The organism is Rubripirellula amarantea, assembly GCF_007859865.1.
GTDB lineage: Bacteria > Planctomycetota > Planctomycetia > Pirellulales > Pirellulaceae > Rubripirellula > Rubripirellula amarantea.
Genome location: NZ_SJPI01000003.1, coordinates 288,358 through 519,043, shown reverse-complemented (window position 1 = coordinate 519,043; position 230,686 = coordinate 288,358). Strand labels below are relative to the sequence as shown.

Below are 230,686 nucleotides of genomic sequence, written 5' to 3'. Positions count from 1 at the left end.
ATCGTTTTGAGCGGCCGCTACTGGCGTATGCCTCTCGAATGCTCAATGGTGATTGGTCAGAAGCTCAAGACGCGGTTCAGGAAACTTTCCTGAGGTTGTGCCGCGAAGATCCCGAAAAAATTCGCAATCGCGTCGCAGCTTGGCTGTTCTTTGTTTGCCGAAGCCGAGTGATTGACATGCTTAGAACGAAGAAGCCGATGCCGATTGATGCATCGGTGCAAGCGATGCCCGATTTGGCTCAGACCGCTCCGGAGGTTGTCAGCGATGCCGAAGAGCAGACGCAGTTGCTAGCGGCTCTCGATGATTTGACGCCCAAGCAACAGGAAGTGCTAAGGCTTCGGATGCAAGGAGGCTTGTCCTATCGCGAAATCGCAGAGGTCACTGGACTGACCGTCACTAACGTCGGCTTTCATCTGCACGCCGCGGTGAAATCATTGCATGGGCGGTTGGCAACGCCATGACCACTTCCGGCATGGTTTTTGTGTCGAGTTCTTTCATACACCCACGTTCAGGTTCTTGAACATGTCCGATATTCAAGTCAACGAATCCTATTGGGACGACCCTCGAATCACCGCTTACGTACTTGGTGAACTTGACGGTTCCGAGCGCGATGAGTTCGAGCAAGCAATGCGAGAGAGTGAATCGCTCGCGCAAGCCGTCGAAGAAGCACGCGAGGTCACTGGACAGCTTGCAGGATTGTTCGAATCGCAGTCTCAGCGAACGCTCGACCCGGCTCGTCGCGCCGCAATCATGAACGAACCCGTCACGCTTCGTGAATCCGATGCCGGTATTAGCCGCCGAGCAATCTGGGGGTTACTTGCGATCGCGGCGGCACTGCTGCTGGTGCTCGGTGTCGGTCCAATGCTCAGTTCTTCAACGTTGATGCAAGTGAGTCAGGTTGAATCGAAGGCACTGGTCACCGCTGAGTCCAACGAAAGCTCATTGGCTCGTTCCGAACTATCTCTGGCACCAGAGTCGGGTCGTTCAGTTGCACCGGAGCTAGATGCATCCGTTGCAGCAGACGAGATGGCAGACGAAATGGAAGACAGGGCTTCAGATAGTGGCCTCGTCAGTGCTGCGGGCAGTAGCCCCTACGGTGCCCGAGGCATTGACGAAATGTCGAGCCAGAGGTCAATGAATGGAAATGAGATTGCGGCACAAGTAGAGTTAGCCCCCGCATCTGTTGCGACTCCCGAGGTCGAGTACCGCGATTCTGGCGTTGTCGAGTCAACTACGAAACTACAGTCGAAATCTTCCCCCAGCTCGCCCATGGGAATGGAGTCGGATGGCGCGAGGGGCTTTGGAGGAGCCGGATACGGAGTTCAGCTTGATGCTCAAAACACCAAGGTGCAAGAAGAACTTGATGCATCGGGAATTGGTGGTGGCGGGATGGGCGGATATGGCTTGCCTTCTGACACAACTGCGCTGGACTTTGCTGAAGAACAGGCTGGCGACTCGCTTGACTTGTTTGCTGAGGTTTCTCCTGCTGCCAAGCCGTCGCGTAGATCGCGGCAGCCACGGGGTGAACGTCGTGACGGCGACGACATGGATATGATGATGATGATGGGGGGAGGAATGATGGGGGAAGGAATGAGTGGTGCCGGTTCGAATGACACGTCGGACCTGGGGGCGATGGACACGGAGATGCAGTTGGGCATGGGAGGAGCGTATTTCGGAGTCGACGCACTTGGTTCACGAGGCTTGTCGCGAGAAATCGGCTCGGGGAAAAACGCCGGAGACCGATTTGGCGATATCGTCGAAAATCCGTTTAAGCGAGTCGCCGACGAACCGCTCAGCACGTTCTCGGTGGATGTCGATACGGCTAGCTACAGCAAGATTCGTGATTACGTCTTACGTACGAACCGTCTGCCCTCACCCGATGCGGTGCGCATTGAAGAGATGATCAATTACTTCGATTACTCAGATGCTCCGCCTGCGGACGATGCCGAGCATCCGTTCGCCGCGCGTGTGAATGTTACTTCCTGCCCTTGGAATGAAGATCACCGTTTGGCACGGCTTGCAATCAAGGGCAAGACAATGCAACCCAAAGAGCGACCTGCTTCGAACCTGGTCTTTTTGATCGACACCAGTGGTTCCATGCAGGAGCCCAACAAGTTGCCGTTGGTCATTGATGGTCTCAAGATGCTTACCAAGCAACTTAGTGAGCGTGACCGCGTTGCGATTGTTGTCTACGCATCTTCAACCGGCTTGGTGCTGGATTCGACTCTCGCAAGCGACAAGAAAAAGATTCGTAAGGCGTTAAAGCAACTCACAGCAGGTGGCAGTACCAATGGAGGTGCTGGAATTTTACTTGCCTATCAGACTGCTCGCGATCACTTCATCGACGATGGAGTGAACCGCGTGATTCTTTGTACCGATGGTGATTTCAATGTCGGCACGACAAGCACCGATGAACTGGTAAAGATGGTTGAGGCCGAAGCCAAGGGAGATGTGTTTCTGACCGTCCTTGGTTACGGAATGGGCAATCACAACGATGCGATGCTCGAACAGATAAGCGGCAAGGGAAATGGTAACTACGCCTTTATTGATTCTCAGCGTGAAGCTCGCAAGGTTTTAGTGCGACAGATGGCAGGAACGCTGGTAACGATCGCTAAGGACGTGAAGCTGCAAGTCGAATTCAACCCTGGCAAGGTAGCGGCCTACCGTTTGATTGGTTACGAAAACCGAATGCTGGCGAAAGAAGACTTTAACGATGACAAGAAGGACGCCGGCGAGATTGGGGCCGGACATTCAGTGACAGCGTTGTATGAACTTGTACCCGCAGGTGTGAAATCGGATGTGGTTGCCCCAGCGGTTGATGAACTGAAGTATCAGAAGTCAGCGGTCGTCAAGCAAACCGAGCAAGTGGTGAGTGACGATACGATGACTTTGAAGTTGCGATACAAACAGCCCAATGGAGACAACAGCGTCAAAGTTGAATTCCCCGTGTTGGATGACGGAGCGGCATTTACCGACGCCAGCATTGACCATCAATTTACCGCTGCGGTAGCGGGACTAGGCATGCTGCTTCGAGGCAGTCCGAATGTCGGTGCCTGGAAACTGAATGACGTGCTGCAAGTTGCGAAGTTGTCTAAGGGTGACGACGTGGATGGCTTGCGTGCTGAGTTCATTCAAATTGTTAGAAAGGTTTCTCAATTGACCCATTCGAGGCAGTGATAGCTTCGGTGGGCATGGGGGCTTCGTGCCAGTGAGTCAGCGTAAGCATCGAGTCAACGCTGTCATTGAGTTGGCGCCGTTACTGAGTTAGCACCGTTACTGAGTTGGCGCCGTTACTGAGTTGGCGCCGTTACTGAGTTGGCGCCGTTACTGAGTTGGCGCCGTTACTGAGTTGGCGCCGTCAGTGCGCTAGCGAGCTTTCCATTGTTCCAGGAACACCGCTGGCAATTTGTTTGGCTTACCTTCGTGGTTGACGCAGGCGATCGTCGACTCGGCTTCGACGACAAGTTCCTCTCCCCGAAGGATTTGGTAGCTGTGCCGAATCCGAACCTTTCGGACGTCTAGGACGTTCACTCGAAGAGTCAGGACATCGTCAAACTCAGCAGCAGCCAGGTAGCGCACATTCATCTCTGAAACGACTAACATGCTTCCGGCGTCTTCGAGCGACTTGTAGCTAATGCCGGCCGCCCGCAGCATTTCGACACGGCCGCGCTCGAAATAATTCAGGTAATTGGAGTGGTGGACGCGTCGCTGGCCATCGGTTTCGTAGTAATTAACGCGAAAAGTATGCTCAAACCGCCAAAGGTCGAAATCGGCGGGCACTTCGTGGTCATCGGCATTCACAGGCAGGTCGCTGTTGTTGATAGGAGAGTCGGTTTGACCGGATTGGTCATCCAAGCGTAAACTCTCAGCGGGTAAATGTTTAGGCCGTGGGCGATGACCAATCCCCGACAGAGATGACATCGCGTCCAAGAAGGACGCAAAGGAACCACATCATGAGCATCGGTGACGACGCTGGAACCGCTTTTCAAACGATGCGAGGACGGGACTTCCCGGCACTGCGTCAATTCACGGTCTTCTTGGAAAACCGAGTCGGTCAATTGCTTGAGGTAGTAAAGCGCTTTGAAGGAACAGGAATCCGTATTTGCGCCCTTTCGATCTCGGACGCTGCTGAATGTGCGTTCGTTCGGTTCTTGGTCAGCGACGCCGATCGCGGTCGCGAAATCCTCGAACGAAGCGGCTTGGCGATTATCGAAACCGACTTGGTTGGTGTCGAACTTCCAGCGGGACCGCAACCACTGTTGCGAGTCTGTACGGCGCTGTTGCAAGCGGAACTGAACATCACGCAGGCCTACCCTTTGATTGTTCGTCCCAACGGCAAGCCGGCAGTTGCGATCATGGTTGAAAACACTGAATTCGCAATGCAAACCCTCATCGAGAAAGGGTTCACCATCATCACCGAAGGTGACCTGGAGGACGACCCAACCCGAGAAGGCTAGGTATCGAGGCACTGGGTTACGTAATCGCTGGGTTACGTATGCACTGGATTAGATAATCGCTAAGTTACGTAATCGCTAAAGTTATGCGGGCACAATGATTTCATGAGCACGTGGGGGTTGTGACCCCAGGATCTCACACGGCCTTCGTGACGCTCAGTCGTAGTAAGTGATCGCGGCTTCACGCCAACGGCGAAAGTCATCGTGACTTTCGTTACGCAGCGCTGTGCAGTGCGAATCCTGTTTCAGAACCGCTGCTGATTAAGAAGCGTTGCGACTGACTCGGCGCCGGTCCGATTCTTTAAGCAAGATTTTTCGCAAGCGAATGTTTTCTGGCGTCACTTCGACAAGTTCATCTTCTTCGATGTATTCCAGTGCCGCTTCAAGTGACATATCACGCGGCGGTTTTAGGATCACGTTCTCGTCGCTGCCACTGGCTCGCATGTTGGTCAATTGCTTTTCCCGACAAGGATTGACGACTAGGTCGTTGTCGCGAACGTTTTCACCGACGATCATTCCTTCGTAGACTTCGGTGCCTGCAGGTACTAGCAATTCGCTTCGGTCTTGAAGGCCGAACATTGCAAACGGCATCGTCTTGCCTGATACCATCGATACCAATACGCCGTTACTTCGACGTGGCACTTCACCTTCCATTTCACGGTAGTCCGAGAAACGGTGATTGATGATCGCTGTACCGCGGGTTGCGTTAAGCAGGCGCGTTCGAAGTCCAATCAATCCGCGAGATGGGATAAAGAACTTCAGCAACATGTACTCGCCTCGCGGTGACATCGAATCGAGTTGTCCACGACGATGACCAACAAGTTCCATGACTGGGCCCATTGCATCGGCTGGAACTTCAACGGCTAGCGTTTCAAAGGGTTCGTGCATCTTTCCGTTGACTTCACGGTTGATCACACGTGGCTTGCCCACGCTTAATTCGAAGCCCTCGCGTCGCATTGTTTCAATCAAGATTGCCAAGTGCAAAACGCCTCGCCCTTTAACGGCGTAGGCTTCGGCACCTTCAACCATTTCAACTCGTAGAGCCACATTCCGCTCGAGTTCTTTTTCAAGGCGAGCCTTGAGTTGACGCGTGGTGACATACTTGCCTTCGCGTCCGACGAGCGGTGAGGTATTGACGCTGAATACCATTTCCAGGGTCGGTTCGTCGACCTTCAGTCGAGGCAAAGCATTGTTTGCGTCAACCTCTGAAATGGTGTCTCCGATTTCAACCGACTGCAAGCCTTCCACCGCAACGACGTCGCCAGCTGAAGCCCGTTCGGTTGCCACACGTCCCAGGTTGTTGAACGTGAATAGACCGGTGATTTTTTGTTTCTTCGGGCCGTCCTTGGTGTGCAGGTCGATGGTTGAACCGTTCACGATGGTGCCAGCTTGGATGCGTCCCACGGCGATCCGGCCAACGTACTCGGACCAATCCAGCGTCGTGACCATCATTTGCAGCGGAGCGTCCATGTCGACTTCAGGACCAGGCAGTGCGTCGACGAACAGGTCGAGAAGCGGCCGCATGTCCGTGGTCGGAGTTGTCGGGTCCGTGGTGGCGTAGCCTTCCTTCGCACTGGTGTAGACGTACTTGACGTGATCAAGTTGCTCTTCACCACCGAGATCGGCCAGCAACTCAAGCGCTTCATCGAGGGCTTCCGTTGGGCGTCCATCAGGACGATCGACCTTGTTGACGACGATGATGGGACGGACTCCCGCTTCGAGAGCTTTTTCAAGCACGAAGCGAGTTTGAGGCATTGGGCCTTCCGCCGCATCAACCAGGACGAGGCACCCGTCAGCCATCTTCACAACGCGTTCGACTTCGCCACCGAAGTCCGCGTGACCGGGGGTGTCGATAAGGTTGATCTTCACGCCGCGATAAGGAATCGCGATGTTCTTGGCCAAGATCGTGATGCCTCGTTCACGCTCGAGGTCGTTGGAGTCGAGGATTCGTTCGCCCTTAAGCTCACTGTCACGATACTGGCCACTTTGGCGCAACAGGCAGTCAACCAGGGTGGTTTTACCATGGTCGACGTGGGCAATGATAACGATGTTTCGAATGTCTTCGCGGCGCAAGGGAATCAGTCACTTTAGGAGTGGTGCGCGTCCGGAAATGGCCGCTCCTTAGGAGAGTGAGAGGCTCAATCATCGCGATCAACCCAGCGGTTGTGGATGATTCGTGGACGCTGCAGAATTTTCAGGATCGCTATAAGACCTAGTTCGATCGCCAACGTCGAGACGCTTTTCTGCAATCCAGCTAGGCGCACCGCTGAAGGCAACTAGTGGTATCTGTTTTCACGTTAGCGAGTGCAGCTAGGTTTATTGAAATCATTAATCACAGTGCCGTTGCGACGAATGGCTCGCTATGCGATATTTTTCACTTCCCCAAGCTCGAACGACGCGGCAGTGTTTTCGCACTCCCAAAAGTGGATGAGCCTTCCCCGGGATCGACATGATCTGTTTTGTGGCAAGGTTCGCCGATTTAGCTAGCCATTCTTGGCTTGCTGGATAACTTATTTGCGAAAGATGCATTCGCGCCCGCTGCTTTCCACCGCTCTTCGCCGTCGCCCGCTTTCCTTTTGCAGATCGCGGGCATCGAACGAAACTGACTTTGTGAAAAATTTCACAAGCCGGCCTCCGCGGTGGGTGGGGTTGGGTGAACAAGTCAATAATCGTGAGAACCGTTAGCCGATGACGACCATCAAACAGGGATTGGATATTCCAATCTCCGGTAGCCCGGAACAGCACATTGAACCTGCCCGTATTGTCACGAAGGTGGCATTGGTGGGGGACGATTACATTGGGATGAAGCCAACGATGTTGGTGGCACCCGGTGATCGCGTTCGCTTGGGCCAACCGATCTTAGAAGACAAGAAAAATCCAGGCGTGATCTTTACGGCTCCGGCGAGCGGAACGGTTGAGGCCGTCAATCGTGGTGCCAAACGCAAGTTCGAGTCGATCGAAATCAACGTCGACGGTGACGATCGCGTCGAGTTCGATTCGATTCGCAGCGTCGACCCGTTAGGTGTCAGTGGTGATTCGATCGCCGAGGCGTTGATTGCCAGCGGGCTGTGGACATCGCTTCGAACGCGGCCCTACGGCAAGGTCCCGAAGATAGGTAGCAAGCCGCACTCCATTTTTGTCCAAGCGATTGATACCAATCCTTTGGCTGCGGACCCGTCGATTGTGATGGCCGATCGTAAAGATCAGTTCACGCTCGGCTTGCAAATGCTAACGCGTCTGACCGATGGCAAGGTTTTTGTCTGCAAATCGCCTTCGGCAGAAATTCCTGGCAGCAGTATCAACGGTGTGCAGCTTGAGTCATTTGGCGGGCCTCACCCGGCCGGACTTCCTGGCACGCATATTCATATGCTCGACCCCGTCAGCCCCAAGAAGACCGTTTGGTACATCGGTTACCAAGACGTTTGTGCGTTCGGGTCTTTGTTGCAGACCGGTACGGTTGATACGCGCCGGGTGATCTCCTTGGCTGGCCCCGTGGTCACACAGCCTCGCCTGCTCGAAACTCGGATTGGTGCAAGTGTCACGCAATTGACTGACGGCGAATGTAGCGCCCAAGGCAATCTTCGTGTGATCAGCGGCAGCGTTTTGTGTGGTCGCAAGGCACTGGCTCCGGTTGATTACTTAGGACGCTATCACACACAAATTTCGGTAGTTGCTGAAGGCAATGAACGCGAGTTCTTGGGATGGCAGAAGCCCGGGTTTGATAAATACTCGCTAACTCGGATTTATGCCTCAGCAGGAATGCCGGGTAAGAAGTACGACATGACCACGACGACTCACGGTAGTGAGCGTGCCATGGTGCCAATGGGCACTTATGAACGCGTTGTGCCATTGGACATTTTGCCGACCCAATTGCTTCGTTCGTTGATTTATCGCGACACTGACGAAGCTCAAATGTTGGGTGTATTGGAACTTGAAGAAGAAGACCTTGGGCTTTGCACGTTTGTGTGCCCAGGTAAATACGAATACAGCTCGCTGCTTCGCGAAAGCTTGTCGACCATCGAACGAGAAGGTTGAGGATTAGACTCAGATGAAAGCACTTCGAACCGCACTTGATAAGGTTCATCCGCTCTTTGCTAAAGGCGGGCCGCTCTCGATGGCGTACCCGATGTACGAGGCGTTAGACACGTTCTTGTATACTCCGGGTGAAGTCACTCATGGCGCAACCCACGTTCGCGACGCGATCGACCTGAAGCGAATGATGATCACGGTTGTTTTGGCACTCGTTCCCGTCACCCTCTTTGGGATGTGGAATGTCGGCCATTTGGCCAACACCGCGATCGCACAGGGTGCCGAGGTGGGTGTCCAGACATCACAAGACTGGCACTACACCATTCACCATGCATTGGGCTTTGAAAACGACCCCAACAATCATGCAGACAACTTTGTCCTTGGCGCGATTCACTTCCTGCCGATTTACATCGTTTGCATGTTTGTGGGCGGCCACATCGAATTGATCTTCAGCGTGCTTCGTGGGCATGAGATCAACGAGGGGTTCTTGGTAACCGGCTTGTTGTTTCCGCTAACGCTGCCAGCGTCGATTCCGCTGTGGCAGGTCGCAGTGGGGATCTCATTTGGTGTCATTGTGGCTAAGGAGGTGTTCGGAGGTACCGGGCGTAACTTCCTTAACGTAGCACTGACTTCACGAGCGTTTCTGTACTTTGCTTACGCCGGACAAATCAGCGGTGATCGGGTCTGGACCGCAGTCGATGGCTACAGCGGGGCAACTGCACTGGGCAAGTTGGCGCTTGCCGAAAACGGTACGAAAGCAACCGATTCGCTTAGCTCAATTGAAAATACACTCGGCGTTGGTATGGCCGAGAAAGCGATTTGGAACGATTCCATCACTTGGATGGATGCGTTCTTAGGCAACATTCAAGGCTGCATTGGGGAAACCAGTGCACTGCTTTGTCTTGTCGGTGCCGCGATCTTAATTTTCTCGGGCGTTGGGTCGTGGCGAATCATGGCTGGCGTTGTCGCTGGCGTCGCCATCACGTCCACGCTTATGGTTTTGACTTACTCAAGCGGGCCTGATGGAAGCAACGCGATGTTCAGTGTGCCCGTTCACTGGCACTTGGTCATTGGCGGGCTCGCCTTTGGCTTAGTGTTCATGGCCACGGACCCCGTGAGTGCTTCGATGACTGAAGCTGGGAAATGGGTATACGGTGGCTTGATCGGGTTCATGACCGTGTTGATACGGGTGGTGAATCCTGCTTATCCCGAGGGGATCATGTTGGCGATTTTGTTCGGCAACGTGTTCGCGCCGCTGATTGATTATTGTGTCGTCCAATTGAACGTTCGTCGGAGGGCCGCTCGCTATGCAACAGCCTGATTCAACGGGCCGCACCATCTTGGTAGCGGCAGTCCTATGTTTGGTTTGCTCGTTCGTGGTGAGTGCTGCTGCGGTAGCGCTGCGTCCGATCCAAGCCGAAAATGAAACGCTTGACCAGCAGAAGAATATTCTTGATGCGGCCGGTCTTGCGATTGGTGAGTACGGTCGAACGGCGTCGAGCTTGAAGCCTGAGCAGATCGAAGAGCTCTATGGCTGGGTCAGCGAGCGACTGGTCAACCTCGAAGATGGTTCCTACGACGACGAGATGGATCCCGAGAGTTGGGATCTACTCGAGTCGATTTCAGATCCTGATTTGAACGTCAAGATTGAAGGCGGCGACTTTACGCCCGGCGAAGAGTCTCGCCCCAGGACGATGAAGGTGTTCTTCGTTAAGCGTCCTGATAGTGACAAGATTCAACAGGTTGTGTTGCCCATCTATGGCAAAGGCCTTTGGGGAACGCTTTACGGATACTTGGCTCTGAAAAGCGACATGGAAACGATCCAAGGGATCACGTTCTATCAGCACAAGGAAACACCCGGTTTGGGTGGCGAAGTTGACAACCCAGCGTGGAAAGCACAGTGGGAAGGCCTGAAGCTTTATAACGAAGATGGCCAGCCAGCGGCGTATGTCTACAAGGGCCCTGCCCCGTCGGACAATGTTTACGCCGTCGATGGGCTTTCCGGTGCAACAATCACTTCGCGTGGTGTAACCAACTTGGTTCAGTACTGGGCCAGTGATGACGGCTATGGTCCGTTCCTAAAGAAACTTAAACAAGAAATTCAAAGCGACGCTGATAGCTCGGCTGCGGTTTCGTCCACTCCCGTTCCAGCCTCTGACTCAAGCCTCGTAAAGGGCTAATCGCAATGGCAAAGAAACCTATTGATGTGCTTGTCGATCCGCTGATCGATAGCAACCCGATTGCTCTGCAAATCCTTGGGATATGTTCGGCGTTGGCGGTCACAACCAAAGTTGAAACTTCGATTGTGATGGCATTGGCCGTGATCGCGGTGACAGCGTTCAGCAACCTTGCTGTCAGTTCTATTCGATCGTACATCCCCAGCAGCATTCGAATCATCGTTCAGATGACGGTGATTGCTTCGTTGGTGATTGTGGTCGACCAGTTGCTGAAGGCTTACTTCTTCGACATCAGCAAGCAATTGTCGGTGTTCGTTGGTCTCATCATCACCAACTGTATCGTGATGGGCCGCGCCGAAGGTTTCGCGATGAAAAACAAACCTGGCATTAGCTTCCTTGACGGAATCGGAAACGGTCTCGGCTACGGACTAGTGTTGTTGTTCGTTTCTGTTTTCCGCGAGTTTTTCGGTAGTGGTTCGATCCTCGGTTTCGAAATACTACGGCTCGATCGAAACGGTGGTTGGTACAACCCGAACAACTTGATGCTTTTGCCTCCAAGTGCTTTCTTCCTGATCGGATTTTTGATCTGGGGAATTCGTGCGTGGAAACCCGAACAAATCGAAGAAGCGTAACCAAGTAAAGCAAAAACCATGCAAAACTACTTCAACATTTTCATGAACGCGGTTTTCATTGAAAACCTAGCACTCGCCTTTTTCCTGGGCATGTGTACGTTCCTGGCCGTCAGCAAGAACGTCAAAATGGCGTTCGGTTTGGGGATCGCAGTGATCGTGATCGAAGGGATCACGATTCCGGCGAACCAATTGCTTAATACCTGGGTTCTCAAAAAGGGTGCCCTGACTTGGCTCAACGGAGTTGTTCCTACCAGCCAAATTGATTTCGCGACGGTTGATTTATCGTTTCTCGGATTCATCAGCTTCATCGGCGTGATTGCGGCAATGGTTCAGATCCTCGAAATGATCCTCGATAAGTTCTTCCCACCGCTCTACAACGCTTTGGGTATTTTCTTGCCGTTGATCACGGTCAACTGCGCCATCTTGGGCGGATCGCTATTCATGCAAGAACGCAGCTATGACTTTGGCGAATCCGTCGTCTACGGCCTCGGCTGCGGCGTCGGGTGGGCTTTGGCGATCGTTGCATTGGCGGGAATTCGCGAGAAGATGAAATACAGTGACGTACCACCGCCTCTTCGCGGTTTAGGTATCACGTTCATCACGGTAGGCCTAATGGCTCTTGCGTTCATGTCGTTCGGCGGCATCCAGCTTTAAACCCAACCCCTTCATCAACTTGATCCGTTCGGATATTGATTCATGAGTACCGTAATTTTCGGCGTTGTCATGTTCACCTTCGTGGTGCTCGCCCTCGTTGGCGTGATTTTGGCGGCCAAGAGCCAACTTGTGGCTTCGGGCCCTGTCAAAATCATGATCAACAATCAAAAAGAAGTCGAAGTGCCAGCCGGTGGAAAACTGCTTGGGGCTTTGGCCGACGCGGGTATCTTTGTTAGTAGTGCGTGTGGCGGTGGTGGTACTTGCGCCCAGTGCAAGGTGAAGGTGCTTTCGGGTGGCGGTGACATTTTGGAAACCGAAAAGGGTCACATCAACAAAAAAGAAGCGGCTGAGGGTGAGCGTCTGAGTTGCCAAGTGTCCGTGAAAACGGACATGGAAGTCGAAGTTCCACCGGAAGCATTCGACACCAAGAAATGGGAATGTGAAGTTCTTAGCAACAACAACGTCGCGACCTTCATCAAAGAGTTCGTGCTGAAGCTCCCTGAAGGCGAAGAAGTTGACTTCAAGGCTGGCGGATACATTCAGATCGAATGTCCTCCTCATGAGATTCACTACAAAGACTTCGATATCGAAGAACGTTTCCACGAAGATTGGGACAAGTTCAACATTTGGCGTTACGTTTCGAAGGTAGATGAACCAGTCGTGCGTGCCTATTCGATGGCTAATTACCCGGGTGAAAAGGGCATCATCATGCTCAACATCCGTGTTGCATCGCCACCACCACGTGCACCCGAAGGTACTCCGCCAGGAAAGATGAGTAGCTGGATCTTCAGCTTGAAGCCTGGTGACAAAGCCACAATCAGCGGTCCGTACGGTGAGTTCTTTATCAAGGACACTGATGCGGAAATGGTTTATATCGGTGGTGGTGCTGGTATGGCGCCGCTCCGCAGTCACATCTTCGAATTGTTCAAACGTGGTAAGACCGACCGCAAGGTTTCTTACTGGTACGGCGGACGAAGCAAGCGAGAACTGTTCTACGTCGATCACTTCCGTGAAATCGAACGTGAGTTCCCTAACTTCAAGTTCAATATCGCTCTTTCGGAACCTGCACCCGAAGACAATTGGGATGGGTACAAGGGTTTCATCCACCAAGTCTTGCTTGAAAACTACCTTAGCACTCATCCAGCACCCGAAGATATTGAGTACTACATCTGTGGCCCACCAATGATGAATCAAGCGGTCTTCCGCATGCTTGATGACTTGGGTGTCGAGCCCGAAAACATTGCCTACGACGATTTCGGCGGCTAGTTTCTGTCTTTTTAAAGCGTCCCTTCGGCTTACTGTCATGACCCGCAAACGATCGTTGCCGCTGCTGTGCTTGTTGCTGGTGACGTTGCAGGTCGGCTTCACCGAGTTGACGCTGGCGAAGGCTTGGGCCGGCGAGATAATCGGCTGGTCCGGACCAACGATGGGCACTCGCTACAGTGTGAAGCTGTACGCCGAGCCCGATGACGTAGATGTCGAAGAGTTGCAGCTTAGCGTTGATGCTGAATTGCGAGACGTGAACGATGAGATGTCGACTTACCTAAAGTCCTCGCAGATCTCACAGTTCAATCAAAGCGAATCCACTGATTGGTTCGACGTCAGCCAAAACGTTGCCAAGGTGGTAGCTTTTGCCCAGCTAGTGTCTCGAAAGACCGACGGATCGTTTGACGTTACCGTCGGCCCGATTGTGGATGCGTGGAATTTCGGCGCGGCTCCACGCAGCAACCAGGTCCCCAGTGATCAAACGCTGAAGTCACTTCAAGAATTCGTTGGCTACGAGAAACTAGAGGTGACTGTTGATCCACCTCGACTTCGCAAGACTCATCCGAAAGTACAGATCGATCTGTCTGCGATTGCCAAAGGTCATGGCGTTGACCGAGTTGTAGAATTGCTAAACGAACTCGGCGTTGCAAATTGTTTTGTTGAGATCGGTGGTGAGGTCAGGACTAGCGGCAGCAAATCAGGCGAGTGGTGGAAGGTTGGGATTCAGATTCCGGATGCGGCTGCTGATGAAGTTGATCTCGCTTACCCTCTCTCCACCGGTTCCGGCGGAGACGCTTCGATGGCAACGTCGGGGGACTACCGCAATTACGTCGAAATCGACGGCAAACGATACTCACACACGATCGACCCTCGTACTTCTCGGCCGATTGTGCATAGTCTTGCATCGGTCTCGATCGTTCGCGAAAGCTGCATGGAGGCTGACGCATGGGCTACTGCTCTGAATGTTCTAGGTCCTGACGCTGGACCGAACTTAGCAAGCACGGAAAACCTCGATGCCTTTTTCATCAACCGTACAAGCGATGGGTTTAGCCGCGTTGGGACGGGAACGTTCCGTCGTTATTCCAGCGAGCAAGTTGCCGATGGAAAGCCTGCGGCAAAAGCAGCCGAGGGGAACTCGTTGTGGGTGCTGATCGCGATCACGACCGTTGCATTTGCACTTGTGTTGTTCGGCATGGCCATAGGTGTGATCTTTGGCAAGAAACCGATCGCCGGATCATGTGGCGGTCTTAATGGCACCACCACCGAAGACGGTAAGGTTAGCTGCTCGATTTGCAGTAACCCTGCGGATGCGTGCAAAGAATTGCGAGAGAAGATGGAACAGGGTACCGGTCGTAAAGACGGCGTGCTCTAAGTTTCATTCACACTCACGAATGCTTAGGCATCGGTCTCTCGCTACGATGATGTGATCGAGCACCGGAATGCCCAGTAGTGTTCCGACTTCAGTTAACCGTTGGGTAACACTGTGGTCTTCACGGCTTGGCGTTGGATCCCCGCTTGGGTGATTGTGAACCAATAAAATCGCTGAGGCTGAATCTCGGATCGCCGGGTGAAAGACCTCGCGAGGGTGCACGAGGCTTGCGTCGAGTGTTCCAATGGTGATGTTGTGATGATGAATCGGCTTGTGTTTTGTATCCAGCGTTACGATGTGAAATTCTTCTTGAACGCCGTCCACAGCTAACCGGTGAAAAACGCGTCGGCAGTAATCGATGGCCTCAGCCGTGCTGGTGATGCGAACGATCTCGCCAATGCGATCCGTTTCCATTGCCGCGACACGTCGACCCAATTCGATGCCAGCCATGATCTGCGCGTAACTAGATGCAGTTGCCGCAGGTGAAATCGCTTTCAATTCGTTAGGCGTCAATCGAGGCAATTCATGAAGCAACTCGCTAAAGCGGTTGGCTATCCGTTGCGCGCCCATGACAGCCGATTCCTTCGGGACGCCGACCCGAATCAAGATCGCCAGCAATTCAGCGTCTGCCAGCGATTCAGCGCCGTGACGAAGGAGGCGTTCCCGAGGCCGCATTGCTTCAGGAGTTTCTTTTAGTTGCAGGCCATGAATCTTGGAATCAATCCACTGTTTTGGTTCGAACGTTTCGGGCGACTGCGTCCAACGGTAACGCGTCGTACCGGCAACATCGGTGCGCAGTAATACACCATCTCTTACCAATTCGGTAATCGTTCGCGTTACGTAAGCAGGTTGAGCTTCCAAACAATGCAGTTTTGCATCGTCAGCACAGAAGTCGTTGAGATCCAACAGAGGGCCGACAACGTTGAGCATTCGCTCACGACGTTTTTCTTTGTCGTTTGAATTCATGTTTGGCAACGTACGCAAAAGACATCGGGTAAAAGACACTCAAGTCTACCGACTGCGTCGTTGCCAATGTTGCTATCGGGGGAAGTACTGGCTTGCGTGAGGGTTACCGAAATAGTTGCTGTCGACGCTGCCTGACCCAGGTGACACTTGATAGCGATAGTAAGGCAAATAGTTTCCATAACCAGGATATCCATAGTACCCACCGCCGTAATAGGGATTGGTCGGATAGTAGTTCTGTGGGTAGTAGTTTGGCCGATAGTAAACTGGCGGACGATACGATCGATACACGGATCTGCGATTGCCGGCCGCCTGGCGAAGCGCTTGTGCACGCAATTGAGCTTTTGTTCGATCCCGAATGGAATCGCCGACCTGAGCATAGGAAATATCCGCGTAGGTAAACGCGATAACGGCGGTTATGGCAATCAAAGAAAAAGGACGAAACATGTTTAGGGCCCTTCAGAAGCAACGCTGGATAGAAGACGCAACTTCAATTTGCGCATTATCTCAGCCTATCGCTATTCGGAATCGCGTCAACTTTTTTGCCAGTTACTAACGGCGAATCGCGCCTGCGCAGAGCGGTCGGATACGACCAACGCTTACTTGCGAACAAGCGACTTTTGCAAAATGATGAAGCCCAGCAACAACACACCTATGGCGATCGTTGCTAGCGATGATCGAAAGCTGGCAAAGTACGTGATTTGGTAAATGGTGGCATAAATCAGAAAGCCAAGCATTGTTCCTGAAACGTAGCCAACCCCGCCCGTCAAAAGAGTTCCGCCAATAACAACCACCGCAATTGCATCAAGTTCCAGTGATGTGGCATTGATTGGATTCCCGCTGTCCATGTAAAGCGTCATCGTGATTCCAGCCAAAGCTGACAAGAAACCATTGAACGTATAAACCAGGATCTTTGTTCTTGCGACTGGCAGTCCCATCAAGACGGCTGAGTCTTCGTCGCCACCGATCGCGTACAAGTTACGGCCGAATCGACTGTAGTGCGAAGTTAGCATGACCACCACGAACATGGTCAGGAATATCAGCGGAGCGATTCCTAGCTCTGCTCCGCCTCCTATTGGTAACGCAATGTCTCCTAGCCAATCATAAACGGCGTGGTCGATTTGCACTGCTTCGGGTTTGACAAAGAACGCCATGCCTCGAGCGAAAAACATTCCGCCAAGGGTGACTAAGAACGCGGGCAGGCGATAGCTTTGAATCATGATCCCCATGATTGCACCCAGGCCGGTCCCGATCGCCAAGGCGAGTAACCAGACCAACCAAGGATTGATTCCGTGCTCGCTAATCAACGTCGCAACGAAGATCGATGTGAACCCGATCACGGAACCAACCGACAAATCAATGCCACCGGAGATAATCACGAGTGTCATGCCAAGCGCAATGATTCCCAAGAACGCGTTCTCGGAAAACAGATCCGCAATCACATACATCGACAAAAAGCCTTCGTACTTTAGCGACGCGACTGCAAAAAGAACAACCAGCACCAAGGCTGTTGTCATCAGCGGTATCAACTTGCGCGGGATCAGGTTCATCAACGACGCTCTTCCAGCTTTTGATGGATTCGAAACCAAGATCGAACACTGTCGCGAAATTCAGGTGACTGCATTAAGCAAACGCCTAGGATCACAAGAGCTTTAGGCACGGGGGCAACATCTGATGGAACGCCGTACGTATAAAGAGTTGTCATCAACGTTTGAAGCAAGATCGCTCCAATAAGGGACCCCGTCAAAGAAAACCGACCGCCCGTCAGTGCCGTACCGCCGACCACGACGGCAAAGATTGCATCGAGTTCAGTGAATACCCCTGCGTTGATCGTATCCGCGGCGTTGATGTTAGAAGTGTCGATCAAGCCTGCAATGGCAGCGCACAATGCGGCAAAGGTATAGACCGCAATCTTGACGGCTCGATCGTTGATGCCACTGGCCCGGCTCGCCGTCTCGTTGGCACCGACCGCTTCAATGAACAGTCCAATGGAAGTTCGGCGAACGATCAAGGCCGTCGCGAAGAACAAAACGATAAAGATCGTGATTGGAAAAGGAATTCCAAAGAGATGCCCCTTTCCCACGAAATCAAACACTGGATTGCGAAATTCATCGCCAATCGTGATGATCTTTTCACCTGTTATGAACTTGGCAATCCCTCGGCCTGAAACCATCAGGATCAGGGTCGCAATGATCGGCTGAATCTTTAAGTACGCTATCAACAATCCATTAAAAAGCCCCGCGATGACAGCGACCAATGCAACGCAGGGAAAGATCACTGCCATTGCCATGTCTGTTTCCGTTAGCATCAGCGCTGCGATGGCTCCCGCAATCGCCATCACCGAGCCAACGGACAAATCGACGCCTCCGGTTGCGATCACCAGCGTCATCCCAATTGCCAAGATTGCACCAATTGATCCGCGGTTGAGCACGTCGATTAGGCTGCCATACAGATGCCCGTCACGACTTTCAATCTGAAAGAATGACGGGATGAACACTGCATTGAATATCAGCAGAGCAGCCAATCCCAGTATGGGCCAAGCTATACGACTAGCCATAATTCGCGAGAACACAGATGGTTGTTCGGTTGGCGGCGTTAAAGGATCACTCACTTGTCTAACTCGTTAGCTTGGATTTCGCTGTGAGCAATTAACCTCATGATTCGATTCTCCGAAACATGGTCGCCCTTGAGTTCACCAATGACTCGATGATCACGCAGCACCATGACTCGCTCGCATACACGCACCACTTCTTCAAGTTCCGACGATATGAACACGATAGCCATTCCGTCATCGCGAAGTGACGCCACGAGTCTTTCGATCTCGGCTTTCGCTCCCACGTCGATGCCACGCGTCGGCTCATCTAAGATGATTAGCTTTGGTGACATCACCAACCAACGGGCGAGCAAAACCTTCTGCTGATTTCCGCCGGAAAGATTGCCCACGGCAGTTTCAGGTGACGGTGTTTTGATTCGCAGTGCTTTGATGTAGTGCTCCGCAAGAGCTAACTGTTTTTTGCGAGGCAAAGTCCGTATCACCGAACGACTTGCTTGCATCGTCAAGACGATATTTTCGCGGACCGATAGATCAGCGATCACACCATCAACCTTTCGGTCCTCGGGGCAAAATGCAAGGCCACAATCGATTGCCTTTCGAGGTGACCAACGCGAGACTTCTGAACCATCGACCGACAACGTTCCACTCGATGCACTGTCCAATCCAAACAGCAAGCGAGCAATTTCCGTTCGACCACTGCCCAGCAAACCTGCTAAACCCACTACTTCACCACGTCGGACATTAAGATCAAACGGTTCGATAGCGCCTCGCCGCGAATAATTCTTTGCTTTCAGAATCGTCGCTGCCTCGTCATCCGGTTTGCTGGTGACGTTTTGATGGGCTGCTTTCGTGGCTTCTTCCATGGACTGCACTTCCGACGGAGCTTTGCCTAGCATCTGGCCGACCAATTCGATTCGCGGAAGGTTAGCGGTAACAAACTCGCCAGCGTGTTGTCCGTTACGAAGCACCGTAATTCGATCGGTGATTTTATAGACCTGATCCAAAAAGTGAGTAACGAAAACGATGCCGAGTCCACTGCTACGGAGTCGGTCCATCACCTCGAACAGTTCGTCGACTTCCTTTTCATCGAGGCTTGACGTTGGCTCATCTAGAATCAGTAGTTTCGCATCAAGGTCAATCGCTCGTGCTATCGCGATCATTTGTTGCATAGCAACCGAATACGAGGCAAGCTCTCGGTTGACGTCTAGCGCAAGCCCCATGCGGTCTAGTGCACGCGAGGCTGATTGACGTACGGCTTTCCAATCGACAAGGCCGAAACGAAGCGGTTGTCGGCCGATGGATATGTTCTCGGCGACGGAAAGGTGGGGGATTAAGTTGACTTCCTGGTAGACCGTGCTTATTCCGAGGGCTTCGGCTTCGACGGGCGCACGTGGATGTATAGGGTGCCCATCGAAAACAACTTCGCCGCGGTCCCGTTGATGAACACCGGTAAGTACCTTGATAAGCGTAGACTTCCCGGCACCGTTTTCTCCCATCAACGCGTGGACTTCACCGCGTCGTACGTTGAAGCTCGCACCGGCGAGCGCTCGAACGCCAGGAAAGCTCTTTTCCAAATTTCGAGCGTCAAGAAGTCGTGACTCTGTCATGATTCGACGACCTAATACTTCCGCGAGTCGATCACGTCTTTCGCAGTGTCACGATCGTACACTTCGTCTTTGATCATTTGCTTTTTAGGAATGTCAGCAGTATCGCCTGCTAGGATTTTGTCCATTGCCTCAAACGCCATCGGACCCTGCAGTGGATTGCATTCGACAGTGCAGTTCAGTTTGCCTTCGACCATGGCTTCGAACGCACCACGAACTCCATCGATAGAAACAAGAATGATGTCATCGCCGGGTTTCTTACCTGCATCTTCGATCGCTTGAATCGCACCAATCGCCATGTCGTCGTTGTGGGCATAAACGACATCGATATCGTCACCATGCTTTTTTAACATCGCTTCCATAACTTCCTTGCCCTTAGAGCGACGAAAGTCACCGCTTTGCGTTGCGATGATTTCGATGCCCGAGTGATCGGCGATGACGTCGCGGAATCCCTTGAAACGATTGATTGTAGGTGAAGCACCCGGTGTTCCTTGCAATTCAACGACTTTGGCAGTTCCACCGGTTTCTTCAATTAACCATTCTGCTGCTAACCGACCCTCGTTATACGTATCGGCGCCAATGTACGTGACGTAGAGCGAGTCGTCTTTCACGTCGACTTGGCGATCCAGGATTAGTACGGGGATGTCTCGCTTCTTCGCTTTCTCGAGAACGTTATCCCAGCCGGTTTCGACTAGCGGAGACAAAATGATGCCGTCGACACCTTGCGCCACGAATGAACTGAGCGCTTTGATTTGGTTCTCTTGCTTTCCTTGACCGTCTGCGAAACGAAGGTCATACCCGGAAGCCTTGGCTGCATCACGGACTGATTCCGAGTGGGCTTTGCGCCAATCACTTTCGGCACCGGTCTGTACGAATCCAATCACGGGTACCGATTGGGATCCATCGGCGTCTGCGACATCGTCCGATTGAGGACCTTTCGACGAACTGCATCCCACAACGATACCCAACAACATCACGATCAGTGTAAAATGTAACTTCGAAAGTTTACGGTTCATTAGGTGAGCCTTTTGTTCGAGGGGATGTTCTCTCAAGTAACAAAAGCTTAACCGATCCACTACCTTCAAAACAGATATGTCGTATGAACGTTCAACGCTTGTTGCTTTTCTTCACTGCTTGTTGCTTGTCATGGATTGGGTACGCGGACGAACCATTTTTTCCCTTTAAGATTCCTACTGAAAAGCCAGACATGCCTCTAAGTGAGGCGATGAACCGCGCGTACGATGACTATGAATCACCGACTTATTGGGGGAACGAACTGTCAAGCAAGTTTCGTTACACACCATTGAAAGGTCTGACCTACAACGGCGGTGATGGAACACTTACTCGACGTGATCCTTCTAAGGTCGTTAAGGCAAATGGAAAGTACTACGTTTGGTACACCCATCGAAGCACCGTCAGCCCACCACGCGGCGCCGATGACGCGACTGACGAGATTCCGTCTGCTGACTGGGACTTGGCTGAGATTTGGTATGCGACCAGCACTGATGGATTTACCTGGGAAGAACAAGGTGTTGCAGTCCCTCGTCCACCCAAACCGAATGTTGGCTGGCGTTCTGTTTCGACTCCGGATGTCCTGTTTTGGAAAGGAAAGTACTACCTTTACTACCAAGGATTCATGGAGGTTTCGGGTAAACGCGGGGACGATTGCCCAGTATCCGTTTCGTACGCTGATTCACCCGATGGGCCTTGGACGGCCACAAACAAGATCGTGGTCCCCAATGGTCCCGAAGGTGCATGGGACCAGTATTCCATTCACGATCCTTATCCCTTGGTCTACAAGGGGCGGATCTATCTGTATTACAAGTCCGACTTTAACGGGCCTCCCCATCCCGTGCGTGCGCAAGGTCTTGCCATTGCGGATGATCCGTTGGGACCGTTCGAGAAATGTCCACTTAATCCAGTGTTGAACTCGGGGCATGAAACGGGGCTGTTTCCGTTTCGTGGTGGCATTGCTGCCCTGGCCATACGACACGGGAACGAACACGACACGATTCAGTTCGCGCCCGATGGAATCAATTTCAAAATGACGTCCACGGCTATTCTAATGCCAATCGCGCCAGGACCCTATGTCCCCGATGCGTTCACGGACACCGACGATGGTCGAGGGATCACATGGGGATTGTGCCACTTTCCATGGGGAGCCAAATCTCGCGACAAGGCACATACGATTTTAGGTCGCTTTGATTGTGATCTCAGTCAAGATCTTGACGACCGCTTCATGAAGGATCCTGAATACTACTACTCACCCGAAGTCTATTTTCAAAACGGCCTCGGTGAGGGATCAATCAAGCAGCGTCAGCAAGCCGCAAAGCAGGATCTAGCGAAGTAACAAGAACGACGAGAGTCCTGATCAAACGCCGAACGGCAAGCACTCGCGAGTGCTCACTGTCGAAACGTTCTCATGACACACCAGTAGTTCTATTCGTTCTTGGTTGCCGCTTCGATTCGTTTTCGCTGCGTTTCGCTGAGCCCGAATTTGAAATTGATTTCTGGGTCGTTAAAGATATCGGTCTCTTTCATTTCTAGGTCGTCCACGTCTAAGCTTAGATCGCAGTCGAAACGAGCGAGCATGCTATGACTTTTGCCCTCGTCGCGACCAAGGTTTCGAAAGTGGCATAGGCCCCATGTGATCCCCCGACCATCGGCGGTGTCCGTGAACGCATCGGGAACGTAAGCTCCCGGTGCGATTGGCATCAGTCCGGTGATCGCAGCAATTTCAAAATTCACGCCGTCGGGCGAGTACTGAATCGTGTTGTGCTCGAGCCCATGGCGACTCACGAGCGCAGCCACTCCGGTCTTGAATGGGAATAGCGACGTTTCGTGACCCGAGTTGATGACTGGGTTGAGCGGGTGCTTTTTGAAGGGTCCAAAAGGATGGTCGGCGATTGCGAGCCCCTGAGCACGAACAGGCAAGGGAGTCCCCCCCATCTCTCCCTTGTAGTACAGGTAGATTTGTCCGTTTCGCACCAAGGGATAGGGGTCGTGAATCACGTACTGGTCCCATGAGCCCGGCGGTCCGTTTTCGACCACAATTTTATTGCATGGTGTCCAAGGGCCATCGGGTGAATCCGCTACCGAAGCCGATACTGGACAATCGTCGCCGTTGGTTCCGCTTGATTCGCGACTGCCCGGCATAAACAGGTAGGCTTGATAGTACATGTAGTACTTGCCTTTCCAAACCAAGATGTCGGGAGTCGATACGGATCTCCACCCGGCGTTGGGTTTCTCCATGCGTTTGATTGCAACGCCCTGCTCTTCCCACCTAAATCCATCGTCGCTGGTCGCATACCAAATCTCAGACAAGTCCCAATCGCGAGAAGGTATGGTTTCGTTGGCGCCGCCATCATAGTTGGGCGGTGTGGGAGTTTGGCGATGGGTGTACCAAACGTAGTACTTGCCATTGGCACGAATGACCTTCGTAGAATCACGTCGCGAAACCGTTCCGTCGTGGCCGTGATAATCAAAGCCTTCCAACGGAGTGTATTTGAAACGCGAGAACAGTTCGTTGCGCGTTGCATCGATCCCCGCATAGGTGCCGTCATAGACGCGTTGCATCGCGGTGCTAAGTGGTAGGTCAGGCTTTTCGTCAGGAACGTTACCGTACGGAAAGACCTGGGATTCGTCCGCGACAGCCGAGTAAAGCCAGCCGCTACATAAGGCTATGGTCAACGCAAACATTTGAATCATGGAGATCACTCTTAAGTCTGTGGTGCGGATGCTCAGCAAGGCTCGCGTGATGTTCATCGCGAAGTGACTTGATCTACGTCAGCTCTGGTGGGAACCTACTTGACCTCAAAAGGAGCCAATTTTTCCCATTCGAAAACGACGCCGGTACCGGGTGCGTCGGATGCCACCGCGCGATAGTTTTCGACTACCAAAGGACGCGTTGTGTACTGATCAATCGGGAAACTGTGAACTTCTAGCCAGCCAGCGTTAGGTTGAGACGAAACCAAGCTGACGTGAAGCTCTTGCATGCCGTGTGAGCAAACCGGGGTGTCGTATTTCCGCGACATTGCGGCAGCAGCCAACCATCCGGTGATGCCACCGCAATTCGATGCATCAGGTTGGATAAAGGAAAGTTTGGATTGCTCAAACGCATAGCCAAACTCATGGATCGTGTGCAAGTTCTCGCCCATCGCCAGTGGTACGCCTGTCGCATCGGCTATCTTCGCGTAGCCAAGGTAGTCGTCCGGAATGGTTGGTTCTTCAAACCATGCAATGTCATAGGGCTCGAATCGTTTTGCAGCTTCAATGGCCTTGTCCACGCTCATCGAGTAGTTCGCGTCAACCATGAATGTGCGTTCGGGGCCAATCAGCTCACGAACTGCTTTGATCCGCTCAATGTCTTCATCGAGATTCTCTCGACCGATCTTGATTTTGACGGCGTTAAAGCCGTTGGCCAAATAGCCGCGGATTTGATTGAGGAGCTTGTCTAGCGGGAACATCAGGTCGATGCCGCCGCAGTAAGCCTTACAACTATTACCAGCACCACCCGCCATCTTCCAAAGCGGTTCACCCGCTTTCAAGCAGCGGATATCCCAAAGCGCGATGTCGATCGCCGACATGGCAAACGACGCTATCCCTCCGCGACCAACGTAGTGGATGTGCCATTCCATAAAGTCATATACCGCATCGATGTCGTTGCCATCTTTGCCGATCAGCGCCGGTGCAAGGTCGTGTTCGATCATTGCTTTGATCGCATGACCGCCTTTGCCGCCGGTATAGGTGTATCCGGTACCTTCGCTGCCGTCTTCAAGCGTAACCGTAGCCGTCACTAACTCGAAGTGTGTGTGATCACCGTGCTTGGCGTCGGATAACACTTCGGGAAGTGGGACGTTGAACAGGCGTGCAACGATGGATTTAATCTTCACAGTTGGTTTGATCTTAGCAGTAGATTTGACTTCCAATGGGCCGACCGTGCCGTCCACCGAAGTCTGAGATGCGGGTGAGGGTATTGAGTTAGTCATTGAAATTCACGTACATCGTTTTCTTTTCGAGGTAATTGTCGAGTCCGTACTTGCCGTCTTCGCCCCCGGTTCCGCTTAACTTGTGCCCATTGTGGAACCCTTGTCGTTGCTCGCCCATCGGACGATTGACATAGATTTCGCCAAATTCAAGTTCAAGAACTGCTCGCTGAATCAGTCGCATGTCGCGCGTGAACAGAAAAGCTGCAAGTCCGAAGTCACTATCGTTGGCAAGCTCCAATGCTTCGTCGTAACTCTTGATTCGCATGATGGGGCTGACAACGCCGAAGACTTCGTCTCGCATCACGCTCATGTCATTGGTGCAGTCGGTCAAAATTGTGGGCTCATACCAATGTCCTTTTTGGAATGCTTCGCCTTCGGGACGTTTGCCACCGAGGGCAACTTTGGCACCGGCGTCGACGGCTCGCTTGACAATCTTTTCAAGCTCATTTGTTTCGTGAGCATTCACCTTCGGCCCGATGTCAGTACCTTCTTCCATGGGGTCGCCAATCTTCAACTTGGAAACGGCAGCGATGTACTTTTCAAGGAACTCATCATAAACAGCGTCGTGGATATAGAATCGTTCAGGACACGTGCACACCTGACCGCTGTTGAGGTGACGAGAAACCACGGCTGCATCGACAGCCTTTTCCACGTCACCATCGGCCAGCAAAATGAATGGGGCTTTCCCGCCGAGTTCCAATCGTACGGCGGTCAATCGTTCGGCAGCCTTTCGGAAAATTTCTTGCCCCGTTGGCGTTGAACCGGTCATGGTTACCAAACGAGTGATCTTGTTGGTGACAAGTTCCTCGCCCATGGTGGATCCGCCACCGGTAACAAGATTTAGAACGCCTTTAGGAATGCCAGCTTGTTGAGCGAGTTCGCCGAGGGCTAGGACAGCGACGGGAGTCACGGACGGCGGTTTAACGACCATCACATTGCCCGTGGTTAACGCTGGGCCGATCTTTCGGCAAGCAAGTGCGAGAGGGAAGTTCCACGCGGCGATCCCGACGGTGACGCCATAGGGAACCTTGTGAATCATGATGTGTTCGTTTGGCAAGTCGGATGGAAGGATATCGCCTTCCAACCGTCGAGCGGCTTGCGCGGGGAAGTTGATGAAGTCCGCTGATACGTCAACTTCACCCAAAGCCAGTCCGTAGGTCTTACCCATTTCCTGAACCAAAATTTTGGCCAGCCGTTCGCGGTTTTCGCGAATTAGGTCCGCGAACTTTGAAAGGATCTCGCCTCTTTCGACAGCGGGCCTAGCGGCCCATGCTTTTTGCGCAGCCTGGGCGGTTTCAAGCGCAAGAATCGCGTCCTGCTGGTTCCCCTTGGGGACCGTGAACAATACTTGCTCATTCGTCGGGCTTTCAACGTCGATGGTTTCACCGGACACCGAGTCGCAAAACTCGCCATTGATGAACATGCGATAGCGATCGATCCCGTCGCTCGACTCTTTCATGGACTTGGTCATTTAAACAGTCTTGGTTGAAAAGTAAGTTGGTTCGAAAAGGTTGCGGTGTGGCTCGACCACGCCGGTTAGCCAATCGCCAACTAAGCAGGCAGCTCGGTTGGCAATTGGTTTAGAGTCTTTATCAGCGGCCCATCCAGCCGCCATCGACTAGCAAAGTCGTGCCGTGTACATAGTTCGCGGCGTCGGATGCCAAGAAAACAACGGGACCTTTGAAGTCATCGGGATTGCCCCAACGACCGGCCGGTATTCGAGCGAGGATTTGTTCGCTTCGAATGGGATCGTCACGCAAGGCTTCGGTGTTGTCCGTTGCAATGTAGCCGGGCGCGATTGCGTTGACGTTCACTCCTTTACCCGCCCACTCGTTTGCCAATGCCATCGTGAGTTGACCAATGCCACCTTTGCTTGCTGCGTAACCGGGGACGGTGATTCCCCCTTGAAAGGTCAGCAGCGAAGCAGTGAAGATGATTTTTCCACTGCCCCGAGTGAGCATCTCTTTGCCAAACTCACGAGCAAGAACGAATTGAGCGTTAAGATTTACTTCCAATACTTTGTCCCAATACTCATCGGGATGCTCGGCGGCTGGTTTGCGAAGAATGGTGCCCGCATTGTTGACCAAGATGTCGATCTGAGGATGGTCCGCTTTGACGTCTGTGATGAACTTGTACACGGCTTCGCGATCTGAAAAATCGCATTGGTAGCCATGAAAGGTTCTCCCGAGCGCGGTTACTTCCTTTTCGACATCGCTGCCACTGAGTTCAAGCGAAGCGGATACGCCAATGATATTGGCTCCCGCTTCGGCCAAGCCCACGGCCATGCCTTTGCCGATGCCGCGTTTGCACCCGGTGACCAAGGCCGTCTTGCCGGATAAGTCGAATGTTTGAAGAGTCGTCATGATCAAGAATTATCGTGAATATTGGTGATGAGTTAGCTGCATTGGATCAAGTACTTGATGCCATCGGGATTGGCGTCGATTGCCTCGAAGGTCTCTTGGACTTGGTCGATCGGACTAATTTTGGTGATGAGTTTGTCGAGATGCAGTTTACCGCTGGCGGCCAGTTGAATTGCTTCGTCGAAATCTTGCTCTTCGTAAAGTCGAGCGCCGATCATCTTGATTTCGGACCAGAAGAACTTAAACAGGTTGACTGGCTTGGGCTGCGGGTGAATCGCAACCATCACGATACGACCACGAACGTTAGGCAGTTCAGTCATGACCTCCACTCCGGGAGCGGAGCCTGACACTTCAAAGACACAGTCGGCCATCTTTCCGTTCGTCATTTCGCGAACCGCATCGGGAAGATTTTGGTTCATTGGATTGACAACCTTGATGCCGAGCGTTTCCGCCAAGTCCAATCGAGTTTGGTTGACTTCCGATAGTATCACGGTGGCGCCCTTGTCGATTGCAACCAGGGCAATTAATAGTCCAATCGGACCGCCTCCGATGACAACGCAAGTTTCACCAGCTTTGACTTCGCCTAGACGTACATCGTGGCAGGCGACAGCGGCGGGTTCAATCATCGCCCCGTGTTGCAAGTTCAAGGTCTCTGGGAGTTGGTGGAGCGTGTAAGCGGGGACAGTCCATGACGACTGCATCCCACCAGGCATATCAATCCCGATGAACTTCAAGTTTTTGCCGACGTGCGCAAATCCGTTGTCAAAACTCGATGGCTCACCAAACTTTAAAGGACGCACGGCAACGCGATCGCCAACCGCGACACTTGTGACTCCTTCGCCAATCTCGGCAACGACGGCGGACGCTTCGTGTCCGATGATTTGCGGCATGTGGACTCGTTGGTCCATGGCGCCGTGAAAGATGTGGATGTCGGTACCGCAAATACCGCAATAGGCTACTTCTAGGCGAGCCTCACCGGGGCCGGGTTTGATGGCTTCACTGGTGCCGACCGCGACGGTACGGTCGCCTTTGTACTGAGCTGATTTCATGGAAGGTTGGGTTAAAGGTTAGGTGAATGGGCGACCGTTGATCGGCTAAGCCCAACTGAGTTTGTAAACCGTCGTTTCGTCATATTTTTCGCCCGGCTTCAAAACGCTCTTGGGAGCGTTGTCGATGTTGGGGCCGTTGGGGTACTTGGACGTTTCGATACAGAAAGCTCGGAATTGGCCGAACTGGTCACCGTTTTCTCGCTTCAGATTGTCCGACGTGTATCGCCCGGTATAGAGGAGCGTGCCGGGTTCGGTTGAAAGGACTTCAAGCTTGCGGCCTGAGGTTGGTTCCGTAACTTCAGCAACCTTCTCCAGTGCGCCCACTGGTTTGCTGAAGGCATAGAAGTGTTCGAAGCCAAGCGGTAGCTCGTCGAAGGCATCGCCAATTCGTTTGGGTTCGTTAAAGTCAGCCGCGGTGCCGGCCACCGACTCTTCGTCACCAACTGGAACATTCGTTTCATCAGGTACGAGGACGCGATCGCTTTTCAGGTGCAAGACGTGATCGAGAACCTTGTCCTTGAATCCGTTTAAGTTGAAATATGTGTGATTGGTCAGTGAGACCGGCGTGGTTTTGTCGGTTTCCGCTTGATAGTTAATACGTATTTCGTTGTCGTTGGTAAGACGGTATTCGACCACCACGTTTAGATTTCCGGGAAAGGCTTCTTCGCCGTCCGCGCTATTAAGTGAGAGCTTCAAAGCCACCGAATCGGAATCCTCCGATGTGCTAGCGACGTCCCAAACCCGCTTGTCGAAGCCCTTCACTCCTCCGTGTAAGTGGTTGGGGCCATCATTGGTGGCTACTTGGTGCTCGGTGCCATCGACGGTGAACTTGCCGTCTTTGATGCGTGCTGCGTAGCGGCCAACAAGGCAGCCAAAGTAAGGCGAGTTTGTTTTGTATTCGTCGGCAAAGTAACTGTCGAGCGAATCAAAACCGCAAACGATGTCACTTAGATTGCCATCCTTGTCTGGCGTTACGATCGAAGTCACGGTCCCACCGTAAGTGGTGATCTTCATCGTCACGCCGTTGTCGTTTTCCAGCGTGAATAGATCAACCGCTTTGCCTTCGAATTCACCGAACGGTGCTTTGGAAATTTTCATAAGTTTGGCCTATCCAACAATGACAAGGTGACGGGCGAATGACAGACAAGCCACTTCGGCGGCTTCCTGGTCTAGCGTTTGTCCAAAGGCAAGGACCAAGACGCCGATCACCATGCACGCCAATCCGGTGTACAGCCAGCGACGAGCCGCCGGTGATGCTTTGGTCCATTCGCCGGTGAGGATGCCACTGATCACGGCGACGACAAGGCAGGTGGTGTTGAAGATTGCGTAGACAACCACGGGACCGTTGGGACCCAAGGAATCGGCCGCGAACGCATATATCGCCGAGGCAGCGTAGTGAAAGACTGCCATGATTAGGATCAGCACAAAGTTCTTTCCCAATGCGGGAGTCTTAAACTTGCCCCAAGCCTTCTTTTGCGAGAGTTGATAGAGGAAGTAGAACGTCATCACGACGCCACCGCTTAGGAAAACGGGCAGCATCACTGCCATCGCGGTCATCCAGCCGGGGTTTCCGTTTGCTTCGACCGCGTCGCCAAGCGGTCCCGCGCCGTATGTAAACGCGACGTTGAAGCCGGTCGCGAGCAGGCCGCCAAAAACAGCGATGAAGATACCCAAGGCATAAGACTTCGGCTTTACTGATTCACTGTCGCCACTCGCGGCGTCTTCGGCGGCTTTCAAAGCGACTTCATCGGCTTCGCGAGTCAGGCCCGCTCGACCGTTGGAGAGCACACCGAGTAACACAATCGCGATGCCGCTAAGGATCGCAATCATTGCGGGAGTAGAAGGAAGTGGTTGCCCTTTAGAAATTGCGATACCTAGGGGCAGCACACTACCGACCAAAATCACAGTTCCGATGAAAAGTGAGAAGCCGAGGGACAGACCGATGTGGTCAATCGCCTTGCCCCACATCATCACACCGACGCCCCACAAGAAGCTCGACACGATCATGATCATCAGGATTCCCGCGTCGATTCCTGAGTAGATATTGCCGACACCTTTCATCAGGGTCAATGTTGCGACCAAGGGGACGACAAACATCGTGAGCACGAAAAACATGCTCCATTTGTTCTCTTCCTCAAAATCCGATGTGTACTTGCCGGGAAGCGCGTAGAGCCCGAGCATGGCTCCGGCAAGAAGGGCCGCCGAAATACCGATGAACATAAATGTATAGTCCTGAGAGAAGGTTGCCTGTAGCTTTCGTCGAAAGCTTATTTGATGTTTGCGTCAATCGCCGCAATCGCTGCTTCAGCGTTTCGTTCACTCAGTGCATTAAAAATGTCTAAGTGCTCGCGATAAGTTTGGTCGTAGTCGTCGTGTCGGGTGTAAGTCAAAAGCATCCGTGAACACAGTTGCCGCCAAGCGCCTACCAAGTCTTCGCCGCCGCATGCTTTCATGATTGCTTCGTGGAACTCGACGTCGCAAAGCGCGATCGAGGTTGCTTCGCCACCATCGCAAGCGGACTTAAGTTTCTCTAGACTAGAAGCCACCTTCTTCAAGTTATCATCGGTGAGATTGGGGACGCCTTTTTCGATGGCGTACGCTTCAATTTGACGCCGGATCGACGTGATGAATTTTCGATCATCAGGATTCGGTGGGTGACGTACCATCACGCCACGGTTGGCGTAGTAAGATAGATACCCTTCGTGCGAAAGTTGAATGAACGCATCTCGCACGGGGCCTCGGCTCACACCAAAGCGACCTGCCAATTCAATTTCTCGGAGCATCGATCCGGCTTCGAATCGACCCGAGACTAAATCGTCACGAAGGCGATTGGTGATCTGTTCACGCACGGTTTGCGGAGGCAAAGTCATCAGAGAATCTCCTTAAAGTAGTCAAACGCCTACCTGGCACGCATGTTAATTGTTAACATGGTAGCCTCGGGTGCACCAAGTTACAACTCTGGTAGCATCGTTGTGGCAATCAATCCCGGCTTTTCGAGGCCAGTGGGCAAAAGTTTAAACGAGTTATAGAGCACAATGAAGGCGAACATGGAATCTGCGATTGAAAGAATGGGAATTCTTCCAGTGGTCGCAATCGAGAACTCTGCGGACGCTGGACCGCTTGCCGACGCTTTAGAAGCGGGCGGGCTACCCATTGCCGAAATCACGTTGCGGACGCAAGCCGGTATCGATGCCATCGCCGCCCTTTCATCACGCGATGGTTTCATCGTTGGGGCGGGAACCGTCCATAGTGTCGATCAAGCCAAGATGGTCGCCGATGCAGGGGCTAGTTTTGTGGTTTCACCCGGCTTCAACCCGAGGACAGTCCAGTGGTGCTTAGACCACTCGATGCCGATCTATCCCGGTGTCTCGAGTCCAACCGACTTGGAGTCCGCCATTGAAATGGGGCTCACGGTCGTAAAGTTCTTTCCTGCTGAGCAGATCGGTGGGGTCAAGATGATTAAAACGCTGCAGGGGCCCTACGGTGATATGCGATTCATTCCTACCGGTGGTATCAACGCATCGAACATTGCCAGCTACCTAAGTCTTTCCTCGGTGCTCGCTTGTGGTGGCAGTTGGATGGTCAAGCCCGAGTTGATCAGCTCGGGAAGTTTTGATGAGATTCAGCGATTGACAGCCGAAGCTGTTTCGTCCTGCCGCAATAACGCGTAGCGATGTTTGGCTAGCGGGACGGCATGCGATGCGAAGGATTTAAGCTGATCCGTTTTGTTGATAATTTTCTTGTGTTGATTTCTCTCTACTCATTTTTTCCGAACCTTTGATGTCTCGTAAGCTCTCGATTAAGCCTGCTGAAGAATGCCGCTTTGACCTTGTTTCGCTAGGCGAAGTCATGATTCGGCTCGATCCAGGTGAAACGCGGATTCGAACCGCTCGTCAGTTCCAGGTCTGGGAAGGTGGCGGCGAGTACAACGTGGCTCGCGGATTGCGTCGGTGCTTCGGGCTTCGCACTGCCCTGGTGAGTGCTTTTGCCGACAACGAAATCGGGCGACTTGCTGAAGATTTGATTCTTCAGGGTGGCGTCGATATGAGTTTCGTCAAATGGGTTCCCTACGATGGACTTGGACGCACGGTCCGTAACGGTTTGAACTTTACCGAACGCGGTTTTGGTATTCGCGGTGCCGTCGGTTGTCCCGATCGAGGGTTGACCGCCGCAAGTCAACTTAAGCGAGGCGATGTCGATTGGGATTACTTGTTCGGCGAACTTGGCGTCCGCTGGTTTCATACCGGAGGAATATACGCAGCGCTTAGCGATAGCACGCCCGATGTCGTGATCGAAGCGGTTGAGTGCGCGAGAAAGCACGGCACCGTGGTTAGCTACGATCTCAATTACCGACCGTCGTTGTGGAAGGGGATCGGCGGCCACGAGAAAGCGCAAGAAGTGAATCGACGGATTGCCAAATCCGTTGATGTGATGATTGGCAACGAGGAAGACTTTACGGCATGCCTTGGACTTGAAGTTGAGGGTGTGGACGAAAATTTGAGCAATATCGACGTTGAAAAGTTCAAGCAAATGATTGAACGCGCTGTCACCGAGTTCCCTAACTTTTTGGCGACCGGAACCACGCTTCGCGAAGTTCACTCGGCGACCGTTAATGATTGGAGTGCAATCGTTTGGTACGACGGCGAATTCTGCGAATCCCAAGCCTTTCCGGAACTCGAAATTCTGGACCGCGTCGGTGGTGGTGACAGCTTCGCCAGCGGGTTGATCTATGGATTCTTAACCACGGAAGACCCTAAGAAAGCAGTCAACTACGGCGCTGCACACGGTGCACTTGCAATGACCACGCCTGGCGACACCACGATGGTGACGGTCCAGGAAGTGGAGAAAGTGATGGCGGGCGGTGGTGCACGCGTCGTTCGCTAAACCGCTGCTAGGTGTCTCGCTCGGTCGCTGCAAAGATGCATCTCGTCGCAGAGACAGATACTCATTGGTAGCGATGGGGACACGCTTGGTTGCAGCGTATCGATTTGAGTGAGGCAATGTTAGCGCATCGATCAACAGCTTTCGTAAGTCTGTTGTCGTCTATTGATCATCAGTATCGATGCATTCATCGAAGGTTCCGACCCAGGTTCCGCAGTCGAAAACGGCTTGTTGATCACCGCCGGAACATCGTTGACGACCACTCTGTACCCTATGTATTGTTGACAGTTAACTTGGGCGGACGTGTTTATGTCGGCTGGCATAGGCCGCGTCCGGTGGATCCGAGTGACTTGCCCAGTGACCTAGCTAAGCCGGGGCGTCAATTTTTTCACAGTGGTTTCTTGTCACGATCCGAGGCATGCGAATCACGCACGAACTTCTTCACTGAGTACTCATGATGAAACTGTTTCTGTTTGCATTTACTGTCTTGCTTGCTTCGAGCACCGTCGCTCAGGACAACCTTCAAGTGACTCCCGAGCAGATTGACTTCTTAGGTATTACTAATCCGGACAAGCTTAGCGCCGCATCGAAACGAGCATTGAAGTGGCCTAATATCGGCAACGAATGGTTCATTCAGTTCGACACGCAAGATCTGAAAGGCGACCTAGCCTATGAAGAAGGCGTCGTTCGCCGTGATCCTAGCGCTATGATCCGCGAGAACGGCAAGTACTACGTCTGGTACTCACGCAGCACTGGGCCGAGCCAAGGCTTTGGCGGCGATGTTGAAAATGACAAGGTTTGGCCATGGGATCGCTGTGATCTTTGGTACGCGACATCGCCTGACGGATGGACATGGAAAGAAGAAGGTCTTGCAGTTGCTCGTGGAGAAAAGGGCGCCTACGACGATCGCTCAGTTTTCACTTGCGAGATCATGAAGCATGACGACCTGTACTACCTTTGTTACCAAACGGTGAAGTCGCCCTACACCATTCGCGTAAAGAACCAAATTGGTTTGGCTTGGTCAAAATCGCCCGACGGTCCTTGGACGAAAAGCAAAGAGCCCATCCTATCGCCGGCCGATAATGGCATTTGGGAAGGTGAAGAGCAAAATCGCTTTCGCGTGAAGAAGAAGGGAGACTTCGATAGCCACAAGGTCCACGACCCTTGCATCATTCCGTTTCGAGGCAAGTTCTATCTGTACTACAAAGGCGAACAGATGGGCGAGGCAATCACGTTTGGCGGACGCCAAATTCGTCATGGTGTGGCGATCGCAGAAAATCCGAAGGGACCTTACATCAAGAGCCCTTACAACCCAATTAGCAACAGTGGTCACGAAGTTTGCGTGTGGCCTTACAACGGAGGAATTGCATCGTTGATCACAACCGACGGTCCCGAGAAGAACACGATCCAGTGGGCACCCGACGGAATCAATTTTGAGATCATGTCAGTGATCAAGGATGCGCCACACGCAATTGGGCTTAACCGCGATGCTGACAACGAAAAAGAGCCCACTGAGATTCTGCGTTGGGGGCTGACGCATGAGTACCGAACAAGCAACTACCAGGTGATTCGCCGGTTTTCATCGCGTCGCGTTCAGCACCACACGGCGAAGGGTGAAGTCGCGAAATAAGGCCGTGTACTTGATCGCTGGATTGGAGGCATCGTTGGAACGTAGGCTAAGGAGAGTGGTAAGGGGGACGGTCGCTGCGAAACGGGTGGTTGGTCAAAATTCGCCGAACTGGGGGGATAGTAGTTGCATGGCATTGCAGATTGTTTACAATCGCACCCGTTAAGGGGTGTTTCTCTGGTGTTCGTGAGCGGTTTGTGGGGGCGTAATGACCGTCCTTGATCAAACTCAATTCGCTTCTAGCGCAACGTGAAAGAGCAAAGCAATTCAATGAGCAATTCAATGAGCAAATCAATAGCTGTAGTGGCAGCATTCGTTTTGACAACTGCCTTGGTAATGGACCCAGCTTCGGCTGCCGTCGTCAATTATTCGACAAGCTTCTCCGATAGCAATTCTCCCGCTTTCGCAGATGGGTCAATTCTTGGCCAAAACGGCTGGAGCGCCTTTAACGCCGCTCACTACATCGTCGATTCAGGTGGAGCTGGACTTGTCGGCCATACCAATGCCGCAGGTCCGGTTCATGTTGACACCTCAGCGGACTTAACCAGTGAACTTGCATTGGGTAAGACGATCACGATGACACTGAATGCTCAATTTCTTGGCACATACATTAACCAAAACAATGGGCGGTGGATGCTCGGTATTGGCGACAGTGCAGCCACCAGTCAACCGCTACTTGGTGGCGGTACGTTCTTCAACAACGGAGGGACCAATTTCTTTATGGGCGATCCTGTTCTTGCCAACGCGTCGAAGGTGGACACCGGTGTGGCCTTTGATGACGCTTTCCATACTTTCACAACCACGATCACCAGAACAGCAACAACGAATGAGTTTGCTGTCGGAGTTTCTTTTGACGGTGGAGCTGTCACCAACTACACGATTGCCAATGCAGGTTTGTGGTCCGGAGCGAGCGCAGCTTATGCCGGTTTCAGATGGCAGGGCAATCAAAGCGGGAATGTTGATTCATTCAGCGTCAGTTCGGGTGCCGCTGCTGTTCCCGAGCCTTCAAGTTTCGCGCTTTTAGGATTGATTGGTGTTGGCATCGGAGTATGCAAGCGGCGTCGTAAGAACCGCTAGACCCGAATCAAACCAGGGAAACGCATGCGCCTTGATCCAAATAGATCAAGGCGTTTTTCTTTCCAAAACTTCTTTTCAAGCATTCTGTTCATGACAACCAGCTCCTTTAGTTCTCTTGCATTGCTCGTTCTGACGAGTGCAGTTCTTTGTTCGACCGCGATCGCGCAAGCGAATTCTTCAACGAAGTTGCAGTTCGATTTTAATGATGAAAACTACAGCGAAAAGATTGAAATGAGAGGCGTCGAAGTTTCGCTTCTTGATTCAGCTTCTAAAGGAAAGATTCAGCTCGATACAGGACACAAAACGGATTGGCCGGGAATTACCCTTCGGCCGCAAAACCAATTTTGGGATGGTGCGAGCTTTCAACGTTTGGCATTCGATCTAACTAACTTAAGTGATGAAGGATTTGAACTCGGGGTGCGGATGGATAATCCCGGCGGCAACGGTTTCGATAAAGGCATCACCGTGATGACCTACATCAAGCCAGGTGAATCGCGGGTTGTGTCAGTGAATCTATCCCATACCCCATGGCAATTTTCCAAGCCACTCAAACTTGAAGGCATGCATGCGGCGCCGGGGCAACAGACGCTCGATCCAGCGAAGATCAAGGAGCTAATCATCTTCCTGCGAATGCCGAAGTCCGATCACAAATTCACGATCGATAACATTCGATTCGAAAAGCCAGTGACGGTACTCGATGCGGATAGCTTCCTGCCTTTCATCGACGAGTATGGGCAGTTCATACACGGTGAATGGCCGGGCAAGATTCATTCCGATGAACAACTTGCCCAGCATGCGATAGACGAACAAAAGGATCTCGCGGAGCACCCAGGTCCCGAAAACTTCAATCGTTTCGGTGGTTGGCTCAACGGTCCGCAACGTGATCCCGCAAAGTTCTTTCGAGTTGAAAAGCATGAGGGAACATGGTGGCTCATTGATCCCGATGGATGTCGGTTTTGGTCCCATGGGATCGATGCGGTTGCGGTTCGTTTTGGTGGAACAGGAACCGAACATCGCGAGAGTTACTTCCGAAACCTTCCGGATAAGGAAACTCCGCTGGGGCAATTCTATGCTCGCAGCAATTGGGCGTTCGGGTTCTACGCCGATCGCATTCCCTATGAAACCTACAACTTTTACACGGCGAATCTGTATCGCAAGTATGGCGATGATTGGAAAGCCGACTTCGCCAACCTCGCTCACACTCGACTGCGTAGTTGGGGGATGAATACGCTTGCGTCATGGTCCGATCCGGACGTCTACTTGCAACATAGAACGCCCTACACTGCGTTCTTTCGGGCTGAAGACTGTCCGACGCTTCAGGGGGCCCAAAAAATGTGGACCCAATTTGTCGATGTGTTTGACCCCCAGTTTCGAGAGGCGGTCGTAGAAGGAATCAAAACCTGCCAGGCTTCGATCGGTGATCCATGGTGTATAGGCTTCTATGTCGATAACGAACTGTATTGGGGCAACAATGAGGCGATCGCGCTTTGGACACTCGCTTGTCCGGCCGACCAAGTCGCCAAGCAAGTTTTTGTCGAGGACTTGAAAGCCAAGTACGAAGCGATCGAGAAGCTCAACGAGCAATGGGGAACGGAGTACCAGAGTTGGGATGAGCTGACTTCCCAAACCGAGACTCCTGATGTGAACAAGTCGCGGGAAGACTTACTCGCGTTTTCAAAGAAGTTTTCAGAAACATACTTTGGGACTGTGAAGGCAGAACTCGCGAAGGCTGCTCCCGATCAGCTCTACTTAGGATGTCGATTCATTTGGGACAACGAGATCGCACTTCGTGCCGCTTCGAAGTTTTGTGATGTCGTTAGCTTTAATCAGTACCGCTACAGCATTGCTGATCTGAAGTTGCCCGAAGGTGAAGACAAGCCAATCATGGTCGGAGAGTTTCATTTTGGCGCGCTTGATCGAGGGATGTTTCATCCGACTAAAGTGCCGGCAAGAAACCAGCAGCACCGAGCCGAATGCTACAAGGCTTTTCTCCACAGTGCCCTGAACAATCCCCGAGTCGTCGGCACTCATTGGTTTCAATACATGTCCGAACCAACGGCTGGACGTGGCGATGGCGAAAACTATCAAGTGGGATTCGTTGACAACTGCGACACCCCGTACCAAGAAACAATCGAGGCGGCTCGCGAGATTGGCAATGAGATTTACGAAGTGCGTTCGGTTCGATCAAACCAATGATTGACTTGATCGTCGTGCGAGCGATCAAATCGAATCGAAACTGAACTTGGATTCAATGCAGTGGTGCAGTCCAACAGTTGTAAAACAAAGATAAACACTCAAGATGAATTTGAATCACATTGCGTTGATCGTGCTGGCGATGCTGCCCAGTTTGGCATCGGCCTCAGAAAAGCCCAACATGATTGTGATCATGTCGGATGATTCTGGGTACACGGACTTGGGATGCTACGGCGGCGAGGTCGATACCCCTCACATCGATGAATTGGCTGCACAAGGCATTCGTTTAAGCAATTTTTATTCGAATGGTCGGTGCAGTCCAACGAGGGCGTCACTGTTAAGCGGATTGGAATGCGCGAAAGTTGGTTTTGGTGGTGGGTCGCTGGGTGATTGGTCTCGAGAGATGCCCTTCCCTGCTCATCGCGGTCGCCTGCCGTATCAAACTCCACTGCTTCCTGAAGTGCTTAAGAATGCGGGCTACCACACGATGATGTCGGGCAAGTGGCATCTCGGCGGCAGTTTGATGAGGGGATCCAAATCCATGCAGGAGGAATGGTCGAAATCGCACCCAGGGTGGGAGCTTACCGAATCACAGATCGAATCGGACTTCTTGGGTTTGCCAAGCCAACGCGGGTTTGATGAATACTTTGGCTTGTACGGGGCACAAGACAACTTCTTTGTTGTGCCCGGCCAATCGCATCGCATCATGGAAGGCAACCAACCAGCGAAGCTTCGTTTCGAACGAACCTATTCGATGCACTGCTACACCGACAAATCGGGCGGGCGATACGGAAGGAATCACGGCAAGACGGCGAAAGCGTTCTACGACACGGATGGAGTGACGGATCGAGCCATCGAAATGATTCAGGGGGCAGCGGGGAAAGACAAGCCACCATTCTTTCTATACGTTGCCTATCGGGCTCCGCACAAACCGCTTCAAGCACCAGAGAAACTGGTTCAAAAGTACTTGCCGCGTTATCAGGACTTGGGCAAGGTGGCGACAGATCGAATCACGAAACTAAAAGAGGAACAGCTGTTTCCCGGGTCGGCCGGTGCTCGTAAGCGATGGACGCCCCAGCAGAAACTCGACTCCTTTAGGCTGCAACTAGCAGTTCACGCTGCAATGGTGGAGAAAGTTGACGAGAACGTTGGACGACTGATCAATGCACTGAAAGCGTCGGGTGAACATCAAAACAGTTTGATCATTTACTTGTCCGATAACGGTTGTGCGTCGCACGTTGACGGATTTATGAATACGCCTTATTTCGGGTCAAAGGCGCTTGTTTGGGAAGGTGGTACCAAGACCCATTTCATTGCTGCTTGGCCCCAGCACATCAAGCCGGGAACCGTCTCGGACAACCAAGCATGGGTAGGAGATGTGTTGCCCACATGTTTGGAAGTTGCCGGGCTAGACTACCCTGAAACCTTCCGCGAGAAGAAAACGACGAGGCTTGACGGACGTAGCATGTTGAGCACGCTGATGGGTGAATCCGCACCGGCCAAGGAAACCTTGTTCTTTAATGACAAGGGTCAGCAAAGCGTGATTTATCAAGGTCGCTGGAAATTGTTGATAGAGCCGGGTTGGTACTTGCAGACCCTCAAGCAACCAGGCGTTGTGCGCGAGCTCTATGACCTCGTACGTGATCCCGCGGAAACGACTAACGTGGCTGACGCACATCCCGAATTGGTGCAGCAGCTTTCCGCACTTTGCGAAACTTGGAAACAAGATTCCGGAATTGTCGACTACGCTGAAATCATCAAGCTCCGTCCTCAAGATCCGTTTTGAATTCAATTTCGCTATGAACGCAGTTCGATGTGGCTCTCGCCAAACATTGTCCGCAAACATTGATCATTGACATCTTTCTCTCCATCACAACCAACTCCGTGACACCATGATCCGACAAGTTTTGTGTATTTCCGCAATCTGCCTTTCCTATGCCTGGGCAACGGCCCAGAGTTTTGAAGGGATGGTGTCGGATGCCGCAACATCAAAGCCACTCTCAGGAGTCGAGGTGTTGTTGGTGGAAGACAATTTGACTGCGACGACTGACAACGATGGTGCCTTTGCGATCTTGGCGAGCGATCGTCGTACGAAGACGCTGCGATTCGAACTGAATGGATACCTGTTCGAACAGAAGCAGCAAGTTGATCCAAACCAAAAACACGTCATTGCATTGCGAGAGGCAAGGAAGAGTGCAGCCACGATTCGCGAAGAAGGTTACCTCGTCAATGGCTGTGAAATTGACAACCCTGAGAGGCCAGATTGGAACATTCGTTTTCGGCATTCATTGTTAAAGGGGGACTTGGCTCCGGATCCAGAATTCACTCGTCGTGATCCAAGTTCAGTCATATTCGCGAATGGCAAGTACTATGTCTGGTACTCATATAGTCTTACTCATGATGCCACCAAGACTGCGCCATGGGATCTCAATGATCTCTACTATGCGACGTCGACGGACGGCGAGACCTGGGATGAACAGGGGGCCGCGGTCACGCGAGGTCCAGAGGGGGCGTTTGATCATCAGTCCGTGTTTACGACGGAGATCTTTGTTCATCAAGACGATTACTATCTCATTTACCAAGCCGCCGCAGATCTAGATGGCGTGTTTGGACGCAACTATGTGGGCATGGCAAAGGCCAAATCTCCCGATGGTCCCTGGACAAAGATCAAGGATCCTGTGCTGACCCCGACATACACGAACGATCTGTATTTCGACAACAATGCGGTTCATGATCCTTGCTTGGTTCACTACAAGGACAAGTTTTATTTGTACTACAAAGGTGAATGTAACTGCTTCGATAACGAGGATTGCGTGAAGTGGTGTAACCCGTGCTGTGGATTAAAGAAGCAGGTGAAGTGGGGCGTCGCCGTTGCTGATCATCCGACGGGCCCGTTTGTGAAGTCTGAGTTCAATCCGATCACCAACACCGGGCACGAAGTGATGGTTTGGAAATACGGAAATGGCATTGCCATTTTGCAACACCAAGATGGACCGGAAGCAAAGACAATTCAGTACGCCGAAGATGGACTGAATTTCCAAATCATGGGTTCCGCGATCGATATGCCTGAGGCGGCAGGCCTGTTTCGTCCTTCTGAGCCCGAGAACACTCCTCACGCTGGCGTTCAATGGGGACTCAGTCACGTTTTGAAGTGGAACGCGGGTCCCAAAGGCTGGATGTACATTCAAAAGTATGAAAAGGTAAGTGAAGAGCCAAAGAAATGAAAATGACTTTGCACTATTTGGCAATTCTATTGGCAGTAGCTCTGTCGCCTCTCTACTCAGCAATCGGCGCTCAGCCACCCAATATCCAGCCGCCCAATATCCAGCCACCCAATATCGTTTTGATCTTGGCCGACGACGCGGGCTACGCGGATTTCGGATTTCACGGGAGTCGTGAAATTCGATCGCCACGGCTGGACACGTTTGCGAACCAGGCAATGCTGTTCGAGCAAGCGTACGTCAGTGCTGCCGTTTGCGGACCATCGCGAGCAGGGCTGTTGACCGGAAGATACCAGCAACGTTTTGGTTTCGAAGAGAACAACGTTCCTGGATACATGAGCGAATCATGCCTGCCTGACGACGAGATGGGGCTTCCGCTCGATCAGGCGACAGTGGCGGATTACTTGAAATCGCGAGGTTATCGAACGGCCCTGATCGGCAAATGGCACCAAGGAAACGCAGATCGTTTTCATCCCATGAATCGCGGGTTCGACGAATTCTATGGTTTCCGTGGTGGAGCTCGCAGTTACTTTGCCTTCGGTGAGGGGAACCTCAATCATCGACCTGAAGACCGGCTGGAACGCGGGCTCGGAGAGTTCGCCGAGTCGGGGAAATACTTGACGGATGCTTTTGCGGACGAAACGGTTGCGTTCATTGAACGAAATCAAAGTCGACCATTCTTCGTGTTACTTTCCTTCAACGCGGTTCATAATCCGATGCAAGCGGAAGCCAGTGATTTGAAGGAATTTCCGAACCTAAGCGGAAAGCGACGGCAGCTTGCGGCAATGACTTTGTCAATGGATCGCGCGTGCGGTCGCGTCTTGGACAAGCTTAACGAATTGAATCTTGATCAGAACACCATCGTTGTCTTCACCAATGATAACGGTGGCCCTAGCGATGCGAATGCGTCCGACAATTCTCCGCTAAGCGGTACGAAGGCAAATCATCTAGAAGGCGGCATACGCGTTCCGTTTCTTATGCGTTGGCCGGGCGTTACGAAGCCAGGATCGAAGTACACTCACCCGATTAGCATGCTCGATCTATTGCCAACATTTGTTGCCGCGGCGGGCGGGAACTTGAGTGAGCTAAAGCCGATTGATGGCGTTGACCTTCGCCCTTTTGTCGAAGGGAGGGACAACGCTCGGCCTCATCAAACGCTCTATTGGAAAAAGGAGTCCCGAGCCGCGATACGCGACGGAGACTGGAAACTGCTCCGCTTTCCTGATCGTCCAGCAGAGTTGTACAACATCAGTTTGGACATAGCAGAATCGGATAATCTTGCTGATCAGCATCCAGACAAAGTCAGAGCCATGTACGAACAATTATTCGAATGGGAATTAACACTCGTTCGCCCCCAATGGCAACTCAAACGAGAGTACGAGGGGGCTGCAATGAAGCGCATGGATGACTATCGAAAATAATTGACTGTTTAGAAGTATTATGTTTAGGCTCTTGTTTGGCTGTCTTAGGCGAGGCATCTTGATTGATTAGGATCGGCCCTTCTAGCTGAACACTTCGTACAAAACACAAACCACTTTCTAATTCTTTGATGAGTAGCAACGTGAAACGAAATCTAGTTTTGATTCTTATGACTTTGGTGTGCACGCAACTGTTTGCGGATCAACCATTTTTTGATGACGGGCAGGACCCCAAGCCGACCGACAAGCAATGGCAACGAGTCGAATCGCTTTCGGATGACTTCGATGGCACCGAGCTAGACAAAAGTAAGTGGAGCGCCGATCCGGCAGCGAATGGTTGGGGTTGGATCGGGCGACCGCCAGGTCTCTTTCAAGAAAGCGGAGCAGTAGTCGAAGAGGGAAATCTGAGAATCACCGTTGGCAAACTTGAAGAGCCTAGGGTGATCAATGGTCACGAATTTAAGTATCACGGAGCGATCATTCGATCGGTAAATCCCGGCAACGTGGGGATGTACTTTGAGGCTCGAATGAAGGCCAATGCGACCGAGATGTCGTCAACATTTTGGTTGATGACACCTCCTAATAGTCCGCGACGGCTTGAACTAGACATTCAAGAATGCGTTGGGCGAACCACTGATCAAACGGCCGGATGGGCAAAGAACTGGAACCAGATTTTTCATTCCAACATGATTCGTCGAGCGACTAGGAAGCAACCCGAAAAAGAACAGTTGCAAAACTCAGTGGTTACCGAAACAAAGAACTCGCAGCGTTACTACGTTTATGGTGCCTGGTGGAAGTCGCCCCGAGAGGTGCGTTTCTATCTTGATGGAAAATACACGTACTCCATTAAGCCGAACGTGGATTGGAATGTTCCCTCGTATTATCAAATGGCAATCGAAACGTATGACTGGAATCCCGTTCCCGACGATGGTGGACTTGTTGCCAGTGGAAATTGGGACCAACGCACCACGCAGTACGATTGGGTTCGAACATGGCAGCTCAAATAGCCGAAGCGGCATCATCGCAACTGCTGCCGATCGTTGTTGGTCGGCATTCACACATATTGAAGGTAAAGATTCTTATGAGTGGGCTTTCCGCAAGTTTCCGATCATTGATGCGTAATGAGATGCTGGTTTTGCTTACCGGCGTGTTTATAGCGTTGACTGGCACCGGACGCGTTGAAGCGCAGGGGTTTCCTTGGGACATACCGCAAACCAAACCCGATCGGCCCATGAGCGCGGCGATGGAAAGGCTCTATTCGCAGTACCTCACACCAAGGCCGGAGGACAACGAACTCTTTTCGAGCTTTAAGTACACAAAGCTTGAAGGATTGGATTATCACGACGGTGATGGCACGATTTCGCGTCGTGATCCGTCAAAGGTGATTCGCGAGAACGGCAAATACTACGTTTGGTACACCAAGCGTCACACGGCGGTCCCACCTCAAGGTTCCAAGAGTAGCACCGAAACGATCCCGTCGACTGACTGGGACTTATGCGAGATTTGGTATGCGACCAGCCAGGATGGATTCACGTGGGAAGAACAAGGCATTGCAGTGCCTCGGCCGCCCAAACCGAACCCAGGGTGGCGATCTGTCTCAACCCCCGACATCCTAAAGTGGAAGGACAAGTACTACCTCTACTACCAAGGGTTTTTGGAAGCCAGTGGTACTAAGGGAGACCATTGTCCCGTGACGGCGTCGTATGCGGATTCACCCGATGGGCCTTGGACAGCATGCAACCAAGTAGTCGTTCCCAACGGTGATGCCGGCGAATGGGACCAGTATTCCATTCATGATCCATACCCGTTGGTCTACCAGGGAAAAATCTATCTGTACTTCAAAGCTGCATTTGGCGATCGGCCTGAGTACTTAGTCGCAGCAGGGCTTGCTATTGCTGACAATCCTTTGGGCCCGTTCACGAAACATCCGCTCAATCCGCTTTTCAACTCCGGTCACGAAACGATGCTCTTTCCTTTCAAGGAAGGTATCGCAGCGGTGCTCATCCACAACGGCAATGAAGCGAACACCATCCAGTACGCACCCGATGGCGTCAATTTTGAAATTGCGTCGGTTACCACGTTGCCTCCGATTGCCGGTGGACCTTACGTGCCCGACGCGTTTACCAGTGATGGTGACGGTCGAGGAATCGCGTGGGGATTATCGCACTTCACCAACGCGGGAACTCACACTACTCAGCACAGCACTTTGGCTCGCTTTGACTGTGATCTGAGTCTGGACATCGATGACCCGCGAATGAAGAACACCAACGTTTTTCACAAACCGGACGTGTTCTACGCGCAGCGGATCAATCGTAAGGAACGCGAGAAGGTATTACGTTCGGCAGAGGAGAAGAGCCAGTCGCGTGACTGACATCCGTCGAGGTATTACCTGAATCGTTTTCGGTAACCGCGCGGTGTCAGGCCGGTTACTCGTCGAAAACGTTTTGTGAAGTGACTTTGATCAAAGAAGCCAACCTCGGCGCCAATATCGACGATGCTCATTTCGGTTTGCGTTAGTAGCCTTTGGGCGTGCTGGACGCGTCTGGACAACACATACTCGGTAGGTGAGAGTCGAAGAATTGCTCGGAAGCGAGCATTGAAATGAGTCGTCGATAAGTTCGCCTTCTTTGCCATCTCGGCCATCGAAATGGGTTCGTTGTAGTGCTTGTCCATGTGCTGAATGACAGGCCATAGTTCTTGGAAGAACGTCAACTGCTCGTCTTTCGTAGCCACGGGATACATTGCACCGGCGATTCCAATCGCGTTGCCTTCGGGATCGAACAACGGAGTCTTGGTCGACACGTACCATTTGGGAGTGCCGCCAACGTGCGGCACCAACCAAACTTGGTTTGCGATGATTTTGCCGCCTTCCATGACGCGTCGATCTTCCGCGTGATACGCCTCGGCGAGGGCGGGCGGTTGAAATTCAAGGTCCGTTCGTCCGAGCAATTCGGTATCGCTTTGCATCCCGAAAACGTCATGCAACGTTCGGCTATTAACGCCGATGTAACGATGCTCGGCATCCTTGGCAAAGAAGAGGACCGATGGCAGGTATTCGTACAAACGGAATACTTCGCGAACACCAGGGTTTTGTTGGAAAAACTGATCCTGGAAGTCGCGTGGATTTGGGGGTGAATTGCCTTGCATCGTCAAAATGTACCAAAACGGGGTCCGTGGATACAAGACTTATCGAATTCCCTAAACGACAATGACAGGCGTTGGATCTTCCTTTAGACGCACGGTTAAAGGAGGGCCAGTGGAGCCGACAAATCCTGCGTTCAGCAAGCTAGACATGAAAAACAGATTCACCTTCGAATGCTTCTTGATAACTCGAATGATCGGTGCGTTGGTGCTGGTAGTTAGTACGGTCAACGCTGCGGATATTTCGTTCAACCGTGATGTCCGACCGATATTGTCAGACCGTTGTTTCAAATGCCACGGGCCCGATGCCGCGAATCAAGAGTCCGAGTTTCGTGTCGATAACCTCGAGAACGCGACGGCTGATTTGGGAGGCTATTTTGGCATCGTCCCTGGTGACCTCGAGCAGAGTGAACTGCATGTTCGCATTCATGATGAAGACAACCCGATGCCTCCTTCCGATGCTTTGAAGCCATTGACCGAGCAAGAAAAGGAAACGTTGGATCAATGGATCCTCCAAGGAGCTCCTTTCGAGGCTCACTGGGCATTCACGCCGTTACCTGACAAGATTGAAACACCGGAGCAGTCGGAACTTGGGGAGCTAGCTGAGTGGCAAAAAGGGCCAATTGATCAGTTCATTGCAAAGACGCTAGTCGAGAACGACTTGAAACCTGCTGACGAAGCGCCCAAAAACAAGTGGCTGCGTCGCGTCACATTTGATTTGACGGGCTTGCCGCCTACAAAGCAAGAAATTCAAGATTACGTTGCCGACAAAACTCCGGACGCGGACGCGAAAGTCGTAGATCGTCTATTGGCTAGCGACGCTTATGCCGAGCGGATGACCAGCGAATGGTTAGACGTTGCCAGGTACGCGGATTCCTATGGCTATCAACAGGACATCGAACGCTTCGTTTGGCCGTACCGTGACTGGGTGATCGATGCAATTAAATCGGGCATGCCTTACGACCAATTCATTACATGGCAACTCGCCGGCGACTTATTGCCCAATCCAACGCGAGAGCAAATGTTGGCGACGACATTCAATCGCCTGCACTCCCATAAACGCGAAGGCGGGGTGGCGGTGGAAGAGTTTCGTGTGGAAAACGTGGCCGACCGAACGCACACAGTCGGAACAGCCATGTTGGGTTTGACCATGGAGTGCTGTCGTTGTCACGACCATAAGTACGATCCTCTCAGTGCCAAAGACTACTACTCGTTTAGCGCCTTCTTTGACAACATCGACGAGCGCGGATTGATTTCGTACTTTACCGACGCCGTCCCCACGCCTGCGATGCCGTTGCCCAGTGCAGAGCAGAAACGTCAGCTCGACGAACTGCGGCACAAGCTTTCGGATGCGGAAGCGGTACTGAATCGCGATATCAATAAGTCTGTTGGCACCGCCTTTCCAAAGTGGTTGGCTGATCGCAAGGTTGAAGTCCTGATTCCCGGCAAGGTGGCCGAACTCGACTTTGAAGATAGTTTAAAAGCTTTTGCGAGTGACGAGAAAGAAGGTGAGAAAGCAAAGGTAGATCCGGACAACTTTGCCCTCGCCAATCCTTTGGGCAAGAACGCCGTCAGCCCTGTCGCAAACCAATTGGTCGACGGGCATGTTGGCAAGGCAGTGAAGTTCACCGGCGATGATCCCGTTGAGATTCCTGAAGTCGGTTACTTCGAACGACACGATCCCTTTTCGTTTTCGCTTTGGATTTGGAACCCCGAGTCCGAGAATCGGGCGGTTATCTATCGACGATCTCGAGGATGGGATGACGCCGGTTCGATCGGTTACGAATTGACGCGTGAAGGCGGCAAGTTGAGTGCAAAGCTTTGTCACTTCTGGCCCGGCGATGCGATTGCCGTTGAGACGTCTGAGGCGATCGACAACGAGCGATGGATTCATGTTGCGGTAACGTATGACGGATCCAGTCGGGCATCGGGGCTGAAGATTTTCTTGGACGGAAAACTTGCTTCGACGACAATCGTCGAAGATCACCTGACGCGAAACATCAGCAAGTGGGCTGATAGCTACGAAAAGGACGATCAGCATCATTTGGCGATTGGCTCGCGATACCGGGATCGAGGTTTTGTAAATGGCAAGGTTGATAGTTTCAAAGTCTTCGATCGCCAAGTCAGTGCGATCGAGGTTGCAGAGCTGTTCGATGGGAGATCATTGGACGAGCTCATCGCTAAACCTGAAAGCGAACTCAGCGATGCAGAACGTGATTGGTTGGAAGAATACTATGTGCTAGCCATTGACCCTTCGTGTTCAGAGTCGCGTGAGGGGCTTCGCAAAGCACGCGTGGCGGTTAACAAGTTGATGGATGAGATTCCGGCGATCATGGTGATGCGTGAGAATGAGGTGCCTCGGCAAACCTACTTACTTGAACGCGGTGTTTATGACGCGAAGGGCGAACCCGTTTCCCCGAGTCCGCCAGCGGTTCTTCCGCCCATGGATGACGAATTGCCTCGCAATCGACTCGGACTTGCTCAATGGTTGACGTCCCCGAATCATCCGCTGACTTCGCGTGTCGCGGTGAACCGTTACTGGCAATTGATGTTTGGCCAGGGACTTGTGCGAACGCCCGAGGATTTTGGTAACCAGGGCGAGAACCCGACGCATCCCGAATTGTTGGACTGGTTGGCGCGTGACTTCGTGTCGTCTGGTTGGGATGTCCGCGCACTGATCCGCAAAATGGCTTTGTCGGCGACTTACCGTCAAAGCTCGGTGGTATCAAAAGAAAAACGAGCAAAGGATCCGACTAACCGATTTCTTGCTCGCGGCAGCGGTGAACGTTTATCGGCCGAGATGATTCGCGACAACATTCTCGCGACCAGCGGGCTGTTGAAAAGTCAGGTCGGTGGCGAGCCAGTCAAGCCGTACGACCTCGCGCTTGCCTACACGCCGCTGGAAATCGACCAAGGCGAAAAACTGTATCGCCGAAGTCTATACACATTCTGGAAACGTTCCTCGCCCGCTCCGGTAATGATGACCCTCAACACCCCAACACGTGAAGTGTGTCGGATGAAACGCGAGGTTACCGAAACGCCGTTGCAAGCGCTGGTCCTGCTCAATGGGCCACAGTTCATCGAAGCTTCGCGAGTCATGGCTTCTCACTTGATTGATGCGCATGGCGACAACGCGGACGATTTATCTTGTGACGCCTTTTTGCAACTTACTTCGCGAGAACCGACCGAACAAGAATCTGAAATACTCGTCGAGATGTTCAGCGATCAACTCGATGAGTTTACGAAGCATCCTGAACTAGCTATCGAATTTTTGAAGACTGGACAAGCTTCCGTGAAAACGGATGCGGATCCCGCTTTGTTGGCCGCAGCGACGGTCTTAGTTAATTCCATCATGAACCTTGACGAATGCGTGAGGCACCAATGAACAGGTCAATTCCACCCGTCTGTACGGGAAACGATCATCATCCACTTTCGCGTCGCCAATGGCTTAGCCGATTTGGTTACGGTATCGGATCGATGGCTTTGGGGAGTCTGCTGCAACAAGACTTAGCCAGCGGAAGCCCCGCTTCCGCGGAAGCCGCGATCCGCGAAGGGTTGCATCACGCGCCCAAAGCCAAGCGGGTCATTTTCTTGTTTCAATCGGGGGCTCCGTCCCAGATGGACCTGTTCGACTACAAACCGGTTTTGAACGAACGCAACGGAGAAGAGCTACCCGACTCGGTTCGGAAAGGGCAACGGTTAACGGGCATGAGTGCCAACCAAGCGAGCCTACCGATCGTTGGTTCGCCCTTCAAGTTCTCGCAGCATGGCGAAAGCGGGCTGTGGATGAGCGATTTGCTTCCGCATACCGCAAAGATCGCCGACGACTTGTGCGTGATCAAGTCCATGAACACCGAGGCGATTAATCATGGTCCCGGTGTCACAATGATGCAAACCGGGTCTCAATTTCCGGGCCGTCCGAGCATGGGTGCGTGGTCATGGTACGGCCTGGGGAGTGAGAACGAAGACCTACCCGCCTTTGTGGTAATGGTTTCGAAACAGCGCGGTGGCCAACCTTTGTTCGCTCGGCTTTGGGGCAGCGGGTTTTTACCGGGCAAGTACGACGGCGTTGAATTGCGTTCGGATAAGGATGCAGTTTTGTACCTGAATTCGCCCGAGGGAATTCGACAATCGTCGCGACGAAGTGCGTTGGATGGAATCGCGAAGTTGCACCAATTGCAATACGAAGAAACCGGTGATCCCGCAATCGAGAATCGTATTGCCCAATACGAGATGGCATTCCGAATGCAAACGTCAATTCCTGATGTCACCGACATCTCGGGGGAATCGAAGGAAACGTTGGAACTCTACGGTGACGAAGTGCACCAGCCGGGAACATTCGCGGCGAATTGCCTGCGTGCTCGGCGATTGGCCCAACGAGGCGTTCGTTTCATCCAGTTGTACCAGCCCGGTTGGGATCACCATGCGAACTTGCCTGGTTCCATTAAGAATTCTTGCCGAATTACGGATCAGCCAACCGCTGGGCTTATCCAAGACCTTAAGAACCATGGACTCCTTGAAGACACCCTCGTGATCTGGGGTGGCGAGTTTGGCAGGACGAGTTACTGCCAAGGGAAAATCACTCCCGGTAACTTTGGTCGCGACCACCATCCGCGTTGCTTCACGATGTGGATGGCAGGTGGGGGTGTGAAAGCGGGATACACCCACGGAGAGACTGACGAGTTTAGCTATAACCTTGTTTCCGACGGAGTTCACATTCACGACCTGCATGCAACGATCTTGCACCAGATGGGAATCGATCACGAACGTCTGACCTATCGATACCAAGGACGCGACTTCAGGCTTACCGACGTGCATGGTCATGTTGTGAAAGAATTGATCACGTAACACATCACCTGAAAATAGTTTCCGTCACTGCATTGCGGGTTTCGTCGTGATCACGAATCCAGATACGGCGATGAAGGTTTGATTGGCTATAATCAAAATCTATCACCAATTGATTTATCTTCGCATCACGCCGCACTCTGGGAAAAGATTTTGCGCTGCCTTATATCTTCTCTGCGTCTCTTCAGTTGCGTTCTACTTTTGGCAATAGTTTCGGTCGAGGCAAACGCTCAACAAAAGATGACGGTCGTGATCGTGCACGGCGCCTGGGGTGGGGTTCATCACTGGAAGTCGGTGGCCGATTCGCTGACTCACGATCATGCAATGGATGTGCATCGGGTTTCCCTGACTGGCCTTGGTGAACGTTCGCACCTTGCGTCGCCTGACGTTGGCCTGAAAACGCACATTCAAGACGTGGTGAATGCAATCGAATTTGACGATCTCACCTCCGTTGTCTTGATCGGTCATAGTTACGGTGGTGTTGTCGTGTCAGGAGTGGTCGATGCTATTCCCGAGCGACTTTCGCGTGTCCTCTATCTTGACGCTCATCTGCTTGAGGACGGAGAGTCGTACCTAACACGCCATCCCGATCAAAAGCAGAAGTTGACCGATCGAGCTGAAAAAGATGGTCACGGTTGGTTGATCCCTGTCGATTGGGTGAACCCGATGCGAGATACGCCACACCCGCTGGCAACATTGGTAGAGCCACTGGAATTGCACAATCCTGAAAGATTGAATGTTCCGTCTAGTTATTGGCTGTTTGCTGATGGAGGCAAGCCGGAGCTTGATGAGCGATACTTCTACTACCAGCGGGCCGAACAGAGAGGATGGCCGGTACGGTCTCTTTCATGGGACCATAATCCACAACGCAGTCGACCCGGTGATGTGGTTGCGGCTCTGGTCAAAGCATTGAATGATCCGCAGTAAAAGGCGAGAGTCATGCATCATGAAGTGCTGCCTCAGCGTTGACTAGACGATAACGACATGATGTCTACTGAGAGCCGGATGTATTCCAAAGGGGCGTTTCGTTTTCGACAACGAGATACCGCCAGCGACATAGCACTTAACGATTCTGGTCGCGGTCTATCGCTGCAATGCGCTCATGGTTGCGGGCCGCAGGCTGTTCTTCGCATCCTCGATCGCCACTTCGGTGCGATTTCGATTCAGAAAGAAATTAACGGTCTCGAAGCCGCAGTCGGCGAGCAAATCTAAAGCCGTCTCATAGTCGTCGGCAACGCGTGAAGGGGTATGGGCATCGGCCCCGAGTGTGACCGGAATGCCTCTCTTCTGCATTTCGCGAAGCATCTGCGGAAACGGATTCATTTCCGAGATCGTTTTTCTAAGACCAGAAGTGTTCAGTTCCATCGCAACACCCGTCTTCGCAATTCGATCAAGAGCCCTGCAAATGTCGCTCATGATCACGTCTGGTCGCCAGTCTTGAGATGTAAAGTTCTTGATCAAGTCCGGATGGGCGAGTGAATCGAACAAGCCGGTTTCTGCGGCTTTGGCGAGCAGGCGGAAATACGTGCGCTGAACTTCTATGGCATCGTCTTGCCAATAGGTCGCCCGAAATTCGGCGATCTGCGGGTGGACGGAACCGAGTACGAAATGAAAGTCTTGAGACGCCAGTTGATTTTCAAGGTAACTCTCGTAGCCCTCAAAGTAGTCCGCTTCAAGACCTAACCGTACATCAACTCGGTCGGACCATTCATCGCGAACGGTTGCAACGAGATCAACGTACTCTTCAAACTGATCTTCCCGCATCCTGACGTGGGCCGAAAAACCGTTGGGCATAGGATTGTGGCAAGTGACAATGAGACCTCGCAGGCCTCGCGCCCAGGCAACCGCGGCGTAGTCAGACGGCGTACCTTCGGCATGATTGCATAGTGGGGTATGGCTGTGCGATTCAAATAGAATTCGTCCGCTCAAGAAAACTCTCCAAAAAGTATAGGTTGTCCACCCAAGCACCCTATGCGAACTCAGCGGGAATGACGAGCCCGGAAGGATTCTCGTTGGTCGAACGTTGGTGCTTGGGAACGGTTGAGAAACTACTTAGACGTTCGTCTTTTGCGTCTAAGTCAGTTCACCGTCTTAGGTTTACTCATTTTAACCGCGGTGGCAATTGAGACGACCGATCCACGGTCGAAGCTGCACCGACACTGGCATTAGCAACGGCACCGCTGCTGATACTGACGCCAATTACTGACGCCGCACCGGCTGGTGCAATGAATTGTCACGGTTGCCCCAATAGTCCGCGGTAATGTTCAACCTTATCGAAAGACAAGGGCTCTGCGTAAGAATACAGTTTGGCTGGAACGTTCTTAGGCCGCTTCGCGGCGATGCGATGCAGTGCTTTGGGTGTAGATCAACTGAGCTTGCAGTGACACGATTCGAGATTCTAACTCGCCGATCACGTTGCGTTTTTTGCTTAGCTTCGCCTCGTATTGTTCGATAAGCAGCTTGCCTCGGGCTCGACCACCACTAAGCTGGGCCCGCAGTTTCGCCGATTGCATACGCAGCTCTTCGGCGTTCGCCCGTTCTTGCTCACAAGTCATGTGGTGTTGCTGCAGTTCTGCGGCAAGTTGGTCACGCTCAGTTTTAAGGCTGTCGTAATCTGAGCTGGCTTGCTGGTTCAGAGACTCGAGTTCTGAAAGTTGCTGGTGAAGACTTTGCAGTTCAGTCGCGTGAGCGTCGATGTCAGTCGCCCGTTGCTCTTGAAGCAGACGTAGCGATTCACGTTCACTTTCGACATCAATCATCAACGCATCAATCTTGGTTTGCATGGACACGCATTGTGACCAATGAATGTCCAACATTCGGGTCTCGTTTTGCTTGGCTTTCGCAATCGCCTCTTCCTGGATGTGCAAGCGATCCATGCATTCCTGGCAAGATTCCCAAGCCGAAGCAAGCTCTAGCTCTTTGGTCTTGAATTGCGACTTCAACTTGCTGAGTTCTAGGACGTCGGCATGTTGTGATCGTTGTGATTGGGATGCTTCGGCTACGCGAAGTGTCCGCTGTTGGCGAACTTGAAAGGACAGGTTCGCATTTTGGTCTTTCAGGACTTCGATCTCGGATTTTAGGCGATCCGTTCGTAGTTCGTTGATGCGAGATTTTGTTGCGAAGGCTTTGAGTTGCTTAGTCGCGGCTTGTTGGTGCTTGCCTAATTGCCCTCGAACCCTGGCGATTTCGTCGAGCTGTTCTTGCGATACGAGCGTCAAGCGTGAAAGCTGTTCGGCAATCGCCCGCTTTTCGTTGTTGCTTCGCTGGGTCTCGGTTTGCCAGACTTCGACTCGTTGATTGGCATCGTCCAATTTTTGCTGCAATGACCGCAGATGAGCAATCTCGTCGGCTTGAGTGGCATTGGCTCGCTCAAGCTGCTCACGCGAGCTTTCTGAAGCGATCAGGTCGGCTCTGCAATCGGAAAGCTCGCACTTGATACGATCTATCTCGGACGATCGTTGCTCAGCAAGGTTGCGAACGTGATAGGCGTGCGTTTGCCATGTCGCGGCGAGTTGCTCGGCATACTCAAGAGATGACTGAAGCGAATCCTTTTGGGCGACTTCGTCCATCCATTGCGAATGTCGTTTGTCGAGCTGACGCGTTAACACTTGTTGCTGCCGCACCATGGCTGCTTGGTGAACCGACAATTCCGCGTTTCGGTGTCGGAATTTGGCTGCCAAAGTGGTTTGCTCCGAATGTTCCTGTTCCAGTTTTGCAAACGCATCCGTAAGGCTAGCAAGTTGCCGCTGCTTATCTACCAGTTGTCCTTCAAAGGTCGCCCGTTCAGCAAGGGAGCGGCTTTTGAGATCACTAACTTCGCCAACAAGTTGATCTCTTTCCTGCTCGAGTTTGCGAATCTGTTCGACAGCGTTGGCATGTTCGGTTGTTTGCGAGCGGACTGTCTTCTCTAAAGATTCAACGTCGCAACGCAAACGCTCAATTTCGGGTTCGTGACCGCACTGAACTTCAAGCAGCAGACGATTGGCCGCATGCTGGTCAGCCGTCAGGTTGTCCTGAAGCGGCGGACGCTTCACCAAAGGAGCGGGCGGATGCCCATAAGCTACGTTCGGGCCGAGAATTTGTCTGGGCGTTTGGTGTGAACGCACCTGACTTGAATTGGTCAGTTCGCGTGACACCGTTGGCGCGGGGACATAGGCAGCTTCCCGTCTGGGTAGCCCCGCGGGAACGAGGTGGGTCGGCTGTGATTGTTCTCGCAACCACCACATGCTGTTGATTCCGTTTGCGTCGGTCGGGGTGAAAGCGGTCGATCCGCTTTTCCTCATTGTTAAGCAAGATTGAAGTCCTGAACCTTTTTCTACGATCGTCCAGAACCACGCCCATCATTGAGAAAAGGGCGTGTCCATCGGAGTCATTACCAAAAATAGTGGTAGAAAAAAAGATCGGTCTTGCTAGCAAAGGCACGGCCGCATGACGCGTGGAAGGCTTCAATTCAACGCCAAGAACTCGTCTAGGAATCAGTTGCCAATTCAGCCGAGGAAGCTTTCGTAGCGACCGATTCGGCCTCGTCGATCGGGTCGTCGGATTTACTTTTTTGAGGGAATCGACGAAAGACACGAATCGAAATCACGATGGCAATCGAGAGCATCAGTGATCCGGCTAACAATGGTGCCCCGGGTAGTTTGAACGGCGCTTTGTCGCTCACGAAAAAACTAAACAGAAGCGTGTTGAATAAGAGCGGCGCAACAACGTTGGTCAGGCTGATTAACGAAGTGAGTGCACCTTGCACTTTCCCCTGCTCGGTTTCACTCACCGAACCGGTCACCAAGCTTTGTATCGCGGGACCGGCAAGTCCGCCAAGTGATCCAAATACGATGATGATGGGAATCATCCAGCCACTTGGTGCTAGACCATATCCGGCAAACGCGATCGTCGCGATGATCGTACCCATCACGACTGTTCGACGTTCACCTAGTCGTCTTATCACGGGACGTACCAAACCGCCCTGCACGATGATTGCCATGACGCCCACAAGCCCCAATGCCCATCCGTTGGCGCTTGCGTCCCAGTCAAACTTAAAACCAGTATAGAGAACCCAGACGTTTTCTAAGCCCCGCTGGGCGAGTGAACGAAGAACGAAAACAACGGACAAAGCGGCCACGATTGGATACGCACTAAGACGGCCGATAGATTGAAGCGGATTAGCGTTGGAAAGTTTAAAGTCGCTTCGATGTTCGCTGGCAAGCGATTCGGGTAACACGAAGAAGCCATACATCCAATTGATGAGTGCCAGACCGGCGGCGACAAAGAACGGCAATCGTAGGCTGTAGTCGCCAAGCAATCCGCCAACGGCTGGACCGACTGTGAACCCGAGTCCAAACATCACGCCAACTAACCCAAAATTCCGTGCACGATTCTCGTCGCTCGAAATATCGGCGATGTATGCATTGCCGGTCGTGAAGCTGGCTCCCATAATTCCCGCAAGCGTTCGGCCCGCAAAGAGCCACCATATGTTGGGAGCAAAGCCCTGGATCAAAAAGTCCACGCCCAAACCAAACATTGAAATCAACAGAATTGGACGACGTCCGAAACGGTCGGACAACGCACCAAGAATGGGCGCAAACAGAAACTGCATCAGTGCGTACGTAGCCCCAATCACGCCAACGTAACGAGCCGCCCGCGAAAACGATTGGCTCTCTTGGGCGGACTGACTTGCCGGCCCAAGTTCCGCAGCAGCGTCGACGACACCGATTGGATCCTCGCCAACAAGTTCCTTGACCAATTCAGGCAAGACGGGAATCACGATGCCGATGCCGAGGATGTCGATGAATAACGTCAGCAAGATAAACGCCATCGCGGCCTTACGCGGTGAACGATCTTGTGGAGGCATCTGCGAATCGGGAGCGAGAGTGATGTTGGCGAGCGAATCGACGTCAGTGAGCAAAATTATCGGTTTATTGGATTGCCTCTGGCACACACGTATAAACTGACGAGCCGGTTTTGTCGATTGGCGTTCACTGCGTCTGGGACGTCAAAGTCTCGGCCCAGCACGCAACGATCGCTCGAAGAACAACGCATCATGGACATGGGGGGCAACGTCAAAGCACGCATCCAAAGCGTCATTGTGCCGATTCGAAGTGTTGCCGCCCTGGGCTAGCTCAAGCATAATTGGCGGTTCCCGTGGCGATGACTACTCCCCACCTACCTTACTCCCAGACACGGTTTTGCAATGAAATTTACTCGTTGGATGGTTTCCCTCGCCTTCGGCTTCGGAGCGATTGGCTCGACCCTCCTTTCACCGCCCTCGCATGGTGAGGAAATAGCGGGCGCCGCCGCCACTTTGACTGACTCTGAAAAACGAAGTGGATGGGAGTTGTTGTTCGATGGCAAATCGACTGAAGGATGGCGAAATTACGGACGCGATAAAGTGTCTGAGGGTTGGCAAATCGTCGACGGTGCGTTGGTCCGTAACGCCAAGGGGGCCGGGGATCTTATCACGGATGAAAAGTACAAGTATTTCGAGCTGTCGCTGGAATACAAAATCAGCAAAGGCGGAAACAGTGGCGTGATGTTCCATGTTGCCGAAGGTGATGGCCCACCTTGGCACACCGGTCCGGAAGTCCAAGTGCAGGACAACAAAGACGGGCACGATCCGCAATTGGCCGGTTGGCTCTATCAGCTCTACAAGCCTGTTCCGCCAAGTTGGACTCAAGAAACCGGAATGGTCGATTCCACTCGTCCCGCCGGTGAATGGAATCAGTTGTATCTGCGCATCTCGCCCGGTCAAAGCGAAGTTTGCATGAACGGTGTCGTCTACTATCGTTTCAATCTAGGAGGCGACGATTGGAAGCAACGCGTAGCCAAGAGCAAGTTTGCCAATCTGCCGAATTTTGGTTCGATGGGTGAAGGGCACATTTGTTTGCAAGACCATGGCGACGAAGTTGCGTACCGAAAGATCAAGCTGCGTCGTATCGCCGACGATGGTTCCGTGAAGCAACCCATTGATGGTCAACTCGACATGGTCAAGACACTGGCCTTTCCAAAATTGAAGTGGGATCAATGGGAACCCTTTGATGATGGCGGTAAGACACGTGCGTTGCGTTTGCTTGAACTGACCTATCCCGAAGACGGTTCGAATCGCTTGTTCGTTTCATCTCAGCACGGCGGGATTTGGTCATTCGAAAACAAGCCAGATGTGGAAACCTCGACGCTATTCTTGGATCTTCGCGGCAAGGTGATCGATTGGCAATCACCGGGGGCCAATGAGCAAGGTTTGCTGGGACTGGCATTTCACCCGGACTACAAAAACAATGGTCGGTTCTTTGTGTATTACTCTCACCTGGACGATAAGAAATCGGTGATTTCCGAGTTCAAGGTTTCTGCTAACGATCCGAATGTCGCGGACCCTGATTCAGAGAAGGTGATTCTTGAGATTCCGCAGCCTTTCAAGAACCATAATGGCGGCAGTATTGAATTCGGTCCCGACGGAATGCTCTATGTGGGGCTTGGCGATGGTGGAAGTCGCAATGATCCGTTCGGTAACGGCCAGAACTTGAAGACGATGCTCGGTTCCATTCTGCGAATCGATGTTGATCATCCTGCCGATGGTAAAGCCTACGGGATTCCTAAGGACAACCCTTTCGTGGGTCGTGATGACGCCTTGGGCGAAATCTTTGCCTATGGAGTTCGTAACCCGTGGCGCATCGCTTTTGACAAAGAGACCGGTACATTGTGGGCCGGCGAAGTAGGTCAAGAACTTTGGGAAGAAGTGATCGTTGTTCGCAAGGGAGGCAACTATGGATGGAGTGTCCGCGAAGGAAGTCATCCGTTTGGCAATGGCGAAACAGTCGCCGGTACCAGCGATCCTCTTGAACCCATTTGGGAATACGATCACCAGATCGGAAAGTCCATCACGGGCGGCCGAGTCTATCGCAGCGATCGTGAATCTAAGCTCGCTGGAAAGTACATCTACGCTGACTATGTCACGGGAACCGTCTGGGCGCTGACCTACGATGCTGCTGCGGAACGTGCTACTTCCAATGAACAGGTGATCGCCGAAAGCGTGCCGGTGTTGTCCTTTGGCCAAGACCAAAACGGCGAAGTTTACTTGCTGACCAACAGCCCCCGTGGCGAGTCAATCTATCGGTTTGAATCGGTATCGCCAAAGTCGGATGCTGCACTGTCCGGCGCTGCTCAGTCCAACTGAGTCAGGCAATAAAGTTTCGTCCTACTGCGAAGGATAATTTCATTATCCACAACCGCAGGAGAAGCCATAAACCCATCGCCCAAATTTGTTTGAGCGATGGGTTCTTCATTGGAACCCGGCTTTATAGTGATGATGTCTCCACCGCCGCCAAAGAAATAGATGTATTGGCCAGCCATCACAGGTGAAGCGGCAAATTCGCGTCCCACTCGCTTGCGCCACAAAATTTCACCTGTCGCTGCGGTGCGAGCCGAGATGATACCGTCGTCGCTATTCATGTAGAGAATGCCGTTGTGAATGATGGGCGAAGCTTTTTTAGCGACCGCTGTCTTAGCGGACCAAGCGATCCGATCGCCCGAAAACAAACCATCTTCACCGGGTTGGGCTGCGACCATGTTGCCCATGCCATTGATCAAGAAAAGTAAGCCGTCGCTATAGATGGGCCGCGCCGATGCATTCATTCCACCGTATTGAATGGACCACAGCGGACGACCCGATTTGGGTTCGTAGGCGATGGCCGCGGAAGCACTAGGTGAGATAACTTGCGGTTGACCATTGATCGTGATGGCGTGGGCGGTACCGTACGCTTTCATCCAATCGCCCTCGTCCGTTCCGTAATCAATTTGTCGATCGGTTTGCCACACTGTTTCGCCAGTCTCGGCATCAAAGGCAACCACGAATTGCTGGTCGACTCCGTCAAACGCGACGATCAATTTCCCGTCGTGCAAAATTGGCGATGATGCCGGGCCTCGGAAGTGATCGCACTCGACGTCAGTCCGCCGCCATAATTCTTTGCCCGTGGTCGAGTCCAAGCACGCCGTGAGGTAGCTGCCAAAATGCACGTAGACCCGGTCGCTTGTCACGACGGGTGTACAGGAGGCATAGCTGTTGGTCGGATGGCAGAAACGAGGCTCTTCGTTCTCGAGCAGCAAAATATCTCGCACCACTTTGCCAGTGGAACGATCGACCGCGATCACTGACATGGTGGTCCCGTCTTCTGCTGCGGTGGTCAGCCAAATGAGCTTGTCCCAAACGACGGGCGACGACCAGCCTTTCCCGGGAATGGCGGTTTCCCACTTCACGGTCGATTGATCCAGCTTGGCTGGCAAGACCGAATGGGCGGCGATTCCGTTCCCATGTGGGCCGCGAAACTGAGGCCACGGTTCGGCATGGCAAACGCTAAACAATGCGAGTGAAATCAAAGCGAGAACTGGGACACGATTCATGCGGGGGCTCGTAAATTGGGTGGGGGCTTCGACCGTGGTGCCGGGCGCTGTGGATTTGCATTATAGACCGATCCGATCGTGGCAGCGCTACCACCTTATGCACGATCATTGCGTCAACAATTCGCCAATGTGTCTTTGCGAATCGCTAGTCGGGAGCTAACCTTGCAACGATAGCGTTGCCGACCATCTAGTCTTACTTGGCTTCGTTCCCACCCTCGTCCACCTTTGGCACCGTCTACTTTTGGCAGCTAACGTCTTCATGACGCGTAACATTGAACCCGCGAATCTTCGAGTTGGCTCGCGCGTTGGAAAATATAGACTCGATCGACGTATAGGGCGGGGAGGATTTGCGGACGTTTACGCCGCGACGGACACGCTGCTTTCGATAAAAGTGGCGCTGAAGATTCCCAATGCTCGTTGGGTATCGCCGGAATTGATCGACGAGTTTCGCCGCGAGGTCAAAATGACCATGGCGCTTGACCATCCCAATATCATGCCGATCCGAGACGCAAGTTTCATCGACGGGCATCTTGTCATCGTGACTCCGTTAGCGAAGCGGACTCTTGATGACAGGATGAAAAAGCGAATGAGCTTTGATACCGCTTATTCCCTCGCAACGCAGCTTGTCGACGCAGTCGCCTGTGCCCATGCCGCAGGAGTGATCCACTGCGACATCAAGCCAGAGAACGTTCTTATCTTCGATGACGACCAACTTAGGCTTGCCGATTTCGGAATCGCCAAAGCGGCTCAGCGAACGATTAGCAGCAGCGGAACGGGCACTCTTGGCTTCATGGCACCTGAACAGGCCATGGGAAAGCCCTCGATGCGGAGCGACGTTTTTTCCATTGGGCTGGTCTTGTATCGCATGTTTTCGGGGAAATGGCCGGAATACCCCTTTGATTGGCCTCCACCGGGGGCGGCGACGCTTCGCCGGCGCCTTCACCCCGACCTAATCGCAATTATCCGCAAATCCCTCGAAGTCAAACCACGCTCAAGGTACGCCAATGCGGAAAAATTGGCCGAAGAATGGAACAAAAGCCGCCTAAAAGCGGTAAGATTCGCCAACCGACAACGGCGACAAACCTAGTATTCGGAGGATTACCGTTCTTCGAGACTTCTGATGGCTACCGCTTCTCCGCAAAAAATTGACTCCCACCTCTACCTTGAGAGCGACATGGTGGCTCCCGAGTGGTTGCCGCTTACCTCTAGGATTCCACCGATTGGGAACCTGGTAGCGTTCTCGCGCCGTTGTCCAGGTAAAGAAGAGCCTAACGACGATAGCGCCGCCATTTTTCATACGGCGGATGACGGAATCGTTCTGGCAGTTGCCGATGGCGTGGGGGGAGCACCCTTGGGCTACAAGGCATCTGCGATCGTGATGCAGTGTCTCAGTGAAGCGCTTGCGGAAATTGAGACTTGTCGCGAACTTCGCCCCGCAATTCTAGACGGCATTGAAAAAGCGAACGCCGAGATTCTTGACATGGGGACCGGGGCTGCGACAACCGTGTGCGTCGTCGAAATTCGCGACCGAGTCGCTCGCGGGTACCAAGTTGGCGATTCGATGGCGTTGATTGTTGGTCAACGCGGGTTGGTGAAGTGGAAGTCTACGGCTCATTCGCCGGTCGGTTATGCGATCGAATCGGGCATGATTGATGAACAGGATGCCATGCACCATGACGAACGGCACCTTGTTTCCAACCTCGTCGGATCTCGCAGTATGCACATAGAGATCGGTCCCGCAGTTCCGCTTGCGGCAAAGGATTCCATCGTGCTTGCGAGTGACGGTTTGTTTGACAACTTGCACCTCGAAGAAGTCATCAACCTTTCGCGGGTTGGTCGACCACTGCACCGAATGCAATCGTTGATCGAATTGGCCGATGCTCGCATGAATGCATCGGATAGTGATACCAAGAACCCGGGCAAACCAGACGACCTAGCCATCGTCATGCTGACCCCGTAGACCGAGTTGGTCCGCGTCGGTGATCCGAATAAATTACATCCCGGTGAATTTTGTTGCCGGTAAAGTTTGTTCGCAAATGAACTCTTGAGTCGCATTTCCACTCGGAACTTGCTTTCTGATTTTGGCCATGTCCGTGGACGATCGACCTAGGCCCAGATGCGTTGCAGTCGCTGCGTTGCATCGGGAACCGCAATCGCTTTTGAGTTAGCAATTCTAGCCGCTGACCACGCTGCGGAAGCGGCATCCAGAATATCGTCGATCGCGACTCGTCCGACATCAGCGTCGAACATTTTGGGAAGTTCAATTCCATGTTGCCCGAGCAAAGCGATTCGCTCGGCGCGGCCGTTCCAAGACTTCTTAGTAAACTTCAAGGGTCTCTGATCGTTCATATGGAAGAAACTGAATTCCGGATGAACTTCATGCACGCGATCATCCGATTCGGAGACGCGGTCAGCATTACGAATGTTGTCCATTAACGCGAACGCTTGGCACCCTATTCCTCGGCCATGACGTTTCATTGATTCAGCGCTGGCGAGTGCACGATCATTCCATCTTGGGTCGAGACAAAACGCAGGAGGTGCCTCAAAAACACTGGGGCCTCGAGCGCCGATCATGCCTCGAACGAGGACATCAGCATCGCGAGGTGGTCGTTGGGGTAAACCGATCGGTACATCAATCGCAATCACCTCGTAGGTTGCATTCACGATGACGTCGCCTAGATCGTGGTAGATCTTCGCCTCCTGAAAGCCATTGGAATTGATCACTACCCCAATCCATTTCCTTTTCCATCCGTCGATGCCAATCACGTCCATGATGATGTTCGTCGTAAAAGTGGAGGCAAAGGAATGACGAAAACTAAACGGACGTGGCTGTCTTAGAACGAGCAATAGCGACGCCCATCGATGTGATTCATGCTACGGACTCGTCAAGACTGCGATGCGAACGCTGCGAGACGCCTGCGATCAACATACAAATTTGTCGACAAACAACAACGCGATTCTTAACGAGGAAAGTCTGGACGTTGTGACTCAAACTACCGGTGTCGGTCGGGTGTACAATGCTACGAATGTCTAACTATCGAGTTTGATCAACATGTCTCAGGAGAGTTATCAGTATGCCCATGCGTCGAAGTCAACCATTTGTCGTGAATCGTCGGCAAGCTATACGAGGCATAGCAGTCGGATGTTCATTGCCCATGATAGGCGGTCGCGCGTTCGCAGAAGAAGGTGACGCGAATCCGCCGGTGCGAGCGATCACTCGCGGACCTTTGCAGCACTGGTTTGGTTACTACGACAAGCTTGAATTCGATCCAACGAATCGGTATGTGCTTTCCAATGAAGTCGCGTTTGAGCACCGCACACCCACCGCGGACGATACCGTTCGCGTTGGCATGGTCGATACGCAAGATAACGACAAGTGGATTCGCTTAGGGAGCAGTTCTGCGTGGGGATGGCAGCAAGGTTGTATGCTGCAGTGGCGTCCAGGCTCAAGTTCAGAAGTGGTCTGGAATGACCGCCAAGGTGATAGTCACGTATGCCGTGTCTTGAACGTAGAGACAAAGCAACTTCGTACACTTCCGCGACCCATCTACTCGCTTAGCGGCAATGGAAAGTGGGGAATCACAACCGACTTCTCGCGAGTCCAACGAATGCGTCCCGGATACGGGTACGTTGGATTGCAAGATCCCGCTTCCGACAAACATGCGCCAGAAGATTCAGGGGTATGGAAGATGAATATGGACACGGGCGAAACTGAGTTGATTTTCTCTCTCGCCGACGCTGCCAAGTTACCCCATCAAGGCGAATCGCTAGCGGGCAAATGGAACTACTTTAATCATCTGCTCGTCAGTCCCGATAGTTCTCGGTTCGTTGTCCTGCATCGTTGGCGTGAGGCGGGCGAGAATGGACCAGTGGGTGGATTTAAAACTCGAATGTTCACTGTCGCGATGGATGGTTCCCAACGGTATGTGTTAGATCCCTCGGGCGAAACATCTCATTTCATTTGGCGAGATCCCGAGCATATCTGCGCTTGGACTCGGCCCGATGGCAAGCCATCCGGATTCTACCTTTTCAAAGACCAATCCGACCAAGTGGAAACTGTCGGCGAAGGGGTAATGACGCAAAACGGTCACAACACGTATCTGCCTGGTACCGAGGGTGAGTGGATTTTGAACGATACCTACCCGGATTCCAAAACAAGATTGCAAACGGTCTACCTGTACCATGTCCCCACGCGGCGTAAGGTGGTCATCGGTCGCTTTCACTCACCGCGTGAATACAGTGGTGAATGGCGTTGTGACACGCATCCTCGCAGCAGCAACGACGGCAAATCAGTGGTCATCGATTCGCCGCATCATGATGGCCGCCAACTGCACATGATCGACATCAGCAAGGTCGTCGGGTAATGGCCTGATACCAACAGGCATAAAAAAACCTCGCAAACTGCGAGGTTAGAAGGCTGAAGCAGCCAGAAGAGTACCCCCGCTAGGGCTCGAACCTAGGACAAACGGATTAAGAGGCAGAACTGAGACAGCCTTGGAATTCACACTTTTGCTATAGGCATAACCGCATCCTACCAACTGTTTTGTGCAATTGCAATTGAATGCAACTCGACTCAACAAACACGGTAAATTGCGGGAATGCTGACACAAGGAATTTGGGTTCTTGGGAACGAGTTGTCGCTTAACCTAGTTCTTTAAATGACTCTCAGCACGTTTAAATGGCGGAGCGCCCGAAAGCGAAATTTGCAGATTTAGAAGTTTGCCAAACAGTGAATGCGTGAGAGCGTTGGTTCGAGATTTTTTAGCGTTTCGCTGTGCAACCCATTAACTACATCTGAGTGACAGTCTCCATGATTCCAAAACAGCGACGGAATCGCTTTCTTGAAGTTACACAATCCCGTCAATTTCATGATCTTCTCAACGTCGTCCGAATGGAAATGGTCTTCGAGCAAGAATTTGCCTGATGTGCCGTACTGAACCACTTTCGCACATAGGTTCTCATCGACTTCCTTGATTGTTTGCAGTTGGTCGTCACCGGCCTCGTCACGATCCAATAGAATTAAGAAATCACTTGCGAAGCCAATTGCGAATCCCAGCAGTTTGTCAACCGTACCTGCTCCAGATGCTGGGACAATCGAAAGGACTGTACCTTTAAGTGATGGAAGATTCTTGATGAGCATTTGAAAAACGCAATAGTCACTAATTCCTTCGACGAGAATCACTTTCCCTACGAAATCTCGTGACGCATTTAGATTGAGAGCCGAATAGACTGGAGCTAGTGCTGCCCCTTCCTCATTTGTGCCTATGTCTCCGTATCCTTGAAGGTGAATCTTCCCTTCAACACGCTTTGCAACTTTTATGGATCCAAGGTTTATAACATTTGGATTAAGCAGATACTGAGAATGCGTGCAGTAGAGAATGCTGTTCTTTTCGGACACGTTTTTAAGTTCTCTTAACAACTCAGACTGCGCACTTGAGTGTAGATAGGAACCGGGTTCATCCAGCAGAAAAATAGAATTCTCAATGGCTCCTTTGTAGCGAGGGTTAAATTTTAGTTTTGTCATGTAATTGAAAAACCACTGGAATCCTTTGCTGCGTGAAGTAACCGCGAACGGTCGTTTTTTCCCCTTGCTAGATTTGTCGATGACCCGGAAACTCAGGTCGAAGGAACCGTCCTCATAGCTTTCCGGCCGAATCCGAAGTTGGAGGTCTGAAGTGTCATCAGCAAGTGCGGACGCTCCAGATTTTTTTAACGATTTCCAATCTTCGATGATCTCCTTGTTCAACATGTCAGAAATATCCTCCAAAATTGCTTCCCGACGATCGGTGTCGTCTATTGCGAGGAAATTGCGCAGCGGCGTCGGCCTATCTTCTCCGTTCATGATTCCATCGAGGCCATCTGCATCTGCCCGACTGAAAATCTCGCGTACAAGTTCTTGCCATTCGCGGTGAATTCCTCGCGAACTCAGTTTTCCAGATTCCATGAACTCTTTCGAAAACTCCACCTTCTCGGGTACCCGATCAGTGAAGTCATCGAAATACAGAATCATTGGTAAGCGTTCTACGATGTATTTTCGTATCGTACGCTTAGCAGGTTCAGAATAGGCGTCGTGTGCTACCTCGTAGCGTTTTTTGATCTTGTTATCGACCTTGCAAAGAATGCGTGCAAGATCGAATGACTTCTCTCCGAGTCGGCAAGCGGAAAACAGGGATCGATCAGTTGTCGTAGCAGTCGACGGAAAGGTTGCTTCAAGTTCCTCAAACTCTTCTTCGCTAAGTGATATTTTGGCAATGATTTGGGACCCTTCGGTATCGCTGGTTGAGTAGCGATTCTGGAATTCCAAATGATTATTGTCTTTGTGGTATTTGTCGCGTCCTTTGTCAAAAGCTTGGATAGCCTGCAAAATCGTCGTTTTCCCCGACTCATTTACACCGACAATGGGTGTCAAACTATGCCGCAACGAAATTTCAACGGATTCGATCGCTCGATAGTTCAATATCGTGAATTTTTTGATTTTCATGATCGGCGTGAGGAGTTCAGGTGCGAGGGCAATGGTAGATCAATAGAACTCCTTGAGATCTACCTGCTGCGGCGGTACAGAGCATATTACCGTGTGCCACATGCAAGTGAAAGAGACGACGGACTCGTGCACCGGAGGAACTTTCTTTCTGCGACAGGCTCTGCCAATCGCATTTCCTGCCAGCGTAACTAGGAATTGCAGTCAATCGGAGTGTTCTACCACGCGTGCTCGTCAAGATCCTAAATCCTACCAATCTGAAAGCGTTTAAAACGAAACCATCGGAAGTCGAAACAGCTCGGCTTTGGCATCGTTAGTTCTACATTCAAGCCCCTTTTGGAGCATGAAGCGTTAAACTTTTCGCATACTGCCTTGGGCGCCTGTAGTGATGCGACATAAGACTGTTCTTCGGTAAGTGGATGCTAAAACAGTTTGGATATGAGAAGACGAGTCAGACGCATTGATCCACCTGCGATCAAATCGTCGACTGCCGTACAATAGCGGGCGTTCTCAATTAAGTTGTCCATAAATCGCGCTGTGACGGTAATGCAAACGCCATGACCGAGAGCGTGAACGCGACAGTTATGAGACGCTCACAATCTCGGCTCTGGCGCAAAGCACGTTACATGTCAATTACGACCGACGCAGCTTCTGCATATTGCAAGAGCTGTTTCATTAGTGCCGGTATCTCACTGTTGATGAAAGCTCTTTCTCTGGGGCGGCATTCTGTGTAGGGCTTAAACACCTTGTACAGAATGTCCTGTTCTTCATAGTCGGACCATTCCTCTGAATTGCACACTGCGATTCCGAGACCCTTGGGTATGCTTAACGCTGCTTTTCCGACGTCGCCACTATCGAAAATATGCGCTTGCTCATCATAAGCTCGCGAGTAGTAGCCGCTATAGAACGTACGTTTTGGCATGAATTCCCCCAGTAGTTTGGTTAGAGGCGTAATATATTTGGAGGATGCTTCTGACTGCTCCGCAGCTCGTAGATGGATTAGCGCAAGGTAGCGTATTCTTTCAATTGGATAATTCATTTTTCGATCGATGTTCTTTGTTTGGTTAGGTGAGAAATTGAAGTTGCATTCGGTGATCCGGTGGAAACGCTGGGTCGGAATCACTTGAACGGCAAGTGCCAGATGACATAACCTTGTCGACTTACTCGCGTATCAGCACCCAAGCACTGATTGATCCAATAGGATCCTGTCACCGTGAACCGGTCGTCTACGCTGCCGGCGCTTAACCTTGTCGACTTACTCGCGTATCAGCACCCAAGCACTGATTGATCCAATAGGATCCTGTCACCGTGAACCGGTCATCTACGCTGCCGGCGCTTAACCTTGTCGACTTACTCGCGTATCAGCACCCAAGCACTGATTGATCCAATAGGATCCTGTCACCGTGAACCGGTCATCTACGCTGCCGGCGCTTAACGAACGATCGTTATCGCATTTCATTCTAACTTTCTCAATCAGTCGTGGACACCAAAAAACATGAAGTTTTGGTAGTCAAAATGACAAATAACACGTCTGCGAAGCGCGTACCAACTTTAGGTCTCAACTAAGCAAGAGGTTCGTCAACTCATTCTGCATCAGATTTAAGATGATGCACAATCATTCTCAGCCCAGCTAATTTGGCAAGGAGCGTTATGCTTATTGCTTGTTGCAGAGCATTTTGCCTGGACAAGTCTGCTTTGATACTGGCATCTTAAAGTTGTTTCTTTTCCATAAAAGAACGCGCAGGCAAGTGGTGGTGGTGAGGCCCTTCAAAATTTCACCTGCCAGTATTTCCCCCTCGGTGTCTTCCCCCGCGAGGCACCCCCAGCCCGACGGGAGGACCCGCTGTTCTTGGGCATTGGTACGCCAATTTTGGTACGGGCTCTTTCCCGCGTACCAACCGTTTCGTACCAACGGTTCCATTGGTACGCACGCCTATTACATAGGGCGTGTGTACCAATGAACCTGGATACCAAGGGAGTCCTTATTCAGTCTGTTGCTAGAGTCGCGTACCAATCTCTGCTAGTGCTGTTCTTTATCCGATAGACTTCGATCTCGTCATTTTTGTTCTTTGGGTTCGTGATAAAATCGCTTTCCAGCTCGTCGCCAATTCGGCTGATTGCAGCATCGACGCGAGCCTGCCCGAATACCGTCTTCCTTCGGATTGCTGATCGAGACAGACTCGTGTCTGCGTTACTAAGAACCTCACGAATTTTCGCATCCGTCTCTGAATCTCTTTCCTCTTGCTTGCGGTCTGCTCCAGACTTGGGGCTCTTTAGTATCGGATCGACGCCGTCCAGGACGTTCCACAACGGCCACTCAAACCGAGCTGTCCGAGAAGCCGGTTGCTGGCTAGATCGCGTTACAGCGTCGACTACAACGCATCCCTCGTCCTGATGTTCTCTTATCGTTAGGTGAGTGTCGGTTGCTCGCGTCATTGCCCCGGCTCCTGCACCTACGTCGGTAATCGACTTGTGGGACTGATCGCCCTTACTAGCGTGGTGGATCAAAACCACTGAAGCGTTCTTGTGTGCTGCGATTGCATCAATCTGGTTGTAAACGCGAGTCATTGCAGCGTTGTCATTCTCGCTAATCTTGTCAGGCAGAACCCGATAGAACGCATCAATTACGATTAGGTCGAAGTGATCGTCAGCAAACTCAGTGCAAAGCATTGTCTCGATGTCATCCAGTGACATTGATTCGCCCCGCATTGGACGGATAACCAAATGATCGTCAAGTGTCGAAGGTTCGATTCCCATCGCTTCGGCGACAGTGCCTAGACGACTAAAAAGCTCTTCTCGATGCAGTTCGTTGTCTAGCAGTAGGGTGCGAGGTTTCGACCCGTCAAAGCCAATCCACTGACGCCCCGCCGCAAGCGACAGAATCCCGTTATAAACCATCCACGACTTACCGACCTTTGGCGCGGCTATGATATTCATGACTTCGCCACGACGAAGTAGCCCGTTGATTAGGTACTCACGTCGATCAGGATAGCACTGCATCCCTTCCGACAGCGATGTTCCGCCGATCATCGGTCCGTCACATCCGGCGACCTGTTTGATCCTGATCCCAAGATTCCGAGCTTTAACGAATAGAGCCTTCTCTTCTTCAATTGCGTTTAAAGTTGCACGCCGGGCTTCGCTCAATTCATCGCCAAAGCTCGTCTTGTCGCTCGATGGCGATTCAATGACGGTTGATCGCATCTCTGGTTTTCCTGTAGTGTTTCTTGAATCTTGAAACGATGACTTCGATGTTGGTAGCGTTTTCGCTTCGGCACTACGGGCCAGCAGTCGCTCCTCCGTTTCCGTTGGGTAAAAGCTCGCAAGTGTCGGCGAACTTGAAAAGAATGCGTCCGAGGCGTCCATGGGCTCTCTAGACCATTTTTTGATCGCGTTCGCCCACTGTTCGATAGCGGTCAGTTCGTCAACGACTGAAACACTGACTGTATCGACGACAGCGATTGCCATCTCAACTGTTTGGTGATGTCCGCGTAAGCGAGCTTGCACGCAACCGGCTTCTATGTCGACTTGATCCCCGGGCTTTATTCGATCGAACGAGTAAACGCGATTCGATCGACGAATCTCTGAAAGATCGTTGGCACGGTCGACAGCTCTGCCGATTGCGTCATGAGAGTCCAGGTCGAAGAGTGATCGACATTCTTCAGCCCCGGCAAGAACGCCGATGCGGTAGGCCGTTTCTAGAGGTACTGCGTCCTGATTAATCGGCCATAGGCGTGAGTCTGAGAAGACTTCGTATTGGCCCGCGTTCTCGGGAGTATCGACTTGACCTGAAAAGCAATTGTTTCTTATTTTGGCGGTTGTATCCGCCTGGTTCGATGTTAAATTTCGCATGTCTATCTGAAGTAGTGTTTCGGATGGCAATCGGGGCTGCCGCTCGTCACGGTTAGCCCCAATCGAGAAAATAGAAGCCTGCGAACGACGCTAATCGTTTGCAGGCTTCTTTCGTTTTGTCAGCTCTGCGAATCCGATTCGCCCATGATGGGATAGGGCTGCTGAATATTGACATCCCTTGAGAGTGCTTCGACTTCCGCCTGTCCTGCCTCACTAAGCTCCTCGGGTGCATCCCTGCGCCCGTCGATGATGTCACGCCGCTGATGGGCCACCCAATCGCAAAGCGAAGCGTAACCCGCTGCCTTGAGCATTTGCTGTTGATGCCCCGCTTCTAACGCCAACGCGAAATTTAGTGGGGATGTGAATTCGTTTGGATTGCCGAGCCAATCTGGGTTCGATTTGGATTTGAGTGCTTGGTTCATGGTTTCGATCGTGGAAAGTGGTTGTGGGATTTGCGGCGAACGGTTCACCGCGTAGTGGTTGTTGCTTAGTCCGCGACGACGTTCAAATTGTCGATAGCTACTCTCGTTCGCGTGATGTCGCGATCGAGGTAGCGAACCTCAACATCGATCAACTCGATTCGATCCAGAGTATCTTCAACGACGCGCAGTGCTGTCCGCCAGTCTGCGAACATTGCCGCTTTCGGTTTGGTGGCATTGTCGATGATTGTTCTCGCACGCATCGCCACTGCTGCAAGCGGTCCCGATTCAAGCACTAAACCCTCTCGCCAACGTGAATCGAGTTCGAGTGATCTTCGTTCGGACACCATTTCCGACTTGGCTGCTACCAGCTCCGCTAATTGCGTTTGTAGCTCGTCACGTTTGATCGAGTTTCGACATTCCTGTTCTGCCTCCTGCCAAGTCTTCTCAGGGGCAGCAACAGTTTCTAGATAGTCTGAGACTGCTTGCTGATCGACCTCGCGACCGGCGCAGTGCTCGGCTACCGCTTTGTTGAAGTCCACGAGAAGGCGCTGCTTCGCGGTTGCTGCCAACTCAAGTTCTGTTTGTTTTCTTTGTCCGAGGCTACGAACGATGTCCAAAATTGCCATACTGATTTCCTGCTGTCTTGCGGACGTTTCCGCTTGTTGTGAATCGTCGCAAGAGTCGCGACATTTGAAAGATGGGTGCGGGGTTCACGGCCTGACAAAACTTAGACCAGCTTGCCCCACACCCGGACGAAGATTATTTACCGGCTGACCGCTGCCGATGTGTGACGCATCGACAACGACCAGTCGGAAGCAATAGGACTCAGACGCCCTCTGCTGTTAGTTCTCGCATCATGGCTTGGTGCGATCGGTTCGCCGACGTGTCGTCGATGCACGGAGTAAAGTTGTCTGCGGCACGTGTCGTTGCATCGATGTGGCGTCGGACGGCCTCTACTGACGTTAATCGCCTGCCGCCAACAACCCACGATTTCAAACGGATACCGTGCCTGTTTGGGCGTTGTGTCCAACGAATCGCCGTCGACAAATGTGGCGAACGTCCAGTCGCTTTCTTGATGGCGACAGTCAGGGGGAAAAGGTCTTCATGCGTCATGTTTGCAATCTCCTGCGAAAGGTTGTGTCTATATGCACATTATCTCAAGTGATGCAGTTGAATTCGGTGCTGGTTCAGTCGATATCAGTCGACGACTGATTTTCCTTGATCCTCTCAATCATTACTGATCCTTCGCTGATGCTCATCTTTAGAGGAATGCCACCGTCTCTCATGAACCGATTCACTTCTCTCCTTTGATTCCCTACGAGGACTTCAGTGATATCCTTACTCTGGTCCCAAACCTTGCCAGCGAGGTCTGCTAAGTCGCAAGTGTGAGATTTTGTCGACCAAACGTACTCAAGAAGCTTCCATGACAGGGGCGTGGTTTTCTCGCTTGTTTCATGTCCGTTGTGACGCCAGACTCCATATACAACTGGGCCATCTGGTAAGCTCGCGAGAATAGACATTGCCACATCCTGATTCCTTCGACAGTCTGTTATGCCTAAGGAAAAGGAGGTTCGATCGCCATTAATATCCGCTGCGATCAGTTCTAGCGGGCCTTTATGCGTGGAAGAACAGAATGTGTATTCACCGCAGTTCACATCATCTATCTTCTGGTTCCATGGTTCAATCAGTTCACGGAGGCCACGACACCCGGCATGGTCTGCCACAATCGCCAGACCGGCACGGTGTTCGTTGATCTCGCTGACAAGGTGCGTAAGTGATGGACCCAATTGACTGATTTTCTCCGATGTATCTAGATCACCAAGAACGCTGTAGCCGTGCGAGTACTCAAGCATCCGCTCAAGGATTTGCGTTGCCCTCTGGCTGATATTGGCAATCTGTTTCCAGTCGTGTTTTCTGCTCATCCTGCTTTCCTCGCAATTTCGATTGCTCTTTCACTATCCCGCTCTGCATAAACTTGCGTCACGTCTGCTTTCGCATGCCCGGCGATAACTTGCGATCCTTCGAGCCCAAACAGTTTCCGAATCTCGGTTGCGCGAGAGTGTCTTAGCTGATTAGGTGCCCAATGTTCCACACCGGCCTGCTTTGCTGCTCGCCTAACTGCTTGACCATATTCGCAGGTTCGGTAAGCGATACCGGGAGCCCGCTTCGCTCTCTTACCTTTTCGAGAGTTCTCACTGTAGCCTGCCCTGTTCCCCTGGTTCATCGGAGTGGTGCGGTTCGCCTTTGCTTTCGCCCGTTTCATACTGATTGCATCGCAAGGCCTAAAGAGTCGTTCAGTAGGGTCTCGATCGAGATAGCCTGTTAGAATCTCTTGGCATTTTGGTCCGATGAAGATTGCCCGCGTGTGTCCGTGGTGCGCTGTCTTGTGATCGTCCAGGGTTGCAACCCAGACATCGCCAGTCCTGTCGATCATGGCGGGAGTCAATTTGCACAGCTCCCCAGGACGACAGCACGTTAAAAACTGAACTCGAACCATATCAGCGACCACGGGATTGAGTTTTGCCAGAGTCGCAGCAACAACGTCAGCCGGAACGGGCTTTACCGGCTTGCTTTCTTTCGCTTCGGTTCGTCCGCGACGTAGGCTCGGTATCAATCGGAGCGTATCGTAGACCGCCGCGGGTAACTTCCCTTCCCCGGCTGCCCATTTGAACATCCTCGCGAGTCGCTTCATTTGGGCGTTAATTCCAGTCCTGCACTGGTCGTTGTCGATGAACGCTTGGCGAACGGCTTTGAACTGAATTGGGCCAAAGTCCACCGCACGTTGGGTCGCATAAAGCGATTTTAAGGGCTTGCAACCCGATTTGATCCGATGCAATTCGGACGTGACGCCAGTTCCGTAGTAATCTTTGGCGTGTTGCAGGTAGTCCAGAATCAAGTGCCCGACTAGATACGCTTCCGGTTCCGTCCCATACGAAGAACTGCGACCGCTACCAAGGTATTCAGCGATCAGCCTGTCGTACTCACGTTTGCTGGCTTGAGTGCCGTGCGGACCCAATAGATAGTCGCGACCGTTGATTGTGACGCGAGCTTGACCGCTAGAATGTTTGCGGTAGGACGGAATTTCAGACTTCGGACGCGGCATTTGAGAGACTCTCGAAAGGTTTTTGGGATGTTTCCCAAAAACTGGACTGAAAGTGCGCTCTGCCAATGTTAGGCAGGTCTCAGCTAATGCCGTTAATCACGTAGTGAAACGTCAGTACCCCCGCTAGGGCTCGAACCTAGGACAAACGGATTAAGAGTCCGTTGCTCTACCAACTGAGCTACAAGGGCATGTCGTTATCAGACCTCCGGATTTTAGCAATTCCAGCGGCCCTGACAAGATCCACAATACGGACTTTTTTGCGTTTGTGAATCTGTTACGTCTGGGCGTTCAACGATGGTTCATTTCGAACTCGCCTGCTAGAGCGAACTAGTCACGGCGAATTGGTCACGGCGAATTGGTTTCTGCTCGTAGCGTGAACGATCCCAAATGTATGCCGGTGGGCTCGTCATAGGCGAACGTTCCGCTAGGAGCGAAGTATTTCTTGAATTGCTCGAACGGCGGAAGTTCATTCTTTTCAAGCAACTTCAGCAACTGTGCAAGCCGCGGGTCGCTCTGACTCTTTGAACGCAAGAACCGTTTCGCGTCATCCGATTGGATCACGTCATAGATTTGGCCAACGTAATCGGATCCTCTCAGAAACGAAACCATGAATGGATCTTCGCCGTCTAGCTTTCCACCCAGCTCGCTGCCGACGAATTCGTAGTCCGGGTCATTCACCAATCGAGGCAATCGCTCGCCCGAAGCGTCGATGATGCGTTCAAGAAACTTTCGAGAGTCAGAGAACATGATCCAATCATCCAAGATGATGAATCCAGGTTCTGGCTGACGTAGGCCCTTAGGCATGTTTCGGTTCTTGGCCCTGGCAAACTCATAGACCACACTGCCGCCATAAGAGTCGACGTCAATCACATTGGGGAAGCGTTCACGCACTTTGGCGACGATCTCTTTGGCACGTGCAGCATCGGATAGTTCGAGAGCATGCAATTGAACTTGGCTGTTGATTTTTGCTGGCGGCTCGATCCAGCGGCACACGACGTATCGATTCGCTATTGTTTCAGCGATCTCTTTCTTGACTGAAATGCCCAGCGTCTTTTCGATGGGTTGCTCGACCATCGAATTCAAGGGTTCGGGACCACGAAACTTTTCCATGATCTTATCGACGTTTTGGTAGGTCTTGTCGAAGTCCCAATAGATTGACGTGTAGCTTGTCACTTCTTGCGGTACCCATGACGGTGGCATCGAATCTCCGGTCTTGGGCCGCAGCACGCCGAAGAATCCGTCTCGCGGTGGATCGATCAGAACGTGCAAATGAGAGATGGCTTCGAAGGTATCACCGCCTTGAAATGAGCTACCGCCGACACCGCGAATTTTTGCCAACCCAAGTTCTTCGATGATCGGCCATACAAACCCCGCGGCGCCACCTCGCTTGACCAAGCGGCCGATCAGGTGATAGGGATCAAGGAAGAATGTGGTTTGAGGGCGAGTGTCTTCGGCTCCCACGCAGCGCGACATGATGGCAGCGAAGTCAGCGTTTTGAGCGAGCGTCGGCTCATCGCTTTTCTTGTCCCATAGATCTAATGACTTCGACGCCGTTCCATGTCCGATTCCCAGGACCACTGTCTCGTCACGTTCAAAAAACTCAATTTCGGGTCGACCGGGACGAGATGGTAAGAGTCGTACTAAAGTCGTGTCACCGATCTTAACGTCACGACGAACATAGTCTCGCTCGTACATGGCAGCTTCGAGAACGTCGAGCAAACCTTGAAGCTTTTCAATGTCTTTCCCAGCGTCAATCATGAACCATCCCGCGATGGCGTTCGCGTCTCGTCGTTTTCGTTTCAGTCTTCGTTGAATAGCTTCAGGCGACTCGTCCTTTGAGTCAGCTTCGATCATTTCAATTTGCTCGGGCGACAAATTACCGGGAACCGCTGCTGCAGCGACTTGTCCGTGCGGGATCGAAAGCAACTCGTCTAGCGTGATTCCCATTTGCTGGCCAATTTGATCGAACAGATCGTTAAGCATCTGGTACGTGTCGCTCGCAAACGGCCGCATCGCAGGGTCGTTCAACATCTTGCCCATCGATGTGGTGGCGAAGTCCTCTCGCACTTCGTCGATGTTGTCAAAACGCACGTAGGCCAACGTGTCTTGAGGCAGCAAGTGCGGAGCGCCCGGAATCGAACGCTCATCGTCTGCCGCGGTTGCCTGCGTTGCCAAAGTCCACGTTAGGGCGAAGGCGACGACAAGACTGAGTCGTGAGACGACGGTTTTAGGGTGAGTCATGGATGTGCTTGAGGTTTGATGCGGCAAAAATCAGGCTGAGTACTAGCGTACAGAGTCCAGCATTCTAAGCGGCGAGCTTGGCTTTAGGCGGGGGCGACCAGCCATTGCCGCACTATTCGTTACAAAAGTAAGAATCTTGCCAATTGGCGCCATGCTGAGCACAGATTTTCCTTCGCGAATGCTGTGGTTGGTGGCTAAACTGGGGACGTCTGCTCGCCAACTATCCCCGGTAATCTCCACCCGTCAATTTTTAGGCTCGGTATCGCTATGTTGTCCCACAGGAAATGCGTCCGAAGTATCCTCGTCGCTGCTAGCGTGATGGTATTCGTCTGTTCCAACACGACTGTTCATGCTCAAAACGGCGGAACGGATAACGGCGGTACGAATTCCGGAGGTACCAACACGGGCGGCCAAACCACCGGCGGAAATACAGGGGCCACCTCTGGGAATCTACGTTCTGCCGATGACGCATTTTCCAATGTCCAACGCGGTGATACCGTTGGATCCACGGCCGGTACCGGTGCGAGCTTTAGCGACTTAGGAGTCGGCGCAACGGGAAACGCGGGCGGTGGTGGTGGCGGTTTTGGTGGACTTGGCGGCGGAGGTGGCTTTGGCGGTTTCGGTGGCCTTGGCGGTATCTTTGGCGGCCAGGGTCTTGGTTCAAGTCAGAGCACTCAGCCGGCGATTCGAACTCGATTGCGATCGGCCATCGAAGTATCACCCACTACAAGCGTGCAAAGTCAGCGGCAAGTCAGCCAGCACCTTTACCAAGTTCCCGCACGTGCAGGCATGCAAAACGTTAACGTTGTGATCGAAGGTCAAACCGCGATCGTGACCGGAACGGTCAGCAGTGAACGCGACCGACGCATGAGTGAACTTCTGATGCGTTTAGAACCTGGTGTTCGCCACGTCGATAATCGAACTCGCGTCGTTGCACCCGCACCCGGTTTTAGTGGACGTTAAGCCCAGCCGGGTATTCGCAGTCGCGAGCCGCTACAGATCCACGTTGTCGATCTGGATAGGCAGGATCCGATAGAGGCCGTCGGTGAAGATCTGGGCTGCCCAGTTGTTGAAGCGTGTGATCGGCTTATCGGGAACGACAATCACGTCGCCGTCACGTAACCAGATTTCGTCTGCTGGCGTTGGGCGTTTGCCTAAAACCGCGCCTTGCAAGTCAAGCATGGTGGAAATCATCCTCCAATCTTCCGCTCGTCGGAAAACAACGACTTGCCGCATGTTGCCCCCGGGCAGATGCCCGCCGGCGGACGCCAAAGCACTTAGTACCGTGGTCGGGCCTTCAAGTTGAACGCGTCCAGGTTGTCCTACCTGACCCATCACATGAACAAAATGGGGCGCTTGTTCGGTAAGCAACGGTTCGGTTTCGATGCCGACGACGATTTCGTCATATCGAAGATTGATCTCACGCTTGAGTTGGTTCAGGGAAAAGCCTTGAACGCATACTTCGCCGATACCGGGCAAACGGATCTTTCCGTCGGGCATGACGGTGGTGGTGAGCGTCTGTTGCGAAAATCCAGCTTGGCCACCAATCGCATTGCGGATGTCTTCGGCTAGCGTGTTTGTTTTGACGGGGGTAACGTCGATGGCTGGGTCTTTCAACAGCGTGCTGTATTCGCTGTTGAGATGATCCCGCAACTGCTCAACGGTCATTCCCGATGCTTTGACTTGACCAAGCAATCGGACGGTGATGGTTCCGTCGGGTTGTATGACCAATCCGTTTTCGAGAGTGCCTCGAGTCAAGTCCGAATCGCTTATCGATTCGATCAATACTTCGTCGCCGGGCATCAATCGGTAAGCGCCAGACTTTTGTCGCCGGGTGATCAAATAAATCACTTGGATCTGATCACCAGGACGCAGCCGATACTGACCGAGGTGAGCCAATCGTGATGGACCGGCGTAGCCGCCTGGACCATACGCATCGAACGGCATGCGCCGCATCTCGCTCCATCGCGTTTCCGAACCACACCCGCACGCACAATCCACGCCGACCATGCACTTCTGACAACCGCCTTGACATGGGTAACCGCCGGCGATGTTCTGGCAACCGCAGTTGTCGTCAACAATCCTGGTGTGAGCAAACGCTTCGACGGTCATATCGGAACTCGCCGTCGGACTAGCCGCTGTGCCGCCAGCGATCGTTTGAGCCGATGCGTTTACCGTCAAAGCTGATAGCCATAAACAAGCCACCGCCGTCATCGTCAGCGCGGAAGTAAAATCGGAGACTCCTCGCTTCTTGATCGTGTAAGGCTTTGTGGACATGAATGGTTTCGTTGGCTGAGTGGCTGTATCAGAGAGATTTCGTCAGGTGGACTGACGGTGAACTAGGGTGTTCTGCGAAACGTACTGAACCAACGTTGGAACATGTTTGGCTTCTTCGTTTCTTCCGTGGACTGAGCTGATGACGCATCCGCGTCGGCTGGCGTGGTTGCCACCTGAGTTTCTGAAACGTTTAAGCGGGCACCCGCGAATCGAAAGGGATTGCGTATACCTGATGACGCGTCTGATTTAGTTGCGCCCAATGTCGGTGCCGTGCTTTGCGGTGAACCCGTTTGCAGTGAACCCGTTTGTGGGGTTGGTGCTGATGCTGGGGCCGCAGCCACCATGTTGTTGGGCGACTGTATCGACGCGTTGTGGTGCTGTTGAACGGGACCTGACAACGCAGCGAATTCCTCGGGTGACAAACGGGTGATCGCAGGAACACGCGGGTCAGCAGCGGCAATCGACGTGGGACCCGCTGCGGTATTGTGATGCAGTTCGGTCAAGACGATATCCGCTTGACGCGTATCACCCTTGCGGCGAAGGACAGTGGCGAGTCGCTGGGCAGTATCGGTTTGATAGGAAATTCCGAGACTGTGTTGCAACGCCCAGTGAGCTTCGTCTAGCAATCCCACGTCGGTTAACTGCGCGCCCAGTCGTGCTGCCAAATCAGCGTTTTGCGGTTGACCTTGCAGAGCAGCTCGGCGAAGGCACAAGGATGTTTCGTTAGGCAGTAATTTCTCGTCGCCGCGTGCCAAGTAAGTTGCCGCAAGCATGTCCATTGCTTCGGCCGACTCAACGCTGTCCGCTGCAATCTGAGCTAGCTCGACGCGAGCGTAGTCAAGGTAATATTCGGACGCTTGCGTAGCCGTTAGCTCGCTCGCACCATGCTGACTAAGGAGCTTCGTTTGATGCGCCTTGGCGATGCGTTTGACCGAGGCGGAATCGACGGGACCGTAGAGGCCGCCAAAGTCTCTCGCTTCGGTGATGGCAAGTTTAGCCTTTCGAAATTGATCGATCGCCAGAACGCTACCCGGTTCAGTGTTGTCTTGGTCGATGGCCTGAGCACATAGTTGGACCGCGTGCCAAGCTGAGTTCTCGGCGGATACCCAGGCCTTCGATGCGTACTCCACCCTCGCTTGCTCAATCATCGCCCGAGCTTTGACAAGGGTCGCGTTGGAGGTGCTCGTTTTAAGCCACCGCTTCGATGGTGCGCTGACCGACGAGACCGAAGTGGTCAGAGACGATCGTGCGGCATCATGCGACAATGCGGTGGCATTGGCCTTGGCAGTAATATTGGCCGCCGGTGTCGCACTTGCCGGGGAAGCCGTGTTGATGGTGCTTTTTGTCGGGGGAAGCCGTGTGGGACGCATGTTGGCGTCTTGGGCCATCGCCGACGCACCGCTGATCATCCCGAATGCGGCAATGGCTGCGATCTGGTTTAGCAAAGCTCGTCGTTTGGCAGTCTTATGCTTAGTCAGTTTCACGAAACCGATCCCGATGTTTGACATAGGTGAATACGGATGCCCTGCATTGGGGCATTCCCATGTCGTACAGATCGGATCATCGGAGCAATGATCACGGCCAAAGCCAATCGGAACGTTCGTTCCAGCTAGAACCCGACGGATTGTTCGTTAGAACCGTCAAGGTTTAACACTCGGTCGCTGGGGCGGCACCCTTCTAAAGTGCCGAGATATGTCGTCCGATTTACGACACCGGCCGTGCACGAAGCGTCAGGCTGGTGATGGACGGCCGAAGTAGTAGCCTTGGGCCAAGTCGAAACCGAGGTCGGTGCAAGCATTCGCTTCTTCTTCGGTTTCAATTCCTTCGGCCAGTGCACAGATTTCTAAGTCACGCACCATGCGAACGAGCGTTTCCAACATTCGTCGCCGTTCGTCGCTGGCTTTGTCGATCGCTCGGATCAAAGAGATGTCGAATTTGACGTAGTCGGGTCGAGCTTCAATCAATTCCGCTAAGCGAGCTTGGCCAGATCCAAAGTCATCGTAGGCCAATCGAATGTTGAGGTCATTGAGCGCACCATGCAGCGATTGCATGATGGTAGGGTTGGTAACGGATGATTCGTGAATCTCTAAAACCAAGTCGGTGTTTCCAGTCATTTCGCGGACATTGGTCAGCGACTCAATCAATCCAACGATGTCTTCCATTTCACGCGGATGAGTGTTGACGAAAAGTGTGGGATGCATCGGCAAATCGCGTCCAACACGGATGCCTTCCCAACGCAGCAAACGACTGAGTTCGACTTCTAAGTTGAGTTGTTCGGCGGCTTGGAACATTGCTCCAACCGACTCGAGGCCGAAAACGCTACCACGGCCAAGAATCTCAAAACCAACGGAATCTGAGTTGGTCATGTCCACGATTGTTTGAAAGTGAGGTTTGACCAAACGCTCGCTCATCAATCGATCAAACTGAACCAGAGCCAAAGCTTGATCGCAGACGTTTTCTGCGATTGTTCCATTGGTCATCCCCGTGTGCGATTGGCGACGGACGCGAAACGGTGCTTCGGCGAAGTGGATAAGGTCTTCTTCAGCAACAGTGATTGTGTCGCCTTCATCAAGGCGTTTGCCATTGATATAGGTGCCGTTGGTGCTACCCAAATCGCGCAGGTATAGCTTGCCGGACTCAACCCACATGGCCGCATGGTTACCACTGACGGTGCGAAATTGCACCTTCATCGAAACGCCTGTTTTACGCCCGATGATGTAGGGATTGCCGTCGATCGGCGCATGCATAACGCCCTCCCCAGGCTGAGTCGGGCCTGAGAGGAACCAAACGTCTTCGGTAACGACGGTGCTGCGACGTAGACGATCCAAGGCGACGCTGTTTACGGATGACATGCAAGCTATTCCATAGACCCGCTGGGAAGTTCCAAACAGGTCACGAAGAATTCGGGGAGGGAAAGTGTTTTATTTCGAGACGGTTCAATCGAACTACCAGGGCCAGAACGCGTTGGTTTTCTCGATGCAATGTCTAAGCATGGAGTGATGTACGGCATTGCTGGTGGTCGGTGATCGGACCATCCGTCGTGAAAACCTAGGTCAGGTTTTAGTGTTATGCACAAACACTCAGTAATTTTCCTACATCCCCTAATCGCGAGCTAGGTTTGTTCGATCCGAAAGTTTAGGAGGCGATCTCTGTCGCCATATTCCGAACTCACTCACTCACCGACATCACCACCAATAACAGCACAATCGTTATGACCGCGCTCGCTAACGAAACGCACTCCTTTGAGCCTAGTCTTCTAGGTGGCCTGCTTTCCGACGACACGTTCTGGCCTGCTCAGCCGCAAAATTTCGGCGAGACTGGACTCAGCGAGTCTTTCATAGAAACACTGGTTTTAAAGACCGTGCTCATCATTGGTACGATCAGCGGACGTACCGTGTCGGAAAAGACAGGTCTGCCATTTCGAGTGATCGAACCGCTACTGGATATTTTGCGGACTCGAAAACTGCTTTCCCATGTTCGCCCTGCTGCGTTCAACGATTACTACTATTCTCTTACTGAAGCTGGCCAGCAACGAGCTCAGACGCACATGCGTCAATGCAGCTATGTTGGTCCAGCGCCGGTGCCACTAAGCGACTACGTGCTTAGCGTTGAAGCTCAAGCGGCAGGCCTCGATCCGATTGATCGTGAACAACTAAGGCACGCCCTTTCGAGCATTTCCTATCAAGACGACTTGCTTGACCAAATTGGCCCAGCGGTCAACAGCAACACCGGATTGTTCCTGTTTGGACCTCCCGGAAACGGCAAGACCACGATCGCGCGTTGTTTGACTCAGTGCCTCGGGCAAGAGATTTGGATTCCCCATGCAATTCTTGATGACGGGAACCTGATCAAACTACAAGACGACGCTTTCCATCGCCCTGCACCCATTCCAGAGGCGGACGGCAATATCTTGAAAGCTCAGGAATGGGACCGGCGTTGGATTCGGATTCAGCGTCCCACCGTCGTGGTGGGCGGGGAACTCGTGATGGATAACCTCGAAGTTCGTCACGATTCACGTTCGAACATCTGCGAAGCCCCGTTGCAAATGAAGAGCAATTGCGGGTGTCTGCTGATCGATGACTTTGGTCGACAACGCATTGCACCCGAAGAACTGCTGAACCGTTGGATCGTGCCACTCGAAAACAAGTGTGACTACCTCACACTGCCAACCGGTAAGAAGGTTCAGATTCCTTTTGAGCAGTTGATTATCTTCTCAACAAACCTTGATCCCGACGAACTGGTTGACGAGGCGTTTCTTCGCCGAGTGCCGTACAAGATCTTTGTTGGTGACCCCGGCAAAGAAGAATATCGTCGATTGATGACCCAAGTTTGCAAATCACTGGGTTTCCCCACGACGCCGGAAGCCGCCGAGCACTTGTTCAAGTTCTATGAGGATTCAGGACGCAACTTGCGTCGCTGTCATCCGCGTGACCTAGTCAATCAGGTTGCCAACTTCTGTCGCTACCGCAAGATTCCCATGACCTTGCGTCCGGAATACTTAGACCAAGCTTGCCGTAGTTACTTTAGCCAACTGTAAGGCCACCACGCCTATTCATCAAAGTTGTCGAAAAGAACGAACGGCAATCGGGGAAAAACATTCATGTCCACCAAAACAGTAAAAACGATCGAAGCAGGCTACGAGCCTCTGCCAGGCTATGTCTTGGAAGAGACTATTGGTCGTGGCGGCTTCGGTGAAGTTTGGCGTTGCAGCGCGCCCGGTGGGATGAAGAAAGCATGCAAGTTCGTCTTTGGCAGTCATGATCAATCTCGCGCCACTCGCGAACTGCGATCGCTCGAACGAATCAAAGGCGTTCGCCACCCGTTCTTGTTGACACTCGAGCGATTTGAAATTGTTGATCAGCAATTGGTGATCGTTACCGAGCTCGCCGACGGTTCGCTTGAAGACGTATTCAAGAGCTATCGCGATAATGGTTCGTGCGGTATTCCTCGCGTGACTCTACTGTCGCATCTGCAAGACGCGGCCGATGCACTTGACTACCTTCACAAGTCGTATCAGCTTCAGCACCTCGACGTAAAGCCTGGCAATCTGCTGATGATTGGTGGGCATGTGAAGGTTGCCGACTTCGGGTTGTTGAAAGACCTTCGCGACGTAGATTGCAGCGTCGTCGGTGGATTGACTCCCATTTATGCCCCGCCAGAAGTTTTCGACGGGAAACCCAGCCTGCATAGCGACCAGTACTCATTAGCGGTCATGTACCAGGAGTTGCTGACCGGTACACGTCCCTTTAGCGGACGCACGATTGCTCAATTGGCGACTCAGCACGTTCATAGTGCGCCGAACTTGGAACCACTGCCGCCGGCCGATCGTGTTGTGGCAGCTCGCGCTTTGGAAAAAGATCCTAGCCGACGGTTTGCTAGTTGCAGAGAATTCGTGGAAGCGCTGCGAGACGGCTGGAATGTCAATCGAGTATCCGTCGGCGGACAAAGCTCGCTCGAGAACGCATTAGAAGTCGCAGCTCAGGCTCCCGTGGATGACCTTCCGCAGCTCGGGCTTCATTCGGGAGCTTCGTCGTCGCACGTGACGCAGAATGTACTCGTCGTCGCCATCGGCGGAACGGGTGCCGAGTGCGTGCGGGAACTACGTCGTCGCGTCTCGGACTTGCGGGCGGTCAGCCCTATCGAGCTGCACAGTGCACTCATCGACACGGACATGGCGACGATTCATTCGATGAGACTCGCGGAGGTGTCCGAACGAGTATCGAAATGCAATCTAATCTACACGCCGCTAAAAAGCGCCAACGAGTATCGAGATAGCGGAACCGACCGATTAAAAACCATCTCAAGACGTTGGATCTACAACGTGCCTCGCAGCGGTTCGACCGAGGGAATGCGGCCGCTTGGGCGTTTGGCCCTTGTCGATCATGGGCCGGTCGTCGCAGAAAAACTATCCAAGTCAGTTGAGCAGTTGGTCGAGTCGAGTGAAGGTCGAATGCCTTTGGTATACATCGTCGGGTCGATCGCTGGTGGTACCGCGAGCGGCATGTTCATCGATGTGGCTCACCTGCTAAGACATTTTTTGGATCAAGCCGGACTAGCCGATACCAAGATTCTTTCGTTGCTCGCAACAGCGCCGCTTCGCGTGGATCCTCATCACCCGATTGCGCTACACGACACTCAGGCAGCGATCAAAGAGATCGGTCACTTCCTGCAAGCGGGCAATGGCTATCCCGGTGACGAGGGAGCCGGCTGGCCAAGTGTCCCGGCGGCACGCACTCCATTACGAAACGTGTATTTGATCGCTGGATCCCAGGACAGTCGTTACGGAGTACGCCCGTCCGATACAATCGCGGAATACTTGTGGGCCAATGCCAACGGGTGTGGCGAATTGCTAGCCGAAGCACGCAAATCAAGTAGCGAAGAAAAGCAAGAGGTTCATGCCGCAGCATTCCGAAGCGTTGGTGTTATCCCACTGGGCGATTGCCACCGTTTGGAAGAAAAACTACTTGGACCCGCATTGGTTCGAGATCTGATGATTTCTTGGCTTGGAAATCCCGCTCAAGCATCCAAGTCCGCCAACGAATCGGTTCACCGGTTGATGCGACGGATCGGGTTGTACAGCGATTCAGTGAAGAAACAAATTCTCGACCACTTCGCCGAAAAACAAGTTCGTTTCTCGACCTATCTCGCGCAGGTCAAGGGACAATACATGCACGAACATCCGGGCGAAGACTTTCCAAGTGATGGGAAGGCGATCGCTTGGTGGCTAGAGTTGTCGTCCCATCGTGGCGAAATGGACTGGTTGTGTGCTGGATGGATCAATAGCTTGTATCGTGAAATTTCGGTTGGGCTTTCGAATCGTCGTATCGACTTGGCGACTTCTATCGAAACCATGCGTTTGATTCGCGAGAAGCTGGCTACGCTAACGGACGAAGTGTGCCTCGCGTTCCCACAGTTGGACGATCATTCAGTCGCCATCGATGAAGTAGGGCCGCAAGCAGTTCAGCAGCGGTTTGTCGACATTGCCTCGTGCATCATCGCTAAAGAACAGCTTCATCATCTCGACGCAAGCATCAAGCACCTTGAAGAGAGACTTGAGCGGTTCGGTGCAATTTTAGCCATCGCGATTATGGAAACTAAATCCGAAGCGCCAGCCCAGAATCCGTGGGAAGAAATGCCGGACGAAATGCAAGAGCAGCATCCAGCAGTTCTTAAGAAGTTGCATGATACTACTGTCAATAACTTGCTTGTTCGTCCACTCAATGACCATGCTGCGAATGTGGATGCTCGGTTCTTGATTGATGAAATTACACCCGCCGCCATTGATCTCATCATCCCATTGGTGCGACAACACGGCGAAGCTCATTTCATTCGGGCGGATCGTACGATCGGCAGTTCGGTTTCGCAACCTGACCTAACTCATTGCGTTATCCAACGGAATGAACCTACAGGACGATCCATCGAAGCCACGCAATACCTTCCCGATGTGGGGGATCGTCTTGCGGATACACCCGTTTCGATTGAGGAGGCTGTAGAACTCGTTCGTCCCGGTCTGCTCGCGTTGGGTGGCAAGCAACGTTTGATTCTAATTGTCAGCAACGAAGTCGAACGGGGACAGCTAGAACCACAACTGCGATCAATCTACGAAGGTGCGGTTACGGTTGCGGTAATTCCCGGTTCCGACGCCAAGTTGATCCACGAAGCTCAAGGTATCGAGCTCAAAAGTATCATCGCGCGGCTTACCGTGCTCGGCGGCGGTAATGAGCAAGTGACCGAAAGGCTTGCCAGTCGATCCGACGTTAAGTGGTAACTGGTTTGGCGATCTCCGGCCTTAATGGCCGAGCTAGAACGTAACCATGCAGGCGAAACGGAATCAGGCTGATTGCTAAAGCGACACCGTAAGTCGCAACGACACGTGATACCGTGGGCCATCTTAACCATTGATCCCACGAGCCAACTCGGATAAACGCGGCGAGTGGTTCGGCGGCCAAGCCGATGCCCAAAACGGCAATGGTCATGAGTACTGCCAGGAACAGTCGTTTTGACTTTCCAAGGGTAAGCCATAGCGTCAAAGCCAATGTCAAATTGACGTAGGCGACCGGCCAAATCAGATAAGCGATGCGAGTCAATTCTTCGGCATCGGATAAGATCGGCCGAATCACCGCGAAGAGACTTGATGCGACTGCGGTAACCAGGAACAAGTCACGAATGGGCCATCGGCGATGCGTCGAAATCTCGCCCTTGGTAGATAGGTCGCATGGATTTCGCCTGGTAATGCGAAAACCAAACAGTCTTAGCGTCAATAGCCAAGCGAGGGCGGTGATGACCGGGAAGGTAACGCTGGCAATTGCTTGCCACGCAGTGGCAGGTTGGTTGCGAAAGCAAACAGAGATCAATCCAATTGCAACCGTGACAATCACGCCCAACGGAGCCACTCGACGAGTCCAGGCCGAGCGTCCGAAAGCGAACCAGACTGCACTTAGCGAGATCATGGCTGTCGCTATTCCTTGCGAGTACGCGTATGGCAACCGGCCCGTGTTACTGGTGTCCCCCACGATCAGTGCTCTTGCTGCAAACAGCAATAAAGGAGTCCCTAACATCACAAGGGAGGTCAATCCGGGTGGCGTCGTCTGGAAAACTGGACTGGTGCACCACGCCCAACCCAGCCAGGTACTGCCAACTAAGACAGCAATTAAAGACCATGCGACCCACTGAAATGGTCGGAAGGTCTTTACTCGTTTACCAGTGTGCGAATCAAAGACTTCTAACGAGCCACCGAAGCAGCGAGTCGATACGGCGACGTGGTCAGCGTCAATAAAAAGTCCCGTCCAATCATGACGCCCGGATGCAACGAACGAACAGCGAGGTTCTTCGCTCGCTCCTTCGTACACATACTTCCGCTGCGCTTCATCGTTGCTCTGCCAGAAACGAAGATTCGCTGAAGGCAGCCAATCTCCTAACTGCAGTTTAGTTATATCGGTTGGTAGCCACACCTGGCTTCGGTAATCGAAGATGTTTGAACGGAGGATAGAGTCGCTGGCCGTGTACAGCAAACCTTGTTGCAACGCGGGAGTGGTAAAGCTGGCGAAGTCGATCGTGCTGGGAATGGGATACTCTTGCACTACTTCGCCGGTCATTCCCGAGCGAATTTCAACCTTATCCATCGCTGAGTTCACGTATGCGATTTCAGAGGTCGGTGCTCCGAAGTTTGGTTCCGCAATGGGGGCCGACCGCCAACTGGCAATCAGTTCCGGCGATTTCATGTCTCTTATCGCGAACAATCGATGTTCAGATACACCTAGCGAAGCGGTGTCCTTATTCGAAGAAGGGAGCCAACGGATAGTGTGAACATTGTGCGTCCCTGGTATCCAGCTTACTTGGTCAGAAGGCATCATTAGTTGTTCATCGACAACGACTGATGTCGGCGAATTCAAATCAGCCAAATGTACCTTTCCGTTTTCACGATACACTACCAACGATCCGCAACTGTTGAGCAAGCCCGACGAAGGAAGGCGCATGTTGCGAGAATCAATCGTCGCCCCCGATATCGGATCAATAAGCAACCACCTTGCGTTATTTTCTTCAAGATCATTGCGCGATTTTGAAGGGAACTCGACGCAATTGAGAGATCCGTTTTCGTTGACACTATGCAGAGCGCGAAAGTGTTGCGTCACGATAGGACGAGTCGCAATTTCTCGTTCGAGGTCGATCACTAACGCCTCGGTAACACCTGGCCGTGATTCGATCGAGTTGCACATCACAACAAAATCAGGGTCGTGGTGGACAGCGAAAAAAAATCCTTCAGCTAGGTTGACCGCCGGAGCGCGAACAATCAGCGGAATCGTGATCCCAACTACGAGGATTGCAGCGACCAAAAAAACGATACGCTTTCCGTTGCTCGCAATTTTGTTCGTGCCGTTCATGCTGATTACGGCAACTCTCGAATTCGTATATTGCGAAACAGAATGGGCGCACCTTCACTTTCCAAGCAAAGGTAGCCTTCGCTAGGGTTGCAGTCCCGACCACCTGATACTTCCGCTCCGTTAACCCACAACCGCACTTCACCATTGATGGCGCGAACGTAGTAGTGGTTCCAGCTTCCGAATCCTTTGCTTCGGTCTTCACTAGGAAAGCTGCGGGATCCATTGGGCGAAAGTGGCTCAAACGGTGTCATCGTCGATTCGCCAACCGCAAACACGTCGCCGTTGGTGGAAAAGAAAAGAGGCGGCTTACCGCCGTCCCTTAAATACTTGGCTTTATAGCCATGGTCGAGCATCTGGATTTCAATACCAGCGTTGGGCAGTTCGTCGGGTGGCAGTTGGTTCAGCGCAGACTCAGGAACCCAAACGAAAACGCCTGAGTTACCCGCGAACTCTTTGTGTTGCCACTCGATCAGCAGTTCAAAATTCTTGTACTGCTTTACCGAACGCGTCACTCCGATGGGCTTTCCGCTGCCAATCGCCAATGACCCGTTCCAAACGAGCGTTTTGTCATCGCCATTGACGCGGACAAAGTCGTCACCATCAAGCATGACCCAACCGGGGCCATCGCCGTTAACGAGTGCGCCGCGAGGGTTGGGCTCGTCAGCGTAGCTTGGTGCGGCTAAGCAAACTGCGAGTATGGCAACGGAGAAACTGACGCGTCGGAGCATGGTGTACCTCGAGAACTAGTGCAGAGTTCTCGATTGTACACCGCTGGTTCGATGACGTTGTGCTACGTGAAGTGATAGTTCGCAGTTGCCCGGGATTCGAGAGCTGCCGTTACTTGCTACCGTAGATTGCCGGATTGAGTGATGGATCGTTGTACATCTTCATCTGTCGATAGGTCCGATGCTGGCGGCGACCAGCGAAGATATCGTCAAGTTGTTGCTGCAACGACTTTGATAGATCCGCGTGCTGTTGTTCACACAATGCAATTCGGTCAAGCACCTTTTGACGCTGTTCTGCATCAATGCCTTCACGATCCGCCTGTTCGCGGTAGTGATATAAGCGTAACGCCATGATCGACAAACGATCGATTGCCGAACCTGAGGTTTCGGTATTGATCGGCGCATCTTTCGCATCCACACCTGCCGACGCGATCATCGCGGTGATCGCGTCATCCACCTTTTCGATCATGTCATTACGGGCTTGATTGAGTTTATCAATAGCCCGTTTGACTTGAGCGATCTCTTGGTCCGTTGCGGACGGACTGCGAGCGGTATCTTCTTCATGCCACAACCGATAGTTGAACTCGTGTTGCTGGCATACGAGTGCTTCAATGCTCGTTTCCGATCCCGAAAAAGGATTGTCGATCGGTTCTCGGTGCCATCGTTCGACAGCATCGATTTGCAATTTTGTAAGTTGCGTAACCGACGGAAACGCTTGAGAAGCACTCATAAGATCAAACTTCCTTTTCTTCGATCCAGGTCATCATGCGACGCAGACCAAGACCAACTTGCTCAACACCGTGAAGTCGTTCGCGACGACGAGTGGTCTTGAAGAATGGCGCTCCGGCGCGGTTTTCGGAAATCCACTTGCGAGCAAATTCGCCAGTTTGGATTTCGGTAAGGATCTTCTTCATCTCGGCTTTAGTTTCAGCCGTGATGATTCGAGGTCCGCTAACGTAATCGCCGTACTCGGCAGTGTTTGAGATGCTGTAACGCATGTAGCTCAAACCGCCTTGGTAAAGCAGGTCGACGATCAGCTTCAGCTCGTGCATGCACTCGAAGTAAGCCATTTCAGGTTGGTAGCCCGCTTCAACAAGCGTTTCGAAACCAGCCTTAACTAACTCGCTCATGCCGCCGCAAAGAACGACTTGCTCGCCGAACAGGTCCGTTTCGGTTTCTTCGGCGAACGAGGTTTCGATCACACCACCACGAGTACCGCCGATGCCTTTAGCGTATGCCAAGCCAATTTGCTTGGTGCTTTCCGATGCGTCGTCGCCCAAAGCGATCAAGCAAGGAACTCCACCACCCTTTTCGTACTCGCTACGGACCAAGTGGCCGGGGCCTTTGGGAGCGATCAACAGTGTGTCGATGCCCTTGGTGGGGACAATTTGGCCGAAGTGAATGTTGAAACCGTGCGAGCACATGAGCACATCGCCAGGCTTCATGTTGTCTCGGATTTCGTTCGCGTAGATGTCACCTTGGACTTCATCGGGAAGCAAAACGTTGACGATGTCCGCCGCCTTGGTTGCTTCGGCGATCGACATAGGCTTGAAGCCGTGTGAGACAGCCAAGTCGTAGTTGGGCGAGCCCTCGCGTTGTCCGATGACGACGTTGCAGCCGCTGTCGCGAAGGTTTTGAGCTTGAGCGTGTCCTTGGGATCCGTAACCCAAGATGGCGATCGTCTTGCCTTTGAGGTGAGAAAGGTCAGCGTCGTTTTCGTAGTAAATCGTTGCAGCCATGGCTTTAATAAATGGTGTTCGGTATTGGGAAGGGGATGGTTTTCCGGTGCGTGTTTCGACGCACCTGATTCAATGAGTGGTATCGTCAACGATGCACACCAACGTCTGCGATCAAGCAAGACGTGGATGTCGATGTCGACTTTAGGAAGCAGCTCGCGACGCCGCGTTATCCGAGGCACGCGTTAGTTCGCTCGATGCGCTACGGACCATGGCAATGCGACCAGTACGGACCAATTCGCTAATGCCGTAGGGTCGCATACGTTCGATGAAAGCTTGGACCTTGTTTTCGCGGCCGCTAATTTCGACCATGATTTCGTCCGGTCCCACGTCGACGATACGACCGCGGAAGATATCAACCAGTTCACGCACTTCGCTGCGAGCATTGCCCGCAGGCGCTTTGACTTTCATCAAAAGTAAATCACGCTCAACGTAATCCCGGCTGCTGACGTCAAGAACCTTGACGACGGTGACGATCTTTTCGAGCTGCTTGCCGACTTGTTCCAAGACGCGGTCATCGCCGACGACGACGAACGTCATCCGCGACAAATGAGGGTTTTCGGTTTCACCGACTGCTAATGAGTCGATATTGAAACCGCGAGAAGCGAGCATGCCCGAGATATGGGCAAGCACGCCGGGCACGTTCTGCACCAGTGCAGAAATAACGTGTCGCTGGTTGGGATTGGACATCGGAAGTGCCGAACAGATTTCGGTAGATTCGAGAAACGGTGCCCACGAGTCGTATACTAGAGATCGCGGGGGGATGCGTGCGGGCCAGCTTTTCGGCCTCGACACGCGGAATTGGGGTTGGTTTAACCGCCACAGCCGAGCATCATAATTTTGGCCCGTATATCCAACAAGGGCTGCGATTTGCGGCACCGCCAGAATCAACCACTTTCAATCGGGTTTGACGAACGGTTACAGCATTCTGGGCAAAATTGACCACTTAGGTGCCCTGCCCCGCTCCCGCGACTTCCATTTCCCTTTCACTTTCGTCCTAAAAGCTCCCCCGCATGTCCTTTCGCATCGAGCTACCAGCCTACCGAGGCCCCCTGGACCTGCTGCTTTACCTCGTCCGCCGACACGAGGTCAATCTGACGGAAATGTCGCTTTCGAAGATTGTGGACCAGTATCTCGGTTACATCGAGCTCCTGCAGGAAATGGATCTGGGTGAGGTGGGCGACTTCATCGACTTGGCGAGCACATTGGTTGAGATCAAGAGCCAAGCGGTCTTGCCAAAAATCGAAGAAGAGACGGACGAAGAAACGATCGAGGATCCGCAGTCCGAACTTGTGGAGCGATTGTTGGAGTACAAGGAAATTCGAGACGCAGCGGCTATCCTGGACGAAATGGGCACCCGTTGGCAATCTCGTTACGAGCGGATGAGCGATGACTTGCCTTCGCGACGAGTGGACCCGGGTGATCAGCCGATCGTGGATCTCGAAATCTGGGATTTGGTCAGTGCGTTCGGTCGCATCATGCTTGAGTCAGGTGGTCCACCGCAGACCGAAGTGATTTATGACGATACGCCGATTCATATCTACATGCAGCGAATCCATGACCGGCTTCGTCAACACGATCGGCTTCCGCTCTTCGATTTGGTGGAAGGTGGTATCCATAAATCCGCTGTGATTGGATGGTTCTTGGCCACGTTGGAATTGACTCGTCACCATGGTGCAGCGGTCGAAGAGGGCGACGGCGGCGATATTTATGTCGTCAGGACGGCGAACTACAGCGAGTCGCTGGATGTCAACGAAGTGGACAATTACGGTGCGGAAGAGTTCAAGGCGGTCAACATGCCGGGAACTCCACGCTAAGATTCGTCCCTCTGCGCTTAAGTGACGCCGATTTTAAGTGACGCAGTCGTCGTACCTGTGATGAATCGTGATTCAATCGCAGACGATCGCCGAATGCGATTCTCCAACACTCGCTTCTGATATTCATGGTTGAGAACGTTCCCCTGTTGAAACACGCCCATGATGGCTTGACCATCGAGGGATACTCGCGCGCCGCGGTGCAAACCTGTTGGCGTATCAACGAACTAAAGGTTCTGTTTGATTGCGGGGTTCAGCCTTGGGACTTTATGGGCACCTCGACGATGTTCATCAGTCACTCGCACCTCGATCACATTGCCGCGCTGCCGGCGTACGTTTCTCGTCGACGTATGATGAAGATGGATCCACCGGTGATTTATCTGCCTGACTCTGCGGTCGATACAGCCTGGGACATGCTGCAAATGTTTCGCAAGCTCGATCGAGGCGCGATGCCTTGTGAATTGGTGGGTTTGATGCCGGGCGATAAGCACGACCTCAGTCGCGAATATGTCGTGACGGCGTTGCCGACCGTTCACACGATCGATTCGCTTGGATTCGTCATCCATCAGCGTCGACATAAGCTCAAGCCCGAGTTCCAAGGACTGCAGGGCAGTGAGATTCGTGATTTGAAACTTTCAGGCACCGAAGTTACCGAAGAAACTCAGATTCCTGTTGTTGCTTACACCGGGGACACGAACCCGAAAGGCCTCGACCAGAATCCCGTGTTCTTTGAGTCAAAGATCCTGATTAGCGAAATGACCTTCGTGGCACCCGAACATCGAACCGACAAAATCCACAAGCACGGTCACACGCACATCGATGACTTTCGCAAACGAGCCGATCGGTTCGAGAACGAACTCGTGATCGCCGCTCATTTGAGCACCCGATACAATGATGCTCAGGTCAAACGGTTCGTCAACAAAGGCTTACCTGACCAACTGGGCGGTAAATTGAAATTGTGGGTTTGATGACGAACGATCAGGAACCTCCCGGCGGCTGGCCTGTTCCTCGATCAGCCTACATTCATGTGCCCTTTTGTCGGCATCGTTGTGGATACTGCAATTTCAGTGTCGTGGCCGGTCGTGACGATCTTATCGCAAGGTTCATCGCGGCGATCGATCGTGAACTAAGCCTGCTAAATCGCCCTCAAATCGATACTTTGTTCATCGGTGGCGGAACGCCGACGCACTTGGATGCACCTGAGTTAGACCGCTTCTTAGGTTTGTTAGCAGAGCGATTTGAACTGTCTGAAAAGATTGAATGGTCTGTGGAGGCGAATCCAGAAGACATCGACGCCAACAAACTAGACGTGCTTGTTCGGCATGGCGTTAACCGAATGAGTCTGGGAGTACAGTCCTTCAATGCAGACAAGTTGGCGGTCTTGGAACGCGGGCACAGCGGTGTGTCGGCTACCGAGGCAATCAAAATGGTGGCTAGCCGAATCAAGAATGTATCCTTGGACCTTATCTTTGCCGCGCCCGAGGAAACGCTTGAGGTGTGGCAGGACGACTTAGAGACGGCACTCGAGTTGCCGATCGAACATCTTTCAACGTATGCGTTAACGTTCGAGAAAGGCACCTCGTTTTGGAAACGGCGTGAAGCCGGCCAACTGCATTCGCACAAAGAGGATCTTGAAATCGAAATGTATCAGCTCTCGCGTCAAATGACGGCCGGCGCGGGACTGGCTCACTACGAAATTTCCAGCTTCGCTCGCGTTGGCTCTCGATGCCGCCACAACATGGCCTACTGGGATGGACGTGGTTGGTTTGCTGCGGGGCCCGGTGCCGCTCGTTTTGTCGGAGGTCGCCGCGAGGTCAATCATCGCAGCACGACAACGTACCTGAAGAAAATGGAAGCCGATCATACTGTTGTTGCTGAGGTTGATGAACTTTCACCGACCCAATATGCCCGCGAACGTTTGGCGTTCGGTGCTCGCATGATTGACGGCATCGATATCGACGAAGTTTCACAGAGCTGCGGAGTCGACCTGCACACGTTGTGCAAGGAAGAATTTCAGCGCATTGAAGAGTCCGGTTGGGCAACGATTGCCAACTCGCACTTGAAGCTTACCGATGAAGGCATTCTTTTTGCCGACGCGGTTGCTCGCGAATTATTGGGTTGACCGCCTCGCCCACTTAGCCATGTCCAGGTGCCGTGAATTGACACGATTTCGCCAAAAAGCGTTGTGTTTTTGCGGCCTTCGCGTGACGTTGAGACCCTCGCGAATCGGCGTTTAATGCGTTTCAGCGTTGACGGGATTCTAGCTGGCATGCTAATCGAGCTTATCGGGTTCGTGCCGAATGATCGCATCGAAATGACGTATGGCGGTGTTTCACGGACCAGTACCAAAGGTTGGCACGATGTCATTCCCCGATATTGTGCCTTTCCATCCCTTTCGCATCGGTCGTCTCACGTCGTGAAACTGGGCTGTCCCTCCCAACGCATAAACAACGCCATGTTGATCATCTCTTGGATGTTCGCGACTGCTTCCCTTTGCGCGCCGATTGGCTGCAGCAATCGGGCACACAGCGATCTTTACCAGCAACGCATGGCTAGCGAAATTCGCGTGCTGGAAGACCAGCTCTACGACGCCGATTTTCAAAACCGAAAACTGCAAGATAAGCTGCAACGCTATGAGCAGCATGCGGAAGCCACTCGGATTCCAACGCCAAGCGACGTGGGGCTAAAGCCGCGACACCAGCATCCACCAACATCGAATCGCTTACTCGATACCAAGCCACTTCCGATTGAAGCCGGAGTTCCGGTTCCTGTTCCTGACTTGCATGCCAACGAACCACTCACTGATGAGCCCATGGGAGCATCAAGTGAGCCAACCCTTGATCATGGTTTTGAAGATTCAGAGCCCAGCGGTGAACTTGATATTCCCAATTTCGACATGGGTGAACCCTTTGATCCAAACGCGGGTGATAACGGTGCAGAGTCGAATGAAGGCGAAGACGAAGATAGTTTCGAAACGTTACCGCCACCAAGACGCAAGCCCCTGATCGATCCTACCGTCGATCCTACCGATTCGGACTTCAAGGACGATGCCTTCACTCCGCCATCGACAAAGCTTGCCGATCCCAAGCCTGCGGTTCCATCAGGCCAAACGCCTAAGAACGAGCCTTTCACTCCGCCCCCGTTGCAGCCTGCACCTGGCGGACCGATGCCTCCTGGCGAAAAGGACTTGAAAGTCGATCCAATCATTCCTGGGGAAGTCACACCACCGCCACCGAGCGGCGAACTTGAAGATCCGCCTGGCCGAATTTTGCTTCCGACCGGAGTAACTAATCCTACGGGTGTCCCAGATCGGTTGCGAATCCACCCTTCACTTTCAGTGGGCCATCGCGATGGTACCATGCTCGATGGCGCGACCATTGTTGTGGCGGCCCTTGATCGGTTAGGCCGAAATGTTGACTTGTCTCAATTTGACATTGAAGCCAACCTAAGTGTTGTCGTGCTAGACCCCACACGAGATTCAAGTGAAGCTCGCCTTGGCCGCTGGGATTTTACGCCCCAGCAAGTCGCTGCGATGATAGCCGAGGATTCGACGGTCGGATTGGAAATCCCGCTAAGCTGGACTGGCAAGCTACCGCAATCCGACAAAATCATCGTGCATGTCCGGTTGCGAAGTGATCAGGATGAAATGCGATGTGACGCAAAACTCGATTTGCGTGAACGAACCGCGGCGGCGACCTGGTCACCTCGTGGCGAGTAAACACTGATCATTCTTATGACGGCGTCTATTCGGCCGTTTTCGTCTTCGGTCGTTTTCGTATTCTTCCGGCACCCTTCGTTGCCGATGACGGCATCGCTACACTGTTGCTACCGCATCCGACACGGCGCAGCACGCCGTCTTCACAAATTTTCTCTACCACGGACGATGGATTTCGTATGAGCACCGCGACCGCTACCCTTCCAAGTCGAAAAGAAGTCAGTCCCGCGGACTGCTGGGACCTTTCAAGCCTGTATGCCGATGACCAAGCATGGGAGCAAGACTTTAAGAGACTCGACTCGCTGATCCCGACGTTCGAGACGTTTCGCGGCAAGCTTGGCGAATCTGCGGCGACGCTTGCGAAAGCTCTGAACTTTGACAACGACTTTGATAAGGTTGCCGAGAAGCTCGGGACTTATGCGTTCTTGAAGACCACCGAAGATCAAGGTGATAGTCACTACCAGGGAATGAAGTCACGCTATCAGAACTTGGCCGTTAGAGCGGGGCAGGCGGCTTCGTACATGCGTCCAGAGTTGCTGGCGATCGATCAGGCCAAAATGGATGAATTGATCAGCGATCCTGCTGTCGAACCTTATCAATTGCAACTCGAACGGCTCGTTCGCTATCGACCGCACACGCTTACCGACAACGAAGAGCGACTGCTCGCCATGCAAGGTGAAATGGCGGCGGCGGCTGGCAATGCGTTTCGTCAACTCAATGATGCGGACTTAAAGTTCGGTGAAATCACTGACCATAAAGACCGCAAATTGGAACTTTCGCATGCCACGTTCGGACAGTTGCTGATTAGTCCTGACCGAAAAGTTCGTCGAGGTGCCTTTCACCAGTATTACCAAGCCTTTGCCGCTCATGAGAACACGTTTGCCGCCACGCTGTGCGGAAGTGTTCAGCGAGACGTCTACTACGCGAAAGCTCGTAACTACACGAGTTCTCTTGAGGCGTCGCTGTTCCCCGATAACGTCCCGGTCGCCGTTTACGACAATTTGATTTCCGCAGTACGTGAATCACTGCCAAGCGTTCATCACTATCTCGATGTTCGGCGCCGCAAAATGGGGTTGAAGGACATTCATCACTATGACACGTATGTTCCGATTCTTTCGGACATCGAAAAGCATCACTCGTGGGATCAAGCTGTTGATGTGGTGCTTGAATCTCTGCAACCTTTAGGTGACGAGTATTTGGCAACGCTCGAAACGGGGCTGCGGGGTCGTTGGGCAGATAGGTATCCCAACCGTGGGAAACAAAGCGGAGCTTTCAGTTGTGGATCGTACGCTGCCGACCCTTACATCCTGATGAACTACAAACCGGAAGTGCTCAACGATGTTTTCACGCTGACGCACGAAGCCGGTCACTCGATGCACAGTTGGTATTCCTCTAATCACCAGCCGTTCCAGTACTACAACTACACGATCTTTGTCGCCGAAGTTGCCAGTACCTTCAATGAGCAATTGCTGACCGAATACCTCGTTAAGAACGCGGCTGACGATAAAGAACGCGCCTATTTGATTAACAACGAACTCGACAGCATTCGAGCTACGGTTGTTCGCCAAACGATGTTTGCCGAGTTTGAAAAGAAGACTCACGAGATGGCGGAAGCCGGCGAACCGCTTACCGTCGATTCTTTCAAAGCGGCCTATCGCGAACTGCTCGAAGCTTACTTTGGTCCCGATTTTGTGATTGACAAGGAATTGGAACTCGAGTGCTTCCGAATTCCGCATTTCTATCGAGCCTTCTACGTTTACAAGTATGCAACCGGCCTGAGTGCCGCGGTCGCGCTTTCACGGCGTGTTCTTGAAGGGGGACCCAGCGAGTTAGCGGACTACTTGTCGTTCTTGAAAGGCGGTTGCAGCAAGGATCCGCTCGACTTGCTTCGTGATGCTGGTGTCGACATGACGAAGCCGGAGCCGGTCGCTACCACATTGAAAAGGTTCGCAACGTTAACGCAAGAGCTTGATTCGTTGTTGTGAGCATCGAAACGCTCGACAAACAGGCGGTAGCTTCCGCAGCCAAAACACTGGCTCGCCGTGATCCCAATTTGGCGAAGGTCCTTCGCCAACACGGACCGCCGCCGTTGTGGAAGCGTCCCGCCACCTTGTCCACGTTTGTACGGATTATCTTAGAACAGCAGGTTTCTTTGGCATCAGCCAAAAGTACGTTCGATAAGTTTTGTACGGCCTGCAATGACAATGTCACGCCCCAGGCCATCATTGAAGTTGGCGACGCAGGTCTGCGCGGTATTGGCTTCAGTCGTCAAAAGGCTCGCTACTCGCTATCGCTCGCCGAAGACGTTGCCGAAAGACGATTTCAAATTGGGCGGCTTCGTCACCTCAGCGACGAAGCCGTGCGACAGCAGATTACGTCGCGGCTTGGCATGGGCGATTGGACCGCCGATGTTTTCTTGATCATGGGCTTGCTCAGGCCCGACGTGTTTCCAATTGGCGACTTAGCACTGGTTAACGGTATCAAGACGATTGACGCCGTAGCCTATGCTGATCGACAGGCCATTCTTGATCGTGCCGAATCGTGGCGACCCTATCGCAGCGTCGCCACGCGAATGATCTGGCAGGACTACTTGAGCCGACGCAAGTAGACGAAAGCACCCAAGGTCATCAGGATTCCTAGGAATCCATGTTGGCGACGCCTCGATTGCGGGCCTTTACCGCCAACCGATAGGCTTCCTTGTCACCGTATTTATCGACCGAGAAGCGTTTTGTTTTTCGCACGCCCTTGCTGGGACTCCATTGGGCGACCCAGTACTTGTACTCGGGTTCCGATGGCCAACGCGGATCAACTTCCGTCACCAATCGAACGCCGGTGATGCCCGACGTATTGTTCGCGCGAGCTCGTTTAGCGAGTTCTTTGGTCGAGTATCCCTTCTTGGTTGCTTCGATTTTGTCACGGTACTCTTTAGCGGCGGCGAGCGCTTTGCGTTTACCGCCGTAGTCTTCGTCGCGAAAGTATTGAGAAGTGAGCTTACCTTTGCGAGTGATTCGAACTAAGAATCCACCGCTTGCTGTTTCTCGGTCGAGCCGAATGATGTTTCGATTAGCATTCATGGGGGGATGTGGTGTCACCTAGTGGAAGCGGAAAAGAAGAGTTATGACGTTCGCCCCGCCGACATCATACTCAGGTGCAATGTTTGGTCCAGGTCTGATACATATTGAAACATCACGTCGCATCATGCATTCGCCGCACCGTTGCATTCTCGCTATGCGAATCTCAGTGGCTCCAGTGTGTGCACCTGCTATGCCGTGTGTGCGGTCAACGCACAGTTTGCAGTTGCCGCGCAGTTTGCAGTTGCCGTGCAGTTTGCAGTTGCGCCGCCGTGTGCCATGGATTGGCGGATGCTTGTCGCTGGCCCATAGCAAGCTTTGCGATTCACACTGCCTTCGCGGTCACCTAGATCGAGAGCAAGAACTAGCTGAGAACTAGCTGAGAACCAGGCGAGAACTAGCTGATGATGTCGTGAACCACTCGAGCAGGTTCGACTCCGGTGAGCTTTACATCAAGTCCTTGAAATTGCTCGGTAAACTGATTGTGATTGATTCCGAACAGGTGCAGCATCGTCGCGTGCAAGTCATGCACGCTGACAATGTTTTCGACGCTGTTGTATCCCAATTCGTCTGTGGAGCCGTAGACAATCCCAGGCTTCACGCCGCCGCCGGCCATCCAAAGGCTGAATGCGTTGATGTGGTGATCGCGTCCGCTGCCCTGCGCCATCGGAGTTCTCCCGAATTCGCCTCCCCAGATCACGAGCGTGTCGTCCAAGAGTCCTAATCGCTTAAGGTCTTTCACAAGCGCTGCGCTCGGCCGATCACAATCACCTGCTGCGATCGTGAAGTTCCGTTCCAAATCGCTGTGATGATCCCAACCGCGATGATAAAGTTGGACGAAGCGAACGCCGCGTTGCAACAACCGACGAGCCAGCAAACAATTCGATGCATAGGACCCGTCACCGGGCCGTTTGACACCGTACATATCAAGCGTTTCTTGCGTTTCGTTGGACATGTCAGCAAGGTCTGGAACGGCCGACTGCATCTGAAACGCCATCTCGTACTGTGAAATGCGAGTCGCGATTTCGCCATCACCATATCGAGATTCGAGTAAACCGTTGAGTCGTTGAATTTCGTCGACCACTTGTCTTTGGGTCGATTGGCACACCCCGTCTGGGTTGCCGATGTAGTGAACTGGCTTTCCTTTGCTTTGGAACGCCACCCCTTGAAACTTGCTGGGTAAAGATCCGGCTGACCATTGCCGAGCGGAAACAGGTTGGGCTCCGGGACCCTGGGACGTCATGACCACGTACCCAGGTAGATTTTCAGTCTCGGCCCCGAGACCGTACAGGACCCACGAACCCATCGACGGCCGACCCTTGATAATCGAGCCGGTGTTCATGAACGCGTGGGCGGTGTCATGGTTGATCTGCTCGGTGGTCATGCTGCGAATGACTGCGATCTCGTCAGCAATCGCTCCGATTTCGGGGAACAGCTCCGAGACTTCGGTTCCTGATTGTCCCCACTTCTTAAACTTGACGAATGATTTACGTGCCTTTAGCGCAGCGTTCTGCAACTGAGCAAGTTGCTGGCCATCGGTGAACGAACTGGGGAATGCTTGACCATCGATGCGATCAAGTTCAGGCTTGGGGTCAAAGGATTCCACATGCGAAGGTCCACCCGCCATGCAAAGGTGAACCACGCGTTTTGCCTTCGGTGCGAAGTGAGGAAGTCCTTGCAACGCGGGCCACGGATGCGAGGCCTCGCGCGCGGTTGCCGATTGGTTGGTCATCATGGACGCCAGCGCGAACGATCCGATTCCTGCGAACGAATTTGATAGGAACGTTCGACGTGACCAGTCAAGGCGTTGACGTTGTAGGTTCGTTTGAGATTGGGGATTCATAATGTTGTCGGTCTAGCGAAAGGACTGTCACTCGAAAGAGAACGCTTGTCTGATCAGAAGTGTGGAGCCGGTCAGAATCGAGTGATCGTTTCGTGTAGGTTTAGGATCACGCGGCAAACTTGTGATAGTGCGGCGTGATGAGCTTGGTCGACGTTGCCGACGTTAGATTGATAGACGCCGACGCTAAGGTATTGCTTTGCGTCATCGGGGGATTCCGTGAAGTGCTTCAACTGCGTCGAATACAATTGCCGCAACCCCTGCAATTCCTCGTCGGTTGCCAACCGCGAAAGTGCGATTTGGAATGCTCGTTGCGTTTGAGCGTCGATATCACCGTTGGAGATTTCCCGAATCAGGCGATCGGCAAATGCACGCGATGCTTCGACGAATGTAGGATCATTCAGCAACGTCAAAGCCTGTTGAGGGCTATTGGATTCGATGCGATCAGCGACGCATTCGTCCCGCGAAGGCGCATCAAAGTTGACCAGCATTGGATGCAAAAACGTTCGCTGCCAATGCATGTAAACACCACGTCGATAACGACGAAACGTCTCATCAGGCTCATATTCTCGGTTAGGAAATTGAAGGTTTCCGTAATAGCCCTCGGGCTGATAGGGCATCACGCTGCGTCCACCCACGAACTCTCGATTCAATAGTCCTGAGATCGACAAAGCGTTATCACGAACGATTTCCGCTTCCAACCGCCGCGCTGATTGCTGAGACAGCAGCCGGTTGTGCGGATCAATCATGGCAAGGTTGGGGCTGTCTGAATTGGTAGGCTTGGCCGCGACTTGCCGATACGTATCACTGGTGACGATCAGGCGAGCGATGTGTTTCATGTCCCACGATTCGCGAAACTCTGTCGCTAGCCAGTCAAGCAACTGGGGATGGCTGGGCCATTCGCCTTGGTTGCCCAGATCGTCAAGCTTTGCTGATAGTCCAACACCAAAGAAGTGCTCCCACGTGCGATTCACGTAGTGACGTGCCACCAAAGGGTTTTCGTCTGACGTCAACCATTGAGCAAGATCTTTTCGCGTTAAACGTCGTCCAGGTTCTTTCTCGAATCGCGTTCCCGCGACCATGAATTCTGGAAACGCTGGTGTTACGATTTCCCCCGTCTCATCTTGCCAGTTGCCACGCGGCAGAACTCGGGCAACAGGGATTTTCGCTGGTTCGACCGGTTGCGAGACGAGTGAGCATGCCAAGCCGCTACGGCACTTGAGTATTTGGTCACGGATGGCAAGCACTCGGGAATCTTGCTTGTTAGTAGCGGTTGATTGCCGATAGTACGCACCGATGATTGCGTCTCGCCCACTAGCGTGGATCGTCGCATCGCTTTGCAATTGGCGTAGTGCCTTTGACAAGGTATCGGTGACGCATGGTTGTCCGGCGACGTATCGTGTCAGCGGAGAAAACGAGACTTCAAACTTTCCAATGTCATCGGATGCCAATCGCAGCAGGAGTTCATCGCCCGGCTTCAGGGATACCAATTGGTCCAAGTGGTAAACCGCCGTATGAGGAAGCTTTGTTTCGTCGGCGGGCAACTGCCATCTCGCTGGTCCTGATCGCCAAACATCTTCCAAGAATAGTGGAGGTTCCCCACTGACATACTGGCTTGGGTTTTGGCGGTCTGCTTGAGCAAACGCGATTGCGATCGGAGTTTCGTCCTCGCTGGTGGATGAACGAAGTCCGGCCGAAACTTGAACGGAAAAGCGACCTTCGTTCGCCCTGCCGACGTGCATGCCATTGATTTCATCGGGAAGGACTTTGAGCTCAATAGCGCGAATCGATATCGGCTCACTAGCTTTGTATCGCCACGTTATGACATCCGTCTTCTTCGGGTCCACGCTAACGGTGACGGCCGAGTCGGTCGTGTGCACGTTCGTATCGTGTTGAACATCGATCGAACTCGGCGTAACCGGCATCCATCCGGTTGGGTACTGGGCAAGGTAATCTGCGAGATCCAATGCCCATGGCTTGATGGTTTCGTCAAAAGAAGTTGATGGAACGATCGTTCGAGAGATCGCTGAATCGGCTTCACGCTCAAGCAGCGCGATCTCTGGATCGAGCGACTTCGATCGAATACGAATTTCTGGTGGGAACGGATAGTCGTTTGAGAAACCTCGAAGGTCTTTGTTCGGTGTGTATTCGTATTCCGAGTAGACGCCCCATTGCTGCACGTCGTCAAAGAAGGCTCCGAGTGAATAGAAATCCTTGATGCTGAACGGATCAAACTTGTGGTTGTGACATTCGCAACAACCGGTGGTGGATCCCAGCCAAGCGGTGCCTAGCATTCGTACGCGGTCAGCTTTGTACTTAGCGAGATACTCGCCCGGTTGTGCGCCCCCCTCACGAGTGACCATGTTGAGACGAATCAGGCCAGTGGCCACCAATTGCGACTCAGTAGGATTGTCCAGCAGGTCGCCTGCCAACTGTTCAAGCGTGAATTGATCGAAGGGTTTGTTTTCATTGAGCGAGTCAATGACATAATCGCGGTACGGAAAGATCCGAGCGTTCTGGTCGCCGTGGTAGCCGACCGTGTCAGAGAAACGAACGATGTCCAACCAAGGTGCTGCCATTCGCTCGCCGTAGTGCGGCGAAGCAAGAAGGCGGTCAACCTGTCGTTCATACGCCTCGTCTGATTCATCGAGCAAAAAGTCTTCAAGCTCTTCCAACGTAGGCGGCAAGCCAATCAAATCGAGGCTCAGCCGACGAAGCAGTGTCGCTTTGTCCGCGGTATCGGATAGCGACAATCCCGCTTCGGTACATTTCGCGATGATGAAGTGGTCAATCGGGTTGGTTTGTTCTGAAGAAGTCTTCAGCCCGGACGATGGAAAGGCAGGTCGATCCAACGGCGTTAGCGACCAATGCTCTTCGTACTTCGCTCCGTCGTCGATCCATTTTGCGAACAGTGCCTTTTCATAATTCGATAGTTGGTGGCGGAATTCAACCGGTGGCATGGGTGAGTCAGAACTCTCCAGTCGCTGGTAGACCAACGATGACTTAGCATCGCCCGGAACGATCGATTCTTCGGTTGCTAATTCGAAGCTGTCGAGTCGCAGCCCACTTTCATTGGACTCTTCGTCGGGACCATGGCACGCGAAGCAGGTTCCGGACATGATCGGCCGGATGTGCTCGTTGAAGGTCACCGTCTTAGGAAGTCTTAACATCTCGCCGTCGCCGCTATGAGCACTCGTTGGCGGTGCAGCGTCTTCGGCAGATAGTTGGCTTTGCAGTTGTGAAGCGAGAACGAAAAGCGTGCTCAGGCCGACAGCGAACCAGTGCGTTCCTGTATGCAATTTCATAACGTTTGATCGGAGGTTTAAGGCGGGAACAAGAGTGCCCGGGCGGGACCTCTATCCTAACCGAAAAGATCATCCGCTACGCGAAGGCAACTGGCAGACCATTGACGACCTGGATTCGCCGCGCCAAGTGATATTACAACGATAGCAGAGTCCTCTTTGAAGACTCTGCCATTCGATATTTAAATTAAGAGCGTCCAGGCGCGTGAGGCACCTGCACCGTGGGACTTGGGAATCCAAAAGGGTTCCGACATGCCGACTTCGAACCGTCCACCGCCATAGGCTAGCCATGGCGGTTTCGTATCGAATGCGTGTAAGTCCGGCTAGTTTCCACCTACACCAGCACCACCAAATCCGCCACCACCACCGCCGCCGGTTCCCGTTCCTTCATCACCAGTGACAAAGTTGAACGTGGTCACGTCACCGACCTGCGAGAAGAACGGCACAGGCGAGATTCGGACGTACCGACGATCCGCTGAAATGATGGCCAGTCCAGAAAGTCCTGCACCTTCGGGAAGCGAAGTGATTTCGGGTCGGAAACCAACCGCACCACGTCGGAAGCGAGGGTCAAGTCGTGGGTCAACAACGCCAGCTGTTCCGCCGGTTAGACGTTGAACATCAGCGTATAGATCACGCAACACTTGTTCGTTATCGACGGGATCGCCGAATTGCGCCAACACTTGATGACGCATCTCTCGCTGAGCGTTTTGCAGGTGTGCAAGTTGAGCGTTGCCGATCTCGTCTTTTCGCTTGCCGTCTTTGACCTCAAAGATGACCAAAGCATCTTTTTCCGTCAGTGGCAATTCTCTGCTGACAAACTTTTGGCTCGGACGTCCGACATCGGTCAGTACTTCGACGTTCACGCGACCCGTCGTCACGTTGCCCCAAACTCGGCGTACTAGCAATCGGTACTGACCACTGAATCCTTGAGGGCAAAGATAGGTTTCCGAAACGGTTCCGTCTTTATCGTTGGTGCTACCGGGGTAAGCATCGCCAAGCAAGGTTCCACCGCCGGCAGATGTGCTGTTTTCGAGCGAACACACAGTCCCGGAAGGTTCTTCCACTGCGACGTCGATGTCAGCGTCACCTGTCCATGAGACTCGCACGATGACGTCGTGCGACGCTGCGAGTTTAAGCGACTCGTTGAAGGCATTAGCTTGTTCTGTCTTGCCCTCTTCGACGAGTTCAGCATAGACCGCTCGTGCAACTAAGCGAGCCTCTTCGACGACCGACGAAAAGTTGTCGGTCCACGCTTGTGAAAGAATGCCTTCGCACGCCCACATGAGTCCTTCGGGTTGGTCAATTTCTTGCGCCAAGCGAAGTCCCATCACATAAGGCTCGCGACGATAAGGTTCCATTTGAGCAACTGTTCGGCAAAGATTCAGTGCCGCCTCGTAGGATCCAATGTCTTCCAAACGTGCTGCGACATGCAAAACGTCTTCCGGTGTCTCGGCGAAGTCGATTGCCGAAAGCAAAGCGCGTTCGACTTCTTCGGTAGGGGCACCAATCGCTTTCAGCGTGATTGCGAGTGCTTGGTACATCCAAGGCTGAACGTGACCGGCTCGCATCGCCGCCGAAATGGCGTCGTTAGATTTCTTGAAGTTCTCGACGGCTTGGTCGAGGTCGCCCGCCGCTTGAGCCTTCTCGGCTCGGGCTGACCACACACGAACTGTCGATCGAATACGAGCATCAAGAACCGTCAATTGTTCCGCCGTTTCAATTTCGTTCTCGGCAAAGAAGGCATCCCAAGCATCGTCCACGGTCTGACCTTCCGAAGGCTCGATCAGGATCGGTTTGACGTTGACGGCAGCCTTGGTGAATTTCTTTGCTTCTGGGGCTGCTTCCTTCGAAGCTGGCTCGGAAGTCTTCTTGTCGGCAATGGTTGCATCATCAGGGACAGCAAACATGCCGCCACCTCCGCCGCCGCCCATGCCGCCGCCTCCCATGCCGCCGCCCATGCCGCCGCCACCGCCGCCCATGCCACCGCCCATACCGCCACCCATGCCGCCGCCACCGCCGCCCATGCCACCGCCGAGTTGGACGATAGGAACAACGAGGTCACCGACTGGATAAACCTTTTGGACGGGATCAGCTTCAGCTTGTTCTTGGGTGGTGACTTGCATGACTTCATCTTTGATCATGTAGGTCAATTCAAGGTCACGCAGCAACAAACGTAGGAACGATCGAAGCGAAACGTTTGAGAGTGACAATGTCACCGTGTCTTCCGCCGTGATTCCAATGTCATCAAGAGCTCGGTTGTCGATCACGATAGGAATACCATGAGTCTCACTCAGAGCTTGAATCGCATCTGAAAGGGGCAGCTCAACGAAGTTTTGCGTTGTCTCTTCGTTCAATGCGGCTGCGATTCGCTTCTCGGCACCGCTGTCACCAATCAGTTCGATCGAACCATATCGTTCCAATCGGCGACGGCTCATCCGCTTCCAAACTTCCGCTTCCGGGAACATGACTGGTGGTTCATCAACAAACGGGATGAACGCCTTCAACACGTTTGAGAATACATCGACAAAGTTTCGTTCGCGAATTCGCAGGTAACGACGGTCACGAGCGTAGGTTTGCAGAGCCAAAGGCGTGTAGTCGAAGTGCCGGCCTTCAACGGAATCGTTGGTGATCGTGACTCCGGCGAGTTCCGCAAACGGAAGAGCAACTTCAGCGTCCGCTTCTTCGTAGCGTTCCTCGTCCACCAGGGCGTTCAATTGTTGTGACAATGTCTTTAGCGTCGCTTCACGACGGAATGTTTCTTCTAGCAATCGAGCCGATGCGTTTGCACCTTGAGCAACCTGTTCAAGGTTGCGAAGTCGCTCGCTGTATTCCGCCTCGCGTCGGCTCGCGGTTTGAATGGCCGAGCGAACGGTCGAGGCAAGCTCTTGACGCAGTTGAGGGTCGATATCGGGAGCCGTTTCCACGTTGGCTAGCAAGCTCTTAAGCGAACCTGCGACACCCGTCGGATCTTCACGCATGGCTCTCTCGGCCGCGCGAATCGAAGCTCGAACTTCTGCTCGAAGACGACCTTCGGCTGCGGTGCGCTCACCACGAACACGGTCAAGCAAGTCGCCGGCTTCTTCCACCAGATCGTCATCGCTGACCGCAGGAGCAAAATTGTTGAACGCTTGGGGAGCCGCTGCAGGCGGCGCGGCCATCGGAGCAGGTTCTGCTGGGAAGACGGGGTTGCGTTCAATGGTTCCTTCTAAGGGAGCCGCCTCGACTGGAGGTGCAGCTTCGTCTAGATCCATTGGATCATCGAAGCCGGCGTCACCGCCGAACACAGGATCCGCAGCACCGCCGCCATCATCGAAGATGCCGTCAAATTCGTCATCGTTTTGCATCACCAATCGCTTGGCCGATGCATCTTCAAGAATTTGGGCCTGGGGGCTGGTGGGGTCGGCTTGCAATGCCATTTCGGCGATCGCTTTGGCGCCTCGTTTATTTCCTTGCTTCAGTGCCATCTGGCCTGCTTTGACCAACTCTTCAGCGCGGGCGGCCATCATGCGAGCCGTTTCTCGCAGCAACCCCGAGTTTGCCGATGGCAACATCAAGCCTGAGTTCGCTTCGGCTTGAGAAACCAAACCGACCAGGAATGCAAAGTCAGGATGGCTTTCTTCCAGCGATGCGTTGGCTGTGATTCGTACCGTCGATGTAGAGGTTTCGCCGACAAGAGTGATCGTCGCGTTGTCGTCGAGGCCCTGGGCAACTTGATTGTCGACTTGACCGACAAAGATTGAGTCTCGGTCGAGTCGCAACGGTGGAAGCTGGTTCTCCTGAACCATTTTCATTCCGGGCAACAAGGTTGTTTCGGTCAACCAGATGGGTGACATGGTTGCAGACTTGGCAACTTGGCTAGCCATCGCTGCCACGCCAGTTGCTTCTTCGCTAGTCGCGACTCCGATGGTGCCACCGGTCTGGTTAGCGAGAATCGCCATCAGTTCAATATTGGTGGTGGGACCGATCGCGATGCTGTGGACGCTAATTCGATCGGCTCGCAACGCTTTCACCAACGCTCCAAAACGAATCTCATTGCCGACTGCTTCAATCGACTGGCCATCGCCGATGTAGATCACTGAACGAGTGTGCGATTGAGGTTGAGCCACAAGTGCACCGCGAACAGTGTCGATCACTTGGATCATGTTCGTGTTGCCTAACGGCAAACGGCGAGCAAATTTTCGGAATGCTTCGTCCGTGTCGTTGGCAGCGGTGAACTCTCCGCTGAGGTCGACGGCGCGAACATCGGCGGCATAGACGCGAACTTTGACATCCTTTCCAAACTTGCTCAAAGCGGTTCGCAAAGCACGTTGGGTGTCTGTGCGATAGGCGCCGGACTGGCTTGCCGACGTATCGACAACGATCACCACGTCCGCCGGGGCATCGCTTACCGCCGCCATCAGCTCGTCAGCCGCAGACGGCTGAATCGACGCCGCGAAGAAACGCTCGCCCGGCCGATCCTGCGAAGACTCGGCTTCGTAGGTGGCAATGCGTACATTGGCACCCTGGTCGGCCAGAGCAGGGGTGATCATTGAGACCAAAACAACTGAGGCGCAGCAGGCCCAGTTTGAGAAGGTTCGTGCGACGTGTCGCAATCCCATAGGAAAAATCTCCGCGTAATCGTTGCGTCGTAATCGTTGAGCCACTGGAACAGGCTTGGCTTCGAAAAGCCGCCACAGTCGCAATTGGGGTCCGAATTGGATGGTGAAAAGTAGTTCGAGTCTATTCTCGAGCTACCACTTTCGCCATGGAAAAACCGGCATTTCCAACCTTGCCGTTTCGTCGGCGGCGTTAGAAAGATCCGTTCATCCAGGTTGTAGGTGTTGCAAAGTGCAACAACCAGAGCAATCTGCGTCGTTTGCGTGAAGCAAAGTCGACCTGCTCGGGCGTATCCTGACAAAAAGCGACTCTCGTGCCAAAGACCAAAATGCCGGAATTTGGTGGCCTTCATCGTCCCGTCGCGTCAGTGAGGTGACGCACCTCGCGCCGGCTGAACAGGCACCGCACGCACGAATTCATCTTGGGCTAGCGACAGATTTATCAGTAGACTCCCAAAGCTGGCTACTCCGCCGCAATCAGCAACGGCCCTATCAACCTTGGGGTTCGTGTTTATTGTCGCAACAAGGATGGATTTGTGACCACTGACGAATATCTTCTCGAACACGCTGATCGCTCTCAGAAATACCATACCCAAAAACGGCGAACTGGGCGTGCTCGCCGGCGCGGCTTCTACACGCTCATTGCACTCGGTGCCGTTGCCCTCTTTGTGCTCGCCGGACCTAGTCTGGTAAGCCATTCTTCGATTGGTCGATCGTTGGTGACCAGCCAAATGGCGAAGTACGGGTTAGAATCCCAAGTTGACGATCTGCGGATTGGTTGGGTTACCCCGATTCGTGTCACAGGGCTCAACGTACGAGGCAAATCGGGATCTACCGAACTTAAAGTCGATCGCATCGACGTCGACATGACGCTGATGGACTTGATTCGAGGGAGTGAGTCGTTTGGCCAGGTCACTCTTCGCGACGTGAACCTGTTGTGCGGCGTCGCCAACGACAGTTGTTCGCTCGAAGATGACCTCGCGGAAATACTCGACGCGTTCGCCAGTGACTCGAGCGAACCTTCAGTTGCCAGTGGGCATATCAAACTCCTCGACATTACCGCCAAAGTCACCGATGTGGTATCCAATGCATCGTGGACTATCTCCCAATCAAACGCTGAGATTGAACTGAACGGGGCTCAAACCCTAGCTTCATTCTCAGGCGTGTTGACCGAACCCAGAGGCGGTACGGGGTCGTTACAGGGCAAGATCGAACTGCAGCAAAGTTCGACCGCCGAGACGATCGCGCCAGCCAACGCTTGGCGGATCAGCCTGAAGTCCGAGTCTCTGCCGTTATCGGTGGTCTCGGTTGTTCGGCGTCGTTTTTCGGAATCGATGCAAGCGGCACCTGAGATCTTCAATGGCGATGCCACGGGCGAGATCGTTTTGGCCAGTGGCGCCAATGACGCGATCGAGGCGTCCGTGGAAAATCTAAATCTTCGCAATCTGTCGGCGCTCAATATCGATCCGAGCACGGGGCAGCCTGTGTTGTTGTGGCGAAACTCGTTGGCGATGATTGATGGCGAGATGATCGTATTGCCACACCAGGTTATCGGCAGACGACTTAATGCCTCGACCGACTTCGCCAGCGCAACGGTCAACGGCGTGTTCTCGCGAGATTTTTCCTGGGTCGGCACTTCCGACAATCCGCTTCGGTGGCTCGAAGGAATCGATGGGATTGCCACGGCAGAGGTCGATCTGCCCAAGCTGCAAGAATCACTACCTGGCATTCTGCCCATTCGTACCGATGCTCAGCTAGTGCGAGGGAAGGCGATGGGACGAGTGGAATCGTTTCCTCCCCAACAAGCAGGCGATGCAAGGTTAAGCGAATTCGTAATCAGCAGTAGTGACATCGAAGCCCGATCACGCGGCAATGCCGTGAAGGTCGAATCCATTGAACTCATCGCAACTGTGGCAAGCCGCAACGGTTTGGTCCGAGCTGATAAGTTTGAATGGAAAAGTGGATTTGGAAAAGCTATCGGCCAGGGTGACTTGCAGTCCGGTGCCGCCGACGTAGAAATTGACTTCGGTCGTCTGGTCGCCATGCTTCGTCCGATCATTGATATGTCCGATGCATCGATTGCAGGTGTCGCAAGCGGAAACATCCGATGGAACGCCGCGGCAAATAACGTTTGGCGATTGGTGGGTGACGGTGGCGCGAAGGATTTGGTGGTTACATTGCCCAGCGGGCAACAGATTCAACAAGATGCCTTCCAGTGTGAAGTGGAAGCTGTGGGAACCTGGGGCGGTCAATCGCTGCAACAACTTTCCCAAGCGAAGGTCGCGTTGGTCAGTCGAGATTTGACGTTGCTTGCTGAATTGGAAAACCCTGTTGACCAGCCAAGCCTTGAAAACCCTATACCCGTCACTCTTAGCGGCCTTGGTCAACTCGCTTCGCTGCAAGCGTTGTTGTTGCCTTGGATGCCAGCGGAGGTTCACGATGTCAGTGGGAAGTTTGACGTGGTGGCGCACGCAATGGTCGCTTCATCGGTGTCACGGCTAACGTTGGCGGAACTAAAACTTGATCAAGCGAGCATCGGATACAGCGATCGCATCTATTCGCAGCCGTCGGTGACGGCCACCTTTGCTGGTGACCTACAGCTACCGTCGGGCGACTTTCACGCCGAGCGAGTTGTCGTTTCCGGCGATGCGGTATCCGCCGCCATTCGTGGCGACATGCAAGGCGACACTTGCGATCTAGAAATTCACTGGCGTGCCATGCTGGAACGATTGCAAGGAAGCGTAGACCAAAAGTACGCAGCCGCATCGCAGCGGAAAACCGCTACTCGGGCGGTTCCGGTGGGGTATCAACCCGAACGTTCCAATGCCACTGCATCGTCCACTCGTTATGTCGTTCGCGGTGAATGCGAGGGCGAGTTGAAAGTGTCACGAGATCAGGATTGGTTTGTGTTTGATCATCAAACCAATGCGAAACTTTGCTCGGTGAGCCAGCAAGACATCACGGCGAATGCATCAAGTGGACGCAGTGCGATGACCTTGCTTTGGGAAGAACCCAATGTGCAATTATCGGGTGTCACCAAAGTAAACATAAACGCTGGCCAAGTTGTTTCGTCACCAACAAAGCTTGCAACGGATTGGTTTGCGACAACCTTGACGGGGGATGGATTGTGGACGGACAAATTGGACAACGTCAAGCTCGACGGTCCCGTGCGAATGAAGGTCGACGATGTGGCGGCCCGCCTGAGCACATTGGCAGGGATCGAAATTTTGGCCGAAGGCATCCATGAAACCACCATGTCACTTGGCGCGAAGCAAAACGCCGATGGCTCTTTCGTATTCGACGTTCAAACCGAGTTGGGCTGGGAAATGGGCGAGGTCGCCGGTGTCCGGTTTGGGCAAGCCAGAGTACCGGTGCGAGTCAACGAAACAGAGGTCTCGATCACGCCGACCAATATTCCTGTCGGCAAAGGTTATGTCCGCGCATCAGGCACAGTGAACTATGCCGGCGATTCGATGTGGATGAGATTGGATCCTGGCGTGATCGCTGACTCGATTGAGTTGACACCCGAGATGACCGACCGGTGGCTGAAATATCTCGCTCCGCTTGCCGCACAAACCGCAAGTATCAAGGGAACGATATCGGCAGAAGTTGACGAGGCCACGATTAACTTTGACGATGTTGCCAGTAGCCGAGTGATTGGTCGCATGGGCGTGGGAACGGTCGATATGAATGCGGGGCCGCTAGCCCAACAGTTGCTCGGTGGCCTCAATCAACTCGCTTCGATTGCATCTGCGTTTGGCGGAAGCATGAAAACGCAAAACCAGAACTCGACGCTGATTTCAATGCCGCCGCAAACGGTGAATTTCTCTCTTGATGGTGGCGTCGTGACTCATGATCGACTCTTCTTCGACGTCGATCGTGCTCAAGTTGTCACCAGCGGTCGCGTACGCATCAATGACGGTCGGTTGGAAATGCAGGCCATGGTTCCGCTTGACGAGCGATGGTTGGGCAGCAGCTTGAAGGGGCTAGCCGGCCAAACGATCACGCTGCCCATCGCGGGCACGGTCAGTCGGCCGACGCTCGATTCGTCAAGCATCGCCAAAGTTGTCGGTGACCTGGGAGCGAAAAAGCTTCAAGAAACCACCGAGAACTACTTAGAGAAACAACTTGGCAAAGGCCTAGAGAAGTTGTTCGGCCGATAAACCGCACCGCTGAATTGGTAGCGAGCAAGGCTGGTCGCTGGCAACATCTGTAAGTCGCACACATTTTCGTCGCAGCACCACGTTGTTCAATGGCGGCTGCGACGGCGTCTATGTTGCTGTGACAACAACTACATCGTGTATCCGCTCGGAATGATTCCGTTCTTGATCACGATCGGGATTCCGTCTCGCACTTGCAAGTCGTCGTCTTCGCCTTGATGGTCAACCTTTTGCTGGTTGGTAATGCTGACGTTTTCACCAATGCGGCAATTCTTATCCAAGATTGTGCCGATGATGGTCGAGCCCGCTCCGATGCCGATGGGGATGGGGCCGCGAGATTCGGATTCGATGTAGTCCGCTCCCATCACGACGCTATCTTCGATGGTGACGTTGTCGCCCACCACGGTTCGTAATCCTAAGACGCTATTCTTGATTTTGACGTTCTCGCCAATCAAACATCCGTCCGCGATCAAGCTGCCTTCGATGGACGCATTGCCCATGATCGTTGGCGGCAAGAAGCGAGGTCTTGAATAGATCGGCGCATCAGCATTACGAATGTCAAAGGGAGGGTTCTTGCCGGCCAACGATAGGTTGGCTTCATAGAATGCTCGAATAGTACCGATGTCTTCCCAGTACCCGTCAAACAGGTGCACGTTCACCTTGTGAGACTTGATCGCCTCGGGAAAAACCTCTTTTCCAAAATCACTGTGCGAATCGTTTCGCAGCAAGTCGACCATCACGTCTTTGTTGAAGATGTAGAGTCCCATGCTTGCTAGGCAGTCGCGTCCGTGACTCGGGATGCCTCTGGCATCGATCCAAGCAGGGTCCATTTGAACGGTAGCAAGTTCTTCGTCGGTTTGAGGCTTTTCGACGAAGCCACGCACGCGACCGTCATTGTCCACTTGCATGATGCCCAGCGAAGACGCCTCGTCTCGCGACACTGGAATCCCAGCGATCGTTGCATCAGCACCCGACTCGATATGGGTCCGCATCATGTCGCGGAAGTCCATTCGGTAAAGCTGGTCACCCGACAGAATCAAAACATGCTCGATCCAATCTTCGGTCAAGTGAACCAAGTTCTTGCGTACCGCGTCGGCGGTACCTTGATACCAGTCGGTCCCCTTGTTGACCGTTTGCTGGGCTGCCAGCAATTCGACGAAGCCACCGTTGAAGTGGTCGAAGGTGTAAGTCTGGCGAAGGTGACGGTGCAGGCTTTCGGAAAGAAACTGGGTCAACACATACGCGCGATTCAAACCGCTGTTGATGCAGTTACTAATCGGGATATCAATCAAACGATATTTGGCCGCCAGCGGTACGGCGGGTTTAGCGCGGATTTTGGTCAGCGGAAATAAGCGAGTTCCCCGGCCTCCACCTAGAATCAACGCGATTGTTCGAGAAAGGTCCATATCGAAATACTGTTATTAAGTGTTGAGTGGAAGAACCAGAAAACAATCGGTTGGGGCGATTGGTGGTTGGTGAGCGAAACCCGCAACGGGAATACTCGTTTTAACACATGCAATGCGGTGTCGTGGAGTACTGTTGGAACGATTTACCAATACTTCTCAAAACGAATCACACCGGGACCGCTCTGATTGTGATCATCGGTAAACCCGGCTTCGATTAAGACTTGAATCATCCCCGGTTGCGTGAGAGGCGGCGCGCCCGGTGGTGCGTAGCCGATCATAGCGGGGTTTCCGCAAAGAAAGACGTGAGTATTCTTCGGGCTCAAATCCACGCCCGCTAGTTCCGCTAACCTTCCCGAGCGAAACAACTCCTGCACGTATTGTTTGCCAACGAATTTCGGATGCGACGTATTGAGGTTCTCGGGATCTCGTGTCGTCAGAGGAAAATAGCTGTACTGAGGGAAGTGTTTCGACAGCGTTTCGTGTTGTCTTAGGTAGGCTAAGTCCTTGCGCTGCCGAACGCTTGTGACGTGGATGATCCGTCCTTGATGATCCTGGGAAAGCAAACTAGCCGCCATCGCGTTATGCGGTGCTTCACCAGTACCCGTGCCGACCATCAACACCGTGTCGTCCGGTCCAATATCGTGTGCGACGTAGTGGCCAACGATTTTCTTGGCGATTTCAATGCGATCGCCGGATTGGAGTCCAAATAAACGAGGTGTTAACGAAGGAGGTTTCTGGTCCAGGTCACCCGCGTGACGAACCAAAGCGACGTAAAATTCGAGGTAGTCAATCGAATTGACCGTCATGACTTGAACCGTCGAGTCCGTCGCCGAATCGACGTCTACCATTGGGCAAGAAATCGAATACGCTCGCCTGGTCAGCTTCTTCCATTTGCTCTCGGGCAGCGGTTCATCTTGGCAGTTGGCGATACGCCGTTCCCAATTCCCAAGTCCCAACGCGACGTACTGTCCTGCTTCAAAGGGTTCGAATCCCTGGTCCGGTCGAATACGGAACACCGCCAAATCGTCATGGATATCACGACGATCAACGATGGTCGCGTTGTAGTACTTTTCCTTGAGCGTTCGGATCTCTGCGGATGAAAGAGTCACGCCTGTACCACCCTCGGTTAACGATCCCAGTGCGTGGTCGTTGGAGTTAGGTGCATTTCCGCTGTTTGACACCGCTGGTTCGATGGCCGACAGTGAGGGCTTATCCGATGGGTCGCTCAAGTGTTTTCCTTCACAAATAGGGGGGCCACAATCGACAGTGATTCAATATACTGGATGACGGTCAGCGCATGGTGGTGTGTTTAGCCCTTGGGGTCACCTCTTCGGGGAAGCACTCGTCAGTGCCATGCCTCAAAGTGTTTTTTCGATCTGTGAATGGCTGTTCGCTGACATTGCCATTCTTCGCCTGCCTTTATGCTGTGTTCCTTATCCATGAGACCTCTCATGTCCATTCGCCAATCGTTCGTATTCATTCCGCTGCTGGTGGTTTGTGGCTTTCTAGCGCTGCCGTTCCCGTCGGCGTGCGCCGAATCGTGGACGGACTTGCGAGGAACTAGAACGATCGAAGCTGAAATGCTTGGTTTATGGGGTGACACGGTCGTACTGAAGCTCAGCAATGGAAAACGAGTTTCGGTAAAGATGTCATCGCTGCGGAGTGAAAGTCGAATTCAAGCCAATCAGCTAAGTAAAGAATTGCAGTCGCGGCGGAGCGATCGGACTTCCGAGCTACGGCAGCAACGCGTTTCCGCTGCGGCCTCTGCACCGAATCCGCTTCCTGTTCCAAGTGAGGCTCCGCCTTATCAAGCTCCCCAAAAAGATGTGACCGTTGATAAGTTTCTTCAGCAGGTCGACGACGCCGTCTCCGATGGACATCTCGTCGCAATCTATGATGCGCTTCCTCCTAGTTACCGCAATGATGTCGATAGCTTGGTGAAACTTGTGGCGTCTAAGTGTGAACAGGCCAACTTTGAAACCTTAGTCTCGACGCTTCAACAATCCGGCGAAGTGATGGAAACACGACAGCGGTGGTTGTTATCAAGTCCACGTATCCAATCTCTGCAACCTTCGACGATTGAGAACCTTGAGGGGTCGATCATGACACTCGCCGGACTTGCCCGAACGGTCCTGAGCGATCCGTCGGTTAGCCTGCAGGAATTGCGCACCGTTCCGTTTGGTGATTGGCTTCGAAAAATGGATCCAAAGATTGCACCGTATCTTTACCAATTGAGCGGGCAATCGACGTTCGCCGGGCGCAACGTCGTCGTGGAATCAAGCACCGGTGATACTGCCAATGTGACGATCACTTCGGACGCGGGTGATACAGCCGATGTCTTCAAGAAGGTCGAAGGGTATTGGGTACCCGAATCGCTTTCCGCGACCTGGGCCGAGGATGTTAAGGCGATGACCACGAAGTACAGCGAAGCTCAAAGCGGAACTGTTTTGACCGAGTACAGCTCGGTTCTTGCACCCTTGGCTCCGCAGCTTGCATCATTGGCCAACGCCAGGAATGCTACCGATTTTCACGCCGAATTGGAGTCAATCATCCAGCCCGTAAGCCTGCTAGTGACCACCTTTGCTGCTTTGGTTGGTAAGGATTTCGCATCCAACGGTCGCGGTAATAACGGGTACGGATCCTACGGCCCGCCAAGTGGCTATGGTGGCCCGCCAAGCGGATATGGCGGACCACCAAGCGGTTACGGCGGACCGCCGGAAGGTTATGGCGGTCCACCGAGCGGTTACGGTGGACCACCGGAAGGGATGAACGGTTACGGCGATACTGCTCAACAAGAAGCCGCCGCCGCAGCAGCAGCCGAAGCGGCAGCAGCCGCTCAAAGTGGACGATAGTCGCATCGCGACAACGAAGTTTTCTTTGGCCATCAACCAACCGTACCGTGTCGCCATCATCGGGGGAGGTCTTTCGGGACTCGCTACCGCGGTGCAATTGCATTTGGCGAATCAATCAAACGAGTCGCCGCTTGCGCTAGTGATCACGGTCTATGAAGCAAGCGATCGCGTCGGGGGCGTGATCCATACCGAACGGATTCAAAGCGATGACGGAAGCGTCAGTTTTCTTGTCGATCATGGCGCGGACATGTTCGCGACGCAGCCTGCTGCTGCCTTAGATTTGTGTCGCAAGCTCGGCGTCGAAGACCAACTGATCGAGCCTTTGCCAACTCGTCGCGGTGCTCGTATCTGCCAACACGGCAAATTGATCCCTATCCCCGACGGTTTTGTTTTGATGCGGGCAACCAAATTGATGCCCATGCTGACAACCGATCTGCTGACGTGGCGGGGCAAGCTTCGTTGGCTAGCGGAAAGGTTCATCCCGTCGTCTCAGCCAGTCGGCGACACCGACGAAAACCTCGACGAATCAGTGGCCTCCTTTGTGCAACGACGAATGGGACGCGAGGTCCTCGATCGAATCGTGGCGCCGTTGTCCGCAGGCATCTACACGGCTGACGTGAATCAATTGAGCATGCGATCGACGATGGGACCGATATACGCGATGGAACGCGAACATGGTTCACTTGCCAAGGCAACACATGTTAAACGCAAACGTGGGGAAGATTCCGAAGAGCGAAACAGCACGGGAGCGAGATATGGACGTTTTCGAGCCTTCGAAGGTGGCATGATCGAGTTGGTTCGGTCGCTTGTGTCAGCACTCCCTACCGACTCAATCAAAGTCAATTCACCAGTCCGGTCGCTAGATCTTGTTCCTGGATCGAATAGATCTGGCAACCAAGTCTTGCTGGGGTTTGATAGTGGCACCCAAGAAACTTTCGACCACGCCGTTATCGCTTTGCCACCTAAAGCGGCGAAGAGATTGTTGCGCACGGTGTCGAATCAATCTTCGTCAACGCCCGCGAATCTGATTGCCAATACCTTGGGACAAATCCCGTCTGCGTCGACCGCGATCGTGGTCATGGGAGTCCGCCGAGCCGATATCGCGAAAGACATCGAAACGTTTGGCTTCGTTGTTCCGCTTTCGGAAGGACGACGCATTTTGGCCGGTTCGTTTGCGAGTCACAAATTCGCAGGGCGGGCGCCCGATGATCATGTGCTCGTTCGTGTTTTCGTGGGTGGTGCGATGCAGTCCGACTTACTTGACTTAGATGACCAGGCAATCATCGAGCTTGTTCGGGAAGAACTTAGCGAGATCATCGGCCTTTCGGGTGACCCGGTGTTCGCCAAGGTTGTCCGCTGGAATGACGCCATGCCACAATACCACGTCGGTCATCATCGATTAGTTAAGAAAGTACGCAAGGCATTGGACGAATTACCGAGCTTAGATTTGACTAGCAACTCACTCGATGGAGTCGGTATTGCTCCGGTGATTCGCCAAGCTGAAGTTGTTGCCTCATCCGTGCTCGAAAGTTTGCAACAACGCTCCAATAAGGTCTCACCGACTCAGGCCTAGTGTCACGGCAACTCTTCCCTAGCGGTGAACTGGTCTTGTTCGGCGAACTGGTCTAGTTCGGTGGGCGGCCAATGATAGGAGTGAAACGCAAAGGCGAATCGTTTAGTGCAAAGCCACCATCGGTTTAGAAGCTAGAACTCAACTAGCATTTCGTCTTCGGCCAAAATCGCCTTGCACTCGATCTGGCGGCGAATCGATGCAATGTCGATGGGGTCGTCGCGGGTTTCGATTGGGTTGATATGGGTAAGCAGCAATTGCTTCGGTTTTGATTTGGCTGCGACCTGCGCTACCCGGCTCGTCCAGCAGTGTCCGGTCCTCAGTGCCCAATGCGATGCCTCGTCACGAAAATAGCATTCGTGCATCAGTAGATCGGCATCTTGGCTCCAGTGGGCATGTTCATCTGACAAGTCGCCGGTTGTATCAGTAGCGTAGACCAATCGCTTTCTTGGTGATTGCCAATCAATCCGATACGCTATCGAGCCGCCTGGGTGCTCTTGATGCCGGAATGTAATTTCAGCGTCGTTGATCGTGAATGACTCTAAGTCGTCGATGGGGTTCCATTCACATTCCAGCGGCATTGGAAAAATCAGCGGATGAAACAGATGGTCTTGGACTGCTTGCAGCTTCGTCGCCTCACCCCAAATGCGAATTTTCTTCACAGAGCTTTCGTGCAAGACATCAAGCAGGAACGTTAGCCCTAAGATGTGATCGAGATGCGCGTGGCTGAGTAATATGTCCAGCGATTCCGTTTCGATATGCTTTCTCAATCGAAACATCCCGCTGCCGCCATCGAGCAAGATACCCGATTTAGGAAGGAAGTAGCACGACGTGTGTCGGGTATCATTGGGGTGATAGCCCACCGTGCCCAGGCAGTGGATTTGCATCGAAAGTCGCTTTCATGTTGGCGATCGTCATGATGGAAATCTAGCTAGACCCTTCGCCACGCATGACCGCTGAACCCCCAGTCTGATCGATTCGGCGGTTCGTCTCAAGAACCGGGGCCCATTGTGGCTTGCCAAGACTCACACAACGAGATATTTTACCGCACTTAACGAGAAGGGATAAAGCGGTCCACAGTCGTTGTCTCCAGCGAGCATGCTGCCATTTTTAGCAAGCTTCGTTTCCGCGAGCATGCTCTGGCATCGTAATTCTTTTCAGATTGCCTGACCAAACGAATAGGCTTCTTGCCGGCTCGAAAAGGTCAAACATCAGCGGATGTGGCGGAATTGGCAGACGCGCTAGATTCAGGTTCTAGTGGCCGCAAGGTCGTGGAGGTTCAAGTCCTCTCATCCGCACTCGTCTTTCACAAGGGTTCAGCGTGTCTAACGTTGAGCCCTTTCTTTTTGGGCTCCCAGAATCCCGACCAAAACGCGGTTAGATGTCAGTTGCTTCGAAAATGTAACTTGGGATTACGGTTTGGGCGTTCTAGAACTCGAGCTATCAACAGCCCTGCCGCACGCCGCTTTTTTGCATGACCTTTGTACGGCGACGATGAAAGAACTAGCCGGTCGCACTGAAACGATGGGTGCGTCCAGTTATCCCAATCGGCAGGTATTCGTGTCATGCATCCGGTCACGGCTTTTCGGCATGGAAGATGCTACTTCGCCAGCTGACCTCGCGTTGTTAGTAGAAACACAACGCTTACAGGAAGTCTTGGTTCCGTAGACGATGATATCTGCGATCCGAAGATACAGTTTGGTGGTCGTAGACATTGGACTACCACGTTCAACAGTTACCCAACTATTTAACCAGAGATGAGTGATGGCGAAGTACAGCGAAGGGACGAGCGTGAAGTGGAAATGGGGAGACGGCTATGGTCACGGGAAAGTGCAGTCATCATTTGAAAAGAAAGTGACGCGAAAAATTGATGGGTCAGAAGTGAGTCGGGAAGGTTCGAATGAAAACCCCGCCTACTATGTGCAGGTCGATGACGGCAACAATGTCTTGAAGCTAGAAAGTGAGCTCGAAAAGGACTCGTGAGAATTTGCGATCCTATCTGATTAGCAGCTTGGTTCGTCTCGTTTGCTGCAAAATGGGGTTTGTAGCTATACCTTTCACAGAGTCTACGGAACGAGTAGCGCGATATCGTCGCAAGGTCACGCGTTTCAAAACAACTCGCCTAGAGATGGCATTGGTTCCGAACCGTTCATCGCTGAACGCTTTTTGTTCAATGCCTATCTGTGGACATCGCCGAGCGAGCAATCTCGAAACCCGGTAGCGGTGAAGCTTCAGAATTACCAAGTCACTGCTACGGTACAAGGTTTGCTTACCTCGTTAGGTGAGCCTTAAGGCTGTGGCCGAGATGCTGTAGTGGCCGAGATGCTGTAATCGTTTGATTCTTACCATCATCCGCACAGTGAATCAGTACGAACAACGACCGTGGTTGGTAGCCATCCCTGTTAAGAAAAGCGGTCCGTCAATTGACGATCAAAACAATAAAACGCGATCGCATGATTTGTCAGATCTTGTGCTATTCAACATCAACAACTGTGGTGTGACGTGCAAGGTTTGTGGAGCTCTTTGGACGCAAGGATTCTGGAAATATGAAATTTGGCGTGTTTGACTTTCTGAAATTTGTGTCACCGTTCGCTTTGACTGCCTGTGTCGTGGTTGGGCACTTAGCGATTGCGACTTCGTACGCCGCAGACCTTTCTAAATCAGCGGATTCGATCGCCGCTATTGAAGACGCAATCGTTTCTCGAACAAACGAGTACCGACAATCGAAGGACTTGGACAAAGTTCAAGTCGATACCCATTTGAAAACGGCAGCCAAACAGTTCGCGGAGTTCATGGCGCGGACCGGCAAATACGGGCACGAGGCCGACGGGTCGACGCCAGCGAAACGAGCCAAGGCCGCGGGATACGACTATTGCGTCGTTCGCGAGAACATTGCATTCCGTAAAAATACGAACGAACCCACTTCCGAAAAGCTCATCGCATTCTTCGTTGACGGATGGATCGACTCGCCGCCGCATCGCAAGAACATACTCGCCGATTATGTAACTGAAACCGGTGTGGGCGTGGCAACGGACGATGGAGTGACTTACTACGGTGTCCAGCTGTTTGGACGGCCCAGATCGGCAGCGTATCAATTGGAACTAACGAACGAATCCGAAGATCCCAAGACACTTGTCTTAAATGCAAACGACCAAAAAGACACGTTAGAGCTTCCGCCACGAACGGTGTTGAAGATTACCCGATGCTTTCCCACCGAGGTTTCACTTCAAGGAAGCGATCATGTTCAACGTGTTGCTTCAGACTTAAAGATGACAATATCCGACGAGGGTTTTTCGAAAACCGAATAAGTACGGCGTACTCGTTTGTCTTTAGATCACGTCCGCTGATGTCGGCAATTGTGGTCCCCGTGGCACTGACTTCACTCTTCACTTCTCAATTAGGAATATCCAGATGTCCCAAGAATGCCTCATCGCTGAATTTTCTGACACCACCTCATTTCATACGGCTTTGGAAGCACTTGAGAAATCGAAATTTACGAAGGACGACATCTCTATTGTCACCAATGCGGACGAGCTTTCCGATTCCGCGATCGGTGATTCAAAGGATCCAAAATCGGCGTCGCCGCCAACTGGGAAAACGACCGGGGCGGCAACGCTTGCCGGAGGAACCGTTGGCGCGATGTTGGGCACCGCCACGATGATGGGGCCGTTGCTAGTAGCCGGCCCGTTGATTGGCATGGCCGCGGGTGCGGCGGGTGGGAGTGTTCTCGCAGCGATTGAAAGTTGGGGCGTTCGTAGTGACGTCGGTGAACAATTTGAACATCGCGTCCGCAGTGGTTCACGTTTGATTTTGCTGACTGGATCGGACGTCGATCTGTCCGAGGGAGAGCAGATCTTAAAGACTTGCGGTCCCAAGGCACTCGAACGATTTCAGCCATCCGCATGAGTAGCTTGAACTAGTCAAGTGGGTTTTCAACGTTCTTGACCAGCGTCCTCGATAGACAATCTTGCGATGATGTTTTCGGCGGCACTCGGTTTGCAACATGCTGAACTATCAAACTTTGTTCCGCTTAAGCCAACCTAGTCCTATGAAAATGTCAACTCCGCTCTATGCCGTCCTGTTCGCCGCTCTGGCAATTTTACCTGCAATAGCAGAAGAGCCTGATGGCTCAATTCCGAAGGAGCCTGCCTCGCAGATTAGTGATTGGGCATTAGCTGGCGTGATATGGAGTGACGCTAGCTTGACTCGGAAATTGGCTAATCGAGCCGCAAGAGAATCTGAGTCGCCGCAACAGTCCGCTCAATACGAGGAGCTCTCTCGGCGGTCGGCAAAGATCGTCGACGCAATGGAAGCGTTTGGCTGGAAACAAATCAATCGGTCATCCAATCTGAACGGTGAGCGTTCAGAGGCAGCACCTGGATCAAATAATCGAATCTCAGCTAAACCTTCACGTCAGGCGAACGCTGACACCAGTCTTAATCGCGCGGGCAGTTCACGTGACGCGGCGACCCTCGATTCAAGGATCAAGCGCTTTGACACTGAAACGCCAGCCGATACCGACCACCCTGGAATTGACGATGAGCGGACTCGACGACGTACGGAGATGGATTTGGACAACTATCGAGTCGACGACTTTGTTGACGAGACAGACGCTGAATCTCGAAATCGTGCGGACGCGATTGAAGACGGTGTTGAAAAGGCGATTGCCGCGGCCGCTGGGCGTCGTGGTATGGGACGGGGAGCAGTGGGGCGCATCACTGAACGAGAAGCCCAAACTCAGTCGGCGACCATGGCATACTCCAATGGCTCCATCTATGACGCCGATGATTATGAATCGGATTTAGACTACGGCATCGGCAATGGGCAAACTGAGCCATCCATTGACTCGGAAACTGCGAACGCCGATGACCGAGATGACGACATCGATCGAAATAACCCAGATCCGACGGTCGACGGCGAGGATGAGATGATCGCAGCGATGAACCGAGAGCAAAGTGGCAACCGAACAAACACGACGCGAGATCGCAACATCCGAAGTCGCAATAATCTTGATCAATACACGTCGGAACGATCTAAGCACGTTCAGGACTCACGCTGGGTTCAATTCCATTTGGACGCCAATCAATCGGTCTGGCAAGATTTGACTAACCGCGACAATTTGGTCTTGCAAACGCGGATGGCACTCTTGAAGTTGCAGGCAAACATGAGAGCCGCGAGCGAAGCTACGGACAACGAGCAATTGCGAGAAAGCCTCGGTCAGTTCTAGCAACCGCACGCTTAAAGATTTAAAATGATGAGTGCGTACGCTTCTACCTTTTGTCGACGGCGCACCATCTACTCGGCTATCTGTCCTTAACCAAGTGCTTCTCGCACTTGATCTAGCAGTCCATTGTCGCGATCTTCGCTACCGGGCAGCAAATACGCAGCACGTGCGAGGTAGGCGTTTCGGAATTGAGGCGAGACGGCATAAAAGTCCTCTAACGCAGCCGAGCTAAATTTATAATCATGCGAGTCATTGCCTTTCAGAAACACTAAGCGGCGAGCAGCGTCCATGATCGATTCCGGTTGACTGCCAGCGTCCAGGGATTCTTGAATTTGCTTGGACGCCTGTTTTCGATTGTTCGATACGGACTTAAATATCTCTTCGACGCTAGAAACGCCATCGTGGGAATCTGACACTGAAGTAATCGTAATGGGCTCGGTTGAAACCGCTCCTCTTGCTTTCATCGACTCACGAAAATGGGGAATGAAGGCAGCGTTTTGCAAAAGCACCTCAAGACGTGTTCGGTCCTGATAGGCGGTTCGGTAGGCGTATTGCAATGCGTTGGTGGTCGTTGCCGAATGAAGGGACACAATGCCAGGTTGCTGACCAAGCATTTCACCGCTAGATAAAAACAACGCATCACTGACCGATTGAGGGGCAATCCCTTGGCGAAGCAAAGTCGCAGTAGCCTCGACCGCTTCGCTGGGCGTAGCCGTTCGCAACGTGTCGAGTAGCGAAAGCGTTGCCTCGGGATCGACGTTGCCATGTTCCCAACTGCTGTCGAGCAGGCCGAGATTCTCTTGCGTCACTCGCCAAGCCTTGTCGGGGGCAAGGTCGCTTTCAGACGGATTCGGTTCGCCAGTATGGTTGAGTAACGCATATGTCAGCGAACGCAACACCGGTTCGGCATAGCGCCAACCAATGCACTGAAGCGTTCGATACGAATTTGCCACGTAAATAGCTTTATGCCCGATGCTTCGATAATCGCGACACCCATAATGTGCCAGCGCATCAAAGACTTCACCGGTGCTCGAGGAACGACACATCGCAACAACTGCCGCATCGGCCGCTTCGACGTCCCACGCGTCCATCGCTCGACGAAAAGCTTTTTGAGCGAGGTGGGACGGTGGCAATCGGGATTCGTCCACAGCGGACATTGTCCAATCGTTTTCGCGTGTGTCTCGTTCCTGGGATGACTTGAAGTAATCCAGCGCCCAAAATATTGGCAACCAACGATCGTTGTCCGGTGCTGCCAAGCTGGCCAGATGCGCGGAATTCACTACTAATACTGCGTGGAACTTGAATCCAACGCTCGGACGGGGCTCAACATTTCGTACGCCCGCCAATAACAAAGCTGCCAATACTTCGCGGTAGCTCGTGCCCGATCGAATCTTATCCGCGAAAGTCCTAATGACCTTTTCTCGCGGCGTCTCTTCTAACAATCGGACCAACGGCTCGATGTCCGGAGTGAATTGAACCGCATCGGGCGGCAACTGCGTTTCTGCAGCCGACACGGTAGGCAGGTGTGCGAGGAATCGAAACTCACTCAATGACAACGTGATTGCCGTCGCGCCTGCGGTCCTAAAGAAGGTCCGTCGCGGTTGAGTATTCTTATGGTGACCCATGATATATCTCCTCTAACTTGTGTTCCCCTTATTGTACAAGTTCGTTGCGTGTTCAGGAGCGAACAATCTCAAGCAAACGTTTGGTGCACCCAATGCCATCACCAACGTTGCGACCAGAATCGTAGATTTACTATCGAAACTTGATCCTGCTACCTAGTTCAACTGCTGCAGCGCCCCGTAACCACTCCTGCCGTCCCAAGCAACGACTAAGCTCGGTTGGGTCAGTAGTTTTACACCGACGGGCGATCAGCGTGACGCATACATCGCAGTTGCGTAGCAATGTCGGGTCGGTGATCGGGTGAAAATAAGAACATCGTCAGACTTCTTCGTCCACAAAGATCACATGGCGAAAGTAGTGTTGGGACTCGAAGCTGGCCCCGAGTGCACCTATGAGCAATCCAATAGAAGCGATAAATAAACTCATCTTAATCTTTAGCAACACACCTACGTCCTGCGGCGACAGGTCTGACGATGCCGCCCACGAAACGATTAAGTTGGCCCCGAACAATGAGCCGCTGACCGTTATCCCGATCAAGCACAGGCACGTCCATGTGACGAGCATTCCCACAACGACAATCCCGATCGCCGATGCTGCGGTGACAACCGATTGCTCGGTGGTTCGATTGCCATGCCGAACTAACAATTGTTGGCGAACGATGACGTATCCGGTCGTCAGCAACCAAGCCGTGACGGAAAGCAGGGCAAGACAAGTCCAGCTTTCCGATAACGCCAAATCCCATGCTTCAGCGGTCATTAGCAACACGGCTACTGTCGATACTGACGCTAGTGTTAAGCCACTCAATCGGCGAGGAAACTGCCAAGGTCGTGCCGCAACAATCGCTTCAAAGATTTCTCGATGATTGATCCACGCGGCACGTAGCGCAAAGGCTGTTTTGCTAAGCCGGTGTCCGCTGGATTCTTCGAGTCTTTGGTCCGCGACTTCGATGAATGAAAGTTGTTGCTGTAGTATCTGGACTTCGGTAAGCGATTCCATTGCGTCGAGACCTTTGGCATCAGCAGGACGCGACATTAAGTTTGTTGGATCGTCGCTAACGCCAAGTCCAGACAAATGCGAGAGCGAGTGAAGCATCAAACGGCTGAGCCTATGGGCCACTCGTTGAACTCGCGACGTCGCGTCTGCCGTTTCTCCCACCGCAACGGGATCAATTAACGAGAAAGACAGCACGGCGGCATCAAGCGGTCGGCTTAATGCCGCAAAACAATGAGCCGAATAATAGCGGTCGAGGTCAGCGTCGGTTAGCACGAACGAATAGTCCCAATGCCGGAAATCGCGTTCCTCAACGGCTCGCTGCAAAAGGACGCTCGGCTGTACCACCTTCGCGTCAACCAATTCTGGGCGTCGGACAATAAAGAGATCAAATTCGAAGTCCGGAAAGTGATCCTGAAGAAAGCTTAAAGTACTCTTCACCGCGAGACTGGTTGCTTGTTCGTCGATTTCATCTAGCAAACCGGCAACAATGATTCCGATTTCGATGAGCGGTTTGGATAAGATCATGCTCAATTGTAACAGCCCTCGTTTTGATCGTTCGTCGAGCAAAAGGTTAAGGTGCTTACAGCGTTCTGTGTTTAGATCGCAAAACACGGACTGTTTTTGCTGGATTAAAGCGAGAACGAACTTGCGAACCAGCGAACGTTGTGTTCACGGATCTCAGATGAAACGGAGTCTTCGCGAAACTGCGGTACGCGATGTTGCCACCTCATTCGACTACCGTTGGCCGGCAATGCTGTCGTCTGAAATGACGGTCGCCGGCACCTCTAGCTCCGATGTGCAATTGGGGCATCGGGACGCTCGGTAGGCAATCGTCGTGCGGCAAAAATCACATTTCTTTTCCGTCGGTTCACTGGCGGGCGGTTTGTCGCCGAAAGCTTCGTCCAGTTGGTCGTCCAAGCGGTTGACCAACCGGATGATTGCGAACATCGCCATGGCGACGATTAGCAGTGCCAAACAGTTGTTGAAAAACTGACCGTAGTTCAACGTTACCGCCCCCGCGTCTTGCGCCGCCTGCAACGTTTGAAAGCCTCCGCTGGGTCTTTCTACACCGTCAGGCATCTGGATGACCCAGAACAAATCGCTAAAGTCTGCGTTGCCCGTGACCATGCCAATTGGTGGCATGATGACATCGTTCACAAGCGACTTGACGACGGTCGTGAATGCACTACCCACCGTGAAGCCAATTGCCAAGTCGACCATGTTGCCGCGAAGTGCGAATTTCTTGAAGTCGTCAATAATGCTCATGCTGTTCAACTTGTCCAAAAATAGTGTCGGTTTTGATCGAGCGCAATGAAGCCTGCGCAATGAAATGAGTTGTACAGAAGATTTTGAGTAATCCTACATCCACGACGCTTGCAGAGCCAAATTTGCGATACGCATTATGACCTTGATAATCTTGGTCTGCGATTCAACTAAACGTCGCAATGCTTGGTGGGATAGACGCAGCATCGTCTCGACCGTGGATCACGCAATCTTGACCTTGTGCAGTCATCACCAACCAAGCATCTCGATCAAAGTCGGGCTTGTCACGATTGAACTGGTATAACGTTACAACGGCAAGAAAATAATGGCCGTGATGCAATGGTTTGCAGCATAGGCCTTGTGAATGTCAGATAGCGTGTGGGTCAAAGAATGCACCATCGCTGAGTCCACCGACATTCACAGGGACGATTGCGCGTCCGCTGATGGTTTGTTTCGTCGGTTGTTGGAGCGAAACCGAATTGGGGAAGAATCGCTGTTATTTCGGAATGTGAGTTGCATGCGAAAAGGAGTGTATCCTGGGAATAACTTGTTGACAGCTTGGAGAAACGATGGACCACGCCGAAAGACGCATGAACTCACTACCCATTGCCGACGCTGAGACGAAAATTGATCCGGTGTGCGGGATGAAGGTGCGGGCCGATAGTCCTCGTTCGGTGGATTTTGAAGGTGTGCGCTACGTGTTTTGTAGCGATGGGTGTCTAGACAAGTTCAAGAAGGATCCCGCTGGAGTTCTGGCTAAGCGGGCTCAGAAAGAATCGGCGAGCAAGTCTTCTTGCTGTGGTGAAGATTCGATATCCGACGTCGATGGAACGTCGTCGCCGGCTTCCTGTTGCGGTGGTCGGACAATGCCCACGTCGAGCGACCCGCCCTCAGACCCAGACGCAATCTACACCTGTCCGATGCACCCCGAAATTGAGCAAGTGGGGCCGGGTGATTGTCCGATTTGCGGAATGGATTTGGAGCCCAAATTGGTTGACATGTCCGGTCCCGAGGATGACGAACAATACTCGGACATGAAACGACGTTTCTGGATCGGGGCTGCATTGTCGATTCCCCTTTTGGTGATCGCGATGGGGCCGATGATTGGGATGCAAGTCACCGACTGGATCACCCCAACTGCGTTGGGATGGTTGCAGTTTGCCCTGGCGACCCCAGTCGTCTTTTGGTGCGGTTGGCCTCTGTTAGTTCGCGGCGCAAAGTCATTCCGCAGCTTGAACTTGAATATGTTCTCGCTGATCGCGGTAGGGTCATTGGCAGCGTACTTGTTTAGTTTGGTGGTTGTCTTGCTACCTGAGATGATTCCCGCTGCCTTCTATGAAAACGGCGTTCCTCCGTTGTACTTTGAAGCCGCTGCCGTGATTATCACTTTAGTATTGCTGGGGCAGGTATTGGAATTGCGAGCGCGTCAGCAGACGGGCGGAGCAATTCGCGAGTTAATGCAACTTGCACCTCAGACGGCCACACGAGTTGGCGACGATGGCGACGAAGAAGTGAAGCTTGATGAGATTCAGAAGGGCGATCGTTTGCGAGTGCGTCCTGGTGAAAAGGTTCCTGTGGACGGACGCGTCGTTAGCGGTTCGAGTAGCGTCGATGAATCGATGCTAACAGGTGAACCCCTCGCGGTTCAAAAGGTGGAAGGCGATCAGGTTACCGGCGGCACTCTTAACCAAACGGGTGCGTTGGTAATGGTGGCGGTTGGAGTAGGCGGCGATACTGTTCTCAGTCGCATTGTGCAAATGGTTGCGGACGCGCAACGAAGCCGAGCTCCCATTCAAAAACTCGTCGATGTTGTGGCGCAGTACTTTGTACCGACGGTGATCGTTTGTTCGATTCTTGCCTTCGTGGGCTGGGCCGTTTGGGGGCCGGATCCCCGCTTAGCTCACGCGTTTGTCGCAGCAGTTGCCGTCTTGATCATCGCCTGTCCTTGTGCCCTGGGGTTGGCAACTCCGATGTCGGTAATGGTCGGTGTTGGTCGTGGTGCAAAGGAAGGCGTGTTGATTAAGAACGCGGAAGTTTTAGAAGTGATGGAAAAAGTCGATACTGTCGTAGTTGATAAGACAGGAACGTTGACACAGGGGCGGCCTGAAGTCACTGCGATTGAAACGTTTGGTGACTGGAGTGAAAGCGAGGTGATGTCGATCGCTGCTTCGGTGGAATCGCAAAGTGAGCACCCCTTAGCACACGCCGTTGTGCGTCGAGCAGACGCGAACGATTGGGATCGAACTGATGCGGAAGACTTCAACAGTATCACAGGGGGCGGTGTGCGTGCTCGCGTGGGCGACCATGACGTGTTGATTGGCAATGCTGCGCTATTGTCCGAACACGGCGTTGCAGGTGTTGATGCTGGCCGATCGACGTCCCAGTCCCATCAGGAGCAAGGAGCGACGGTTGTTTTTGTAGCGATTGATAGCCAACTTGCTGCCGTTCTTGCCATTACCGATCCGATTAAGGAGAGTACGCCTGCGGCATTGAGGACACTGCACGAATTAGGTTTGAAGGTTGTCATGCTAACCGGTGATGCGGAACCCACGGCGCGAGCGGTCGCAACTGAGTTGGGTATCGACGAATTTCATGCGGGCGTCTCGCCTGCGGACAAGCACGATTTCGTTCGCAAGCTTAAAAACGAAGGGAAAATCGTTGCGATGTGTGGCGATGGCATCAACGATGCGCCCGCGTTAGCCGAGGCGAACGTGGGAATCGCAATGGGCACCGGCACGGGCGTGGCAATCGAATCGGCTGGTGTAACGTTGGTCGGCGGCGACCTTCGCGGTGTCGCCGCGGCGGGCAATTTGAGTCGCAAGACGATGAGCAATATTCGTCAGAATCTGTTCTTCGCATTCTTCTACAATGCTCTTGGAATTCCCATCGCGGCCGGCTTGCTATACCCGTTCTTCGGGGTGCTGCTAAGTCCGATGATTGCCGCCGCAGCGATGAGCTTCAGCAGCGTGTCGGTGATTGGCAACGCACTTCGACTGCGGTCAGCAACGTTGTCTTAATACCTGCGCAAGCGTAGCAATACCTAGATCAAGCATTGAAGGCTAGGTCAGCGGCACCCATGCTCATGTTCGATCTGATTTTGACATCTAAGATCAGATTTCAACATGATCGCGAATGGAAACACAATCAAGGTTGCGTCTCATTCGCAAAGTGAATTATGGCGATTCTGCGGACGGTGAATTTGTGTAGTGTTTGCGGATGTTGCGGCGGTAAGTTGCCGGCGGAATGTCCATGGCTCGTCGGAAGGCAACGCTCATGTATTCGTGGTTCATGAATCCACAACGATCAGCGATCTGGGAGAGTGGCAGGTTGGTTTCGACTAACAATCGACGAACTCGCTCGATGCGCCGCCGTATGATTTCTTGGTGAGGCGTACGGCCAACGATCGCCAGAAAACGATTCTCGAACACTCGACGCGAAAGCGGAATCGTTTTTAACACATCGTTCACGTTGATTCCTTCGCAGCAATGGTCTCGAATGTAGCGAACCGCGCTCGCGATCTCAGGATCCTCGATGGCCAATACATCGGTCGATTGTCGAGTAACGACTCCGAGTGGTTCAAGCAATTTGGAAAGAGGTTTGACGACGCCTCCTTTCATCAATACATCCAGCATCGCTGCTGCCTCGCGACCAGTTTGGTGAGCCGCCGGAGCAACGCTTGAAAGAGGTGGCGTGCACAAGTCGCATAGGAGTTCGTCGTTGTCGACACCAAGCAATGCGATCTCCATAGGGACTTTAATCTCGTACTCACGACAGACATCAAGAACCTGTTGAGCCTTGATGTCATAGCAAGCCAAGATTCCGGTCGGTCGTGGCAGCGAAAGGAGCCACTTGGCCATTCTCAAGCGCTCCCGTTTGAGTGAAAGCATTCGCGTTGGTCGGGTATTCGCGGTAAATAAGCTGCAGGTGAAACCAGCCTCGGTGACCAACTGTTCGAACGCGAGTTGCCGTTGCATGGACCACTGGAAATCCGACTCGCCGCAATACGCAAAGTGTTCGAAACCTCGCTCGCGAAAGTGTTCGAACGCTAATTGGGCAATGGCGGTGTCGTTGGTCTCGACCCAGGGAACCTTAGGCATCTTGCGTGCCGCACTGACGTCTACGATGGGCATCTTCAGTTGTTTGATCACGTTGGCAATCGCGTCGTTTTCGATGCGTGCAATCAGACCGTCACCATCCCAGTCCTTAAGCCAGGATGGTGGAGCAGCGCCGCGTTCCTGTTCAATCAAGTAAATGGACCACAAGTCATGTTCGTGAATGTACGAGGCGATACCGCTCAACAAACCCCGCGCGTACGCATTGGATGTCTCGATCAGCAGCCCAACTGTTTTCTGTTTCGTCATGATTTGCGAGTCTACCTGAAAGCCGCCACTTTCAATGGTGAAATTTCACACATGTCATGCGCGTTTTCACATTTTCTCGAACGTCGGTAGTTCTATACTCGCATAACAACACGCTAATACTCGAATGACGCATCGCTTGTGTTGGATGCGATCGGGTAATCAACTTGCGAATCTTCTCTCGAGTGAGACTCTGTGGGTATGAACGAACAAAAAGTTAGAATGGCAATGGTGGGACTAGGGTTTGGATCCGAGTTCATTCCAATTTATCTTGCTCACCCCGACGCCGAAGTGGTCGCCGTTTGTCGTCGTAACGAAGTTGAAATGAACAAGACGGCGGATCAGTTCGACGTGGCGGGACGTTACACAGACTTTGACGCGTTGCTTGCTGATCCGAGCGTGGATGCTGTTCACATTAACAGTCCCATCGGCGATCACGCATGGATGTCGCTTCGCGCCTTGGACGCTGGCAAGCACGTGATGTGCACGGTTCCCATGGCGACAACGATTGATGAATGTCGTCAGATCGTGGAAAAGGTGGAAGAGACGGGGCTGAGGTACATGATGGCAGAAACGGTTGTGTACAGCCGCGAATTCCTGTTCATCAAAGATATGTACGAACGTGGCGAGTTGGGGAAAATCCAGCACTTGGCTGCTTCGCATCCGCAAGACATGGACGGATGGCCGGATTACTGGGAAAAGATGGTGCCGATGCACTACGCCACTCACGTCGTCAGTCCTTGTCTTGGATTAGTAGACGGGCTTGCCGAGTACGTCAGTTGTTTCGGTTCGGGGACAGTCCGCGACGACATCGCGAAAAAGTCAGGATGCAAATTCGCGGTCGAAACCTGTCATATCAAGCTTCAAGATTCAGACCTGACAGCGCATATATGGCGAACGCTTTACGACGTTGCGCGACAGTACCGCGAGAGTTTTGATGTCTATGGAACCAAGAAGAGTTTTGAATGGACGCTAATCGAAAATCAACCTCACGTATTGCACACGGCAAAGAAGCCTGAGCCTGAGATTGCTCAACCAATTGAAGTCCCGGACTTTGCGCATCTATTGCCAGAGCCGATTCGACGCTTCACCCAGGCACAAGAAATTCACGATTCTGAGCACCTCTCGTTCGTGCAGGGCGGCGGCCATGGCGGATCACATCCTCATTTGGTGAATGAATTTGTTCGTGCAGTGATTGATGATCGGGCACCTCGGCCTGATGCGGTGACTTCCGCAAACTGGACGTGCGTCGGAATCTGCGCTCACGAATCCGCAATGAATGGCGGTCAGGTCGTTCGTCTGCCCGAGTTCACGTTGAAGAACCAACCAGCGGTCTAGAACTAACGCATCGCGTTTCTATGGACTGAGCTGTTCGTCCGTCCGTTCAAAAAGTGACGACAGCCTAGCGCCCCCATTATCTTTCTAATTCTCTATGACGAGTGAACGAAGAATGACGTTACCCGTTGCTGTTTCGCGTGCCCTGCCCCACCCTCTTAAAGTGCGGTGGCCATTGGGATTGCCGCTTGTTCTGTCTGCCATAGCAGCCTGCATCGTGGTGGCCTGTCTTCCATGCAATGGCCAGTGCGAGGACGTTCGTGTTCTATTCTTGGGCGATGATGGAGCGCATCTACCGAAAGCTCGATTTCAAGAACTGCAGCCGATCCTTCGATCTCGTGGCGTTGAGATGACGTACACCGACGAGGTCGAGGACGTCAATTTAGAAAAATTGAAGCAGTATGACGTGTTCGTGCTTTACGCCAATATCGATGAGATTGATCAAGCGGGCGCGGATGACTTGCTCGCGTACGTTGATCAGGGCGGCGGGTTTGTACCCTTGCACTGTGCTACGTTTTGCTTTCGCAATCAACCTGAGCTAGTTGCACTCATGGGTGCTCAATTTCAACGGCATGGCACAGGTGTCTTTCGTGCCGAAGATGCAAACTCAGGACATGAATTGATGTCCGGTTTTGGAGGATTCAAGAGTTGGGATGAAACCTACGTCCATCACCTTCACAACGAAAAGGATCGAACGGTTCTTGAATACCGCGTTGACGCCGAAGGACGCGAGCCATGGACTTGGATACGTCATCAGGGAACGGGGCGAGTGTTCTACACCGCGTGGGGCCATGACGCGCGGACTTGGACTAATCCTGGTTTTCAAAATTTGGTTGAGCGAGGCATTCGATGGGCCGCAGGCGGTGATCCACGGGTTGCGGGGAACTACCTTGCCGATCGGCCGTTCTCGGTACCCGAGACGACTGCGATGCCTAAAGACTTAAAGCCGTTCGAATACGTTGAGGTGGGCAACCAGATTCCAAACTATACACCGTCAAAGGATTGGGGCGTGCAGGGTGAACCGTTAAGTACGATGCAAAAGCCAGTCGAACCGGCGGAGTCGCTTAAACACATCGTCGTTCCTCAAGGTTTACATGTTGAACTTTTCGCTTCGGAGCCCGACTTAGGCGGCAAACCAATCTGCATGGCCTGGGATGAACGAGGACGATTATGGGTTGCTGAAACTGTCGACTACCCGAACGAACTGCAACCGCGTGAAACCGCTCGTGATCGGATTCGAATCTGTGAAGATACCGATGGCGACGGGAAAGCTGACAAGTTTACCGTTTTCGCAGAAGAACTCAGCATACCCACCAGTATCGCTTTTTCACGCGGCGGCGTGATCGTCCAGAATGCAACGGAAACGTTGTACTTGAAGGATACCGACGGCGACGATCAGGCGGATGAGCGTAGAGTCTTGATAACGAACTGGCAGCTCGGTGACACTCACGGAGGCGTCAGCAATTTTCAGTATGGGCTCGATAACTGGATTTGGGCGATGCAGGGCTACAACAATTCCAAACCCGTCGCCAATGGAAAAGAACAGCAGAGTTTCCGCATGGGATTCTTTCGAATGCGGCCCGATGGCAGCGAGGTCGAGTTCATCCGATCGACGAATAATAACACTTGGGGGCTCGGTATTAGCGAAGAGGGGATCATCTTTGGATCAACTGCCAACGGTAACCCCAGCATCTACATGCCCATTGCCAACCGCTACTACGAACAGGTTCGCGGCTGGGCGTCGTCCCTTACTCTTTCGTCAATTGCAGACACCAACGATTTTCATCCCATCACCGACCGAGTCCGACAAGTCGATCATCACGGTGGCTACACCGCAGCCGCAGGTCATGCGTTGTACACCGCACGCGAATACCCGCAACAGTACTGGAACCGCGTGGCGTTTGTATGCGGTCCCACTGGCCACCTGGTAGGCTCGTTTGTGCTTGAATCCAACGGCAGTGATTTCAGTTCAACAAACTCGTTCAACTTGTTCGCCAGCGATGACGAATGGACTGCACCGATCATGGCAGAAGTTGGGCCCGACGGACAGGTTTGGGTCATTGATTGGTACAACTACATCGTCCAGCACAATCCAACGCCGAAAGGATTTAAGACGGGTAAGGGAGCGGCGTACGAGACTGAGCTGAGAGACAAAAAGCACGGTCGGATTTACCGTCTGGTCGCCGATGGATCCGAACGCAAACCATTGCCCGACTTGTCCCAGGCATCGGCTGATCAACTGGTCGGGGCCCTCGCCAATCCGACCATGTTGGTTCGCAAGCACGCTCAACGCTTACTTGTCGAACGAGGCAAACCGGATGTCTCTGATGCCTTGTGCTCGTTGATCCAATCCCCAACGGTAGACGAAATCGGATTGAATGTGGCAGCGATTCATGCGCTGTGGACGATGCATGGTTTGGGATTACTCGACGGCTCGCATGACGAGGTCAACGACGTTGTCTTTAGTGCACTAAAACACCCCTCGGCGGGCGTGCGTCGAAACGCGTTACAAGTCTTGCCTCCCATCGAAGGTTCCGCGAAAGCAATCGATGCTGCGAATCTGCAATGGGACTCAAACGCCCAAGTTCGATTGGCGGCGGTGTTGGCGATTGCGGATATGCCAGCTAGCGAGGTCGGAGCCAAAATTGTGCTTGATGTGCTTAGCGATCCTGGCTCGATGATGGACCGTTGGATCCCGGATTCTGCCACCAGTGCCGCAGCTCGCAACAGCGAGCATGTGTTGAAAGTGATTGCGAGTTTAAAGAACCCTACACCTCGTGCGATTGAGATTGTCGAACGAGCTGCTAATCACTACGCGCGAGGAAGAGACGTGATTGACGCAGCCATAGTGCTGGCCAACGCTTCCGAGGCCGATCCGCAATTGCTTGACGCAGTCGTGCAGGGATTCTCTACAGGATTTGACGCGGGCGCCGAATCGAAGCTAGTGAATTTGGACCCTGAAGTTGAGATCCAATTAGAAAACGTCCTGCCGCGGGTGCCATCAGGAACCAGGGGCATGATCGTCAAGCTGGCGACGAGCTGGGGAAGCGAGCGGTTCTCGAAGTATGGCCAACAAATCGCTGATTCAATGCTTGGGGAAGTCCGCGATGATACGGCATCAGAACAAGCCCGGATCAATTCAGCTCAAGAGCTTGTTGACTTTATGCCCAACGATGACGGAATCGTCGTTGCGTTGCTCGACGAGGTCAATCCGCGGCTACCGCCGGATGTAGCGACCGGTTTGATCGAAGCGATCGGCCGCAGTCGGTCCGACACAGTTGGTGAAGAAGTGGTTGAGCGATTCGACGGAATGACGCCCAGCGTGAAAAAGGTAGCGATCGTTCAACTGCTCAAGCGTCCGCAATCGACGCTTGCTTTGTTACGTGGGATCCAAGCCGGTCAAGCAAGTCTCAATGACCTTGCTCTTGACCAGCAGCAGACTCTTGCGTCGCATTCCAATGAAGAGATAAGCGATCTTGCGAAGCAGGTTCTCAAGCAAGGTGGTTCCCTGCCGAGCGCCGATCGCAAGAAGGTACTAGAAGATTTGTCGTACGTGACGAGCATCAAAGGCAGTGCTACCCAAGGCAAGTTTGCATTCACCACGCATTGCGCGAAGTGCCACATGCACTCCGGCGAAGGTGCGACCGTGGGGCCAGACCTAACCGGGATGTCAGTTCATCCCAAAGAAGAACTATTGACGCATATTCTCGATCCCAATCGAAACGTAGAGGGAAACTTTCGAGCGTACAGCGTCCTGACGTTAGACGGTGTCGTCATCAACGGCATGTTGGCATCGGAATCGAAGACGTCAATTGAGCTTTTCGATACCGAAGGCAAAAAGATTAGTGTCTTGCGCGACGACATCGATGTGTTTCGGATGTCGACGAATTCCATCATGCCCGAAGGATTCGAGAAGTCGATGACCCCCGATGAACTTACCAATTTGCTGGAGTTTCTTGTGCAAAGAGGAAAGTTTGTTCCCGTAGATTTGAGCAAAGGCGTGACCCTACCGAGTGACCGCAGCCTGTTTGTCGACAAAAACAATTCGGCTGAACGGTTGATTTTCTCGGACTGGTCACCCAAGACATTTGCCGGGGTGCCGTTTCAGTTGACTGATCCTCGCGATGGTAGCGTCCCCAACGCGATTGTATTGCACAGTCCAAACGGGGAAATAAGCCGAGGGATGCCGAAGTCCGTCTCCGTTCCCTTCAATAGCTCGGCCAAAGCAATTCATATGCTTGGCGGAGTAGGCGGTTGGGCCTTCCCCTACGGAGCCAAGGGTGCGGTCGCGATGACTGTTCGATTGCACTATGCCGATGGTGTCACCGAAGATCACGATTTGATCAACGGCAAAGAGTTCGCGGACTACATCCGGCGCGTTGATGTTCCCGGTTCGCAGTTCGCGTTCGACCTAAACGGCCGGCAAATCCGCTATCTCGCAATCCATCCACAACGGGCGGAATTGATAACCAAGCTGGAATTCGCCAGTGGGTCTGACGTGATCGCACCCGTGGTGATGGCGGTCACGGCAGAATAACGCTGTGGACGAGGGTTGGCTTGTGAACCCGCCTTTTGCTCGACAATGATCTGGCATCTGGGGCACGCCCGATGACATGGTCATACATGATGGCATGGTCGGGTCTGATGGCATGGTCGGTTTCGAAGGCATGGGCAGCGTCGGTGTCTAGGGGATTTCAGAGAACCTGGAAATTCGAGCTTTTTGTGGGAATGAGGTGAGTAATATTCATTGACACCTCGCCATATGGCGATATAACATGAGTGTCGGAGGAGCACCTAATATGTCAACGAAACAAATCAAAACCAAAGCTGCGAAACCGCGGGGCACGGTCCAGGATTTTTCTCAAGCAGCCGAATGCTTGAAAACCTTGGCTCATCCCGTCCGATTGCGGATCGTGCAGATGTTGTTGCATGGGCGGTACACCGTGGGCGAATTGGCGGCCGATTGTGGCATCCAGGACAATGTTGGATCAGACCATCTTCGCTTGCTCCAGCGTTGTGGTTTCCTGACTAGTGAGCGTGAGGGGCGAAATGTGTATTACCAGATTGCAGAACCTCACCTAAAAAAATTGATGGCGTGCATTGAAGGTCGGTTCCTGCCCAGCGAGTCAGAGTGAAGGGAGTCGGAGTGAGGGGAGTGACTCGAATGAGTCGCCCTTTTTTTTGTAATAACATATCGCCGAATGGCGATATGGCGAGGTTTCGGGTTTTTGTGCATTCGCACTAGTTGAAAGGAAAGATCGATGAAAACAGTGACAGTAAAGCAGTTGGCCGAAAAGCAGCAGCACGAGGCGATCGATGTGATCGACGTTCGGATGCCATCGGAGTATCGCGACGTCCACGCACAGTGTGCTCGCAGCGTTCCATTGGATTCTCTTGATCCGGCGAGCGTGATGCAGGCTCGCAACGGAACGGCTCACGAGCCTCTGTATGTGATCTGCCGGAGCGGTAACCGTTCTGCACAAGCCTGCAAAAAATTTGTTGATGCTGGCTTTGACAATGTTGTCAACGTCGAAGGTGGGACAGTTGCTTGGGACAAGGCCGGACTGCCCGTGGTTCGAGGTAAGAAGTCGTTGCCATTGATGCAACAAGTTCAGCTTTGTGCGGGCTTCTTAACCTTCGTGGGCGCGGCGCTGGGCTACTTCGTTCATCCGTACTTCATCGGTCTTTCAGCGTTTGTTGGTGCTGGATTGATGGTGGCGGGAGCGACGGGCCTATGTCCGATGGCTTCAGCGATTGCCAAGATGCCTTGGAATCAATGTGGGGATGGAGGCTGTGAAGGCTCATGTTCGGCCTAGCCATCTTCTTCGGCAGCATCGTTGGGTTTGCACTGGGACTAACCGGTGGCGGCGGTGGCGTCTTCGCGGTCCCACTGCTCGTCTACGGATTGGCAATTGCACCTCGCGAGGCGGTTGGCATTTCACTAGCGTCAGTGGGCGGTACGGCGCTGTTTGGTGCAGTGCCAAGAATGATGCGTGGCGATGTTGAGTTGCGAACCGGACTTTTGTTCGCAGTCGCCGGAATGTTGGGTGCTCCGATTGGTTCCTACATGTCGACGTTGGTGCCGGAGAAGGTGTTGTTGGTGATGTTCGCGATGTTGATGTTAGTGGTTGCCCAGCGAATGTGGGCCAAGGCTTGCAATCCGGTAATGGCAAGTGGAGTTTGCAATACCGAAAGCGAGCCTGGGCCGGATCGCAGCGCCTGTCAACGCGACGCCGATGGGAAGCTTCGGTTGACCTCTAAGTGCGCGAGGTTGCTTGTCATCGTAGGGCTGATGACCGGTGTGTTGTCAGGAATGTTCGGTGTGGGAGGCGGATTTGTCATTGTTCCAGCGCTCGTGATTTTCAGCGGGATGGCGATTCATCAAGCGGTTGGAACTTCATTGTTCGTGATCGTTCTCGTCAGCATTAGCGGTGTGGCATCGCACTTCGCTAACGGCAATGACCTGTCATGGACAACAACGCTTCTATTTCTGGTCGGGGGTTTCGCTGGCATGTGGTTGGGCGGCCTCGTCGCCAAACGCCTGAAGGGACCCACTCTTCAAAAAATATTCTCGATCGCGGTCGTGTTGGTCGCCGTCTTTGTCATTTCCAAATCAGTGGTCGTGTAGTCAAACACATACCTAAACACAGGAGAATAGATCCATGTTGCTTAAATATTTCTACGACGAAAAGCTCGCTCACGCTTCCTACATGGTGGGATGTCAACGTGCTAAAGAAGCAGTCATCGTCGATCCAGGTCGCGATATTGAACAGTACATCGAGATGGCGGAGAAAGAGGGAGTGACGATCACTGCTGTCGCCGAAACTCATATCCATGCCGACTACGTTTCTGGGGCTCGCGAACTGGCTGATCGCGTGAACGCCAAGTTGTATGTGTCGGATGAAGGACCGGCGGAATGGAAGTATTTGTACCTAGATGGCTATGACAGTCAGCCCGTGCATGATGGCGACCACTTTATGGTTGGAAACATCCGTTTCGATGTTCTGCATACACCGGGCCATACTCCCGAGAGTATCTCGTTCATGTTGACGGACGAAGGTGGCGGAGCGAATAAGCCGATGGGGATCTTTACCGGAGACTTCGTTTTCGTTGGATCCATTGGTCGCCCCGACTTGCTGGAAGAGGCGGCAGGTCTAGTGGGTACAGCCGAACCAGGTGCTCGAGATTTGTTCAAGTCCGCCGAGCGATTCAAGTCCTTGCCTGATTACTTGCAAGTCTGGCCTGCTCATGGAGCCGGAAGTGCATGCGGAAAAGGTCTGGGGGCCATTCCATCTTCGACGGTGGGCTACGAGAAACGATTCAATCCGGCGCTTCAGTTCGCCGACGAAGACGCGTTTGTTAGATACATCTTGGCCGATCAACCGGAAGCTCCTCGTTACTTCGCGGTGATGAAGCGAGTGAACAAAGAGGGGCCACGCATTCTGGGTTCGGAACATCATCATTCGATGCTAGACATAGTAGACATCGACGACGCAATTCAATCGGGGACGGTAGTAGACCTGACGCCGTCGCCAGAATATGCCAAGGGACATGTGCCCGGCACGATCAATATTCCATTGCCAATGTTGGCCACATGGGCGGGGTGGTTAGTTGATTACGATCGTCCGACCTACTTGATCTGCGAGCCAGGTCAATTGGAAGAGGCAGCACGGGTGTTGCATAAGATCGGCGTGGAAAATATCGCTGGTGGTTTTGTTAGCAGTGAAGTGCGTTCTCACAACTTGGCGACAGAAGTTTACGCAACTGGGACGCCGGTTGATTTGTCCAACAGCATTGAATCTGGTGAAGTGAAGCTGCTCGATGTTCGGTCTGACGAAGAATGGAAAGAAGGTCACATCGAACAAGCAGAGCACTGTTTCCTCGGACGCCTGCCTAGTTGCCTCGACAACAGGGCTCGCGACGAAAAGTGGGTCGTTCATTGTCGAAGTGGTGCTCGATCGGCGATCGCCGCCAGTGTCTTGCAGGCTGCAGGATTCAAGAACGTGGTCAATCTAACGGGCGGCTATTTAGCTTGGAAACAAGAAGGACTGCCGAGCGTTAAGTCGCAACCAGCGATGAGCAGTTGAACTTCATCGCCCTTCCCTTCACCTCCCTCGTGCAAACAAAGTGCATTCATGGATACCGCCATTCAAAGGCCAACGCTTGAGGACCGATTGAACGATCCCAATACGGTCGACGTCCTTCACCGCTTACTTGACCAAGCCGAAAAGCTCAATCAAATCTTGAATGTTGCTGGTGAGTTACCCAACTTGCTGGCGATTGCTGTCGATGTATTTGACGCCGTCGCTCGTAGAGCCTCGCAAGATGGCATTGATATCGAAGAACGGGCAACTCGATTTGCAAAATTGCTTGTGCAGATCAGTGAGCCCAGCAACATGCGTGCAATGGAGCGTCTTGTTTCTCGACTTCCAAAACTAGAAGAAGGAAGTGAGCTGCTCGATGAGCTTCCAAACCTTATCGCGATCGCAGTCGATGTGTTTGATGAATGGGCGGCCCAGGTCAAAACCGATGGCATCGACTTCGAACAGAGTCTTCGACAAGGGCTCCACGCTGCTTTGTACTTGGGCGGACAGATTCGCAAAGAGGAACTTGATCGGATTGGGTTTCTGCTGAAATCCGATGTGATGAGCGAGAACTCGGTGGCGACGGTTGGGATGGCTGGGTCGGCTCTTTCAAGTTGCCATCAAGGAACTTGCGAGCATCCAGTACCCAAGCGGGTTGGGTTGCTTGGACTGATCGGTGCGATCCGCGATCCCAACACCCAGCGCGCTCTTTCATTCGGCTTGCAGTTCGCAAAGTGTTTTGGCGGTGTGCTCGAGAAAAATCCTGATGCCAGCCAAATTTCGTCAACCGTGTCATCAGAGAAAGGTAGCGTCATATGAGCCACTATCAAATTGTTATTGTCGGAGGGGGAACAGCGGGCATCACCGTCGCGGCTCGATTGCGCAACGCAGATCCGTCATTGGGTATTGCAATCATCGAACCGTCCGAGAAGCACTACTATCAACCGCTTTGGACCTTGGTTGGCGGGGGAATGTTCAAGCCTGAGGAATCCGGGCGGAATGAAATTGACTTGATCCCCTATGGCGTGGATTGGGTGAAGGATCATGTGACTTCCTTTGCGCCAAACGAAAACACAGTTGTGACGCGAGGCGGCGCCACAATCACCTATGATTACCTCGTTGTCGCTCCTGGTATTCAGGTCAACTGGGGACAAGTCAAAGGGTTGAAGGATGCCGTCGGGAAGGACGGTGTGTGCAGCAACTACTCGATCGACACGGTCGCCAGCACGTGGAAGTTCATTCGCAATCTGAAACAAGGTGTCGCGTTGTTCACTCAGCCAGCCGGCGCGGTGAAATGCGGCGGAGCACCGCAGAAGATTTGCTACCTTGCCGAGGACTATTTTCGTCGTCACGGGGTTCGCAATGACATCGATGTTATTTTTACATTAGCCGGGCCACGTCTGTTTGCGGTCGATCGCTATCGCGAGATCCTCGAAAAAGTGGCGCAGCGGAAAGGCGTTGAACCTCGTTTTCGCCATAACTTAGTTGAGATCCGGTCGGCATCCAGAGAAGCGATCTATCGGCATATGGACACCGATGAAGAGATCGTCATCCGATACGACATGATTCACGTTACCCCGCCCATGAGCGCGCCTGACTTCGTGTCAAGCAGTGAGTTGGCGAGCGAGGACGGCTGGGTCGATGTCGATAAATACACGCTTCAACACACTCGGTTCGCCAACGTGTTTGGTATCGGTGATGCGTCAAGTTTGCCGACATCGAAAACCGGTGCGGCAATTCGAAAGCAAGCCCCAGTCTTGGTTAGCAATCTTCGGTCATTGATGAAACAAGAACCGCTATCGGCTCGTTACGACGGCTACACATCGTGTCCCGTCGTAACTGGCTACGACAGTTTAGTTTTGGCGGAATTTGATTACAGCGGTCAGCCCGCTGAAACGTTTCCTTTTGATCAAGCCAAGGAGCGGTTCAGCATGCTCATGTTGAAAAAGTTCGGACTGCCCGCGCTTTATTGGCACGGCATGCTTCGCGGTCGTGCTTGAGTTTTCTGTTTTAACAAGACCTTCCCCGCAGCGGATCTTCCGCTCAAACACGTACGTTACCACGATGATTGCTAGAACGAATATGATTACACGGCTGTTTACCTTTGCAGCGATGCTGGTTGGGATCGGTCAGGTCGGTGCTCAGAATTTGGTTGCGCTGCCAAAAGCTGCCCTAAAGCAAAGCGACACACCAGAGAAGATCGAGCTGGGGAAGAAACTCTATTTTGATCCTCGGTTATCAGCCACCGGAACGGTTTCTTGCAATAGTTGCCACAACTTAATGGAAGGTGGCGACGATGGCCGAGCGACATCGATGGGTGTCAATGGCCTCACGGGTCCTCGAAACGCTCCGACGGTTTGGAATGCAGTGTTCCAGGCGTCTCAGTTTTGGGACGGGCGTGCGGTAACGCTTGAAGAACAGGCCAAGGGGCCGATGGTGGCCGACGTCGAAATGGGCATGTTGGGGCATGACCAAGTGATCAGCCGAATCAAAGACATCGCGGGCTATACCAACGACTTTCAAATTGCGTTTAAGAACGATGATGCGGTCACTATCGAAAACGCCGTGGAAGCAATCGCGGCTTTTGAACGGACACTCATCACACCTAACAGTGCATTGGACAGATATCTTGACGGTGACGAGCATGCAATGAGTGAAACGCAGATACGCGGCATGGAACTATTCGAATCAATCGGTTGCACCGAATGTCATTCCGGACCAGCGCTCAACGGGTGGGATATAGGAAGTGATGCGGAGTTTGTTGAGTTTCCGAGGTTCGACACTTCACCGTTCGTTCAAGCGTATGACTTGGCAACGGACCTAGGACGATCACAGGCGACCGGTGATAATACCGATGATCATCTTTTCAAGACGCCTACCCTGCGGAACGTTACGTTGACAGCACCTTATCTTCACAATGGTCGAGTAAGTTCGTTGGCGGAAACGTGTCGGTTAATGGCATCTACTCAGTTAGATGTAGAATTGACCGATCGCGAAGCCGACGACTTGACCTCGTTCATGTCAGCGCTTGAAGGCGAGTTCCCGGAAATGACCTTCCCTCGCCTGCCATCACGATCAGGAGAGTCGGTCATTCAGGCGAAGGTCGGTTCCGCTATCAACGATCAATCCTAAACTAGACGAAACGAAGCAAAAACAAAGATATTCACTTTCTATTCACTGAAAACCAGAGGACCAAACATGACTAAGACGCAGACAATCGAAAATCTTCAACGTGCATTGTCGATGGAGCTTACCGCCATGCACCAGTATCAGTTGCATGCGTGTGTATTGGACGATTGGGGCATGGGACTATTGGCATCCAAGATGCGGGAAGAACTGCAAGAGGAACTTGGACATTCCGAAGAGTACTTGGTCCGAATCTTGTTCTTGAAGGGGGATCCGAAGTTGACGCTCGAAAAGACGCCCGTTCGAGCTACATCATTGAAGGAGATGTTCGAAACCGACCTTGCCGACGAGAAGGAAGCAATCGAGTTCTACACAACAGCCTCGATTCAAGCGAGCGAAGACCGGGACATCGGTACGCGTCAGCTCTTCGAACGCATTGCAGTCGATGAAGAAGGACATGCAAGTTGGTTAGAGTTGCAGCTTGATCTGCTGGAACGAATGGGCGAACCCGCCTACATCGCGAAACACATGTCGCCTGATTCCGAAGCCTAAGACGGTATCGCATTGCGGAAGTTTGGCCCGGTGATCTCTATGATCTGGTGTTGAGGTTTGCGCGTCCATCGAGTCCGTTGAAGTCACGTCACGTTCATCCTGCTATCGTTACTACAGAGTCATTTCATGGTCCGTGTTATTGCGTTCGTTGCTCTCTCGTTCATTGCTATCTCGTTCATTGGCGTTGTTGACGTTGCGACGGTGTTCGCGCAAGACCAATCGGTTCAGGACCAATCGGTTCAGGACCAAACAGGTGACGAAGGGGCTATGGAAGGCCGGGGAAGTGGATTGGGCGTTCGTCGCGGTCCCGGTGCCGGGCGTGGTTTTGGACGCGGCTTTGGTCGAGGTCTTGGTCGAGCGTTTGGGCAGCAGCAGCAAGGTGCTGCAACGCATGGTCACGATGATCGTCACGGTGCCGATCACGAAGTGTTCCAGTTCTTACTTTCAAATCATGACAAGATTAGACGCTCGGTAAAGGAATTGCCTAACGGCGTTGAGACGTTAACAGAGTCTGATTCTCCCGAGGTAGCCGACAAGATCAGGGAGCATGTCGAGTGGATGGCGTATCGGATTAGTAACTCTAACCCGATTCGCATGCGGGATCCTTTGTTCGCCGAAATTTTTAAGCATACCGATAAAATTGAAATTGTTCATGAAGACACAACCAATGGTGTCCGCGTCACCGAGACTTCAGAGGACGCGTACGTGGTGAAATTGATCCAAGCACACGCTAAAACGGTTAGTGGATTTGTCGAGCATGGTTTCGACGAGGCAATGAAAAATCACGCCGTTCCCGACAAAGAGGAATCGGCGGTGGCTGTGGTATCGCGACCAAAGATCGTCGGTCACGGCGATGTTGTTCAACTATCAAATGCAGTCCAACAACCGCGATCGGGGACAAAGATCCTTGTTGATCTAACGAGAGGTGGTGAAGCCACGGGTCTCAATGAGGGAATCGAAAAGGTTGCCAAGTACGTCAATATCTACGGCGGCGCTGGAGCTGAACCGGCCGACGTTCAAATCGCGGTTATTTTTCACGGTGACGCAACTCTTGCGGTCCTCAATCCGGACGCCTATGCCAAGAAGTTCTCGACCGTTGGCAATCCAAATCTAGACTTGCTTCGACGTCTTCATGAGTGTGGCGTTGAGCTCTACGTGTGCGGGCAGTCTTTGATTTCGAAAGGAGCCAAGCCCAGTGAGGTAGCCGTATTTGTTGAAACTTCCGTCTCTGCCATCACCACCGTGGCGAATCTGCAAGCGGACGGTTACGCCTATGTGCCACTCGGGAACTGAAAACCATGAATGAGCATTCCGACAATTTTCCCGCAACGAACCTCGGCGTTGCCCGATCCGCCAACCTGTCGAGCAAAGGATGGCAAGAGAGATACGAGCTGGGGAAAACCGGTTGGGATCGTGGCGGGCCTAACCCTATGTTGTCGCAGTGGTTGAAGGCAGGCGAATTGCGGCCGTGCAAGATCCTCGTTCCAGGTTGTGGTCGTGGGCACGAGGTAATCGCATTGGCGGAAGCGGGGTTCGATGTGACCGCCGTTGATTTCGCCGACGCGGCTGTACAGTCGCTCAAAGAACAATTGACACTTCGAGGACTCAACGCGGTGGTGGTTCAATCTGACATATTCACGTTCTCTCATTCGCATGCGTTCGACGCGATTTACGAGCAAACGTGTTTGTGTGCCATTCATCCCAGCCAATGGAATGCGTATGAACAACGGTTAGCTCGGTTGCTTCTACCCGAAGGAAGTTTGTTTGGACTCTTCATGCAGAGCGGAAAATCAGATGAGCCCCCATTCTCGTGTGATTTGCCCACCATGCAGACCGTTTTCGCACTTCCGACTTGGCAATGGTCCAACCGCTCCGAGCGTGTTGATCATCCATCGGGTATGCACGAAATAGCCTGCGTACTTACGCGAAAAGGAACCGACGAATGAACATCGTTCTTTCACCCTCACCTCTTAAGTTCCTATGCGTCGGGGTGCTTGCTTTCGTAGCAGGATGTTCGCGGAGTGATTCCACTCAAACGCGAAGTCCTGACTCGACGGAACGTTCCGCTTCAATCGTTGTGGGGCAATTACCCAGCGAAGCATCGAAAGGAAAAATGCTGGCTGCGAAGGACGCATTGTTCACTAGGTTGTCCGGACGGTTGATGGAAGCAATGGGAAGTCAGGGGCCTGCTGCAGCGATAGCGGTCTGTCAAAAAGAGGCACCCAGAATTGCTGAAGCGGTTGGCACCGAACAGAGTTTACGAATAGGACGCACCGGAGTGCGGTTGCGCAATGCCGATAATGTTGCTCCGGCGTGGGCGGAAAATTTAGTGCAAGCTAAAACGCAAACGCCAACCTTTGTGATGTTGGACAATGGTCACGCGGCGGCGCTTTTGCCAATCAAGTTGCAGGGTCAATGCGTCATGTGTCACGGCCCAAAAGAGCAGATCGCCCCAGTAGTTCAAGATCAACTCGCTAAGCTTTATCCCAACGATCGAGCCACGGGGTTTAAAGAAGGTGAATTACGCGGGTGGTTTTGGATCGAACTACCAGGCGGTTAATCCGAGTCCGTGGTGTTTCCCAACGTTATCAACCTCTAAAAATAGAAACAGCTTATGAAATCTCGATTTGTCGTCCTGTTCGTTGCGTTCATTCTCTTTGCAAATGCTGAAGCACCGACGGTGGTCGCTCAATTTGGCGGTCTCTTCGGAGGCCCCAAAGTTGGCACGATTGATACCGAGGACTTGAATCAATTGCTGCAGGATCAACAGGACGCCGAAGTCAAGGCAGAGGAACTGGGGGCGAAGCCTCCGCAACCTGACTTTGTCGTCATTGATGTGCGTACCGAAGCTGAAGTTAATGTTTCGGTGATTCCAGGTGCGATTACGAAGTCGCAGTATGAAAAAGACAAGCAACTTTATGCTGGACGTTTAGTCATTCCGTACTGCACGGTTGGCGGACGAAGCGGTGCCTATGCGAAGCAGCTCGCCGGTGACGGCGTGAAAGTGAAGAACTATCAGGGAAGCATTTTGAAGTGGGTTGATGCTGGTCTACCCCTGGTCACACTTGATGGCAAACCGACGAATCGAGTTCACACGTACAGCAAACGCTACCGCGTGCCTGCGAAGTACGAGCAGGTGACGGAGTGACTTCCCCGACGAAGCATCTGGTTCTGCTCGGGATTGGTCACACCAATGCACACGTTGTCAAGGAATGGGCTGTTGAACCTATTCCAAACTGCTCCTTGACCTGCATCAGTAAGTTTCCGACCGCGACATATTCCGGAATGTTGCCAGGCACGCTCGGCGGGCAGTTCAGCGATAACGAGATGAGGATTGATCTGCGAAAACTTGCCGATCATGCCGGTGCGAGATTGATCTTGGCTGACACTTGCGGTCTGGATCTTACCGCCGGCGAGGTTCTGTTCAGCGATCACGAAAGTATTCCTTTCGACGCTCTTTCGGTCGGAGTGGGGTCGATGCCGGCGGGTTGGCAACAGCTCAGCGAATCGTCCTTGATGGTGCCGATCAAGCCGATGCAAACCTTCTTGAGCCGCTTGGATGATCGCTTGCAGAACGCATCGTTTGGTAAGAATGTACCGCTGCGTGTTGCCATCGTCGGCGGTGGCGTTGCAAGTGTTGAGATTGCATTCTGTTTGAATGAACAGATCTCGAAACGCCATAGTGCAACCGGTATTCAGGGCAATGTGAAGATCGACATCTTTACCAGTAGCGACCGAATCGCTGATGGGATGCGGGAACGCAGCATTGCGAAGATTGAGAAATTGCTTACCGCTCGAAACATCCCCGTTCACGCAGGGCATCGCATCGTTGAGGTCAACGATACGGATGTGGTGCGAGATGACGGCCAGCGATTTCCCGCCGATTGTGTGATCTGGGCCACCGGGGCTGCTGCTCCTCCTGTTTTGGGAAAACTCGGACTCCAAACAGACGAACGTGGCTTCATTGCGACTAGCCAAACGCTTCAGTCGTTGACGGACCCAAGAATCTTTGCCGTTGGTGATTCTGGGACGGTCATTCAATCGCCATCACCCAAGGCGGGAGTGTATGCCGTGCGGCAGTGCCCCATCCTCTGGAACAATCTGCATGCGCACTTTAGCGGGAAGGCGATGAGGAAATTTGAACCTCAGAGCGATTTCTTGAAGTTGCTAAACACTGGCGATACAAAAGCGCTTTTGGAATATGGATGGTTCACAGTGCACGCTCGTTGGTGTTGGAAATTGAAAACATGGATCGATCGAAAGTTCGTAGACGATTTTCAAGACCTTGGATGATTGAAACCGAAACGAAAACCTTTGGAGGAATATCACTGTGAAAATCTGTGTGGCAACGAAATCTATCACCGCGATAATTTTGGTTGCTTCAATCGCAATCAGCTCGATCGCATGGTGCCAAGAGGTAAACCCAAGTGCGACCGTTGTCCCTGAAGGCATCAATGACAAATTTAAGGACGAGAATCTTAAGGTTGATGAGTGGATAGATAGGTTTGAAGTCGAAAGTCGCGAAGTCTATGCCGCGCGAGAAGAAGTGTTATCGGCTTGCGACATCATGCCCGGCGATCGAATAGCCGATGTGGGGGCTGGGACCGGTTTCTATAGCCGCTCGTTTGCTAAGCGAACCGGCGAGAGTGGATGGGTTTACAGCATTGATGTGTCGTCAAAGTTTTTGCAGCACATTGCCACTCAGTCCACGGCCGACGGGATTGAGAACTTAACGACCGCGCTGGGAACCGACGTCTCGATACGTTTGCCACCCGAGTCAGTCGATTTAGTTTTCATCTGCGACACTTATCACCATTTTGAAAGTCCTCAGCAATCGCTATCGTCGATCTATCGAGCTCTCAAGCCAAACGGTCGTTTAGTATTAATCGACTTTAACCGTATTCCCGGTGTATCCCGAGAGTTTCTGATCGGTCATGTTCGAGCAGGCAAAGAAGTGTTTCGAAACGAAATAGTCTCGGCTGGTTTTCAATTCACCGATGAGGTCACCATTCACGGATTCAAAGAAAACTACTTGCTTCGTTTTCGCAAACCGGTCGCTTCGCCATCGCCGCCATCGACTTCGATTGCTGATCCTCGTTCATCCGAGGACGTTGCCGCAGCGTATCCATCAGGTCCGCTCGGTGAGATGGTTCGGTTGGGGGAAACGCTCGTCAATGAGACCAGTTCGCATCCGCTGACTCGATCATTCGTTGGCAATCAGTTGAATTGCACATCGTGTCACTTGGAAGCGGGACGTCATCGTGAAGCCGCTTCGTTTCGGGGAGTTGCTGCTGCGTACCCAGCGTATTCGCCGCGTGAATCATCTGTTATCACGCTGGAAGATCGCATCGGCAACTGTTTCTTACGTAGCCAGAATGGTTCACGGCCAGCCCTTGGAAGCCAAGTCTCGGTTGCGATCGCCGCTTATATCACGTGGTTGTCTCGTCAGACGCCGATCGATATGAACCCAGATGCTCCCCTTGGACCCAACCGTCTAACCATGATTGATGTCGACTCGATTGAGTCCGACTATTCCCGAGGGAAGTCGCTGTATGAAAGTCGCTGCGCGGATTGCCATCTTGAAGACGGTAGCGGATCTGACGAAGGCCCGCCGGTTTGGGGCGAGCAATCTTTTAATGATGGGGCTGGTCTTTCGAAAGTGCCGAAGATGGCGTCCTGGTTGAAAGTCGCTATGCCGCCGGGTGACGCCGACCTAACAGATCAAGAAGCGGTGGATATCGCCGCGTTCATAAACTCAAATGCAAGGCCAAAGTTTCAACCCCAACGCACTGGGGAATGGAAACAGGATAAATCTAATGGACGTTGAAATACTCAGTCGACTGCAGTTTGCGGGAACGATCATGTTCCACTACTTGTTTCCGCCCCTGTCGATTGGCCTTGGATTGCAGTTGTTTCTTTGCGAGTTGGCATACTTTCGAACTCGTGAAGCTGCGTGGGAAGCCGCCGCGAGATTCTGGACTCGCGTCTTTGCTGTTAACTTTGCAATGGGTGTTGCCACGGGAATTGTGATGGAGTTTGAGTTCGGTACCAACTGGGCTGCCTATTCACGTTTCGTGGGTGACGTATTTGGATCTGCATTGGCAGCGGAAGGAATCTTCGCCTTTTTCTTGGAGAGCGGATTTCTGGCAGTGTTGGTCTTTGGCTGGGATCGAGTTGGACCCAAGATGCATCTTTTCAGTACGTTAATGGTGTTTCTTGGTTCGATGTTCAGCGCGGTCTGGATTGTCGTCGCGAATAGTTGGCAGCAGACGCCGGCGGGCTACCACATCGTTTGGCATGACGTGCAAGGTGAGATGATGCCTCGAGCCGAAGTGACGGACTTCTGGACGATGGTATTCAATCCGTCGTCAGTGGATCGGTTGACCCACACGCTGATAGGTGCCCTAGTGCTGGGGGCATTCTTTGTCGCGTCTGTTTGTTCTTATTACTTGCTCAAGCGGCGGCACGAGGATGTGTCACGGCGATGTCTTTCGATAGCACTTCCTTCGGCGCTGTTGTTCACTTTGCTTGCTGCTGCGACGGGCCACGATTCGGCACAAAAGCTAGTGGAGACTCAGCCGGCAAAGTTGGCTGCGATGGAAGCTCACTTTCACTCAAGTGATGAGCCAACGGGACTTACGCTGTTTGGATGGCCAGATGCCAAGAACGAGACGGTTCATTTTGAGGTGAAGGTTCCGTATCTATTGAGCTTGATGGTTTTCAACGACCCCACCGTTCCTGTGCCAGGGATGGATAAAATTCCCGAAGATCAGCGCCCGCCGGTGTGGTTGCCCTTTCAAACCTTTCATCTGATGGTTGGCTTGGGCACGCTTATGATTGGCGTCGCAGTGGTTGCGTGTTGGTGTTGGTATCGAAAATCGTACAGCGAACGTCCGTGGTTGTTGTGGACGGTTGTGTTCATGCCCGTGGCGGCTATGACGGCGAATCAAGCAGGATGGATCACCGCCGAAGTTGGTCGACAACCATGGATTGTGTATCCGTCGATCCAAGACGGAGTTGAAATGATGGGGCTTAGAACCGCCGATGGATTGAGCGAATCAGTAACAGCCGAGCAGGTACTTAGTTCAATTATTTTGTTCGGAGTCATCTATTCGTTGCTGTTTGCCGTTTGGGTGTTCGTGCTCAACAACAAGATTCAACACGGGCCAGAAAGTGGCGAGGAATTGACGGAGTACAAAAGCAAGTTGAAAGCCGATTCCATGTCTGAAAAATTTAGTCGAACGGCCAAGTCTTTCGGCGGTGACATGATGGAGGACGGAGTCTGATGAGTTACGACACACTCACGTTCATTTGGTTTGTGCTACTAGGCGTCTTGCTAGTCGGCTATTCAATCCTGGATGGATTCGACTTGGGCGTGGGAATTCTGCACCCCTTCGTCGCTAAGAATGACCAGGAAAGACGTTTGGTAATGAATTCGATTGGTCCTCTCTGGGACGGCAACGAAGTTTGGTTGGTCACATTTGGCGGAGCCTTATTTGCTGCGTTTCCGGTTGCCTATGCGACTGTGTTTAGCAGCTTCTATCTTGCCTTTTACTTGTTGTTAACGTGTTTGATTGGTCGCGCGGTCAGCCTAGAATTCCGTTCGAAAGTTCATTCCGCTAGGTGGCGCAACGTCTGGGATATCGGTTTCTTTCTCTCATCGTTTACCGCCGCTTTCTTGCTTGGGGTTGCAGGTGGCAATGTGATGGCGGGAATGGAATTGGGGGCGAAGTATCACTATGAAGGTAGTTTGCTAAGTCAAGTTTATTGGTACCCCTTGATGGTTGGTTGTCTCACCGTGTCACTATTCGCGTTACACGGTGGAATCTTTCTTTACTTGAAGACAGAGCACGATCTGCAAGCTCGCCTGAAACGCGCAATAACTCCGTTGTTTTACATCTTCGCCAGTTTGTACTGCCTTGTCACACTTGCGACGTGGTGGCACGTTCCGCACGCAACGGAGAACATTTCGGAATATCCCGTGCTGTGGATTGTGCCCATCCTTAATGCCCTTGCGGTGCTTAATATTCCTCGCGCTATGCACCTGGGAAAGCCTGGATACGCATTCTTTAGTTCAGCGATGGTCATCTTGGCACTCGCTTCGCTTTTCAGTGTGGCAATCTTTCCAAATTTTATGTTGTCCACGATTGACCCGACGTATAGCGTCACGTTGCAGAACGCTCGCAGCAGTGCTGGAACGCTGCAAACGATGTTGATCATTGCGGCTATCGGTCTTCCATGTGTTCTTAGCTATACCGTGATTATCTATTGGATCTTTCGAGGGAAAGTAAAACTCGATCCGCACAGTTACTGATCGCGAAGTGGCGAAGAACTAAGCACAGGCATTATGACGAAAGTACGACTGGAAAATTTTCTTAAGCCGCTCTCTCGATGGAGTGTTGCGATCTTCGGCAGTTTGGGCGTTGTGCTGCTACTGATGATGTTCGCGGGTGTGTTTACGAGAAAGGTATCTGACGAAAAGACAGCGTCAGTCCGCAGGCTCGAATCCAACATGGCGGTCGTAGAGGCACGTGAGATTGAACAGCCGCGGTTTGAAACGGCCGTTGGTTCGATCGAACCGATTCACCAATCTTTCGTAGCGTCAAAAATTTTGGCAAAGGTTGCGGAAGTGAACGTATCGGCGGGTCAAATGGTGGCTGAGGGTGAAGTGCTCGTGCGGCTTGTCGACGACGAACTGAAGTCGCGGTTAAGGCAAGCCGAGGCTAGCTTAGAATCGGCAACGGCTAGTGCTGAGCAGGCCCGAGCAAATTTGCGACGCGCAGAACAACTTCGAAAAGGGAATGCGATATCGCAGGCGGAATACGAGACGGTCGAAACCGCTGTCCGTACTTCGCAAGCGAACTTGAACCAAGCGGCTCGCGCCGTCGATGAAGCCAAAGTGTTTTTGGAGTACGCTACCATCGACGCTCCTTACGCTGGCGTTATCGTCGACAAGCAAGTTCAGGAGGGCGATACGGTGACGCCCGGTCAAACCCTGTTGACGCTGTACGACCCGAATCAAATGCAATTGGTGGCGAACGTTCGAGAGTCGTTCGCAAATCGATTGAAAGTCGGGCAAGTTGTGTCTGCGAAACTTGAATCGATGGATTATGAATGCCAAGCGACCGTGCGGGAGGTAGTTCCCCAAGCCGAAGCGGGCAGCCGTAGTTTTCAAGTGAAGGTCAGTGGCCCCTGCCCACCTGGGATCTACAGTGGAATGTTTGGGCGAATTGCATTACCGCTTGATTCTGAAACTATCGTCGTGATACCCGCCGCCGCGGTGAAGCGTGTGGGGCAGCTAGCGTTGGTTGATGCGGTGGATGGCGAGACTCTCAATCGTCGCAGTCTGCAGTTGGGTCGAAGAATCGGAAACGACGTCGAGGTATTGTCGGGTTTACGTGCCGGTGAGAGGGTCGCGATGTCAGCTGATGCCGTGACCTTGTATGAGGAAGGCGTTCGTAAGTGACTCATCACAAGCATCCCGAGGACGGGCATGACGATGTATTGTCAGGCATCGTTCGAGTTTTTCTAAATTCGAACCTGTCAATTATCTTGATCGTTTTCTCACTGATCATCGGAGTCGCAGCGCTGCTCATCACTCCGCGTGAAGAAGATCCGCAGATTGTGGTCCCGTTAGCTGACATTTTCGTTGAGTATCCTGGGCATTCGGCTGCTGAAGTAGAACAGTTGGTGTCAACTCCCTTGGAACGAATGCTCTACCAGATCGACGGTGTTGAGTATGTCTATAGCATGTCGATGGACGATCGTGCGATTGTGACGGTCCGATTTTATGTTGGGCAAGATCGCGAACGCAGTTTGGTCAAACTGTTTAAGAAGCTCAACGAAAACACTGATGCGATGGCTCCTGGAATCACCGATTGGGTGATGAAGCCCGTCGAGATTGACGATGTCCCGATCGTAACTTTCGCACTGAAAGGTGCCGAGCAGAATGGTTTCACGCTCCGGCGTATCGGCGAAGAATTGGTCGAACGACTCGGCGGCGTCAGTCAGGTCAATCGAGCTTACGTTGTCGGCGGCCAGTCGCGAACCATTACCGTCGCTTTGGATCCCGAAGGATTACGTTCGCATGGAATGACCGCGTTGGAAGTTCTAAAGACCGTGGAAGGTGCCAATCGATCATTGCCGGCGGGCTCAATCACTCACAATGATCATGTGATTGCTGTACGGACCGACGGAATGATTGCCAGCGCGGCGCAATTGCGAGACGTCGTTGTCGGCGTATTTGATGCGAGGCCCGTGTTCTTGAAAGATGTGGCCTCAGTGAATGATGGGGCTGAGGAGGTCAACCAGTATGTTCGTCACGGATGGGGGCCATCGCGTGGATTTGACAGTCACTGGGGAAATCCGGGGACTGTCTTGGGAGAAGAGCATTCCGAGAAAGCAATGGTACCGACGCCAAGCAGCACCGCAGTCACGATTGCAATTTCAAAACAAAAGGGAGCCAATGCGGTTCGTGTTGCTGATGCGGTGATCGAACGGGCTAGCCAACTTCGAGAGCAGTTCGTACCCGACAACGTGGAAATGGTGATCACGCGGAACAGCGGTCAAACGGCGAATCACAAAGTGAATGAATTGGTCGAAGCGCTTGGTGTTGCGATCGTGATTGTCGTCTTGCTGCTTACCATTGGACTTGGGTTTCGCGAAGCCATGATTGTGGCGGTGGCAGTACCGGTCGTTTTCGGGCTGACGTTGGCAGTCAACTTGATGTTTGGTTACACGATTAACCGAGTGACATTGTTTGCACTTATCTTGTCACTCGGTTTGCTAGTTGACGACCCTATTGTCGATGTCGAGAACATTGCCCGGCATTTTCACGAACGTAAAAAAGCCACTCGACGAATCGTCTTGGATGCCGTTGCCGAGATCAGACCTCCACTGATCAGTGCGACGCTAGCGGTGATTGTTAGTTTCTTGCCCATGTTCTTTATCACGGGGATGATGGGCCCCTACATGTCGCCCATGGCTTTGAATGTTCCTGTGGCAATGCTGATGTCGATGGTCGTCGCTTTCACGATCACGCCATGGTTGACCTACCAAGTGCTCAAGAAGAAGTTTCCCAACGAGGAATCAGGATTGGATGGCGATCATCAAGTTGATGATGAAGATCTGACCCTATCGCACGCGTCGTACGACCCTGAACAGATCAAAACGACGTTGTTGTACCGGTTCTTTCGACCGATGATGGTTCCGTTGTTGAAAACTCGGTTTAGGGCGGTGATGTTCCTTGCTTTGATGGCTGTGCTTACCGTGGCGGCGGCAGGTTTGGGTGCGTTGCGAATGGTCCCGCTGAAGATGCTGCCTTTTGACAACAAGAATGAGTTCCTGGTCATGTTGGACATGCCCGAAGGAACTTCATTGGAACGGACAGACGCCGTGATGGGGCAGATCGAACGCTTCGTGGCAAGTGAACCGGAGGTGACTGACTACACGAGCTATGTTGGATTGTCAGGTCCGATTGATTTCAATGGCATGGTACGCCACTACTATCTGCGTGGCATGCCACATCAAGCAGAACTACGGGTGAATTTGGTCGGCAAGAAGAACCGTCATCTTCAAAGCCATGGCATAGGACTACGGATGCATGATGCATTGACCGACATTGCCGAATCGTCAGGCGGGAATTTGCGGATTGTCGAATTGCCGCCGGGGCCGCCGGTTCTCGCTTCACTAGTAGCTGAGGTCACTGGCCAAGCGGGAAGTTCGTACGACCAAATCTTATCTGCTGCGGACATCGTTGCTCAGCGAATGCGTAGAGAACCGGGCGTGTTCGAAGTGGATACGATGCGAGAAGTGGCGAGCGATCGTTTGACGTTTGTACCGGACCAAGAAAAATCCGCGATCGCTGGAGTGTCGGTAGACGCAATCGCTCAAACCATCGCAGTTGCACTCGGCGGCGACCGAGATCAAACAATTCGAGTTGAAGGTGAGAGGGTCCCTCTCCGATTGACATTTCAATTGCCAAAGCCACTTCGCAGTAGCCCTCATGACCTATCGCAGTTGACAGTCAAAGGGACACGAGGAAACACCGTGCTGTTGGCCGAGCTTGGCGCTTGGAATCAAGAACAGGTTAGCCAAACGATCTATCATAAGAACCTGCAACGCATAGCCTATGTGATGGCTGAATGTGCGGGGCGTCCACCTGCGGAGTGTGTCGTCGATGTACTTTCCGATCAACAGCGAGATACCGATACCGGTTTTGTCGCAGACACATCCGCAATACCAGTTTCCGATCGAAGCTACTTTTCCAACGGTGGCGGCGTCGCGTGGGGCATTCCCAGTGATCTGTCGGTGACATTTTCCGGGGAAGGAGAATGGAAAATTACACTCGACGTATTTCGTGATCTTGGGCTCGCGTTCGCGGCCGCGATGGTCATGATCTATATCATCTTGGTGGCCCAAACGGGATCGTTTGTCATTCCGACAATTGTGATGCTTGCGATTCCGTTGACAATTCTAGGTGTGATGCCTGGATTCTATGCGTTGAATCTATTTGCCAACGCGAATGTGGGCGGCTATCCCGATCCCATTTTCTTTACCGCAACTGCGATGATTGGGATGATTGCCTTGGCAGGAATTGTGACTCGCGATTCGATCATTTTGGTGGACTTTATGGAACAAGCAGTCGCGGCTGGGCGACCGTTGTTTGATGCAATCCTTGAAAGTCGCGTGATCCGGTTGCGGCCGATCCTGCTAACCGCCAGCGCGGCGCTGCTTTCGGCAGTTCCCATTACACTCGATCCGATCTTTTCAGGTCTGGGTTGGTCACTAATCTTTGGCTTGATCGCATCGACGCTATTCACGCTGTTTGTGATTCCGGCGACGTATTGGCTGATCTACCACAAGCCGGCAACCTAGTTAGTTGATTTGCGAAGATGGTCGCGTGCTTTGGCTTGGACCTCTTTTGTTTGATCGCACGCTTGTAGTTTTGGATTCCACAGTTTGCTATGGTTGAGGTGGAGCAATCGAAAATGAAAATACAACTTGCGTATGGCCGCGATAACCTCAGCGTCGACTTTCCCGACGCCCAAATCTCGGTTTTAGAACCAAAGCATCAACCGGGAATCTCGGATGAGCGTGCTGCCTTGTTCGAATCGTTGGACAATCCTATCGAGGCGATGCCACTGAAGCACCAGATTGATTCCGGCAAGGACATTACGATCGTTCACACGGATATCACTCGAGCAACGCCAAACGATCGATTGATCCCGTGGTTGCTTGAGTACCTCGAAGATGCTGGCGCAGATCGTGAGCGAATTACCTTGCTAAATGGATTGGGAACTCACCGACCCAACACGACGGCCGAGCTTGAACAAATGCTGACGGCGGAAGTAGTGGCCAAATATCGCTGCTTGAACCATGAACCCGATCGTGACGAAGCTCATGAGTCGTTTGGTGTCACTCGCAATGGCACCGAGGTGTTGATCAATCGGCACTTAACGTCGGCGGACGTGCGAATCATCACTGGATTCATCGAGCCGCACTTCTTTGCTGGCTTTAGTGGTGGTCCAAAAGGAATCATGCCTGGAGTCGCCGCGATGCGAACCGTGATGAGCAACCATGGCGCGCATCATATCGGCGATGCCAGAGCGACTTTTGGTGTCACCGAAGGAAACCCATTGTGGGAAGAAATGCGAGACATCGCGTTGCGAATTGGACCCAGCTTCTTGCTGAATGTGGCGTTAAACGATCAGCGAGAAATCACAAGTTACTTTGCGGGTGACCTAGTCGCTGCTCACGCCAATGGAATTGAGTTTGTGCGCGAAAGTGCAATGCAGGCGGTTGACGAGCCATTCGATGTGGTGGTCACAACGAATAGCGGATACCCGCTAGACATGAATCTATATCAAGCCGTTAAGGGGATGCGGGCTGCGGAACTAATCGTCAAAGAGGGAGGCACCATCATCCTGGCGGCTGAATGCGTAGAAGGTGTGCCCGCCGGAAGTCCTCACGAACAGTTGCTCGAAAGCGTTGATAGTCCTGGATACCTCCTGCACAAGCTTGAATCGACAAGCGAAACACTTCCTGAACAATGGCAAGGTCATATCCAAGCGATGGTGCAGAAGAAGGCGAAGGTCTTGCTTTACAGCAGCCTTCCAGATCAAACGGTCAAAAATTGCTTGATGGAACCCTGCCATAGCATCGAGATGGCGATTGCAAACATCCTTAGTGAACTTGGCCCTTCAGCTCGAATCGGTGTGCTGCCCCAAGGGCCTCTAACGATTCCGTATTTGCGTCAGGCCGTGAGCTAATGCAATTAGGCTTGAGTCAACAATTGGTCATCGTTTTCGGTGCGGCAAAAGGAATCGGTTTAGAAATCGCAAGACAGTTTGTATCGGAGGGAAGTCGAGTCGTCGGAGTCGATCGTCAATTGCCTGATGCAGACATGGGACAATCAGGGATCGAATTCGTCCTTGGCGATGTCACGTCGCTTGACGAAATGAAACATTTAGCACAACAGCATCTCGAGATTGGGCATGTCGTTTTTTCGGTTGGAAAATCCAGTGGCAAAAGCGGTTTTCCTTATTGGAACGTCGAGCCGAGTGATTGGGCTTCGGTTATCGAAGTGAATTTGTTGGGTGCCGTGAATGTTGCTCACACGTTTGGGCCACTGCTAGCTGATAGTGGGCAAGGCTCGATTATGTTTTTGACTTCAGTCGCGGGGCAGGTCGGATCGCAAACTGATCCACCTTACAGTGCATCCAAAGCTGCGTTGATCAATTTCATGCAGTGCGTCGCCAAGGACTTGGCCCCGTTTGGTGTTCGAGCGAACGCAATCGCACCTGGAATGGTGCAAACCGATCTCAATCGCCAGGTTTGGCAGGCTGGTCAAATTCTCCTTCAAGCCGATGCCAAAGAAAGTTACGACGATTGGGCCGCTCGGAAGATTGCTCGGATTGCGCCCCTGAACCGTTGGCAAACACCTCAGGAAATTGCCGCAATGGCTGTATTCCTTGCCTCGGATCATGCTCGCAACATCACTGGGCAAACGATCAATGTGGATGGCGGCCAAGTCATGCACTCATAAACGCCTGGAAACTTAGGCGAGGCTGACAAAATTGGCGTGGATTCGTCGGTGCGCTGGATACTACAAACGGGATGCGTTGGCCGAAGGCGGTCACTGCTTGTCTACCATCTGTTTCCCGGCAAGGTTTCATGAAGATCGCACTAGCCTTTTCCGGTGGCGGAGTCCGCGCGACGGTGTTTCACCTAGGCGTACTCGCTCGGCTGGCCCGGGAAGACTTGCTAGGTAAAGTGAAGATGATTTCTAGCGTTTCCGGAGGATCACTCGCTGCGGGGTTAGTGTTCGCGCGATCTGGGAATCGTTGGCCAGGAAGCGCCGAATACCTACACGACATTGTCCCGCAAATTCATCACTTGTTGACTTCGCGAAATCTGCAACGCTCGTTCGCACTGAAGTCGATCATGTTTCCTTGGCGACTCGCATCTGGCCGTGCGGCGGTTCTTGGTGACGAATTAGAACGGCAATGGCAAATCGGTGGAAACCTTGCTGACTTGCCTCTTTCGCCACGCTGGATCATCAATGCAACGTGTTACCAGACGGGAAAGAATTGGCGATTTCAACGAGACGTGATGGGTGACTACCAAACCAAATACGTTCAGAATCCCGAGTTTCCACTTTCGCATGCACTGGCGTCTTCGGCAGCAGTTCCCGGACTGATCGGACCGTTGATCGTGAAATCAAAACGTTATGATTGGACTGAGTATCGAGAGGATGATTGGAAGGCCATCGAGCCAAAGTATCGAAAACTGCATCTATGGGACGGTGGTGTTTACGACAACTTGGGTGTGGAATCGCTTTTTAAGCCGGGTGAAGGATTACGCGATGGAACTGATTTCTTAATCGTGTGCGATGCATCGCGACCGCTTTCTGGTGAGAACCAAGAATCACGATGGACGCCGGGGTATCTCGAAGCATCCATGCGACTGGTCGACGTTGCGACGGACCAAGTACGGAGCCTAAGGGCCCGAATGTTGATGGAATACTTCAAGCAAAATCCTGGCAGCGGGGCCTACCTGCGAATGGGACGTAAGTCCAGTCGCCTTCGAGAGAACCGCCATGGCGATGAACGTATTTTGTCCGATGATGAGGTGCGACAAGCGTCCGGAATGGAAACCACCTTACGACGTTTGAGTCATAACGAATTCAGCATTCTCTTTCGACACGGCTATGAGGTGGCGAATAACACCCTTGCCACGCACTGCGACGAGACGCTTCAAAGTGTGAACCGCAGCCACGTTCAATTTAAGGCTGCGTAACAGCCAAACGCCGTTACTACGATCTGTAGCTATGAACCAAGGAAACCTTCACGCCGATCTTTCGATCAAAGGTACGCAAGAACGCGTTGATGTGCTGGCTGCGAACGGGAGGATTCGGATTGAGCGAATCGTTTCGCTGGCCCACCAAAGTCCTGAAGGATTTTGGTATGACCAAGACGAAGATGAATGGGTGGCTGTTCTTAGTGGGGCCGCGATCATCGAATTCGATGACGATGGCACAGTGGTTCGCCTGCAAGTGGGTGATTGGCTGCAAATTCCCGCACACCGTCGCCATCGCGTCACTTGGACAACCCCCGACGAGCCTACCGTGTGGCTCGCCGTTTTCTATTCCTGATGACTCGTTGAGATGTAATGAGTCCGCCACCTAGAGGGCTTGGCGAATTCGCTTGAAGCCATCTCGGATTTCGTATCCCACAAATTTCAGCGAATCCAACACATCGTCTGCGGTTGTTTGAACGGCATCCTTGAGCGGTTCGTACTCGTGGTCGAGCTCGTCTAGTCGATTTCCAAGCTTGTCCAGTTCCTCGCGAGCTTCCATCGAAGCTAAGTGAATTTGAAGTTGAAGTTCATCGCGTTCATGTTTGAGCCCACGGATTAGTTCTGCCACAATCTTGTCTTGACCGTTCATGTTTCACCTTCCCATTGATTCATCAGACTGTGAAATACAGTACCAATGTCAATGAAAGTACGAACGCAAACAATATGCCAAATCACGTACCGCTGCTTTCTTCCCGACTGGTTTCGATGTCATGGAATTGCTGTCGTAAGCTCTGCAGATTCTCCGCATAGCCCTCGGCATCACCGAACTCGCAGAAGAGACAAGTGCGACTGTGACACCCTTTGGCGCGGCGAGCATGTTTGATGGGACACCAGTATTGTTCGGTTCGTGAGGCAACCTCTCGGGCGAAGGCTATCACACCGTTGCAGTACCCACAGTAGACGCAGTTCACTTTCTCGATGATGTTCAGGTAAGCCAGCGAGTGTCGATCGATGACGACGTACTCGCTTCGCTTGACTCGCGGAATTCGGTAAACGCGAAAGCAGACCGCTTGGTATAGGGAAACAAACATATCCATCATCGTGAATGGAATCAGCAACGAATAAATCACCGGTGCGGTTGCGATTGTCCAAAAAGATGATTCACAGATGGTCCTCCATGCGTGCTTGGCCATCGCTCTGTGACGCCGCCGCACATCTTTGTCAAAAACTGCTCGCCCGCGGACAAGTTTGTAAGTGAAATCGTTCTTGGTCTGCTGGATTTTTTCAGTAACGACTCGTTCGAGTTCGTGAATTTCTTCGAGCAAGTGATCAAGTCGCTTAGGCATCGCATCATCCAACGTGGTTGGAGGGAAAGGATTGTGGAGTCTGCCAATCGTAAACACGATTTCGAGTTGGTTTGGTACACGCATTGCTTTTTAGGAACGCAGTTTCGTGTATTAACCACCTCAGTCTTAAGGTATCTGAATCATGACTGTTAGTCTTAAATCCGCTGCGGAATCCCATGCTGACCATCGCCATTGGCAAAGTGACGTGGATTGTTGGAAGGACGACATCGATAATTGGCGTTCCGAACATTCGACCGCAATTGCACAGCTACAAGAAGCCCTTAACCAGATCAATGAGCACGGTGCGTCGTTGGACGAACACGCTGAATCAGTCGTCTCGCTTGAACGTAGCCTTGTGCATCACGAACAGAACTTGGCGGCGAGTCTGCAAAACGGATCTCACACTGAGTTAGATGATGTTCTGAATGACCAGCACGTTAAGCAAGCAGACCTGCACCGCCGTCAGCAATCAGCCCATGAACGCATCAAGAAGCACCATCATACAGTCATGGCTCACGTTGCGACCTTGAAGGCTGCCTTAGAAGCAGCATTGTAGCGACATCGCGTGTCGCACTCGCAGTTGTGGGTTTCGGCATGAAGGATGCCGCAAGAGTCAGCAAACAATTCGGATTTTAACTAAGGACTAAACTGATGTGCCAAACGATTCACGTCACCGACATACGCGATGAAGCCTTTGAAATTCTAGAGGAGCAACAGAACGAAAGTGGTCATCTTGTTTCAATCGCTGACGCTGAACTCTGCGAACGACTCTGGGAACTCGACACTGCGGATCTTGATGACTTCACCGACTCAGGCGAAGCTTGCTTGGTGTTGCCGTGGGAGGCATCTTAAGACTCGATACATATCGCAGCCAAGGTTTTTGATCCGATTCATATGGGGTGCAGTCATTAGCATTTGCAAAGGGAACAGACGGCGGCGGTGCTGATGAGTATCCTGGTGCCTGTTTCCGCCATTTCCCTCCGACTAGGAATTGCATGTCACTGCGTTTGATTGAGATCATTGTTTCGGGCGAGTCTGCTGCAGCGATTAACGGCTTGCCGAGCGTTGAGCACGTCCTAGGACGTTGGGACACGGAGTTGGGCGACGGACAGCGAATGGTGCGGATTCTTGTCAATTCCGATAAAGCCGAAGCCATGTTGGACGATCTCGAAGGTCGTTTCTCGACCCAACCTGGCTTTCGTGTCATGCTATTACCGGTTGAGGCAACGCTTCCGCGCCCAAGTGATTCGGCGACTGATAAGACGAAGAATAACGCGAGGTTGCAATCACGAATCAGTCGCGAAGAAATCTACAATGACGTTACCCAGGGAGCGAACGTTTCGCGAGTTTACCTCGCGCAAGTTGTAATCGCTACGGTTGTCGCAGCGGTGGGTTTGATGCGGGACGATAACGCCGTGATCATCGGTGCGATGGTGATCGCGCCTCTTTTAGGTCCTAACATGTCGCTGTGTCTAGCCACCACGCTGGGCGATACCAAGCTCGCCATCGAATCACTGAAGGCGAACGCAGTTGGTTTGGCGGTCGCACTCTGCGTTTCTTTGGTTGTCGGATTGCTGTTTACCTATGACACTGACATACCGTCGATCAGGTCAAGGACGAATGTATCGGGTGGCGACATCCTGCTGGCCTTGGCTTCCGGTTGTGCCGGAGTGCTGGCCTTCACGAGCGGAGCACCATCGGCATTAATTGGCGTGATGGTAGCGGTAGCACTGCTGCCCCCCTTCGTCGTCTTTGGGTTGTTACTTGCATCCGGCGACTACGTGGCTGCACGTGGGGCTTTGATGCTGGTATCCACCAACGTCATTTGTGTCAATCTTTCGGGTGTGCTTACCTTCGTGGTTCAAGGACTTCGGCCGCGTACTTGGTGGGAAGCCGAGCGTGCCAAAAAGGGAACGCGAATTGCCGTATTGACGTGGTTGGCGTTGTTGCTAGTCCTAGCCGTCTTAATTTACAACGGTACCGACGTTTGATCGTGATTTAGGACAAGGCTACCTATCCGATGTTGGGCATTGTCGGATTGATCGTGAGATGCGGTATCCCATCACGATAGCGACTGCGCAACCGACAAATCCAGGGACTGAGTATCCATAGATCGTTGGTGGAACTTCATTGCTGCAAAGCGAAGCTGAACCGACGAATAAAGCCGCGGTAAGAATACCCATGACGAGGCGATTGACTACTGGTTCAAGACGGCGGTGTTGAAGGTGAACGTCGAACTTTCCTCGTTTCAAATTGTGCAGAATGTCGGCGGCATCCTTGGGCAGTATCCCCATCAAGTGTTCCCAGTCATCGACGTTTGACCTTATCCGCTTGTACAGACGTCGCGGTGAGAAGCGACGCAGCATTGCTTGTTGGCCGTAGGGTTCAATGATTTCAGCGAGGCTAAAGCTTGGGCTGAGCTGCTGCGAGGTTCCTTCAAGCATCACCAATACTTTCAGCAACATGGCAACTTTGGCGGGTAAATAGATGTGATGTTCTCGGATGATCTGGACGATTTGGTGAAGACATCCGCTTAAGTCAAATTCGCGGAGCGATTGATAAGCGTATTCATCTAGCAATTCTTTGATCGATCCATGAAGCGCGGCTTCGTCAAAGTCGCCGGGAACTTCGCCGATTCTTGCCACGACCTCAGCAATCTTGGCTGAGTCCTGGGCGGTGGCTGCGATTAGTGCGAGTTCGAGGTCGTCGCGCAAACGATCGTCGATACGCCCGACCATCCCGCAGTCAAGTACTCCTAAAAGAGCGTCGGGCTTTAAGCGATCCGTTATGCGTGTCGCGTCGGAAGCGTCGGGGATCATTGGGCTTTTATCAACCAACACCATCAGATTGCCCGGGTGTGGATCGGCGTGATAGAAGCCGTCTCTGAATATCATTTCAATGAACAGATTGGCACCGCGACGCGCAATCTCATCGAGATCTAATCCTGTAGCGACGAGTTGCGACTTCTCGGAAACACTGATGCCTTCGAAACACTCCATCGTCAAGACTCGACGCGAGCTAAGTTCTGGATACGGCCGAGCAAACCGAATGTCGCTACACTCATCAAAGTTGCGACGGAAGGTTTGCATGTTCCGCAATTCGCGACCGAAGTCGAGTTCACGCATCAAAGTTCGTCTAAACTCGTGCGTCGTTTTGACGGGGCGGTATTGTCGAAGTCGCTCGGATTGATCCTCTGCGATTTGAGCCAACCTGATCATGATTTCCAAATCATTGACGATTCGCCGCTCAATCCCAGGGTGTTGGACCTTTACAACGACTTTGTCCCCGTCGTGAGTCGTTGCCCGGTGGACTTGACCGATCGATGCAGAAGCTAGTGCCTTGGTCTCGAATTCGGCAAACAATTGGTCCATGGTTCCACCAAGTTCGGACTCGATCATTGCAATCACTGCGTTGGCATCGTCCTCGGGGGTGTTCGCTCGCAGTTGAGCCAGTTCATCCGCTAGACGCTGCCCAACCAAGTCTGGCCGCGTGCTCAAAACCTGGCCGAGCTTTATGAAGGTGGCACCTAGTTCGGTAAGTGCTACCCGGATTCGTTGTTCAGTGGTGAGAGCTTTGTCAGGGGCTTCGGTCGAACTGCGTCGAAACCGATCAAGCCAAGGCATTGGCACGCTCGACAACCAGTCCGCCAATCCGTGTTTGGCGAGAATCGCGACAACCTCACGAAACCGATCTGCATTTCGAACAAGTTGAGGAACGTCAATGAGGTCCATGGTGGGTCACTATTGAGTGGCAGAGACGGAACGACGAAATAGTGCCAAGCTGCCGAGAAAAGCTGCCATCCCTAAACCAACCATGGCGACAAACTCGGGCCAGACGATATCGAACCCCACACCCCGAAATGCGATCGATTGAGCAAAGCTCATGTATTGACGCGACGGCAGGAACCACGTGATTCGTTGCAACCAATCCGGCTGGCTTTCCAAAGGGCTCATCCCGCCCGAGAGCATCATCATAGGGATGATCGTGATCATGCACAGCAGCCCGAATTGGGCCATGCTGCGTGCGATGGTCGCGAGCAAAATTCCGATCGCCGCAGCAGCAAACAAATACACCACGGTTCCGATAAATAGCAAAAGACGAGAACCAGCGAATGGGACGTTCAACATCCCTTCAACCACAACGACCATCGACAACATGAAGCACGCCAAGATTACGAGTCCATTCGCCCAAACTTTGGAAATGGCAATCTGAAAAGATGTCAGCGGCAGCGTGAGCAAGTGTTCGAGCGTGCCATGTTCGCGTTCACGCAAGATCGCCGCGCCGGTCAAGATGATGGTCAACATCGACAATTGGTCCAGGACTCCTGTGACGGCACGGTTCCAACGGTTCGTCCCGTTGGGATTAAAGGCTTTTCGTTGGATCAGTGTGATGGGCTGTTCCTCAGTCGCGTCAGTACGGCTGACGAACCGTCGGGTCTCTTTGGTCACTATTGATTGAATGTAGCTAGCGCCCAAGGCAGCTTGCCTGACCGCCGTTGCATCAATGTTGATTTGAATTTCTGGCGAACGTCCTTCGCGAACATCTGATTCGAAGTCGGGTGGGACTACAACGACAAACATGAACCTACCCGCGTCCATCGAATCTTCTATTTCTGCGGCTGTGATTTGTTCAGGGACCTTGAAGAATGGCGGATACAGTGCATCCCTCATTTTTCGCGACAGAGTAGATTGGTCTTCATCGACGAATGTAACGGACGCCCGGTTGACGTCTTCGGGGACACCTTCACTTTGTTGATAGACGCTAAATGTGAAGGAATAGATCAAGAACGCCATCATCGGGATGCTGCCAAGCAACGTCCAAAGTTCTTTTGTTCCCAGCCAATAGATTCCGGTCAGTGATCTCATAGCTATTGCTCCTGCTTTTTCAGGAGGAGAATGCTGAGCATCCAGAATGCCGGCGAAAATAATGCGAGCTTGATGAGGTCGGGCGTCAACGACGCAGCACTGAGTCCTTTGGTAAACGTGCCCACACTAAGATGAAGGTAGTACGCGGCTGGCCAGAGGGATCCCATTGCGCGAGCTACGCCTTCAAGCGTTGAAACCGGTTGGAACATCCCAGAGAACTGCATCGTCGGCATCATGGACAAGATTGCCGCTAACAACACCGCGGTGACCTGATTGGAAGCGAGGTTCGAAACCAGCATCCCGTACCCAGTCGTTGCGGTTACGTAAAGCAATGCCCCAATCGTGAGCGTCAATAGGCTCCCTTTCATCGGAACATGCAACAAGAAGACCACGACGATGGTCAGGATGAAGTAGTTTGCCATTCCGATAGCGATGTAGGGTAGTTGTTTGCCAAGCAAGAACTCCATTCGTCGCGTCGGAGTGACGTAGAAATTGGTGATCGTGCCGATCTCTTTTTCGCGTGCGACACTGACCGCCATTAAGATGGCCGGAAACAACAACAGCATCATGGAAGGAACGGATGGACCGATGGCATAGATGCTTTCGAACGTGGGGTTATACTTGTAGCGGACTTCAAACGACTCCAGTTCGCTTGTAGCGAGGGGTGATGTACTTTCGCGAGCAAACCTTTCGATGGACTTGCCATGAGCGCCCGCGACATAGCCTTCGATCGTTGCCGCGCGAGATGGGTCCGCACCATCAATCCAAACCGACACTTCGGGACTGCTGCTTCGTTTCAAGTCGCGACCAAATGACGGAGGGATCTCGATTGCCATCGTGATCCTGCGACCCGCGAGCCTCGTTTCCAGATCATCGTTGTTAAGCAGTTCTGCCTCTTCCGTGAAATAGCGAGAACTCGAATACTCTTGCAAATAGGCTCGGCTCGCGGGTGATTGGTCTCGGTCAAGAACGGCGTAAGAAAGGTTTTCAACATCCGACGAAAGTCCGTAGGCAATCACCAGCAAAAGCAAAAGGCTGCCACCGAAGGCAAAGGTCAACCGAACAGGATCTCGCATCACTTCCATGGTCTCGCGATAACTGAAGGCCAGCAAACGGTTCAACCCTGCGAGCGGGCGATTAGTCGACTGCTGCACGCGCGAAGGCGAAGAAGTTACGACCGCATTGGCCAAACCAGTCGTTGCCAAACCAGTCATTACCGGACCAGTCATTACCGGACCTTTGACTAACGCATCCTGTGGCTCACTTGTTTGTCGTCGTGCGTGATTTGCCTTCAGTCCATGCGTTTGATTTTCCAGTGGCGACAAGGAAAGAGAAGGCGTAAGCGTCGGCGGATCAGAATTGGCTTGTTCAATTGAGTTGATAAACGCTTTTTCGAGGCCAAGGACTCCCCCGCCCTGCGGGTTGGCAATCGCTTGGGGAGTGTCCTGTACCAAGACCCTTCCAGCGTGCATTAACGAAATGCGGTCGCATCGCATTGCCTCGTTCATGAAGTGGGTGGAAATGAAGATGGTGACGTTCTGGTTTCGCGACAAGTCGATCAACAATTCCCAGAACTGATCGCGGGCGACCGGGTCAACGCCAGAGGTGGGTTCATCAAGAATCAGCATCTCGGGTTCGTGGACGATAGCGACTGCAAGCGAAAGCCGCTGACGCATTCCAAGCGGCAAAGAGTTCGCCTTTGCGGTCGCGAAATCTTGCAATCCGAAATTCTCAATAAGCTCGTTAATCCTTGCTTGAGTCTTCGAAGGTGACATTTTAAAGAGCCGAGCATGAAGCTTTAGGTTTTGACGAGACGTAAGTTCTCCGTAGAGTGAGAATCCCTGAGACATAAATCCAACTCGATGACGCGTTGCCAAGTCATCGGCGTCCACTTCTTTTCCCCACAACCAAGCCGTGCCTTCGGACGGCGGTAGTAGCCCGGTCAGCATCTTCATCGTTGTGGTTTTGCCACATCCGTTTGACCCCAGGAAACCGAAGATCTCGCCTTCTTGAATTCGGAAACTGACGTGATCGACAGCGGTGAACTCGCCAAAACAGCGCGTCAAATCCTTCGCCACGATGGCTGTCGCGCCGTCGCCCGGGGGTCTTGGTGATATCGTAAGTTCTTGATGCCCGCCTTTTTTCGCGGCCGGTAGCAAGGCAACAAACGATTGTTCCAAACTATCGGTCTTCGTGCTCGTCTTGATTTCATCAGGGCTACCCGTTGCTAGAACCTTGCCCGAGTCCATCGCTATCAACCAATCAAATTGCTGAGCTTCATCCATGTAAGCGGTCGATACCAAAACACTCATTTCCGATCGTTCGGAGCGAATCGAAGCGATCAGTTCCCAGAATTGACGTCGAGACAGCGGGTCAACGCCAGTCGTTGGTTCATCAAGAATCAGGAAGTCAGGATCATGAATCAAAGCGCAACATAGGCCTAACTTTTGTTTCATGCCTCCGGATAGTTTGCCAGCAGGTCGTTGTAGAAACGAGTTGAGACCTGTCGCCTCGGTAAGACGTGCAATGCGTGTTTTGCGTTCGTGGCGAGATTGTGCGTAGAGCTTCCCAAAGAAGTCCAAGTTTTCGTGGACGCTTAGCTCTTGATAAAGGTTCTTGCCCAATCCTTGGGGCATGTAAGCGATTCGCGTGCAGACTGAATTACGATGCTTTGACTTCGCCATGCTCCCGCCAAACACGCTTACAGTGCCGCTTTGCAGTTTTCGAGCCCCTGAGAGCAACCCCAGCAAGGTCGACTTACCGACACCATCGGGACCAATCAAACCAAGAATCTTGCCAGCGGGAATTTTTAGCGAGACATTGTCGATCGCCATCGTCTTGCCGTAGACGTGAGTGACATCAACCATCTCGGCAACGTTGCGAACGCTTGCGTCCCTATCGGTACGATGAAGATCACTCATCGATCGAAATGCATTTGAGAAAGGTCGTCGGGGAACAAGCGATCGAGTTGTTCCGGCCAATCGACCGTGTCGTCGATCTTGACATAGGCCACTCCACGGATACCCGATTTGATCTTTTCGATGTGCTTTACTACTTGCTCTTGTGGGACTTGGATCTTGACGCGAAACATTAACTTGTCGCGTTCTTCCTGGGTTTCAACTTGCTTGGGCGTAAACTGTGCTTCTGGGGAAACGAATGTTACTTTGGCGACTCCCGCGTAACCGGGAGCGACATCAAGGACGATACGAGCATCGGCACCGATGGAAAGCTGGGTGGCTTGCTTAGCCGGCAGAAAGATCTCCATATAAATATCACTCAAGTCCATCAACGTGAGTACCTTTCCACCCGCTGATACAACTTCGCCTTCTTCGGCAAGTCGATAGAGAACTCGCCCCTTCGTCGGAGCCTTCAGCTGCGCATCGGCAATCTGGACTTCGATTCGATTAACGGCTGCCTTCGATGCATCAGCGGAACGTCTGGCCGTATTGACCGATGCCTTCGCAGCGGCCAAGGATGCGCTGGCAACTTCACGCTGACTTTTTTTCTGGTCGTATTCCTCTTGCGAAATCGCTCGCTGGGGCAGCAATTTCGCGGCCCGTTCCAGATCACGTTTTGCCAGCTGAAGTTGACTGTCGCGTTCCAGAAGGACTGCCTCGGCCTGAGTGATGGCTTGTTCAGCCTCCGCGAATTGAGCTTTGGCTTGCGCCAAGGTTGCTTGCAGTTCAAGCGTATCCATTTGGACCAAAAGTTGTCCCCTCTCGACGAGGTCGCCTTCTCTTGCCAAGACCTTCTCCACACGACCCGCATACTTAGTCGATATGTCAACTTGAACGGCCTCGATTCGCCCGTTCCCAAATACAATTCCCTCCGGCAACGGTGCAGGTTGCTGCGCGAGCCACCATTGCCAACCGAAGTAGCCCGCAATGGCAACGGTCGCAACAAGTGCTAAACGTAGGGTCGCACGTAAAAGATAATTCATGTGTTGAAAGACTTATGGTATCCGTAAGGCAACAGAGATAAATGGACGTTGTCGAGAACGAATTTTAACGCAAGTGTTATGCCGTTTGTTTCGACAGCTCACGCGAGATGATTTGCAATCCGATAGTACCGCTGCACTACTTCGCCTCGTGCATATATGATCAGTCCGATGCTTAGTGTGCTCGGGTGCACGACGATCGCACATGGTTTTGCCAAGCATGCTCGTTATTTCGATGGGTGATTGTCGCCTACGATACATTGGTAGGCTCCCCTCCATAACGAGCTACATCGGGCGCAGCATGTGCGATGCAAGCAGATGCAAGTTCCGATTGAGTCGCTACTAGCTAGTTCAATGGATGAGGATATGACCCGATGACCCTGCTCTACTACGATCCGAAATTCCAAGAACACAAGACTGGCGATCACCCTGAAAACGGTGGTCGACTCTTGCCGGTGGTGCGGCATCTGAACTTTGTTGCCTTGGATTCCAGTTGCCGTCGACCGAGTTGGGAATCGGTTTCGGTTGAGCGGCTTTGCTACGTGCACACTCGCGCGTATATCGAATCAGTGAAGCAGTTTGCTGAAGCTGGCGGCGGGTTGCTCGACGAAGACACGGTTGTTAGCAAGGAATCGTACAACGTAGCGACGAAGGCCGTGGGAGCGGTGTGCGATGCGGTGGAGCGAGTGGTCGGTGGAGAAGACCGAAACGCGTTTTGCTTGATTCGACCGCCGGGGCACCATGCGATGCCGGATCATGCGATGGGCTTTTGCCTCTTCAACAATGTTGCCGTTGGGGCGCGAGTCGCAACGCAAGAGTTAGGGATCGAGCGAGTTCTGATCGTAGATTTTGATGTGCATCATGGTAATGGAACCCAAGCCATGTTCTGGGAGGACGGTGACGTGGGGTACTTTTCCATGCATCGATCAAGGTTCTATCCCGGAACAGGCCATGCTGACGAAACAGGGGCGGGTGCGGGTTTGGGTGCGACTTGCAATTTGCCAATCGAGTTTGGCACTCCGCGTGACGAACAAGAGCGACTCTTCGAGCGCGCCGTTCATGACTTTGCTGCACGAATCAATCCGCAACTTGTGATCGTTAGTGCAGGGTTTGACGCTCACCAACTAGACCCTGTCGGTTCACTGGGACTCGACAGCGAGGACTTTCGGCCGCTGACGCGATGCTTGCTCGATGTCGCCGATCAGTATGCCGATGGCAAGCTAATCAGCGTTTTGGAAGGCGGCTACAATCCTCATGCACTCACAGATTGCGTGGCAATTCATCTGGAAGAACTGCTTAACGACCGAGCTTCCGCGGGCCGTTGATCGCATGGCGGTTTCACTAGTGAAGTGACTTTTTCGCAATCACGACGTCTTGGCCTGGGCGTCGTTGGATAACAAAATCGCGATGGTCGAACATGCGTATCATTCGGTCATTGTTGGGGGCTATTTCCGCCATGACGCTGTGGATGCCCCATCGCTTGCAAATTTCTAAGCAATAGTCCGTCAACATCGCACCAAGTCCGATGCCTTGCCAGGGATCCGTTACGAGGATGGCATATTCGGCTTCCAGGTGATCGACATCTGCGACGAGTTGACCGACGCCAATGAGCGTTCGTACTCCGTCTTTTTCGGTTTCGGCAACGATTGCGATTTCTCGGTCATAGTCAATGAAACAGAATCGGGTTGCCATCTCATGCGTCATGGACTTGAACATGTAGCGAAATCGCAGGTGTAATGATTCTGGAGAACAGCAAGCCACCAAGTTGTGCCACATCGGTTCATCCTCTGGCTTGATCGGTCGAAGCAACACGTTGGTCCCGTCCTTAAGTTGAACGTGTTTGGACAGTTCATCGGGATACGGTCGAATGGCAAGGTGCGAATATCGGCGAGCGGGATGGAGTACGGATTCGCGATCGATCACGATGCGAGCATCAAGTGCCGTCACATCATCGACGGTTGCCAGCAACGGATTGACATCCAGTTCAATGATTTCGGGATAGTCAGCGACGAGGTAAGACAATCGCATAAGCACTTCCACCAAGCGGTCGATGTTGACTCCCGGACGGCCTCGGTATCCATGCAGCAAAGGCCATGATTGTAGTGATTCCAACATTCGCCGCGCCAAGTGATCGCTTAGGGGCGGAAGTTCCAATGCTCGATCTTGGAAAAGTTCTGCATTGGTCCCGCCAGCTCCCACTAGCAATACCGTTCCAAAAACGGGATCACGCTTTGCACCGACGATCAGTTCTCTTCCGTTTGCAGCCACCAGCATCGGTTGCACGGTGACACCATCAACTCGAGCATCGGGGCAATGGTGCTTCGCTCGACTGACAATACGATCAAACGCCTCGGTGACTTTCGCCGGGGTTGCTAGGTTGAGTTCAACACCACCAACGTCCGTCTTGTGAGTAATATCAGGCGAGAATACCTTCAGCACCACGGGATAGCCGACTCGATCAGCACAGCTCACGGCGTCCTTCGCAGTATGTGCGATCAGGGTCTTCGTGACAGGAATCTCATACGCTTCCAAAAGATCTTTGGACGCCGTTTCAGTTAGAATGTCTCCGCTATCGCTCAAGATTGTGTCGAACAACGTGCGAAGCTTCGCACGATTGAGAGAGAACTCGATGGGCACTTCTCGCGGAGTTTCGTATAATATTTCACGGTTTCTCGCGTAAGTCACGAGGTGCATGAAAGCACGAACGGCTTTTTCGGGCGACGAGTAAGTTGCTAGCCCGGCTTCGTTGAGCCGTTCAATTCCATCGCGTACCTTTGCACCACCCATCCACGCCGCTAGCACTGGTTTGTGAGATCGCTTCCCCGCTTCGATGATCGCGTCGGCTGCAGCGGTGGGATCCGTCATCGCCTGCGGTGACAGCACAACGAGAACGCCATCGACATTGGGGTCCGCCAATACGATCTCTAGTGCCGAAGCGAATCTGACGGGCGGAGCATCCCCGAGAACATCAATGGGGTTGCCATGTGACCAAGCCGCGGGCAATTGAGCGTTAAGTTGCTCGACGGTTGAATCGCATAACTCGGCTAAAACGCCCTTTCGTTCCAAAAGTGCGTCGGTTGCCATCACTCCGGGACCACCGGCATTGGTGATGATTGCCAAACGGGGACCCGAAGGCGTCTTTTGTCGAGCGAGTAACTCGGCGCAGTCAAATAGGTCCTCGACATCGTACACGCGAACGATACCCGCTCGAGCGAACGCAGCTTCATAAACGCTATCGACGCCAGCCATTGCACCGGTGTGCGACGCCGCGGCTTTCGCCGAGGCGGCAAATCGGCCTGCCTTGTAAGCGATGATAGGTTTGGTTCGCGTGAAGGCCCGAGCCGCAGACATAAACTCGCGTGCGTCCGCAATCGACTCGATGTACAGGATGATCGACTTGGTGTGGTGGTCCATCGCAAAGTAGTCGATCAAATCTGCCATTCCAACGTCCATCATGTTGCCGACAGAAACGAAATGTGAGAAGCCGACCTTTTCTTGGATCGCCCAATCCAAAATGGCGGTACACAGTGCACCGGACTGCGAAATGAAGGCGACTTGTCCTTTCGGCGGCGCGTCGCTCGCGAAGCTGGCGTTCAGAGATACATGTGGCGCGATAATTCCTAAACAGTTTGGGCCGATAATTCGCATCCCGTCGAACTGTTTTGCCGCAGCAAGTGTTTCTAGCTCGAGAGTTTTTCCCTGTGACGAAACCTCGCGAAAACCCGCCGATAGAATGACCATGCCCCTGATTCCCGCCTCACCGCATTGGCAAACGATACCGGGTACCGTTGCAGCAGGCGTACAAACAATCGCCAAGTCGATCAGCTCGGGCAATGCTGCGACGGACGGAAAACACTTTACTCCGGCGATTTCTTTGTGCTTAGGATTCACTGCATAAACAGTCCCTCTGAATCCTCCGTCGAATCCTCCGTCGATCAAGTTTTTGAGGACGGTATTTCCAACGCTAAGAGGGCGGCTGCTTGCTCCAATAACCGCAACGCTGTTCGGGGCGAAGATCTTGTCCAAATTACGTATCGGCATGTTGGTTCACTCGTTGAATCAATGCGAAGTAGGTGGGGAAAGGCTCGGATGTCAGTAGTCCATAACTTTGTCGGCTTTGATGAGCAACTTTCCTAGTGATGGCATCGTCGTGATTTCGGCATTCCGTTTGAGTGCACCATCGCCAATTCGAGCTGACTTGGCGCAATGGGGACAAAGCACAACCTTGCCACCGCCCTCGGTGAATGTTGCATAGTGCTCGGCGAGCGTCGGTGATTCCGCGCCCCATGTTAGGTCAAGCAACTGGCGTCTTTCTGCTAAACGAACACCTTCCAGATCCAAGAAGATTGTCACTTCCGCACCGTGCTCCTGCATCAGATTGGCCATCTTCAAAGCCATGAAGCACCGGTGCAAGTCGTCGGTGAAATGAGAAAGATGGACGACGACCTGTTGCGGTTCCTGGTCTGATTGGACTTCCGCAGAGTTTGCTGGAGACGTGACAACACAAGCTAGCACGACGGCGAATAGAAGCGAACGCAACATCATTCGGTTTTCCTTTTCAGTGGAACAGGTAATGGTTGGACCTTTGGCTCGAACATTTAACTGGCCAGAAAGGACTCGCATTCGCTGTGCCAACAGAGATGCTTACACCGATTTGGTATGCGCCTTGCGACGTCATCGCGTCCGCGAACCAATTCGCGAAGAACATTGAAACGGCTAGGAGAACACTATGTCAATCAAAACGACCGAGTTGAAGCCCGGTGAAAAAGCGCCTGCGTCCGGACAGTATCAGGAAATTGGTCCCAGAGGCCGGGAAGGACACGAAGTGACTGTTGTCAAAGGCGAGCCTATGCCACCTACGACTGTGTCCGGATCAACCTACAAACTTGTTGACCGAACCAAAAACAAGAGCGGGCTGAGCTAGACATCTTCGTCGCCAAAGCGAGCGTTTGTGCTTGTGCGGTGTGACATTCCGCACGCAACCGAGGTCGCATCTCGATAGCATCATGCGTGCTGGATATGTAAGTCGTTCTTTGGCATCGAATCTGCTTCACCCGATATGCATAACTTTTCAATCACCCTTAACCCCAAGGTACGAACATGTCCGTTGAACTGTGTGAAGTCCAACAAGGAAACTTCCTAGAGATCCAAGTCACTGGCAAGCTCGACAAAGAGGCTTATGAGCTATTTCTTCCTTCGGTAGAACGACAGATCGAAGAGTACGGGAAGATTCGTATCCTGTTCGCCATGCATGATTTTCACGGTTGGGATGCGGGTGCAATGTGGCAAGATATCAAGTTCGATGTCAAACATTTTAATGATATCGAGCGATTGGCGATTGTCGGAGAAAGTAAGTGGGAACGCGGTATGGCAGTGTTTTGCAAGCCCTTTACCACTGCGAAGATTCGCTACTTTGATATCGCTCGTATTGATGATGCAAGAAAGTGGCTAGCGGAATAGTGGCGATTTCTTGCTGGCGTGCTCGCATTCTATCTATGGGTTAGAACGGGCTGTATTGCTGAAGTGTTCATCTTGCTTGTCGAAAGTCGAACGTGCTGCAATCAGCGATGGATGCATCGAACGACTAGGATGAGGTGGTTCTCTGAATAACCGTTATGCGTTGACTCGTGTCCAATACCTTTATGGAAATTGAGGACCTATTGAAACCGTTATTCGGAGTTGAAAGATGAGTCAGGCCAGTCCGTTGAGCAAGACGCCGGAACCTGTAGCCGACCGAAAGCAATGGGCAATTGCGCTGCTGGCATGTGCAGCGATTGCTGTCCACTTAGTTCTGCGGTTTGCTGTAGTGGTTGACACGCACATTCATCAAGCTCCCCTTTACGTGGCGTTGCTATTCGGTGGTGTCCCATTGGTTTGGGGACTACTGGTGAAGTTGTTTCGTCGCGAGTTCGGTTCAGATCTACTCGCTGGAATTTCAATCGTCACGTCGATCTTGCTGGGAGAGTACTTGGCGGGAACTCTAGTCGTCCTCATGCTTTCGGGCGGTGAAGCCTTGGAAAGCTATGCGGTCCGCAGCGCTTCATCCGTTCTCGAAGCGTTAGCGAAACGGATGCCTTCCAATGCCCACCGAAAGAACGGTTCAACGCTAGAAGACGTAGCGCTTGACGAAGTGCAAGTCGGCGACCTGTTGCTAGTGCTGCCTCATGACATCTGTCCCATCGATGGCACGGTGGTCGAAGGACATGGTGTCATGGACGAATCGTACCTGACCGGTGAACCCTACTTAATGTCCAAGACACCGGGTTCTTTGGTACTGTCTGGTTCGATCAATGGCGACTCGGCCCTGACCATCCGAGCCGATAGGTTGGCGGTGGATTCCCGTTACGCCAAGATCATGCAAGTCATGCAGTCGTCCCAGCAACACCGTCCCAAGATTCGACGGTTAGGCGACCAACTTGGGGCTTTCTACACGCCGCTTGCGATCGCGGTCGGTGTGGCCGCGTGGGTTGGATCAGGGGACCCCGTCCGGTTCTTGGCCGTGATGGTGGTCGCGACCCCATGTCCTCTTTTAATTGCCATTCCCGTCGCGATTATCGGTTCGATATCGCTCGCTGCGCGTCGAGCCATCATCATCCGCGACCCGGCAGCACTCGAGCAAGTCGACTCATGCAAAACAATCATCTTTGACAAGACAGGAACATTGACTTACGGCAAGCCAAAGTTGACGCAGCAACTTTGTGCGCCATCGTTCGATCCGCTTGATGTGCTAAGTCTTGTCGCCAGTCTTGAACAGTACTCAAAGCACCCACTCGCAGAAGCAATTGTCGACGCAGGGCGAAATCAACGAGTGGTGCTCAAAGCTTCGAGCCAAATGAGCGAACGACCCGGTGAAGGTTTGCAAGGGATCGTAGCGGGAAAAGAAATTCGTGTTACCAGTCGCCAGGAATACTTGGCAAACCACCCCGAAGCCGCAGAGCGATTACCCGAGCAAGCCGGCGGATTGGAATGCGTGATTCTAATTGATGGTGAATACGCAGCGACGTATCGATTGAGGGATGCGCCGCGGGAGGAAGGTGCTTCGTTCGTGAATCACTTGGGGAGACGACACGGAGTAGAACGCGTGGTGATGCTTTCTGGTGATCGTGAATCGGAAGTCAAGTACTTAGCCGAATTGGTTGGGATCCCGGAATTTCACGGGGAGCAAAGCCCCGAACAGAAGTTGGATTTTGTAACTCAGGAAACCGCTCGCGTGAAAACGATGTTCGTTGGCGATGGGATTAATGATGCACCCGCGCTGATGGCAGCGACGGTTGGGATCGCATTTGGGCAAAACAGCGATGTGACAACCGAAGCCGCTGGCGTTGTCATTATGGACAGTTCGCTTGCGAAAGTAGACGAGTTCATGCACATCAGTCGCCGAATGCGCCGCATTGCGTTGCAAAGCGCCGTGGGCGGTATGGCTTTGAGCGTCGTTGCAATGATGATCGCGGCCGCAGGTTACTTACCGCCGGTCGCCGGTGCGATGACTCAGGAAGTGATTGACGTGGTCGCAGTGCTTAACGCGCTACGGGTTGCGATACCGCCGAAGTCGCTCATTGACTTCTAACGTCGTGTCCGATCGTCCGCTTTGACGATCCCAAGTTGGGCAACTAGGAAGTCCAACGACGACGTCCATTGCCTAGGTGCCAGATTCCAACTTTGGTGCTTGAGCATCAATCGATCGACTCGCCCGCCGATTCACTGAGAACGACCGCTTGAGCGATGAACGAAATTCCCTGCTGACCTCGTGTGTCGATCATCACAGTCTCGACGATAGGTTGATTGACTTCGGTGCCTGCTTGCCATTCGACGATAAAACTTGCACCGCTTCCCCCCGCCTTGTCCTCGCGTTCGATGACGAACTCCGTTGATGCCAAAGGACCTAGCCGTAGAGGTTTTTTAAGCATTGAACGGAGTTCCTTGCCGCTGGTATCAAAGTAGCGGACCGACGTGACGACGATCTCGTGGTCGACGTCGGTATTGCGGATGTTCAACGTAACCGTCAACAGGTAAGGTTCGCCTTGCTGGTGATAAACGTGCGAATAAGCGGGGACGTACAATCGCTGTCCTTCGACGGGGTGCCAAGGCATAACATCAATTTCCATCCGTGCGTCATCCCGAACACTTGGTGCTTGGCTGGGGATGTTGGCTTCAAAGGATTGAAATCGAAACTCCATGAAGACGGCCAGCAGCACGATTGGCAAGACCACAAAGAGAAACAGAAGCAGCTTGATGCTACGGGAGAATTTCTCTGACTGCTCTTCAGTGAGTCGATTGGACATGTTCGTGTTCTTGAGGAATTGGAGGTGATGTGGGTGGGAGCAATAATCGAAGGCAATGCGTTCGAAACCGATCTAGCGAGAATCACAGGGTGAGTATCGCCAGCCAATTAGATTGATAATCTGCGGTTATTCCTTAGGATTCGTTGCCGTATCTGACTCGGATGGGGTATCCGGTGCATCGGGCGGGTTGCAAAGTTCAGGCTCGGGAAGGATTGTCATACCGACATACTCGATTGTCCCGGTGGGCGAAAGTTCTCGGATGCGCAACGCGATTTGTTCGTACTGTACCGTCGCACCTAATTTTACGTCCTTTCCTTTCAGATGTTTGCGTATCATCTGGTCGAGCGTAGAGTCATCTTCAAAGTCTAGGCTCAGCCCGTAGAACTGTTCAATTGCGGCGACCTTGATCGATCCGCGAAGCGGAAACTCGAGCTCTTCGGGCAGCGGCTTAGGCGGTTGTTCACGGTGCGAGAAAATTCGGTCCACCAGCGCTCGCACTCGTGGTCGCAACACCACGATGACATGATCTCCGCTCAACAGCATTGAGCGTCCCTGGGGAGGAATGATTTGTTCATCGCGAACGATCAATGCAATCACGACGCCTTCCGGTAATGCCAGATTCTGAATCATGCTGCCGGTTGCTTGGCAACTTTCGTCGACAAAATAGTCAACGATGTCACCATCGACGTTGGTTAGCGAACTGATTTCGAGTGTCACCGGAGGTGGCAAACGTCGTGGTACCTCCAACTTCAAGTAGCGAGCGACCCAAGGCAAAGTCCAGCCCTGAACAAGCGCGGATACCAGGACGACAAAAAACACAGTGTCGAAGATTACTGACGCGCTGGGCAATCCAGCGATCATTGGGAACGTCGCCAACGTAATCGGTACCGCACCTTTGAGCCCCACCCAGGACAAAAACGTCAGTTCTCGGATTGCTAATTTGAAGGGGGCAGCACAGAGAAAAACAGCGATGGGCCGCGCGACGAAGATCAGGACGACTGAAATCAACAGGGCCGGGACCGCGACCTCTAGTAAGCGACTCGGAAACGAAAGAATGCCCAACGCGGTAAACATTAGTATTTGGCAAATCCATGCGAGCGCGTCGTGGAATAGCAAGATGCCACGATGGAACACGGGGCGGCTGTTGCCAACGACAATTCCGGTCAGATAAACGGCCAAGAATCCGCTGCCTCCGAACTTCGCTGCCAATCCAAACGAGAACAGGCCTAATGCCGTTGCCATAACGGGATACAAACCAGCAGCTTCCAAACGGGTGTGGCTGAGTACCCATGCTCCGGCCCAGCCCACGGCTACGCCGACAAGCGAACCCACCACGATCTGATTCAAAAACAGCGTGACCAATCCGAAACCAAAAGCGACTTCGCCACTGAGCACTTGAATCAGGCCGATGGTCAAGAAGATCGCCATCGGATCGTTCGATCCGCTTTCCACTTCCAGGGTGCTGGCCAGCTTCGGTCGGATTTGCACACCGCCACCACGCAGTACCGCGAATACGACTGATGCGTCGGTCGATCCAACGATGCTGCCCAGCAATAAGCCTTGCCACGCCGATATTCCGAGGATCCAAGAAGCGGCTAGGCCTGTGATGAGCGCTGTAATGAAAACGCCGACGGTCGCCAAGACTCCTGCGGGTTTCCAGGCGGATCGAATCGATTTGTAGGGCGTTCGGATGCCACCATCGAAAAGGATCAGGCACAATGCCACCGTCCCGATTCCGTAAGCGAGCGAGTAGTTCTCGAACTCGATTCCACCGATGCCTTCTGACCCGGCAAGCATGCCTACGATCAAGAAGATGAACAGAACGGGGACCCCCAACCTCGCCGAAAACTTGTTCGACGCAATGCCCAACAGCAGCAGAATCCCGGTGATCAGAATCAGGTTTTCGATGCTAAGCATGAATGGAAGGGACTATGTTTTTGATTTGCAGTACTCGTCAAGCCTACCGTGATCAGTAAGGACACACTAGGAATCTTGCAGAACTCGACCGTTTAAGTCCAGCGGACTTAAGTGCTCGGTTCATTGACTCGCCCATTGAGTGTGCCGTACCTACCGAACATCGATTACCTGTCCCCGGCATACTTGCACCCAGCATGCTCGCACCCAGCATGCTCACACCCAGCATGCTCACACCCGGGCCACCTGCCCCCGCGGTTACCTACCTCGGCGGGACACTGTCCACGTCAACTGGGCGCTGGCCACGTCAACCAAGCAACCGCTACTGAGCAACCGCCGCAGCGATGTGCCACAGCCATGCGTTGGATGGTGAAGTCCTCGCGAAGGGACTGTCCCGATTAATGCGCGAGCCCAGGATTGCATTGGCCAATGAGAATGCACCGGAAGAATGCACTGGACGTTCTTGACATAGATCAATGGCTGGGCTTCGTTTGTGTCAGCTAGAAATAGGTCTCAAGGGGCCGCCGTTTTGTAAAAAAATCACGCAATTTTCCTGTAGTTTTATTTGCGTAACTTGTGACCAATGCGGGGTCCGGGGGCGATCTGATCTTGTTCCATTTGACACCGATGTTACAATTTTTGATGGCAGGAATGTCACCCTCTTCCCAGTTCGCCAATGTTGCAAGTGAACACAAAGACCCCTCTTTTCCGACTCAAGCGTCCAAGCAGCATGATGTCATTCATCATGCTGTTGTTGTTGACGTTGCCAAGTTTGGGAATCACGGCGGTAGCGTCGCGGTCAATGTTTGGCAGCGCGCGACCGGTTGAAACGGAGGAGGTTCAAGAGGTCTTTCCATGTTCCACGAAAAAGCTCGCCCAATCCCAGCGGCGATTAAAAGTTCGTGCTCCGGGTAAACTGAGTGCTTCTTTGGGTGGTCCCGCCTTTCGCGTTTCCACTCAGCCTAGAGCGGTGACTCTACCGTGCGTCTTTGATGGGCATCGAATTGCTAATGGCTCGCTTGCGCCGATGCGATGCTAAGCCAACACGCGTTGGTTCTTCTTTTGTCTGAACGTTGTTTAACGCGTTTCTAAGATTCTTTGCTTCGATTTACCCCAGGTAGGTCAGGTGCCTGACGCTAGTGACCCGAGACGGTCCGTAGCAGTTTGGTGCGCGAAGATTCATTGGTGCGCCGAAGTTCGTAAGGAAGTGCCGTCAAGTTGTCTGCATTGCATCCGTCGCTGTCACCGTTAGTGAGCCCTCATGACTCAACCTGCCTCCATTTTTTCTCCTAGTACTATTTTTCGCGACCTCCTTTCTGGTGTGGTCGTCTTTCTCGTTGCGCTTCCCCTGTGTCTCGGGATTGCACTCGCCTCGGGAGCAGATTTGTTCTCTGGGCTGGTTTCCGGCATCGTCGGTGGCCTTGTCGTCGCAGCGGTCAGCGGTTCTCACACGAGTGTCAGCGGTCCGGCAGCAGGTCTCACTGCCATCGTCGCTTCGCAAATTGCACTGCTGGGTTCTTTCGAATCGTTCTTGCTTGCGGTCGCGATTGCGGGTGTCATCCAAATTGGATTTGGCCTAGCGAAGGGGGGAGCACTATCGGCGTTCTTCCCCTCTAGCGTGATCAAAGGATTGCTGGTCGCGATCGGTGTGATCCTGATACTCAAGCAGATCCCTCACATCTTTGGTCACGATACTGACCCGGAAGGCGAAATGTCCTTCCAGCAGCCCGACCGTGAAAACACGCTCACGGAACTCTTCACGCTCGTTGCCGGTGAGATTCACGTTGGTGCGATGGTGATTGGACTGCTTTCCGTAGCGCTGCTGATGTTTTGGGATAGAGTTCCCGCACTTAAGAAATCGCTTGTTCCGGCGCCGCTTTTGGTGGTCATCATGGGAGTCGCCCTGAGTCTTTGGTTCCGTAGCCTTGGCGGGCAATGGGTGATCGAGGCATCTCACTTAGTGCAAATTCCGATGGCGGGAAGCTTCTCGGAATTCATTGGCTTTTTGCGTCTTCCCGACTTTACCGCGGCGAGCAATCCAGCCGTCTACGTTGCCGCGATTACAATCGCAGTGGTGGCGTCGTTGGAAACACTGTTGAATCTTGAAGCGGTCGACAAACTCGACACCGCCAAGCGAAAGTCGCCACCTAGCCGCGAACTCGTCGCGCAGGGGTGCGGTAACCTCGTCTGCGGATTGATCGGTGGCCTGCCAGTGACTTCCGTCATCGTGCGTGGTTCGGTCAATGTCGGTGCCGGCAGCAAGACCAAGATGTCAGCGATCTTTCACGGCCTGTTGCTGCTCGTCAGTGTTGCTGTTCTCCCACGCTACATGAACATGATCCCTTTGTCCGCCTTGGCGGCGATTTTGTTGGTCACCGGTTTCAAGCTGGCGAGCCCTAAGATCTTTAAGCAGATGTGGAACGAGGGACGCTATCAGTTCACGCCTTTCATCATCACGGTCTTAGCGATCGTCTTTACCGATCTACTAATCGGAATCTTGATTGGTTTGGGAGTGAGCATCTTGTTCATCTTGAACAGCAATCTAAGACGCCCGATTCGCCGAATTGTCGAAACGCGAATGGGTGGCGACGTGACCAACATTGAACTCACTAGTCAAGTGAGTTTTCTCAATCGTGCTGCGATTGACCGTGTGTTAAGTGAAGCAAAACCGGGAAGTAACCTCTCCATCGACGCTTCGCATTCTGACTACATAGACCCAGACGTGCTGAGTTTGATTCGCGACTTCAAAGACAACGTCGCGCCTGCTCGGAACATCTCAGTCAATCTTCGTGGATTTAGGTCGAAGTACCAATTAGAAGATGAAGTTCAGTTCGCTGATCATGCGACTCGCGAGCTGCAAGGGCAACTCACCGCCGAGCAAGTGGTGGAAATTCTTCGCGAAGGCAACCGGCGATTCACGAGCGGAAAGCGATTGAACCGTGACCTTGGAAGTCAGGTCTACGCGACCGCTGATGGGCAAAGTCCTTTAGCGGCTATTCTCAGTTGCATTGACTCTCGAGTTCCCGCCGAATTGGTCTTTGACTTGGGCGTGGGCGACATCTTCAGTGTCCGCGTTGCCGGGAACGTGATTGGTACAAAGTCATTGGGTAGTCTGGAATATGCGGTTGGCGTGTCCGGTGTGAAGACGGTCGTAGTTCTTGGCCATACTCGATGCGGTGCGGTAACATCATCGGTCAAGCTAGTCGTCGATGAACTAGACGCTCAAGCCGTGACCGGGTGCGAGCACCTTCAATCGATCGTTGATGAGATCAAGCCAAGCGTGCCAAGCATGCCAGCGGGATCAACAGATCATCTTTCGGCTGAGGAATTCGAAGTGATCGTCGACGACGTTGCTAAGTTGAACGTCCTTCATACGGTGGACGAGATCTTGAAGCGAAGCTCCGTGATCGGCAACGCGGTTCGTGAGGGGCACGTCAAGGTGATCGGTGCCCTGTATGACGTGAAGTCTGGCAAGATCGAATTCTTCGATGCTGACAAGCTAGACCCACAGCGCGAAGCCGAGCTTGCCAGGTGATGCTGGATAAGCAAGTCGAATCGGTGTCGTGCTTGTCGTAAGATGGTCACGACACCGAAGTGTGCCGGCTCTCGAATGCGGGGCGCCGTTGGCGATGTCCACTTAACCAGCCTTGCTCTCGGTACCATTCCCCGGTTTGAACCAGCCGTTGGAACAGCGGTCGATCAGCAGCGAAGCCGACATCGTGTTGAAGCGCATCCGACGAGCAAGTCCACGAACCAGCAGTTGCCTCTCGCGCTTTGTCGAGGTTCAGAATGTGGGGGCGACGGCAAACTTGGGAAACAAGTTCGTTGATGGCGGCGATGCCCCAAACCGCAGATTTGGGAGCATGCACCACCCAGGTATGGTCTCGGCCTAGCGCCTTACCAATCATCCGGCCAAGTTCGGCATACGTCGGGTCTTCACCACTCGATGCAAAATAGATCCCTGCTGAATCGTTGGGCGATTGATTCACGCGGCGTCCGCGCATGCCAACTTGAACAAGTGCGTTGGACAGATCATCTGCGTGAATGACCGACACCCGGTCATCATCCAAGCTGGGCGCCAAGTGCACGCCCCAGTTAGCGATGCCCTTGAACATTTCAAATCCGTCACGGTCCCCTTCCCCTAATACAATGGGCGGTCGAACAATCGAAATCGGGATCTTCGAAGCGAATTCGATGACTGCCAACTCTCCAGCTCGTTTGCTTTTCCCGTATCGTGACACGGGATTAGCAGCATCGGTTTCCACGCGAGGACGCTGACAGGTCGACGGACCGGCCGCCGCAAGTGAAGAAACATGAACGAGAACCGGATCGTTTGGTGCTTTCGAGCAACAAGCCGCGACATTACGCGCGCCGGTGACATTCGTTTCCGCAAAGTCACTCTCTCGCAAAGCTTTCGTTACGCCGGCTAGGTTGTAAACGATATCGGCCCCTTCCATCGCCTGCTGGACAGCGTCGATGTCCATGATGTCGCCGATCACAAAGCGTGGACGGTATTCGTTCAGTGAACTTAGGTTGGAAGACTTGCGCACAAGGCACGTCACTTCGCAACCGCGTCGAGTGAGGTCTCGTACAAGATGAGATCCAATAAAGCCCGTTGCACCGGTCACTAATGCTCGTGCCATCGTTGTTCCTTAGGTGTGGGCCTTCGATAGGAAGATAGGACTGAATACTCTCAAGCTCGGATACCGACTCGGTTGATACCGACTCGGTTAGCGAAATAGCGAAAGACATGCCATATAGCGAAAGACATGCCATTCACCTGATTTTTAGTCTAAATGTGTCATTCTTTCCAGAAATTTCGGGGCGTTTTTTCGCTCTCGCGAGCACCGCAGTCAGCTAAGCGAGAGTTGCGCACCCAGTTGCCCATATACGCGCATTGCTTCCGCACGGATTACGACTGAGTTCGTCAACCAAGTAATCAAGCACGCAATTCGTGAAATTGGTCTGCCTGTGATCACAGTTGTCATTCACCTCGCTGGCTTCTCTGCCAACTATTAACAGGCACCGAATAACAGACACCTAGGAAAAACCACCGCCGTAGGAAGCTTGTTGGGGTGTCGGTCTCGGCTTCTTCCAACCATGGCACGAGTTTTGTTAGTCCACGAGTTCTGTTAGTACGTCGAGGTCGAGATACATCATGTGGTCGAGATACATTGCCCGGGAAAAATGCGTTTCTTTAGGCGATGCCAAAACTAGTTTTTCAGGATGCTTTCTTGTTGAGCCATGCTGTTGAAAGTCGCTGTGGAAAGACGCTTGTTCATTGAGAATGACCACCGCTATGGTTTCCTCGCGAATCGTTCGTATCGGCGATGCTGGGCTATTGGCGGTCAAATCTGCTTACGCTGTGCGCCTGCGCCGCCAATCTAGACTCTTACTCTGGCAAATCTGTAACTTCCTCGAGCCACCTTTAATACACGAAAGATACTATGACTTTTAACGCCCTGGTTGTTGATAAGAGCAACGATTCCGAAGTCTCGGCTGTGGTAACTCAGCTCACCGAGGACCAGTTGCCTGAGGGTGACGTGACAGTTGCGGTTGAGTACACGACGGTGAACTACAAAGACGGGTTGTGCTTACAGCCCAACAACGGGCTTGTCCGCAGTTATCCTCACGTGCCCGGAATCGATTTTGCCGGAACCGTCGAAAAGAGTGACGATTCACGCTATCAACCGGGTGACAAGGTTGTGTTGACCGGATGGCGAGTGGGCGAAATCCATTGGGGCGGTTTTTCCCAACTGGCTCGCGTGAATGCCGACTGGCTCGTGCCATTGCCCGAACTATTAACAACAAAGCAGGCCATGGCGGTCGGTACCGCCGGGTTTGCTGCGATGCTTGCGATCATCGCGTTGGAAGAACACGGCCTTCATCCGGATCAAGGTGAAGTGCTGGTCACGGGGGCTGGTGGCGGTGTCGGTTCAATTGCGACGGCGGTTCTTGGAAATCTCGGATACCAAGTTGCTGCGGTGACCGGCCGACCGGAAACCGAGCCATACCTAACATCGCTGGGCGCGAGTCGCATTGTGGCTCGCAGTGATATCGATACGGTCGTAAAGCGACCGCTCGAATCGGAAACGTGGGCGGGGTGCGTCGATGCGGTCGGTGGCGAAATGCTCGCACGAGTGCTGGGTCAGATGAAATACGGTGGTTCAGTCGCCGCTGTTGGCCTCGCGGGAGGAGCCAAACTTCCGGCAAGCGTGATTCCGTTCTTGCTTCGCGGAGTGAATTTGTTGGGGATCGATAGCGTGATGCAACCTTACGAAAACCGATTGGCAGCCTGGCAACGTATTGCCAGCGACTTGCCAACGAAAAAACTCGAAGGAATGATTCATCCGGCGACGCTGTCCGATTTGCCCGAGTTGGGGGCCAAGATCTTGGAAGGTCAAGTGAAAGGACGTGTCGTGGTCGATGTCAACGCTTAGCACTCCGGTAGTCCATCCAATCGGCTCGACAGACACCAGTGCGGATGCTTGCCTGACGAATCCGAGATAGAGTCGTTCCAGAATCCTGGGAAGCACTTACGCAGCAAGACGTCCTGGGTGATACTCACTTGCCTTCCATCCAAGACGTTTCTGAAAAACCAGTTGCTATGATCCAATTGTTTCAACGATTTTTATTCCTCAATGCGATCGTCTGCATCGCATTGGCAGGATGCGGCCGTTCCAAGGAAGTGGTATTCGAAAAGAGCCCTAGGCCGGTGAAAACGATGGTGCTGACAAAACAGCATCCGCCCGATGCCCCGCTTATCGCCGCCTCCGTGGGAGCTTGGCAGACCGAGGAGATCGGGTTTGAAGTTTCCGGACGTGTCGAGTTTGTCGCCGACCTGAACACAGAGATTGATGGTCGTATCTATGATTCAGACGGCAATCGTATCGTGGAAGGTACGCCCGTTGCTCGGCTTGAAAGTGAACGGTATTCGTTGCAGGTTTCGCGAGCGAAGTCAGAAGTGAAACGTGCCGAACAAAACCTTGTGGTAGCTCAGACGGAACTTGATGAAAGTATCCCGGCACAAATTGAGGCGGCAGCGGCGAGGGCGGAGCTAGCAAAAACGGAACTCGATCGCAGTCAAACGCTGAAGCAGCAAAACGCTGTGTCGCAAAGCGAGTTTGATGAGAAGACTTCTGCCTATCGGAATGCCGTTGCTGAAGTTAAGCAAGTGCTTGCATCCGAGACGTCTAAGAAGGCCGAGATTGAAGCGTTGAAGAATGCCATCCTGCAAGCGAAGCAAAGTCTTCGAGACGCCCAGCGAGACTTAGAGGACTGTACGCTCTACTCGTCCTTTCGCGGACAGATTGCGGGCACTTCGGTTGTGCCCGGCAGTATTGTCACAGCGGGTCAGTCCGTTGCCACGCTTCAGATGATGGATCCCATTAAGATCGAGGTTGAAATCTCCGCCGACAAATCTCGCCAAATGCAACGGATGGATAGATTTCCAATTCATGTGTCCATGCCTGACGGTTCGAGCACAGTGCATGAAGCGGTACTGCATCAAATCGATCCCGTCGCTGATCCCCTCACGCGAACATTTACTCTTACGTTATTGCTTTTCAATCGAAAGCTTTCTGATAGCGCGGGTGTCCAAGCCGCAACCACGTCCGATGTGTGGCGTCTCGATTTGAAGTTCTTGCCGGGTGCCGAAAACGGTGGGTTATTCGCGGAAGAGTCGTCCATCTTGTACGACTCCGAAGGTGCTTACCTATGGCAGATCACCAACACAACGATTCAAGGTCACTCGCCCGCTGACCATGTCGTTGAAGTGCGTAAGCTGCGCGTTGAGCCTTCACCGTTGAAGGTGCCGTATCTCGGCCGAACGGTGTTCCAAGAGGTCAAAGTTAACGACCCCGAGTTCGATGCGTCTCGTGATCTTGTTGTCGGGAAGCTTCGCGTAGCGGATGGGACCCCTGAACAATGGAATGGAAAAACCGTCTTTCTGGACGCCGCTAACAGTTGGATGCTTCGGCCTGGCGATATCGTGAAAGTGGATCTTTCCGCGACCGATTCGGTGGAAGGTTACTACGTTCCGATGGATGCGATCTCGCGACAGGCCGACGGGGCGTCAGTGTTCGTTGTGCGAGAGTCCGGTGGGCAAACGATTGCAGCGCGGGTTCCGGTTAAGGTTGTAAACAAAGGACAGACTGCTACGCCATCAAGTTTGCAGTTGATCGAACTTAGTGAAGATGCCGAGCAATCAGACAATAGCTTGGAAGGGGCTCGACTTATCACAGCGGGCGTGCATTACCTCATCGACGGTGAGCCGATCAATGTCATCGCACCATCGGAGACGGCTCTGTGAACCTTTCCGAAATAGCGATCAAGCATCGCCCAATCGTCTACACCTTCGTCGGCCTTTGGACCGCATGGGGCCTCTACACATTTTTTAACATGCCGCGTCGTGAAGACCCCAATTTCACTATTCGCACCTGTGTTGTTTCGACGCAGTGGCCGGGGACGCCAACGGTCCAAGTGGAAGAGCTTGTTACGGACAAACTAGAGGAGGAACTCGATAAGATCGCGGAGATCGACTACCTCAAGTCTGAGACAACCAACGGCCAGTCGGTGATCTATGTCAATTTGACCGACGACATTCTGCCTCGTGACATTCAACAAGTTTGGGACAAAGTTCGCGCCAAAGTGGACTTAGTTCCCATGCCAGCCGACAATGTGCACCCAATCGTCAACGACGAATTTGGAGACACAACAATTCTATTGCTTGGTGTCTATCAACAACCACTCGACGGCGAAACGCAGATCGATGATCGCAATCGCTATTCTCCGCGTGAGTTGGAAATCTATGCGGACCAAGTGCGGGATGCTGTGCGGTTGTTGCCGGGTGTTGCCAAAGTGGACAAGTACGGCGTCCAAGATGAAGCGATTTACATTGAGACCGATCTTGGATCGTGGGCCCAAATCAACTTAACGACCAGTGAGTTGAAACGCATGGTTGCTGATCGCAACATCGTTTCATCCGGCGGTAGTATCGATACGTCCAACGGCAAATTTAACGTCAAACCAGGTGGCGAATTCGATGCGATGAGCGAGATCGAATCGGTAAGTGTCGCCGGCGTCCGCAGTGGCCAATCGTATAATCAAGTCAGCTTGGCCGACATCGGTTTGACGGTGAAGCGAGACTATGTTGATCCCCCGCAAGTGATCTGCCGATTTACTGACCCGAAAGGCACGTTTCCCGCGGTGATGTTAGGTTTGACGATGAAATCAGGCGGCAACATCATCAACGTATGCGAGTCGGCGATGGCTCGCGTCGACCGAATGGTGCAAGTCGATCAATCGCTTCCGCGAGATCTATCTGTGCTTCCGGTATCGCAAGCATCGGACAACGTGAGTGCTAAGATTGACGAAGTGATCGGAAATGTTATTTCCGCAATCGTGATTGTTGTGGTGGTCGTCTACTTGTTTGTTGGCTTGCGGACCTCGCTTGTCATGGCGGCCAATATTCCGTTTGTGGTGCTCGGGTCTATCGCAGTCATCCGCATGTTCGGCGTTGAATTGGAACAAATATCACTCGCGTCGATCATCATCGCTCTCGGCTTGCTAGTCGACAATGCTGTTCAAGTGTGTGATCAAACTCGTTCCAATATCTTGCAGGGAATGTCGCCACCCAAAGCAGCAGTCGAGGGTGCCAAGACGTTGATGTTTCCAATGTTGACTGGCACTTTAACTACGGTTGCAGCGTTCTTGCCGATGCTCTTTGCACTGCAGGGTGGTGCAGCGGAATATGTCTACAGTTTGCCGGTGACGCTATCGGTGACGTTGCTGTTGAGCTGGTTCTTCGCAATGACCATCTGTGTGGTATTGGCTGCGGCGATCATTCGAGCACCTGAGAATCCAGACCTCCCTAACGCTCCACTTCCTTGGCTCAACTATGCATTTGAAAAAGGGCGTCATCGATGGCGTACTTGGCGGTCACAGCGGACAAACAAGACTACCAAGACATCCGCGCCTACCGATGGCAATGTGATTCTAGCGTTCTATGATGTAACCGCTCATCTTGCACTCAAGTTCAAGTGGGGAGTGGTCGCAGGGAGCATTGCTTTGTTGTTGGCGACGATGCAGCTTCGAGTCAGTAGCGAATTCTTTCCAATGGATCGACGTGACCAGTTTTATGTCAATGTCAGGCTTCCCGAGACATCAACGATTCAGCAAACTGATGCCATCGTGCGACAGGTTGAAGATGCAATCAAGAAACTGAGTCCTTGGACGGATCCCGAAGGGAACCAAGTCGAACGGTTGCGGGCAATGCGAAGCATGACGGCTCAAGGTGGATCGCGATGGTCGCTTTCGGTAAGCCCCATGCCGGCCGCACCCAATACAGCGGAAATCTTGGTTCGAACGAGCCATAGTGGTTGGACTGAATCGATGATTGCCGATTTGCGGCACGCCGTCGATGTGGGCGATCAAGTGCGAGGTATCCGACCCATTGCTGGTGCCCGAGTGACGACCAAAAGGTCCCAGATGGGGCCGCCTGCGAATCCGGTCGAGCTGCGTGTTTCAGGCGATGGGTTCGCGGATATTGCGCAAATGCGGCGAATCGCAGATGAGATTAAGTTGATGTTGCGCGATGAGCCTGGAACTTGGGATATCGCCGATTCATGGGGTATCGACAGTTTTCAATTAGACATTGATGTCGACGAAGAGAAAGCGAATCTCTCAGGTGTTACCAATGCTGCGGTGGCTGACACGCTCAGTGCTTATTTCTCGGGACTACAACTGACCGAGTTTCGGCAACGAGATCACGTGGTCCCGGTTTACTTCCGCTTGCGACCGGAGGATCGGCGTGATTTGTCTGGTCTTGGTGCAGCGTATGTCGAGGGAAGCAATGGCAAGTTGCCGCTCAATTCGTTCGCGCGAGTGCAGCCAACTTGGCAACCGGGAAAGATCGAACGACGCAGTCAAAACCGTACGATAGAAGTATCCGCCGAAGTCGAAGACGGTGTGTCGGGGAACGACGTGGTGTTGCGGATTTGGAAGTCGGAACGGATGAAAAAGCTACGTGAGTCGCTTCCTGTGGGCTATAGCATCGAAATCGGCGGCTCATTAGAAGAGAGCCAAGATTCTGCATCTCAAATGATGCTCTCGTTTGGTGTCTCGCTTTTGTCGATCGTCTTAATTTTAGTCATCCAGTACAACGGTTGGTCAAAGACGCTGGTGATTTTGACCACGCTTCCATTGGCGGTGATTGGGGCTTGGTTTGGACTCTGGTTGACCGATAACCCTCTCGGATTCATGCCTCAACTCGGTTTGCTTTCTCTGTTTGGTATTGTTCTAAACACCGGAATTATCTTCATTGAATTTGCAGATATCCTCGTCCTGCAAAAACGCGAACTACTTGTTGAATCCAACAGTGCAGATGGCCCAATTGTCGGGCTGACGCGGCAAGAGTTTCGTGAGTGTTTGGTTGCGGCGGGAAAGCAACGGATGTTGCCGATCTTCTTGACCACTGCGACTACCGTAGGTGGGTTACTGCCTTTGGCGTTGTCCGGTGGCCCGCTGTGGGAAGGCATGGCGTGGCTAATGATTTGCGGTTTGATCGTTGCCACGCTACTGACGCTTTATGTGGTACCAGCACTGTACGCCATTATTGTAGAAACCCTTGGAATTAAGCCGGTTTCATAGGGGTACGATTTGAATCGGTGGTGACAAACGGACCTCCAATTCCTGCTTGATTCGCCCGGGCAATTTCGAACGAACAAGTACTTGCGCTAGAAACGGCATGAGCTTTGCAACTGGTGGTTGTTGTCAAATCTATTCATTTGCCTAGCGAAAGATCATGTCTCAATCAAATACAGTCAACCGTCGTATCGTTCTAAACTCTCGGCCGCATGGTGCACCCAAGTCCGATAATTTCCGCCTTGAAGAGACAGAACTACCTGAATTGACTCAGGGTAACTTGTTACTGCGAACGGTTTACCTCTCCCTCGATCCCTACATGCGAGGGCGGATGAGCGACAAGCCGTCTTACGCGGCGCCGGTTTCGATTGGCGAAGTCATGGTGGGTGGAACAGTTTGTCAGGTTGAGCAGTCAATGCATCCAGACTATCAGGAGGGTGATTGGGTCTTAGCAAACAGCGGTTGGCAAGAATACGCTCTGTCTGATGGCACTGGTTTGATGCCACTGGGGCGAGATCTGGAACATCCATCGAGGTCGCTGGGGGTATTGGGGATGCCCGGTTTCACCGCATACATGGGACTACTTGATATCGGTCAACCTGCAGAAGGAGAAACAGTCGTGGTTGCGGCTGCTACCGGAGCGGTGGGTTCGGTGGTGGGGCAGATTGCCAAATTGAAAGGATGTCGGGTCGTGGCGGTCGCGGGAGGCCCGGAAAAATGCAAGGCTGGAGTTGAGACGTTTGGTTTTGATGAGTGTCTGGATCACTATGCCTCGGATTTTGCTCAGCAGTTGACTACCGCGTGTCCGCAAGGAATCGATGTCTACTTCGAAAGTGTTGGTGGCAAAGTTTTCGATGCTGTACTTCCGCTGTTAAACACAAAGGCACGAATTCCCATCTGTGGAATGATCGCCCATTACAACGACACCGGCTTGCCCGAGGGCCCGGATCGACTGCCGATGTTGATGCAAACGTTTCTGATAAAACGAATCAAGGCGCAAGGGTTCATCATCTTCGATGACTATGGGCCGCGCTACGATGAATTCTTGTCCGAAATGAAACCGTGGGTTGAACAAGGCAAAGTGAAGTTCATGGAAGATGTCGTCGACGGTCTCGAGAACGCACCAACGGCGTTCATGGGTTTGCTCGATGGTAAGAACTTTGGAAAACTCGTCGTAAAAGTAGCTTCTTAGGCACAAAGCTGCTGGGCTGATCAAAAAGTGTTCTTAACCTTTGAATCACAGCTAGGGAGGAAGACGGCTGACCGGATCAATCGCTTACTTTGGCGGAAATGCATTACTCAAGCTCTACGCGATCGTTGGCACATAGATTGCGACACTGTTGCTACTGATGTCGCGGAAGTGCAGCAGGTAAATGCAACAGGTGAAAACGTTGGCTTGCATGACCGATGACATTGGCGGACCGTGAAGGGTAACAGGTATTCCTAGTTCGATACTCGCAGCAAGTTCGACCGAATGGTCATGACAATTTGGCAAGAAGGGGAAGCAACGATGACAGACTTTACCGTCCATACCATTGAGAACGCTGGTGATAGCGGGGCCATGTTGGCTGACAGCAAGAAAAACTACGGGTTCGTCCCGAACTTGCATGCTGTGATGGCGGAGTCACCATCATTGCTGGAAGCCTATAAGCAGGTAGGAGCAATCTTCGGCAAAACGAACCTAAGTGAAACCGAACGTCAGGTGATCGCAATGACTAACAATCGTCTGAACGGTTGCGAGTATTGCATGGCTGCTCACACTTCTATCATGCAAACAGCGAAGGTACCCGATGACGTCATCGAGGCACTCCGAGACGGCACGTCAATTGACGATCCAAAGCTTGAGGCTCTCCGCGTCTTTGCCGAGAAGATGAATCTTCAACGTGGCTGGATCGATGAAAGTGATATCGACCAACTGCTCCAGGCCGGCTACTCGAAGCAAACCGTTTTCGATGTGATTGTTGGAACCGCCTTCAAGGTGCTTTCCAATTACACAAATCATATTGCGCAGACGCCGCTCGATGAACCATTTGAGAAGAACGTTTGGCAAGCTGAGTCTCGCTCCGCAAGTTGAATGGTCGAAGCCGGTGGCAATAGAAATAGGACACCGCGCTGTCGCGTTGCCGGTGTTGTATCCATTAATCAAACGCTGAATCAATGAAAGTTAAAAAGATGACAAGTGATCTTAAGGGCAAGTCAGTACTAGTTACTGGTGCAAATCGTGGAATTGGAAAAGCTATTCTCGAAGAAGCGATCCAACGTGGTGCGACGAAAGTCTACGCTGCAGTGCGGGACGTCGAGAGTGCCAAACCTCTAGTGTCTGAACATGGTAATAAAGTTGTCCCCGTTCATCTTGATTTAGATGACCCCGCTTCCATCGTCGCTGCGGCAGACACAGCATCCGATGTGGACATCGTAATCAACAATGCTGGGGTAATGAGGACAGCATCAGCTGTTTCGGATGATGCGATTGAAGCGTTGCAGTTTGAACTCAACGCCAACGTATTTGGATTGTTGCGAGTCGCAAAAGCATTCGCGCCTGTCTTGAAAGCGAACGGTGGAGGCACATTGGCGCAACTCAACAGTGTCGCCTCGCTGACAACGTTTCCTGAGTTCGCAACCTATTGTGCGTCGAAAGCTGCTAGCTATTCCATCACTCAGGCGCTTCGAGAATCATTGAGGGACCAAGGCACGCATATTGTCAGCGTTCACCCTGGACCGATTCAGACGGACATGGGAGCGAGCGCAGGTTTCGGCGATGCAGCCGCATCACCAACGTTGGTCGCCGAATCGGTATTCGATGCCATCGATCAAAAGCAATTTTTCGCTTGGCCTGATCCAATGGCCGAACAGGTTGGCGCGGCCTACCAAAGCTTCGCGGAAAACGTTATCGAATCAGGTATGCAAGAGAGCTTGGGATAAATACTAGGTAAGAACTCTTAGCGTGAGTCACCAAGCAAACCATCGCTAGCAGATCATTTGCAGCACGAACGGCGATCTCCGGCCATTGATGGCACGTGTCTCGGTAGCGACGTAGAAGACATTGTCTTGGGGCCAGTGCGACTGGTATCGATCATCTTGGCTCTATTGGCTTTGCAGGTTGCACTGATTTAGATGGCCAGCAGTGAACTAGCTGGAATTAAACAAATGTCTTCTTGATCGCATCACGCGGAAATGGACAACAAAGTCGTGCATGAAACTCATATGGCTAGGAAAATCCTGCTTACTTGACGGTTCCGGTTGTAGAAGGCAACCATGTGGTGGCGGGGAACCAGCAAGTGAGGGATACCCCTTATTTTGCTGAAACGCGTTGGAAGGAACCAACTTAGTGTCCGATAGTTCTTTCAGGGTAGTAGGCAGGGCTCGGTCGGTAACATGCGTTATCCATTGGGGCACTTCGGGGTAGGTGCATGCATGCCGACCGAGCCTGCCTGATTTAACGTCGAAGGAACCGGTAAATCTACTACTGCAGTCCGCAAGTGTAGCGTCGGGGGATTTAAGCTTGCGGTCACCGTTCTATTGATTAGAACGGCCGGTCATCCTTCGTCCATGCTTCTGCGATGACTGAAATGCGGACAAGCTCGGCGACGCTTTGGACATGAAGTTTCTTCATAAGGTTAGAGCGATGGCGTTCGACTGACTTCTCGCTGAGGTCGAGTTTCTTAGCGATTACCTTGTTCATGCGACCCGCAACCACATGTTTGAGAACGTCTTTCTCGCGTCGCGTTAACATTTCGAGCCTTGCATTCGCAACAGCCGAATTCTTTGCAATCGCTTCAAGTTTTTTGCGATCGGTGATGTCGATGAGCGTCGCCCTGACTCCTTCAAAGACACCATTGTCGTCATGCGTTGGTGTCGATGAGACCAGAACCCAGACGTCGTGACCGTCTCGATGCTTTAGCTTGCGCTCATAAACATCCCCAATTCCGCGAGCCCGTCGACTCAGGATTTCGCTAGTGGTCTTGGGCGATTCTATCGAATGCATATCGTAGATGTTCTTGCCAATTAATTCTTCGGTGGTGTAGCCAAGCATGTTTGCAGCCGCCTCATTTGCCCCGGTAAACACACCATCTGAGCTGACGTAGCAGAAGCCTTCACCCGCCGTTTCGAGCAGTCGTCGATACTGGTGTTCGCTGCGTTGAAGTGCCTCGATCAGTTGTTGGCGTTCGGTAATGTCTTGCGTGGTTCCATTTAAGACTTGCTTTCCGTCTCTAATGGTGATGTCGACGCAAGAAGCAAAGACTCTTATCGGGCCAAGGCTCGGATCGCTTCGGTAGGTGAACGTCAGAGTTACGTTTGGCTCTTCGATGGATTTTACAATTTCAGCCACGTACTCGCGGTCCTCGGGATGGATCCGCAACATGAAATCCTTGACGGAAGGTGCTTGGGCAGTCGGAGTCATTCGATGCAACTCGTAAAGTTCTTTTGACCACCAGCCCCTGGCTTCGCCCAATACTAATTCCCAGCTTCCCATCTTTGTGTGTTGTTGGGCTAACTCAAATCGCTCCTTTGAAAGGGCGAGTTGCGCTTCGGCTCGTCGTTGAGCCGTAACGTCTGTCACCGTCGCGGATACCGTATCGGAATCGTTCTTTGCAAGCGGACCGTAAACGAACGTAAACTGCATCGAAGCCGTGGTTCCATCTTTCCGAGTGACCGAATAGTCACGAGTTATGCTCGATCCTTGGACCCTACAAACTACCTGCATATCATTTGCAAATTGTTGCCGGTCATCCTGTTGCAATAGCTTTAGGAATGGGGATCCGATTACATCGACCGCCTGCAATTGAAGCAATCCTAAGAACGAGGAATTTGAGTCCCGAATTAGCAACGAAGTAGTGTCGATGCAAATGCAACCGATGCCAAACTCATCGAGATGATCGCCAAAGCCGAGCTGACATAAAGATGCATCGCCGGATCGAGATCGGCTAGCGGAGCTACTAGGTTGGGTTCTTTTCTTCGCCATCTACGCAATTCGAGGATAATACTGGAAGACGTTGGTCTTGTAGTCTAATGATCAGCGAAACCAAATTCGATGGGAAGAACGTCCGGGCGCTTAGCAGAAACACAAATTCTTGTCGTTGTTCAACGGAATGATCGTCTCATGGCGTTGGCAACTAGACTCTTTTGTGCAGGAGTTGGATTCGAACTCGTGCGGTAAGCCGAAATACCTTGCGATGGATCTCGAGGCGGTGCCGTCGGCGACTGCAATGCGAAAATGACACCGAAAACGAGTCGATGCACCGGTAAGTCAAACTGCGACTAGAATAGCACCTGCCGATTCCAACCCATTTGCTAAGTTGAAGGCTCACCGCACTAATCGGCAAAGAGACAGTGCCGAACTCAAATTCAGAGAAATTTCATAAGTCCTCACAAACCTTTTAAGTTCATCCGGCTTCGCAATCCTAGTAGATAGGACTGGAAGATAGTGCAAAGATGATCACTTCGTTTCGATGCATCTGGCTGAAGAATAGTCGTCTTGAATCACCAGAATCCACATTCGATGAAAGCTACGTTGCTCGCATCGGTTGACGAACTACGTTGTTTGCGTTCGTTATTGCCATAGATTCTACTCTGGTGACACGGCTAGTTGTGCGAATTCAAACAATATTGTCTTTGTGAGATCAGTTGTCCTCGTGAGATCAGTTGTGCATGGGCGTCAGCCGTGCAGGGCTTTTCTGTTCATCAATTAAACCAGGCCTTTGATTCTGCACAGACTAGTTTATTAGTTTTCTGAAAGATCAAGTGATTGCGTTGCCTGACGAATGATTTGAGCACTTGCTTGCAGGGCACGTTGCTCAGTTTGGTCCAGGTTCAACGGGATAGGGGCAATCACGCCATCGCCACCGATCAGGTGCGGCATTGAGATGGTGACGTCGGGCAGCCCTTCCATTTTTTCGATACGCGAGCAGATCGTCAAAATGGAACGTTGGTCGTGCAAAATCACGTCGACTATCTTGGCAATAGCACCACCGATTCCGTAGTAGGTTGCGCCCTTGCCTTCGATAATACGATAGGCCGCTCCCCGCACTTGTTGGTCTATCTTCGAGCGAGAATCGTCATCTAACTTCACGCCGCGTACCTTACCGAACTCTTCAAGCGACATGCCTGCGATCGTTACATGAGACCACGTTAGCACTTCGGAATCACCGTGTTCGCCGACAACGTAACCATGCACATGTTGCGAGTCGATTCCGTAGTGTTGGCCAAGCAGAGTGCGGAAACGGGCGGTGTCGAGCATCGTTCCCGCACCGATAACTCGATGAAGTGGCATCCCACAAGCAGTCGCAAACTCGCCTGCCATATGAGTCATGATGTCGACCGGATTGGTCGCAATCAGCAAGATGGCACCGGGAGCATGCTCGATTATTTTAGGAATCACTTCACGAAATACATCCGCGTTTCTTTGCAGTAGTTCTAGTCTTGTTTCACCAGGCACTTGATTGGCGCCGGCAGCAACGATCACGACTCGGCTGCCAACCAAGTCAGCGTATTCGCCCGGTAACAACGTTAGCGGGTTCGAAAAAGGAACTGCGTGCGATATGTCATCGGCTTCCGCAGCCGACCTAGCGGAATCCAAGTCTACCATCACGATCTCTCGACCGATTCCTTGCATGACCAGCGCGTACGCGGCGGTAGATCCGACGAATCCGCTTCCGACAATTCCAACTTTCATAGGTAACCTTTCGTTTGTAGTTCGAGCTCTTCATCAAGTGAATCGAAATCAACACCTTCCGTTGACGTCGCGTCGATGCCCAAGGTTGCGACTCCCAGCAAGAATTGACCAACATCAAGATAAAGTTGCTTGTCTAACCCGTGCTGCCTGTCGTTCGATTCGCGTCGGTGGATGTTAATGAATCATTTGCGCCGCTATCCATCTGTTACTTCAACGCTTTGGACGCGTATCGACCATCGCCTTGCTCTTGATCCAAGACACGTTAAGAGTTTTCAGTGTCTAGATCGGTGCATTCCCGATTCACTCATTTGCTTTATGGGATGACACAAAGACAAAGTGCTACGGTTGCACATTGGGGCTAGAAGCATGTCGGGCCGTACTTGTTGGCAGAGTAACGAGTCTCGGCGTAGTAAGTGATATCGTGACCGATACCGTTTTCGGTAACGCGATTCTGATCAACAAATAAATTTTTTGAGACATGAAACTGGCTCCGTGAACGATTTGCGATTCGACTGCTTCAGCCTTCTAAAATAGATCGCATATGCTTGGTAACATCGGGTTCACGATAGACCCGTTGAATCATTTCGGAATAGGTATCAGCGAAACGTTCGTTGTTCGCAAGGTCACCAAACACAGATTTTACTTTCAGGAATGACAGCCGGTCTTGGTCGGTCGCTTTGGCTGCTTCGTGCAAGCTGTCTTTCAGTTCGTCCGTGACTTCGAGTGAATTCCCGTGACGATCGGCGTGACGGTCGCTGTAGTAGCACCAAGCAGCGATCACAAGCGTAGCCAACTGAATGCTCCCGCCACTTGAAAGGTTCTTCCGAATGGTGGGCATCAAGAAGACAGGCAACTTACTCGAGCTGCCAAGGCAGATGCGGGCGAGATTGTCTCTGATGTTCGGATTGCCAAATCGTTCGATCAGAGTTGCTTTGTATTGGTCCAGATCGATTCCTTCGACTGCATCGAGGACTGGGGCAGCTTCACGATCGTAAAACTGTTTTAGAAACTCGCGAAACAGATCGTCATGCACGCATTCGTCAATCGTTTGGTAGCCGAACACGCTACCAAGAATCCCCAGTACCGAGTGACCAGCGTTAAGTAGCCGCAGTTTCATCTCTTCATAAGGTTTTACGTCCCCCACAAATTGGGCGCCTACGTCTTGCCATTCAGGTCGACCTGCCGAAAACTTGTCTTCGATCACCCATTGGCAAAACGGTTCGCAAACCACCGGCCATTGGTCATCCAAGTCAAACTCGGAACGCAAGAAATCAATGTCCGATTGAGTGGTCACAGGAGTGATCCGATCGACCATCGCATTGGGAAAAGAGACTTCACGTTCAATCCAGTTCGCTAGGTCCTTGTCCTGCAGTTTCGCAAAACCGAGCACCATTTTGCGAGTCAGATCGCCGTTATGTTGAATGTTGTCACAGGACTGAATGGTGAATGCTTCAAGACCTTGGTCGCGGCGTTTTCGGAGTGCTTCAGTCAGAAAGCCAAAGACCAAGCGAGGTTGAGTTGCGTTTTGAACGTCATGCTGTACGTCAGGATTCGATGCATCGAAGTCACCTGTTTCGGCGTCGATGTTGTATCCTCCTTCGGTGATCGTTAACGAAACAATCTTGGTGTCGGGATGAGCCATTCGATCGATGACGGATTGTGGATCATCACATCCCATCATGAAATCAATGATGGATCCGATCACCTTCGTTTCGATCCTACCGTCAGGATGCTTAACGATTAGCGTGTAGAGGTAATCCTGCTGTTTCAGGATCTTCGCCATCTTCCGATCGGGCTCCCGCAGGCCTACACCACAAATTCCCCACTGGGAAGAAGCTCCCGATTCGAGTAGCAAGTCGGTGTAGAACGCTTCGTGAGAACGATGGAATCCGCCAATTCCCACGTGGACAATCCCGGTCGTGACGCAACTACGATCGTAGTGGGGACGAACAATATCATCGCTAAGCTGCGCCAAGTTTTTATTGTTCAACGAGATTGGGATATTCATATTGCTACCTGGTTCAGTTTTTTCGTTCGCTGCAAAACCCAGTAAGCGGAAACGAAGTAAGTAATCGTTAAGGCAAAGCCCCACGCGTAGAAAATCGACGCATTACGCTCGTAGATTGTCATGTCCGGACTAGCGAACATCACCACCAACGCCAGAACTAGTGTGATTGCCAGGGCCAACCACTTTATGACACGCAGCACATTCGTCATTGCTGAGGCATCGTAAATCGGTCGTTGCAGCAATCTCGCTCGTTGCTGCTGGAACTCTCGGATTGCCTCGTTGCGTTTTTGCTCGGCGGCCACCTCGACTGGATAGCTATCCCTGGCTCCATAAAGGCTCGCCAGCATCGTGTAGAAAACGATGGTAAATGCCCAGGTTGGCAGGAATAGGTAAAAGAACGACATCACATGCAAGTAGTTCAGCCCGAAGCCAAATACAAGTCCAGCTACCCACGACGCAACCGCTGGAGTGCTGTGAGTCAGACCCTTGTACTTGGCCCAGTACCTCGTCAACGAGATGCGGGGAAAGATGACATGTTCGGCGAACACGATTCCACCGACTGGGACCACGATCAAACCTGCGTAGGTAAGAAGCGGGAGAATTTGTTTGTACACGAAGGGGAAGCACGCGATCGCGACGGTGACGACACCCACTGTGAAGGTGACCTTCTTTCGTGAGTGCATGTGGAAAATTGCCTGGGCTGCCAAACCGGCGCGATAAAGGTTCGCATTGGCGGTCGTCCAACCCGCTATGATCACGATCACGTATCCCGACAAACCCAGCGCACGATAGGCAACGTCGCCGGGGTCCAATTCGACGATGGTGGATTTCATAAGCACCGCTGTTCCTGCACCCATGATCCCTGCAGCAATCCAGGCGATGTAGTGACCAAACAGCATGCCGGCACTGGTGCAAAGTCCATAGACGCTCTTCTTTGCGTAACGCAGGAGTGCCATGTCAATCAATCCAAAGTGGGTGATCGTATTGGCTGCCCAAGCGAACCCGATGACTTCCAACAATCCAATGCCGGGTTGCCCTTCACTATTAATCCCGGTCCAAATCGATTGATCGCCGATCGCGATGAAGTCGGCAAACCCGGTTAGTTGAGTGCTGCCAAGGACTGCGTCGGCGAGCGCTGGGAACAACACCAATGCGCCGCTGACGAACATCACAACCAACCAGGGACCGCAGAGACCTGAAAATTCAGCAACGGCATTAAATCCATACATCGCAACTAGCACGACGATCATCCCCACGGCAACAACAACCGCGATGAATAGTCCGTCGCTGGGGTACCATTCCAATTGCGCCGGGATATTCAACAGCAGCCGAACGGCCGTGCATGAAACGGTGATCATTGCCGCCGAGATGACGGTGAAGATCAGAACGTTGGCCCAGTTGTAGAGATCGCTCATTGAGTCCCCAGCGATCTTATGCAGATACGTATAGAGACTTAGCCGCGTTTGGACTGCGATTGGCGTCGTGATCAACGTCCAGCTTAGAATCGCAAGGATATTGCCGATCAATAGCCCGATCAGAATGTCTTTCGTGGATGCACCTAACGCGACGAATGTTGCTCCGATGACAAACTCGGTCGCTGCAACATGCTCGCCAGCATACAATCCCGCAAAGTGAGTCCATCCATGCAGTTCGTTCTCTGCGACCGGCAATTGCTCGGGGTCAATACTTGAGATCGCAATTGCGTCATCATCGTCGCTCATACAGTTCGCTTTGTGTTCATGTTGCTATTCCATGGTTGTCAGACAATTGTTGTCAGACAATTGTTGTCAGACAATTGTTGTCAGACGATTGTCGGCACGATGCCCCCATCGACCCTTAGCGAAGCACCGTTGATTGCCGACGCCAGTGGGCTGGCAACGAACGTAACTAGGTTGGCGATCTCTTGAGGGGCAATCAGTCTTTGAATCAACGAGGTCGGTCGATTCTCTGACATGAAGCGTCGCTCGGCCGATGGGTAGTCTAGCTCTGGGAAAAGATTGGTGACAAATTCCTTCACACCGGGTGTCATGGTTGAACCAGGCATGACAGTATTCACTGTAACAGAACTTCCCTTGGTCAACTGAGCCAAACTGCGTGAGACGGCGAGCTGAGCGGTCTTTGTCATCGCATAATGAGGCATCTCGGGCGCCGGGACTACTCCTGATTCACTGCTGATAAAGATGATGCGTCCGGTATCGCGGTCAAGCATTTCCTTCAAGTAGTGTCGCGCCAGTCGCACACCGCTCATGACGTTGATGTCGAAGATTTCCTGCCATGCTTCGTCCGTCAAGTCAAAGAAATCGACTGCCTCAAAAATGCCGAGATTGTTGATCAGAATATCAACTTGAGGATGCTGTTCTACGGTTTGAGCCACCCCAGCGGATGTCCCATTATCAGCTACGAGTCCAATCAGGTCGGCGTTGGGTGTTCTCTTTCGAATCTCGTCCATCGCTTTGCTAACGCTCGACTCGCTGCGGCCGTTGACGATCGTCGTTGCTCCCTCGGAAGCCAAGTTGCTTGCGATTGCCAATCCAATGCCACCGGTTGATGCCGTCACCAACGCTGTCTTGTTGTTGAGTTCTAATTCCATTGCTTAGATTCAGAAGGTTTGGAGATACGTGTCGTAAGTAGTTGCAAAAGGTATTTCGCGGACTCCGTCACGGACAGAAAGCCCGCTGGAGCACCTAGTTTGCAATGCAATAGACATGCCGATGTCGCGTCAGAACCACGACAAGAAGGTTTTTTCGGATCATCTGGATCGAGTCACGGAGTGTCTGGCATCACAGAGGGCGATTTGCCCACATCGGCGCAACAGATAGGCACGTTTGTCAACATGCTGACATCGTTCATCTCCAGGTCGGCCATTGAGCCATAAACACGCACAGGAACATCCCATGAGCAATCGGTATCTAGGAATCAATGCCGTGTTGTTTCATCATTCGGTAAAGCTTGCGGCGCTCGACGCCAAGGATGCGTGCCGCTGCAGATTTGTTGCCGTTTGCTTTTTCTAGAACTTCAGCAATGTGCTGCCGTTGCAACGTCATTAGCGTTCCTTCCGACTCAGGCACTTCCGCATCAAAGTTGTTTGGCAAAGGCTCAAACTCGTCTGGCAATTCTTCGATCGTGATCAGGGAATCAGAAAGGACTTGGGCTCGTTTGATCGTGTTGATCAACTGACGTATGTTGCCTGGCCAGTTATGCGATTCGAGTGCTGATCGAGCGTCTTCATCCAGCTCGTATCCTTCACCGAGAAAATGGTCCAGCAGAAGGCTGACGTCCCCCGAACGCTCACGTAGCGGAGGCAAATCAAGAGTCAGGACATTGATTCGGTAGTACAGGTCTTCTCGGAATCGACCTTCTTCGACTTCTTGTTTGAGGTTTCGATTTGTCGCTGCGACGATTCTTACATCGACTCGGCGTTCTTTTTCAGAGCCGACTCGACGCATCGAACCGTCTTCCAATACGCGAAGCAGCTTAGGTTGTAACGCGAGCGGCAGCTCTCCAATTTCGTCAATGAATAGGGAGCTGTGATCAGCCACTTCAAAGAGTCCCGATTTCGCCGATGTTGCACCGGTGAAGGAGCCTTTCTCGTGTCCGAATAGTTCACTTTCGACGAGTTGTTCCGGCAACGCGGCGCAGTTCACTGTCACCATTGGGCGATTGGCACGAGAGCTAGCTTGATGGATCGCTTGGGCGACGAGTTCCTTGCCCGTGCCACTTTCACCCTCGATCAAGACGGGATTGTCTGTCGGAGCGACACGATCGATCAGCCGCAATACCTTCTGCATCGGCTCGCATTCGCCCAACATCTTCGCTGGCGGTCGTTTGGTGCGACCAATGACTTCGCGTAGCTGCGTGTTTTCTTTGCGAAGTTTTCTTCGTTCGAGTGCTCCCAAGCAGCGACGTTCCAGCTCAAGCATCGGGAACGGTTTCGAAAGAAAGTCAAATACCCCTCGCCGCATCGACTCAACGGCGTTTTCAATCGTCCCAGCGCCGGTGAGGACGATGATCTCCGTTTCCGGGTTGATGTCCCGCATCCGCTGGACGAGTTCAAGCCCGCTGAGGCCCGGAAGGTTCCAATCGAGCACGGCAATGTCGAAATCACGTCGTTCACATTGGCTGATGCCGTCCTGGCCACTGGATGTGTAGGTAACCTGATGGCCATTCTTTTGAAACCAGCGAACGCATCCAGCGGCGAAATCGGAATCATCGTCAACGAATAGAATTTCAAATGTTTCCTTTATCATTGCCTCATCTTAGTCGTTTGGCGATGAGCCGGAAGGCATCGAAGCGATATGATCTAGTCGCGAACCCGCTTGCGAGCTTGCTAATTTCAGTGTCATTTCAGTATCAAAGCGAACTCACGTAACGCTGTACCGCCATGAATCGTCCCGAAAATCTTCGTCAACATGATCTGCTCGAAACAGATCTACGTGGTCAAACGCTCGTGCTGAAGCGACTGGCCGAAGGAGCCTCGCTAGACGAAGTGTTGCATACGTTGATTGACGTCGCTGAAGAATCTCGACCCGAGATGATTGCTTCGGTGCTTTTGGTCGATATGGAATCGGGGCGTCTTCGTAGCGGGGCTTCTCGCCGACTACCTGCTTTCTATTGCGACGCGATCGATGGGACGATTCCGGGGCCAAACGTTGGTTCTTGCGGGACTGCCGCGTTCACGCGCAAACGGGTCGTGGTGGAAGATATCAGTTCGGACCCACTTTGGGACGGCGGTCGTGAAGTCGCATTGAGAGCGTCACTTCGTGCTTGTTGGTCGGAGCCGATCATTGCTTCGACCGGCGAAGTGTTGGGGACCTTCGCAATGTATTACAAGAGTCCTCGAGCACCAACGCAGAACGAGTTGGACTTCGTATCGAGTTGTGCAAACCTCGCAGCGTTGGCGATTGGACGCGTGCGGTATCAGCATGAGGTCGAACGCGAGCGTGCGTTGCTAAAGACGATTGTCAACGGAGTCCCCGATGCCCTTTTATCGAGTAGTCTCGAACGCAAGATCACACACTTTAGCCGTAGCGCGTCGAAGATGTTCGGATACGAGCCCCATGAGGTATTAGGAAAAGATACCGCGTTCCTTTACGCAAATGCCGAGGATCATAAGCGACTTGCCAGAGAGCGATTCAATACCGACGTCACGCAAGCGGCCGAGGATCTTGAGGTGATTGAAATTGAGTGGCGTAAGAAGTCGGGAGATACTTTTCCTGGTGAAATTGTTGGCGGCACGATCCGAGACGAGCACGGTTCGCCACTGGGCTTCATTGGCATGATTCGCGATATCACTGACCGCAAACTTGCAGAGGCCAAACTTGCGGCCAGTCAGGACAAGCTTGTGCAGGCCGAACGACTTGCCGCGATGGGGCAAATGGTTTCGGCTATCGCTCATGAAAGCCGAAACGCGCTGCAGCGAATTCAAGTCAGCGTCGAAGTCCTTCAGTACGACATTGAACCGGGAAGTGAAGCTAGGCAGGACCTCGACCGGATCAGTCGCGCGAAGGCAGACCTGGAACGACTACACGACGAGCTTCGTAATTTCGCTGGCCCCATTCAATTGATCGCGGCAAACGGCAACTTTGCTGAAGTGTGGCGACAGGCCTGGACGAATCTGAAAGTCTCGCGAGGTGAACGCGATGCTCAACTCATTGAACAAGTCGCGAACGTGAACTTAGATTGTCGCTGCGACGCGTTCCGTCTCGAGCAAGTGTTTCGAAACCTCTTCGAAAATTCTCTTGCCGCGTGTAGTGATCCGGTCCGTATCACAGTGACCTGCCAGGAAATCGATATCGACGGGGTGCCCGGTTTGCAAATTTCAATTCGCGACAATGGTCCGGGCCTGCCGCCGGAAATGCGTCCCTACGTTTTCGAGGCGTTTCATACGAGTAAGGCCAAGGGAACCGGTTTGGGCATGGCAATTGCGAAGAGGTTCCTGTTAGCTCACCATGGCACGATTGAAATTGGAAGCGATTCTAATGATGGTGCTGAATTCGTAATCAAAATGCCGCGAGCGTAACACAGCAAGCGAAGCTGGTTTACATCGAGCGATAAGTAGGAACGCGTTGAGTAAATGCTCGACACTCGATCATGACGAACCGCCTAAGAATCGTAATCGCTGACGATGAAGCAGACATACGGCACGGATTTCGGCGTTTGCTTTGCAAACTGAACTGCGATGTAGTCGGCGAGGCAGCCGATGGTCTGGAACTTGTCGTTGTGTGTCTTTCATCGCAACCCGATCTGGTAATCACCGACGTTCAGATGCCTAAGTTGTCCGGGCTCGAGGCGGCAAAACGAATTGCTCAGAGCCAGATGATTCCCGTCATCGTGGTATCGGCCCACGAACGGCCAAATGAACAAGAATTGGGCTTCGTCACGGATTTTCTATTAAAGCCTATCAGTGGGCCAGAATTGCAAGCCGCTATCTCGCGAGCATGTCCTGGCAGATAGAAACGGTTACGTCAGGCGAAACTCGGCGGTAGTCGAGGTGCGCGGATATGGGCGCATCGAAAACGAGTTGTCCGGTATTGCTCCACCACAAAATCCACCGCAAAGGATTCTTCTCAGCAATTGCGAGAGCGAGTTGCTTTGCAACTGGTGGATCCATCGCTGCATCGAAGGCGCAAAAAAATCCCCTTCAAAACACATGGTTTCGAAGGGGATTTTTGACACAGCGGAGGACACGAGACTCGAACTCGCAGCCCCTTGCGGGGTACCTCAGTTCCAGTGAGGCCGCTCACCAATTCGCTTATCCTCCGGGTGGATTGCTAATAGCGGGAAGCATTTTTCTAGACGCAGTTTGAAGGCTTCCGGGTTCGCTGACAAGACGAGGTGCGGGAATTTCAGTCAAACTTCTTTGCCATAGAAATCGGGCCTGCCGTGGGCGTGGCTCGGTATCAAAATTCGGTGACAAAACGCTGTCCAAGATCACACTCTTGCGAGTGTGACTTTGGGAATTTTCACGATCAACTAGAACGATGCGCTAGCACCGCTAATTAGCTTAATGAATTCAGCATTGCTTTCGAAGCGACCGAGTTGCTTACTGAGCTGTTCCATCGCGTCGCAAGGATGCATGCTCGAAAGTGTTCTTCGCAGCATCGTGACAGCTTCGTAGGTTTCCTCGTCAAGCAACAATTCTTCGCGGCGAGTACCACTTTGCGAGATGTCGATCGAAGGCCACACGCGACGATCGGCAAGCCGCCGGTCGAGTACGATTTCTAGATTACCCGTTCCTTTGAACTCTTGGAAAATCGCTTCATCCATTCGGCTGTTAGTGTCAACCAGCGCGGTGCCCACCACAGTGAGCGACCCGCCCTCCTGGAACGCACGAGCAGTCGCGAACAGCTTCTTGGGAATGTCCATCGCGCTGACGTCTAATCCGCCGGTGCCAGTTGCACGTCCTCGGCCGGACTTGCCTACCCATTTATTGAACGCACGAGCGAGACGTGTGATTGAATCGAGCATCAAGAAAACGTCCTGACCCATTTCTGATAAACGCTTGGCCCGGTCGATAACCAACTGACTCAAGCGAACGTGACTTTCCACGTCCATGTCCAGGCTGCTCGCGATCACTTCACCATTGCGAATGTTTCGCTTCATGTCGGTGACTTCTTCCGGACGTTCGTCGATAAGAAGCACCATCAACTTGACTTCCGGATGGTTCTCGGCGATGCCGGCGGCGATGTCTTGCATCATGATCGTCTTACCACTGCGAGGTGGAGCAACGATCAGGGCACGTTGGCCTTTGCCCATCGGGGTAAGCAGGTCAATCACACGATTCGTGATTGGTTTCTTCCCGACTTCTAACCGCAAGAATTCTTCTGGGTTGATCGGTGTGAGAGTGTCGAATGACTTCACGTCCGGATAGGCCTCGGGCGACATGCCATCGACGTCCAGAATTTCACGCACGCGAGGGCCTTGTTGGCGGCGAGCGTCCTGAACCATCGTCTTCAGGTAGACACCTTGGCGAAGTCCAAAGCGTTCGATCATTGTGCCGGGGACAAATGGATCGCTGCGTTCACGAGCGTAATTGTTGGCCGTGCCGCGAAGGAAACCGTATCCGTTGGGATGCAATTCCAAGATGCCTTCGCCTTCGATAAGCGGGGCATCGTTGTTGACCTCTGGTTCGCGGTCGACTCCACCGCCACCGGAACCGGCACTAGCACCGTTTAGGCCACCGCCTTGTCCGCCTCCGCCTCCTCCGCCGCCTCCGCGGCGTCGACGTCGGGTGCGTGGTTTACCGTTGTTGTTACCAGAAGAGCCGCCAGAGCCCTGAGAAGAATCAGGACCGCGACCTCGGTTTGAGCGTTTCTTTTTCGCCATTTGTCATCCAGAACGTAAACGAGTGAAGCCATGGCCTAAGCCAAGCGACTGCTCATCGTGTTGAAGAAATACCGCAGGGGGAGTTGGAAAGAGAAATCTGACAGCGTTGAAATGCGGAGGTTTCTGTTGCTGACGACTGTTACGAAAGGAGTGAGATTGGGAAAGAAGTTGTCGCGGCTGAGGGGACGATGCTGATGAGCCGCGTTCAGTTTTGAGGGCGGGAAAGCCCCGCTGGCAAAGTTGAATGATGTCGAGATGGGGACAACGCGATGGGTGTCAGTTCCGTTTCACTTCGCAGACTTAAAAGTGCCTTGATGTAGCCCACAAACAGCTAAACACCGACGCGATAGCCATGTCTGGTCAAGGGATTGAAATGAGGGGACAGCTTCAAGAGCAGGCAATTTCATTCTCTCGTGCAAATGTCTCAAGCAAGCAGCCAATTCCTTGATGGCTTGATGAATGGAAAGTGTTGGAATGGAGTTGAAAACACCAAGCCAACAACACGCTTACCAAATCACCGATGATTAAGGCATCCGTTGGGTAGTTGACGCATCCATAAGGGGCAAACAAACGAAGTTGCCGGGATAACAAGTCAACATGAATGGGGTTGATCGCTTTCTCACATTTGTTCAGAGTCAAACCTTGATCGTGCCCTTTCGTGAAGGCGGAATCCAAAGTCTTCAATGAACCAGGGTGATCGCTGGAAGCGTGGTCACCACTTGAGAGGGACGGGATCATTCGTCCGGGTAGAGTTCCGTGTCAGCGTATCCGCCGCGAAGGCGTTACCGTCATGACTATGGTCCCAATATAGACTGGTACCCAATCGTGTCAAGCCCAGTGGCGAGGGGGTGTTCGGGGCCTCGCAAACGAATTTCTGCTGTGTATTTCCCTGCAATTAAGCTCTAGCTATGAGTTTCCCGAAGTTTGCCGTTCCGACGTGGCCGCCCCAATGGACGGAAATTTTTGATGCAACAGATCGTTGTTTGAAGAGTGGCCGATGGGGGCAGTATCGCAGCGAAACGCAGGCTCGCTTGACGTCTCGCTTGGCGAAATTGGTGGACGTGTCGTCGGATCACCTTCGATTGTGCTGCAGCGGCACAGCGGCAATCGAGTGCTCTTTGCGTGCCGCTGGTGTGGGCCCAGGTGACGAGGTTGTGGTTGCCGCCTTCGACTATCCCGGCAACGTGCGGTGCATCGAAATGGTGGGTGCCAAACCCGTGTTGGTTGACGTCAATCCAGACGATCCCTGCATGAACATCGACTCGGTGGCTGCAGCCGCCGGCGACCGAGTGAAAGCCGTCATTGCGTCTCATCTCTTCGGACATGCATTTGATGTTTCGCGGATTGGCAAATTATGCCGCGAACGAAACTGGGTGTTGATCGAAGACGCTTGCCAAGTGAAGGGAATGAAGATTGCCGGCGCAAGAGCTGGTAGTTTTGGAGACTTTGCAACGTTCAGTTTCGGCGGAAGCAAAGTTATAACCGCGGGTGCCGGCGGTGCGATTGTGGCCAGGAGTGCACGCCACGCCGCGAAGTTGGCCAGCATCCTGGATCGGCCGAGCGAGACGTTTCCGATGAGCCCGTTGCAGTGCGCGGTGATTGAGCCGCAATTGGACCGGTTGCAAGAAATGCACGCGATTCGCAACGATTGCGCGAGTTATTTGGTAAGCGAACTACGTGACCGGACGCCGAGTTGGCAATGGTTACCCTCGCCTTTGGGGGCCGATTCTGCCTACTACAAACTCGCGGTCTTGGCTGCATCGGCTCAACAGCGTGCTCGCATTGTCACCTTGGCAGACCAGCACGGATTTCTGCTCGGAGCGGGTTTTCGATCCCTGCATCGAGCGAGTGAGCGAAGATGTCGCAAGCCGGTCGAACTGAAGTTTTCAGCAATGCTGGGCGATAGGTTGTTTCTGATCGACCAGCGGTTGCTGCTTTGCGAACCAGAAGTGCGTTCGCAGTATGTCGATGTGCTGATGCACATCTACCATGAATGCATGGAAAGCTAGAACGCAGTTCTAGGTAGCCAGTTTTTCGCGTTCGATGATGATGTCGGCGCCGGGAGTCATCAGGCGAAGCTTGCGGACGGCTTCCGCTTTTTCCATCGTTCCTGCCTTTGCTCGGGCGAGTACTTTGGCAACGTTCTTGCGGCGGGTGCGGCGGCGGCGAATTTCGCGACGGCGTTCGATTCCTGAAGGCATTCGTTTTCGGTCAGTTGGAGTGGTTTGAGTGGTTCTAAATAGAAAGATCGTGGCGAAAGTGTACCTACGGGCGGCGTAGGCGTCCAGAGACACGATTTTGGCCTCTTTCGACAAGCTTGCTTAGGCCTTTGCTTGAATCTTTGGTGCAGGTAGGACCCGCTTGGGTCCTACGTGACACCTGCGATTTAGGAAGGTCTCGCGGGGAACACAATCGAGTTAGGACTTTTTCTTGGCGACGCCTTTTTTCTTGGTCGTTGCCTTCTTAGCAGCCTTCTTCTTGGCAGCTTTCTTCTTCGTGGCCGTTTTTTTCGTCGCCTTTTTCTTGGTGGCTTTCTTCTTGGTTGCCTTCTTTTTCTTCTTCTTGGTAGGACCCTTGGCCGCACGTTCGGCCAACAGGTCTAACGCGGCTTCGAACGTCATTTCTTTGGGTTCCATCCCTTTTCGAAGCGACGCATTGGTTTCGCCATCAGTGACGTAAGGACCAAATCGGCCATCGAGAATTTTGACTTCGCCTTCGGTGATCGGCGAAGGTTTTTCATAAACACGCAGCGGTTCTTTGGGTGTGCCTCGGCCTCGAGTCTTGGGTTGCTTAAGTAAGGTAATCGCCTCTTCGAGAGTCACCTCCAATGGCGACACACCGGCGGGCAATGATCGAGTGTCCTTTTCGCATTTGATGTAAGGTCCGTACCGTCCATCGAACGCTTGAATCGGTTGACCGTTTTCGGGGTTATCACCGAGCGTTCTTGGTAACGTCAATAACTTGCACGCCATTTCGAGCGTCAGGTCCTCGACGGTCATATCCTTAAGCAGGCCTTGATTGCGTTTCTCTTCATCGTCCGGATCGCCCAGTTGAATGTAGGGGCCAAAACGACCAACCTTCACATAAATCGGCTTCCCGGTTTCGGGGTGGATGCCGATCGGCTCCTCTTCGACTTGACCAGCCTCAAGCAGTTCAAGTCCGCGAGCTAGATCCATTTCATCCGGAGGCATGCCGTCGGGAATCGATGCGGTCCGTTCGCCCTGTTCCAAGTACGGTCCAAATTTTCCAACTCGAACGTAAACTTCTTCGCGGTGCTCACCCGATTCCGGAATGCCCAGCGAGAACATGGCGGATTGCTTAGGATCGATTTCTTCAAGCTTTGCGACTAGTCGTTCTTTCAGTCCGACATTGTGTTTGTCATCGGAATCATCGCCGAAATAAAACTTTCGCAAATACTCTTGGCTCGCCGCTTCGTCGCGACTGATCGAATCGAGAAAGTCTTCGAGTTGGGCGGTGAACTCGTAGTCGACCAGGGTTCCGAAGTGCTGTTCCATCAGCCGCGTGACGCTAAAAGCACGCCATGTGGGAACCAGTGCGGATCCCTTTTTGAAAATGTAATTGCGTCGTTCGTCAGTGATCGTGCCAATGATCGACGCGTACGTACTGGGGCGTCCGATACCGCGTTCTTCGAGCGTTCGCGTCAGGGAAGCTTCGGTGTATCGAGCGGGCGGTTGCGTGGTGTGGCTCTTGGGTTCGATGTTGTCCGCATCTAGTTTTTCCGATTCTTCGACCGCTGGCAGGATCGATTCTTTATTGGCCAGTTCTAGTTCTGGGTTATCACTGCCTTCGACGTAGGCTCGCAAGAAACCTTCAAACAAGATTGACGTTCCACTTGCGGTAAACGTGGCACCGCCACCCTCGATCGTGACGCTCATGCGTTGTTTGCGAGCGTCTGCCATTTGACAGGCTACCGTTCGTTTCCAGATCAAATCGAACAAGCGAAATTGATCCGAATCCAGTTCGCCGCGAACTGTGTCAGGAACCTTAAAGGGAGTTCCGGCGGGACGAACAGCCTCGTGAGCCTCTTGAGCGTTCTTGACCTTTCCAGCGTACGTTCGCACGCTTGGGTGCAGGAAGTTTTCGCCGTATTCGCTACGAACTAGGTCGCGAGCAGCGCCGATCGCTTCGGTGCTAAGCGTCGTCGAGTCGGTCCGCATGTAGGTGATATAACCGTTTTCGTACAACCGTTGCGCGGCACTCATGGTGCGTTTGGCGGTGAAACCGAGTTTGCGGTTGGCTTCCTGCTGCATCGTACTGGTCGTAAACGGCGGCAGAGGCTTCTGCGAGAAAGGTTTGACCTCAACTTTGGTGACGCGAAATTCAGCGGTGCGTAGCTTAGTTGCAAGCTCATTGGCTTCCGATTCACCGAGTTGCAGCAAATCGGTGTTTTTGAGCTTTCCGGTCGACGAATCAAAGTCGCTGCCTCGGGGAATCCGACGTCCTTCAACCGAAGACAGGGTTGCCGAGAAATTTTCTTTTTTGCCCGTTGCGAAAACAGCTTCGAGGTCCCAGTACGTCGAATCCACGAACGCGATGCGCTCTCGCTCACGATCGACGATCAATCGAACGGCAACGCTTTGGACTCGTCCCGCACTGGTGCCCTTGCCGATTTTTCGCCACAGCAGATTCGACATGTCGAACCCGTAGAGCCGGTCCAAGATGCGTCGCGTTTCCTGGGCCCTGACGAGGCTATCGTCGATACGACGCGTTGATTTCAACGCATTTTCGATCGCGGTCTTCGTGATTTCGTGGAAAACTAACCGATGGACCGGGACCTTCGGCTTGAGCAGTTCCTGCAGATGCCACGAGATCGCTTCTCCTTCGCGGTCTTCGTCCGTCGCCAGATAAAGTTCGTCGGCGTCTTTCAGGGCATCTTTGAGCTTTTTGACCTGCTTCTTTTTCTCATCCGGAACGATGTATAGCGGTTCGAAATTGTCGTCTGTGTTGACACCCAGGTACGCCCAAGGCTCAGCCTTGTACTTCTCGGGAACATCTTTTTTTCCGGCTGGCAGGTCGCGGACGTGCCCAATACTGGCTTCGACTTGGTAGCCGGTACCGAGGTACTTGGCGATCGTTCGAGCTTTGGCTGGTGATTCGACAATCACCAAGCTCTTACCTTTGCTTTTGGCCATTCAATCTAACTTTACGATGCACTGAGAAGTGATTTAGGAAGGATTTTAACAGAGACGATTGGGGGGCGGCGGAGTGACGAACACACGGACTGCCGAAGCATCGTGGATCGCCGAAGCATCGCAGGTCACCGAAGCATCGCAGGTCACCGGGGAAACTCAATCGAGGAAACCTCGGTCGCCGGAGAACTGCAAGCCCCAACCAGTCTTCCTCCATGGTGGACTCAAACCGGGGTGACGCGTCAAGGGGGCATAGTAGGCAGAGTGGGAAGTGTTCCCGCCAGGGATGCGAGATTGCCGACCAAGAAACATTCGGTAACTCGGCTTGACCCTTCAAAACCACCGGCGATACGCTTTCGGCTTGACCAGGAGTGCTCTTTGGCTGATTTTCTGCGCCATCGCTCTGTTCCCATGTCCTTTTATGCCTCTGCTAGCGTCGTAGTATGAACACCAGTCCCTTCGAGATCTTTCGCCGTAACTTGAAGCCTTTGATGGTGTTCCTGACGTTGCTGGCGCTATTGTCCTTTGTTGTTTTGCCCGTTGTTCAGACTTATCTGCAGCAGAGTGGCGGAATGGGCGGAGGTGGCAATTCCGTCGTGGCAAAGTTCAACGGTGCGGAATTAACGCGAAGTCGCGTGGACTATTTCACTCGTAATCATCAATCAACCGTTCGTTTCTTGAACGACCTCGCCGAGGAAACAATCGCCAAGGGCGGAGTTCCGCGGACCGCTGGCTTTCAATACAACGCACAGCAAAAGCAAATCCAGTCGCTTGGCATTAACGAAAATCCAAGCACCGAAGGCACCGTGCGAACGTTCATGTTTGCCAGCCAAGCCAGCAAAGAAGGGTTTGCATTGGACGATAGCTCGCTGAGTCGTTGGCTGGAACGATTCACCGATGGAATGTTCAGTGATGGTGAAATCACCAGCAAACTGATGCAGTCGACCCGCAACGAGATGGGACGGCCTCACCTTTACGAGCAGCTTCGCAATCACTTGCTCGCCGACGTGTACCTTCGCCGTGGAAATGTCGCACTGGTTAGCAGCACGGGAGCATTGCTGACTCCGGACGAGCAGTGGCGAAATTTCTTGAAGATGAACCAAAACGCTACTGCCGACGCTTACGGTATCCTGGTCAACGATTACATCGAAAAGACCAACGCCTCACCTAGCGAAACTCGTATTCGTGAGGTGTATGAAGAAGGCAAGAATCGTGATCCAAATGAACAGTCACCTGAACCAGCGTTTCATCGCCAATACGAAGCGGCCTTCGAATACGTGGTTGGGGACTATCAAGAGTTCTTGACTGCTGCGATTGCCAACGTCACCGAAGAAGAAATCAAGGCTGAATACGAGCGACGACTAAAGGGAGGCGACTTTAAGCTTCCCGACGATCCTGCCTCGGATGATGGCGAACTAAGCCTAGAAGCAGATGAAAACGAAGCGGACGAAGAAGCCGAAATGACCGAGGTCGAAGTGACCGAGCCCGACAACGGGGAAGTCAAAACGGACGCTGAGCCCAAGGCTGAAACTCCATCAGCGGAAAGCACCGAGCCAGCGGCAGAAAGTACTGAGCCAGCGGCGGAAAACACCGAGCCAGCGGCAGAAAGCACCGAGCCTACGACTGAAAGTACCGAGCCTGCGGGTGACGATCAGTCGCGGTCGAACTCCAACAGCGCCATTCGATTGGTCATGTTCCAAGACGACGACGCACCGGCTGGCGAAACTTCTGGTGACGAACCTGTTGCCGACGAAGAAACTGATGCTGCCAGTAATGATACTGCTAAGGAAGAAGCACCAGCGGAAGAAATGAAGCAGGAAACACCTTCGGAGCAAGAAGCTGACGCAGAAGCCGCGCCTGAAGATGAGCCTAAGGCCGACGACGAGCCAAAGCCCGATGAGCCGATGGAAGAAACCGAACCAGAGGCGGCCCCTACTGAAAACGAAGAGGCTCCCGCCGAGGAAGAAAACGCTGAAGAATCAAAGATTCAGTCTCTAGAAGAGGTTCGCGAAAAGATCGCTGAAGACCTAGCCGGCCCTGCGGCTCGTCAAGCCATGGACGAAGCGGTCACGAAGGTCTCGAAGGAAATGAAGAATTACTTCCGACGCCAAGCGATTCATCAAAGCAATGTTTCGATTGGCCAAGCTGGCGAAGAACCTGTTCGGCCCGATTTGAAAGCCTTGGCTGCCGAATTGAACATGAATTACGAAGTGATTGGACCTTACAGCCAAAGCACAATTACCGATGAACCAATTGCCGAGTCGTTCGAAGTCGGTACTCAGTTTGGTCGCCGCGGTCCCTCGTTCGCGATCATGATGTTTGGCTTTGACAATGGGCAAAATCAATTGGCTCCTCAACCGTTGTTCTCGAGTGTTCGTACCGCCGACGACGAGCGAGGCAAGATTTATGTCTCGTGGAAGACCTCTGAAACGGAAGCCTACACACCGACCCTTGACGAAGTTCGCGACGAAGTTGTCGATGCGATCCGAACCGAAGAAGCTCGCGAGCTAGCCAAAGCGGCCGCCGAAGAATTAGCGGCTAAAGCTGCCGAGGGAACTTCGCTTGCCGATCTTGTTCCGGAAGATAAAAAAGACAACTTTTATCAGGACCTCGGACCCTTTTCGTGGCTCAACATGATCGGGATTGGGCAAGTCACGATTGGTAACGTTCCCGAACTCGATTCGGTCGGCAACGATTTCATGCGTGCAACATTCACAACGGACTTGGGCAAGCTTGGTGTAGCGACTAACCAGCCCGAACGTGTGGTGTATGTCGTCCAACCCACGAAGTTCGAACCTAGCACCGAAGAACTGCAAGCTCAGTTCAAGCAGCCGATCAATCGAATCATGTCGCGAATGGTGGCCGGCGACACCAACGAAATCATTCGTGGGTATTACGATTCGATTGATGAGCAAGCCGGATTCGAAGAATTTATCGACGAATAGGCAGCGAAAACACGAAGGCTCAGCCCAAGCGGAACGGTTCTGCAAAGCTGACCTTGCGACTGGTTTTGGTGACCCGGTATAGAGACAACTTGAAGGTCCGTTAGTCCAACGGTGCCTGCCCTCACTCGGGCAACTAAGTCTCTTTCGGGAATGAACTATGTCGACAAGCGAAATCGCAATTCAGGGTACCTCTATTACCTTGGGTGAAATCGCAACGCTTGTCGGTGGGCAGTTGATCGGTGACCCCGGTCAGGTGTGTCTGGGGGCCGGAGTTCCCGACGAAGCCGCTGCTGGCGAAATCACCATGATTGATCACGCGAAGCGAGCAGATTCAATCTCGAATTGCCTCGCGTCTGCCGTGATCACCCCCGAGAAAGTGGACATTGCTCGATCGCAGATCGTGGTGAGTGACGTTCACGAGGCGTTTGCAACCGTCATCAAGCACTTTCGTCCGCTTTCAAGCACGGCGATGCCAGCTTCGGGCGTCGATGCAACGGCCGTCATCGCGTCGACCGCGTTCGTGCATCCAACGGCGGTCATCGGGCCACATGTCACGATTGGCGAACGAACGTGCATCATGCCTGGGGCGGTGGTAATGCCCGGGGCTACGATTGGCGAGGATTGTGTGCTGCACGCATCGGTCACCATTTACGAACACACACGCATCGAAGATCGCGTCATCATTCACGCTGGCTCAGTCATCGGAGCAAACGGGTTTGGCTATCGCTTTGACAATGGTCGTCACGTTCCCACTTCGCAATTGGGTTTTGTTGCAATTGAGTCGGATGTGGAAATCGGAGCCGCAGTAACGATTGATCGTGGCACTTACGGTTCGACTCGAATCGGACAAGGAACGAAAATCGACAATCAAGTGATGATCGCTCACAACTGTCAAATCGGAAAACACAATTTGATTTGCAGCCAAGTTGGAATCGCCGGAAGTTGCAAAACCGGGGACTACGTGATTCTGGCGGGACAGGTCGGATTAAAGGACCACGTTACCTTGGGCGACCGAGCAATTGTGGGAGCACAAGCGGGCGTCATGGATAACCTAGAGGGCGATAATGTTTACCTCGGTTCGCCCGCGACAACTCAGCGTGAGCAGATGCAGATCATGGCAGTCGAAAGAAGGTTGCCCGAGATGCGTCGCGAACTGAAGCGATTGCGAAAAGAGGTCACGGATCTGCAACAAGAAGTAGATACCGCTGATCGCCGCGCCGCGTGAGCTCATTGGCATGGAAAAGAGTCAAACCCAGATGAGCCAAAGCAAATCAAAAATCATGCGCAACGATGCGAAGGGCTACTGGCCACGTCGAGGCCATGTAATCTTGAGCCAAAGGGCTAGCCAGGATCCGTTGCCACCAGTCGGATTGATCGCTGGTTGGGGACGGTTTCCTGTTGAGGTTGCCGAAGCTTTGGTACGAGACGGTCGACGTGTCGCGTGCGTTGCCATTCGAGGTCACGCCAGTTCCGAACTGGAATCGATTTGTGATCACGTATGGTGGTCCGGTATCGGCAAGCTTGGCGGTCACATTGCTTACTTTCGTCGCAGCGGCGTGCAGGATGTCACGATGGCCGGGAAGATTTTCAAAGCGGAAGTCTTGTACGGTGGTTCATTGTGGCTACGACACTTTCCCGACTTAACGTGCTTACGCACTTTCGGGCCGCACTTGTTTGGGCGTCGACGTGACGCTCGTGATGACAGTTTGCTCACTGCCGTTGTGAACACATACGATCGAATGGGAATGACCATTCGGTCAGCCACGGATCTCGCCCCGGAGTTACTGATGAAGCGAAGCCAACTTTCAGGTGGCAAGATTTCCACGAGTCTGCAATCAGACATCGAAACTGGATGGCATGTTGCCAAACAGATGGGTGGAATGGATATCGGTCAAACGATCACGATCAAGGATGGCACTGTCCTAGCGGTCGAAGCGATCGAAGGCACCGACGCGTGCATCAAACGCACGGGAGAGCTTTGCCGACGCGGTGGTTGGACGTTGGTGAAGGTTAGTAAGCCCGACCAAGACATGCGGTTCGATGTGCCCACGATCGGACCCCAAACGATCCAAATGGTTCGCCAAGCGGGCGGGAAGGCGATCGTAGTCGAAGCCGAGAAAACGATCATCGTGGACCGCGAAGTGACATTGCAAGCGGCGAAGGATGCTGGCATCACTTTGGTGGCATTTGACGATGCGAGCTTGTCGACAAACAATGGTTCCAACCCAGAAGTTTCAAGCTCCGAAACGAACTGCGGTTCGATTGATGGCCAAGCGAACATTTTTAAGCAACCCAAGGCTGCGTGATTGACGTCCAACGTATCGCGACCGTTAACCCGCCCGCGAAGCTAAACCTATTTTTGGAATTGGTTGCACGTCGCAAAGATGGGTACCACGACATCGATACCGTCATGGTGGCGATTGATTGGTGTGATCACTTGACTGTCCGACGCACCCGAGATCCAGGCGTCTTGTTGAAGTGCGATTGGGCTCCTTCCCGAGCTGAATATGCGGCTTCGTTGGGAATTTCTTCGAGCGACCCTTTGCTGGACATCCCAACGGATGATTCCAACTTGGTTTGCAAAGCTTTGAACGCTTTCGCCGATCATTTTGACATCGAAGGCGGATTTGCGTGCACGCTTGATAAGTATGTGCCCGCGGGAGCGGGAATGGGCGGAGCTAGCAGCGATGCAGCGTCGGCGCTGTTGGCTGCAGCTCGGTTGTGCGACGTCCCGGAGAATCACCAGGCTCTCGTTTCGATCGCTTCAGCCATCGGTAGTGACGTGCCATTTTTCCTCGGCTGTTCGTCTGATCAGCCGAGCAACCGTTCTGCCACTGCGGCAAAGGCAACGGGGACGGGAACGGATCTAGAGTTCTTGCGAAACCGCTTTCCTTTCCATGCAGTTGTCGTCTTTCCTGGAATCAATTTGTCGACAGCAAAGGTGTATGCTCAAAGCAGCGTACCGCCAATTCCACTGTCATCCGGTGCGATCGTTGATGCGTGGACTTCGCTTGACTTCCAAGAGTTGTCAAAGCAATTGATGAATCGGCTAAGTGATCCGGCCAGAAAACTTGCTCCGCAAATTGATGAAATTCTCGAATCGATGTGGCGGAATGGGGCGATAACGTGTCAATTGACGGGGAGCGGTTCAGCTTGTTTTGCCCTTTGTCAAACCAAAGGGGATGCGGAAGCACTTGAGTCAACGATTCGGTCTTCTGAGAACGCATGGTTAGAAAATGCGATCGTCAGAACAGTTGCCGCCGCTCAATTACCACCACGAGTAAGCATCCAGACGATACCAGAGATAGATTGAAGGGTTTACTAGCTCAAAGAATGTGTTGCAAAGCAACGCTATCTTGAGAGATGTCGGCGAATGTGCCGTCGGATATCTGTAAACTTAGTGGGTCACATGTTCACATGTGACCGCTTGTAGACATTACGTCGAACCGCTTTGTCAAATCCGCGCGAGCGTTGGGCAAGAGTACGGCAACAATGAAACTATAACAACAATATCGTGTTCCAGATCCACAGTCAGTTCGGCTCGCAAGCGAGCAGTGGCGGTCGAGGGTTTGACGGTTAGGGAGGGTTACACCGTGAAGATTACAGAGATTCGAATCAAGTTGATGGAAGGCTCGGAGGATCGTCTTCGAGCGTTCTGCTCGATCACGATTGATGACAGCTTTGTCGTTCGAGATCTGAAGATCATCGACGGTACCAACGGACCATTTGTGGCGATGCCCAGCCGCAAGTTGACCGGTCATTGTGGGAAGTGTAACCACAAGAATCACTTGCGAGCGACGTACTGCAACCACTGTGGGACAAAGCTAAAAAGCAGTTCCGATAGCAACTACGACGCGCCGCAAAAGCTGTACGCCGACGTCGCTCATCCGATCAACAGCGAGTGTCGCGAAGAGATCCAGAGTGTTGTGATCAACGAGTTCCAAGCCGAACTTCAGCGAGCCTCGCAGCCTGGTTATCGCTCTCGTTATGACGACGACTTTGTGGATGTTGATGACGATACGCTTGACTTACCATCACAAGCCGATGACGCATCAGCGGGTTCAGCTAGCAGCGCCAAATCGCCATCGGGCGAGAAGCCGGGACCGCCGCGTCCTCATTTTCTGGATCCATCGAAAGATCAAGGTTCAACTGCAACAAGTGGGTCACGGGGCGGCCAGCGATCAAACGATAAACGCTCGGGCGATAGCGATGATCATGGCGATAGCTTTGGGGCGGGGATTTTCTAAGCGGACGGTGTTGCTGCATCACGTTGCTGCTTCATGTTGCTGCCTCACCTTGTGATGACGATGGTCCGCTAGATGTTCGATGAGGACACTGGTGATTGGCTAGCTCTGGCCCTCGAATTGCTCTGACCAGAACGCGGTCTCGGTACCGCATTACTTTCGCGTTGCCCCCCAACACTGCGTTCGATTGCTATCGCAGAAAGAACCCGGGTGTCGTCCAGTGACAGGTTCGATCCACCCATCACACGTGAAGCCGAGTGTCAAGTTAAGATAATGGCATGACAAACCCTGGGGAGCTTTCCGGTGAACGAGCGTCGTCTGGCGAGTCAGCGACGGAGGGGGACGGAGCGCCATCGAAACCCGAACTGTCTCAGCCCGCCGTGGGGCGTCTGAGTCTGTACTATCGCGAGTTGCAACGTTTGTTGGAGTCAGAGATAGGCAGCGTCAATTCAAAGTCGCTCGGCAAAATGGTCAATGTTTCGCCTGCTGTCGTTCGACGCGACCTCAGTAGCTTAGGCACGATTGGCCGAAGGGGTGTCGGATATGACGTTCAAACGCTGATCGATCGAATCGGAGCCGTCTTGGGCAGCGGGGTGCAATGGAAGGTCGTCTTAATCGGCGTCGGATCGCTCGGCGACGCCCTGCTTCGCTACCGAGGTTTCGAGCGTTTAGGATTTCAAGTGACGGCGGCCTTCGACAGCGACCCCAAGAGGATAGGTGAAACCATTGCGGGCGTCCCGATCCTTGATGTCGCCGAGCTTGATCAGGTACTTCAGCAGCACCGTCCGGAATTGGCGATTGTCGCCGTGCCAGCCGAGCATGCCGTGGGCATTGCCGCAAAGCTGGTCCAGGGAAGTGTCAGCGGCATCCTTAATTTCGCCCCAACAACACTCAAGCTTCCACCCCAGGTAGCGGTAGTCAACGTCGATTTGGCAAGCGAATTGCAACGATTGGCATTCCGGGTTCAGATGCCGAAATAAGATTCCAGCAAAATCCGCCAGGAACTGGAATCTTCGAGCGAATGTCCTCTTTAGGGAGTGAACATCTCCTGCTAAAATCCCGTCTTGCTGGTGAGCAATGCTCACTCCTTACCCCGTGGTGTAATTGGCAACACTACTGATTTTGGTTCAGTTATTCTAGGTTCAAGTCCTAGCGGGGTAGCTAAGCCGCCAATCGGCAAACATCTAAAAGCCTCAGAAACAACGGTTTCTAAGGCTTTTTTCATGTCGTGAGTGTCGCTGATGGTTGCTGCATCGGCAGGGATGACACCGCCGGGAACACCGCCAGAATCGTTTGCGATGTCATCTTGGTTGCTCGTGTCATCTTGGTCGCAGGTCTCATCGCCCTTTGTTTCCAAAACGATCGGCTCGCCGGTTAGTTCATTCGCGCCAGCGGCCCAGTGGTCGTCGGTCACTTGGAGGTAGTGTTTGGCTGCCGTCTTGGAAGAATGACCCATCCAGGCGTTTACGACGTGATCCAGAACTGTTTCTTGAAGTTCCGTTCGCCGGGTTGCCCGCAGGTTCTGCATTGTCTTGGGCCAGGACTCCAAGCCGGCGCGTTCAACGATTCCATTGAGAAGGGTGCCTAGGTTCGTTCCCGTGAAATAGGACGAAATGCACCGAATCGAACCCTCGGGAGCGGCGTCAAAGGCTTCTCGAAGGAACGGCATCAACTCTGGAAAGATTGGACAAAAGCGAACTCCTGTCTTTGGTGAGTCGATTCGCAGTCTCTCAACGTCCCATAGGATGTCTCTCCAGGTGATCGCGAGGATTTCGCATCGACGCAGTCCGCCAAATCTCGCTAGAGCGAAGATCAGCCTCCATTCCGGATTGGGACAAGCGTGAAGCACCTTCGCTGTCATAGCCCTATCAATGAAGTGGTCACGGTCGCGGTTCGATTCGCTCCCTGCTCGTACATTCGCAAACGGATTTTCTGGAATGAAACGGTCCTTGACCGCTGATGCAAACATCGTTTTGGCCCGCTTGATGTGCTTGGACACGGTTGCTGGGGCCATTGTCTTGGTGGCGTTTCCTTCTTTGTCGTATTGAACCGGCTTTGCCAACAACCAACGTCGCCACCGCTCGGCGTCCTCAGCAGTGATGGAACCCAAGGGTTGTCGCTCGCCGAACTTTGTAACCAGCAAACGTCTTGCGTGACCGTAGTTGTCCAAAGTACCAGGAGCCAAATCGGATCGCCCCTTGATGTACGCATCGCAGTACGGTCCGAGCAATCGCCCCTCATCTCCTACTGAGCGATCGCGAAGAGGATCGACCAACCCAAGACGCACAAGCGATTCGCGCAGCCTGCCTTCAAGATCGGATGCCCATTTCAACGTTGCAGGATCAGGGTGCGACGCCGCCTGTCTTGATCGAACCAACTCATCGACATGGCGCATCACAGTCTCGGCTGCGCGCTTGCTCATTCCGCCAAGCCAAAGCGATCGACGTTTGTTATTAAACCGAAACTGAAGCCGCCATCCTGTACGGCCGCGGTCGTTCTCTTTTCGTAGTGAAGCCATCGTTCCAACTCCTGCATTGGTCCTGAAGATAATTTGAATGCCACGGCGGGGCGGTCAGGAAACTGCCGTTCAGCCGCTAAGCCTAGCCGTGACAAACGACAGGCTAAGGTTTCTCTGATGGTCCGTCAACGAAAATCAAGCCTGGCTAGGCCTGTTCAACGGTCCTCCGCAGGCTGGACACCTTAACCTAAACCGGTTCATCAACTGATGTTGCTTAATCGTTGCAAATTGACGGCAGTCGGAGCAAAGCAGTTTAAAGTCACGAGTGTTCGGTAGTTTCAATTCGCGTCGTTTTCTCGCTCGCAACTTTTGTTTCTTAGACTGCTTAGGTTGACTGATCTTTCCTTGTGCACGTCGTTCTTGGTTCATCGGTCTCTTTCAAAGTTTGAGAGCCGCCTGCTTCAAATAGGCGGCAACAAGTTGTTTGTTTCTGTATGGGTCGGTCTGGGAGTCACCCCTAGGCGACATCTGTGACACTCCTAGGCTGCAATCAAACTAATCTCGGCAAGGTATTTTGCGTTCGCTAGGGTCGGTCGCAGTGTCACCTCTAATCGGCCTGCCGGTTATCCAGAACGTTCTTGGTATCGTGCCCTTCTGAGGCTTGATTACTTCTAACGCACCTTCCCGCTGCAAGCCGTCGAAAACTCGCTGGGCAGTCCGTTTTCCAATTCCCAAAGTATTGGCCAGGCGTGTCGCCGAAAGTTTGAACTCGCCCTGAATATTGGCATGTCGAAAACAAACGAACAGTGCTGCCGCCTGGAGAGGCGAAAGACCCTGAATCACCTCGTCGACAAGATGATTCATCTGTTCGAACCGAGTCGTTGACTTCTTTTTCGACGTGATCACGTACCGACTCCGTTCCGATGATCAAACGGGTTGGAGAGTTTTCTTGAGTATTCGTTCATCTTTCGAACAACTGAATCCGGCTCGCATTTGAAGTTAACAAGCCAACTGCGTTGGTTGTCCTCGCTTCGTGATTCATCAATTGCCAACTCATGCAATCCGCAGTGGCCTGCGCTACCACCAACCGTCAGCCACAGGCGATGTACTCGCTTTTCGGGATTGAACTTCTCACGCCGACCTATCAGCATCCATTGCCGAAAGTACTCGGCCTTACCCGCGCCGGTAATGTCGAGAAGCTCAAGTGGCTTGAATGTTGAAGAGTTCAGACTTGATCGCTTTACGTGATCAACAAGCACAGGAGTTACACCGCCTGCGAGAAAACGACCACAGAGCGTTTGCAACTGTTGACCGTTGTCACTGACGCTTGCTTGATGGGTTCCCTCAAGCATTAAGTAAAGCGGATCCAAGATCACTACTTTCGCCTTCGATTCATCAATCTGGTGATCGAGTACGGTCAGGTGCTGTTCCTCACGAACACGTGGAACCCAGAAATTCCAGTAAATTGCCTCCATTGCCGACAAGCAGAGGCCTTTCGAAGTTGCAACCCGTTTGGCCGTTTCTTTGAGACTTGCTTTGCCCGATTCAGCAGAAAGAAAAAGAACTCGCTGAGGCTCATTGACTTTGAATCGACTGAGAAAGGGAGTGCCGTTTGCAAGTGAGATCGCAAGATCTACCGCAATTGATGTCTTCATCGTTTTGGGTGCTCCCGCGATGACAGCCGATTGAGATTCCGCCAAGATGCCATCAACTAGGTAACGATTCACGCACTGATCTCTGTCAAGTTGAGCTGACGTGATTGACCTAGGTATTCCAAACTTGTGCCGAAGCAAATCGGTTTCGATCATCTTTTCTGTTCTGTAGATTTCTGGGATTGCCTTTACCGCATACTCGACCAACCTCTCGCTTTGAATTGGATCAAACAGACGGTGGAATTCAGTCGCTCTACCTCCCTCGAACTCAATGCGATCGTTCGAGACGCGAATCGTGTGGCAGAATGCAGCAGCCTTTATCAATGCCTCCTTTATTTGTTCAGGCGTTTCCAAAGTTACGTACTGCCCGTTTGGCGTTTGTTCTCTCGTCTCCAAAGAACCACGTGTGTCGTTTGGATTTGGAATCTCCCGTTCAGCCACGGGAGTCACCGCCAATATTTGACGCGGAAGCTTCGATCAACGCCGCGATCACTTCATCTGGTTGGTATCGTCGCGACGATCCAACCAAGAAGCTCGGTATTGATCCAGACCGGCGCAACCGATCGAGAGTAGCACTCGATACGCTCGCGAGTCTCGCCATCTCATTGCCGTCGACTATCAGCGGTTCGCGGGAAGCCTCTAACGTCGAAGCAAGTGCTATCGCTACTGCCTTGGCAATTGCCGCTACGAGTTCATCGGGATCGGTGTCCCTTAGTAGCATGTCACTCACGTTCGCCCCCTTCATTTTTGGGGTCATCGCTGTGACTGGCTGTCGAGGATTCAGTATCACGTCGAAACTCTGTCGCCTCAACGCAAAGGCGGTAAAGCTTGCGAAGTAAGGACCGTTCTCGGCGGGCGCGATCAATTTGGTTCGCCACCAACTCCGGCGTTGGAAGTGTCTCGAAACTTTTCATGGCATTTGCTCCGTGGAATGCAGGTTCCAACAGATTGCCAACGTCACCGAATTAGCGATACCGACAGATGACGGAATACTATTCCGCTATTTCGCTATTTGATTTGCGTTTCCGACCTCGCCCTCGATTGTCTTTGTCGTACCTGCGTCCGTGGATTCGCTTGTAAGCTCGTTTGTAAGCATCCGCGACACCATTGCCGGTTCCTGAGTCATACGGCGTCAGTCCACGTTTGACAGCTTCCTTGTTAACGACCTCTTGCAAGTCCTTAGCATTGCCAGTTTCACCCAACGTGAATTCGCGAACCGACCATTCAAAAAGTTCGTTCTTACGTTCCTGGACAGATTTTGGATGATCACTTTTCGCTGCTGCGTTTTGCACCTCGTCGGAACGTTCCTCGATCAGTACCGATCGCTGGATGTCCCAGAAAAAATCTTCCCAGTCGGCCAACCGTTTGCTGCTCATCTCCCGAAGCCGATCAACAATCTCCGTTTCATTGAGAGACTGAGCGTCGTGTACGAGATCAGCATGCTCAAATCGCCGTCGCGCCTCCCTTTGCATAGCTTGTTTGAGCTCAGCGCCTTCCTCACGAGTTCTTGTCAGAAATTCGTCGTGATTAAGCGTTTGAACGTTGTCAATCACTTCGGATTGGAGTCGTAAGTAGTTGGTCAAGAACCGATCGCCGATCGGTGAACTCATTGCTTTGGCTAGCTGGACAACGCTTCCAACCATCTCTTCCGGTTCGTCAGGATAATACGGAAGGGAGTCGATCGCCTCGTTCATCTCTCCAATCCACGCACGCAGAATTGTCAGTTCCGCGTCCTTTTGTTCCGCCTTCGCAACACGTTCCCTGAAGGAATCAATCGACTCTTCGCAACTCATTCTTGCTCTCCCACGCGCGCAGGCCGATCCACCTCCCGTACAAAAAGGAAGAGCCGTTCGTTCAGTGGATCGCAAGGCATCCCGTCGGATGCTTACCTTTGAAAGCCATCACGGGTCAGGCGATGACGAAAAACGCGGGCGACCAAACCCGCTGAAACCGCAATGTAGCAGATCGCGTTTTCTGTTTGGAGAACGTTAAATCGCGGAAGTAGTGATGCTTTACCGCTCACTGTAAAGGCTTGGTTTTGCCGGAAAACGGGTGGGGGGAGTGTTCAAGTTCTGGGGGCAATAGTTCGGGCGTCACCCTCCACTTTCTGTTGGTGCTCTAACCATGCAAAACGCGGGGATTTCGAGCTGATTTGGCGGGCGCTAACCTCGACATGCATGTTTGTCCAATCTGCCGTGTCTTTGACGACGAACGTTTATGCGATGAGTACTCGAAAGTAGATCGTCTTCGTACACGAGCGAACGCCTCCAACTAGATCTCAGCCGGTGATCCGCCAGATGTATGCTATGGAACGCCAATCCAGCGTGGCTTGTCCTTAGTGGTTCTGATTTGCCGGTGAACCGAGCCTTTTCTTCATTCTCAATGGAGAAGAAATCGTAGGGGCATACGGCCCGAATCGATCTCGAGAACTACCTGAGTCGACTTTTGAGCAAATCGGTATCGCTCGAGAGCGGCGACCGGCCAAAAATGAATGAAAACAACCAATTCTCCACCCTGCTGCTTGCGTCGCTGGTTTCCCCTAAACTTGGTCCCTTCGGGAGGACAGGCGGCGGCCACTGCTTGTCCAGCAAATGAGGCAGATGTGTGATGCCATGCCTACCAAGGCGTCACGCGTCTGACTCAGCCCGATTGGTAGGCAGTCTTGCGGGCACTGGGGGCGAAGTTTTCGTTCCGGCGTTAAATCAAGCTGCTGCGGCATCCTTGAATTGACACCTTTGGAACAAGACGTTTCATGACGACTAACTTCTCTCAAACCGCAGCCTATATCTGGTCGCTTGCCGACCTGCTGCGTGGTGACTTCAAACAGTCCCAGTACGGCCGTGTCATCCTGCCGTTCACGATTCTCAGACGACTGGAATGCGTGCTGGAGGCAACCAAGCCAAAGGTTTTGGCGCAGGCCGAAAAGCTGTTGGACAACAAGAACCTCGAGCCCGAGGCACGTGAGAAGTTCCTGCTCAAGGCCGCCAAGCAATCGTTCTTCAACACGTCGCCGATGGACCTGTCCAAGCTCGGTAGCGCTGACATCAAATCCAACTTGCTCACCTACGTCGAAAGCTTTTCCCGCGACGCGCGGGAGATCTTCGAACACTTCAAATTCGCTGAGTTCATCGCCCAGTTGCAGGACGCCAACCTACTCTACAAAGTCGTCCAGAAGGTCGCACTGACCGACCTCAGCCCGGGCGCCATCAGCAACCACGACATGGGCCTCGTCTTCGAGGAACTCATTCGGCGGTTTGCGGAATCGAGCAACGAGACCGCTGGAGAGCACTTCACACCGCGAGACATCGTGCGACTCACCACGTCGTTGGTCTTCATGGAAGACGACGACGCGCTGACCGAACCGGGCATCATCCGCACCATCTACGATCCCACGGCGGGGACCGGCGGGTTTCTTTCCAGCGGCATGGAATACGTCCACGAGCTGAACCCCGAAGCCGTCA

General features: G+C 52.7%; 169 protein-coding genes, 4 tRNA genes and 1 pseudogene (2 of these 174 running past the window's edge). 97 read left to right on the top strand and 77 right to left on the bottom strand.

Annotated features, from left to right (window positions below):
- Positions 1-461: the 3' portion of an RNA polymerase sigma factor gene (locus tag Pla22_RS21920; RefSeq protein WP_146516926.1), read on the top strand. Its footprint begins 52 nt before the window's first position; the window shows 461 of its 513 coding nt (coding positions 53-513); the start codon falls outside the window, past its left edge; its stop codon occupies positions 459-461.
- Between the two features lie 61 nt (positions 462-522).
- Positions 523-3,177 carry a YfbK domain-containing protein gene (locus Pla22_RS21915; RefSeq protein ID WP_242632249.1) on the top strand — a complete coding sequence of 885 codons (2,655 nt, stop codon included), beginning with the start codon at positions 523-525 and terminating at the stop codon, positions 3,175-3,177.
- 189 nt (positions 3,178-3,366) lie between these two features.
- Here Pla22_RS21915 and Pla22_RS21910 read toward each other — a convergent pair whose 3' ends face one another.
- Entirely contained in the window at positions 3,367-3,855 is a 489-nt protein-coding gene (locus Pla22_RS21910) for an acyl-CoA thioesterase (protein WP_315854249.1), read from the bottom strand.
- A gap of 98 nt (positions 3,856-3,953) precedes the next feature.
- Here Pla22_RS21910 and Pla22_RS21905 point away from each other — a divergent pair, with 98 nt between their 5' ends.
- Complete coding sequence (locus tag Pla22_RS21905) at positions 3,954-4,457, top strand: acetolactate synthase (RefSeq protein WP_146516924.1); 504 nt, start codon at positions 3,954-3,956, stop codon at positions 4,455-4,457.
- Between the two features lie 258 nt (positions 4,458-4,715).
- Here Pla22_RS21905 and typA read toward each other — a convergent pair whose 3' ends face one another.
- On the bottom strand, positions 4,716-6,527 hold the full coding sequence (gene typA / locus Pla22_RS21900; RefSeq protein ID WP_165440785.1) for a translational GTPase TypA: 1,812 nt from the start codon (positions 6,525-6,527) through the stop codon (positions 4,716-4,718).
- Positions 6,528-7,142: 615 nt separating this feature from the next.
- Between typA and Pla22_RS21895 the strand changes: the two genes are divergently transcribed.
- From Pla22_RS21895 to Pla22_RS21865, 7 genes are read left to right on the top strand one after another with little or no spacing between them, the layout of a single operon-like run.
- On the top strand, positions 7,143-8,489 hold the full coding sequence (locus Pla22_RS21895; protein WP_146516922.1) for a Na(+)-translocating NADH-quinone reductase subunit A: 1,347 nt from the start codon (positions 7,143-7,145) through the stop codon (positions 8,487-8,489).
- A 13-nt stretch (positions 8,490-8,502) separates the two neighbouring features.
- Positions 8,503-9,804 (top strand): NADH:ubiquinone reductase (Na(+)-transporting) subunit B, encoded by a 1,302-nt coding sequence (locus Pla22_RS21890; protein WP_146516921.1) that lies wholly within the window; start codon positions 8,503-8,505, stop codon positions 9,802-9,804.
- A complete protein-coding gene (locus Pla22_RS21885; RefSeq protein WP_146516920.1) occupies positions 9,791-10,663 on the top strand; it encodes a Na(+)-translocating NADH-quinone reductase subunit C in 873 nt (290 codons plus the stop codon). The genes Pla22_RS21890 and Pla22_RS21885 overlap by 14 nt, the downstream gene beginning before the upstream one ends.
- A 5-nt stretch (positions 10,664-10,668) precedes the next feature.
- Positions 10,669-11,292, top strand: coding sequence for an NADH:ubiquinone reductase (Na(+)-transporting) subunit D (locus Pla22_RS21880; protein ID WP_146516919.1), 624 nt, complete (start codon positions 10,669-10,671; stop codon positions 11,290-11,292).
- A gap of 18 nt (positions 11,293-11,310) precedes the next feature.
- Positions 11,311-11,946: an NADH:ubiquinone reductase (Na(+)-transporting) subunit E gene (nqrE, locus tag Pla22_RS21875; protein ID WP_146516918.1), complete on the top strand. Its 636-nt coding sequence runs from the start codon at positions 11,311-11,313 to the stop codon at positions 11,944-11,946.
- A gap of 42 nt (positions 11,947-11,988) precedes the next feature.
- Positions 11,989-13,212 (top strand): NADH:ubiquinone reductase (Na(+)-transporting) subunit F, encoded by a 1,224-nt coding sequence (gene nqrF, locus Pla22_RS21870; RefSeq protein ID WP_146516917.1) that lies wholly within the window; start codon positions 11,989-11,991, stop codon positions 13,210-13,212.
- Between the two features lie 37 nt (positions 13,213-13,249).
- Positions 13,250-14,584 (top strand): FAD:protein FMN transferase, encoded by a 1,335-nt coding sequence (locus Pla22_RS21865; protein WP_242632248.1) that lies wholly within the window; start codon positions 13,250-13,252, stop codon positions 14,582-14,584.
- A gap of 3 nt (positions 14,585-14,587) precedes the next feature.
- Here the strand turns inward: Pla22_RS21865 and radC are convergent, their stop codons facing one another.
- From radC to Pla22_RS21835, 6 genes are all read right to left on the bottom strand, one after another.
- Positions 14,588-15,547: a RadC family protein gene (gene radC, locus Pla22_RS21860; RefSeq protein WP_146516916.1), complete on the bottom strand. Its 960-nt coding sequence runs from the start codon at positions 15,545-15,547 to the stop codon at positions 14,588-14,590.
- Between the two features lie 72 nt (positions 15,548-15,619).
- Positions 15,620-15,991 carry a hypothetical protein gene (locus tag Pla22_RS21855; protein ID WP_146516915.1) on the bottom strand — a complete coding sequence of 124 codons (372 nt, stop codon included), beginning with the start codon at positions 15,989-15,991 and terminating at the stop codon, positions 15,620-15,622.
- A 152-nt stretch (positions 15,992-16,143) separates the two neighbouring features.
- Complete coding sequence (locus Pla22_RS21850; RefSeq protein WP_146516914.1) at positions 16,144-17,094, bottom strand: ABC transporter permease subunit; 951 nt, start codon at positions 17,092-17,094, stop codon at positions 16,144-16,146.
- Positions 17,094-18,155, bottom strand: a complete 1,062-nt coding sequence (locus tag Pla22_RS21845) for an ABC transporter permease (protein ID WP_242632247.1) — start codon at positions 18,153-18,155, stop codon at positions 17,094-17,096. Before Pla22_RS21845 ends, Pla22_RS21850 begins: the two co-directional genes overlap by 1 nt.
- A complete protein-coding gene (locus Pla22_RS21840) occupies positions 18,152-19,705 on the bottom strand; it encodes a sugar ABC transporter ATP-binding protein (RefSeq protein ID WP_146516913.1) in 1,554 nt (517 codons plus the stop codon). Before Pla22_RS21840 ends, Pla22_RS21845 begins: the two co-directional genes overlap by 4 nt.
- A gap of 11 nt (positions 19,706-19,716) precedes the next feature.
- A complete protein-coding gene (locus Pla22_RS21835; protein WP_242632246.1) occupies positions 19,717-20,718 on the bottom strand; it encodes an ABC transporter substrate-binding protein in 1,002 nt (333 codons plus the stop codon).
- Positions 20,719-20,801: 83 nt separating this feature from the next.
- Between Pla22_RS21835 and Pla22_RS21830 the strand changes: the two genes are divergently transcribed.
- Positions 20,802-22,052 carry a glycoside hydrolase family 117 protein gene (locus Pla22_RS21830; RefSeq protein WP_146516912.1) on the top strand — a complete coding sequence of 417 codons (1,251 nt, stop codon included), beginning with the start codon at positions 20,802-20,804 and terminating at the stop codon, positions 22,050-22,052.
- An 89-nt stretch (positions 22,053-22,141) separates the two neighbouring features.
- Here the strand turns inward: Pla22_RS21830 and Pla22_RS21825 are convergent, their stop codons facing one another.
- The 8 genes from Pla22_RS21825 to Pla22_RS21790 form a co-directional block, all read right to left on the bottom strand.
- Positions 22,142-23,467, bottom strand: coding sequence for a glycoside hydrolase family 117 protein (locus Pla22_RS21825; protein WP_242632245.1), 1,326 nt, complete (start codon positions 23,465-23,467; stop codon positions 22,142-22,144).
- A gap of 38 nt (positions 23,468-23,505) precedes the next feature.
- Complete coding sequence (locus tag Pla22_RS21820) at positions 23,506-24,690, bottom strand: mandelate racemase/muconate lactonizing enzyme family protein (RefSeq protein ID WP_146516911.1); 1,185 nt, start codon at positions 24,688-24,690, stop codon at positions 23,506-23,508.
- Entirely contained in the window at positions 24,683-26,161 is a 1,479-nt protein-coding gene (aldA, locus tag Pla22_RS21815) for an aldehyde dehydrogenase (RefSeq protein ID WP_242632244.1), read from the bottom strand. The genes Pla22_RS21820 and aldA overlap by 8 nt, the downstream gene beginning before the upstream one ends.
- A 121-nt stretch (positions 26,162-26,282) precedes the next feature.
- Complete coding sequence (locus tag Pla22_RS21810) at positions 26,283-27,053, bottom strand: SDR family oxidoreductase (RefSeq protein WP_146516910.1); 771 nt, start codon at positions 27,051-27,053, stop codon at positions 26,283-26,285.
- 32 nt (positions 27,054-27,085) lie between these two features.
- Complete coding sequence (locus Pla22_RS21805; RefSeq protein WP_146516909.1) at positions 27,086-28,099, bottom strand: zinc-dependent alcohol dehydrogenase; 1,014 nt, start codon at positions 28,097-28,099, stop codon at positions 27,086-27,088.
- A gap of 45 nt (positions 28,100-28,144) precedes the next feature.
- Positions 28,145-29,197, bottom strand: coding sequence for an aldose epimerase family protein (locus Pla22_RS21800; protein WP_146516908.1), 1,053 nt, complete (start codon positions 29,195-29,197; stop codon positions 28,145-28,147).
- Between the two features lie 9 nt (positions 29,198-29,206).
- Positions 29,207-30,319, bottom strand: a complete 1,113-nt coding sequence (locus Pla22_RS21795; protein ID WP_146516907.1) for an L-rhamnose/proton symporter RhaT — start codon at positions 30,317-30,319, stop codon at positions 29,207-29,209.
- Positions 30,320-30,366: 47 nt separating this feature from the next.
- Entirely contained in the window at positions 30,367-30,969 is a 603-nt protein-coding gene (locus Pla22_RS21790; protein WP_146516906.1) for a GntR family transcriptional regulator, read from the bottom strand.
- A 177-nt stretch (positions 30,970-31,146) separates the two neighbouring features.
- Here Pla22_RS21790 and eda point away from each other — a divergent pair, with 177 nt between their 5' ends.
- The 10 genes from eda to Pla22_RS21740 all read left to right on the top strand — a co-directional run bounded on the left by eda (position 31,147) and on the right by Pla22_RS21740 (position 44,887).
- Positions 31,147-31,770: a bifunctional 4-hydroxy-2-oxoglutarate aldolase/2-dehydro-3-deoxy-phosphogluconate aldolase gene (gene eda / locus Pla22_RS21785; protein WP_207310453.1), complete on the top strand. Its 624-nt coding sequence runs from the start codon at positions 31,147-31,149 to the stop codon at positions 31,768-31,770.
- 109 nt (positions 31,771-31,879) lie between these two features.
- Positions 31,880-32,983, top strand: a complete 1,104-nt coding sequence (locus Pla22_RS21780) for a sugar kinase (protein ID WP_146516904.1) — start codon at positions 31,880-31,882, stop codon at positions 32,981-32,983.
- A 451-nt stretch (positions 32,984-33,434) separates the two neighbouring features.
- Positions 33,435-34,610, top strand: coding sequence for a glycoside hydrolase family 117 protein (locus Pla22_RS21775; RefSeq protein ID WP_242632243.1), 1,176 nt, complete (start codon positions 33,435-33,437; stop codon positions 34,608-34,610).
- Positions 34,611-34,889: 279 nt separating this feature from the next.
- On the top strand, positions 34,890-35,684 hold the full coding sequence (locus Pla22_RS21770; protein ID WP_165440784.1) for a PEP-CTERM sorting domain-containing protein: 795 nt from the start codon (positions 34,890-34,892) through the stop codon (positions 35,682-35,684).
- A 90-nt stretch (positions 35,685-35,774) separates the two neighbouring features.
- Complete coding sequence (locus tag Pla22_RS21765) at positions 35,775-37,880, top strand: beta-galactosidase (RefSeq protein WP_146516902.1); 2,106 nt, start codon at positions 35,775-35,777, stop codon at positions 37,878-37,880.
- Between the two features lie 103 nt (positions 37,881-37,983).
- Positions 37,984-39,663 (top strand): sulfatase-like hydrolase/transferase, encoded by a 1,680-nt coding sequence (locus tag Pla22_RS21760; protein WP_207310452.1) that lies wholly within the window; start codon positions 37,984-37,986, stop codon positions 39,661-39,663.
- Between the two features lie 106 nt (positions 39,664-39,769).
- Complete coding sequence (locus tag Pla22_RS21755) at positions 39,770-41,101, top strand: carboxypeptidase-like regulatory domain-containing protein (protein ID WP_242632242.1); 1,332 nt, start codon at positions 39,770-39,772, stop codon at positions 41,099-41,101.
- 2 nt (positions 41,102-41,103) lie between these two features.
- Positions 41,104-42,519 carry a sulfatase-like hydrolase/transferase gene (locus Pla22_RS21750; RefSeq protein ID WP_146516901.1) on the top strand — a complete coding sequence of 472 codons (1,416 nt, stop codon included), beginning with the start codon at positions 41,104-41,106 and terminating at the stop codon, positions 42,517-42,519.
- Positions 42,520-42,659: 140 nt separating this feature from the next.
- Positions 42,660-43,523 carry a LamG domain-containing protein gene (locus Pla22_RS21745; protein WP_242632241.1) on the top strand — a complete coding sequence of 288 codons (864 nt, stop codon included), beginning with the start codon at positions 42,660-42,662 and terminating at the stop codon, positions 43,521-43,523.
- On the top strand, positions 43,508-44,887 hold the full coding sequence (locus tag Pla22_RS21740) for a glycoside hydrolase family 117 protein (RefSeq protein WP_242632240.1): 1,380 nt from the start codon (positions 43,508-43,510) through the stop codon (positions 44,885-44,887). The genes Pla22_RS21745 and Pla22_RS21740 overlap by 16 nt, the downstream gene beginning before the upstream one ends.
- 14 nt (positions 44,888-44,901) lie before the next feature.
- On the opposite strand, the gene Pla22_RS21735 is transcribed toward Pla22_RS21740, so the two are convergent.
- On the bottom strand, positions 44,902-45,663 hold the full coding sequence (locus tag Pla22_RS21735) for an AraC family transcriptional regulator (protein ID WP_146516900.1): 762 nt from the start codon (positions 45,661-45,663) through the stop codon (positions 44,902-44,904).
- A 145-nt stretch (positions 45,664-45,808) separates the two neighbouring features.
- Here Pla22_RS21735 and Pla22_RS21730 point away from each other — a divergent pair, with 145 nt between their 5' ends.
- The 3 genes from Pla22_RS21730 (at position 45,809) to Pla22_RS21720 (ending at position 51,429) form a co-directional block, all read left to right on the top strand.
- Positions 45,809-49,042 (top strand): DUF1553 domain-containing protein, encoded by a 3,234-nt coding sequence (locus Pla22_RS21730; RefSeq protein WP_146516899.1) that lies wholly within the window; start codon positions 45,809-45,811, stop codon positions 49,040-49,042.
- The gene (locus Pla22_RS21725; RefSeq protein WP_146516898.1) at positions 49,039-50,505 is read left to right on the top strand and encodes a DUF1501 domain-containing protein; all 1,467 of its coding nucleotides are present in this window, start codon (positions 49,039-49,041) and stop codon (positions 50,503-50,505) included. The genes Pla22_RS21730 and Pla22_RS21725 overlap by 4 nt, the downstream gene beginning before the upstream one ends.
- Before the next feature lie 198 nt (positions 50,506-50,703).
- Complete coding sequence (locus tag Pla22_RS21720; RefSeq protein ID WP_207310450.1) at positions 50,704-51,429, top strand: alpha/beta fold hydrolase; 726 nt, start codon at positions 50,704-50,706, stop codon at positions 51,427-51,429.
- 156 nt (positions 51,430-51,585) lie between these two features.
- Here Pla22_RS21720 and Pla22_RS21715 read toward each other — a convergent pair whose 3' ends face one another.
- From Pla22_RS21715 to Pla22_RS21705, 3 genes are all read right to left on the bottom strand, one after another.
- Positions 51,586-52,431: a histidinol-phosphatase gene (locus Pla22_RS21715; protein WP_146516897.1), complete on the bottom strand. Its 846-nt coding sequence runs from the start codon at positions 52,429-52,431 to the stop codon at positions 51,586-51,588.
- Between the two features lie 392 nt (positions 52,432-52,823).
- The gene (locus Pla22_RS21710) at positions 52,824-54,785 is read right to left on the bottom strand and encodes a coiled-coil domain-containing protein (RefSeq protein WP_165440783.1); all 1,962 of its coding nucleotides are present in this window, start codon (positions 54,783-54,785) and stop codon (positions 52,824-52,826) included.
- A 185-nt stretch (positions 54,786-54,970) separates the two neighbouring features.
- Positions 54,971-56,350, bottom strand: coding sequence for a TCR/Tet family MFS transporter (locus Pla22_RS21705; RefSeq protein WP_242632239.1), 1,380 nt, complete (start codon positions 56,348-56,350; stop codon positions 54,971-54,973).
- On the opposite strand from Pla22_RS21705, the gene Pla22_RS21700 reads away from it, so the two are divergent.
- Positions 56,339-56,617 carry a hypothetical protein gene (locus Pla22_RS21700; RefSeq protein WP_146516895.1) on the top strand — a complete coding sequence of 93 codons (279 nt, stop codon included), beginning with the start codon at positions 56,339-56,341 and terminating at the stop codon, positions 56,615-56,617. The two genes, Pla22_RS21705 and Pla22_RS21700, sit on opposite strands and share 12 nt — an antisense overlap.
- 72 nt (positions 56,618-56,689) lie before the next feature.
- The gene (locus Pla22_RS21695; RefSeq protein WP_146516894.1) at positions 56,690-58,666 is read left to right on the top strand and encodes a family 16 glycoside hydrolase; all 1,977 of its coding nucleotides are present in this window, start codon (positions 56,690-56,692) and stop codon (positions 58,664-58,666) included.
- Here the strand turns inward: Pla22_RS21695 and Pla22_RS21690 are convergent.
- On the bottom strand, positions 58,654-59,889 hold the full coding sequence (locus Pla22_RS21690; RefSeq protein WP_146516893.1) for an outer membrane protein assembly factor BamB family protein: 1,236 nt from the start codon (positions 59,887-59,889) through the stop codon (positions 58,654-58,656). The genes Pla22_RS21695 and Pla22_RS21690 overlap by 13 nt on opposite strands.
- A 259-nt stretch (positions 59,890-60,148) precedes the next feature.
- Here Pla22_RS21690 and Pla22_RS21685 point away from each other — a divergent pair, with 259 nt between their 5' ends.
- Complete coding sequence (locus Pla22_RS21685; protein ID WP_146516892.1) at positions 60,149-60,976, top strand: serine/threonine-protein kinase; 828 nt, start codon at positions 60,149-60,151, stop codon at positions 60,974-60,976.
- Positions 60,977-61,009: 33 nt separating this feature from the next.
- A complete protein-coding gene (locus Pla22_RS21680; protein ID WP_146516891.1) occupies positions 61,010-61,849 on the top strand; it encodes a PP2C family protein-serine/threonine phosphatase in 840 nt (279 codons plus the stop codon).
- Positions 61,850-61,995: 146 nt separating this feature from the next.
- On the opposite strand, the gene Pla22_RS21675 is transcribed toward Pla22_RS21680, so the two are convergent.
- Entirely contained in the window at positions 61,996-62,661 is a 666-nt protein-coding gene (locus tag Pla22_RS21675) for a DUF429 domain-containing protein (protein WP_146516890.1), read from the bottom strand.
- 302 nt (positions 62,662-62,963) lie between these two features.
- Here Pla22_RS21675 and Pla22_RS21670 point away from each other — a divergent pair, with 302 nt between their 5' ends.
- Positions 62,964-64,253: a hypothetical protein gene (locus Pla22_RS21670; RefSeq protein ID WP_207310448.1), complete on the top strand. Its 1,290-nt coding sequence runs from the start codon at positions 62,964-62,966 to the stop codon at positions 64,251-64,253.
- 347 nt (positions 64,254-64,600) lie between these two features.
- On the opposite strand, the gene Pla22_RS21665 is transcribed toward Pla22_RS21670, so the two are convergent.
- The 10 genes from Pla22_RS21665 to Pla22_RS21620 all read right to left on the bottom strand — a co-directional run bounded on the left by Pla22_RS21665 (position 64,601) and on the right by Pla22_RS21620 (position 75,982).
- Positions 64,601-66,370: an ATP-dependent nuclease gene (locus Pla22_RS21665; RefSeq protein ID WP_146516889.1), complete on the bottom strand. Its 1,770-nt coding sequence runs from the start codon at positions 66,368-66,370 to the stop codon at positions 64,601-64,603.
- A gap of 619 nt (positions 66,371-66,989) precedes the next feature.
- Positions 66,990-67,406, bottom strand: coding sequence for a hypothetical protein (locus tag Pla22_RS21660; protein ID WP_146516888.1), 417 nt, complete (start codon positions 67,404-67,406; stop codon positions 66,990-66,992).
- A gap of 947 nt (positions 67,407-68,353) precedes the next feature.
- Entirely contained in the window at positions 68,354-70,216 is a 1,863-nt protein-coding gene (locus Pla22_RS21655) for an AAA family ATPase (protein WP_146516887.1), read from the bottom strand.
- 119 nt (positions 70,217-70,335) lie between these two features.
- Complete coding sequence (locus tag Pla22_RS21650; protein ID WP_146516886.1) at positions 70,336-70,638, bottom strand: hypothetical protein; 303 nt, start codon at positions 70,636-70,638, stop codon at positions 70,336-70,338.
- A 65-nt stretch (positions 70,639-70,703) separates the two neighbouring features.
- Positions 70,704-71,264, bottom strand: a complete 561-nt coding sequence (locus Pla22_RS21645) for a hypothetical protein (RefSeq protein ID WP_146516885.1) — start codon at positions 71,262-71,264, stop codon at positions 70,704-70,706.
- A 199-nt stretch (positions 71,265-71,463) separates the two neighbouring features.
- Entirely contained in the window at positions 71,464-71,751 is a 288-nt protein-coding gene (locus tag Pla22_RS21640) for a DUF1580 domain-containing protein (RefSeq protein WP_146516884.1), read from the bottom strand.
- A gap of 74 nt (positions 71,752-71,825) precedes the next feature.
- Positions 71,826-72,560 (bottom strand): hypothetical protein, encoded by a 735-nt coding sequence (locus Pla22_RS21635; protein ID WP_146516883.1) that lies wholly within the window; start codon positions 72,558-72,560, stop codon positions 71,826-71,828.
- Positions 72,557-73,741: a tyrosine-type recombinase/integrase gene (locus Pla22_RS21630; protein ID WP_146516882.1), complete on the bottom strand. Its 1,185-nt coding sequence runs from the start codon at positions 73,739-73,741 to the stop codon at positions 72,557-72,559. Before Pla22_RS21630 ends, Pla22_RS21635 begins: the two co-directional genes overlap by 4 nt.
- A 115-nt stretch (positions 73,742-73,856) precedes the next feature.
- Positions 73,857-73,929 (bottom strand) — tRNA-Lys (locus tag Pla22_RS21625).
- A 157-nt stretch (positions 73,930-74,086) separates the two neighbouring features.
- Positions 74,087-75,982 carry a hypothetical protein gene (locus Pla22_RS21620; RefSeq protein ID WP_146516881.1) on the bottom strand — a complete coding sequence of 632 codons (1,896 nt, stop codon included), beginning with the start codon at positions 75,980-75,982 and terminating at the stop codon, positions 74,087-74,089.
- Between the two features lie 267 nt (positions 75,983-76,249).
- On the opposite strand from Pla22_RS21620, the gene Pla22_RS25405 reads away from it, so the two are divergent.
- Positions 76,250-76,945, top strand: a complete 696-nt coding sequence (locus Pla22_RS25405; RefSeq protein ID WP_165440782.1) for a BON domain-containing protein — start codon at positions 76,250-76,252, stop codon at positions 76,943-76,945.
- Between the two features lie 30 nt (positions 76,946-76,975).
- Here Pla22_RS25405 and Pla22_RS21610 read toward each other — a convergent pair whose 3' ends face one another.
- From Pla22_RS21610 to Pla22_RS21600, 3 genes are all read right to left on the bottom strand, one after another.
- Positions 76,976-78,259 carry a polysaccharide biosynthesis/export family protein gene (locus Pla22_RS21610; protein ID WP_242632238.1) on the bottom strand — a complete coding sequence of 428 codons (1,284 nt, stop codon included), beginning with the start codon at positions 78,257-78,259 and terminating at the stop codon, positions 76,976-76,978.
- A 62-nt stretch (positions 78,260-78,321) separates the two neighbouring features.
- Positions 78,322-79,743, bottom strand: coding sequence for a tetratricopeptide repeat protein (locus Pla22_RS21605; protein WP_146516880.1), 1,422 nt, complete (start codon positions 79,741-79,743; stop codon positions 78,322-78,324).
- 246 nt (positions 79,744-79,989) lie between these two features.
- Positions 79,990-81,111 carry an EAL domain-containing protein gene (locus Pla22_RS21600; RefSeq protein WP_146516879.1) on the bottom strand — a complete coding sequence of 374 codons (1,122 nt, stop codon included), beginning with the start codon at positions 81,109-81,111 and terminating at the stop codon, positions 79,990-79,992.
- Between the two features lie 359 nt (positions 81,112-81,470).
- Here Pla22_RS21600 and Pla22_RS21595 point away from each other — a divergent pair, with 359 nt between their 5' ends.
- Together Pla22_RS21595 and Pla22_RS21590 are read left to right on the top strand one after the other, a co-directional pair.
- Positions 81,471-82,796, top strand: coding sequence for an ATP-binding protein (locus Pla22_RS21595; protein ID WP_146516878.1), 1,326 nt, complete (start codon positions 81,471-81,473; stop codon positions 82,794-82,796).
- Between the two features lie 63 nt (positions 82,797-82,859).
- Positions 82,860-86,027: a protein kinase domain-containing protein gene (locus tag Pla22_RS21590; RefSeq protein WP_146516877.1), complete on the top strand. Its 3,168-nt coding sequence runs from the start codon at positions 82,860-82,862 to the stop codon at positions 86,025-86,027.
- On the opposite strand, the gene Pla22_RS21585 is transcribed toward Pla22_RS21590, so the two are convergent.
- The 5 genes from Pla22_RS21585 to ilvN all read right to left on the bottom strand — a co-directional run bounded on the left by Pla22_RS21585 (position 86,017) and on the right by ilvN (position 91,291).
- Positions 86,017-88,140, bottom strand: coding sequence for a hypothetical protein (locus tag Pla22_RS21585; RefSeq protein ID WP_146516876.1), 2,124 nt, complete (start codon positions 88,138-88,140; stop codon positions 86,017-86,019). The genes Pla22_RS21590 and Pla22_RS21585 overlap by 11 nt on opposite strands.
- A 5-nt stretch (positions 88,141-88,145) precedes the next feature.
- Positions 88,146-88,868: a 3-keto-disaccharide hydrolase gene (locus Pla22_RS21580; RefSeq protein ID WP_146516875.1), complete on the bottom strand. Its 723-nt coding sequence runs from the start codon at positions 88,866-88,868 to the stop codon at positions 88,146-88,148.
- A gap of 109 nt (positions 88,869-88,977) precedes the next feature.
- Complete coding sequence (locus tag Pla22_RS21575; protein ID WP_146516874.1) at positions 88,978-89,595, bottom strand: DUF4254 domain-containing protein; 618 nt, start codon at positions 89,593-89,595, stop codon at positions 88,978-88,980.
- Between the two features lie 4 nt (positions 89,596-89,599).
- Entirely contained in the window at positions 89,600-90,604 is a 1,005-nt protein-coding gene (gene ilvC / locus Pla22_RS21570; protein ID WP_146516873.1) for a ketol-acid reductoisomerase, read from the bottom strand.
- 141 nt (positions 90,605-90,745) lie between these two features.
- Positions 90,746-91,291, bottom strand: coding sequence for an acetolactate synthase small subunit (gene ilvN / locus Pla22_RS21565; protein WP_146516872.1), 546 nt, complete (start codon positions 91,289-91,291; stop codon positions 90,746-90,748).
- A 323-nt stretch (positions 91,292-91,614) separates the two neighbouring features.
- Here ilvN and Pla22_RS21560 point away from each other — a divergent pair, with 323 nt between their 5' ends.
- The 6 genes from Pla22_RS21560 to Pla22_RS21535 all read left to right on the top strand — a co-directional run bounded on the left by Pla22_RS21560 (position 91,615) and on the right by Pla22_RS21535 (position 98,738).
- Positions 91,615-92,418 (top strand): segregation and condensation protein A, encoded by an 804-nt coding sequence (locus tag Pla22_RS21560; protein ID WP_146516871.1) that lies wholly within the window; start codon positions 91,615-91,617, stop codon positions 92,416-92,418.
- A gap of 125 nt (positions 92,419-92,543) precedes the next feature.
- The gene (locus Pla22_RS21555) at positions 92,544-93,383 is read left to right on the top strand and encodes an MBL fold metallo-hydrolase (RefSeq protein WP_146516870.1); all 840 of its coding nucleotides are present in this window, start codon (positions 92,544-92,546) and stop codon (positions 93,381-93,383) included.
- A complete protein-coding gene (gene hemW, locus Pla22_RS21550) occupies positions 93,383-94,537 on the top strand; it encodes a radical SAM family heme chaperone HemW (RefSeq protein ID WP_146516869.1) in 1,155 nt (384 codons plus the stop codon). The genes Pla22_RS21555 and hemW overlap by 1 nt, the downstream gene beginning before the upstream one ends.
- 333 nt (positions 94,538-94,870) lie before the next feature.
- Positions 94,871-96,133, top strand: coding sequence for a recombinase family protein (locus Pla22_RS21545; RefSeq protein WP_146516868.1), 1,263 nt, complete (start codon positions 94,871-94,873; stop codon positions 96,131-96,133).
- A 176-nt stretch (positions 96,134-96,309) separates the two neighbouring features.
- Positions 96,310-98,115, top strand: coding sequence for an oligoendopeptidase F (gene pepF / locus Pla22_RS21540; protein WP_146516867.1), 1,806 nt, complete (start codon positions 96,310-96,312; stop codon positions 98,113-98,115).
- The gene (locus tag Pla22_RS21535; protein WP_242632237.1) at positions 98,112-98,738 is read left to right on the top strand and encodes a DNA-3-methyladenine glycosylase family protein; all 627 of its coding nucleotides are present in this window, start codon (positions 98,112-98,114) and stop codon (positions 98,736-98,738) included. Before pepF ends, Pla22_RS21535 begins: the two co-directional genes overlap by 4 nt.
- A 28-nt stretch (positions 98,739-98,766) precedes the next feature.
- Here Pla22_RS21535 and Pla22_RS21530 read toward each other — a convergent pair whose 3' ends face one another.
- From Pla22_RS21530 to Pla22_RS21515, 4 genes are all read right to left on the bottom strand, one after another.
- A complete protein-coding gene (locus Pla22_RS21530; RefSeq protein ID WP_146516866.1) occupies positions 98,767-99,204 on the bottom strand; it encodes an AP2/ERF family transcription factor in 438 nt (145 codons plus the stop codon).
- 394 nt (positions 99,205-99,598) lie between these two features.
- Entirely contained in the window at positions 99,599-101,044 is a 1,446-nt protein-coding gene (locus Pla22_RS21525) for a DUF1501 domain-containing protein (protein ID WP_146516865.1), read from the bottom strand.
- A gap of 71 nt (positions 101,045-101,115) precedes the next feature.
- Complete coding sequence (locus tag Pla22_RS21520; RefSeq protein WP_146516864.1) at positions 101,116-104,346, bottom strand: PSD1 and planctomycete cytochrome C domain-containing protein; 3,231 nt, start codon at positions 104,344-104,346, stop codon at positions 101,116-101,118.
- Between the two features lie 320 nt (positions 104,347-104,666).
- Entirely contained in the window at positions 104,667-108,872 is a 4,206-nt protein-coding gene (locus Pla22_RS21515) for a VWA domain-containing protein (protein ID WP_242632236.1), read from the bottom strand.
- Between the two features lie 602 nt (positions 108,873-109,474).
- On the opposite strand from Pla22_RS21515, the gene Pla22_RS21510 reads away from it, so the two are divergent.
- Positions 109,475-113,101 (top strand): AsmA family protein, encoded by a 3,627-nt coding sequence (locus tag Pla22_RS21510; RefSeq protein ID WP_146516862.1) that lies wholly within the window; start codon positions 109,475-109,477, stop codon positions 113,099-113,101.
- 128 nt (positions 113,102-113,229) lie between these two features.
- Here Pla22_RS21510 and Pla22_RS21505 read toward each other — a convergent pair whose 3' ends face one another.
- Together Pla22_RS21505 and Pla22_RS21500 are read right to left on the bottom strand one after the other, a co-directional pair.
- On the bottom strand, positions 113,230-114,504 hold the full coding sequence (locus Pla22_RS21505; RefSeq protein WP_146516861.1) for a glucose-1-phosphate adenylyltransferase: 1,275 nt from the start codon (positions 114,502-114,504) through the stop codon (positions 113,230-113,232).
- Between the two features lie 143 nt (positions 114,505-114,647).
- Positions 114,648-115,733, bottom strand: coding sequence for a ferredoxin--NADP reductase (locus tag Pla22_RS21500; RefSeq protein WP_242632235.1), 1,086 nt, complete (start codon positions 115,731-115,733; stop codon positions 114,648-114,650).
- 222 nt (positions 115,734-115,955) lie between these two features.
- Between Pla22_RS21500 and Pla22_RS25585 the strand changes: the two genes are divergently transcribed.
- Positions 115,956-117,356: a hypothetical protein gene (locus tag Pla22_RS25585; protein ID WP_207310447.1), complete on the top strand. Its 1,401-nt coding sequence runs from the start codon at positions 115,956-115,958 to the stop codon at positions 117,354-117,356.
- Positions 117,357-117,381: 25 nt separating this feature from the next.
- On the top strand, positions 117,382-118,929 hold the full coding sequence (hemG, locus tag Pla22_RS21490; protein ID WP_315854248.1) for a protoporphyrinogen oxidase: 1,548 nt from the start codon (positions 117,382-117,384) through the stop codon (positions 118,927-118,929).
- 131 nt (positions 118,930-119,060) lie between these two features.
- Here the strand turns inward: hemG and Pla22_RS21485 are convergent, their stop codons facing one another.
- A complete protein-coding gene (locus Pla22_RS21485) occupies positions 119,061-119,813 on the bottom strand; it encodes an MBL fold metallo-hydrolase (RefSeq protein ID WP_146516860.1) in 753 nt (250 codons plus the stop codon).
- Positions 119,814-120,140: 327 nt separating this feature from the next.
- Here Pla22_RS21485 and Pla22_RS21480 point away from each other — a divergent pair.
- The 5 genes from Pla22_RS21480 (at position 120,141) to Pla22_RS21460 (ending at position 124,153) form a co-directional block, all read left to right on the top strand.
- Positions 120,141-120,224 (top strand) — tRNA-Leu (locus Pla22_RS21480).
- A gap of 466 nt (positions 120,225-120,690) precedes the next feature.
- On the top strand, positions 120,691-120,909 hold the full coding sequence (locus tag Pla22_RS21475; RefSeq protein WP_146516859.1) for a hypervirulence associated TUDOR domain-containing protein: 219 nt from the start codon (positions 120,691-120,693) through the stop codon (positions 120,907-120,909).
- A gap of 563 nt (positions 120,910-121,472) precedes the next feature.
- A complete protein-coding gene (locus tag Pla22_RS21470) occupies positions 121,473-122,234 on the top strand; it encodes a CAP domain-containing protein (protein WP_146516858.1) in 762 nt (253 codons plus the stop codon).
- Between the two features lie 103 nt (positions 122,235-122,337).
- Positions 122,338-122,832: a DUF1269 domain-containing protein gene (locus tag Pla22_RS21465; RefSeq protein ID WP_146516857.1), complete on the top strand. Its 495-nt coding sequence runs from the start codon at positions 122,338-122,340 to the stop codon at positions 122,830-122,832.
- Positions 122,833-122,974: 142 nt separating this feature from the next.
- Complete coding sequence (locus Pla22_RS21460) at positions 122,975-124,153, top strand: hypothetical protein (protein ID WP_146516856.1); 1,179 nt, start codon at positions 122,975-122,977, stop codon at positions 124,151-124,153.
- 86 nt (positions 124,154-124,239) lie between these two features.
- Here the strand turns inward: Pla22_RS21460 and Pla22_RS21455 are convergent, their stop codons facing one another.
- The 3 genes from Pla22_RS21455 to mscL form a co-directional block, all read right to left on the bottom strand.
- The gene (locus tag Pla22_RS21455) at positions 124,240-125,775 is read right to left on the bottom strand and encodes a hypothetical protein (protein WP_146516855.1); all 1,536 of its coding nucleotides are present in this window, start codon (positions 125,773-125,775) and stop codon (positions 124,240-124,242) included.
- A 316-nt stretch (positions 125,776-126,091) separates the two neighbouring features.
- Entirely contained in the window at positions 126,092-127,291 is a 1,200-nt protein-coding gene (locus Pla22_RS21450; RefSeq protein WP_146516854.1) for a hypothetical protein, read from the bottom strand.
- 210 nt (positions 127,292-127,501) lie between these two features.
- On the bottom strand, positions 127,502-128,032 hold the full coding sequence (gene mscL / locus Pla22_RS21445; protein WP_146516853.1) for a large conductance mechanosensitive channel protein MscL: 531 nt from the start codon (positions 128,030-128,032) through the stop codon (positions 127,502-127,504).
- Between the two features lie 587 nt (positions 128,033-128,619).
- Between mscL and Pla22_RS21440 the strand changes: the two genes are divergently transcribed.
- Positions 128,620-131,046 carry a heavy metal translocating P-type ATPase gene (locus tag Pla22_RS21440; RefSeq protein WP_242632234.1) on the top strand — a complete coding sequence of 809 codons (2,427 nt, stop codon included), beginning with the start codon at positions 128,620-128,622 and terminating at the stop codon, positions 131,044-131,046.
- Between the two features lie 156 nt (positions 131,047-131,202).
- Here Pla22_RS21440 and Pla22_RS21435 read toward each other — a convergent pair whose 3' ends face one another.
- On the bottom strand, positions 131,203-132,390 hold the full coding sequence (locus Pla22_RS21435) for an AraC family transcriptional regulator (protein WP_146516851.1): 1,188 nt from the start codon (positions 132,388-132,390) through the stop codon (positions 131,203-131,205).
- A gap of 198 nt (positions 132,391-132,588) precedes the next feature.
- On the opposite strand from Pla22_RS21435, the gene Pla22_RS21430 reads away from it, so the two are divergent.
- The 24 genes from Pla22_RS21430 (at position 132,589) to Pla22_RS21310 (ending at position 162,138) form a co-directional block, all read left to right on the top strand.
- Positions 132,589-133,725 (top strand): Gfo/Idh/MocA family protein, encoded by a 1,137-nt coding sequence (locus Pla22_RS21430; RefSeq protein WP_146516850.1) that lies wholly within the window; start codon positions 132,589-132,591, stop codon positions 133,723-133,725.
- A 94-nt stretch (positions 133,726-133,819) separates the two neighbouring features.
- Positions 133,820-138,259 carry a PVC-type heme-binding CxxCH protein gene (locus tag Pla22_RS21425; protein ID WP_242632233.1) on the top strand — a complete coding sequence of 1,480 codons (4,440 nt, stop codon included), beginning with the start codon at positions 133,820-133,822 and terminating at the stop codon, positions 138,257-138,259.
- A gap of 262 nt (positions 138,260-138,521) precedes the next feature.
- Positions 138,522-138,857 (top strand): ArsR/SmtB family transcription factor, encoded by a 336-nt coding sequence (locus Pla22_RS21420; RefSeq protein WP_146516848.1) that lies wholly within the window; start codon positions 138,522-138,524, stop codon positions 138,855-138,857.
- Positions 138,858-138,983: 126 nt separating this feature from the next.
- A complete protein-coding gene (locus tag Pla22_RS21415) occupies positions 138,984-139,538 on the top strand; it encodes a rhodanese-like domain-containing protein (protein WP_146516847.1) in 555 nt (184 codons plus the stop codon).
- Complete coding sequence (locus Pla22_RS21410; RefSeq protein WP_146516846.1) at positions 139,526-140,350, top strand: sulfite exporter TauE/SafE family protein; 825 nt, start codon at positions 139,526-139,528, stop codon at positions 140,348-140,350. Before Pla22_RS21415 ends, Pla22_RS21410 begins: the two co-directional genes overlap by 13 nt.
- A gap of 34 nt (positions 140,351-140,384) precedes the next feature.
- Positions 140,385-141,809 (top strand): MBL fold metallo-hydrolase, encoded by a 1,425-nt coding sequence (locus Pla22_RS21405; protein ID WP_146516845.1) that lies wholly within the window; start codon positions 140,385-140,387, stop codon positions 141,807-141,809.
- Between the two features lie 48 nt (positions 141,810-141,857).
- Positions 141,858-142,625, top strand: a complete 768-nt coding sequence (locus Pla22_RS21400) for a DUF1641 domain-containing protein (RefSeq protein WP_146516844.1) — start codon at positions 141,858-141,860, stop codon at positions 142,623-142,625.
- Positions 142,622-143,806 carry an NAD(P)/FAD-dependent oxidoreductase gene (locus Pla22_RS21395; RefSeq protein WP_146516843.1) on the top strand — a complete coding sequence of 395 codons (1,185 nt, stop codon included), beginning with the start codon at positions 142,622-142,624 and terminating at the stop codon, positions 143,804-143,806. Before Pla22_RS21400 ends, Pla22_RS21395 begins: the two co-directional genes overlap by 4 nt.
- 64 nt (positions 143,807-143,870) lie before the next feature.
- Positions 143,871-144,938, top strand: a complete 1,068-nt coding sequence (locus Pla22_RS21390; RefSeq protein WP_207310446.1) for a cytochrome-c peroxidase — start codon at positions 143,871-143,873, stop codon at positions 144,936-144,938.
- 66 nt (positions 144,939-145,004) lie between these two features.
- Positions 145,005-145,484 (top strand): bacterioferritin, encoded by a 480-nt coding sequence (locus Pla22_RS21385; protein ID WP_146516842.1) that lies wholly within the window; start codon positions 145,005-145,007, stop codon positions 145,482-145,484.
- Between the two features lie 126 nt (positions 145,485-145,610).
- Positions 145,611-146,777 carry a DsrE family protein gene (locus Pla22_RS21380; protein ID WP_146516841.1) on the top strand — a complete coding sequence of 389 codons (1,167 nt, stop codon included), beginning with the start codon at positions 145,611-145,613 and terminating at the stop codon, positions 146,775-146,777.
- A gap of 5 nt (positions 146,778-146,782) precedes the next feature.
- Complete coding sequence (locus Pla22_RS21375; protein ID WP_146516840.1) at positions 146,783-147,430, top strand: methyltransferase domain-containing protein; 648 nt, start codon at positions 146,783-146,785, stop codon at positions 147,428-147,430.
- Positions 147,427-148,044, top strand: coding sequence for a c-type heme family protein (locus Pla22_RS21370; RefSeq protein ID WP_146516839.1), 618 nt, complete (start codon positions 147,427-147,429; stop codon positions 148,042-148,044). The genes Pla22_RS21375 and Pla22_RS21370 overlap by 4 nt, the downstream gene beginning before the upstream one ends.
- A gap of 54 nt (positions 148,045-148,098) precedes the next feature.
- Positions 148,099-148,632 carry a rhodanese-like domain-containing protein gene (locus Pla22_RS21365; RefSeq protein WP_165440781.1) on the top strand — a complete coding sequence of 178 codons (534 nt, stop codon included), beginning with the start codon at positions 148,099-148,101 and terminating at the stop codon, positions 148,630-148,632.
- Positions 148,629-149,777, top strand: coding sequence for an FAD-dependent oxidoreductase (locus tag Pla22_RS21360; RefSeq protein ID WP_146516838.1), 1,149 nt, complete (start codon positions 148,629-148,631; stop codon positions 149,775-149,777). Before Pla22_RS21365 ends, Pla22_RS21360 begins: the two co-directional genes overlap by 4 nt.
- 37 nt (positions 149,778-149,814) lie before the next feature.
- Positions 149,815-151,311: a methyltransferase domain-containing protein gene (locus Pla22_RS25915; RefSeq protein WP_315854247.1), complete on the top strand. Its 1,497-nt coding sequence runs from the start codon at positions 149,815-149,817 to the stop codon at positions 151,309-151,311.
- A complete protein-coding gene (locus tag Pla22_RS21345) occupies positions 151,301-152,770 on the top strand; it encodes a cytochrome ubiquinol oxidase subunit I (RefSeq protein WP_146516837.1) in 1,470 nt (489 codons plus the stop codon). The genes Pla22_RS25915 and Pla22_RS21345 overlap by 11 nt, the downstream gene beginning before the upstream one ends.
- Positions 152,770-153,798 carry a cytochrome d ubiquinol oxidase subunit II gene (cydB, locus tag Pla22_RS21340; protein WP_146516836.1) on the top strand — a complete coding sequence of 343 codons (1,029 nt, stop codon included), beginning with the start codon at positions 152,770-152,772 and terminating at the stop codon, positions 153,796-153,798. Before Pla22_RS21345 ends, cydB begins: the two co-directional genes overlap by 1 nt.
- 33 nt (positions 153,799-153,831) lie before the next feature.
- Positions 153,832-154,950, top strand: coding sequence for an efflux RND transporter periplasmic adaptor subunit (locus Pla22_RS21335; protein ID WP_146516835.1), 1,119 nt, complete (start codon positions 153,832-153,834; stop codon positions 154,948-154,950).
- Positions 154,947-158,360 carry an efflux RND transporter permease subunit gene (locus tag Pla22_RS21330; protein WP_146516834.1) on the top strand — a complete coding sequence of 1,138 codons (3,414 nt, stop codon included), beginning with the start codon at positions 154,947-154,949 and terminating at the stop codon, positions 158,358-158,360. The genes Pla22_RS21335 and Pla22_RS21330 overlap by 4 nt, the downstream gene beginning before the upstream one ends.
- A gap of 113 nt (positions 158,361-158,473) precedes the next feature.
- A complete protein-coding gene (gene larA, locus Pla22_RS21325) occupies positions 158,474-159,754 on the top strand; it encodes a nickel-dependent lactate racemase (protein WP_146516833.1) in 1,281 nt (426 codons plus the stop codon).
- An 11-nt stretch (positions 159,755-159,765) separates the two neighbouring features.
- Positions 159,766-160,530, top strand: a complete 765-nt coding sequence (locus Pla22_RS21320; protein ID WP_242632232.1) for an SDR family NAD(P)-dependent oxidoreductase — start codon at positions 159,766-159,768, stop codon at positions 160,528-160,530.
- 128 nt (positions 160,531-160,658) lie between these two features.
- Positions 160,659-161,783, top strand: a complete 1,125-nt coding sequence (locus Pla22_RS21315; RefSeq protein ID WP_146516831.1) for a patatin-like phospholipase family protein — start codon at positions 160,659-160,661, stop codon at positions 161,781-161,783.
- Between the two features lie 31 nt (positions 161,784-161,814).
- Positions 161,815-162,138 (top strand): cupin domain-containing protein, encoded by a 324-nt coding sequence (locus tag Pla22_RS21310; protein ID WP_146516830.1) that lies wholly within the window; start codon positions 161,815-161,817, stop codon positions 162,136-162,138.
- Positions 162,139-162,168: 30 nt separating this feature from the next.
- On the opposite strand, the gene Pla22_RS21305 is transcribed toward Pla22_RS21310, so the two are convergent.
- Positions 162,169-162,432, bottom strand: coding sequence for a hypothetical protein (locus Pla22_RS21305; protein WP_146516829.1), 264 nt, complete (start codon positions 162,430-162,432; stop codon positions 162,169-162,171).
- An 82-nt stretch (positions 162,433-162,514) separates the two neighbouring features.
- On the bottom strand, positions 162,515-163,129 hold the full coding sequence (locus tag Pla22_RS21300) for a hypothetical protein (RefSeq protein ID WP_146516828.1): 615 nt from the start codon (positions 163,127-163,129) through the stop codon (positions 162,515-162,517).
- Between the two features lie 142 nt (positions 163,130-163,271).
- On the opposite strand from Pla22_RS21300, the gene Pla22_RS21295 reads away from it, so the two are divergent.
- From Pla22_RS21295 to Pla22_RS21285, 3 genes are all read left to right on the top strand, one after another.
- Complete coding sequence (locus tag Pla22_RS21295; protein ID WP_146516827.1) at positions 163,272-163,685, top strand: hypothetical protein; 414 nt, start codon at positions 163,272-163,274, stop codon at positions 163,683-163,685.
- A 95-nt stretch (positions 163,686-163,780) separates the two neighbouring features.
- Entirely contained in the window at positions 163,781-163,981 is a 201-nt protein-coding gene (locus tag Pla22_RS21290; protein WP_146516826.1) for a hypothetical protein, read from the top strand.
- A 143-nt stretch (positions 163,982-164,124) separates the two neighbouring features.
- Positions 164,125-165,120, top strand: coding sequence for a TIGR00341 family protein (locus tag Pla22_RS21285; RefSeq protein ID WP_146516825.1), 996 nt, complete (start codon positions 164,125-164,127; stop codon positions 165,118-165,120).
- 18 nt (positions 165,121-165,138) lie between these two features.
- Here Pla22_RS21285 and Pla22_RS21280 read toward each other — a convergent pair whose 3' ends face one another.
- From Pla22_RS21280 to Pla22_RS21265, 4 genes are read right to left on the bottom strand one after another with little or no spacing between them, the layout of a single operon-like run.
- Positions 165,139-166,860, bottom strand: a complete 1,722-nt coding sequence (locus Pla22_RS21280) for an ABC1 kinase family protein (RefSeq protein ID WP_146516824.1) — start codon at positions 166,858-166,860, stop codon at positions 165,139-165,141.
- 9 nt (positions 166,861-166,869) lie between these two features.
- Complete coding sequence (locus tag Pla22_RS21275; RefSeq protein ID WP_146516823.1) at positions 166,870-167,994, bottom strand: ABC transporter permease; 1,125 nt, start codon at positions 167,992-167,994, stop codon at positions 166,870-166,872.
- 2 nt (positions 167,995-167,996) lie between these two features.
- Positions 167,997-170,915, bottom strand: a complete 2,919-nt coding sequence (rbbA, locus tag Pla22_RS21270; protein WP_146516822.1) for a ribosome-associated ATPase/putative transporter RbbA — start codon at positions 170,913-170,915, stop codon at positions 167,997-167,999.
- On the bottom strand, positions 170,912-171,934 hold the full coding sequence (locus tag Pla22_RS21265) for an HlyD family secretion protein (RefSeq protein ID WP_146516821.1): 1,023 nt from the start codon (positions 171,932-171,934) through the stop codon (positions 170,912-170,914). Before Pla22_RS21265 ends, rbbA begins: the two co-directional genes overlap by 4 nt.
- 371 nt (positions 171,935-172,305) lie before the next feature.
- Between Pla22_RS21265 and Pla22_RS21260 the strand changes: the two genes are divergently transcribed.
- On the top strand, positions 172,306-173,256 hold the full coding sequence (locus tag Pla22_RS21260) for a histone deacetylase family protein (RefSeq protein WP_146516820.1): 951 nt from the start codon (positions 172,306-172,308) through the stop codon (positions 173,254-173,256).
- A 16-nt stretch (positions 173,257-173,272) separates the two neighbouring features.
- Here Pla22_RS21260 and Pla22_RS21255 read toward each other — a convergent pair whose 3' ends face one another.
- Positions 173,273-175,972, bottom strand: a complete 2,700-nt coding sequence (locus tag Pla22_RS21255) for a bifunctional acetate--CoA ligase family protein/GNAT family N-acetyltransferase (protein WP_146516819.1) — start codon at positions 175,970-175,972, stop codon at positions 173,273-173,275.
- Between the two features lie 51 nt (positions 175,973-176,023).
- Entirely contained in the window at positions 176,024-176,473 is a 450-nt protein-coding gene (locus tag Pla22_RS21250; RefSeq protein ID WP_242632231.1) for a DsrE family protein, read from the bottom strand.
- Between the two features lie 187 nt (positions 176,474-176,660).
- Between Pla22_RS21250 and Pla22_RS21245 the strand changes: the two genes are divergently transcribed.
- The 3 genes from Pla22_RS21245 (at position 176,661) to Pla22_RS21235 (ending at position 179,498) form a co-directional block, all read left to right on the top strand.
- The gene (locus tag Pla22_RS21245; protein WP_146516817.1) at positions 176,661-176,855 is read left to right on the top strand and encodes a YjzC family protein; all 195 of its coding nucleotides are present in this window, start codon (positions 176,661-176,663) and stop codon (positions 176,853-176,855) included.
- Between the two features lie 176 nt (positions 176,856-177,031).
- On the top strand, positions 177,032-177,391 hold the full coding sequence (locus Pla22_RS21240; RefSeq protein ID WP_146516816.1) for a SpoIIAA family protein: 360 nt from the start codon (positions 177,032-177,034) through the stop codon (positions 177,389-177,391).
- Between the two features lie 226 nt (positions 177,392-177,617).
- Complete coding sequence (locus Pla22_RS21235) at positions 177,618-179,498, top strand: heavy metal translocating P-type ATPase (RefSeq protein ID WP_146516815.1); 1,881 nt, start codon at positions 177,618-177,620, stop codon at positions 179,496-179,498.
- A 106-nt stretch (positions 179,499-179,604) separates the two neighbouring features.
- Here Pla22_RS21235 and Pla22_RS21230 read toward each other — a convergent pair whose 3' ends face one another.
- Entirely contained in the window at positions 179,605-180,213 is a 609-nt protein-coding gene (locus Pla22_RS21230) for a DUF3124 domain-containing protein (protein ID WP_146516814.1), read from the bottom strand.
- A 126-nt stretch (positions 180,214-180,339) separates the two neighbouring features.
- Positions 180,340-182,130, bottom strand: coding sequence for a potassium/proton antiporter (locus tag Pla22_RS21225; RefSeq protein WP_146516813.1), 1,791 nt, complete (start codon positions 182,128-182,130; stop codon positions 180,340-180,342).
- A 624-nt stretch (positions 182,131-182,754) separates the two neighbouring features.
- Between Pla22_RS21225 and Pla22_RS25400 the strand changes: the two genes are divergently transcribed.
- Positions 182,755-182,955, top strand: a complete 201-nt coding sequence (locus Pla22_RS25400; RefSeq protein ID WP_165440780.1) for a hypothetical protein — start codon at positions 182,755-182,757, stop codon at positions 182,953-182,955.
- 433 nt (positions 182,956-183,388) lie between these two features.
- A complete protein-coding gene (locus Pla22_RS21215; RefSeq protein ID WP_146516811.1) occupies positions 183,389-185,662 on the top strand; it encodes a bifunctional SulP family inorganic anion transporter/carbonic anhydrase in 2,274 nt (757 codons plus the stop codon).
- Positions 185,663-185,708: 46 nt separating this feature from the next.
- Here Pla22_RS21215 and Pla22_RS21210 read toward each other — a convergent pair whose 3' ends face one another.
- The gene (locus Pla22_RS21210) at positions 185,709-186,770 is read right to left on the bottom strand and encodes an NAD-dependent epimerase/dehydratase family protein (protein WP_146516810.1); all 1,062 of its coding nucleotides are present in this window, start codon (positions 186,768-186,770) and stop codon (positions 185,709-185,711) included.
- 804 nt (positions 186,771-187,574) lie between these two features.
- Between Pla22_RS21210 and Pla22_RS21205 the strand changes: the two genes are divergently transcribed.
- From Pla22_RS21205 to Pla22_RS21180, 6 genes are all read left to right on the top strand, one after another.
- A complete protein-coding gene (locus tag Pla22_RS21205) occupies positions 187,575-188,567 on the top strand; it encodes an MDR family oxidoreductase (RefSeq protein WP_146516809.1) in 993 nt (330 codons plus the stop codon).
- 167 nt (positions 188,568-188,734) lie between these two features.
- Positions 188,735-190,438, top strand: coding sequence for an efflux RND transporter periplasmic adaptor subunit (locus tag Pla22_RS21200; protein ID WP_146516808.1), 1,704 nt, complete (start codon positions 188,735-188,737; stop codon positions 190,436-190,438).
- Positions 190,435-193,776, top strand: coding sequence for an efflux RND transporter permease subunit (locus tag Pla22_RS21195; protein ID WP_146516807.1), 3,342 nt, complete (start codon positions 190,435-190,437; stop codon positions 193,774-193,776). The genes Pla22_RS21200 and Pla22_RS21195 overlap by 4 nt, the downstream gene beginning before the upstream one ends.
- 154 nt (positions 193,777-193,930) lie before the next feature.
- Positions 193,931-194,962, top strand: a complete 1,032-nt coding sequence (locus tag Pla22_RS21190) for an NADP-dependent oxidoreductase (RefSeq protein ID WP_146516806.1) — start codon at positions 193,931-193,933, stop codon at positions 194,960-194,962.
- Positions 194,963-195,280: 318 nt separating this feature from the next.
- Positions 195,281-195,844, top strand: coding sequence for a carboxymuconolactone decarboxylase family protein (locus tag Pla22_RS21185; RefSeq protein WP_146517352.1), 564 nt, complete (start codon positions 195,281-195,283; stop codon positions 195,842-195,844).
- Positions 195,845-195,942: 98 nt separating this feature from the next.
- Positions 195,943-196,692, top strand: coding sequence for an SDR family oxidoreductase (locus Pla22_RS21180; RefSeq protein WP_146517351.1), 750 nt, complete (start codon positions 195,943-195,945; stop codon positions 196,690-196,692).
- Between the two features lie 601 nt (positions 196,693-197,293).
- Here the strand turns inward: Pla22_RS21180 and Pla22_RS21175 are convergent.
- The 6 genes from Pla22_RS21175 to Pla22_RS21150 form a co-directional block, all read right to left on the bottom strand.
- The gene (locus Pla22_RS21175; RefSeq protein ID WP_146516805.1) at positions 197,294-198,733 is read right to left on the bottom strand and encodes a PAS domain S-box protein; all 1,440 of its coding nucleotides are present in this window, start codon (positions 198,731-198,733) and stop codon (positions 197,294-197,296) included.
- 759 nt (positions 198,734-199,492) lie between these two features.
- Positions 199,493-200,443 carry an L-lactate dehydrogenase gene (locus tag Pla22_RS21170; RefSeq protein WP_146516804.1) on the bottom strand — a complete coding sequence of 317 codons (951 nt, stop codon included), beginning with the start codon at positions 200,441-200,443 and terminating at the stop codon, positions 199,493-199,495.
- A 517-nt stretch (positions 200,444-200,960) separates the two neighbouring features.
- Entirely contained in the window at positions 200,961-202,451 is a 1,491-nt protein-coding gene (locus tag Pla22_RS21165) for a mannitol dehydrogenase family protein (RefSeq protein ID WP_146516803.1), read from the bottom strand.
- Positions 202,448-204,172, bottom strand: a complete 1,725-nt coding sequence (locus Pla22_RS21160) for a purine-cytosine permease family protein (RefSeq protein WP_146516802.1) — start codon at positions 204,170-204,172, stop codon at positions 202,448-202,450. The genes Pla22_RS21165 and Pla22_RS21160 overlap by 4 nt, the downstream gene beginning before the upstream one ends.
- Positions 204,173-204,252: 80 nt before the next feature.
- Positions 204,253-205,041, bottom strand: a complete 789-nt coding sequence (locus tag Pla22_RS21155) for an SDR family NAD(P)-dependent oxidoreductase (protein WP_146516801.1) — start codon at positions 205,039-205,041, stop codon at positions 204,253-204,255.
- Positions 205,042-205,360: 319 nt separating this feature from the next.
- The gene (locus tag Pla22_RS21150; protein WP_146516800.1) at positions 205,361-206,698 is read right to left on the bottom strand and encodes a sigma-54-dependent transcriptional regulator; all 1,338 of its coding nucleotides are present in this window, start codon (positions 206,696-206,698) and stop codon (positions 205,361-205,363) included.
- 134 nt (positions 206,699-206,832) lie between these two features.
- On the opposite strand from Pla22_RS21150, the gene Pla22_RS21145 reads away from it, so the two are divergent.
- Positions 206,833-208,470 carry an ATP-binding protein gene (locus tag Pla22_RS21145; RefSeq protein ID WP_146516799.1) on the top strand — a complete coding sequence of 546 codons (1,638 nt, stop codon included), beginning with the start codon at positions 206,833-206,835 and terminating at the stop codon, positions 208,468-208,470.
- A 71-nt stretch (positions 208,471-208,541) separates the two neighbouring features.
- Entirely contained in the window at positions 208,542-208,904 is a 363-nt protein-coding gene (locus tag Pla22_RS21140) for a response regulator (RefSeq protein ID WP_242632230.1), read from the top strand.
- A gap of 224 nt (positions 208,905-209,128) precedes the next feature.
- On the opposite strand, the gene Pla22_RS21135 is transcribed toward Pla22_RS21140, so the two are convergent.
- Positions 209,129-209,211, bottom strand: a tRNA-Ser gene (locus Pla22_RS21135).
- 212 nt (positions 209,212-209,423) lie between these two features.
- Positions 209,424-210,776: a transcription termination factor Rho gene (gene rho, locus Pla22_RS21130; RefSeq protein ID WP_146516797.1), complete on the bottom strand. Its 1,353-nt coding sequence runs from the start codon at positions 210,774-210,776 to the stop codon at positions 209,424-209,426.
- Between the two features lie 908 nt (positions 210,777-211,684).
- Between rho and Pla22_RS21125 the strand changes: the two genes are divergently transcribed.
- Positions 211,685-212,785 (top strand): DegT/DnrJ/EryC1/StrS family aminotransferase, encoded by a 1,101-nt coding sequence (locus Pla22_RS21125; protein WP_146516796.1) that lies wholly within the window; start codon positions 211,685-211,687, stop codon positions 212,783-212,785.
- A 9-nt stretch (positions 212,786-212,794) separates the two neighbouring features.
- On the opposite strand, the gene Pla22_RS21120 is transcribed toward Pla22_RS21125, so the two are convergent.
- The gene (locus Pla22_RS21120; RefSeq protein ID WP_146516795.1) at positions 212,795-212,977 is read right to left on the bottom strand and encodes a DUF6800 family protein; all 183 of its coding nucleotides are present in this window, start codon (positions 212,975-212,977) and stop codon (positions 212,795-212,797) included.
- Between the two features lie 216 nt (positions 212,978-213,193).
- Positions 213,194-215,929 (bottom strand): type I DNA topoisomerase, encoded by a 2,736-nt coding sequence (gene topA, locus Pla22_RS21115; RefSeq protein WP_146516794.1) that lies wholly within the window; start codon positions 215,927-215,929, stop codon positions 213,194-213,196.
- Positions 215,930-216,369: 440 nt separating this feature from the next.
- Between topA and Pla22_RS21110 the strand changes: the two genes are divergently transcribed.
- From Pla22_RS21110 to Pla22_RS21080, 7 genes are all read left to right on the top strand, one after another.
- Positions 216,370-218,871, top strand: coding sequence for a prolipoprotein diacylglyceryl transferase (locus tag Pla22_RS21110; protein ID WP_146516793.1), 2,502 nt, complete (start codon positions 216,370-216,372; stop codon positions 218,869-218,871).
- Positions 218,872-219,028: 157 nt separating this feature from the next.
- Positions 219,029-220,096, top strand: a complete 1,068-nt coding sequence (lpxD, locus tag Pla22_RS21105) for a UDP-3-O-(3-hydroxymyristoyl)glucosamine N-acyltransferase (RefSeq protein WP_146516792.1) — start codon at positions 219,029-219,031, stop codon at positions 220,094-220,096.
- 31 nt (positions 220,097-220,127) lie between these two features.
- The gene (locus Pla22_RS21100; protein ID WP_242632229.1) at positions 220,128-221,177 is read left to right on the top strand and encodes an LpxI family protein; all 1,050 of its coding nucleotides are present in this window, start codon (positions 220,128-220,130) and stop codon (positions 221,175-221,177) included.
- Positions 221,174-222,184, top strand: a complete 1,011-nt coding sequence (gene ispE / locus Pla22_RS21095; RefSeq protein ID WP_146516791.1) for a 4-(cytidine 5'-diphospho)-2-C-methyl-D-erythritol kinase — start codon at positions 221,174-221,176, stop codon at positions 222,182-222,184. The genes Pla22_RS21100 and ispE overlap by 4 nt, the downstream gene beginning before the upstream one ends.
- A 280-nt stretch (positions 222,185-222,464) precedes the next feature.
- Positions 222,465-223,118, top strand: coding sequence for a septation protein SpoVG family protein (locus Pla22_RS21090; protein WP_146516790.1), 654 nt, complete (start codon positions 222,465-222,467; stop codon positions 223,116-223,118).
- A 275-nt stretch (positions 223,119-223,393) separates the two neighbouring features.
- Positions 223,394-224,095, top strand: a complete 702-nt coding sequence (locus Pla22_RS21085; protein WP_146516789.1) for a redox-sensing transcriptional repressor Rex — start codon at positions 223,394-223,396, stop codon at positions 224,093-224,095.
- 109 nt (positions 224,096-224,204) lie between these two features.
- A tRNA-Gln gene (locus tag Pla22_RS21080) sits at positions 224,205-224,276 on the top strand.
- 253 nt (positions 224,277-224,529) lie between these two features.
- Here the strand turns inward: Pla22_RS21080 and Pla22_RS26020 are convergent.
- The 5 genes and pseudogenes from Pla22_RS26020 to Pla22_RS21055 all read right to left on the bottom strand — a co-directional run.
- Positions 224,530-225,510 (bottom strand): annotated as a pseudogene (locus tag Pla22_RS26020) (tyrosine-type recombinase/integrase); the annotation flags it as partial.
- A 965-nt stretch (positions 225,511-226,475) separates the two neighbouring features.
- Positions 226,476-227,300 (bottom strand): AAA family ATPase, encoded by an 825-nt coding sequence (locus Pla22_RS21070; RefSeq protein ID WP_165440779.1) that lies wholly within the window; start codon positions 227,298-227,300, stop codon positions 226,476-226,478.
- Positions 227,301-227,658: 358 nt separating this feature from the next.
- Entirely contained in the window at positions 227,659-227,946 is a 288-nt protein-coding gene (locus Pla22_RS25795; RefSeq protein ID WP_242632299.1) for a helix-turn-helix domain-containing protein, read from the bottom strand.
- Position 227,947: 1 nt separating this feature from the next.
- Entirely contained in the window at positions 227,948-228,139 is a 192-nt protein-coding gene (locus Pla22_RS21060) for a hypothetical protein (RefSeq protein ID WP_146516787.1), read from the bottom strand.
- A 78-nt stretch (positions 228,140-228,217) separates the two neighbouring features.
- On the bottom strand, positions 228,218-229,018 hold the full coding sequence (locus tag Pla22_RS21055) for a hypothetical protein (protein WP_146516786.1): 801 nt from the start codon (positions 229,016-229,018) through the stop codon (positions 228,218-228,220).
- Positions 229,019-229,977: 959 nt separating this feature from the next.
- Here Pla22_RS21055 and Pla22_RS21050 point away from each other — a divergent pair.
- Positions 229,978-230,686 carry the start of a type I restriction-modification system subunit M gene (locus Pla22_RS21050; RefSeq protein WP_146516785.1) on the top strand. The gene runs 1,739 nt beyond the window's last position, so 709 of the gene's 2,448 nt are visible here — the first part of the coding sequence; its start codon is at positions 229,978-229,980; the stop codon falls past the right edge of the window.

Coding starts and splice junctions, on each gene's coding strand:
- Pla22_RS21915 (WP_242632249.1), top strand. CDS start 523: ATGTCCGATATTCAAGTCAACGAATCCTATTGGGACGACCCTCGAATC.
- Pla22_RS21905 (WP_146516924.1), top strand. CDS start 3,954: ATGAGCATCGGTGACGACGCTGGAACCGCTTTTCAAACGATGCGAGGA.
- Pla22_RS21895 (WP_146516922.1), top strand. CDS start 7,143: ATGACGACCATCAAACAGGGATTGGATATTCCAATCTCCGGTAGCCCG.
- Pla22_RS21890 (WP_146516921.1), top strand. CDS start 8,503: ATGAAAGCACTTCGAACCGCACTTGATAAGGTTCATCCGCTCTTTGCT.
- Pla22_RS21885 (WP_146516920.1), top strand. CDS start 9,791: ATGCAACAGCCTGATTCAACGGGCCGCACCATCTTGGTAGCGGCAGTC.
- Pla22_RS21880 (WP_146516919.1), top strand. CDS start 10,669: ATGGCAAAGAAACCTATTGATGTGCTTGTCGATCCGCTGATCGATAGC.
- nqrE (WP_146516918.1), top strand. CDS start 11,311: ATGCAAAACTACTTCAACATTTTCATGAACGCGGTTTTCATTGAAAAC.
- nqrF (WP_146516917.1), top strand. CDS start 11,989: ATGAGTACCGTAATTTTCGGCGTTGTCATGTTCACCTTCGTGGTGCTC.
- Pla22_RS21865 (WP_242632248.1), top strand. CDS start 13,250: ATGACCCGCAAACGATCGTTGCCGCTGCTGTGCTTGTTGCTGGTGACG.
- radC (WP_146516916.1), bottom strand. CDS start 15,547: ATGAATTCAAACGACAAAGAAAAACGTCGTGAGCGAATGCTCAACGTT.
- Pla22_RS21855 (WP_146516915.1), bottom strand. CDS start 15,991: ATGTTTCGTCCTTTTTCTTTGATTGCCATAACCGCCGTTATCGCGTTT.
- Pla22_RS21850 (WP_146516914.1), bottom strand. CDS start 17,094: ATGAACCTGATCCCGCGCAAGTTGATACCGCTGATGACAACAGCCTTG.
- Pla22_RS21840 (WP_146516913.1), bottom strand. CDS start 19,705: ATGACAGAGTCACGACTTCTTGACGCTCGAAATTTGGAAAAGAGCTTT.
- Pla22_RS21835 (WP_242632246.1), bottom strand. CDS start 20,718: ATGAACCGTAAACTTTCGAAGTTACATTTTACACTGATCGTGATGTTG.
- Pla22_RS21830 (WP_146516912.1), top strand. CDS start 20,802: ATGAACGTTCAACGCTTGTTGCTTTTCTTCACTGCTTGTTGCTTGTCA.
- Pla22_RS21825 (WP_242632245.1), bottom strand. CDS start 23,467: ATGAACATCACGCGAGCCTTGCTGAGCATCCGCACCACAGACTTAAGA.
- Pla22_RS21820 (WP_146516911.1), bottom strand. CDS start 24,690: ATGACTAACTCAATACCCTCACCCGCATCTCAGACTTCGGTGGACGGC.
- aldA (WP_242632244.1), bottom strand. CDS start 26,161: ATGACCAAGTCCATGAAAGAGTCGAGCGACGGGATCGATCGCTATCGC.
- Pla22_RS21810 (WP_146516910.1), bottom strand. CDS start 27,053: ATGACGACTCTTCAAACATTCGACTTATCCGGCAAGACGGCCTTGGTC.
- Pla22_RS21805 (WP_146516909.1), bottom strand. CDS start 28,099: ATGAAATCAGCTCAGTACAAAGGCGACCGTACCGTCGCGGTCGGCACC.
- Pla22_RS21800 (WP_146516908.1), bottom strand. CDS start 29,197: ATGAAAATTTCCAAAGCACCGTTCGGTGAATTCGAAGGCAAAGCGGTT.
- Pla22_RS21795 (WP_146516907.1), bottom strand. CDS start 30,319: ATGTTCATCGGTATTTCGGCGGCCCTTCTTGCCGGAGCCATGCTCGGG.
- Pla22_RS21790 (WP_146516906.1), bottom strand. CDS start 30,969: ATGACTTTGCCTCCGCAAACCGTGCGTGAACAGATCACCAATCGCCTT.
- eda (WP_207310453.1), top strand. CDS start 31,147: ATGGAATCTGCGATTGAAAGAATGGGAATTCTTCCAGTGGTCGCAATC.
- Pla22_RS21780 (WP_146516904.1), top strand. CDS start 31,880: ATGTCTCGTAAGCTCTCGATTAAGCCTGCTGAAGAATGCCGCTTTGAC.
- Pla22_RS21775 (WP_242632243.1), top strand. CDS start 33,435: ATGATGAAACTGTTTCTGTTTGCATTTACTGTCTTGCTTGCTTCGAGC.
- Pla22_RS21770 (WP_165440784.1), top strand. CDS start 34,890: ATGAGCAAATCAATAGCTGTAGTGGCAGCATTCGTTTTGACAACTGCC.
- Pla22_RS21765 (WP_146516902.1), top strand. CDS start 35,775: ATGACAACCAGCTCCTTTAGTTCTCTTGCATTGCTCGTTCTGACGAGT.
- Pla22_RS21760 (WP_207310452.1), top strand. CDS start 37,984: ATGAATTTGAATCACATTGCGTTGATCGTGCTGGCGATGCTGCCCAGT.
- Pla22_RS21755 (WP_242632242.1), top strand. CDS start 39,770: ATGATCCGACAAGTTTTGTGTATTTCCGCAATCTGCCTTTCCTATGCC.
- Pla22_RS21750 (WP_146516901.1), top strand. CDS start 41,104: ATGACTTTGCACTATTTGGCAATTCTATTGGCAGTAGCTCTGTCGCCT.
- Pla22_RS21740 (WP_242632240.1), top strand. CDS start 43,508: ATGGCAGCTCAAATAGCCGAAGCGGCATCATCGCAACTGCTGCCGATC.
- Pla22_RS21735 (WP_146516900.1), bottom strand. CDS start 45,663: ATGCAAGGCAATTCACCCCCAAATCCACGCGACTTCCAGGATCAGTTT.
- Pla22_RS21730 (WP_146516899.1), top strand. CDS start 45,809: ATGAAAAACAGATTCACCTTCGAATGCTTCTTGATAACTCGAATGATC.
- Pla22_RS21725 (WP_146516898.1), top strand. CDS start 49,039: ATGAACAGGTCAATTCCACCCGTCTGTACGGGAAACGATCATCATCCA.
- Pla22_RS21710 (WP_165440783.1), bottom strand. CDS start 54,785: ATGAGGAAAAGCGGATCGACCGCTTTCACCCCGACCGACGCAAACGGA.
- Pla22_RS21705 (WP_242632239.1), bottom strand. CDS start 56,350: ATGCCTCCACAAGATCGTTCACCGCGTAAGGCCGCGATGGCGTTTATC.
- Pla22_RS21695 (WP_146516894.1), top strand. CDS start 56,690: ATGAAATTTACTCGTTGGATGGTTTCCCTCGCCTTCGGCTTCGGAGCG.
- Pla22_RS21690 (WP_146516893.1), bottom strand. CDS start 59,889: ATGAATCGTGTCCCAGTTCTCGCTTTGATTTCACTCGCATTGTTTAGC.
- Pla22_RS21685 (WP_146516892.1), top strand. CDS start 60,149: ATGACGCGTAACATTGAACCCGCGAATCTTCGAGTTGGCTCGCGCGTT.
- Pla22_RS21680 (WP_146516891.1), top strand. CDS start 61,010: ATGGCTACCGCTTCTCCGCAAAAAATTGACTCCCACCTCTACCTTGAG.
- Pla22_RS21675 (WP_146516890.1), bottom strand. CDS start 62,661: ATGGACGTGATTGGCATCGACGGATGGAAAAGGAAATGGATTGGGGTA.
- Pla22_RS21670 (WP_207310448.1), top strand. CDS start 62,964: ATGCCCATGCGTCGAAGTCAACCATTTGTCGTGAATCGTCGGCAAGCT.
- Pla22_RS21665 (WP_146516889.1), bottom strand. CDS start 66,370: ATGAAAATCAAAAAATTCACGATATTGAACTATCGAGCGATCGAATCC.
- Pla22_RS21660 (WP_146516888.1), bottom strand. CDS start 67,406: ATGAATTATCCAATTGAAAGAATACGCTACCTTGCGCTAATCCATCTA.
- Pla22_RS21655 (WP_146516887.1), bottom strand. CDS start 70,216: ATGCGAAATTTAACATCGAACCAGGCGGATACAACCGCCAAAATAAGA.
- Pla22_RS21650 (WP_146516886.1), bottom strand. CDS start 70,638: ATGAACCAAGCACTCAAATCCAAATCGAACCCAGATTGGCTCGGCAAT.
- Pla22_RS21645 (WP_146516885.1), bottom strand. CDS start 71,264: ATGGCAATTTTGGACATCGTTCGTAGCCTCGGACAAAGAAAACAAACA.
- Pla22_RS21640 (WP_146516884.1), bottom strand. CDS start 71,751: ATGACGCATGAAGACCTTTTCCCCCTGACTGTCGCCATCAAGAAAGCG.
- Pla22_RS21635 (WP_146516883.1), bottom strand. CDS start 72,560: ATGAGCAGAAAACACGACTGGAAACAGATTGCCAATATCAGCCAGAGG.
- Pla22_RS21630 (WP_146516882.1), bottom strand. CDS start 73,741: ATGCCGCGTCCGAAGTCTGAAATTCCGTCCTACCGCAAACATTCTAGC.
- Pla22_RS21620 (WP_146516881.1), bottom strand. CDS start 75,982: ATGACTCACCCTAAAACCGTCGTCTCACGACTCAGTCTTGTCGTCGCC.
- Pla22_RS25405 (WP_165440782.1), top strand. CDS start 76,250: ATGTTGTCCCACAGGAAATGCGTCCGAAGTATCCTCGTCGCTGCTAGC.
- Pla22_RS21610 (WP_242632238.1), bottom strand. CDS start 78,259: ATGTCCACAAAGCCTTACACGATCAAGAAGCGAGGAGTCTCCGATTTT.
- Pla22_RS21600 (WP_146516879.1), bottom strand. CDS start 81,111: ATGTCATCCGTAAACAGCGTCGCCTTGGATCGTCTACGTCGCAGCACC.
- Pla22_RS21595 (WP_146516878.1), top strand. CDS start 81,471: ATGACCGCGCTCGCTAACGAAACGCACTCCTTTGAGCCTAGTCTTCTA.
- Pla22_RS21590 (WP_146516877.1), top strand. CDS start 82,860: ATGTCCACCAAAACAGTAAAAACGATCGAAGCAGGCTACGAGCCTCTG.
- Pla22_RS21585 (WP_146516876.1), bottom strand. CDS start 88,140: ATGAACGGCACGAACAAAATTGCGAGCAACGGAAAGCGTATCGTTTTT.
- Pla22_RS21580 (WP_146516875.1), bottom strand. CDS start 88,868: ATGCTCCGACGCGTCAGTTTCTCCGTTGCCATACTCGCAGTTTGCTTA.
- Pla22_RS21575 (WP_146516874.1), bottom strand. CDS start 89,595: ATGAGTGCTTCTCAAGCGTTTCCGTCGGTTACGCAACTTACAAAATTG.
- ilvC (WP_146516873.1), bottom strand. CDS start 90,604: ATGGCTGCAACGATTTACTACGAAAACGACGCTGACCTTTCTCACCTC.
- ilvN (WP_146516872.1), bottom strand. CDS start 91,291: ATGTCCAATCCCAACCAGCGACACGTTATTTCTGCACTGGTGCAGAAC.
- Pla22_RS21560 (WP_146516871.1), top strand. CDS start 91,615: ATGTCCTTTCGCATCGAGCTACCAGCCTACCGAGGCCCCCTGGACCTG.
- Pla22_RS21555 (WP_146516870.1), top strand. CDS start 92,544: ATGGTTGAGAACGTTCCCCTGTTGAAACACGCCCATGATGGCTTGACC.
- hemW (WP_146516869.1), top strand. CDS start 93,383: ATGACGAACGATCAGGAACCTCCCGGCGGCTGGCCTGTTCCTCGATCA.
- Pla22_RS21545 (WP_146516868.1), top strand. CDS start 94,871: ATGTTGATCATCTCTTGGATGTTCGCGACTGCTTCCCTTTGCGCGCCG.
- pepF (WP_146516867.1), top strand. CDS start 96,310: ATGAGCACCGCGACCGCTACCCTTCCAAGTCGAAAAGAAGTCAGTCCC.
- Pla22_RS21530 (WP_146516866.1), bottom strand. CDS start 99,204: ATGAATGCTAATCGAAACATCATTCGGCTCGACCGAGAAACAGCAAGC.
- Pla22_RS21525 (WP_146516865.1), bottom strand. CDS start 101,044: ATGAATCCCCAATCTCAAACGAACCTACAACGTCAACGCCTTGACTGG.
- Pla22_RS21520 (WP_146516864.1), bottom strand. CDS start 104,346: ATGAAATTGCATACAGGAACGCACTGGTTCGCTGTCGGCCTGAGCACG.
- Pla22_RS21515 (WP_242632236.1), bottom strand. CDS start 108,872: ATGATCACCCCTGCTCTGGCCGACCAGGGTGCCAATGTACGCATTGCC.
- Pla22_RS21505 (WP_146516861.1), bottom strand. CDS start 114,504: ATGGACCTTTCTCGAACAATCGCGTTGATTCTAGGTGGAGGCCGGGGA.
- Pla22_RS25585 (WP_207310447.1), top strand. CDS start 115,956: ATGTCCATTCGCCAATCGTTCGTATTCATTCCGCTGCTGGTGGTTTGT.
- Pla22_RS21485 (WP_146516860.1), bottom strand. CDS start 119,813: ATGCAAATCCACTGCCTGGGCACGGTGGGCTATCACCCCAATGATACC.
- Pla22_RS21475 (WP_146516859.1), top strand. CDS start 120,691: ATGGCGAAGTACAGCGAAGGGACGAGCGTGAAGTGGAAATGGGGAGAC.
- Pla22_RS21470 (WP_146516858.1), top strand. CDS start 121,473: ATGAAATTTGGCGTGTTTGACTTTCTGAAATTTGTGTCACCGTTCGCT.
- Pla22_RS21465 (WP_146516857.1), top strand. CDS start 122,338: ATGTCCCAAGAATGCCTCATCGCTGAATTTTCTGACACCACCTCATTT.
- Pla22_RS21460 (WP_146516856.1), top strand. CDS start 122,975: ATGAAAATGTCAACTCCGCTCTATGCCGTCCTGTTCGCCGCTCTGGCA.
- Pla22_RS21455 (WP_146516855.1), bottom strand. CDS start 125,775: ATGGGTCACCATAAGAATACTCAACCGCGACGGACCTTCTTTAGGACC.
- Pla22_RS21450 (WP_146516854.1), bottom strand. CDS start 127,291: ATGATCTTATCCAAACCGCTCATCGAAATCGGAATCATTGTTGCCGGT.
- mscL (WP_146516853.1), bottom strand. CDS start 128,032: ATGAGCATTATTGACGACTTCAAGAAATTCGCACTTCGCGGCAACATG.
- Pla22_RS21440 (WP_242632234.1), top strand. CDS start 128,620: ATGAACTCACTACCCATTGCCGACGCTGAGACGAAAATTGATCCGGTG.
- Pla22_RS21435 (WP_146516851.1), bottom strand. CDS start 132,390: ATGACGAAACAGAAAACAGTTGGGCTGCTGATCGAGACATCCAATGCG.
- Pla22_RS21430 (WP_146516850.1), top strand. CDS start 132,589: ATGAACGAACAAAAAGTTAGAATGGCAATGGTGGGACTAGGGTTTGGA.
- Pla22_RS21425 (WP_242632233.1), top strand. CDS start 133,820: ATGACGAGTGAACGAAGAATGACGTTACCCGTTGCTGTTTCGCGTGCC.
- Pla22_RS21420 (WP_146516848.1), top strand. CDS start 138,522: ATGTCAACGAAACAAATCAAAACCAAAGCTGCGAAACCGCGGGGCACG.
- Pla22_RS21415 (WP_146516847.1), top strand. CDS start 138,984: ATGAAAACAGTGACAGTAAAGCAGTTGGCCGAAAAGCAGCAGCACGAG.
- Pla22_RS21410 (WP_146516846.1), top strand. CDS start 139,526: ATGTTCGGCCTAGCCATCTTCTTCGGCAGCATCGTTGGGTTTGCACTG.
- Pla22_RS21405 (WP_146516845.1), top strand. CDS start 140,385: ATGTTGCTTAAATATTTCTACGACGAAAAGCTCGCTCACGCTTCCTAC.
- Pla22_RS21400 (WP_146516844.1), top strand. CDS start 141,858: ATGGATACCGCCATTCAAAGGCCAACGCTTGAGGACCGATTGAACGAT.
- Pla22_RS21395 (WP_146516843.1), top strand. CDS start 142,622: ATGAGCCACTATCAAATTGTTATTGTCGGAGGGGGAACAGCGGGCATC.
- Pla22_RS21390 (WP_207310446.1), top strand. CDS start 143,871: ATGATTGCTAGAACGAATATGATTACACGGCTGTTTACCTTTGCAGCG.
- Pla22_RS21385 (WP_146516842.1), top strand. CDS start 145,005: ATGACTAAGACGCAGACAATCGAAAATCTTCAACGTGCATTGTCGATG.
- Pla22_RS21380 (WP_146516841.1), top strand. CDS start 145,611: ATGGTCCGTGTTATTGCGTTCGTTGCTCTCTCGTTCATTGCTATCTCG.
- Pla22_RS21375 (WP_146516840.1), top strand. CDS start 146,783: ATGAATGAGCATTCCGACAATTTTCCCGCAACGAACCTCGGCGTTGCC.
- Pla22_RS21370 (WP_146516839.1), top strand. CDS start 147,427: ATGAACATCGTTCTTTCACCCTCACCTCTTAAGTTCCTATGCGTCGGG.
- Pla22_RS21365 (WP_165440781.1), top strand. CDS start 148,099: ATGAAATCTCGATTTGTCGTCCTGTTCGTTGCGTTCATTCTCTTTGCA.
- Pla22_RS21345 (WP_146516837.1), top strand. CDS start 151,301: ATGGACGTTGAAATACTCAGTCGACTGCAGTTTGCGGGAACGATCATG.
- cydB (WP_146516836.1), top strand. CDS start 152,770: ATGAGTTACGACACACTCACGTTCATTTGGTTTGTGCTACTAGGCGTC.
- Pla22_RS21335 (WP_146516835.1), top strand. CDS start 153,832: ATGACGAAAGTACGACTGGAAAATTTTCTTAAGCCGCTCTCTCGATGG.
- larA (WP_146516833.1), top strand. CDS start 158,474: ATGAAAATACAACTTGCGTATGGCCGCGATAACCTCAGCGTCGACTTT.
- Pla22_RS21315 (WP_146516831.1), top strand. CDS start 160,659: ATGAAGATCGCACTAGCCTTTTCCGGTGGCGGAGTCCGCGCGACGGTG.
- Pla22_RS21310 (WP_146516830.1), top strand. CDS start 161,815: ATGAACCAAGGAAACCTTCACGCCGATCTTTCGATCAAAGGTACGCAA.
- Pla22_RS21305 (WP_146516829.1), bottom strand. CDS start 162,432: ATGAACGGTCAAGACAAGATTGTGGCAGAACTAATCCGTGGGCTCAAA.
- Pla22_RS21300 (WP_146516828.1), bottom strand. CDS start 163,129: ATGCCTAAGCGACTTGATCACTTGCTCGAAGAAATTCACGAACTCGAA.
- Pla22_RS21295 (WP_146516827.1), top strand. CDS start 163,272: ATGACTGTTAGTCTTAAATCCGCTGCGGAATCCCATGCTGACCATCGC.
- Pla22_RS21290 (WP_146516826.1), top strand. CDS start 163,781: ATGTGCCAAACGATTCACGTCACCGACATACGCGATGAAGCCTTTGAA.
- Pla22_RS21285 (WP_146516825.1), top strand. CDS start 164,125: ATGTCACTGCGTTTGATTGAGATCATTGTTTCGGGCGAGTCTGCTGCA.
- Pla22_RS21280 (WP_146516824.1), bottom strand. CDS start 166,860: ATGGACCTCATTGACGTTCCTCAACTTGTTCGAAATGCAGATCGGTTT.
- Pla22_RS21275 (WP_146516823.1), bottom strand. CDS start 167,994: ATGAGATCACTGACCGGAATCTATTGGCTGGGAACAAAAGAACTTTGG.
- rbbA (WP_146516822.1), bottom strand. CDS start 170,915: ATGAGTGATCTTCATCGTACCGATAGGGACGCAAGCGTTCGCAACGTT.
- Pla22_RS21265 (WP_146516821.1), bottom strand. CDS start 171,934: ATGAATTATCTTTTACGTGCGACCCTACGTTTAGCACTTGTTGCGACC.
- Pla22_RS21260 (WP_146516820.1), top strand. CDS start 172,306: ATGACCCTGCTCTACTACGATCCGAAATTCCAAGAACACAAGACTGGC.
- Pla22_RS21255 (WP_146516819.1), bottom strand. CDS start 175,972: ATGCCGATACGTAATTTGGACAAGATCTTCGCCCCGAACAGCGTTGCG.
- Pla22_RS21250 (WP_242632231.1), bottom strand. CDS start 176,473: ATGTTGCGTTCGCTTCTATTCGCCGTCGTGCTAGCTTGTGTTGTCACG.
- Pla22_RS21245 (WP_146516817.1), top strand. CDS start 176,661: ATGTCAATCAAAACGACCGAGTTGAAGCCCGGTGAAAAAGCGCCTGCG.
- Pla22_RS21240 (WP_146516816.1), top strand. CDS start 177,032: ATGTCCGTTGAACTGTGTGAAGTCCAACAAGGAAACTTCCTAGAGATC.
- Pla22_RS21235 (WP_146516815.1), top strand. CDS start 177,618: ATGAGTCAGGCCAGTCCGTTGAGCAAGACGCCGGAACCTGTAGCCGAC.
- Pla22_RS21230 (WP_146516814.1), bottom strand. CDS start 180,213: ATGTCCAATCGACTCACTGAAGAGCAGTCAGAGAAATTCTCCCGTAGC.
- Pla22_RS21225 (WP_146516813.1), bottom strand. CDS start 182,130: ATGCTTAGCATCGAAAACCTGATTCTGATCACCGGGATTCTGCTGCTG.
- Pla22_RS25400 (WP_165440780.1), top strand. CDS start 182,755: ATGTTACAATTTTTGATGGCAGGAATGTCACCCTCTTCCCAGTTCGCC.
- Pla22_RS21215 (WP_146516811.1), top strand. CDS start 183,389: ATGACTCAACCTGCCTCCATTTTTTCTCCTAGTACTATTTTTCGCGAC.
- Pla22_RS21210 (WP_146516810.1), bottom strand. CDS start 186,770: ATGGCACGAGCATTAGTGACCGGTGCAACGGGCTTTATTGGATCTCAT.
- Pla22_RS21205 (WP_146516809.1), top strand. CDS start 187,575: ATGACTTTTAACGCCCTGGTTGTTGATAAGAGCAACGATTCCGAAGTC.
- Pla22_RS21200 (WP_146516808.1), top strand. CDS start 188,735: ATGATCCAATTGTTTCAACGATTTTTATTCCTCAATGCGATCGTCTGC.
- Pla22_RS21190 (WP_146516806.1), top strand. CDS start 193,931: ATGTCTCAATCAAATACAGTCAACCGTCGTATCGTTCTAAACTCTCGG.
- Pla22_RS21185 (WP_146517352.1), top strand. CDS start 195,281: ATGACAGACTTTACCGTCCATACCATTGAGAACGCTGGTGATAGCGGG.
- Pla22_RS21180 (WP_146517351.1), top strand. CDS start 195,943: ATGACAAGTGATCTTAAGGGCAAGTCAGTACTAGTTACTGGTGCAAAT.
- Pla22_RS21175 (WP_146516805.1), bottom strand. CDS start 198,733: ATGGCGAAGAAAAGAACCCAACCTAGTAGCTCCGCTAGCCGATCTCGA.
- Pla22_RS21170 (WP_146516804.1), bottom strand. CDS start 200,443: ATGAAAGTTGGAATTGTCGGAAGCGGATTCGTCGGATCTACCGCCGCG.
- Pla22_RS21165 (WP_146516803.1), bottom strand. CDS start 202,451: ATGAATATCCCAATCTCGTTGAACAATAAAAACTTGGCGCAGCTTAGC.
- Pla22_RS21160 (WP_146516802.1), bottom strand. CDS start 204,172: ATGAGCGACGATGATGACGCAATTGCGATCTCAAGTATTGACCCCGAG.
- Pla22_RS21155 (WP_146516801.1), bottom strand. CDS start 205,041: ATGGAATTAGAACTCAACAACAAGACAGCGTTGGTGACGGCATCAACC.
- Pla22_RS21150 (WP_146516800.1), bottom strand. CDS start 206,698: ATGATAAAGGAAACATTTGAAATTCTATTCGTTGACGATGATTCCGAT.
- Pla22_RS21145 (WP_146516799.1), top strand. CDS start 206,833: ATGAATCGTCCCGAAAATCTTCGTCAACATGATCTGCTCGAAACAGAT.
- Pla22_RS21140 (WP_242632230.1), top strand. CDS start 208,542: ATGACGAACCGCCTAAGAATCGTAATCGCTGACGATGAAGCAGACATA.
- rho (WP_146516797.1), bottom strand. CDS start 210,776: ATGGCGAAAAAGAAACGCTCAAACCGAGGTCGCGGTCCTGATTCTTCT.
- Pla22_RS21125 (WP_146516796.1), top strand. CDS start 211,685: ATGAGTTTCCCGAAGTTTGCCGTTCCGACGTGGCCGCCCCAATGGACG.
- Pla22_RS21120 (WP_146516795.1), bottom strand. CDS start 212,977: ATGCCTTCAGGAATCGAACGCCGTCGCGAAATTCGCCGCCGCCGCACC.
- topA (WP_146516794.1), bottom strand. CDS start 215,929: ATGGCCAAAAGCAAAGGTAAGAGCTTGGTGATTGTCGAATCACCAGCC.
- Pla22_RS21110 (WP_146516793.1), top strand. CDS start 216,370: ATGAACACCAGTCCCTTCGAGATCTTTCGCCGTAACTTGAAGCCTTTG.
- lpxD (WP_146516792.1), top strand. CDS start 219,029: ATGTCGACAAGCGAAATCGCAATTCAGGGTACCTCTATTACCTTGGGT.
- Pla22_RS21100 (WP_242632229.1), top strand. CDS start 220,128: ATGAGCCAAAGCAAATCAAAAATCATGCGCAACGATGCGAAGGGCTAC.
- Pla22_RS21085 (WP_146516789.1), top strand. CDS start 223,394: ATGACAAACCCTGGGGAGCTTTCCGGTGAACGAGCGTCGTCTGGCGAG.
- Pla22_RS25795 (WP_242632299.1), bottom strand. CDS start 227,946: ATGCTACTAAGGGACACCGATCCCGATGAACTCGTAGCGGCAATTGCC.
- Pla22_RS21060 (WP_146516787.1), bottom strand. CDS start 228,139: ATGAAAAGTTTCGAGACACTTCCAACGCCGGAGTTGGTGGCGAACCAA.
- Pla22_RS21055 (WP_146516786.1), bottom strand. CDS start 229,018: ATGAGTTGCGAAGAGTCGATTGATTCCTTCAGGGAACGTGTTGCGAAG.